Below are 229,018 nucleotides of genomic sequence, written 5' to 3' on the forward strand. Positions count from 1 at the left end.
TTGCAGGTTACCTGCAGTACGACATCGCTGGTGGTCACCAGTTCATCGTAACCGGTGAAGTTGCTGACTTCGAACCAGCCGGCGATGACGAACTTGGCTGGGCTGTTCAGGTTGGTGCAAACTTCAACCTGGCTGATGTTGCAACCCTGACCGCTGGCTTCGGCTACGGTGAAGGCCTGCTGACACAGAAGTTCGTGTTTGAAGACGGCTTCGACAACGTCAACGCCGGCGACGACCCGCTTGAAGCACTTGCCTTCGTAGTTGGCCTGTCGTTCGGTCTCAGCGAAACCACAACCTTCAACACCATGTTCTCTTATGTTGAAGCTCTTGATGACCAAGCTGGCGACGATGAAGCAGAAGAAGTGTACAAGGTACACGCCAACATCCTGTGGCAGCCTGTTAAGCAGATGCGTATGGGTTGGGAAGTTATCTGGGCTCATAAAGAGTTCGAAGATGGCTCAGACGATGACGGCGTTCGCGCTTCATTCGCAACCTGGTTCTTCTTCTAAGAACTACATCAATACCTGAAACTGCAGACCGGCCCGGAGTTCTCTCCGGGCCGGTTTTGCTTTGCATACACTCCCGTCACACAGGAAGGCTCATGCAATCCAATTCTGGCCCTTGCCAATGAGCCTGTGCGTGATTAGGTGATATCCACATGACATACCCCCCGCCAAAGGCCTTGCTGCGACTGCCGCCTTCCCGCAACAAACGGGTGCGCAGCGGAATTGCGGCCATCAGGTTGCTGCTGCGCAAGGCCTTGCTGCAGGAAGCAGCCGTGCAACTGCAGCAACTGCAACAACACGAACCGGCTAACGTCGAAATAGCTCTGCTTCAAGCCGAGTTGCTCACACTCGGCGGTGATCACGACCGTTCCTGTCAATTACTGAAACAGATTCTCTCCCGCCATCCCGGGTTGGTGCCAGCGCTTGTCCTGTCGGCACGGGCCCACACGGCCGCACAACGCCACCTTGATGCACTGGATGCCCTGCAACTGGCCCATCAGCTAACGCCGCAAGATCACGACATCGCAAAACAACTGGCCGAAACACTTGTCCTGTTGCGGTGCCCTTCCAAAGCAATTGCGGTTCTGGCGCCACTGGTCCGTAAATCCAAATCTCCTGCAGATATCGCCCAACTCGCCGGTCTGCACGACAAAGCCGGTAATCTTGAAGAGTGCCTGGCAGGGTATGACAGCATAAGACCACCCATACCCGACATACATGTCCTGAAAGCCGGAGCATTGCTGGTACGCGGAAAAAAGTCGGACGCGCGTGCAGCCGTTGATGACGCAATACTCGCCGCCCCGGACAACGCGTCATTGCGCCTGTTCGTCGCCAAGAACTTTGCCGATGATTTCGACCCCGCCCGGCAGGCACAGGAAATTGACACCATCCTGGCTTCTCCCGGCGCCTCCACCCTGTCGGCCGAAGACCGGGCCCGGCTGGGTTTTGCGCTTGGTCTCGCCCATGAAAGAAATGGTGATTTTGCCAAAGCCTTTCGCGCGGTTGAAGAAGCAAACAGCCATGCGAAGCCGGAATGTTTTACCAAGGATCAGCAACTGGAGAAGGTGGCGCTGGGCATAGCCGAGCACTTTACCAAAGCTCGCCTGGCGCAACTTGCTCCGGCCGGCAATGCTTCACAAAAGCCGGTATTCGTTACCGGCCTGCCGCGCTCCGGCACCACATTGGTGGAGCAGATGATCGCAAGTCACCCGGACGCAGCATCCGTAGGCGAACTGGAATTGATCCCGGCCTTGAAACAATCCCTGGTTTCACTGCAATCGAGCGACATCAAGCGTTGCGCACAAGCATGGCTGGATGCCGTTCCCGAGAGCAAAACCGACAAGGCGCGGATCGTCGACAAGTCGATTTCCACGGTGCTGCACACAGGTCTTGCCATGCTGATGTTTCCACGGGCCCGTTTTGTCTTTGTGCGGCGACACCCCATGGATATCTACTGGTCAGCTTACCGCGAGATGTTCGGCATGAATGCCCTCACCTTCACTTACGCAACTCAGCCCCTTGTGCGTCACATCCAACTCTCGGAGCATCTGATGTCCGTGTGGCAACAGCGTTTTCCAGACCGCGTACTGACTGTGAAGTATGAAGACATCGTCAACGACCCCGAACGCCATATCCGCAGCATGATCGCTCATACGGGGCTTGACTGGAGCGATGACTGTCTGGAGTTCCACAAATCGAATTCAGATGTGCGGACAGCATCAATGGCCCAGGTGCGCGAACCGGTATATAAGTCATCAGTCGGCAAGTGGCAGGCATATCACAGCCAGCTTGCGCCTGTTGCAACAGCACTTGCCGATCTGATAGCGAATTATGAAAAGGCCCCTGCTTAATGTCTCCGTCGTCACCTGAAAAACTATGGACAGAGGGCCGATCGTTGCAGGCGAAAGGCAAGTTGCAACGGGCCCGAAAGCTTCTCAAACAGGCAAGAGCACAGGCTCCACGGGCACCGGGACTGGCTCTTGAGCTTGGTGTTCTTGAGGCCCGGATGGGGATGTTCAAGCACGCTCTTCCTACGCTTAAGGATGCGATAAATCTTGCTCCCACATCAGCCGATGCGCACTACAATCTCGCTGAGGTGCTCCGGGCAACAGGCCAGCTCGATCGGGCGGTCGGATCCTATCAGGAAGCACTCCGGCTGGATCCCGGATACACGGAGGCAAAGTTCGGACTTGGAGGGATACTGCTGTCCCAGGGCGATGCCGAACAGGCATTGCCGCAACTGGAGCAGGCCGCGCAAAACCTGCCGCAAGATGCGGAAGCGCAAACTATACTGGCGCAAGCCCTGCAGGAACTCGAGCAGTCACAGCGCGCGCTGCAGATACTGTCATCGGTCGTGCAGACACACCCTGACTACCTTGCCGGACACATGGCGTTTCTTCGCGCCCTGAACAGCCACGCAAAGCCAAGCCAGGTCGCCCGCCACATCAGGTCGATGGAAGAGACACTGGACATGGCAGAGGTGCTCAGATCGTTTGATCAGGACGATCCCGGCAGCGTATCCGCACTCCAACTGTTGGCTAACTGTTATCAGGCCGCTGTCATGCACGAACGGGCAAAACAGATTGCGGAGATGCTTTGCCGACACAAGTCGTCCCGATACTCCGGGGCTATCCTGTCAGGCACGCTTGCGATCCAGACCGCTGACTTCGACGCGGCGGAGACATGGTTCAATAAGGCGATTGAACTGCAACCGGACTCGGCCGATGCAATGTACCGATTGTCGGTCATCAATCGGCTGGCCATGTCGGCAGAACCGCTATTGCTAGGCGAACTCAACAACACCACAACTGCCTCCGCATCACAGCGCTTGTTTGCCGGACTGGCGCTTTACCGGTTGCTGTCGCGCAATGGTCGCCCGGAAGATGCCTTCAGGGCGCTGGCAACAGCCAAAGCCGTTAGTGCGCAGGAATACCCTTATAATGCCGCCATGACGGAGCGCGGCAATGCCAACAACAAGCAGGCCTTCACACCGACATTCTTTGCAAAGCGGGGGAATGACGGCCACACCGGCAAGGGGTGCATTTTCGTCGTCGGCATGATGCGTTCCGGCACGACACTGACCGAGCAGATTCTGGCTGCTCACTCAAAGGTTTATGCAGGCGGCGAGCGTGACGACATGATGTCGATTGTTGAAAGCCTGATGCACGATCTGACCAAAGTGCCTGATCTGCCATCGGGATGGGCAGCCACGATTGGCAAAAAGCTGCACGAGGAGATGTTCCGAGATGCGGGTAGCGCCTCGTTCGCAACCGACAAATTGCCCGGCAATATCGATTACGTCGGCCTGATCCGGTTCTTGCTGCCGGAAGCCAGGTTCGTCTATTGCCACCGCACCCCGCAAGATTGTGCCCTGTCTACATTCGAACAGAGTTTTTCATCCACTGTCCCCTGTTCATCTGACCTGAAAGCAATAGCGCACAAGTATGCCCTGCATGAGGACATTGCGCGCTACTGGACGGACACATGCAATCTCGACATGTTCGACCTGGACTATGACGCCATGGTGCATGATCCGGAACCTCATATCCGCAACTTGCTGGAATTCTGCGGCCTGGAATTTGAAGAAAGCTGCCTGTATCCCAATGAGGTGAAACGCGAAATTCGAACAGCGAGTGTGTTCCAGGTACGCCAGCCGATCTCTCCCAAATCAGTTGGCCGGTGGAAAGTTTATGAACAACAGCTTGAACCGTTCACTCATGAACTGGCTCGATTGCGCAAAACATTGGGATTGCAGGGCACATGAAGTTCGCTGCGAACCTGTCAATGATGTTTACCGAAGTGGCATTTGCCGATCGTTTTCAGGCAGCCTCAGAAGTCGGTTTTTCCGCAGTGGAATACCTGTTTCCCTATGAATGGGAACCGGATTGGCTGGCCACAAAACTCAAAACCGCCAATCTGCAGCAAGTGCTGTTCAACATGCCTCCCGGTGATTGGGAGGCTGGTGAACGGGGCATGGCCTCCCTGCCCGGCCGCGAACAGGAATTCCGGGAAGGTATCGCAAAGGCTATCAAATACGCCAATGCGCTCGACCTCTCCAGGCTGCATTGCATGGCCGGACTGCGAGACACTTCCGTCGATGAAACGGTGCAGCGCGACTCCTATGTCGGCAATCTGCGCTATGCAACCACACAGTGCCGCGACAATGGCATTCAGTTGCTGATCGAACCAATCAATCCTGTCGACATTCCCGGCTATTTCCTGAACGATTTCGGCTTGGCTCTTGATATCATATCTGAAGTGAATGCTGCAGGATCTGCTTTGCTGAAGCTGCAGTTTGACATCTACCACTGCCAGAAAATTCATGGAGATGTGCCTGGCTGGCTGGACCGGTGCCGCGATCAGACTGCTCATCTGCAGATCGCAGGCGTACCCGACCGCCATGAACCCGATGTTGGTCATCTGCCACTGGCGGATATCATGTCCGCCTGTCAGGCCATTCATCCGGACTTGTGGATTGGCTGTGAGTACCGTCCAAGAGCCCAAACCGCTGCCGGACTGGGGTGGATGAAACCTTACATCTGATGCTTGCGTGAAGCATAGCCATTGATAGCGTCGCCATAATCAGATCGCAGGCGTGCAAATATACCATCCCACTCATGCTCGGACATGGCGATTTCCCGGGCACGGGCGCCGAATTCCTTCCGCATCCTTCCATCTCTCAGCAATTGCAGCAGACGCTCGATCATCTGGTCTTCGCGATCAACAGACACCAGGAATCCGGTTTCACTTTCCCGGACCAGTGATCGCGAACCGGTTGCATCGGCGGTGACCGACGCCAGTCCGCTCGCCATTGCCTCAAGCGTGACATTGCCGAACGTCTCAGTTATGGACGGAAAGAAGAAGATATCCGACGAGGCATACCCGGTTGCCAGCTCGTCACCATGCAGGAAGCCCGCAAAAATCGTATCCGGCAAGGCCTTGCGCATCCAGCCGGCTTCAGGTCCGTCACCCAGCAGTATCGTGCGATGTGCAACGCCACGGGCTTTCAATCCGGCAAATACCCGCGCCATTACAGCCATGTTCTTTTCCGCAACCAGCCTGCCGGCATAGGCTATCACCAGCTCATCATCGGCAATTCCATGAGCCCGACGCCAATCCTGCGAACGCTTGCCAGGGTTAAACCGGTGATGATCCACACCCCGCGTCCACAGTCGCATATTGTCGGCGATACCCTGCCCCGCCAGTTCATCCATCATCGATGCAGACGGCACATAGAGATGCTCGCAGCGAGCGTAGAAGGCACGCAGTTTCTTGTGGAACCAGGGTTCAAGCAACCCAAGGCGATAATATTGCAGATAGCCGTCAAACCGGGTGTGGAATGACGACACCACGGGTACCCGCATTTGCTCGGCCAGCCGCAGCGCACTGTGGCCGGTAATGTCCGGTACCGCGATATGAAACAGGTCCGGCTTGAAGCGAACGATCTCGTCCTTCAGCTGTGTCGTCAACCGGCGGCCTATGCGGTATTCCTTGCGGGTTGGAATGGCGAACGACGGCACCGGCAGCAACCTGCCCTCGTGCTCCATGGCGGGTTCTTCCGCCACCGGCGCGATGACCAGCACTTCGACACCGTTGCGTTCCAGCCAGCCCACGAGCCGGTTGAGCGTCAATGACACTCCATCCTTGATGTAGTTGTAGTTGCCGGTGGTCAGCACGACCCGCAATGGTTCAGCCAAAACGCAAATCAACCCTTGAAAATTGTCTGTCGACGAGATGAAGCCCATCCGTTGCAAACTGTCAACGCGTGGCTGGTACAAAGCAACATGGGTTCATATGAGCCCATAAAGTTGCTATGGCACTTTGGAAACGGTCAGGTTTATGCTTTTTGGGTGCAACAACCAAAAAACATCCTGATCTGGAGTTGCATGATTGCTAAAAGATGTTTCAAGTTCCGCGCACAACCGTCATCTGGTGACATGATCAATTGCTGGTAATTCCTACGACTTTGACTGTGGCTTTCGTGGCATTGGCACTGGAACGGTTTCTCGGGTATCCGAGCCCCCTGCGCCGCCTCATGGGCCACCCTGCAAACGGTCTGTACATGCTCAACGGAGTGTTCACGGCGCTTGTACCCGATGAACAGGCCGCAGCCTTCCGGCGCTTGATCATGGGAACCGCGTTCTGCCTGCTGAGCATCAGCGTAACACTGGCACTGGCAGTGGTAGCCACAACAACCCTTCGCACGTTTCCCTATGCCTGGTTCTGGGAAGGTTTGCTGGCCGTGCCGTTTCTCGCACAGTATGCGTTAAGGGTGCGCGCGCGCGCCGTGGCCGACGCTCTGGATACCGATCTGGCTGTTGCACAAAACGCATTGACCCACCTGGTCAACCACGACCTGTCACAACTGGATAAAAGCCAGACGACTCGTGGCTGTCTTGAGGCAGTCGCCGAGAACACCGCGACCTCTGTCGTGGCTCCCGCCTTCTGGCTGGCCCTGTTCGGATTGCCGGGCATTATTGCCATCTCGGCCTTGTCAGGCGTGCAACGCCGGCTGGGCGGAGACCATAAAGCCCGCATGTTCGCCAAACTTCTCGATACCGCCGTCAATTATCTGCCGGCCCGCCTGACCGGCCTGTTGTTCGCCGGGGCAGCCAGCATGACGTCACCGTCCGGCGGCGCGCGAGCATTGGAGATAATCTGGCAAGACGCCCGCAAATCCGGAAACCTGATATCGGGCTGGCCTGAGTGTGCCGTTGCCGGTGCTCTGGATATCCGTCTGGGAGGTCCGCGCCAGTACGGTGACAGTTGGGTGGAACGAAACTGGGTCGGAGACGGTACCGAACATCTCACCAAACATGACCTGCAGGCCGGGATGAAGCTGCTGGCCCAGACATTGACTTTGTTCACCCTGTTGGTCGGTATTGCGGCAGCCTTCGCGTAAGGCTCGAGGCACACGACATTTGACATTGTGTCCGTTCGCTTCATAACTGGACCTCGTATTTCCGACTTGTGAGCCCGCCGCATAATGAAACTTCATTTCGTATCATCCCAGGCCCCTGAAGCCATCAAGGCTGCACAGAAGCTGAAGCACCTGTTTGGCCAGGCACCACGCGATGATGCCGATGTCATCGTGGCACTTGGCGGTGACGGACTGATGCTTGAGACCGTGCATACGGTGATTGATTCCAATCAGGCCATATTCGGCATGAATCGCGGTTCGGTCGGTTTCCTGATGAACGAGTTCGAGACCGGTGATTTGACTGACCGGATTGCAGCGGCCACGGAAACGACCATCCATCCGTTGAAAATGACGGTCACCGACAAAAAGGGCACAACCCACTCCGCGCTCGCCTTCAACGAAGTGTCCATGTTGCGCCAGCAACACCAGGCGGCAAAACTGCGGATATCCATCGATGGCAAGGTCCGTCTTGATGAACTGGTGTGCGACGGCATCATTGTTGCCACTCCGGCAGGTTCGACGGCCTACAACCTGTCGGCTCATGGTCCCATTCTGCCAATAAACTCGCCGTTGCTGGCATTGACGCCCATCAGCCCGTTCCGGCCACGGCGATGGCGCGGCGCGATCCTGTCCCATGAAGCCGAAGTGGAAATCGAAATGCTGGAGGCGAACAAGCGTCCGGTCTCCGCTGTTGCTGATCAGACGGAGTTTCGCGATGTCGTCAAGGTCGTCGTCAGTGAAGACGAAAAAAGGTCCGCGCGACTGCTGTTCGACGACGGTCATTCTCTGGCCGAGCGCGTTTTGAACGAGCAATTCCAGTTTTGAAACAGTCGGTTTAACCTTATGGTATCTGTCTGTTTAGACAGTATTAAGCACAACGCCGTACATTCATTCTTGTGAGTTGCGTAACCGGCCAGTTGCCGGAACTGAGTATCGAAACGCCGGGTTCTGTCGAACCCGGCGTTTTGCATTTTTGCGAGCAGGTCCGATCAAGCAATCGTTCAGATGTGTTTTTTAGCCGGGCACGCAGCGTAAAGGCCGAAACTTTCAGGTTGGTACGCAGTCGAAATTCACCACCGGCGAGCACCTCGAACAAGGTCCATGGCACTGTGTTCTGAAGGCTGAGACGATCACCTTGCCGGCACGAAGGACACACCATGGACCTGGATCAGGTTCAGGCCGCACTGGCCCTGCGGCTCCTGTACGGATCCGTCAGGTTCCCGGAAAATGGTCGAGATTGCCGGGTTCTGGCCGTAATGACCAGAAATCAACCAGCTCTAGGCTACGCGCGACATGCCTTCTGACAGGCGCGAAACCAGGGTGCGGGTGCGACCTTGTGTCAACTGGGCCAGCAGGCCGACAATGCGCATGCGCTCATGCTCATCATCAGCGGCATGGCGGGTCATGATGACCTCGACAAGTGCCCGGCCGAATGCTTCGGCGTCAGCTTGTTTGCCTGATGCACCCGTAGCTGCCGATACCTGGCAGATTGCATGTATCAGAACGTGCGCATCCTGCGGAATACCGGCACGACGCAGCAAAGCGTTGACAGTGCGCCCAGACATCGTACCAGTGGCGCGGCGCACCTTGCGCAACGAGACGTTTGCCAGGTAGGCAAGAGCCCACTCGAAAAATGGCAGGTAACCGTTCATCCCGGCCCGCAGGAGCAACGAGGTGGTGAGCATGCCGCGTTGCGACATCAGCGCGACCACTGACTGGAGTTTCTTCGCTTCAACTCCGAGCAGTATGCGCAGTGCGTTGACCTCTTCCTTGTCGGAAATGTAATCGTCGCTGCGGAAGTCTGCGACCCAGCCCTGGTATTGAGCGGCCTTGCGCATTTCCTCGGCGGTGCGTTGATTGTGCACAAGTGCGATCTCGCACGGCAGGTGCGGTAGGTCCATCAGGATGTCACACACTTTCGGAGAGGCATGAAACCGATTGTAGATCTTGCGGCAGTACCCTGCTCCCAGACGTACCTTCGCGTTGCCCAGCAGGGCAATAACAACCTCTTCGCCACCATCTTTCATGATCTTGCGTACGGCACCCGCCCCGAGATCAGGACGTGCTGCAACAGCCTTGCACCGTTTCAGGTCGCCGACTGTAAGGATGGTTTTCATGATCGAGTCATCAAGAGACGGGTTCAGTCCGATAAACGGGACAGCAATGTCATCCTCATCAGCGACAATGGCAAACACCAGATCGGCTGACAGCCCGTCTGCCTTGAGCAGCCTGCTTGCGATGATGTCGCGGATATGACGATCGGTGTCACACGCCAGTTTGGTAACAATCGGCATCACCTGCTGGCATTCATCGGTGCCGGAATGCGGATCATTCAGCAGGTCGCACAACTGACGGGTCAACGCCATCCGGTCCGCAACACTGCCGGTATTCATCACATTTTCAAAAATCGACACATCCAGGCGCAGCCGCCTCTGCTTGATGATCTCTTCGAGCATATAAGTTTTCCACTTACCAACCGCTTGTCGGTCTGCGAAAACTGGAACTTCATCGTTCGCGACCGGTTAATTGCCTGTGGTCCAAGGTAACGCGAGAAGTCTTAACGTTTGGTTCACCATAAATTCGAGGCAGAACAGCTTACTGCTGGTCGTCAACTTCCGGCACGGTATCGGAGGCCGTTTCGTCCATTTCCTCAGCCACCGCCACAGCCGTAACAGCTGTTACCATGGGCGTAATCGGCACCAGGTCACCGGTTTCTTCCGGAGACATCACGTCAGACATTGTCATGCGATAGAAGGCGTATGCCGCCAACAGCCCGAAGACGGAAACCATATACAGCATGAAGCCATTGGCGCCAAACTGCTGCATGAAACCACCGGCAATTGATGGTCCTGCAATAGCGCCCACCCCGTACAGCAGAACCAGTTTTGAACCCGCCGCCAGCATCTGGTCCTTGTTCAATTGGTCGTTGGCATGGGCGATGGCCAAAGAGTAAAGCGGCATCGAGACACCGCCAAACAGAGCCACCAGCCCGATCAGCAGAAACGCTTCACTGGTGGGCACAAACATCACCAATCCAGCCAGTACCGCAGACAACACCGACAACGCGGCAATCATCAGCCGCCTGTCATACCTGTCAGACAGCCAGCCAACCGGCATCTGGGACACGATGACCGCAAATGGTGCCACCGCCATCATCAGCGATACATAGGACAGCGGCATGCCGTTCATGACCCCGAAAACAGCGCCAAGGTTGAAAAAAGCCGACTGTCCCAATCCATTGGCGATAGCTGCAACAACCGCCAGTGGCGAGGCCGCAAATATTTCCGAGATCGAGATGTAACGTGGCGCACCCAGAACCGGGGCCGAGACCTTTGTCAGCACGATGGGTACAAGCGAGAGCGACATGACGGCTGATACCACGATAAACCGTGTGAAGCCGGACGGATCGTCGATCACCAGCGCCAGTGAACCGATACCGGCACCAGAGTAAAACAGCAGCATGTAAAGTGACAGAACCTTGCCGCGATCCTTGTTGCTGGACCCTTCGTTGAGCCATGTCTCGATTACAATTGCCAGCCCGGCGGCGCACATCCCGATGAGCAGACGCATGGCGAACCACCACACCGGATTGACAAACAACGGGATCAGCAAAACCGCGGTGGACAGAACGGAGGCGTATCCCGCAAACACCCTGATATGGCCGACCGAGCGAACCGCGTTCGGCGTAATCAATGCCGACAGGAACAGCCCCAGCGAAAACCCGGATGCAATGATACCGGTAGTTGTCGTGGAGAAATTGGCAAGAGCTGCCTGCACACCAATGAGTGAGCCCTGCAGACTGTTGCCAATCGACATCAGCAGAATGGCCACCAGCAGTGGCCAGAGGTAACGCAATCCAGCAATCACCGGCTTCGATCCTTCAAATCAGGGTGCCAGTGACAGAGGTCACCGGCAGCAATGCAAATCCGAATGCTGGCAAACCACGATTACAATGATTTTACAGTATGCCCGTTTGACGCAGCTTGGCGTCGAAGATTTCACGGTTGCAGGGTTTCACCAGGTAGTCGGTTGCACCATGCCAGATAGCATCGCCGACCGAACTGATATCACCGGCATCGGGACACATGATTACGACGGCATTTGACCCCGCACTATGCCTGCGTAACTGGCGGATAAAGGCAGTTGCACGGCGTGTACCAACGAGAACGACGTCTGGCATGTCCGACACACAGTGCGCAATGGCAGCATCCTCGGTTTCCGCCTCGACAATGTCGAAGCCATGGCTGGCAAGATACCCTTGTGCTCGACCACGCCACTCTGTGCTGTCATCCACAACCAGGCAACGTGTCAGTTCGCAATGTCGCTTCATTTTCGATCTCCTAGCTTGTCGCTAAGCCGTTCCCGTAATGCGAGTCCTGCGCCCGGCAAGTTAACGAGAAGTTAACCGCCGCCCGTCAACCTGCGCACTTCTGTTTAATGCAATTAAAACAGCAAATTAGAGTCGGCACGTGAATCCATTTGTGAATCACTTCCAGCGATACTTGAAGCCAAAATGAGACTCGCGCCGCGACTCACCGCAGAATCACCCACAACCTCAAGTTGTACAAGCGCAATTTCAGCACGATTCACGACCAGCATTTATAGATTGCCGCCGCGCCCTGCCTCGGTTAGCTGTTGGAACATCTGAAATGCAAGCAGCGAACGGTACCCGATCATGGCAGGCAAATGGTTTGATGAACTGGAAGAAGGCTTTCAACTGGTGCACGAAGTGCGCCGCACAGTGACGGAAGCCGACAACATGATGTTTTCCAACATGACAATGAACCCGCAGCCTCTGCACATAGACCATGATTTCGCTGCCAACAGCGAATGGGGCCAGCCGCTGGTCAACTCCATGTTCACGCTTTCGCTGGTCATCGGCATTTCCGTACAGGAACTCACGCTCGGCACGCTGGTGGCCCAACTGGGCATTACCGATGTCAAATTCCCGGCCCCGGTATTCCATGGCGACACCATCCAGGTAAAAACAACGGTAGTGTCGCGGCGCGAAAGCAAATCACGTCCGGACGCCGGTATTGTCGAGTTCAGGCATGAGGCCTTCAAGCAGGATGGCACCTTGGTTGCCGAATGCATCCGCCAGGCGTTCATGCGCAAACGGCCGGCCGACGCGGGAGCAGCCTGATGCGGTCATTGCTGTTTGTACCGGCTGACTCGGAACGCAAGATCGAAAAGGCGATGACCTGCAATGCCGATGTCGTCATTCTCGACCTGGAAGATTCCGTTGCCCTGCAAAACAAGCCTGCTGCGCGTGCCCTTGCGGCGCAAACCCTGCAACGCCCCCGTTCGGGGCCGCAGGTATATGTGCGCGTCAATGCGCTCGATAGCGGCCTGACATCCGATGACGTGGCTGCCGTGTTGCCGGCCGGTCCCGAAGGTATCATCCAGCCCAAAACCGAAACCGGCGCATGTGTGGACAAGCTGGCCGGCATGGTGGGCACGGACATGCCCGTCATCGCCATCGCAACCGAGACAGCAAATGCCATGTTCGGCCTGGGCACCTACACACAGGTGACCGCCAACCTGAAGGGCATCGCCTGGGGCGCTGAAGACCTGTCCAACGAATTGGGCGCACAGGCCAACCGAACTGCCGGCGGCAGCTTGACGGAACCATATCGGCTGGCCCGGTCCCTGTGCCTGTTCGGCGCGCGCGCTGCCGGCGTTGAACCGGTCGACACGGTTTATGTGGACTTCAGGAACCAGGCCGGGCTGGAGCACGATTGCATGGACGCCGTCCGAGACGGCTTTACCTGCAAGATGGCCATTCATCCTGCACAGGTAGACACCATCAACCGGATATTCACACCGTCGGCGCAACAGGTCGCGGAAGCCCGCAGCATCATTGATGCCTTTGCCGGCGCCGGAGATGCCGGAGTTGTAGGCATAGACGGCAAGATGTACGATATTCCGCACCTCAACCGGTCACGCAAATTGCTGCACCGGGCCAAAGCTTACGGGGTGACCTGACGATGCAGATTTCAGGCCTTGAAGTTTTCATCCTGCGTGGGCCTGAAATCGACCGTCCGCACTGGGTCAGCAATTTTACGGTACCGACCGCCAATGAAGTACTGGTGCGCCTCAAAACGTCTGACGGCATCGAGGGGTTTGGACTTGCCACCAGTTACACCAGTGCCGAGCCAGTTCTGAATGCATTTCGCACTGGTATCGGCGACATCATTGTCGGGGAAGACCCGCTGGCGCCGGAACGCCTGTACGAAAAACTGTTCTCCCTCACCTCACAAAGGCTGGCGCACGAAAAGGGCTGGGGGCGCGAGACGCTGGTGCGTATATCGTCTGCGGTCGACATTGCCTGCTGGGACATTATGGGAAAGGCTGCGGGCCTGCCGCTGTACCGGATGTTCGGCGGCTATCGGAACACCGTGCCGTACTATGTAACCTGTGGTTATTATCGCGATGGCAAGGATGATGCCGAACTGCGCGCAGAAATCGAATATCTGAAAGACCAGGGCCACACCGGCTTCAAGGCCAAGGTTGGCGGACTGAGCCTGGCAGACGATATTGCGCGGATGCAGATTGTACGGGATGTCATCGGCGACGACTGCGACCTGATGATTGACGTAAACCGCGCCTGGGACCTGCCGACCGCAACCGAGGCCGTCAGATTGCTGGAGCCGCTGCGCCCGCGCTGGCTGGAAGAACCGGTACGCTGGGCAGATGACAGGCGGGAACTGAAAATGCTGTCACAACGGACAACTATTCCCCTGTCTGGCGGTGAAAGCGAAGTGACCAGCTACGGCTGCCGCGCCCTGCTCGAAGAACAGGCAATCCGGATATTGCAGTTCGACGTGACCATGTTTGGCGGTTTTACCGAAGGCCGCAAGATGGCGGCGTTGTGTGAACTGAACCATGTTGAGGTCACCCCACACCATGACTGCTTCGTTCATGCGCCGCTTGTGGCGGCAACGCCTGCCGGCGGTTTTGTCGAAGCATTCACCGACCCGGAACGAGACCCGCTGCAGGCTGAACTCTATGAAAATCCACTGGCAATGGCCAATGGCTGGATGACGCTGAATGACGATCCGGGCCTTGGCCTGACCCTGTCCGAAGCCGCCATCGCCAAATATGGAACTCAGATCATCTAGGGCAGGAAATGCATCATTTATGCATTCGCCGACGCCGGCATAGTCGGCACCAAACTTCGTGCCACTTCACACAGTTATGTTTCCTGGACCAGCCTGCACGGGAGTCATGGCGGGACCTACGCGAAAAGTGATCGCAACCGCTTGGGTTCAATTGCCGCCAACTGGCTCACAGAGACCCGGTAGACATCGGTTGTCGAGGATTAACCCGTCGTAAGCGCGTCAGACCAGACCCTGTGCAGGCGGCGCAATTTCTCAAAGCGCGTCGGCGCTCGGTAGATTTCCGCAGGGTCGCGAACCACGCCCGCATTTTGCAGTATCCGCTGCAGCGTCCTGCGGTGCATACCCAGGATAACGGCGGTCTTCGATGTGTTGCGGTCATTTTTCTCCCAACGGGACACAATATGCTGCAGCCGGGCTTTCGCCGGGTTCATCATTGTGGGAAGTTGATCCGGTTTGCGTTTGGCGGCACTTAGCAGGGCATGCTCCAGTTCTTCCACACTCAGTGGCTTTACGAGACAGTCAGCGGCGCCTGCCCGGGCAGCCTCAGCCGCAGTTGCGATGTCAATATAGCCGCTGAGCATGACCACTGTCGAAGCCGGAGAGAGCTTGCGAACCAGTCCGAGAGCATCCATCCCGCTCTCGCTCTGAAGATGAACGTCGATCACAGCGAAATCAGGCCGGGCCGAAACCAGGCACTTTCGGACTTCAGCGATGCAGGTTGCAGAACAGATCTTGTACCCGAGGGTCTCGAGGTTCCGGCCCAGGACGCGAACGAAGGCAGCGTCATCATCTATCAGAATGATTGATTTCATTGGTGACTCCAGCACAGTTCCAGTTGTCGGGTTATACGTGGTGTGTGTGGGATCAGATCGACCCGCGATATTTTGTCTCGCCAGCCAGTCGTGATCACTTTCAGAAGATACAGCCCCATGCGCCACCAGGCCTGTAGCAACTGTCCGGCCAGACCGACGAGCGGCCCATAACAACAGTGTTTGCTGCGGAGTGTCCCGCGATGTGACACAACAGCTTTCTTTCTGTTCGCCAAAGTGATCCCTCACCGAATGAGAGGCTTTGATTCATGACCGCAAGGCAACAGCGGCAATGCGGACTGACGCATTTTCGTCTGGCCGAGCGCCTCGTCAGCAGGCCACACCACCGACTAACCGACAGAAACCGGCAAACAGGATACAATCACATGAAAGACACGTTGCGCCCCGGCCTCACGCATTCTGCGGCACTGGAAATTGATCAGTCTCTGACGGTTCCGCACGTGTCATCGAAACTGGAGGCTTTTGGTGACATGCCACCGGTTTTCGCTACTGCGTTCATGATTGCATTCATCGAAGCGACCTGTATTGAAGCGATCGCGAAACACCTTGATGACGGTGAGCATTCCGTCGGTACCCATGTTGACGTGAGCCACCTGGCCGCAACCCCTCCCTGTCGGCATGACGGTTACAGTTGAAGTCACTCTGGTCGATGTCGACCGACGCTCCCTTCTGTTTGAAGTCAGCGCCCGCGACGAAACCGCCTCCATCGGCAGCGGAACGCACAGGCGAGCTGTCATTGATGTCCAGAAATTCATATCCAGGACGGCCGGCAGGCAGCGCGCAGCCGTTTAGACCTATTCATCTCGCAGCCAGGCCTCGAAGCGCTTCGTGCGCAGTTTTTTTGTGCGCGCATACCACAGGCTGTCGCCGTAAAGCGCACGTTCGGCGTGTTGCGGCGCGTTTGGCAGGTGATCGCGCATCGGAACACCGGTTTTCCAGTGCAGGCCGACCCTGGACAATGCCGAACGGCGTGCCGGGCCGTAGGGAATCAGTTCAGCCAACGCCGCCATCCGCTCAGGGGCCGTGGCAAACCGGAGAAACTTTTCCGCCATGTCCTGATCGCGCGCGCCACGCAGGATTGCCCAGACCTCATACCCGATCACCTGCCCGTCCCAGACGATTGTGATCGGCGCGCCATCCTGCTGCGCGGCAGAAAAGAACCGGCCATTATATCCACTCGCCATCACGGCGCGCCCATCGGCGAGCATTTCCGCCGGAGTGCCAACCTCCTGCCACCAGATGATGGAGCCGCGCAAGGTTTCCAGCTTCCTGAATGCCAGCCGCAAACCACGATCCGTACTCAACAGGTCATAGACCTGGATGGCCGGCACGCCTTCAGCCATAAGCGCCCACTCCAGAATGACATCCGGGTTGCGTTGAAGCGCGCGTTTGCCGGGGAATCGCTTCAGGTCAAAGAAATCCGAGATTGTCGCGGGTTTTTCGCCCAGGAAAGCCCGGTCGTTGAAAGCAAAAACCGTGGCGTAGACATTCTGGGCAATCGAACAATCGCGAAATGCCCGCGGAAGGAAATCATCGGCGATTGCTGATTTCTGGTGGTCGTCCGCAATCTTGTGCATGTCAACCTTGGTCAGCAACCCGGCATCGCAAGCCGATATGGCCTGATCCTCGATCATGTCGACGACGTCCCAGCCCTCATTCCCTGCCCGGCTGGCAAGCGCGTCCACACCACCACTATAAGTCACAGGCTTCACCTTTATCCCGGTCGCGCGCGTAAACGGATCATAGATCGCTCGCCTTTGGGCATCTTCATAAACGCCACCCCAGGACACGACTGTGATCGTTTCTTCGGTTCGACCACAGACCGGCGCGAGGCAGATCAATATGATCGTAATGAAAACCTTATGCAGTTGCATTTTCCTCCCGCCTCAGTTCCCGGACAGCTTTCAGATAGGCCTTGATAATTGCTGTCTCCGTCACCGCGCCTAAAAGCCTGTTTGAGCCAGTTTCAACAACAGGGATGACATCGCCGACAAACCCTTCCAGTTGCCGCATCGCACCGGCAAGCGTCGTCGCCTCGTCAAACACCAGCGCTGCGGGCCTCATCAGGGATGACACAGGGGCCGATTTGTCATTGGCCCCTTCCCGCGCATCGAATACGCCCGCCAGATGTTTGTTTTCATCGAGCACAAATATCTCACTCAACGATGCGGAGCTGGCACGTTCAGACACCTTGCCGGCCGGCTCGTTCAGCGTACATCGGGCAAAATCCTCGATCACAAGATCAGACACAAGGTGCGTCGACAGGCGTGCCCGATCCCGGCCTTGTGACAGGTCAACACCCTTGCGCGCCAGCTGAATGTCAAACAGGGAGCGGCCATAGATCCGATAGGAGACGAGGTTCGAGAAAACCACCGCGACCATCGCTGCAATGGTCAGGTCATAGTTCCGGGTCAACTCAAACACGATAAGAATAGTCGTCAGAGGTGCCCCGATCACCGCACTCGTTACAGCCATCATCCCGCAGATCGCATAAGCGACAATCCCCGAGGTTGCCACGATGCCTGTTGCATCAACCAGCATCCAGCACAGTGCCCCGAACAGGATACCGATCAACAAGGCGGGGCTGAAAACCCCGCCTGCGAAGCCAAACCCGATACACAAGGCGGTGAGAGCTATTTTCGCGATGACCAGCAGCGCCAGTTCCCAGGTCTGGAATGCCCCCTCAATCGTCGCGAACCGGAGTGTCTCCTGGCCAATTCCCATGACATCGGGCAGCCACAGGGCGGTGAGGCCAACCGCAAGACCGGCGCTTGCCGGACGCAGTACCGGCTTTATCGGCAAGCGCACGGCAAGATCGGCACAGCGCAATGTCAGATGCATAAAGCCGATTGCAACACCAGCCGCCAGCAGGCCCAGCACCCCGAACAGCACAAACTCGTGGCCATACTGCACACCGTCAAACTGCACCAGGAACAGGGCTTCGCGCTCGAACACCACGTTTGCAACCACATATCCGGTCGCCGCAGCGACGGTTGTGGGTGCAAAGGCCTGTATGGAGTAGTGGCGCAGGACAACTTCATGGGCAAAGACCATGCCGGCGATTGGCGCATTGAACGCGGTGGAGATCGCGGCGGCTACACCGCAGGACATCGCGATCGCGGCAAAGTTCGGGATGCGCAGGTTCAGCCGGTCCAGCACACTGCCCATCATTGCCCCGAGATAAACCAGCGGCCCGTACTGTCCAACCGACGCACCGGACCCCAGTGAGATCACCGCAGCTATCGTCGACAATACGCCGGCCCTGGCACCCGGTGGCGGAAGGGCAAGCTGTACTCCTCGAAGCACATCGGCCGGACCAAGCGGGCGTTTCTCCGGCGACAGTTTCGTCAGCAATATCCCGACAATGAGGCCGCCGATCACCGGCACCAGGATCGTCGCGGAAGTAATCAGCCAGAACGTGCCGTCAAACTGGACCCGCGTGCGCGGTGACACCAGCAGCGCGTTGTTCAGCCAGGCAACCGCCTCGACAAATGCTATGGCGGCCAGCGATACGCTGAGCCCGATCACCAGGGCGCACAGCGTCATCGTGCATATCCGGTAGACGGCGCTGCCTGCGACCGGCGGTATTGTCCTTTCAAGACCTGTCATGTTGAGACTGTTTCAAGAATTCTTTTTCAAGGCAACAGTCGCAGGCCATAGGCATGCTTACTGGTCAGCCTCGGGATTGTCCGCCTTGACGCGCTTTGCCCTGGCTTGCCGCTTGGGTTTTACAGCCGTGTTTGACAGTTCCACCTTGACCGGACCGCGCATGGCGACATCGCGATGCGGGTATGGAATGTCGATGCCGGCTTCATCGAGACCGTCCCACAGCAACAGGAATACATCACCGCGCACATTGACCGTTCCCTGCCCCGGATCCCGGATCCAGAAGCGCAGCTTGTAGTTGATCGAACTGTCGCCGAACTCGGTAATGTGACACACCGGCGGCGGCACCGCCTGCACCCGTTTGTGAGTCGCTGCCACAGCCCTGGCCAGATCGCGCACGGTATGGGGACTTGCCTCATAGCTCACCCCGAAATCCAGGTCGATGCGCACCAGGTCCGATGAATATGACCAGTTCACCACCTGGGAAGTAATCAGGTCCTCGTTCGGTATCAGGTACTCGCGGCCGTCGCGCGAAATCACCGAGGCATAGCGCGCGGCCAGCTCGTTGATCTTGCCATAGGTGTCGCCGACCGAAATTACGTCTCCCGGCTTGATGGATTTATCGACCAGCAGGATGATACCCGAAATCAGGTTCGACACCACCTTCTGCAGGCCAAACCCGATGCCGAGGCCAATGGCGCCTGAGAACACCGCCAGCGCGGTCAGGTCAATGCCGACGAAACTGCACGCGGCCAGAACCGCGGCAATCATCAGCGCGGCCTTTATCAGTTTGCCCAGCAGAACCTGAAGCGACGGATTTAGGTCTTCACTGGTCTTGATGCGGTTGTCGGCAAACCGGCCGATCAGCATTGCCAGCCAGACCATCGCCGACACTGTGAGGATCGAGTTTATGACCAGCAGCGGTGTCAGCCTGATCCCCTGCATCTCGATACCGAACGTATCCAGCGCGTTGATTGTCTCAGGCAGCAGGTTGAGAATCGACAGCGCCGCCACCGACCAGGCGAGCAGCTCGATGGTTTTGGCCATGAAGCGGTTGCGGATAAGGCGCGAGGCAATTGAGATGATGACCCAGGCGGTGCACAGCTTGGCTGCAATGCCGATCAGGTAACTGCGCGAAATCCAGGTCACCGCCTGCATCGCTTCCACGGCGAACCACAGCAGAATTGCCAGGAAGATCCAGCGCATGCGGCGCATAACCACCGCCAGCACACGCAGCAATTGGGGCTGGCCCTTGATGTTGCGCACATAGGTTTCGACACTTGGCGCCAGCCACCGGTTGAGTATGAATGCGCCGGCAATCGCAGCAAAAATAATCGAGAGCTGGATCAGCGCCCACTGCAGGCCGATATAGGTAGAGGTAATGCCAAGCTGGTTCAGCCAGTTGGAAACAAAGCCTGATACATCGTTCACCATATCAGACATGTCTGTTTCCCCTAAGCCGGAACTGGTTCGGTCTTCTCTGCCAGGAGGCATGATATATCAAGTATCCTCACCCCGGACGGCGCATTCGGAAAGCTTCCTTTACCACCGTGTATTCCGAATATCCCATGCGCATGATCGGTTGCATGGCCGCCGTGTTCACTCTGCCATCCTCGATGAACCGGTCATCAATATACACACCTATGACCTGTCCGACCACAATGGCATAACCGCCGGCTGCATTGTCATGACCGGGCAGGTCAACTGTCTTGACATACCTGCACTCCAGGCCGACCGGGCTGGCCGCAACCCGCGGTGGCTTCACCATGACACTGGCCGCCTTTTCAAGCCCGGCAAGCTCAAACTCGTCAACACCGGTCTCGACAGGAGCCGACGACTGGTTCATCTGTTCGCGCAAGTCCCAGGTCGCCATGTTGCAGACGAACTCTCCCGTCTCGACAATATTGGTGATGGAGTCTTTCTGGCCCGCCGATCCAAACACGACATAGTGGGGATTGTCCGACATCGCGTTGAAGAAACTGTAGGGCGCCAGGTTCACCACACCGGCTGCCGACATCGACGATATCCAGCCGATCGGCCGCGGTGCAACCAGAGCCTTGAACGGATCATACTGGTGGCCATGATTGTTTTCTTCAGTACCGTAGAACATAAGCACTCCGTTCATTCAGGTGTGGTTGCAGTAGTGTGGCTTGATGGCGTCCGGCATGGCCTGCTGTCAACCGGTGATGACACAAATGTCACTTGAGCCGGCGCCCAAGCATCGCCATGTTGCAATGCAACATAATCGTTTCGGATCAAATTGGAGACTGGCACATGCTCAAGGGCAAAACCGCACTCGTCACCGGCTCAACCTCCGGCATCGGCCTGGACATGGCCGAGGCACTCGCACGTGAGGGCGCAAACATCATGCTCAACGGTCTCGGCGATGCAACGGAAATCGAGGCAACCCGCGCCGGCCTGGAAAAACGCACCGGGGTCAAGGTGTCCTTCATGGGCGCAAACCTGATGAAGGCGGACGCCTGTGCCGACCTGGTGGCAGCGACACAGAAGGAATTCGGCACGCTGGACATATTGATCAACAATGCCGGCATGCAGTTCGTATCCCCGATCGAGGAGTTCCCGGTCGAAAAATGGGATGCGATAATGGCGCTCAACCTGTCGGCGCCATTTCACACCATCCGGGCAGCTCTTCCGGCAATGAAGGATGCCGGCTGGGGCCGCATCATCAATACCGGTTCTGCCCACTCACTGGTCGCCTCGCCGTTCAAATCCGCCTACGTGGCCGCCAAGCACGGCCTCGCCGGCCTGACCAAGACCGTAGCGCTGGAAGCGGCGGAACATGGCATTACCTGCAACACCATTTGCCCCGGCTATGTCAGCACAGAATTGGTCGATGCACAGATAGCCGACACCGCCAAGGCGCGCGGCATGACCGAAAAGGAAGTTATCCAGAAAGTCATCCTGGAGGCCCAGCCGACCAGGGAATTCGTCACTGTCGAACAGATATCCGGGCTGGCCGTGTTCCTGTGTTCAGACGCCGCCGCCAGCATGACCGGCGTTATCCTGCCGATTGACGGCGGCTGGACGGCGCACTGACCATGGCAAAGACCAAACCAATCGCACTGGCCCTTCAGGGCGGCGGCGCGCACGGCGCCTTCACCTGGGGTGTGCTGGACAGGCTGCTCGAAGACGGTCGGTTGATCGTCAAGGCAATCACCGGCACCAGTGCCGGTGCCATGAATGCAGCCGTCCTGGCGCAGGGCTTTACCCAGAATGGCCCTGATGGCGCACGCGAAACCCTCGAGACGTTCTGGCATGCCCTGTCGGTCATGGGCCAGGCCAGCCCCATCAAGCGCTCGTTTGCCGACATGCTGACCGGCAACTGGAGCCTTGATGCCTCGCCCGCCTATAACATGCTCGACATCATGTCGCGCATCGTGTCGCCTTATGACACCAACCCGTTCGACATCAATCCGCTGCTCGACCTGCTCAACCAGTCCATCGACTTCGGCAAGGTGCGAAAATGCAATGACATCGAGTTGTTCGTATCGGCAACCAATGTGCGCAACGGCAAGATCAAGGTGTTCAAGGGATCGGAACTGACGGCAGACATGCTGATGGCATCTGCCTGCCTGCCGCATCTGTACAAATCCGTCAATGTCGATGGCGAGCTCTACTGGGACGGCGGTTATATGGGCAACCCGCCGATCTTTCCGCTGTTTTACAACACCTCGATTGCAGACATCATGATCGTCCAGATCAATCCGATCGAACGGGACGAGGAACCGAAGACGGCGCGCGAAATTCACAACCGGGTCAATGAAATCAGCTTCAATTCGTCCTTGCTGCGCGAACTCAGGACCATAGAGTTCGTTACTCGCCTGATCGCCGACGGCAAGCTGGATGCAAACCACTATACCCACGCCCGCATGCATCGCATCGAGGCCAGTGATGAGATCAACCCGCTGTCGGCATCTTCAAAACTGAACACCGAGTGGGAGTTTCTGTGTCATTTGCGCGATATCGGTCGGGAGACCTGCAGCGCCTGGCTGGATGCCAACTACGATCAGGTCGGCAAGTCGTCAACGCTCGACCTGCGCGCCATGTTCGAGTGAGGCCAGCAGGGTCTGCAAGTGCGAAATGTCGTCGATGACATGGTCGGCAAGCGGAACCAGCTGGTCACGCGTGGAGTTACCTGACAGCACACCGACGCACACGCCTGCGCCGCCGGCGCGCCCGCATTGCATGTCATGGGCATTGTCACCCACCATCATCACGCGATGCGGTTCGATGCCCGTGTGGCCGGCAAATGCCAGCAGCGGGTCCCCGGCCGGTTTGGGGTTCGCCACTGAATCATAGCCCAGCACCAGATCGAACATGTCATCCAGTCCGAACGCGCTCACAGTGGCATGCGCAGACGCCGCTGCGTCATTGGTAGCCACGCCCAGCGCCAGGTCGAGTTGCTTCAGCCCGGAGAATATCCGCTGGCCCTGCTCGCGCGGAAATACCGGATGCGACGCTGCGCGCAGGCAATGCGTGTTGACCGTCTCGACCAGACCGGCAGGGGTCATTGCGTCCAGCAGCGGCATCCACACTTCGACCAGGTCATCGGTGTGCCCGGCCGCCCATATCGATCCAGGCAGGAAGGTGTCTGCACCCGGGTCAAACCCGGCAACGTCAAGCAGCCGGGTTTCCAGATCGGCATCGCCATCGGCTGCATCTGCCGCAATGGCTTTCAGGGCCGGTGTCCAGGTTTTCTCGAAATCGACAAACACGCCGTCCTTGTCGAACAACACTGCCGCAATGGAATTCGCCATGCTCTTAAAACCGCGTGGTCAGGCTGGCAGGTTCGGGCCTTGGCCTGTCTTCCTGCAACTGCGCCGGAGTTCCCAGATAGATGAAGCCGGCGATGCGCTCACTGTCGGCCAGCCCCAACGCCGTCAGCACATGCCGGTCGAAGGAGAACCAGCCCGATATCCACTGCGCGGCCAGCCCCATGGCCGTGGCTGCAACCAGCATGTTCTGGCACACTGCACCGGCCGACATAAGCTGTTCCCATTCCGGTATCTTGGGATGATCGGTTATTGCCGTGCTGACAACCGCGACAACACACGGCGCGCGCGAAAACATGGTGCGCTGGACTTGGAGCGTTTCCTCGCCATGGTCCGGATGCAGTTCATGATACCGGCCAGCGACGATTTCTCCGGCCCGCTCGCGCGCATCACCTTCGAACACGATAAACCGCCACGGCGTCAGCTTGCCGTGATCCGGGACCCGCACTGCAATATTCAGCAGCCGATCCAGTTGCTCACCGCTTGGCCCCGGCCCGGTCATCGCCTTGGCCGAGGCTGATCGGCGGGTTTCAAGCAGGCGCAATGCATCAGCCGTGTCGTTGAGTGCCTCAAACGCCAGTCCCTTGTTCAATTCAACCATTGATCATCCTCTGGTCCAACGGAATTTCAGCGAGTTTAATATCACTGTTCAAAGTTGTTTTCTAACGCCGAAATGTTCCATCGGCTCTATTGTCACGACAGCTCACTAGTCAAGCATCCACTCGAGCCTGCTGCCGCCAAGGTGCCCTTCAACTTCCTCAAAATTCAATATCGTTTGCCGGAGAGGAAACGGGTTGACCATCCCAAGCCCGGTGTGAACACACCAAGCGTTCCGGCATTGGGTAATGCCGTAATCCAATCACTGAGTGGTGCCCAGGCTTGCGTATTCGTCAACTGACTATTTCCAACCATGAACTGAATGGACGTACGACCCGGCGCCATGCATTCCACAGGTTACTTCCCCTTTCCTGTTCTGCTCCTGGCATCCTTGAAGTTCCTCCACAGGTAGGCGGCAAACGTCCCGAAAAACGCAATGCCCCAAACCATATTCGCCCACAACGGCAGATGGTCTTGCAGCCGGTAGATGTGCGCCACAATTGATGCGAATACGAAAACAATTGCCGCTATTTCAGCTCTGTCCTTCATCTATCCACGCTTTGATTTTCGAGACATCAGCAGGGTGTAATTGCGCTTGTAATCCGGGCCGATTGAATGGCTTATCCCGCCTTGAGGCTTCCAGCCTTTCTTGCCGAAAGCACGTATTCTGGTTTCCATTTCTTCAGGGCATGAGGCTTCTATGATCTTGTATTTAGTCATGGAGTGTCCGACGCAGCTATAGCAAAACAGGAACAAATGCAGGGTGATTTGTACCTCTTTTCCAGCAAAATTGCACCGTTCTTGTATCGCTCGCAGAGAGCCGAAAACCAAATTATAAATATAGTTTAGGCGTCGCGTTAACCTTCTATTAAGGATTTAATTGCGGGCCGCACGGGGGCTGTGTTTATCTCCCCTTGCCGATCGGAATACAGGTCGGGGGATATGCAGACCGGGCCTTGCAAGAGTTAGGCATCCAGAAGTCTGACAGGGAAAATTCGAATGCACGTAAATCTCCAACGTGCACGACAGCACAGTCGGGGCCGCTTTCTCACAGGGGCGGCCCTGAACTTTGTCGGCGCCAGTTTACTCCTTAGTCTTGGGGCATCGTCCGCCCTCACCGCGCAGCGCGCAGACACTGACCCACTCATAACCAATTCAATACCGGCCAGAACCGCACAAGTGCCGCTGGAACTGCGCATTGAAATCACCAGGCCCGGCCGCGAAGGCATCAGGCTGGCCGGTCGCCTGTCGGAAGACGGCGGCCTGATCAAAAAACCGGTTACATGGAAACTGATCCGCACCCTCGGCAATGGTGCGAAGGGCGGTGAGCCGGTTTACACCGACTTCCAGCCGGTGGCGGACATTCCGCTTGAGCCTGGAAACTACCGCATCGAGGCTCGCTATGGCAGCGTGTCAACCGTCAAGCCTGTTGTACTTGCCAAAGGCCAGCATCTCAGCCTGACATTCGTGTTCAATGTGGGCGGTCTTCGCACCCTGTCGACACTGGGCAATGAACCCTTGCCGGGGCCCGCACGCGCGGTTCACAAGGCATATGCCATCAATGGCACCAGCGCCGGCGAGCTCATCGCCACATCGGCCGTGCAGGGCGGCCTGATGCGGCTCGGCGCCGGCACCTACCGTCTCGAAAGCGAAATCGAACCTGGCAACACCGTCACCCATACACAAGTGACGATCAAACCCGGCATCCTGACTTCGCTCAGCCTGGACCATGAAGCGGGTATTGCCGTTGTCGACGCTCCGGCGGGAGTACCCTGGTTCGTCGCCAGCCGAGAAAAGAACTGGCGCCGATCAGGCATCGGACCCGGCGTGCTGACGCTGGCACCTGGCAGCTATACCTATCAGGACAACGACCAGACCCGCACAGTTATCATTGTTGCCGGCGAACGCACAAAAGTACGTGCTGGCGACTAGGGTCGGGCCCTGCTAAACCCAAAGATATCGTACGGCGGCTCAGAGCCCAATCTGACGGTTCATCAAGTTGGCCCAGTCCATCGATGTTCGACATTCATCAAGCCTGTACCATCTTCAACCTCTCGACAGATTTCAATCAATCCTTCCCGGCGATAAAACTTTCGAGCTTGTTCATTCGCTTCATAAGCCCAAACGACTATCCGATCGCGTCCTTCCTTCGCCAGATCCAGTAACTGCTTTCCCAAACCATGGTTTCGAGCTTCCCGGGCGACATATAACCCGCATATAAACTCATCCTCACGGACGCAAAAACCAACAATTGTGTCGTTCTTTTCGGCAATCCAAACCGTGTCTTTTCTAAAAACTTCACACCAGAAAGCCGCCAACGGCTGCAACTCGTCCAGCGGGTCCAGCCAAGGCGATTCATCACCCCAGTCACGGATGATTTGCGCGCAAGCAAGGGCATCAGATGGCTTTCCGGCACGAAATGAATAGGTCATGGCCATAAACGTATGCTGCCTCAACCATTCAGTCCATTGTGCATCGGCGGAAGTAGCTTTGTCCGCAAATACCAATGCCAGCTTTGTGACACTAGCGGACTGCTGGGATACTTTTCCTGGATCGCAGCTGAAATGGCCCGGCTGGAACTGGCGCAATAAAAATCCACCTTGCCACAACACCGACTTGCCTCTGTCTGGCCCAACAAAACCGCCCATTGTTAATCAGGTCAATTTTATCCATTCTGGAACACAATGTATACGAATCCGCTATAAACTTCCGCTTTTGCAGTCGAGCGAAAGACAGTTCCATGCCAAAACAAGCAAATGCCAACTTTCAATTTCAGGAAAGACGCCGGTCTCCGCGAAGAAACGTGAAAATCGGTGCGAACGCTGTAATTGCCAATCCAGAGGCGACGATCGATTGTACAATACTTGATTTCTCGGAATCAGGTGCGAAATTGCAGATGGAAGACGTGGATATCATTACCGCTCGTTTCAAACTGTTCATACCCGATGTTGACCACATATATGAGTGCGAGGTTGTTTGGCGTGATGGCAAGTACCTGGGTGTAAAATTCGCGAATTCCATGCCCTAGCAAGGCATCGCTCAGCTACTACGGATAACAGCCGCCTGCAGCCTGCCTGGTCACCTTTCAGGCAGCGGAATGAACTCCTCCGCGTCTCCCGGCACAATATCAAACTTCGCCGTCCTCCATTCCTGCTTGGCCTGTTCGATCCGCTCTTTCGATGACGACACGAAGTTCCACCAGATGTGTCGCGGGCCATCCATCGGTTCGCCGCCCAGCACCATGATGCGCGCCACCTTTACCGCTGTGATGGTGATGGCATCACCGGCCCGCAACACGAGCAACTGCCCACCTTCGAACAGATCACCGGCAATGCGTATCTGGCCGGAAACGACATAGATGGCGCGTTCTTCGTGAACCGGCGGCAATGGCATGGTGGCGCCAGGGTGCATGACCGCTTCGCCGTAAAACATGTCCGAATGGGTTTTGACCGGAGACGTTTCACCGAACATGGAGCCTGCAATGACGCGCAGCATGACGCCACCATCGGTAATGACCGGCAACTCATCTGCCGCATGGTGCCAGAAACCGGGTGCGACTTCCTCCTGGTCCTTCGGCAATGCAACCCATGATTGGATTCCATAAAGGTTCTTGCTCGCCGCACGTTCCGCCGGCGCGGTGCGCTCGGAATGTACTATTCCCCTGCCCGCCCGCATCCAGTTGACGGCGCCGGGATCGATTGCCTGTTCAACACCAAGACTGTCACGATGAAATATCTGTCCCTCAAACAGCCATGTCACCGTGGACAGGCCGATGTGCGGGTGCGGCCGCACATCAATGCCCTTGCCGGCATCAAGTTTCGCCGGCCCCATCTGGTCAAAAAAGATGAAAGGCCCGATCATCTGCTTTTTGACCGACGGCAGCGCACGGCGCACCTCGAAATCTCCAATGTCACGTGCACGCGGCACGATGATGTGTTCAATGGCGTCGCACGATCCCTTGTCGCCCAATACCGGATCGTCACAATCAAATCTGCTCATTAACAAACCTGCCCATTAAGTTGAGTTCTCCAATTTCAGTCTGGCCGAAGCGCTGCACATGCGGCAACATGGCCGGACAATACGTGGAGGTTGTGACATTGGGCAATATCAGTCTGTTTCAGATTGCCATCCTGTTGGCGTCAGCAGCCCTGATTGCGCCGCTGGCGAAGTACTTCCGCATTGGCGCCGTGCTGGGCTACCTGTTTGCCGGTGTCATTATCGGGCCGTTTGTGCTGCGCATCTTCACCGATGCGGAAAAAATGCTGCATGTGGCCGAGTTCGGCGTGGTCCTCTTGTTGTTCCTGATCGGGCTGGAATTGCGGCCGCAACGCCTGTTTGCCATGCGCAAGTCCGTGATCGGTGCCGGCGGCACCCAGGTACTGGTTTCTGCCCTCATATTGTTCGCAATGATGCTGGCTGCGCAGTACAACTGGCGCATCGCCCTGTTCACCGGGCTGGCGCTGGCGCTGTCGTCAACCGCCATGGTCCTGCAGGTTTTGAAGGAACAGGGCGAACTTGAACACCGCCATGGCAGGCTCGGATTTGCCGTCTTGCTGTTCCAGGACATCGCCGCCATTCCGATGATTGCCTTTGTCGGCCTGTTGGCCGTCAGCGGCGGCGAGCAGGCCACCATGACCTGGTATGGTGCCACCAAGGCGCTCGGCGCCATCTGCCTCGTCATACTGGCCGGCCGCTACGTCCTCGGCTTTGTTTTCCACCTGATCGCCAAGACAGGCGTTTCGGAAGCCATGACGGCATTCGCGCTGCTCACCATCGTTGTAATCGAAATCATCATGAAGAGCGCCGGCCTGTCACCGGCCCTGGGGGCATTCATTGCCGGCGCGCTGTTGGCCGACTCGGCCTACCGGCACGAGATCGAAGCCGACATCAAGCCGTTTGAATCACTGCTGCTCGGCATGTTCTTCGTTGCCGTCGGCATGTCGCTTGATCTGCGGCTGATCACCGAGATACCCGGCACCATCATCCTGGCAGCAACCATCCTGATGGTAACCAAGGGCATCATATTGTTTTTCACCGGCAGGTATTTCGGCCTCAACGTGAAAAGTGCCCGCAGATTTTCAGTTGCCCTGGCCCAGGGCGGTGAATTCGCCTTCGTGCTGACGACAACTGCCTTGGCTGCCTTTGTCATCACCCGTGACTTTGCATCCAAGGTCAATGTCGTGGTCACACTGACCATGGTGGCAACTCCCCTCCTGATGCTGGCCGAAGGCTGGCTGTCCGCCCGGGCGGCACCTGCCGCAGACACAGACGACAAACATGACGACATGCCGGACCAGGGCGGGCACGTGGTGATTGCCGGCCTGGGACGCTTCGGCCAGATTATCGCGCGTGTCCTGGCGGCGCGCAAAATTCCGTTCACCGCGCTGGACGGAGACCCGACACAGATCGAGATCGTGCGCAAGTTTGGCGGCAAGGTGTATTTCGGCGATGCCTCGCGCCAGGACATTCTCGATGCGGCCCAGGTCAGCAAGGCACGGGCATTTGTGGTCTGTGTCTCCAATCCGCAAGCCTCGCTGAAAATCGTCGAACTGGTGCGCAAGAAGTATCCCGACCTGCCGATCTATGTACGCGCCCGTGACCGCAACCATGTCCACCAGCTTATGGACCATGGCGTTGAACACATCATGCGCGAAACCTTCCTGTCGGCGGTTGAGATGTCACGCCGCGTCCTGCTGGAGGCAGGTCTTGGACGCGAAGAGGCGGCCCGGACCATCAAGGCATTTGCGAACGGTGACAGGGCGCGGCTGTATGATGACTACCAGCACTATTCGGACGTGCAGAAAATGGCCGAAAGTGCCAAGCGGCACGCCCAGGAACTGTCTGACCTGTTTACCACCGACGCAGACGCCGGACTTGCCGAAGACCAGCCGAACAACGACAAGCCGCGCAGGCGCTCGCGCCAGGCGAGATAGGGCGTCGGCCAGATCAGACAGACCTTTGATTGAGCTTTCCAGAAATCACAAACCTGGTCGCACCGTCATCTGACCGCGACGGCTATGTCACGTTTCAGCCAGATACTTTATGGCGCTGCGTCCGGGCATGAAGAAATAGGCGCCGCCGCGCATGCGTACGAAATCCTTCATCCCGCTGACCATGATAGGGCCTTGTGGCGTCGGGATGGTCAGTCGTCCGCCCCTGCGGCCACGGCCCAGAATTGAGTCGACCTCACCATCCAGTCCATGGAACATGCGCTCCATGCACCAGGTCTGCTGGATGAACTCAAACTGCCGCTCCAGATCACCATTGAGGCACATGAACAAAAGCCCCGGGTCACTGGCGTCATCATGTCCGGCTCCGGAACTGTCGTACTGGCGCCCCATGCGCAAAATCCGGTGCTTGTTGCTGATCGACAGTTCTGCCTCGCTGTCTTGCGGGCGCAGGCTGTCGCGCGGATTGGCCCGTCGGATGTGGGCACCGAACGGGCAGCGAAAACCCGAAGGATCCTCCTTGCCGAACAGGAATTCGTTATCCGGTGGTCCATCGCCCGGCTCGAAAGGATGTCGCACCAGGGATGTGCCGTTCTTCCAGCGCCCCACCATTTTGGCTTCGATCCATTCCTGAAGCTGGTTTTTCGTTGCGCCCGGCGGTACCCCCTGACGATCCTTGATCTGGTCTGCCGCTTTTTTTGAAAACTGATGGAATGCGCCCACGTCCTGCTCCAGTTGCCTGATAACCAGATAAGATCCGTTGCGGCCAAAATTGCGGGGTTTGTCGGCGTCATCCGCCGCAAAGTCCGGCCAGTCGTCTTGCTCCGCCAGCGGCTTGTGGGTGGGCAGGATGTTTTGCGGGTCATCCGGTGCCGACAGCAGCGGGCTGGTCGGCATGTAATTGCGGTTGTCCGGATAGCCCAGGATGAACTCGCCCGGTTCAACTGTATGTATTGCATTGGTTTGCGCAATCGAACGGCGCGTGCCCTTGAGTATCGGATGTGAAATCCCGTCGGCAAATCCGAAAGCCTCTTTTTCCGGCGCATCGCCGGTCGGGCTGGCCTTGGCCGTGACTTGATGGACCAGGCTACAGCCATGCCTGGCAAGCAGTTTCAACTGCTCATCAATCGTCTTCTCGAAGTGGTTGGTTTCCGCGTAGACAATTACAGCGGCGTCCACGCCGGCCTGGCCATGTCCCCACCACCAGTCTTCCGGCTTGTCGTCACCGGTATCCTTCAACACATACTTTGCCCGCACCGGTTCATCCATGCCTTGCCGGTAGGCAGCGGGAAACGCATTCATCTGCTCTTCAGTCATGCCGAATTTGGGCAAGCCGGACGAGGAGACCGCAAACAAGATCGCCTTTCTGAACGGCGGCCGGTCTCCGTAGCTTACCTGGCTCTGCATTTCCTTTAACCAGCCCTTTGCCTGCGGACGGTCATCAGGCAACTTGATAAGCAGGCAGGCGGCTTCATTGAGCTTCTTCATGCCGCCGAACAGGATTGTCTGAATTTCATCAGTTTCCAGGGCATGGGCAGGCATCCGCCGTGAGCCTATCAGTGACAGCCATTCGCGCGCCTGGCTTTCCGTCTTCGCCGTCAGCAGACCACGCCGGATAAAGGCATTTCCGCGAACCCGGTCGGTGGTGGTATTGGGATAGGCTGAATACCAGAACCTGGTCGGCAGCTGCTGGCGCCGGGCCCAGCGCTTGAAGCGGTCTCCGTCTGTCGCGCCCTTCAAAAACAGATTCTCGGTTCTCGGATAATTCTCGGTGTTGCTCCAGACTGCTGTCAGCCCGCCCGATGCCTTGGTAATGAAATCCTCAAGGTAGCTTTCCCAACTGCCGCCAAAATTGGAAAAGAACAATACTTTGTCTGTACCGGGCAGCAGTATCCAGCGCGCGAAATGAATAGTCCCGATTTCGCTGAGATAACCCGGGCGAAACACATGTGTGGCCATTTGCGCAATGAACCAGTAGGCAAATCGCAGCGTCAGTCTTCGCAGCCTGCCGGGCTTCATCTTGGAAATCCCGTAAAGATGATTGATGCTGCCGTCATTCTCCCGGCTCATCACCTGGCTGAGAGTATCCAGGTCGGGGGTCAGGTCTGGAGCGGGGTCGGAGCGCTCCCTGGCGCGCAAACGAGCGTAAAGCACACCAACACCCGCAGCCAGGATCAACACGCCGCCCAGAATTGTCAGGCCACCCATGGCGACCGCGAACCAGACCCCGCCGGCACTGCAGGAAAGATATACCACCCAGGCCAATATGAGCGCGAGAACCGTGAGGTAAGGCCAGGCGAAAGTCTTCAGCCCGTTAATGGCGACCTTCACAACGGGTAGCGAAACCGCCGCATTGGAGCGCGCAAAGGGCACCTCTTCTGGCGTCATCATGTCGGTAAACCCGGGCTCTCCGGCCATTTGCCCGCGCACATGATTGAGAACCTCCAGCGGCGAACCGGAAACCGAGCCTGCATCGGCGAACTCCTGCACCTTCCTGGCAAAGTCCCACTCGCGATTTATCCGCTTTACCGTCATGCCGGGAGTGCCGGTATGGTTGAGCCCCGGTGTGCGGAACAGTCCCAAACCTGTGTCGTGCGAATGTTCGGTGAGGAAATCAGCCAGCCCGGTTTCGCTGACCGTATGTCCGGCAGTGGAGAATATCTCCCGCAAAGGGTCTTGCAGCCGCTTTGCAAGATCATCAATAGCCGCCTGCTTGTTGCCGTCCTGGCTGGTCTCGATGACAATAAACGCACCGTGGCCGCTGTCTTCGTCAGCCGGCAAGACATTGATCGACATGAAATGCACACTGCTGTCGTCGAACAGGGGGCGAGTGGTTCTGCTGACGGGATTGCCGTAGCTGTCTAGTTTCGCTTGGACACCATCGGCTTTTCCGGTGTCGAACGGCACTGCAATTGTGAGGAATGTATGGGACATTGGCACGATCCTGCTGGCTAGAGAGACGACGGTTTTGGTCGAGACGACGGTTTTGGTCGATACGCCGGATTTGGCCATTTTAAACCTACGTCGACCAAATGGAGTGTGTTAAAATTCACACAGGCAGTCCGAGCCCGGATTCAAAACACCGTCGCCACCTCTAGACCTGCGGTTTCAAGAGCCAGACATTCTCTTTCGCGGTGCATTTGCCCTTCAGTTTCCCCGCCACATGGACACTTGCCAGCGGTGCTACACTGTAGCAGTCCCGGTAATGCTCAGGTATCTCCGCATCAGAGATGGAAAACGGCGGGCCGGCCATCTGGGTTTGATCATACTCAAAGGTTATCAGCAGCTGCGGTGCCTGACAGGTGATGTCTGTGAGGTGTACGGCGTAGCGGATGCGCATTTCCCCGGGCAACGCCACAAGCGCCGCACGATCGAACGTCGCATCGACAGCGCCAAGCAGCGCGTGTGTCAGCTGGAAGAAATCCCCGACAAAGATATCCAGATCCGTCACGCTGTAGCATTTCAAGCCGCCTTTGGTGACCACGGTCGGTTCAAGCTCCATTTCCGCGAACAATTGCTGGACCGCCACTTCGCTCAACTCCACACCGGCAATCCGGTAACCTTGTGACAGCAGCCAGGCAATATCCCGGCTCTTTCCGCACAAGGGCACAAACACTCGGCTGCCAACAGGCAGGGAAAGTTCCTGAAAGTAATCCGGCAGCAAAGAATTGCCATCGGCCTCGTGGAAACCGATATCTGCTATCTGCCACTTTTCATGCCAGTATTCCTTGTCCATTTGAGCATCCCCTGAAGAAGCGTTGACCCTTTGATACGACAAGGATACAACTTCAAGTCAACTTGAGGTCAACAGTAAAATTCACAAGGCCCGAAATGGACATTGGAAAGGTCGTCGAACAGTCCGGTTTACCTGCATCAACCTTGCGCTATTACGAGGAAAAGGGGCTGATCCGGCCCGTGGGCCGCAAGGGGTTGCGCAGGATGTATGACGCCGATGTGCTGGACCGGCTGGCGCTGATAGCGTTGGGGAGAAACGCCGGTTTCACGCTTGTCGAGATAGCCGCAATGTTCACACCCGATGGACCAAGGATAGACCGCGAACAGCTTGCCACCAGGGCGGACCAGCTGGACAGGACAATCAGGCAACTCATTGCGATGCGTGACGGACTTCGCCATGCCGCCAAATGCCCGGCACCCAGCCACTTCGAATGTCACAAGTTTCAGCGCTTTCTCAACGTCGCGCTGAAAAACCGGCGCAAACGAAAGACCCGGCGGCACATCTGATATGGCCTGGCCAACGTCGCAAGCCATAGCCAGCTTCACTGGCAAGCCTGACGTCAATCCGCGACGGTCGTCTGCAGCGTCCGGCGCAACCCGGCAACGATCTGCTGCCGGTCATGATGTTGCCGGACGAACTCCTGAAGTGCAGCCGACCGGGCGCGCGCCGCATCGCGGTTCTGCAGGCATTCAAGACATGCGCCTGCAAACGTGTCTGCTGTTTCATCACTCAGAATCGCATGTGTGCCGGGCCGCAGGTCCAGTCCTTCGGCGCCTGCAAAAGTCGAGACCACCGGCACATCATGCGCACCGGCTTCCAGTATTTTTATACGGCTGCCGCTGCCGAAGCGCAGCGGAATGATGACCGCATCCGCCGATTCATAAAGCGGCACCAGATCGGGCGGGCTGACAATCAGTTGCACTCCGTCTTGCCGGCACAAGCCGGTAAGGTGCTCACCAGGGTTGCTGCCTGCCACAATGAGGTTCAGCCCGGTTATGCGGTTCTGCAGGATCGGCCAAACCTCTTCGAGGAACCAGCACATCCCGTCAACGTTGGGCCCGTAACTGAGATTGCCGACAAACATCAACACCGGTGCTGATGTCGGCGTACCGGCTTCTCGCTGTTTCGCCGCAGGTTCGGGAGTTGCAGATGAAATGCCGTTGGGCACCAGTCCGATTTTCGATATGGCCAGACGCTGTTCTATCGATCGCACGACATCCCTGCTGGCCACTGTGAACAACTCTACGGCGTCCGCATGCCGATTGATCACCGCATCATAAATATCAGCCTGGGCGTCCAGCCATGCAGCCTTATCGGTGAAACCGGCATCGCGCTCATAGGCAGCACGGGATCGGCACAACGCGCCGTCATCATCGTCAAGGTCTACCAGCAGCCGCGCGTGTTGCAGCTTGTCTTGCAGCGCATCGACCAGCGGCAGCATTTGAGCCCGCGACAGGATGACAAGATCAGGGTCAAAGGCGGTCAGTTGTTCGCTGATCCGGGCAATGGCAGCTGCGGAAAGCGCCATGCTGGTGAGCGGTTTGCCGTATGCCGCCAACAAGCCTGGCCGGGATTCGATTGGCAACGATCTGGTGATAAGCAGAAGCCTGGTATCCACCCCTTCATCAACCCTGATGACCCTCGTGTCGGGCCGGAACGGGTGGTCCTCACCCGCCCTTCCGGCATCGATCTCCACGGCCATGACCAGCACGTCCCCTGTCTGTTCAGCGGCTTGTGAGAACATGCTGGTGCGCATGGCGAGGCCGTTGCCGCCCAAGGCAGGCATGACGGGGCTGATATGGGCTATCTTCGGTCTCAAGTCACCTGCCCGGTTTTCTAGGGCCGCACATACAGGTTCTTATCCCCCATGATCAGGTGTCGAACCGACTTGGCGGGTTTTTCTTCGGCACTCCGCAACTTCGCCGCAAGGCTCGCCAGGTTGCCGGCGAGTACGGCGTCAATTTTCTCATGAAAAGCCGCCGCGGTTTCAATTTGCCTGATTATCGCCGGGTTTGTACGGGCCAGCAGCTCAAGTGACGTGTTCAGTTCAGACAATTGTTTCCCGGCCACCCCAATAAGGTCGGTAACAATATCAATTGGTCCTTCCATAGAATCTGGCGGGCCGCCGCCTTCCCGCAAAGGGTCGAGGCAAAACTCGATCTTGCCGCGATCATCGCCCTTGAACAGCCACTTGCCAGTTGCTCTTCTCGAGAGTGGTGCCCGTATCTCGCTCCAGCCTTTCAGCACCAGAACAGGTTCATCGTCCTGTTGGCCGATGTACCAGTTCGTCAACTCAAACGATCTGCCTTTTCCAATCTGATTGCCCGGCAGCAATTCAACTTCAAAGGACCTAAGGTCATCATGCGTCGCGGTGAAGCGCCGCTGTTCTATCAATTCTCGCTCCAGAAGTTGTGCCTCCACGCTTTGCGGTGGGGCATGAAAAACAACACCGTTCCACATCTGCGCCAGCTCATCGAGAAAAACCTGACATTCGGCAAAGAGCTCAAACCCGTCTAGATCTTCATTTGCTTCCGTAAGTGACCATTTGCAATTGGTTCGGTGCTGGAAGAGAGGCTTCCCGGAAAAATCTCGTTGTACCAGGTATTTTTGCCCCTGAAACGGCGGATGCGGCACCAGTGAGAAGCTGCTTTTGGTCAACTGCCAGGCGAGCAGGAAAGTATCCTTGTCGCCATAGACAAGCTGATAGAAGGTTTCCGCGCGCTCGTTGATGGCAAGCACGAGATTTACAGCCCGCCAATGTAATTTCTTGTTGATGCACAGTTGGCCACTTTCCCAGGACTGCACCTGAACCGGCGTCAACCCAAGCAGCTGCCAAACAGGATTTTCGGCGGCAATGTGAACAATGTCCGGCCAGAACACAGCACCTGTCTCTGCATATTCGCGCCAGTCCAGTATCGCAGCAGGATTCCCCAGCGGAACCTGATCGGCATCCAGCAGTATGACCTCTTCAAATGATGAGTGTTTCAGCGCCAGCGCCTTCAACTGCCAGCCGTCAACGAACTCGCTGACCTTCGATGATCCGACAGACAGAGCGTCGACCGTTTTGCACCCCATACGGGCAAAAATATTCGTCAGAAAGGCAGGCATCTCTGCCGGACCCAAATGCCATATCTCGATTGGCAATGCGGTTTGGTGAATGTCCCGCAGGACCCGTACGAGCACATAGGCATTGGCCAGCATGATGGACCCGCCGGCGCAAATGACGATGCCACTGCCGGAGTAAATCCCCTCGTCATACTCGCCGGCAGCCTCCACCTCATCGAACAGTTCACCGATCAAACCGCTAGTCATCGTTATCAACACTTTCACAGAACATTTTTTAATGGTTATGCTGGCATCACACACAACCTTAGGCCAGCAACGGAAACTGCCTGTGCAAAGAAACTTGCTTCTGACAATTTTCAAAAACGCCCATCCATATCTTGATGGATATTTTCAAAGACGCAAGGCTCGCGCCGATGAACGACAGCTTTGTCCCTGGAGTTGCTTGATGCCTGACACGAATCCGGCAGAAGACAAAATTACTCAATGTTGACGCGCCGGAAATTCCTCGTTCTGGCACCGGTGGCCGTGCTCGCAACATTGGCCGGCGTTACTGCAATGAACTCCCGTTCGACCTTGCAGGCATTTGTCGACACACTGTTGCCTGCTGACGAATTTGGGCCAGCGGCCTCCGCCACGGGCGCAGTCGAAGCACTGGAGTCCATTTTTGCAGATTCCTGGCGCAGATGGATTGAACTTAAAAAACTTACGGTCTGGTTGAATGTTTCCTCGCGCGGCGTTTTTGCAAATGCAGATGCAAGGAGCAGACACAACGTCGTCTCAATGTTGGACAGCCTGCCAGTGACATCGCCCAGATGGAAAACCTACAATCGGGTCCGAAGTGCAGTAATGCGGCACTATTTTGCTCACGCCGAACGTGCACTGGCAATGGGCCTGCCCGGCCCGCCGCAACCAGAGGGTTTTTCCAACCCCCATTTGCCCTGGAAAGGGCCCGAAAGTGGCTGATGAAACCGGTCGCAGCCCCCTACCCAGGTCAACCGACGTCCTGGTCGTCGGAGCCGGTGCCGGCGGTGCCGCTGCTGCCTGGGCCCTCGCCCGCAAAGGCGTCCAGGTCGTCTTGATTGACGCCGGCCCCGAATTTAGCGCGGATGAATACAAGGTGTCGGATACAGATTGGGAGTTGCAGGGCCTTCCGCACAAGCCGGGTTCACGCGGTCAGCACGAAGTGATCACTGGTCAACCTCTGCTTGAACGCTGGTCCGGCATGCGGAACATATTTCCACCGCGCCAAAGACACTCGACCCGTTCCCGCCGAGCTAGCCATGGCTACAGCCACGTCAGGGGGATTGGTGGTTCAACCCTGCATTTTATAGGTTGGATGCACCGCTTCAGACCGGAAGCCTTTGAAATGTACTCCAGGTTTGGTGTGGCAGCTGACTGGCCAGTCAGCTATGCAGAACTCGAACCATACTATTTGCTGGCAGAGCAGATGGTTGGTGTTGCCGGACCTTCAACCGTCGCAGGCAGACCGCGCAGCGCACCATTTCCCACTCCTGCTCACAAGCTTTCGCTTCTGTCACAGACAATTGCTGGCGGTGGAGCAAAAATTGGCTGCGAGTTTGTGCCCAATACCGTCGCGGCGCCATCCAAACCTTACCGCGGCCGGCCTGACTGTAACTACTGCGGATGTTGTCTCTGGGGCTGCCCGCGCGGCGACAAGGGAAGCGCCGACCTGACATTTGTACAACCGGCGCTGAGCACAGGCAATTGCAGCATATTTCCGTCGCACACACTATTGGAGTTCAGTCGTGGCAAGAACGACAAACTGACCGGTGCAACCATAGTGGACAATACCGGTACCCGGCATCAGATATCCGCCTCGCACTATGTACTCGCAGGAGGCGCAATTGAGACACCGCGTTTGCTCTTGGCCATGGACGGGTTAGCCAACGAGTCAGGCCAGGTCGGCCGTAATTTCATGGAAACGGTTTTTGGCGCCGTAACCGGCCTTCACCCGGAGCAGATCGGCAGTCACCGAGGTTATCCGGAAGACAGCATATGTCTGGACTTCAACGCACCTGATGCCATTGACGGCATACCAGGTGGCACGGTGATCCTGCCCACAGTTGCATCCAGTCGTTACATTGGACCGGCACGGTATGCAGAGCGGCTTGTCGAGGGATTTGGAACGGACTTCAAGCGGCGCCTGCTAGACACGATGGGAAAGGCAGTTGGCCTGGTGGCTGTGTGTGAAAATCTGCCGAATCCACGATCTTTCATATCACTTTCTGATGGCAGCGCCGACGAAAACTCCATGCCCATTGCAAGGATAAACTCGTTCATGCCAGAGCTGGAAGTTGAGCGTCTGGCATTTGCAATGGCGAAAACAGAGGAGATACTTCTGGCCTCCGGCGTGCCAAAAATACTGGACCGCTTCACGAGCTACGAAAAATTCAGCACCACCCATGCCATGGGCACATGCCGCATGGGCATTGATCCGGACAAGTCGGTGGTGAACGCGTCACAGCGCAGTCACCGCTGGAAGAATCTGTGGATCTCTGATGCAAGTGTGTTTGCTTCTTCCGGCGGCGGCGACGCCCCATCTCTCACTATTCATGCTTTGTCTATCCGCATGGCCGACGCCATGACCAGGCAGATCAACCAGACCGGATAGACCATGAACAACACCTCCCTGCTGCTGGATAATGAGAGGTTGGACCTGTTGATCAGACTGCTCCGGGTCAACGATGACATTCACGACACCGGTAAATTGAGAATTGAGCTTTTGAGCGACATGTCATCATTCGAGGCAATGATGCAGGCGGCAGCACGTCGCCATCTACTCCCTGCGGCGATCTTTAATCTGAGAAACAAGGGGATACTGCTACCACCGCAGACAGCACATGTAGCGGGCAGTTCAATTCTGGCCCAGTTGGCTGATCTTGATGACCAGTTCAATCAGCGTCGTGCCATACTCGCCAGTGCCTTGCATGAAATCATTGCATGCCTGAACAACAACGGAATACAGCCGCTTGTTCTGAAGGGCTCAATATCCTTGATCTCCGGAAAACCCGAGTGGCGGTTCCAGAGAGACATTGACTTCGCAGTGGAACCAGCAGCAGCCGATGTGGCAATCACCGCCCTGCAGGCACGTGGATTCAGCGTGTGTGAAGATATGGAACGTCGACCACATCATCTCAAGCCAATGGAAAGAGCCGATGTACCAGCGTTGATCGAACCTCACGTCAAGCTCGCCGGCATCAGAGCGCGGGAGGTGCTTCCCGATGAAGTGCTGACAGGTACCGTAAATGGCCAATCATGGCAGGGCGTGAACTATCGAGCTACGAGCAACGCCGGATTCCTTTTGCATGGCCTGGCGCATCATTACTTTCAAAACCGCGGGTTCATTTACGGCACTTTCAGCTTGAAAGGGCTGCTTGAGTTTGCCTTTGTCATCGCCGGGCTTCAGGAGGCGGACATTTCGGAATTAAACAACCTCACAGAAGGACATCCCCGGCTGAAGGCGGCATTGCTGCTCTGGTGCGGCGTGGCAAAGCACCTGCTCGGCGTGTCGCCACCGCCGGGAATAGTCCTGAGCCGGGCCATCGAGAAATACGCACTCATTGTATCTGATAGATATCAGCGGGGTTTGACGGTTTCGCCGTTTACGGGTGTTCGCGAACATATTGCAATGACCCTTCGGCATGCGCCGCCAACATCTCTGGTTCGGTCTACTTTGCCGCCGATACTCGACGGCAGCCGGGGGCCTGTTTGGCGCGACCACGAAAAACAGAGACGAAACGCATCAGGGCTCCTGACCGATGTCTAGTCTCGCAACCCGCGCATCACATAGCGCCTTCTTGGCGATCAACTCGATTGACTCCGGTGCATAGTCCAATGCGGTCCGATAGCTGTCGGAGGCCCCGGCATAATCTCCCAGGTGAAACCTGGCTGCGGCGATCAAACCATGGGCATCTTCCTGAAACAGAGACTTCTCATACGCAACCATGTCATCGAAAAAAGTGTTACCATCGATTTTGGCTATGGGATCCATGAGAGCCAGCGCTTGCTGGAACTGTTTCAACGCCACACGACATCTCGCTTCCAGCCAACGCAAAGCAAGATTGCCATCAAACAAGGAAATGCCTGCCGTTACCACCTTCAGTGCGGCTTGCGGCCTGCCGGCGGCTAGTTCAATCTCGGCCCGAATCTGCGCGCACATCGTGCCCTCGATCCTGACCCGCGCAGACACACCATCAAGAGCAGCCAGGCGCATACCTTCCTGCAGCTGCCGCGCGGCTTCTTCCCTGCGTCCCAGCTCTCGCAGCGTGAAACCAAGATGGAAGCGCAGATACACTCGGGCCGGATTTGCATCGATTGCCGCATACAGCAGAGGAATGTTTCTATCATGTTTATGCGACAAGTCAGCTTCATAACCCAGATGAAGTATCGAAACATCGTATTGCTGCGAAATGCTGAGGCCGTCCTCGTCACATACCCGTTCAAGTGACGGAATAATCGTCTCGTGCATGGACTCCTGAAACCGAATTCGAGGGTCCCTGCGAAACAACCGCATCTCGCCATAGCAAGTCATGTTTGATCTGGGTTGAAACTTGACACGGCTCGCAACGGCTTCCGGTCCCGGCAGCAATCGCTTTAGCGCAACACCTTCCGAACAGCTCAGTCTTTCATCGGCATCGATGTAGAGGATCCAGTCACCGGAGGCGTTTTCAATTGACGTGTTTCGCGCAAACGAAAAATCATCACGCCATTTCTGCCGGATCAAAGTGCAATCAAAGCGCCGGATTATGTCGATGGTTTCATCGTCGGATCCGGTATCGACCACAACTATTTCGTCAACATGTCCCTGCAACGAAGAAAGACAGCCTTCCAGAAAGGCTGCCTCGTTTTTCACGATCATACATGCAGAGACGGTGGGAATGCCGCAGCTCCCAGGCAAAATCTGCTGATCAGGATGCCGTCGAATTCGGAAGCGTGACTCCAGCATTGGCAAGATTTAGCTTGCCGTCAATTGCAAAAGTCGCAATCACCGGTGCGGAAAAAGCAGCAGTGCGAACAAGTTTGCGAACAGTATCACGTTTCTGCTCATCCACCGTTTCCAGCGACTTTTCAAACTTCTCAGTCATGTCAAACCCCTAAGCGCTATACCTGCAGTGATTATATCATGCATGGGAAAGTTGACGCAAGTGCCATAAAGCCTTCTCCAGACAACCGAGCCTCATCTCGATACGCTGGGCACCGGAAACCAGCATACGTAATCGCCCTAACGCGGCCGCACGGCCATTTTCCGGCAAATAGACGGTTTTCGCCAGACGTTCAAAGGCCTCATTGGCTGTCAAAAACTTGATAGAGGTCATCCCGCCGTGATTCGCGGTGAGAAACACCAGCGCATGCGCCTGGCCCGGTGTGATTGTCCATTTTTGCCCTGCGAGCCGGGGCGTTACTGAATAAATCAGATCACCGTGCCATTCCGCGACACTCGGGCTGCGCTGAATTTGTTGCGCCATCTCCGGCACCACTGAAACCGAACTCTGCTTGACACGCAAAGTGCGCGGGCGTGCCACGACATCGCTACTGCGAACAACAACGTGCTCGTCACCTTCCACCGTCAGGCCGTGCGCCAGACATTTCAGGCTCAGCGTTGTCTTGCCAACTCTCTTTTCCGCCATTAGCAGGAATCGTTTGCCATTTGCGACAACGCTGGCACCGTGAATAACCGGACAATTGGGAGCCTCGGCAATCATCAGATCACGCAATATTTTATGGGCACGGTTCAAAAGGTGGTCACAGGTTCCAGCCGAGCCTTCATAAGGGTGTCTGAAATCGTAGAAACTTTTGTGGACCTTTGTCGTACCTATTTTGTGGGTAACTTCCGGCAATTGCGACATTTCTGGTTCGGCTGCAAGAAACTCGAGCCGGTTCGCCAGCTTTTCATCCAGACATTCAAAGTGAACCATCGACTGGACCAGACGCGCCCCGATTATCCGGCCCGACAAATCAATCCAGCTTTCTCAAGGTCCGTGAAGAACTCATCCAGATCAATGTCCTCTTCCAGATCGTATGCTTCACGGATCAAAGATCGAACATCACTGACGGGCATCTTGCCATCGCACAGCGTGTAAATCACTGCAGCGGTCGGGTTGAGATAATGCACTTTTTCATTCGGTTCATCATATATCACGAAACCGTCCGGTACTTCCGCAACTTCCAGACCTTTCGTCGTTACGAACGTCGTTGCTTCGTCGACACTGCTCATATTTTCCATTCTCCCTTGCCCGGAAACCTCAGCCTGTCCGAAACGTCAATTTAAATCCACATGCTCGGAATTGCGACGCTGAACAGCAGGTATTGGCCAGCGTGGAGACAGGTTTGGTTCACCTGATGATCTATGTCAACATCCCGAGATACGGGTGCATCGCGAACACCTGTCGAGTTCGCTTTCACAACAGCAAATTTGAAATCAGCAACCTGGCTAACCGGCTTCCAGCCGCTCGGTGATCTTCTCCGCAAGGGCAAGATGCCAGTGCCTTTTGCAACGCTCCAGTTGTTGTTGGAATTCGGGGCGCAGGTCTCTCAGCCGCCAGGAGTGATACTCCGCCGGGTCGGCTTGCATAACAAATTCGGCAAGTAGCGCCGGTGAAGCGAAGTCTTGAACGTTAATGAAGCACTTGTCGCCGGGAGCAAACTCCTCAATGTTCGGCGCTCCAAGATAGATCAGAATTGTGCCTGTCAGGAGCGGTTGGTAGAATTTTTCAGTCACATAGTCCGCCGCCAGGCTGTTCTCAAATGCCAGTGTATATTGGTAACGCCTCAACACCCGAAGCTTGGTTTTGACACCACGATCCAGCCAGAGCCGTTTGTTGTTCAAAATTCTGCCAAATGAATCAATCTCAAGATACTCCATTAGCTCGCGCATATATTCGCGCCGTCCACTCTTGTTCCAGTTACCCGTCATGAATGCACAACCCAGTTTTTTTCGGCGACCCGGCTGGACATTTCTGTACCTGGTTGCCAGAGACTGCGGAATGTAAGGTGTCCAGACGTCAGCGCTCTGGCGATAGGATGCTTCTATGTCAAAAAGAGCCATGAAATCCGGATCTTCGATCTGCGGAAAGTTGATTGCGCTTTCCATCGTTTCGGCAACCCAAAGCTGTGTCTTCGGTACCATCTCCCGCAACCGGCGCAACTGATGTGCCTGGCTGGTGAACAGAATGCTTGGTAGGTGGACTATGACGCAGTCTGCTGTCAAAAGCTGACTTGCTTCCTCGCAATGCACAAAGCCCGGCACATCCAGGAGAGGTGTCCACTGTCTGGCGACAGCTGGGCGATTATGCAGATAGTGAAAAGTCGGCAAATTTGTTGTCCGTTGGCTTGCTTTCAACCAGTTGCCCAGATCCGGACGAACCGATGAGGCAGTTGTGTTTCTGCATGTGGCAAACAGTGTGTCATACAGGCGAACCTGTTGACAGTCAGGTTCATCTCGCCCCTGTCAGCATGTATCTGCCCGAAAAAATATGTTGCACTCGTCATCTCTAGGCGTGAAGAATTTGCAAATCCGGCAATCCCCAGCATTGCTGCCCCATATCGCGCGCCATCGCCGCCAGGCCTTCCGTTTCAATCTCACCCTTCCCCCAGAGAGGATGACAGGACCTGATCGAGGGGCTTTCAACACCATATCGAAACGACGGAAATATCAGACCATCCCTGTGCAGGTCAGCACGCACCAGCAACATTGTTCCGCCTACACTGTCGATACGAACCGGTCGGCCTGTGCCGCGCAGATCGTGCATGTTCTGCTTTCCATCGTCTTTCCAGGCGTTCAGATCAAAGCTCTTTCCTCCTGGCTCACGCACACAATCCGGGTGCAGTATGTCCAGCTTGTAGGACAGCAAGTGTTCCACGATATCCGCTTGGTACCCGATTACGTCCACATCCAGCCACAATACCCAGTCCTCATCATCGAGCATGCGAAACAGCAACTGATTGCGTGAACGCGCCAGAACATTGCGCCGGGCAAGCTGCATGGAAGTTTCCCATCGCTCCATATGAGGGGGGATGGCAAAACCGTAATCGCGTTTGAATATCCTGAGCCGCCTGAACTTGCTGGCATTTGCCTTAGCCAGTGTCGAGAGTTCTTCATAGGTGCCGTCATTGCTGTCACCTTCAAGCAGACCGACGGACAATTGCTGCTTGTCATAGGTCAGCCTGTTGAGACGGTCGAAATAGCCCGGCAGAAACCGCGTGGCGTTCTTCACCGGGGTCAGTATCAATACTTTGGCCAACAGACCTCTCCTTTTTTCGGGACCATCAATCAAAGATTGAGTCATAGTTCCCATCTCGACGGCTCCGGCAATCGCGATTTCAGCCAGTCGAGCAGGAAGCCCATTTTCTGCCGCCCGTCCACTTCGTTCGCCTCGTCATCATTGATACATAAATACTGCGGCTCTGACACAGCGATTTCAGCCATTGATTTCCGGACGTTTTCACTTTCTTCCCTGGTCAGGACTACCCTTAGATCGTCACTCGAAATCATCCTCACCGGATAGCTGGCCGCAACAGAAAATGCCGGGCGTTGATGCGCCGGGCAGTGCAGCAATGTGTAGTAGTACAGATACCTGAGCGCCACGCAGTCGGTCTGCCGGAAACGTCTGCAGGATGTCCGGGCCAGTTCGTTTGGCCATTGCTGCCACAAGTAGTTCATCCATCTGGGGTCGTAGATTTGCGGACCGTGAGCAACAAGCAAACCGGGTTCCAGATGACCAAACCGCTCTTGCAGCAAAAGTCCCGTATAGGCCAGACTCCGATCAACAGTTTCACCCCGAACCAGGCTGGACGGCATTGGAAAGTTTTCCAGCGGAACGACATGGCCACCGTCTCCGCTCAGGAACTGGTCCGGTGTCAATCGCGCCAGCAGCATGACATCATCGTTGAAATACAGAAAAGGCCCCCTAAGGCCTGAAATGCGGTGCAAGTGGCACTCAATGGCCATCGAGTTGAAAGTCGGCAAGTGCGCCCGCTCTGGAAAGAGATCCGCGTGCGAGACCAGTTCGATGTCCGGTGCCTGGAGGTCAAGCCAGTCCGGCTTGTGCCCACTGGTTACCAGCCAGATCTTTCGCATTTCAGGATAATAACGCTCCAGCGATCGCAGCACATAAGTCAACAACCCCGGATCACGAAATCTCGGCCCGCTGATTTGATGTTCCGGTGAACTACTTGATGGGCGATATTGCCGCAACTGCTCTTGCCAGGCCGGATCGGATTCATCGACCCAGGTTATGACAACGTCAAGCCCTTCGTCTGTTCCACCTGTCATTTGGGGGCCAGTTTGGACAGGCACCACAGAAACAGGCATTTGTCGACGTGCCGTCCGCCATCCATCGGAGACATTTCATTCCAGCGCTTGACCGGTGCAGGAAGATTGAAGGGAGGCGCCTCGAGGTTCTGCTTCCGCCACTGTCCCATCTCTATATCGATATTGCTCGTCTCCTGAAAACTGGTCGCCAGCAGATACCGGCTGCCGGATTTGACGAAATTGGCAAGTGCCGCCGTACATTCTGCATTGCTCAGGTGAACAAGCACATCCCGGCACAAAATGATGTCAACCTTCGGTAGCGGGTCCGTTACAATATCGGCTGTCACAAATGAGAGCCTTGACGCACGCTTGCGCATGCGTTGCTCCCACTGACGCTGCAGTGCCGGATCGTCGACGATGTCGACACCGTAGATATGATCCAGCGGCACCTTAGTTTCACCCAGCCAGTTTGCTTCCCCACATCCGGCATCGAGCAAGGTTTTAGCGTGAGAAAAGATGACTGCCACGTCAACGATGCGCATGACATGCCGGGTGCAGGCAAGTTCGGACCCGCGGCCGGATCGGGTTTCCTCACTGTTCCATTCATTGGTGCTGTATATGGCGTTAAAGCGTGCACTGCGGCTGCCGTCTGTCATTTGGCGGGACCATAAATGTTGAACTGACTAAGTGCAACTGCCAGCATGGTTGATCCGAGAGCCTGGCCCAGCTCCGATTTTCGCAAATTGTCCTTCGCAAAAAAGAAAGCAGCCTTCGCACGTGGTTTGCAATTTTGCACCGAACCTGCCATCCAGAATCGTGAACGTTGGCGTTACCCGAAATCGGAAATGGGAAAACCGGAGATGACAGCGGAAAGTACTGGAATTCGAGCTGACGCCGACCAAACCACCCCTTTGCTTGATGGCAGGCATGCACCCCCCCTGAGTTTCGACAACCGGAGCGAACCGCTTAAGCATTTCGACAACTACCGAAACAAGAAAAATTTCCCGGTTCGAAGGAGAATTCGGCACTTCTTACGCTCACAAGCCTTTCCTTACTATGTTGGAGGGCTTCAGCATTACGCTTTCACTCACAACGCCAGGCACTACCTCTTTTGCTGGATCCCGAAAAACGCCTCCACAACGATGTTCGATTTTATGTGGAAGAAAATTCCACCAGATTTTCGCCGTGATGCGAAAAAGATGCCTCGGCTGTTCCGGTTCTTTGGTGCCAGACGACGCACCCATGTCGATCGCAGCCAGTGCAGTTTCTTCATATATCGTAATCCGGTGGACAGACTGGTTTCGCTGTTCAACAACAAATTTGTCCAAAGTTCCACACTGACCGGTGACGACCGGGAGAGCCTGATCTTAAGTTTTGAGTACTTTACTCTAACGTCGCCTCTCGACACAACTTTTTCGGATTTTGTACGGGTTTATCTTCAGCGTTACTTACGCCTGTTCTCCGGCAACTGGCTGCTTGACGTGCATGTGATCCCGCAAGCTGATTGCTTATGGCCCATACACTATACTCACGTCCTTCGCTTCGAATGTCTGCATGAAGATATTTCGCTGGTTCTTGGCAAGGACACGGCAGACCAGTTCTTCACCAGAAAGATCAATTCGTCATCCACAGCGCGTTATGATGACCCATCTGCCAAGACGGCTGTTTCAGAACTGCGTCGCCGGTTCGCGGAAACCGGAGAACTCCCTTCGCTTCGTGCTTATGTCGATGACGAACTCGAAGCTATCATACGGAACCTGTACGCGATCGATTACGAACTGGGCTCTTTGATCGGGGTAGCGGAACAGACCGGTTGCGAACCGGCCTGATCGTTTTTCATGCCGCTCGAGACAGGCTCATGTGCGGCGCCGTGCAATGACCCGCAATTCCACCACCACACCTTCCGAGGCAAAACCGGCAACCTCGATGGCGGTCCATGCCGGATAGGGTTCGGTCACGAGCCGTTTCCAGATATTCCTGAATATCTCCAGATGCTGCCTGATCCCGACATGATAGCTGGTGACCTCGACAATATCGTCAAATGACATGCCGGCCTCCGACAGCACGCTTTTCACGTGGACGAAGGCGGTTTCAATCTGCTCCGCCGCATCCGGGGAAACCGTTCCATCAGTCGCTACGCCATTGACCCCGGTCAGGAACACGAAACCATCGCACTCCAGCCCCGGCGACATGTGCCAGTCATCATAAAGCGGCTGCATTTCGGCAGGGATGATCGAACGCTTGCTCATCTGGTCACAATAGCGCGCAACCGCACCCCCCTCAACGAGCTTTCCTGGCCGGGCTCAGAAACTCATTGGACCTGGATTGCTTCAACGGACAGTATCGTTGGCAGATGCCGCGCAATCTCCTGCCAGCTGTCACCTTCGTCGAGACTGGAAAAAACCGAACCGCTGTTGGTGCCGAAATACAGCCCCACCGGATCGCATTCGTCACGCGCCATGGCCTGCCGCAGTACGGTAAAGTAACAGCTTTCCTGCGGCAGGCCGGTACGCAGATCGCGCCAGGTCTTTCCGCCGTCCCTCGAGCGCCACACCGCCGCCGCGGCATCCGGCGGGTAACGCCCGTCACCATCGCCATTCAGCGGTATCGTCCAGATGGTGCCGGCATCGCGCGGATGAACGCAGATCGGAAAACCGAACGTGGAGGGAAGTCCGCCGGTGATGTCATCCCAGCTGCGCCCGCCATCCGACGACCGCCAGACACCATGGTGGTTCTGCTGATACAGCAAATCACCGGCGCCGGACGCACGCATCATGTTGTGCACGCAGTGCCCGGTTTCGCCGTCACGCGGCGCGGCCGGATGGTTTTGCTGGTCACAGGCTTCCGCGTTGGAAAGCCGGTTGCGGCGCTCCCAGGTTTTGCCTCCGTCCTCGGTGGCGAAGACACCTGCTGCAGAAATGCCGATCCAGAGTTTTTCAGCGTTGGACGGATCAGACACGATTGTATGCAGCACGAGGCCTGCCGCCCCCGGGTTCCAGCTTTCAGCAGATGGATGATCACTCAACCCCTGGACCCGCTCCCAGGTTTTGCCGCCGTCATGGCTTGCCAGCAGGTTGGCTGGTTTCGTACCTGCGTACAGCACACCATGGACAAGGCCGAGAGACCAGATCTGGGAGAACTCGCCGGCAAAGGGTAAAGGCTCATCTTTCCAGTCAATTATAGCCGCGAAGTCGGGATCGACGGCGGCCCAGTCATCCATCAGTCCTTTGGTCAGCCGTGTCACCTGCCAGTTCTCGCCGCCGTCAGTCGAACGCCAGATGCCGGCGCCATGCATGTCGCCGCCGCCACCGGCCCACAACGACCCTGTGTCCGGATCGCCAATTATATGGTTGATCGGCCAGCCGTCACATAACGGACCGTTGACCTTCCAGTCACCGCGATGGCTGGAGCCGGAAATCAGAAACGCACCCTTGGTGGTCCCGACAAGAAGTCGCATGTCATTCAACGCCATTGATCGAGCACTCCGGTGAATACGGATCAGTTTAGCACACCATAGTGAAATTGCACCGATCGCCAGCTGAGGCTGTTTCAGCCTTCCGTGCCGGCCATGGCCCGGGCCACAACGTCGAGTATCCGCGGGTCCGCCATCTGGCTAACATTGAAACGCAGGAAACCGGACATGGATTGCGAGACGCTGAACACGTTGCCCGGCGCCAGAATGACATTGTCCTGCAACGCGGCGCGTGCAAGCGCAGATGCATCCCGGCCATCCGGGAGGCTGCACCACAGATAGAAACCGCCGCGCGGCATCAGCCAGGGCCGGATACCTAGTCCGTCGAGCCTTGCCGCCGTTTCCCTCCGTCCGCGTGCCAGGCGCCTGCGGATCGCTTCCATATGCTTGCGGAAACTGCCGTCGCTCAATGTCGAGAACACCAGCTCAGCGGCAAACGGACTTGGGCCACCGAAGTTTGTCGCCACCTGAAGGTCTACCAGTGCTTCCACCCAGTCAGGCCGGGCGGCGATGTAGCCACATCGGATCGAGGCGGAGAGGGTTTTGGAAAAACTGCCGATCCGGATGACACGGTCGAGACCGTCAAGGGCGGCAAGACGTGGTGAGGGCTCCGGTTCAAACTCGGCAAAGATATCGTCCTCGACGATGATCATGTCATGTTCGGCAGCCGCGTTGAGCACACGGTGCGCTGTTTGAGGTGAAATCGTTGCCCCGGTGGGATTATGCAGGGCCGAGTTGGTGATGTAGAGCCTTGGCTTGTGTTCTGCCAGAGCTTCGCCGAACGAGCCCATGTCCGGACCGTTCGCTGTGTAGGTTACACCGACAATTTTCACCTGATGAGCCCGCAGCAGCGCCTGAAAATTGAAATAGCATGGATCATCGACCAGCACCGTATCACCGGGGCGCAGCAGGAACCGGCAGATCAGGTCAATGGCCTGCGTACCCGAGCCGGTCAGCAGAATCTGGTCGGGCCCGGCAGAAATCCCGTCGCCGGCAAATTGCCGGGCCAGCAGATGGCGCAGGTTTGCCGCGCCGCGGGTGCTGCCATACTCCGTCAGGATGATGTCGTCGGCCCTGGCGAGATTGCGAAGCGCGCGACGCATCGCGTCGTTCGGCATCCAGTCCGACGGCAGCCAGCCGCACCCGGGCTTGAGCATGTCCGCGCTGGCATCCAGCGATTGCCGCGACACCCAGAACGGGTCTATCGCCTGGTCGAGCCGGGGCCCGACGTCCGCCAGCGCCAGTGGTGCAACAGCCCCTGACACAAAGAAGCCGGAGCCGGGCCTTGAACGGATGATGCCTTCGGCTGCAAGCCGGTCATAGGCCTCCACCACGGTCGACGGAGACACCCCCAGGTTTTCCGCAAACCGCCGGATCGACGGCAGTCTTTCACCCGGTTCCAGTACCCGGCTTGAAATCTTGCCGCGGATTGCCTCCATGACCATGCCGGTGCGGGTTTTTGACATCGTGCTCATGCGACGAACCTCTGCAATTGTATGATATTCGTACCAATACAGTTTAGCCAAATTGTACTGTATCGTACCTGTCGTTGCCAGCCCGGTTGCGATACCCCTTACGTCGTTTTGAAAAAGGGAACTGCGATGCACAGCAACACGGCGGGATGGGGCAGCGGATTGCTTGGCGTGATCATTTTCAGCGCGTCACTGCCCGCAACCCGCGTCGCGGTCAGCGATTTCTCGCCGCTGTTCCTGACCTCCATCCGGGCAGTGATTGCCGCTCTGCTCGGCGTGGCCCTGCTGATGCTGCTGCGGCAATCGCGGCCGCAGCGGAAAGACGTGGGCTCCCTGATCATCGTGGCGCTCGGGGTCGTGGTCGGCTTCCCGCTCATGACAGCGTTGGCGCTGCAGCACATTACCTCCGCGCACTCGATTGTTTTCATCGGGTTGCTGCCGCTTGTTACCGCGATCTTCGGTGTGGTGCGCGGCGGCGAGCGCCCTCACCCGGCATTCTGGCTGTTCTCCGTTGCCGGCAGCGCGCTGGTAGCGGGCTTTGCCCTGACACAGGCCGGCAGCGCATCACTGACCGGTGACCTGCTTATGGTGGCGGCCATCGTGCTGTGCGGCCTGGGCTATGCCGAGGGCGCAACATTGTCCCGCCGGCTCGGCGGCTGGCAGGTCATCTCCTGGGCGCTGGTGCTGTCCCTGCCCGTCATGGCGATCATCGCACTGGCCGTGTGGCCGGATACCCTGCACGGCATCAGCCTGCCTGCCTGGATCAGCCTCGGCTATGTCTCGGTCTTTTCCATGCTGGTCGGCTTCGTGTTCTGGTATCGCGGCCTTGCCCTTGGCGGTATCGCCGGGGTCGGGCAACTGCAGTTGCTGCAGCCGTTCTTCGGCCTGCTGCTGGCCGGGTTGCTGCTGCATGAACCGGTGGCCTGGACCATGATCGCCGTGACCGCACTGGTCGCGGCCTGCGTTGCGGGTGCCAAGCGCTTTGCGTGACTGATGCATTCGTGCATGTACCAAAGCGTCGCCATGACTGTGTCGGGGCAACATCCGTCATTGGAAATTTGTGCGCCCAATGGCTGTTTCGAGCCCAAAGCGGACATTCAAAAACAGTTTTCGCCGCGCATACCGGGTTCCATGCCATTTTCCCAGGAAAACGAGGTTGAATGAATTTTACAAAGTTTCAATGCGTTTCAGGTAAGCACACTCAACTTAAACAGGTTTACAAGATGACATTATCTGATTTCCAAACGGTGAGTTTTAGTGCTGGCGAAACCATATTTCGCGAGGGAGAACAGGGCGATTGTTCCTACGTCATTATTGCTGGCAACGTTTCTGTTCACAAAAAAGGAGAAGGCAAGCAGATAAAGTTGGCCGAGCTTGGCTCCAACCAAATGATTGGCGAAATGGGGCTTGTGTCCCCGGGACATCGTACAGCTTCGGTTACCGCCATCACGGACTGCGATCTTCTGCTCATAGAGCAGTCGCAATTTACACGCCGCAGAAGTGAACTCGATCCCGTTATGAAAATGGTTTTCGATGTTATTCTTACAAGGTTTCGCAATACTCTTCATTCGATGGGTAACGAGGATTACGACGGTTCAGCAAACACATATGTAACAAGTGAGATGACAAAGGCCCTGTCTCAATTGCAGCTGGAAACTGAAATCAGACGGGGAGTATCGGTGGGTGAGTTTGAGCTTCACTACCAGCCAATTGTCTGTTTGAAGACCGGCAAGCTTTCCGGGGCTGAAGGATTGATGCGTTGGAACCATCCGACCAGGGGCCTGCTACCCCCTTCAGAATTTATTCCAACTGCTGAAGCCGGCAATCTGATATTTGACCTAACACAGATTGCAATCGATCAGGCTTGTCAGGAACTGCAGGAATTTGGCATAGCATCCCTAAAAAACATCGATAACAACAATCCACTTTTTGTAACGCTCAATGTCTCCGGACGCGACCTGGAGCACGACCGCTTCTATGATCGTGTCTGCAAGAACCTCACGGATTACGGCCTGCAGCCGGGATCGCTGAAGCTGGAAGTTACCGAGACTTCCTTGATGAATGATGTTGAAACCTGCCGCGAGAAACTCAGCCACCTAAAAGAGCGCGGTGTTGGAATAGCCATCGACGATTTTGGCACCGGATACTCGAGTATGAGTTATCTTGCAAAACTACCACTCTCAACACTCAAAATTGACCGGTCGTTTATTGTTGAGATGTCTGAAAGTTTTCAAGCACGCAAAATCGTCAAAGCCATTTTACGGTTAGCTGATGAGCTGGACCTTACTGTAGTTGCTGAGGGTATCGAGTCGGGTGAAGAAGCGCGATATTTGCGCGACCTGAATTGCACTTATGGCCAGGGTTTCTTGTATTCTGAAGCTGTCCCACTGGTCCAGTTCAAGAAATTGATCAAAAACTGGAACAGTCACAGAGAGTATCAGAATTTTTCAGGTAAAACCGCGGCGATTGGGTAGGAAGAATGTCTGCTGCTGGCACAATTCGGTAATGCAAGGCATGTCGCAACCTTCCTGACCATCCGAATCCAAAACGGCAGTTTTGTGCGTACAGCTGCTGTTCGCAACCGGTGAGTTCAATGACGGCCATGGACCCGGCGCAGAAAACACTCACATCATCATCACGACGATCAGGCACCAGCCTCGATCGGCAATTCCCACGGCTCGCGTTATAAGATTCAGAACCGGTCAGGATGCGTTCGCCCGTTTGACGTCCGGTGGTGTCGCTTCATCCACCAGTGCCGCGGTCACTTCGTCCAGCGTCATCGATGTCTGGTCACGCGAACCGAGCCGGCGCACGTTGACCGTGCCCTCTTCGGCCTCGCGGTTGCCGCACACCAGGATCACCGGCACCTTGGCCAGCGAGTGTTCGCGCACCTTGTAATTGATCTTCTCATTACGGAAGTCGGTGATGACCTGAAGACCGGCCTTTTTCAGCCTGGCGGCAACCTGTTCGCCATAAGCATCTGCGTCCTGCGTAATGGTGGCAACCACCACCTGCACAGGAGCAAACCACAACGGCATATGCCCGGCATAATTCTCGATCAGAATACCCAGGAACCGTTCCATGGATCCGCAAATGGCGCGGTGGATCATCACCGGCTGCTTCTTCTCCGAGTCGCTGTCGATGTAGAATGCACCGAAGCGTTCCGGCAGGTTGAAATCCACCTGTGTCGTGCCGCACTGCCAGTCACGGCCAATGGCGTCCCGCAGCACATATTCGAACTTCGGACCATAAAAGGCCCCCTCGCCCGGGTTGATCTCGGTTTTGATCTTGCCTTCTGATTGTGCCTCGATCTGCTCGAGCACCTCGCCCATGATTTTCTCAGCAGCATCCCAGCTTTCATCGGAACCGACGCGTTTTTCCGGCCTTGTCGACAGTTTCACCGTGATTTCGTCAAAGCCGAAATCCGCATAAGTCGACAGGATCAGGTTATTGATCCGCATGCATTCGGACGCCATCTGCTCTTCGGTGCAAAACACATGTGCGTCGTCTTGCGTGAAACCGCGCACCCGCATCAGCCCGTGCAGTGCGCCGGAGGGTTCATAACGATGGACGTTGCCGAATTCTGCATATTTGACAGGCAATTCCCGGTAAGATTTCAGTCCGTGCTTGAAGATTTGCACGTGTCCCGGACAATTCATCGGCTTGATTGCAAATACACGGTCGTCTTCCGTTTGGGTGACGAACATGTTTTCCCGATACCAGTCCCAGTGGCCGGATGTCTCCCACAGGGCTTTGTCCAGGATTTCCGGCGCATTGACCTCTTCATAGCCTTGCGCATCGAGCCTGCGGCGCATGTAGTTCACCAGGTTCTGGAACATGCGCCAGCCCTTGGCATGCCAGAATACCACGCCGGGACCTTCTTCCTGGAAATGAAACAGGTCCATTTCGCGGCCAAGCTTGCGGTGGTCGCGTTTTTCAGCTTCCTCCAGCATCATCAGGTAATTGTCGAGCTCGGCCTGGGTTGCCCACGCCGTGCCGTAAATCCGCGTCAGCATCTCGTTGTCACTGTCACCGCGCCAATACGCACCAGCCACCTTCATCAGCTTGAAGGCCGAGCCGATCTGGCCCGTGGACGCCATATGCGGCCCGCGGCACAGGTCAAACCAGTCGCCCTGATAGTAGATTTTCAGCTCTTCCTCGTCAGGTATCGCATCGACCAGCTCAACCTTGTAGGCCTCGCCCTTGTCACGGAACACCTGCTTGACCTTGTCGCGCGGCCAGACTTCTTTGGTGAACGGCTTGTTGCGCTGGATGATCTCACGCATCTTCTTCTCGATCACCGGCAAATCTTCCGTCGTAAACGGTTGATTTCGCTTGAAATCATAGAAGAAACCGTTCTCGATCACGGGGCCAATAGTGACCTGGGTGCCCGGCCACAGTTCCTGAACGGCTTCGGCCATCACGTGGGCCGCGTCATGCCGGATCAGTTCCAGCGCGTCGGCATCTTCACGCATGATGATCTTGAACTCGGCATCCGCATCAATCGGGTCGGACAGATCCGCAAGCGCGCCGTCCAGCATGACGGCAACGGCCTTTTTCTGCAGCGACTTGGCAATCGAGCCCGCGACGTCGCGCCCGCTTGTGCCGGCCTCGAACTGGCGAACGGATCCATCTGGAAATGTAAGGGAAATCATTATCGTCACCTCTTGCTCACTCTCTGCATACAAACGCAGGTAAGCTGACTAATTTTGGTTTGCCTGCACGCAGTCTGTGCGCGCAATGGGCGTCTTATTGCCCGTTATCGGTCCGCTTCGTCAAGCGGGCATAACGCCAGACTTTCAATCCGGCCCGCTCAATTTCATCCGGCACCGGGTCATGGCCACTCGTTCCCCACGGATTGCAGCGTGCAATCCTGAAAAGCCCAAGCCAGAATCCGGCCCACGCCCCATGCACGGAAATCGCCTCCATGGTGTAGCTGGAACATGTCGGCAGGTGCCGGCAGGTGCGGCCAAAAAAATACGACAGGGTCAGTTGGTATCCGCGAATGAGGACCAGCATCACCGATGCCACAGGGCCTTGTCGCGGCTTTACTGGAAACGGTCGGTCTTTCAATCTATTGCTCCGTGTTCGAGCGCTAATCTGACGCTCAACCTGCACCATCTCATATAGGGATCCACCATGCCTGAAAACAAACCCAATATTGTACTCATCATGGTCGATCAGCTGTCTGCCCTGTTTCTGTCGTCCTACGGGCATCCGGTGGTCCAGACACCCAACATAGACCGGTTGGCTGAAGACGGCGTGGTATTCGAGAATTTCTACTCGCCAAGCCCGCTGTGCGCACCGGCTCGCGCTGCAATGATGTCCGGGCAGTTGCCGTCACGCAACCGGGTGTACGACAATGCCGCCGAGTTTGCTTCCCAGATACCGAGCTTTGCGCATTATCTGAGGCTGGAAGGCTATCGCACTTGCCTGTCCGGCAAGATGCATTTTGTCGGCCCCGACCAGCTGCACGGGTTTGAAGAACGCCTGACCACCGACATTTACCCGGCCGACTTCGGCTGGACACCGGACTGGCGCAAACCCCAGGAGCGCGTCGACTGGTGGTACCATAACCTGTTGTCGGTCAAGCAGGCGGGTATAGCCGAGCAGACCAACCAGCTCGAATATGATGACGAAGTCGGTTTTCAGGCCTGCCGGCGCATATACGACTATGCCCGCAATCCGGAACAGCGCCCGTTCTGCCTGGTTGCGTCATTCACCCATCCGCATGACCCGTACGCTGCGCGGGCCAAATACTGGAACCTGTATTCGGACGATGACATAGACGCACCACTTACCCCGGCGTTTGCCTATGATGACATGGACCCGCACAGCCAGCGGCTATGGAAAGTGTCGGCCATGGATGACTATGACATCTCGGACCAGGACATCCGCAATGCCAGGCGCGCCTATTATGCCAATATCTCCTATCTGGACGACCATGTCGGCAAGATACTCGACACGCTTGATGATTGCGGACTGAGTGACGACACCATCATCATGTTCACCTCTGACCACGGCGATATGCTCGGCGAGCGCGGCCTCTGGTACAAGATGAGTTTCATGGAGCATTCCGCCCGTGTGCCGCTCATTGTCTCGGCGCCGGGCCGGTATAAGGCGCGCCGGGTAACACAACCGACCTCACTGCTTGATATCGTGCCGACACTGAGCGATATCGCCGGGCGCAAAGACCATGCAGCAACACTGGACGGGCAATCTCTCCTGCCGCTGCTGGTAGGTGGCGCGGAAACCCCCGAACACGCCGTCTATGCCGAATTGACCGCAGAAGGTTGCCTTGCGCCACTGTTCATGATCCGGCAGGCAAACTGGAAATACACCGCATCACGCCCTGATCCGGACCAGTTGTTCGACCTCACCGCAGATCCGCACGAGATGACCAATCTTGCAGGCCATCCCGATCATGCTGACGTCGTCCGCAAATTCAGGTCCATGGCGGCAGCGCGCTGGAACCCGTCGAAACTGGAGGCTGAAATCAAGGAAAGCCAGCTGGTGAGACTTGCCGTATGGCAGGCCCTGCGCAAAGGCAACTGGTATCCATGGGATTATCAGCCACTGCGCGATGCATCAGAACAGTACATGCGCAATCACAAGGACCTGAACGTGCTGGAAAAAACCTCCCGGTTCCCGCCACCGCCGAAGCCGGACAAGAGATCAGGCTGACTGGGCAGCATTCTCGCCGGTCTTACCTTCCGCCATGTCAATCGCATTGCACACGGCATCGAAGGTCAACAGGGTTGAAGCATGGCGCGCCTTGAAATCACGCACCGGAGACAGTGCTTCAAGATCGGACCATTTGCCGTCGGGCGCCGGTCCGGCATTCTTCAGCATGTCGTACATCTGATCACGAACCACGCGCAACTCATCGGGCGTGGACCCGACAACGTGATGCGCCATGATGGAGGAAGATGCCTGCCCGAGCGCGCACGCTTTCACATCATGGGCAAAATCGGACACCACGCCATTATCCAGCATGAGATCGACAGTTACCTTGGAACCGCACAATTTCGAGTGGGCAACAGCACTGCCTTGCGGCGCTGGCAATCTGCCCAACCGGGGAATATCTGCGGCAAACCCGAGGATTTGCTTGTTGTAGACGTCGTTTATCATGGCAGCGCTCAATATGGGTCGAACTCGCTTGTATTACCAGCCTCATTCCGCCATATGCTGTATGCATGCCCCCACCGCAATCTCTCTTTTGGATTCCGGCTAAGCTTATGCTAATACCAAGTCCTGAATCTGGATTTTAGGAAATTTGCTGAACTCAAGTGAACCCGAACTGACAAATCAGCGTTAAATCAACGAATTTAGCCCTGAAATTACAAGACTCTATCGAGGCCCGAATGGACGCTGTCGTTAAACATATAGGTACTGCAAAACCCGATATCGGGTCCGGCCCCGAGATTGAAAAGCCCACTGAAGAAGAGGCGCTGGCAGCCGTGCGTACGCTGATTGCATGGGCCGGAGATGATCCGGACCGTGAAGGTCTGCTGGACACGCCAAAGCGGGTGCTCAAGGCATATTCGGAATTGTTCTCCGGTTACAACTCAGACGGTCGCGACGCACTGCAGCGCACCTTTGAGGATGTCGGCGGCTATGACGACATTGTACTGGTGCGAAACATCGAGTTTTTCTCGCATTGCGAACACCACATGGTGCCGTTCCAGGGCCATGCTCACATCGCTTACCTGCCAAACAACGGTGTTGTTGGGCTGTCAAAGCTGGCACGTGTTGTAGAAGTTTTCTCACGTCGCTTGCAGACCCAGGAAAACCTGACCGCGCAGATCGTGCACGCAATTGACACACAACTGGATGCGCGCGGCGTCGCAGTCATGGTTGAGGCGGTTCATAACTGCATGACCATGCGTGGTGTGCAGAAACGTGATGCCTCTACGCTGACCACCCGGTTTACCGGTGATTTCAAGTCACAACCGGCTCTGCAGGCACGCTTCATGGAAATGGTGCGGTATCGCCAACCCGACTGATACTTTCGCCAACTTCAGGGGAACACTTACTTGACCGATACGCAATTTCCCCTTCAGTCCAGCATTGATGATGTTGAAGAAGGCGGCGAATTTGCCCCGCGTTTTGATGACGCCGGGTTGATTCCGGCCATGGCAATTGATGCAGCGACCAATGCGCCCTTGATGTTTGCCTTCATGAACGAAGAAAGCCTGGCCCTGTCGCTTGAGACAGGACTGGCGCACTATTATTCGCGCTCACGCAGGTCCTTGTGGAAGAAGGGCGAAACGTCGGGACAATTGCAGCACATCGAGCGCATTCGAACCGACTGTGATCAGGACATACTTGTGCTGGAGGTCCGCGTGGCCGGCGACGGCGCTGCATGTCACACCGGGCGCGCGACCTGTTTCTACCGGCAGGTGAACAAGGACCTCAGCCTGACGACGATCGACAATGTCAGAAAAATTGATCCCGAAGCGACATACGGCAAAAAATAGAACAGCCGGATCTACGCCGAGTTCCGGACCTCTTCATACTCCGGCTGCGGCGTGACGGCTGCCGCATCGGAAGAGGCCTTTTTCGCAGGCTGAGCAGGTTTCGACGGGGCAGACTTGGCGGCAGCTTTCTTCGCCTTTTCGGGCTTCGTTTCGTCTTCCTCGGTCAATGCCTGCAGCAGCAGGTCATGCACGTCCGCAAGCGTTATCATTCCCTTGATCTCACCATCCTGGGTGACCAGGACAAATTCTGACGAGGTGTTATTCAGCAGCTCCATCACCTGAATGATGTGCGTTGTCATTTCGCATGCCGGAACCAGGTCGCGGACCAGGTCACTGGCGACCATCTGCATTACTGAAGAACCGAGCCGACCGGACGCATTGATGATGTCCTTCTGCGACAGCGTACCCTTGACTTCGCCATACTCGCTCAGGATGACTGTTCCCGGCGCACTGCATGACAGCAGGTATTCGCACACATCGACAAGTTTGGTGGACTGCACAATTGCCGGAACACCACGCCCATATTGTTCAACAATGTCCGCGGCATTCATTGCAGGTACTTACCTTTTTTCGCAAAAAGTGGAGTTCAATCCCTCGATGCTGGATTATTGGCACAAAACCCTTAATCAGATGTTTCTGGAACGGCTTGTATCTGTTTCAATGGCAATCAAGATTGAATCCATCCAAAAAATAAATTCTCATCGTTCTCAATGAGATAGCACAGCATGCCTGAACAGGGCCGCGCGCCGGTTCCGTTCAGCTGCTTCTGGCCGGATCGAACCACCCGAACAACAGCAATCCGGTCAGAAAACCACCCAGATGGGCTTCCCAGGCAATACGGCCGTCGCTCAGCAGGCCCGATGACGCCGACAACATGTCGATACCGAGCCAGATTGCGATGAAAATGAGCGCCGCCTTATTGGAGAAAAGCTGCACCAGAGGCTCCGGAGGCACCAGACTGAGATCTTTGCGCAAACTGGTCATCAACGTCCCGCCATGAGCGAAAATCAACCGCACAGCCACCGCCATCTGCCCCGCGATGGCGCCCGATGCGCCGACCAGAATTGCTCCGGTGCCCCAATTCAGGACCATGGAGAAGGCTGCAGCAACAGCAGCAGCAAGCATTGAAAGACCAATAAACCTGGCGGTTCCCAATCGCCTTGCCGCAACCGAGCCGAAGGCCAGCATCCAGACCATGTTCATAACAAGGTGGGTCCAGCTTCCGTGCAACAGCGCGTATGAGAAGAACGACGTTACCCGTGCAAGCTCACCCCCGGGCAGCTGCTGACCGCCAAGCTCCGGCAGTGCCTGAAAACGCGCCGGCAGAAACGCCAGTGTCAGAACGACACGGTTATAGGTATCGCTGCCGACAAGCTGCAGACAGGCATGAATGACCAGCATTGTGCCGGCTAGCAACAACACCACGCCCGGCGCGTTGATGGCGGGTGGCGGTGTACGGCGAATATTCAGAGCCTCAAACTCCTCACGCGTCAGTCTGCCTTCTTCAAATCGCCGGTTTTCAGGGGATTTCTCGTCTTTCATGAATTTGCCTGTGTATTTTCCTCTGTCTGGCACGGTGCCTGCAAAGACGGGATAGCAGCGTACAGCTTTGAAACAACGACGAGATACCAGTCAGGCAGGTGACTTATATGTCAGGCACGAACCAAATTATCAACAACGTCTCTGATGACGCGGTTATGCATCCCACCAGCCGCAGGTTGCTGCGCACCTGGGAACGCATCAGGGGCGAAGAATCCGCGCCGTTGCGAAACGACATCACCATGCGCGATCTGGTCTCCATCATACACTGGACCTGCATACTCAATCGCGATCCCCACAAACTGTCCTACATGTACCGGCTGGCGGGATCCGCGATCTGCGAAACAATGGGCCGGCAGTTGACCGGCACCACGGCTTTCGATGACTGGTCAAATTTCGACCGCGAAACCATAATTCGCGGCTTGGACTCCGTCGTCGGCATGAAACAACCTTGCGTCGGTCGTTTTATGGCCTATTCCTACAGCGGTTGCGAAGTCGGCTTTGAAATGGTTGCCGTGCCGGTCATTTCCGCAAATGGCAGAGATGTCCACGCTCTTACAACCATCGCACCGTTCCGGGACGGGCGTGGTGTCACCGCCGACCCCCTGGTGGAGTTTCACGTGCGCAAAATACGCATTCTGTGGAGTGACCATCTTCCCGGCAAACCAGCTTCAACACCGGCATCCAGCAGTGACGAAGTCCGGCGTATCAACTCGAGCTTCCTGCGCGTCATCAAGGGCGGCAAAGCCTGACGCTTGCGTCGGCAGATCTGCCGCACTTTTACAGACACTTGGCAAGGGCGGTGTGACGGCACTTTACCCGGTTCGCAATTGTGCGGTCTGTTAAGGCCGCATTTACATGAAACCGCTTAAGGTACGACGCCTGAGACGAGAGAACTGCCGGTTGCTCTCTCGACAACCCCATAATGGCACCTTGTAGAGGACTGTCAAAGTGAGTGCATTTTCAGTGAAGACTGACACGAACACATCAGCAACGTCATCTGAACATGGTAAAAGGATCATATTCGGCCGCTTCATGCTGCCTGATATGAACGAGTATCCGTGCCAGGTGGCCAACATTGATGCAGATGGCGTAACGCTGCTGAGCGACCATGCGGTCGAGCCCGGAACACCGGTCATTGCCTATCTTGATGACATCGGCCGGGTGGACGGTACCATGGATAAACCCGTCGACGAGGGATTTTACGTCGCGTTCAATCTCACCGGCAGGCGCCGTGAGCGCATGGAACGCCGACTGGAGTGGTTCGAAACATCCGATCCGGACGGGCGCCGTGACGACCGGTTTGTTCCCAAAGACGCCGCCAATCAGATTACGCTGAACGACGGTCGTGAATACGAATGTGAAGTTATCGATATTTCTGTTTCAGGCGCATCGATCAAAACCAGTGTTCTGCCGAGCATCGGAACCTACCTGTCGCTGGGTAGAATGCGCGGCCGTGTGGTTCGCTTTACATCAGACGGCATTGCCATTGAGTTCATGCGCCAGATCGAACCGGCAAAGCTGGCCGATCACGCGGTGCTTTAGACACACACCGTTTCCTGTTTCATTCAAGACCCGCTGAAGCGTCCTGCTTCAGCGGGTTTTTTCATGCCGGCACCAGGAGCCGGAACAGCCATTGCCCATTGCTGTTGGCGGGCCGCAGACCCGTTAGCAACTGCTTCATGATTAACGAATTTCACGCTGAACGATTCAAATCTGGCACATCTGTTTAGCTGAATCTCAAGTCCCGTTCGATAGCTTCTGTCCAACAACAAAAAAGGATGGGGCGTTAGAAAATGAACACGTTGAAGGGGATAGCCTTGTGCCTGGCAGTGATGGCCACAGCACTTCCGGCACATGCCTATAACCAACAAAAGACTGGTAATCTGACCATGTCTGCAAACATTCATGCACCAGAATTCGGTGTGACCTTGCCGCCGATCGGCTATGTCCAGTTCTGCGCCCGCTACAAGGCGGAATGCCGCAATGTCGGCAGCGACAACACGCAGGCCGAGCTGAGCAACAGAACCTGGGCGCAACTGGTCGAGGTGAATGATTTTGTCAACGACAAGATCGCTCCGGCGACAGACATGGATCTGTACGGCACGGTCGAGCGCTGGGACTACCCGTCAATCGCAGGTGATTGCGAAGACTACGTCCTCATGAAGAAGCGATACCTGGAAGGTCTCGGCTTCGCGCCCGGAGCACTGCTCATTACCGTCGTATTCGACGAAAACGGCGATGGGCACGCGGTTCTGATGGTTCGCACGGACGGCGGCGACTTTGTTCTCGACAACCGCCGCCGCACGGTCCTGCGCTGGTCGGAGACCGGATACGAGTATCTCAAGCGGCAGTCTCAGGCCAATCCACGCATATGGGTGTCGATGAGCACACGTTACGCCAGGGACAGGGACACAATCGCAGGAGCAAACTGATTTGACGCGGCACTTTGGCCGCACATGCAGGTCCCGCCTTACGGCAATTGACCTGATGACTTGAACATACGGAACGGCCCGGTCGGCATCCCCTCCCCATCCCCCACCAACCGGGTCCCAGGGGCCAGCATCATTCCCACCTGATGCTGGCCCCGCTTTTTTGGGCCCGGCACCGCTGTGCGGGTTACAAGCTTCAGCTTTCCACCAGTTTCAAGCCGTTGTCGCGGGCATAACGGTGGACCTTGTCCACATAGGTTTGCGCACCCGCCTGCAGGGCGGTCTCGGCTTTGGCATCCAGGGATTTCACGACGCGCCCGGGCGCACCCAGCACCATGGAATTGTCCTCTATGGTCTTGCCTTCACCAATCAGGGCATGGGCCCCGACAATACAATTGCGACCAATGATGGAGCCGTTCATGACGGTTGCTCCCATGCCGATCAGTGAATTGTCATGAACCGTGCATCCATGCAGCATGGCAAGATGGCCAACAGTCACCCCCCGGCCCAGCGTAAGCGGAAACCCCGGATCGGTATGCAGGACGCAATTGTCCTGAATATTGCTTTCCTCGCCAATGTCGATCAGTTCGTTGTCGCCACGCACGACGGCGCCAAACCAGACGCTTGACAGCCGCCTCAGGCGCACCTTGCCTATGAGGGCAGCTGTCGGTGCGACGTAGTACGGATCAGATTGTGGAAATTGCGGCCGATGGCCTTCAAACTCGTAAACACTCATGGGACGTTTGCGTGTGCCTTTTGCCTGATTATACCAGCAGCATTACGTTGCCATCAAAAAACCAAGACAGACAACTAGCACAATCCCGTTCATGAAACACCATACGCCGGACAAGATGAAACCAGCCAGCGTACCAGCCAGGTACCGCCAGCCGTAGTCCATCAGGCGGATAGCACTGCCGGCCAGTATCAGGGGCGCAGCCAGCATGACGGCAATCACCCGGAACGGCATCGACAAGGCAGGCCCGCCGGCAAGCAGGCTCGCGAACGACGGCCTCGTATACCCCATCCACAGCCAGCCTGAATGCACAAGTCCCGCCCCGGTCAATCCAAAGGCCATGATCGTCAAAAATGTATCATATGTCATCGTGGCACATCCCCAAACACGTTCATGCCGCACGGAGAAGACCAGAAAACTGCTGTTTTTGCCGAATACCGCAAAAAGTCAGGCAAGTCTCAACGTGCTTGCACAGAAGGCTTGCAACAGGCATACCAATTCAGTGAGACGAAGCGTTTCCCGCTGCAGTGGACAGCGGTTTTGCCAACGGGAAATGCGCCAGCAAACAAATCGAGCGCGGTTTTAGTTCAATCAAAGCCACAAACCGCTCCAGTCAACGCCTGAAGGAAACAATGAACCGGCGCAGCGCGTACAGCCACGGACCGCGGGAACGATCAATCGGCAGGATGATGGTGACGTTCATCGGCCTTGTTGTGGTGACCGGCGGTTTCATTATTGCATGGCTGTTTCTGGCTGATCGCGACCTGCTGTTTTCAACCCCGCAACAAGTCGCCAATCCTGATGCGGCACCTGTTCTCGCCCGCTATCGTTTCGACACCGCAGAACTGGTCGCGCCGACCCGCCTGGTTACCAGGGTCAATCGCCGCACACTCGGCAACATTGTAAAGCTGGATTTGCTGCTGCCATGGCCATATCAACCTGGCAGCATCCCCCGGCTTCCGGCTACTTCACGCGAATTCAATGACTGGATTATCCTGACTTTTGAAACTGCAACCACGGACGAACTGACGCCTGTAGAACGCTATGGTGAAATCTATCCGGTCTATTTCGATGGGGAACCGGAACAGGTCGACGGCAATCTGTTGCGCTACAAGTTCAAGGAAACGTCGCCTTACGCGGATCTCACATTGTATGTGGCAACCGTGGAAGGCCGCCACATTGTCCATCGCTGTGACCGCAAGCCATCCGTGCTTGGCCCGATCCTGTGCGAACGCACCTTGTCACTTGCCAATGACATGAAACTGAGAATCAGGTTCTCGCGCAATCATCTGGAAAACTGGGCTCAGATAGAGCGCAATGTCCGTCTGGCGCTGGCCAACATGTTCAGGACAATTCAGCCGGGCTGAACGCCTGCCTATTCCAGGTCAAAGTCGAGAATGGCCATCTGGAAGTTGTACGACAGGTCGTCGGGGTCTTCGTCATCGCGGTAAATGACGCCAATGAATTCGTCACCGATATAGACTTCACCGGAATCGTCTTTCTGCGGACGTTTTCGCACATGAACTGAAGGCTGACCAAAGGTTTTTTGCAGGAATCGCGTCAGCTTTGAAATTTCGTCAGGTGTCATGTTGGCCTCTTGAAGCGTCATACTGGAAGCACACAGCAGCCGCGCAGCACACAAAACTGCTGCGCCCCGTGTATCATCTCAGGGTTTAACCGTGTTCACACCTTCGGAACAACCCCCAACATCAAAGTCGGAATGTTTTTTAAGCGGGCTTGTCTGCTTCGGAAACCGTAATGCTGTGATCCATGCGGCGTGCTGGCTCGTCACACCCGGCATAGCCGACAACCTTGGCTGGCACACCGGCAACAGTGCGGTTTGGCGGCACGTCATGCAACACCACTGAACCTGCCGCAACCCGCGAACAGTGTCCAATCTCGATGTTGCCGAGTATCGATGCACCCGCGCCGATCAGGCAGCCATGACGCACCTTGGGATGCCGGTCGCCGTCCGCCTTGCCGGTGCCGCCAAGGGTCACCGAATGCAGCATGGAGACGTTGTCCTCGACCACGGCAGTCGCACCAATGACGATGGAATGGGCATGGTCGATCATGATACCGCGGCCGATCTGTGATGTCGGATGAAGATCGGTACCGAATATCATCGAAGACCGGCTCTGCAGGTAGTAGGCGAAATCCTTGCGGCCCATCTTGAACAGCCGGTGCGCCATCCGGTAGGTCTGCAGTGCCTGAAAACCCTTGAAATACAACAATGGCTCAATATAGCGGTCGCATGCCGGATCACGGTCAAACACCGCCAGCAGGTCAGCACGCGCAGCCGCACCAATATCCGGGTCGGCATCCAGAGCATCTTCAAAACCCTGAACGATGAGCTCAGCCCCGATATCCGCATTGCCGAGCCGTTGAGCCAGGCGGTGGCACAGTGCCTCTTCGAAACTCGACGGGTTCAAGACCGACGTAAACAGAAATCCGCCGAGGCTTGTGTCAGCCCGCGTCGCTGCTTCGGCTTCTTCGCGAACTCGGGTCCAGACCGGATCAACAGTCGTCAGTTTTGCAGTTGTCGTTTTCAAGGTTGGCATTCGTTCAGCCTCCGGGATCACCGTGTGCAGGCACTATAGCCGAGCCGGTGTTGACAGCTTTATTTAGTACGCAAACGTGTCAACGCCAAGTCAGGTCGGCAAAAAAGGTCAATAAAGCATCCGTGAAGACATCATTGCGATCGCCGGCAACCATATGACGCGCACCTGCAATGTCTGCAAATTCTGCATGCGGAACAGCTTCGATAAAGGCGTCGACTTCACTTTCACCGACCAGTTCGCTTTCCCGTCCGCGCACCAGCAAAACCGGCATTTTCAACCGCCTGGCGGTTTCAAAGCCTTGCGTCTCGACCTCTTTGGCATGGTTTTCAGCATCAGCCCGCGACGATATGAACTTCGGATCCCAGTGCCAGCGCAACCTTCCGTCATCGCCCTGCCTCAGGTTCTTTGACAGGCCGGACAGGTCTGTCGGGCGTGGCCGGTGCGGAAGATAGGCGGATATGGCGTCCGCTGCCTCTTCGACACTGGCGAAGCCCTGCTGCGAGTGTTCCGACATGAAACCGATTATGCGACGCACCCCGTCCACCTTCATCTTGGGGGTAATATCCACCAGCACCAATGCTGCAAAGGTGTCGTCACCGGCCTCGCTGCCGGCTGCGAACAACCCTGCCAGCCCTCCCAGTGATGCTCCGACAATGGCCGGTTTGAACCCGGTTTGATCTCTGATCTGGCTTGCCGCACAGCTCATGTCGCCGGCAAACGCCTGAAAATCGTAAGCCGAGCTTTCAACCCAGTCGCTGTCACCGTGCCCGCGCTGGTCCATGGTGACGGCGGTTATGCCCTGGCCCGCCAGCTCCCGTGCAGTACCACCCCACGAGTGCCTGGTCTGTCCGCCGCCGTGGGCCAGCAATACCAGGCCGCGGGGATTGTCCGCGCCATACACGTCCGCGACCAGCCGGTTACCTTCAATGCCGGTAAATTCCACCCCCTGCCTGGACGTCATGGCCGCCTGTCCAGAAAATCCAGTACCGACAGCTTGTATGTCTTGTCACCAACCGCCTTCATGTGATCCTTGCCGGGCAGCACGATGCCTTCAGCAAATGGTATGGCTTCCACCAGTGTGTTGACGGAGCCGGCAAGTTCGTCCTCGTCACCGGCCACAACCAGCGTTGGAACCTTGATTTGCGCCAGTTCATCTTCGCTGATCAAAACGCGCTGCGATGCCATGCAGGCCGCCAGGGCCTCCAGGTCCGAGCCTGTCTGTTCGGCAAACGCCCTGAAGGCCCGGCCCTGCACGCCGCGAGCCTCGTCCAGCGATGTTGCCTGAAGCGCGGCGACAATTTCCTCAGCCCCGATCACGCCGTGGATCATGTTGCCGGCCAGCCCTCCCAACACCATCGAGCGCACCTGCTCGCTGTGATGGATACCCAGCAGTGCGGTGAGGCGGGCGCCCATGGAATAGCCCATGATGTCCACTTTCTCGTAGCCGAGATGTTCGATCAACCGGCTCGAATCGCGCGCCATTTCAGGAGAGGTGTAACGAACCGGGTCGTGTGGCTTGTCGCTGTTGCCATGCCCGCGATTGTCGATCGCGATCACCTGCCTGCCCGCTTTGGCCAGAATGTCGATCCAGCCGGTCGACTGCCAGTTGATCCGCACATTGGAGGCAAATCCGTGGATCAGCAATATCGGTTCACCTTCCCCTTGCACCTCGTAGGCAATATTGACGTTGTCCGACATGAAATTTGGCAAAGACTTCTGGCTCCGGTTGGCGTTACGGGCTTGGCCCAACACCCCAATTTATGCTATCGCCGCTGTAACAGCTATAACCAAACGCAGTTCCATCAACACAAGAAATTCCGTGAACCGCGCAAACCTCGAGGCAGGCAGATACATGGCGAGCACCGGCACACCGAAGTTTCACAATGATATGGGCGTTCCCGTAATAGAAATCGGCGCTCACGAGTTTCAGTGCACAGGTGCCAACGCGCCGTTCGACCATCCGCATGTGTTCCTGGACATGGGCGACGACAGCGAGATTGTCTGCCCGTATTGCTCGACGCTGTATCGCCATTCAAGCGCGCTCAAGGCTGGTGAGGCCATACCACCGGAAGCTGTTTTCAACGACTAGGACTCTGTTCGGGTTTCAAGTGAAGCAGACCCGCACGTCTGCGCCACAGCTGCAGGACCGGACCGTGTCAACTGTCTGGCTGCAAGACCGGCCATAACCGATAACTGAAAAAGCAACGGCAGCGTTGGCCCCTCAACCAACACTGCCGTTTTGCGTACTTCGCTTCTTTCGTCAGCGGGACTGCCCTTACCCCTCAGAAAGGACGATCAGCTCAGCGAAGTCGTCTCGAACATTTTTCAATGCTGGACTGAACGCTGAAGTCAGTGTCTCATTGCGGCCTGGAAATTACAATTTGAATTGAATTTTACAGTGAATAGCAAGTTAACGTTGACCATGTCCGAAGCACCGGAAATCCGTGACTATAAAGACGAAGATGAGGCTCACCTGATCCGGTTGATACGTGAGCTGCAAGGCCATGAGATAAGCTATTACGACCGCATGATCCCGCCGGACGAGATCGCCGGGTGGTACATTGACGGCATTCGCAAGGACTGCCGGGAATACGCCGGTCACATCCGGTTTGCCTGGCTGGATGATGCACCGGTCGGGTATTGCGCCATCATGACCAGGGTGCCCAATGAAGAGGTCGATGAACAGCGCTTCGACTACGCCTATGTCAGCGAGATTGTGATCGCAAAGTCAGCCCGCGGCCGGGGCATCGGCAAGGCATTGCTGCAAGATGCCGAAACACTGGCACGCGCCGCAAATGCAAGGTGGCTTCGTATCAGCGTGTTGGCAAAAAACACCGTCGCGCGTGAAGTATATGGCCATTTCGGGTTTGAGGAACATGTAATCAGTATGGAGAAACCACTCAAATGAGATTGAAGAACAAGACCGTGATCGTCACAGGTGGCGCCTCCGGTTTCGGTGAAGGCATGATCCGGCGGTTTGCCGAAGAAGGCGCAAACACCGTTATTGCCGACATCAATGATGACGCCGGTGAGGCTTTGGCACGGGAGATTTCCGGCACGGGAACACCTTGCATTTACACCCATTGCGATGTGACTGATTCCGGTTATGTCCAGAACCTCGCCGACTCCACGGTTGACCAGTTCAACACCATCGACGTGATGATCAACAATGCCGGCATGCCACAAACCAACCAGCCCATGCTGGATGTAGATGAAGACACGTTTCAGCGCATCTTCGACGTCAATGTGAAATCCGTCTTCCTGGCCACCAGGGCTGTCGTGCCGGTGATGCGCGAACAGGGCTCGGGTTCAATCGTGAACACCGCCTCGACCGCCGCATTGCGCCCCCGCCCCGGGCTGGTCTGGTACAATGCATCCAAGGGGGCCGTGACCACCATGACCAAGGCCATGGCGGTTGAACTCGCACCCGACCAGATTCGCGTCAATGCGCTGTGTCCCGTGGCCGGAGAAACACCGATGCTGGGGGCGTTCATGGGCGGCGAAGTGACCAACGAAATGCGCTCGGCATTTGTTTCCACGGTTCCCATGGGCCGCTTGTCCACACCGCTGGACATGGCCAATGCGGCGCTGTTCTTCGCCTCTGACGAAAGTGCCTTCATCACCGGCGTATGCATGGAAGTTGACGGCGGACGTTGTATCTGACAATGGCGAAGCCGCAACGCATCAGTCTAAAATCAGCCCGCCGCCTGGCGCTGACCGCGCAGGGCTTCTCCGGCGCCCAGCAGGCTCCCGGCAAATCCACGCGGTGGCAGGCCCTGTCCAAGGTCATCGACAATCTGAACCTGTTGCAGATTGACAGCGTGAACGTACTTTCGCGCTCGCATTACCTGCCGCTTTTCTCCCGGCTCGGCAGTTACGACAAGGCCGTACTCGACAAGCACACGCTGGCCGCAAAAAACCGCCGCTGTTTCGAATACTGGGCGCATGAGGCCTCGATACTGCCCTATCGCTATCAGCCATTGTTGCGCTGGCGCATGGACGATGCCAGAAACGGAACCGGCATCTACAAGGGGTTGGTGGATTTCGCCGCCGAAAAGTCGGAAGTGATCGCACGCACGCTCGAAAAGGTTCGCGCCGAGGGGCCGTTGCGCCCGCGCGATTTCGGCCAGCCGGCAGTCCGGTCCGGCGAATGGTGGGGCTGGAACGACAACAAGACAGCGCTGGAATACCTGTTCTGGACCGGTGATGTGACCACCGCCAGACGTGACGGTTTTGAACGGTTGTACGATGTGCCGGAACGCGTTTTTCCTGACGACACCCATGCAGCACCCTCACCCGATCGTGCCGACGCCATTCGCGAGCTGGCACGCCACTCCGCCCGGGCACTGGGTATTTCAACCGAAACTGATATCAGGGATTATTTTCGCCTGCCAGTGGCAGACGCCCGCCAGGCAGTGGCAGACCTGGTTGAAAGCGGTGAACTGCACACGGTTGAAGTTCGCGGCTGGAACAAACCGGGCTACATCTGGCATGAGGCGAAATCTGCCCGCTCGTTTGAGCGTGCGACGCTGTTGTCGCCGTTTGATCCACTGGTGTGGAACCGCGAGCGCGCGGAACGGTTGTTCAATTTCCGGTATCGCATAGAAATCTACACGCCGGCGCCCAAGCGGCAGTTTGGCTACTATGTGCTGCCGGTGCTGATCGGCGAACAATTGTCAGGCAGGCTGTGCATGAAGGCGGACAGGCAGGCCGGCACCTTGCGCGTCAACGCCGCCTGGCACGAAGACGGCATTGATCCGGGTGCCGCGTCAGAAGCCATTGCACCGGCCCTGCATGACATGAGCCGGTGGCTTGGGCTTGAGCGTGTCGAAATCGCCGGAAGGGGCAATATGTCAGAAAGCCTGAAGAGTGCTTTCAAAAACTAGATTACGCCTTCCCTGACCAGTTCGTCGGTTACTTCGACAACGGCACCGCGAATGGTTTCCACCAGGAAGTCGGCGTCTTGCCTTGTCATGGTCAGCGGCGGCGACATCACATCGAGATGCCCCATGGGGCGCACCAGCAGGCCGCGTGTTTCGCACAGGTTGGAAATCCGCTTGGAGATGTTCACTTCGTAGGGAATGTGCGCCTTGGTTTCCTTGTCGGCCACATATTCCACGCACATCATCATGCGCTTGCCGCGCACATCGCCAACGATGGGCAGCTCCGACAACTCACGCAGGCGTCCTTCAAAATAGTCTCCCACCTCACACACGTTGCCGCAAATATCCTCCCGCTCCATGATCTCAATGTTCTTCAGCGCCACCGCGCAACCGACCGGATGACCGGCACAGGTGAAACCGTGGGCAAACCAGCCGTCAGGATTATCACTCGACATCACCTCGTGAATTTCATCGCTGTAAAGCGTGGCGCCCATCGGGAAGTACCCGGACGTAATTCCCTTGGCACAGACAATCATGTCGGGCTGAATGCCGAATTCGTCCCACGAGGCAAACATGTGCCCGATACGTCCGAAGGCGGTGACGACCTCGTCGGCAATGAACAGAATGTCGTGCTCACGGCACACATCGATCATCCGCTTCAGATATCTCGGTGGCGGTGGCACGACACCGCCCGATGCCTGAATGGGCTCGGCAATGAAACAGGAAATATTGTCAGCGCCCAGTTCAGCAATCTTGTCCCTGAATTCCTGTACCAGGAAGTCGGTAAACTCGGCTTGCGTCATGCCGTCGCCGCCGCGATAGAAGTACGGCGCCGACAGATGATGGATAAAGTCGGTCAGGTACTGAAATTCATCCTGGCGGTCACCATCGCGCAGGCCGACCGAAGCCGTCAGCACGGTGGATCCGTGGTAAGAATTCTTGCGGCTGATAATGTGCTTGCGTGTCTTGCGACCCTTGCGGCCGTGATAGTATTGCGCAATCCGGATGGCTCCTTCATTGGCGGCGGAGCCTGTCAGGGAGTACATCACACGGTTGAGGGAGCCCGGCGCCATGGACGCGAGCTTTCCCGACAGCATGGCCGCCGGGGCATTGGAAACATCGACAAACGTATTGGAATAGGCCAACTGGCTGGCCTGCTCTGCCATTGTCTGCGCCAGCTCATCACGGCCATAGCCGACATTGACACACCACATGCCGCCAATGCCGTCAAAGTATCGTTTGCCCTCGGTGTCGGTGACATGACACCCTTCGCCCTTGGCCAGCACCAGGGACCCTTCCTTCTTGAAGCTGTCAAAATGCGTCCAGGGATGCAGGAAATGGTCACGATCCAGTGCCCACAATTGTTCATGGTCATACTGGTTGTGCATAGGGTTCAGCATTGTAGCACCTTTATATTGAATGAGCATTCAATATGGCGGAATTCGACGCTACTGGCAACGTCTGTAATGGCAACCTCAACCGGCAGCCAGCTCTGCCGGCAACCGTTCCACCTCGCCGGCTGCCGCATTCATGGCCGCCTCATCACGTGAGCGAACAACAATTCTGGTTACAAAACGGCCATCACGTTCGTACGGATAGGAACCGATCATCACGCCCGCGTGCGCAAGCTGGATCTCCTTTAGCCGCGCCGCCACATCGCCTTCACCGAGATCAAGCGGCACGGTGCGCGACAGCATCACTGCCCCGCCGGTGAGCTTGGGAGCCACTTCATCCAGCATGGCCTGCATGATCTTCGGCACGCCCGCCATGACAAACACGTTGCTGATGTGAAACCCCGGCGCCTTTGAAACCGGGTTGAGTATCAGTTCGGCAGTATCGGGAATACGCGCCATGCGCAGACGGGCTTCGTTTTCCTCAATGCCGCGACCGGCCCAATGGGCGCGTAGAATCTTCACCGCCTCAGGGTGATGATCGATAGCAACACCAAATGCCGCCGCCACACAGTCTGCCGTAATATCGTCGTGAGTGGGCCCTATGCCGCCGGTCGTAAAAACATAACTGTACCGGGCCCGCAGCGCATTGAGGGCCGCCACGATGTCGGCTTCCTCATCGGACACCACTCGGGCTTCCTTCAGGTCTATGCCCACGACGGTGAGATAATCGGCAATATATCCCAGGTTCGCATCCTTGGTGCGTCCCGATAGAATTTCGTCTCCGATCAGCAGTACCGCCGCTGTAGGAATTGAGCTTGTCATGACTGGCGAATTTCCGGTTTATGTGGCACTAGATCGTTTGGGTATCCACTTACGTCAGAAGCCAATCAACAGGTCAAGGCATCATGAAAATATCAGACAAGCCACTGCTGCGCGGCACCCTGATCAAGCGCTACAAGAGGTTTCTGACCGATGTTACACTGGACACAGGCGAAATCGTCACGGCCAGCTGTCCGAACACCGGCTCGATGATGGGTTTGCTGGACCCGGGCAATCCGGTCTGGCTGTCAGTGTCCGACAGCAAGACCCGTAAATACAAGCACACATGGGAAATGGTCGAGGCCGTCAACGCCGGCGGCGAAACAGCCCGTGTCGGTCTCAACACCGGTTTGCCCAACAAGCTGGTCGAAGAAGCCATCACTGCCGGGCGTATTCCTGAGCTGACCGGCTACGGTACCCTCAAGCGCGAACAGAAATACGGCAAGAACAGCCGCATCGACCTTCTGCTGTCAGATGAGAACAAGCCGTCATGCTATGTGGAGGTCAAGAACGTCACCTTGTCCCGCACAGCAGGAATGGCCGAGTTTCCGGATGCGGTTACATCGCGCGGTGCCAAACACCTTGATGAACTGGCAGACATGGTACGCGAAGGACATCGCGCGATAATGGTCTATCTGATCCAGCGCAGCGATGCGAAAAGCTTCTCGCTGGCCCGAGATATCGATCCGTTTTACTTTGAAACCTGGGCCAAAGCGACTAAATCAGGTGTTGAGAGTATCGCAATGGCTTGCACCATGGGCGATGATGCGATTTCATGTGATACAGCAATCGAAATTGAAAGTGTGTCCTGAGACACACTACAAGGTAAAAAATGCAAACCACGTATGTAGAAGCAACAGCCGCTCCCCTGGTCAACAATGGCCAGGTGAAGCTGCACGGCCCGGAAGACTTTGAAGGCATGCGCAAGGCCGGCAGGCTGGCGGCTGAAGCGCTCGACCTGCTGGTCCCGATGGTGCAGCCAGGGGTTACCACGGAAGAACTTGATCGTGCGGCCCTGACGTTTGCCCGCGACAATGGCGCGACGCCCGCACCGCTGTACTATCGCGGCTTTCCCAAGTCTATCTGCACATCGATAAATCATGTGGTCTGCCATGGCATTCCGGGTCCGCGCGCGCTCAAGGAGGGTGAAGTCGTCAATATCGACATTACCCTGATCGTCGACGGCTGGCACGGCGATTCCAGCCGCATGTACCCTGTCGGAACCATCAATCGCCGGGCCGAACGGCTGATCGAAATCACCTATGAATGCCTGATGCGCGGACTGGCTGTGATCCGTCCGGGCGCCCATACCGGCGATATTGGCCAGGCCATTCAGACCTACGCGGAAGGCGAACGTTGTTCGGTGGTGCGCGATTTCTGCGGCCATGGCCTGGGCCGGCTGTTTCATGACATGCCGAACATTCTGCACTATGGCCGCAAGGGCGAAGGCATTGAATTGCGCGAAGGCATGTTCTTCACCGTCGAACCGATGATCAATCTGGGCCGCCCGCAGGTGAAGGTTCTGTCTGACGGATGGACCGCGGTTACCCGCGACCGGTCATTGTCGGCGCAATTTGAACACACCATCGGCATCACCGCCGACGGCTGCGAGATATTCACGCTGTCCCCGCAAGGCTATCACTGCCCGCCGCACAAGACCTGATCGCACAATAACCGTCCCGGAGTTCCGTGAAATGGGTTTCAAGGACGAACAGGGATTTGATTTTTCAACCGGCTCCAAGTCAGGCGCGCCGGGCCATCTCGGTCATCGCGAGCGCCTGCGTGACCGTTTCAGCCAGGGCGGCGCTGATGCCATGCCCGATTATGAGTTGCTGGAACTGGTATTGTTTCGCGCTGTTGCCCGGCAGGACACCAAACCGATAGCAAAGGCACTGATCGCAAAGTTCGGCACATTTGGCGATGTTCTTGCGGCACCCGCAGCCCGCCTGAAGGAAGTCAAAGGCGTTGGCGACAAGATCGCGTTCGAGTTGAAACTCGTTCAGGCTGCCGCTGTGCGCATGGCCCGCAACACGGTGATGTCAAAACCCGCGCTTACTTCGTGGTCGGCACTGATCGAATATTGCACCGCCGCCATGGCCTATGATGACCGAGAGCAGTTCCGCCTGCTGTTTCTGGACCGCAAGAACGTGCTGATTGCAGACGAAATGCAGCAGCGCGGCACTGTCGACCACACACCCGTGTATCCGCGTGAAGTGATCAAGCGGGCCCTGGAACTGTCGGCCTCGGCCATCATCCTGGTTCACAACCATCCATCCGGCGACCCGACGCCGTCACAGACCGACATCGACATGACCCGGCAGATCGTGGATGCAGCGGCAAAGCTGACGATTACCGTTCACGATCACATCATCATCGGCCGCTCGGGCCATACCAGTTTCAAGGCATTGAAGTTGATCTAGAACATGTTCGGGGCAGCTTCGCGTTTGGCCCAGGCGGTCTCGAAGGCAGGCCGCTCCCGCACCCGGGCCAGATAGTCCCGCAACGGGCCTTTCGGCGGTATCCACTTCATCACATTGACACCCCAGCCCATACAGTGAGCGATAATCAGGTCGGGCACCGTGAACTCGTCGCCGGTCACGAACCGGTTGTCGCCCAGCCGGGCTTGCAGATGGGCAAGCCCGCGCTTGTAGTCGTATTCGCAGGCGGCAGCGGCCTTGTCACTGCGCAGGTCTTCCGGCAGCACGAAACTGTTCTTGGCCGCCCACCACAAGGCCCCGTCCAGTTCATCCAGCGCCAGGTGGGTGAAGCTGTCCTGCTTGGCGCGCTCGACCGTTCCTGCCTTGTGGGTGAATTTGCCATGCTTGTCGGCCAGGTACTGGCAGATTGCAACGCTGTCTATAATGAGTTCCTCGCCATCCATGAACGCCGGCACTTTGGCCGACGGATTTACCGCCAGCGCCTCCGGTGACCGTGGCGACGCATTGTCGTGCTCATACTCTTCATCCAGCTCTTCCAGCATCCACATCACCCTGAAGGCACGGGATTTTGGCGATCCGATCAGCTTGTACATATTGTGAAACTCTCCGGCTTACTTGTTGAACTGACTCATAAAAACTCATCCATGGGACCATCATCCGTCAGCATGATGGACATAATCAGTGATCCTGCAGGCTTTCAGGCGTATCGAAATCCCGTAACACCGCGTCAGTGTCTATATCAATCATACGCACGTTATCACCGGCCAACAGGTTGCGAGCGCCCCTGTCGCCAGAAGTTTTCTCAAGCCCGGCAAATGTCCCTCTGCCCAAAATAACCGGGTTGCCCCGCTTGCCTTCGTGCCGGGGAACGACAATGCAGGCCTCGTCAGCAAACTCGCCCACAAGCCGGTTTATGATTGCCACATTCACGGCAGGCATGTCTGCCAGCAGGATCATCGCGCCTGTACAGGCTTGCGGCACGGCTGCAATGCCGGTCTTGAGCGAACCGGCCTGCCCGGTCGCAAAGTCTGCATTGTGAGCGAAATCGACATCAAGCCCGCTGAGCGCCTGCCGCACGTCATCAGCTTCGTGGCCGGTGACGACGATAACCGGTTCCAGGTCGGCGGCCAGTGCCGCTTCCACAACGCCTCGCACCATTGCCTGCCCACCGTAGTCGGCCAACAGTTTGTTGTCCGCGCCAAAGCGTGACGATATCCCGGCTGCCAGCACAATGCCCGCCAGCCCGCTCATCTCCCTGCCTCGCGTGGTGACGGCCTTGTTTCGATCTCCATCAAGAGCCCGCCTGCCCCCATGTCCATGATGTCCTGCGGGCGCACGTCAATGCCCGCCAGCACCCGTCCCAGCACCCAGTCAAATCCGTTCAGCTTGGGCGAGCGGGCACACGACGGCACACCGATTACCGCCTCTCCTGAAAGCGTGCCGAGCAACAACAGATTTCCCGGATCGACCGGCATGCCCAGATGCACGATCTGTCCGCCCGCCGCCTCCAGGCCCGCCGGCACCACATCACCGCGGTCGACAATGGCGGATGCGCCGAAAACCAGTACCGGATTGTGCCCCGTTGCCTTCAACTGCCTGATACCAGCGGCTACACCGTCGATTGTGTGTGCAACTTCAACGACATCACCCAGCGTGCTGCCATGGCGTTCAAGCCGGTCGCGAATGACCGTCGCCGACTTTTCCAACAGGGACTCTTTCATGCCCGAGGTGCGGGTCAGGACCAGTCCGGCCTTGTGAGGTATGAACGGCACAACCGACAAAAGTGCACCGGATGCGGCCAGTTCCACAGCCTCATCGACAATATTTTCAGGTGCTGAAAACGGAATAATCTTGACTGTAGCCACCATCTGACCTGCCTTGACCGCCTGAAACGGTATCAACGTCGCCAAAGTGACCGCCTCGTGCAGCCGGTTGAGTGCCCGCACAAGACCGGCATCCACCAGCACAATACCATCATCGGCAGAATAAATGTTGGCGCGGCCTGTTGTGGCTGGTTGCCGGGTAACACCGTCGCCACACACCACATCCGCCAGGCGTGCGGCGGCTGCATCTTCATGCACATCACCTGCCTCGACACGGGCGGCATACACTTTTGCAACGTTGGCCTTCACCAACTCCGCAACATCTGCCTCGGACAGAACCCTGCCCTTCTTGAAGCTGATGCCAGCGGTACGCACTGAATGGGCAAGAATGGCTCCCTGGGCCTTGACTACATCAATCTCGCCGAATGTCATCTGTCCAGGCCCAGTCGAAGCGCTTTCGTCATCTCTGCCATGATCGAAATGGCAATTTCCGGCGCGCCACGCGCGCCGATGTCCAGGCCAACCGGTCCACAGATACGCGACGGTTCCACGCCTGCCTGTTTCATGCGCTCGGCCCGGGAGGCCTGGGTTCGCCTGGACCCCAGCGCACCTATGTAGAAACACTCGCTCTGAAGCGCAGCAATCAGCGCCGGATCATCCACCTTGGGATCATGGGTCAGCGCCAGAAAACCGGTTCGCGCATCAAGGCCTGTGGCGGGCAACACTTCATCGGGCCAATCCGCATGAAGCGTTATACCGGGGAACCTGTCCTCAGTGGCAAACGCGCCGCGCGGGTCAATAACCGTAATGTCGTAACCGGCGGCTTTTGCCATCGGCACAATCGCCTGAGCGATATGGACAGCTCCGATAATCACCAGCCGCAAGGCCGGGTTGTGAATGTGGATGAAGAACTCACCGCTTTGTGTTGAAACGACTCCGGATTTGTCAAACCGGAACCCGTTTTCCAGCCCGTCGGCGAGTTCATGTTCACCGGCATAACGGTGTGCCACCACCTCCTGCGCACCTGAGGCAATATCGGTCACGACCGCCACGGCCAGCCGGTCGGCGCGGGCCTTTTCCAGTGTTTCAAGAACTGCAGCATCCATTGTGGCTTCAGGCTCCGGTCACGGGTTCGACATAGACCCGGATCTTGCCGCCACACGCCAGGCCGACTTCCCAGGCAGTTTCATCCGCCACGCCGAACGCCAGAACCTTGCCCTGGCCCGTCTCGATGGCATCCTGTGCCTCGGTTACCACGGCTCCTTCGACACATCCGCCCGATACCGAGCCTTCAAAATTCCCCTCAGCATCAATGACCAGTTGCGAGCCCACCGGCTGCGGCGCCGATCCCCAGGTTTCAATCACCGTCGCCAGCGCCACCTTGCGGCCTTCGCGCACCCAGGTGTTTGCCGTTGTCAGAAGGTTTGCATCATTACTGCTCATGGTCTTACCTCTTCCGTTTCCCGCGGATCACCCGATTTCAGCCAGCGTTGCGGATCGTGCGTTTCATTTCGCGAGCCTGACAGAACTTCGGCCAGATCAGCAAGTGTATTCAGTGAATGACAGGGGCGGAATTCGTCGACATGCGGCATGATCGCCCGGATGCCACTGGCCCGCGCTTCAAAGCCACCATAGCGCAAGAGCGGGTTAAGCCAGACAATTCGCCTGGCCGAGCGCGCCAGCCGCGCCATCTCCGCCTCAAGCATGTCAACATCATCGCGGTCCAGCCCATCCGTCATCATCAGCACGTGTGCGCCTTGCGCCAGGACACGGCGCGACCATTTCCGGTTGAACTCACGCAAGGTATGGCCAATGCGCGTCCCGCCGGACCAGTCGTCCACACTGGAGCCGACAAGCTCCATCGCCTCGTCCACGTCACGGCGTTTCAGTTCACGGGTTATGTTGGTCAACCGGGTCCCGAACACGAACACCTGAACCCGCGAGCGGTCATTGCTCAGCGCATGCAGGAAGTGCAGGAAAATCCGTGAGTAGTTCGCCATCGATCCCGAGATATCCAGCAATACGACCAGCGGCGGTTCGCGGGTTTGCCGCGCCTTGTGCGCAAGCAATGTCATGTTCCCCCCTGCCCGAAGTGAGCGGCGCATGGTGGCACGCATGTCAACGACGCCTTGCGGGGACGGCTTGAAGCGCCGCATTTTCACTTGCAACCGGTTCATCCGCATGCGGGCGATGGCGGCGCGCGCAATGCGCTCTTCGTCGGCGCTCATCTGCTCGAAGTCCTTGTTGCGTATCACCTCGCGGGCCGACGACGTAAACTCACCTTCAAGCTCAACTTCATCGGACGGGCGTTGACGCTCGGACTGGGCGTCGTCCTGGTTGAACATGGCTTCCGCAAGGCGTTTCTGACCGGCCTTCTTTTTTGCCGGCGTCGTTTCCACCCGCACCTGCTGAAACAGCATCTGCATCAGTTGTTCGACCATTTGCGGCTTGCGCCAGAACACCTCGAAGGCATGGTCAAACAGCGTGGTGTGTTCATGCCGCTTCACAAATACGGAATGCATGATCCAGTAGAAATCGGTCTTGCTCGCCATGCCGCCGCCGCCCACCGCATCAAGTGCGTCCAGCACCGCGCCCGGCCCCACCGGCAGACCGGTTTCACGCAACACTCGGGCAAAATGCATGATGTTGTCCGGTAAGTGGCCGGTCGGCGCAGGCTTGTTGGAGTTTGCAGGTGTCGGCAGCATTGCCACGCGCTCTACTCCGCCGCGCGCAGGCGGATGTCAGACTGGATCTGGTCGACCAGCCGCTTGGCTTCGGAGCCTTCCATGCGGGCAATGTCATCCTGGTATTTCAGCAACACGCCAAGCGTGTCGTTGACCGTCGCGGGATCAAGCGCAATCGCGTTGAGTTCATTGAGCGCTGCAACCCAGTCCAGTGTTTCGGCAACGCCGGGTGACTTGAACAGATCCTGTCCGCGCAATGCCTGGATGAAGCCGACAACCTCCTGTGCCAGAGCATCGCCCACGCCGGGCTTGCGCGCCTTGATGATGGCAAGCTCCCGCTCGGCTGACGGATACCCGACCCAGTGATACAGACACCGCCGCTTGAGCGCATCATGTACCTCTCGCGTCCGGTTGGAGGTGATGATGACGATTGGCGCTTCGGCAGCCTTCAACGTACCTATTTCGGGAATGGTGATCTGATAGTCCGACAGCACCTCCAGCAGGAACGCTTCGAATGCTTCATCGGTCCGGTCAAGTTCATCGATCAACAGGACGGGCGGGCCACTCGTATGGGGCTCCAGTGCCTGCAGCAGGGGCCGCTTGATCAGGAAACGGTCGGAAAAAATATCCGACTGCAAACGGTCACGGTCATCGACGCCTTCTGCTTCCGCCATGCGAATCTCGATCATCTGCGCCGAGTAGTTCCACTCATAGACCGCCGCAGCCAGGTCAAGACCTTCATAGCACTGCAGCCGGATCAGGTCGCGGCCAAGCACGGTGCCCAGCACCTTGGCAATCTCCGTCTTGCCGACACCGGCCTCGCCTTCCAGGAACAGCGGCCTGCCCATCTTCAATGCAAGGTAAACCACCGTCGACAGCGGCCGGTCGGCCAGATAGCCATCACCGGACAGCAGTTCCTGGGTCGCATCAATGGAAGCGGGCAGTGAATTCGGCATACGTTTGCTCAACTTTGTATTGCATTACGAAAACGGTCCGCGAGCACGATACCCGCGGACCGGCATTACTCAAACATGGCACCGGTTACTTGGCAGCAGCAATCGCCCGCTTGGCCATCACACCCACCAGGTGGGCCCGGTACTCGGCAGAAGCATGAATGTCCGCATTCATGTCGTCAGCCTTGATTTTCACCTTGGCGATTGCGTCGGCGGAGAAGTCTGCCGTGAGTGCCTTTTCCATTGCCTTCTCGCGGTAGGCGGAACCCTTGGCGCCGGTCACCCCGACACGAACACCCTTCTTGCCGAAATCAGCCACGAACACGCCAACCATGGCATACCGCGATGCCGGGTTGGGAAATTTCGAGTAGGCAGACTTCGCCGGAATATCAAACTCGACCTGCTTGATGATCTCGTTTGTCCTGAGCGCCGTTTCAAACAGGCTCCTGAAGAACTTGTCGGCATCGATCGTGCGGCTGTCCGTCACCACCCTGGCATTGAGCGCCAGAAGGGCTGCCGGATAATCCGCTGCCGGGTCGGCATTGGCGACCGAGCCGCCGATGGTGCCCTTGTGGCGCACGTGCGGGTCCCCGATCATGCCGGCCAGCGCGGCCAGTGCCGGCACAGCCTTCTTCAGGTCCGAACTGGAAGCAACTTCCGCATGGGTCGTCCCTGCCTTGATCGTCACCTTGGTCTTGGTGACGCTCACGCCTGAATTGCCAAGGCCCGAGAGGTCGATCACGTCTGTCGGCGCTGCAAGGCGCTGTTTCATGGTCGGGATCAGCGTCATGCCGCCCGCCATCAGTTTGCCTTCCTTCTTCGACTTGATCAGCTTGACTGCGTCCGCCAGTTTCTTGGGACGGTGATACTCAAATTCATACATAGGTTTTCTCCTGTCCCTTGGTTTATTCAGCCGCTTCGCGCAGGTGCGCCATGGCGTTCCAGACATTTTGCGGTGTTGCCGGCATTGCCACGTCCTTGACGCCCAGTGCGCTGGTCAGGGCATTCATGACCGCAGCAGGTGCAGCAATCGCCCCGGCCTCGCCACAGCCCTTGATACCCAGCGGGTTTGACGGGCATTCGGTCTTGGTAAAGCCCAGCTTGAACGACGGCAGGTTGTCGGCACGCGGCATGCAGTAGTCCATGTACGAACCGGTCAGAAGCTGACCGCCGTCATCATAGACAACCGCTTCGGTCAATGCCTGGCCGACACCTTGCGCAATACCGCCATGGACCTGGCCTTCAACAATCATCGGATTGATGACATTGCCAAAGTCGTCCACGGCCACCCAGTCGACGATTTCCGTCACACCGGTATCCGCATCGACTTCCAGCTCACAGATATGACAGCCTGCCGGGAAGGTGAAGTTGGTCGGGTCGTGGAAAGCCCCCTCCTTGAGGCCCGGCTCGATTTCAGACGTCGGGAACTTGTGGGCCACATACGCAGACAGCGCCACTTCGCCGAACGCCATCGCCTTGTCGGTGCCTTTGACCGAGAAGCTGCCGTCCTTGAACTCCACATCGCTTTCGGACGCTTCCATCACATGGGCCGCCACTTTCTTCGCCTTGGCCTCGATCTTGTCGAGTGCCTTGGAAATGGCGGTCATGCCGACCGCGCCTGAACGCGATCCATAGGTGCCCATTCCGAACTGAACCTTGTCGGTGTCGCCGTGCACAATGGCCACCTGGTCGGCTGGAATACCCAGCCGGTCCGATACCAGCTGTGCAAAGGTTGTTTCATGACCCTGGCCGTGACTGTGTGACCCGGTGAGGATTTCAACCGTGCCGACCGGGTTCACGCGAACTTCAGCCGACTCCCACAATCCCACACCGGCTCCCAGTGAACCGACGGCCGCAGACGGTGCGATACCGCAAGCCTCGATATAGTTGGAAAACCCGATGCCGCGCAGCTTGCCCTTGCGAGCCGAGGCGGCCTTGCGTTTCTCAAAGCCGGCATAGTCGATCATCTCCATCGCCTTTTGCTGCGATGCGCTGTAGTCGCCGGCGTCATAACACATGATGACCGGGGTCTGATGCGGGAACGAGTTGACGAAATTTTTCGCCCTGAACTCGGCCGGGTCCATGCCCAGTTCGCGAGCCGCCGTTTCCATCAGCCGCTCCACCACATAAGTGGCTTCCGGCCTGCCGGCGCCACGATAGGCATCCACCGGCGAAGTGTTGGTGTAAACCGCATCGACTTCGGCATAGATGCTGGGGATGTTGTACTGGCCCGACAGGAGCGTTGCATAAAGATAGGTCGGGACCGACGACGCAAACGTCGACAGGTATGCACCCATGTTTGCAATCGTCTTGGCGCGCAGCCCGGTGATCCTGCCGTCCTTGTCGGTTGCCAGTTCCGCCTTGGTCACGTGATCGCGGCCATTGGCATCGGTCAGGAAAGCTTCCGAACGATCAGCAACCCACTTGACCGGCACCCCGCCGGCCCGCTTTGACGCCCACAGGCATACGACTTCTTCGGCATAAATGAAGATCTTGGAGCCGAAACCGCCACCCACGTCCGGCGCGATCACGCGCAGTTTGTGTTCCGGCGCCAGTCCGACAAACGCCGAGATGACCAGCCGGGCCACGTGCGGGTTCTGGCTGGTTGTGTAAAGCGTGTAGTGATCTTCGCCCGCATCATATGATCCGATTGCAGCGCGTGGCTCCATGGCGTTCGGCGCCAGCCGGTTGTTGACAAGATCAAGACTGGTGATGTGTGCGGCACTGCTGAAGGCCGCCTCGGTTGCGGCCTTGTCGCCAAGCTCCCACTCAAACACGGTGTTCTTGGACGCCACATCATGTACCTGCGGTGCGCCGCGTTTTTGCGATGCCACCGGATCGACATTGGCGTCCAGCACCTTGTAGGTCACGTTGATCATTTCGGCAGCGGCTTTCGCCTGCGCCATTGTGTGGGCCACCACGACCGCCACCTGGTCACCGACATGGCGTACCTTGCCCTGTGCCAGTACCGGATGTGGCCCTGCCTTCATCGGCGAGCCGTCCTTGGAATGGATCATCCAGCCGCAGATCACGCCACCGATATTGTCAGCCGCGGCATCATCACCGGTCAGCACGCACAAAACGCCGGGTGCCTTCTCCGCTTTCTTGATGTCGATTTTCTTGATCTCCGCATGTGCATGCGGAGAGCGCAGAAAATACCCGACTGCCTGGCCCGGCAGGTTGATGTCGTCGGTGTACCGGCCCTTGCCGGTGATGAAGCGGTGATCTTCCTTGCGCAGCATGCGCGCGCCAATGCCTGTATCACTCATTTGATTATCGTTTCCTCTAATTCGGTAAAATGTTCCAACCCGGTCAGCGCCACGATAGGGCGACCGGGGCTCGTCACATCTTGGCGGCGCCCGCCTGAATGGCCTTGACGATGTTGTGATAGCCGGTACAGCGGCAGATGTTGCCTTCCAGCTCCTCGCGAATGGTCTCTTCCTTGAGCTTCTTGCCCTTGCGCTTCACGATATCGATACCCGCCATGATCATGCCGGGCGTACAGAAGCCGCATTGCAGCCCGTGATGTTCGCGGAAGGCCTCCTGCATCGGATGCAGCTCGCCGTTCTTGGCAAGTCCTTCGACCGTGTTGACTGTTGCGCCGTCGCAGGCCACCGCCAGGGCTGTGCACGATTTGATGGCCTTGCCATCCACATGCACCACACAGGCACCGCACTGGCTGGTATCGCAGCCGACGTGTGTGCCCGTTTTTCCAAGATTACCGCGAATGAAGTCGACAAGCAGTGTGCGGCCTTCAACGTCACCACAAACTTTTTCGCCGTTCACCGTCATTGATATTGCCGGCATTCAGAACCTCCCTTTGTACTCAAATCATCCGCCATGATCCATCTGGCGGCTTTGCCGGGCGCCAGCTTGCGTCAAGCTGCAAGCCAAGGTCAAGCTGTACCACTCATCCTCCGCGTGCATTTTGGCGTATACAGCACCAACAGATGGAAAACTTGGCGAAAGGTCGGGCATGTTCGGAAAAATCGCAGGCATCATGATTGTAGCTTCGGGTCTTCTTATGGGCAGCCCGGCTGGCCACACCCAGGAACCGGAGACACTCAAGTCCATCATCTCCAATCAGATAGAAGCATTTCGCAACAACGACGGCGTGACGGCATTCGGTTTTGCTTCCCTGAAGCTGCGCTCGATCTTCCAGTCGCCCGAAAGGTTCATGGAGATGGTCAGGCGTCAGTACGCGCCCGTCTACCGGCCGGAGAATTTCAGCTTCGGGCAGACGTCGCTGGAGACTGCCGGACGGCCGGTTCAGGTCGTCGACATTGTCGATCAGCAAGGCCGGTCGTGGAGAGCCGTTTACACATTCGAGCAACACCCTGACGGTTCGTGGCGCATTGCAGGTGTGCGGCTCGAAAAGCTGCCCGGCAACAGTGCCTGACCTGGTTCACCCAGCAACCTGAAATCCAGGCTCACCGCCAAATTCCCGCAGTTCACAGGCACCGCCAGGTATGGGTGTACTATTCGGTTAAGGCTCCGGTAATCACACTGGCAATTAGCGGAAATCAGCAACTTTTCTGCAACTCTGGCCCGGTATCAATAACCTCGACAAAAACATGTCTGTGCATTTCTTGACGGCAGATTGTCTGGATCCAGAGGGGCTCGCGCCCTGATCGACGGGTCGTGAAGGGGAATTGAAGTGCTGGCTCTGCGTAAATCTGCGCCCGCGTTCGTGGTATTTGTGCTGATCGTCGCTGCCGCTATCGGCTTCGGCGTTCATCAGGCCCTGGGCCTTGCCGTGGACAGCGCGGTTCAGCGCGACGGTGAAGTCAGGATGCGTCAGTGGGCGGGCTATATCAACAACCGCCTGCCCGATCTTGAGGAGATTGTCGCAACAGGCCGGCCAACACCTGAACAATTGGGCAAGCTCGAAGTCATGCGCGAGGTCGGCAATGTCTTCCAGTTCAGGCTGTTCGCGCCTGACGGCACCCCAATCCTGATTTCCGATGAAGTTTCCACTCGTGCCAGCGAAGATTCCGTGGGCGAATTTGACCCTTTGGCCAGAACGGCGTTTCAGACAGGCCGGAGCCATATAGCCGTAAGAAGCGGTAAGGACGAAGCCGGCAAACCCGATGTCTATGTCCAGTCATACGTGCGGGCCCATGGCGCCGGTGGGCGCCCCATCGGCATATTTGAGATCTTCGTGGACCAGACCAAAATGGCCAGTTTCCTGCAGGCAATATTCGGCTGGGTTGCAGCCGGGCTGGCCCTGTTGGGTTCGTTGGCCTACCTGATACCGTCATTTGCATTCCTGCAGAGAAATGCCGACGCGAACCGCGCGGAAAACAAGGTTTCCTACCTGACCGAGTTCGACCCGCTGACCTCGCTCATGAGCCGGTACTCCTTTACTGAAAGACTGGATCGGGCGCTGGCCCGGCCATATGCCTATCTGAGCCCGGACGCCATCGTTTTCATCGATATCGACAACTTCAAGGCCATCAACGACGAGTATGGTCATGAAGGTGGCGACCAGTTCATCGTTCACGTCGCCAATGCGATAAAATCACAGGTGCGCGAAATTGGCTACGCCGCACGCTTCGGCGGCGATGAATTCATAATATCGATGCCTGGTATTACCGAGAGCGGCCTTCGCAAAGTCTGCGACAAGATACTGTCGGCGGCCCGAAAGCCGGCCCAGTGCGGAAACCAGGTCATTAAGGGCGAGATCAGTATCGGCGCCCACATGAGCCACCAGAAAAGCAGTTCAGGCGACCTGTTGAGAGCAGCTGACATTGCACTCTACAACGCCAAGAACTCCGGCAAGAACCGGGTTGTGCTGTTCAACGAAAACATGGCTCATCAGCTGAAGTCCCGCCGCGACCTGGAACGCCGTCTGCAAGCGGCTCATGACCAGCAAGAGTTCGAACTGAACTACCAGCCGATCATTGACAGCGGCACGTCAAAGATTGCCGGCTTCGAAGCCCTGCTCCGCTTGCCCGACGGCAATGGCGGATACATACCTCCGGACCAGTTTATACCGGTTGCTGAATCCATCGGCCTGATAGCGCCGATCAGCAAGTGGGCCATGCACGAAGCCCTTACAACCGCCAAGACCTGGCCCGGCAAACTGTTCATCTCGGTCAACCTGTCACCGCGCCAGTTCGAGGACGGCAATCTTGTCAGCACAATCAAGTCGGCGGTCCAACAAACCGGCTTCCCGTCTGATCGCCTTGAACTGGAGGTCACCGAAAGCCTGTTCCTCGGCAATACCGAAGCTGTCGATCTGCAGATCAAGGAACTGAAGGACCTTGGCGCCTCGATCGCGCTGGACGACTTCGGTACCGGCTATTCAAGCATCGGCTACCTCATTCGCTACGGTTTCAACAAGCTGAAGGTGGATCGGTCGTTCCTGCTGGCGCATGACAAGGATCCGGAAAAGCTGCATGGCGTTCTGGAGACCATCGTGTCGCTCGGGCACGGACTGGGCATGTGCGTAACCGCTGAAGGCATCGAGACATCGGACCAGGCCAAAATGCTGGGCGAGTTGAAGTGCGACCAGTTCCAGGGTTTTCACTTTGGCAAGCCGATGGATCGCGACAATGTTGCAATCACCTTGTTGCGCTCAACCGTGGACACGATGGCCGAAGTCAAGCAGTTGTCTCCAGGCCTGGCCGCCACAAAATCCAGACGCGCGGCAACCTAGGACCGGGCATCTAAACTCCGCTGTCTGCAGCAATTTTTCGGCGGTGTTGCGACGGAGAGAGCCCGTACCTCGCTCGGTAGGCCCTTGAAAACTGGGCAATCGACGAAAAGCCGGATGCCAGTCCTGCATCGCGCACACTGAGGCGGGAATACATCAACAGGTGCTCCGCTCTTTCAAGCCGCAAGGACAGATAAAACCGCATCGGCGGCATGCCCAGCAGGCGTTTGAACCTGCGCTCAAGCTGGCGCGGAGAAATCCCCGCGGCATCGGCCAGGTCTTCGAGCCGCAAAACATCTTCCAGGTGATTTTCCATGGCAGAGATCGCGGCCAGCATCGCATCATCATCGACGCCATACCGTGCCCTGGCTGGAATGCGCGTGCCGCCCGGCGCTTCGCCGTGGCGGGCATGCACCAGCGTATCCGCGACCCGTGTTGCCAGATCACGGCCATGCAGCGAGCCGATCCACGCCAGCATCATGTCCAGCGGTGCAGTACCGCCTGATGATGTCAGGCGCGGTCCGTCAATTTCATACAGTGCATCAGTGACAGTGACGCGCGGATAATCCTCACGCATGGCACTCAACGTTTCCCAGTGGCAGGTTGCCCGCCTGCCGTCCAGTGCTCCCGCGTCGGCCAACACGATTGATCCGGTGTCCAGCCCGCCCAGCCAGACACCGGCGCCATCCAGCTTGCGCAGCGCGGCGCGCAGGTTGCCGCTGATGGCGTGCTGGTGATCATAACTGGAGCACACCATGACAAGGTTGGGTCTTCCCACCTTCGGCATGGCAGCTGACACAGACACCGGAATACCGTTGGATGCCGTGACCGCATTGCCGTCCACCGAGGCAAATCGCCAGGCAAACAACTCACCGGCGAACCTGTTGGCCACCCGCAACGGCTCCAGCGCAGAATACAGCGCGATCATCGAAAAATTCGGCAGCAGCAGAAATACGATATCGAACGGCGAACGCATTACAGATTTACTCAAAAATTTGTCGTTTTTCCTCAAATAGAACTGTGACCACCGGCTAGACTTTCTGTCAACCGCAAACTCGAGGGAGAAGCTCCATGAACCCCAAGGTCATCATCACATGCGCCGTCACCGGCGCAGGCGACACGGTCGGCAAGCACCCGGCCATTCCCGTAACTCCCGAGCAGATTGCCAATTCGGCGCTTGAAGGGGCATCTGCCGGCGCTGCCATCGTTCATTGCCATGTACGCGAACCGGAAACCGGCAAAGGGGTTCGCAATGTCGACTATTACCGGGAGGTCATGGAACGCATCCGCGCCAGGAACACCGATGTCATCATCAACCTGACCGCCGGCATGGGCGGCGACCTGATGATCGGCGACGGTGAGACACCGCGCAACTTCGATGAGGATAACACCGATCTTGTCGGCCCGGTTGAACGCCTGCTGCATGTTGCCGAACTGCGCCCGGAAATCTGCACGCTCGACTGCGGCTCGCTCAACTTCGGCGACACCAATTCCATCGTCGTGCAGACACCGGTACAGTTGCGCGAACAGGCCAGGCTGATCCAGTCCTACGGCGTAAAGCCGGAAATGGAGATTTTTGACTCCGGCAATCTGTGGTTTGCCAAGCAACTCGTCTCGGAAGGCCTGATTTCAGGCATTCCGATGTTCCAGCTCTGCCTCGGTATTCCCTGGGGCGCGCCGGTCAACACCGAAACCATGACCTACATGGTATCGCAACTGCCCGACGAATGCGTCTGGGCCGGTTTCGGCATCGGCCGCTGGCAAATGCCGATGGCGGCCCAGGCCATGATCCTCGGCGGTCATGTCCGTGTCGGACTGGAAGACAATCTCTATCTGGACAAAGGCGTCTATGCCTCCAACGGCTCGCTGACCGAGCGGGCCACGGAAATCATCCGCCTGCTGGGGGCACAGGTCGCCACCCCGGCTGAAGCCCGCGGCATACTGGGTCTCAATTCATGACCGGCGTCAAAACCCTAGGGATAGCCGGTTCCGGCGTTATTGGCGCCGGCTGGGCGGCGCGTGCCATGGCGCACGGCGTTGATGTCGTCGCCTATGACCCGTTTCCGGAGTCCGAACAGGCGATGCGCGACAAGGTTGAACGCGCCTGGCCATCCATGATCAAGTTGATGGACGGCAAGCCGGACACCACCGGCACGCTCACCTTCACAACCGACTTGAAGCAAATGTGCCAAGCCGCTGACTGGATTCAGGAAGCCGCACCAGAGCGCGAAGACCTGAAGATCTCGCTGTATGAGCAAATGGATGAACTGGCAAACCCTTCGGTTGTCATTGCCTCATCGTCATCCGGATTTCTGCCAACCCGTCTGCAGTCGAAATGCAAGCATCCCGAACGCGTCATCATCGGGCACCCGTTCTATCCGGTTTACCTGCTGCCGCTGGTGGAAACCGTTGCCGGTGAAAAAACATCCGCTGACACCATGGACCGGGCGGACGGGTTCTATCGCGCCATCGGCATGTTCCCGTTACGCCTGAAAAAGGAAATTGACGGCTATATCTGCGACCGCCTGCAGGAAGCCATGTGGCGCGAGGCGCTGAACGTTCTCGACCTGGGGATCGGCACGACGGAGGATATAGACAGGGCGATTGTCTACTCCGCCGGCCTGCGCTGGTCCATCATGGGCTCCTTCCTGCACTACCACACCGCCGGCGGCGATGGCGGCATGCGGTCTTTCATGGCCCAGTTCGACCCGTCACTGGAGTTGCCGTGGACCGACCTGAAATTCCCCAAATGGTCTGACGAACTTACCGACAAGCTGATTGGCGGTTGCGAGACGCAGGCTGAAGGCAGGAGCATCGGTGAATGGGAAACCAAGCGCAACGACGTGCTGGTCGACATCATGCATGTGCTCAAGAAGCACAATATCGGCGTTGGTGAAGTCCTGAACGGGAAAGTGTGATGTCGGCGCGGCGCATCATCATTACCGCTGCGGGCTCAGGCATTGGCCGGGAAATCGCCATCCGGTTTGCCGATGAAGGTGCGCAGGTTCATGTCTGCGACGTGGACCGGGATGGCCTGGATGAGATCACGTCACAGCATCCGACCATAAAAGCTGCCAGGCTCGACGTAACTGATGAGGCCGCTGTCGATGCCTGGTTGCACGCTGCACTCGATGATCTCGGTGGCTGCGATGTGCTGGTCAACAATGCCGGAATTGCCGGTCCCACCGCTGCCGTGGAAGACATGACGTTACAGGCATGGCGGCAATGCCTTGCCATCAACCTTGATGCGCAAATGCTCACCTGCCGCCGTGTCATGCCGGTCATGAAGGCGCAAAAGGCCGGCTGCATCATCAACATGTCATCTACCGCAGGTCTGTTCGGCTGTCCGTTCCGCACGCCCTATGCTGCCGCCAAATGGGCCGTCATCGGATTCACAAAATCAGTGGCAGCAGAAGCAGGTCCGTACAACATACGTTGCAATGCCATCTGCCCGGGATCAGTAGATGGTGATCGCATGGACCGGGTTATCGCTGCCGAAGCTGCAAAAACCGGAAAGTCGCCGAGAGCAGTGCACACTGAGTACACGTCCGGCACTTCCATGCGGCGCTTCGCGAAAGCATCCGAAATCGCTGATTTGTGCCAGTACCTGGCGTCCGACGCAGCTAAATTCATTTCCGGCCAGGCCATACCAGTGGACGGCCACACCGAAACCTACCACTCGGAGTAAATGTCATGGACTTCAACCTCACTGAAGAACAGCGCATGATCGTGGATACCACGCGAGCTTTTGTGGAAAACGAACTGTATCCGCATGAAGCCGAGGTGGAACGCACCGGCGAGCTTCGCCGCGACCTGTACGAAGAGTTGAAAGCCAAGGCCATCGAGGCGGGCCTGTATGCCGCCAACATGCCGGAAGAAGTAGGTGGCGCCGGCCTCGATACCCAGTCCTGGGTGTTGTATGAAAAGGAACTCGGACGCGCCAATTACGCCCTGCACTGGAATTGCGTGGCCCGGCCGTCGAACATCCTGATGGCCTGCAATGAAGAGCAGCGTGAGCGCTACACCCTGCCCTGCGTGCGTGGTGAAAAGATCGACTGCATGGCCATGACCGAACCCGGTGCCGGATCTGACCTGCGCGGCATGAAGGCAACTGCAGTGCGCGACGGCGACGACTGGATCATCAACGGCACCAAGCACTTCATCTCTCATGCGGATGTAGCTGATTTCGTTATTGTTTATGCCGCCAGTGGCGAAGAGGACACGCCGCGCGGCAAGAAAAAGCTGATTACGTCGTTCATTGTCGACATGGGCACCCCCGGGTTCACCGTGCGCGACGGCTACCGAAATGTCTCGCATCGCGGCTACACCAACTCGATACTGGAATTTGACAATTGCCGGGTGCCGGACGCCCAGCGCCTCGGTGAAATCCACAAAGGGTTCGAGGTTGCCAATGACTGGCTCGGCGCCACCCGCCTGCAGGTTGCAGCCACCTGCCTGGGCCGCGCCGAACGCGCCTTCGAACATGCCCTGCAATGGTCGGTGGACCGGCAACAGTTCGGCCAGCAGATATCCAAGTTCCAGGGTGTGTCGTTCAAGCTTGCCGACATGGCGCTCGACCTGAAATCGGCGAACCTGCTCACCCTGGAAGCCGCCTGGAAATACGACGAGGGCACCGTCACCGACGCCGACATGGCCATGGCGAAACTCAAGGCATCGGAAATGCTGGCTTTCGTGGCCGATGAAGCCATCCAGATACATGGCGGCATGGGCGTCATGGACGAGTTGCCGCTGGAACGCATCTGGCGCGATGCCCGCATCGAGCGTATCTGGGAAGGCACCTCGGAAATCCAGCGCCACATCATCTCGCGCGAACTGCTGCGTCCGCTCGGTGGATGAAACGCACATGGGTTCGCAATCTCTGGATCGCCTGCTGTCTCCCCGTTCGGTCGCCGTTGTCGGCGGCCGGGTTGCGGAAAGCGTGATCGGCGAACTTTTGAAGCTGGGCTTTACCGGCGACATATGGCCGGTGAACCCGAAGCGGGACAACATGGCCGGGCTTGCCTGTTTCCCCAGCCTGGAAGACCTGCCGAGCGTGCCAGATGCCGCCTATATCGGCGTGTCGCGCGAACCTGCCATTGCGGCAGTGCGCACCTTGCGCGCCCTGGGCGCAGGCGGCGCAGTATGTCATGCCGCCGGGTTTTCAGAACTGGGCGACGGCGGCACCCCGCTCAACGATGCGCTGATCGAGGCCGCCGGTGACATGCCGGTCATCGGGCCCAATTGCTGGGGCGTGCTGAACCTTCTGGACCGCACCGCCTTGTGGCCGGATTTTCACGGTTGTGAGCCGGTCGAACGGGGCGTCGCCATCTTGTCCCAGTCCGGCAATATGGCTATCAATTTCACCATGCAGGCCCGCGCCCTGCCGCTGGCCATGGTCATCACTGTCGGCAATCAGACGGTCACCGACATCAATGACATGATCGAGGCGCTGCTGGACGACGAGCGCATTACCGCCATCGGCATCCACACCGAAGGCATTGCGGACGTGGCGCGGTTTTCGGATATCGCCTGCAAGGCGCATGCGAAAGACAAGCCCATTGTCGCCCTGAAAACCGGGGCATCGGAAAAGGGCGCCCGCGCCACCATCAGCCATACCGCGACACTGGCCGGCAGCGACCGGTTTTATGATGCCCTGCTTGCCCGCACCGGCGTTGCCCGGGCCCGGTCGGTACCGGCCTTCATCGAAACACTGAAGCTGTTGTCCGTGGCAGGCCACCTGCCCTCGGGCCGCATTACCTCGCTGAGTTGTTCAGGCGGTGAAGCCTCCCTGATGGCAGACGCGGTTGAACAACGGTCTCACCTGTCACTGCCTGACCTGTCACCTGGGGAAACTGCAAGCGTGCGCGCAACCCTGAACGAGTTCGTCGACGTGGCCAATCCGCTCGACTACCACACCTTCATCTGGGCCGATTTCGACGCCATGAAGCAGACCTATGCCGCCATGATGCGGGTCGATGCCGACATGGCCTGCCTGATCTACGATATCCCGCGTGCCGACCGGGCCGATACCGCACAGTACGACATCGGTCTTGACGCCTGGATCGCAGCCAAGCAGGAAACCGGCAGTGCTGCCTGTGTGATCGCCACCTTGCCTGAGTGCCTGCCGGAGGCAACAGCCACGCGGCTGCGCGAAGCAGGCATCACGCCTTTGTTCGGGCTTGATGAGGCGCTGGATGCCATGAATGCTGCCGCTGCAACCGCAGCATGCACACCACATCCGTTGCCGTCACCCGAAGTAATGACTTCCCAGGCGGGCATACTGACCGAGCATGCCTCCAAGGCAATGCTCGCACAGGCGGGCTTGCGGATACCTGATGCCATAAGCTGCGCCATATCCGAGGCGGGCTCCGCCGCCGGCGGCATCGGTTTTCCGGTCGCCCTGAAGGCATCCGGCGTTGCTCACAAGACGGAAGCCGGAGGCGTGACGTTGAACCTCGAAACATCGCAACAGGTCCAGACCGCGGCGGATGCAATGTCTGCCATAACGAGCGACGTTCTCGTTGAGGAAATGATCACCGATGCCGTTTGCGAGCTCATTGTCGGCATCACCCGTGACCCGCAGTTTGGCCTGGCGCTGGTGATTGGTGCCGGCGGCGTCCTGACGGAACTGCTTGAAGACAGCGCCATCATCTTGCTGCCTGCTTCGCGGGCAGACATTGCAACGGCACTTGCGAGCCTGAAAGTCAGCCGTCTCATTGACGGCTATCGTGGCAAGGCAGGCGACCTTGCAGGCACCCTGGAGGCAATCGAAACCGTTGCACGGTTTGCCACCGACAACGCCACGACACTTGAAGAACTGGACATAAACCCGTTGATGGTGCTTGCACCCGGCAAGGGCGCCGTTGCAGCAGACGCCCTGATACGCATTCGCCAGATTTAAAGGAGAACACCCATGACCTTGTTCAACATGACTGACGGCCCAATCAGGACTTCCGTGAGCGGCCGGGTGCTGGAAGTCACCATTGACCGGCCCAAGGCCAACGCCATTGACGCCGCCACCAGCCGCATCATGGGAGACGTGTTTTCTGCGTTCCGCGACGACAACAACTTGCGCAGCGCCATTCTCACGTCAACCGGGGATCGCTTCTTCTGTCCGGGCTGGGACCTGAAGGCTGCAGCCGATGGGGAATCTGCGGACGCCGATTACGGTCTTGGTGGCTTTGGCGGCCTGCAGGAACTACCCAATCTCGGCAAGCCGGTGGTTTGCGCCGTCAATGGCCTTGCTTATGGCGGCGGTTTTGAGATCATGATCGCCTGCGACATCATCATCGCGGCAGATCATGCCACCTTCGCCCTGCCGGAAATCCGCTCCGGCGTCATTGCCGATGCCGCCACCATAAAGCTGCCGCGCCGCATTCCCTATCACGTCGCCATGGAAATGCTGCTCACCGGACGCTCGTTTGACACGGACGAAGCCAAGCACTGGGGCATCATCAACGAGATCGTTGCAGCAGACGCCCTGATGACCCGTGCCCGCGAAGTAGCGGAAAAACTCGCCGGCGGCCCGCCGCTGGTCTATGCGGCTATCAAGGAAGTGCTCGAACGCGTGCATCACCTGAACGACAAGGAAGCACTCGCCTTGCTCAACCGCCGCGGCCTGCCCACCATCTCAAAGCTCTATGCTTCGGAAGACCAGCTGGAAGGCGCCAAGGCCTTCGCCGAAAAGCGCGACCCCGTATGGAAGGGCAAATAACTCAAGACACTCAGACCCGGCACTTCTCAGCGCTGTGCAGCAATCTCTGTCGGATAACAGGTGTCGCAAACTCCAAGAACACATCCAGTTTTTGCGGAATGCGCTGGGTCCGCGGAAAACTGAATGTGACCCCCCTGGGATCAATTTCAAACTCGTCAAGTACGATTTGCAGTTCACCTGACGCAACGCCGGATGCAACTTGATAAGAGTATAATTGAGTGAGCCCTCCGTTTCGTAACACCGCATCCATGGCAGCTTCAGCGGTGTTTACAACCAGTTTTGAGTGGACATTGATCTCACGCAAATTGCGGGACGGACCTGCAAAAGTCCACGCAACATGATCACCTGACCGGGAAAATGTAATGCACTGGTGCTTTGTGATGTCACCCAATGCGCAAGGAACACCTTTTTCCGACAAATATTGCCGGCTCGCGCAGACGACCTGCCTGACGGTCCCCAGTTTTTCAACATTCATGGAGCTGGTTGATGTTTCGCCAATCCTGACACCAAGATCAATATGCCCATCGGGCAGGTCCAGAATGTGGTTTGTCAGTAGTAGCCGGGCTTCAATGTCGTCGTGCAGGCGCATGAAATCACTGATTATAGGCAACATGTGCAGCCGGCCGAACATCGATGGTGCAGTGATTGTCAACAATCCTGAAGCGCGTTGGTATTCACCCGATGCTCTACGTTCGGCGTTGTCGACCTCTTCGAGAATGCGCCTGGCATCATCGTAATAGTCATGTCCGCAACTGGTGACGGAAATCTTGCGCGTCGTACGGATGAGCAGCTGTGCTCCGATCTGACTCTCAAGCTCCGCGATCTTTCGGCAGACAGTGGGAACTGGCATGCCCAGTGATCGCGATGCGGCCGAAAAACCCTGCGCTTCCACCACAGCGACAAACACTCGCATAGCGCCAAACCGATCCAATTTTTATTCCAAAATTTGAAAAAGAACTTACCAAAATTACGTTATTCTCTCAAAAATTGGAAGCACTACAATGGCCAATGCGTAACCTGCAAGAAATTGCCTCACAGGGGCAGAACAACAGATTCAAAAGGAACAGGCATCATGACTACAAAGAAGTTTCCGCCTACCCGGGATCGGCGCAATATTGGCCAGGTCATATTTCCAATCGAAAAAATGGCGGCGGCGCGCGAACTCAGTTCGTGCTGCGTCGGAGTCGAAGCCGCGCTGGAAACAAACACCGGCTTCTCCGGGGTTATGAGGCAACTGCATGATGACCGTAAGAAGAATGGTTCTTAGTGGATCAGATGAAGCTCTCCTCTTCGTTGCATCACTTTAAGTAGTCGGTCAGCTTGCCCCGGCGGTTGATGCCATGCCGTACTGTCAAGGACGTCGAGTGGTTGGAGCACTGGCCTGGAGCTTTACGCAAAGCGGGCTTGCCAGAAAGCCAACCGACACCCCATTGTTTTCCACCAGTGCAAACCCCGGCCACTTGACCGGGGTAAAGAGATCGTAACGGGGCAACCGTTGACCTTCCCAATATTGGGGTGGTCACGCAGGCCGCCTGTAGCTTGGGCTGCTGAACCGGTTCCGTTTGAGCGGGACGATCCCTGAAGTGCAGGCTGTTTCAAGCCGAATATGGCTCAATCCCGCGCGACATTTCCGCTTCTGACCGGAACACCGAACTCCTCGAAACAGATATCTGCCAGCCTGGCGATACCCTCGCGGATATTATCGATTGGCGGATGACCGAAGCACAGGCGCATGCGGTGTTTGTTGGCTGTTCCATCCACTGTCCACTGCGAACCGGGATTGATCTCCACACCCTGCTCCAGCGCCACCTGAAACAACCGGTCAGTATCGACGTTTTCCGGCAAGCTGACCCACAGATAGATGCCGCCGACCGGCCTGTCGTACTCAACACTTTCACCAAAATGCTCATCAAGAGCGTCGCACAACGCGGCAGCCTTGGCCGTCAGCATCGGCAGCAGGCCGGAGACATGATCATCAAAATGTTCGGGCAGGTATTCCGCCAGCACCATCTGCTCCAGCGCCCCGCTGCCAGCGTCTGTTTTCAGCGGCAGGACGGAGCTGAGCAACGACCAGGGAGCGACGAGGTATCCAACCCGCAAGGCAGGCGCGATTGTCTTTGAGAACGTCCCGCAATAAATCACCCGCTGGTCATCGTCGAGCGCATGAATAGCCGGCGGACGCTCACCGGAAAACACCAGGTCGGCATAGCAGTCGTCTTCGAAGACCGGCACATCGTAAGCTTTCGCCAGCGCCAGCATCTCGCGCCGTCGCTCCACGGGCATGACGGAGCCGGTCGGGTTCTGGACGGTGGGGATGGTATAGATGTATTTCGGCTTGCGGCCGGCCTCAGCCAGTTCCGACAGCACGCGCTCCAGCGCATCCATGCGCATGCCGTCCTGATCAAGCTCTATTCCCGCATAGTCGACGCCGAGGGCATCAAGACGGCTCAGCGCTCCGGAATAGTTCGCTGCCTCCAGCAAGACGACATCGCCCTTGTCCAGCAGTACCCTGTTGACCAGGTCCATGGCCTGGAGAGACCCGCTGGTCAGCAAAACCTCTTCCGGCGTCGCGGCGATTCCGGTGCGGCCTTGCAGGCAATTGCACACGAACTCACGCAAGGGCAGATACCCTTGCGGGCCACTGTTCATGCCGTATTTTGCCATTGCATGTCCCTGGTCCCGGATCACTTTACTGATGGCATCAGCAAGCGCTTCGACCGGAACGGTCGGCTCATCGATATTGCCGCCTACGAAATGAAAGGGCGGATATCCTGAAAACCGGCTCGCTTTGGATATGGCCGCAGCCGATAACACAGAGCCGAACTCAAACGCCATGTCACTTCACCCGTTCAGCGAAGACGGCGATCGCCACCTGGTACTTCCTCGATTTGTTCCATTCCGCCAGCGCCCGCTGCTTGAAGCCGCCGCCCCGGCGCCAGCCCTTGCGCTTGAGATAGTTCGCGGTTGACGCCAGCACGTCCGCTGTCGAGCGCACCAGGTCGCGGCGGCCATCACCGTTGTAGTCGACTGCATAGTTCAGGTAGCTCGACGCCAGGAACTGGGTCTGGCCGAGCTCGCCGGCCCAGGCACCGCGCATCTGTCTTGGCGTCATCCAGCCGCGATGGGCAATTTTCAATGCCGCCATGAGCTCGTTCTTGAAGAACTTCGAGCGACGGCAGTCATAGGCCAGCGTCGCCAGCGACCGGAACACGTTCATCTTGCCGCGGTTGGCGCCGAAATCCGTTTCCATGGCCCAGATTGCCACGATGATTTCCTTGGGCACGCCATACTTCTTCTCAATCGAGGCAAACAGGCGCGCGTGTTTTTTCAGTTTCTGCTTGGCGCGCTTGATGCGGCCCGGTGTCACCCGGCCCTTGATGAACGCCGCCTGCGATATCCGGAATGATTTCTGGTTGCGATCCAACCGGATGACCTGTCTCGAGTAAGTCAGGCCATTCAGCGATTTCAGCGCTCGCTTGCCGATCCCCTTGGCCGCGGCCTCTTTCTTGAAACTCCCCAGCCAGCGGTCAAATCCGGCTCCCGTATTACCGCATGACGCGGCCGCTGCCGGGCCTGCTGCCAACACCATGAACAGTCCCACCCCTGCCAGTGTCTTGAGCTTCATGAGAGTTTCTCCTTCTTCAGGTTCAAGTCAGGTTCAGCCACATACCATCAAAGCTTTGTGACATGCAGCGGCGGCAAACGGTCGGCCCAGGGCATCGCTTCTTCAAGAGCCGCGCCGAGAGCAATGAGCACATGTTCCTGAGCCGGTCCTGCACCCAGTTGTACCCCGATCGGCAAGCCGTTGGAATGCATGGCCAAGGGCAGTGAAATCGCCGGCGTACCGGCCACATTATAGGGAAACGCAAACTGCACCGGCTCATCCGCCAGCACCATGTATTCCTCCGGCGAAAGTCCCGGCAGGTTGAGGCCATAGCGCCCGTGCGGCTGGGAGACCTGTGCAGTGGACGGCGACAGCAACACTTCATAACGGGTAAAGAACCGGCCTATCTCGCGGCGTGCCTGGTTGATCCACGCCAGCCCATCGAGGAATTCGTAGGGGTCCATGTCGCGGGCCCGCCGGTAAATCTCCCAGGTCACCGGCTCCAGATTGTCCGGCCCCGGCACCCTGCCCGTCTTGTCGCCGATCCTGTCCAGCGTCTTGTGGAAGCCGAAGAACCAGACGGCACACATCATCCGTGACGCTGCTTCCTGGTCAAACACCAGGTCTGCCTGCTCAACAATATGCCCCATGTCCGCCAAATGCTGTGCTGCCGCTTCAACGGCGGCAGCCACTTCCGCATCAACCGGCGCATCCATTGTCGGTGCCGTAGTCCAGGCTATCCGCAAATTTTCCGGCTGACGCGTCAGCCACGACATGAAACCGTCGTCAGGCGAAGGAATATGAAACGGGTCACCAGCCTGCGGCACGCTGAGACAATCCAGCAGTGCTGCGGTATCGCGCATGGTGCGGGTTTGCGCAAAATTCATGCTCAGTCCGAAACCGCCCTCGTCCAGCTGGGGCCCTGCCGACACCCGCCCGCGCGACGGCTTCAGGCCGATGCCCCCGCACCAGCTGGCCGGAATGCGAATTGAGCCGCCGATATCGGATCCATGGGCAATTGGAACGGCACCTGCCGAGACCGCTGCAGCGGCACCGCCGCTGGACCCGCCGGCGGAATAACCTTCCCGCCAGGGTGTTGAGGTGTTGCCGTACAACAGGTTTTCCGTCGAGGTGGCAATGGAGTATTCGGGCGCATTCGAGCGTCCGAGAATGTTCAAGCCCGCTGCCCGGAACATCTCGGCGAGATGGGTATCACCGTCACACACATAGCCTTCGGCAAGGCGCGATCCGAATTCGACCTTGCGGCCCTGTTCATTGCCGCGCACGTCCTTGATCAGGATCGGCACCCCGCGAAACGGGCCGTCACCGAGGCCGGCTTCATCCAGATCGTCTACCCGGTCAGCATAGGTCTCGACAACCGCATTTATCTTCGGATTGGCAAGCGTAATCGCCTCGCTCGCCACGAGAGCAACTTCTTTGGCCGAAACCTCGCGCCGCCGGATCAGCGCGGCCAGCCCGGTTGCGTCCAGACCGGCATATTCGTGAAGTTTCATTCGCCTTCCGCCACAACGCGCAGCTTGGCAAGACCCTTGGCATAAGTCTCTGAAACGTCGGATTTGATCATCGGACCGAACCAGCGTGCGATCGGATTGTTTCCAAGTTCGGAGGTCATCGACCAGGTCACCTTGGTTCCGCCTGCATCAGGCACAAGATCGAAGCGTGCCGACGCCGTTCCCATCTGGCCGAAGTCCAGCGCCGTGACCAGTTTTTCATTCTCCGCTGACTCGACAACCTTCATGTTGCCCTTGCCCATTTCGGCAGAGTCCCACGCCATGACCTGGCCAACGCCTTCTTCAGCGCCTGAAAACTCGACCTTCATGTCAGGATCCAGATCAGCCCATGGCGACCACTTGTTGAAGGCCTTCAGACTGGCCACATGCGGGAAAATCTTGTCCGGCGGCGCGTTGATCACCAAATCACGGGACACATTGACCTGTGACGGCATCAGCATGCCGCCACCGAATACGACCAGTGCCACCACGCCGACCGCCACCAGCAGCCATTTGAGTAGTTTTTTCATAAGGAGCTCCCATTCCTGAATGATTGAAAACCGCCCCTTTCATTACCGGTTCACCTGATCCGGCGCAGGAAATCCGGTGTCGGATAACCGTCAGCCGGCAGCTTCAGCTTAAGTTGCATGTCGCGAACCGCAGCCCGTGACTTCGCTCCAAGCGTTCCATCGACGCCACCCACATCATAACCGCGCCTTTCAAGCGCCGTCTGAACGGCTTTCACTTCCCTGTAACCCATCTTGGCCACCTTGGCGCGGCCCGGGCTGGCCTTGGGAGCCCCGGCATAGCGCGTCCCGAGGTACGCAGCAGTCAACGAGTAGGTCAGTGATTCATTCCAGGTCAGATAGGCATCAAAATTCGGATAGCCCAGGAAGGCCGGACCGTTACGGCCCATCGGCAGGATCAGGGACGCCGGCAGACTGTCTGCCCGAAGTTTCTTGCCGCCGCGGCGTTTCACCCCCCATTTCGCCCACTGCGAGCGCGGGTGCTTGATGGTCACATCCGCCTGTTCCCACGGCATGCTGCGCGGCACTTCCACTTCCTGCAGCCAGGGCTGTCCCTTTTGCCAGCCCAGATATTTCATGTAATTGGCCGCAGATGCCAGTGCATCAGAGGAAGACTTGACCATGTTGCGGCGGCCATCGCCGTCAAAATCCACCGCATGCTTTTCATAGTATGACGGCAGGAATTGCAACTGGCCCAGCTCACCTGCCCACGCGCCCTTCATTTCACCAAGGCGCAGGTCGCCTCTCTGTAAAAGTTGGAGCGCCGCGATCAGCTCCTTGTGAAACTTCTCCGGCCGACGGCAGTCATAGGCGAGTGTGGCCAGAGACCGGATTGTCGAGTCGTTGCCCAGAAAGCCGCCGAAATCGGTTTCCAGCGCCCAGAACGCCGTTACCACCTCGCCCGGCACGCCATACCTGCTCTTGATGGAATTGAACATTCTGGCATTGGACTTGAGCTTTGCCCTGCCCTTCTTGAGCCGGCCCGCCGAAATCAGCTTTCCGGAGAAAGTCAGCCAGTCATCGGAAAAAATGATCTGCGTGCGATCCTTCTTGATGATGCTCTTGTTGAAGCTCACATTGCCAAGCGCCGCGCTTATGATCTGCCGGGAGATGCCGGCAGCAGCCGCATCCTGCCTGAAACCCGACAGCCAGCGATCGAAACTGCCGGTATTCCTGCAGGTTGACTTGGCTTCAGCCGTTTGAGTGATTACCGGTGACGCAAACAGCGCTGCCGCCATCAGTGACGCCGCAATGGCAGACGCAAAACGCAAGCTCATGAATTCCTCCTAAAGGGCCAGTTTCGGATTTTTTGGTATTGGGCGAAGGATGTCTGCTGACGCGACCAAAATCAAGCGTGTTGCCAGAGTGAGGATACCTAAATTTTATGCGCACCTTGCCCGCATGTTCCAACCAACCGTGCTCGGCTCGACACTGCCGTCCAGGATTTTGGCCTTCTGGTTGTCCTTGCAGGCAAAGTGATTGATCGCATTGCGCCCCACTTCGGACACGATACGCGCGTCGGCAGCCGTTTTGCCAAGGCTGCGGCCCCGAGCTGATACATTCACCGAATACACGCGCTGCGCGACAATGTGCTTGAACTGCACCTGATATGTGCGTCCATTATAAAACAGCGGCTCGGTATGGGACTGGCCCTGCGCATAGGGCGACGGATTGGCATTGATCGACGCAAGCTTCGGTTTCTCCGACGCACAGGCAGAAATTGCCAACACAGCCATACTGGAAACAGCAATCTTCTTGAATCGGCGCATAGTGCTCAATCCCCTTCACGCCAGCCTCAGTGCGTGGCATAGCAGGCAGTCACAAGTCCACTATCTGTTTACAAGCTGATTCCACAATGAAACCGTTTGATCCCGCCAACGCCCTGTCTGCCCGCACATCCGCCATCGAGGAAGCCGCCATCATTGCCATGGCGCAGAAAGCACGCGAGATGAAAGCGCAAGGTGTGGACGTTGTTTCGCTTACGATCGGCGAACCCGATTTCGATACACCTGAAGCCATCAGGCAGGCAGCGTCAGACGCCATGAATGCGGGTTTCACCCACTACGCCCCCATTGCCGGATACCCCGAACTTCGCTCTGCCATCGCGGAGCGATTGAACCAGGACAATGCCATTCCGGTCGACATGGCAGGTGTAATCCTGTCGAACGGCGCCAAGCAGGCGCTCACCAATGCCTGCTTCGCTACGCTGGATGCAGGAGACGAGGTCATCATGATCGCGCCGTTCTGGGCGGCATATGAAGGCATCGTGAAAATGGCCGGCGGTGTGCCGGTTATCGTTTCGGCAGGTGCCGGCACCGGGTTCAAACCGACCCTGGACCAGGTGGCAGGTGCCATGAGCGACCGCACCAAGCTCATCATGCTCAACTCGCCGTCAAATCCCTCTGGCGCAGTGTGGAGCGCTGAAGAACTGCAGGCGCTGGCAGGCCTGGTCCAGTCTCATCCTCGCTGCCTGGTGCTGTCGGACGAGATTTATGAAGACATCTGGTTTGAAGAACGCCCGACCTCCATTGCATCGCTGCCGGGTATGTTCGAGCGCACCATTACCGTCAACGGGTTTTCGAAAGCCTATGCCATGACCGGCTGGCGCGTAGGCTATTCAGCTTCTTGCGAACCGCTGGCCAAAGCGATCTCCAAGGTGCAGGGAACCTTTACCGCCGGTGGCAATGCCTTTGCCCAGCAAGGCGCCCTTGCCGCCATAACCGGCCCGCGTGACGATGTCGACGCCATGCGCGCTTCGTACCATCACCGCCGCGACCTGATTGTGTCATTGTTGAGTGACATCCCCGGCATCAAGGTGGTTTCACCGCCAGCTACGTTTTATGTCTTTCCCGACATTTCCGGCCTGCTCGGCAAATCTGCCGGCAATACCAGAATTGAAACCGATGTGGAGTTCTGCCACTGGTTGCTGCACGAATACCATCTGGCGGCGGTACCGGGTTCCGCGTTTGGCGGGCCCGGATGTATCCGGTTGTCGTTTGCGGCAGGCGACGATGACATCAAAAAGGCGATCGCCAGGTTGGCTGAGGCAGCATCAGCGCTGGCCTGAGCATCCCAGGCAGTTTCAGCAATAAAAAAGCAGGTTGCCTTCATATCGAAGGACAACCTGCTCAAGGCCCTGGGTGGGAGGGCGAATACACCAGGAAGTGAGTGTCCTGCCTGCGGCGGGACAGTCGCGATAAACTAGTGACCGCGGGCCATGTTGCTGTTCTCGGGAGCGGTAAAGATATTTTTTACCATCTCGGCCAAATCGCCAAACGCACTGGTGAATGCGATTGAGCGTTCGGTGTGTGCCTTGCGCATGTAGAAATCGATGACGTCAGCGTCGATATTTGTGTTTTGCGTCTTCATAACACTGAATTCCTTTGTTTTTCTGACGGTGCGCTTGTTTTGTGAATCACGTTCGCTCGGCGCACCTTCATCTGATGAAACTCAAAATAGGGACTTCCATTGTGTTGCGCAAACGAGTTATTCTGCTCGCCAGTTAAATAAATTTTGTTGGTGATCATGGCAGAACGTCTCCCCCCTCTTACCGCGCTGAAAGCCTTTGAAGCGGCATCGCGCCTGATGAGTTTTCAGGCCGCGGCCGAAGAACTGTCGGTGACACCGGCCGCGCTCAGCTACCAGATCCGCCAGCTTGAAGACCATCTCGGCCTGAAACTGTTCAACCGGCTCAACCGGGCGGTGGAGTTGACCGAGAACGGCCGCCTGATCCAGCCCGGTATTCATGAAGCGTTTGAACACCTGCATCGCACCATGCGCCAATTGCGCCGCCGCCAGCAGACCAATGTGCTGACCATCGCGGCAGGGCCCGCCTTTACCGCCAAGTGGCTCAGCCCCCGTCTCTACCGCTTCATCGCCCGTCACCCGAACATCGATGCGCGCATTTCCGCGTCCGTGACCAAGTCGGATCTCGAGATGGACGACATCGATATCGCCATCCGCTTCGGGCCCGGCGAGTATCCCGGCCACCACTCGGTCAAGCTGATGGATGAATTCATGACCCCGTTGTGCGCACCTTCCATGCTGGAAGGACCCGACGCCATCCGCACGCCTGAAGACCTGCAGCACCACACGCTGATCCATGACGACACGCATCAGGGCTTCTTCGTCCTGCAGACCTGGGCCGACTGGCTGAAGGCAGCCGGTGTCACCAATGTCGACCCGGGCCGGTCAGGGCTTCATTTCAATGTGGCCGATCATGCCCTTGATGCCGCGGTCAGCGGCGGCGGCGTGGTTCTGGGCCGGACCTGCCTGGCCGAACCCGACATGCGCGCCGGCCGCCTGGTCGCCCCGTTCGATCTGCGCCTGAAGACAAATTACTCGTTCTTCATCGTGTGCCTGGACTCACGCCGGAACGAACCGGCAATCGAAGCGTTTCGCGACTGGGTCACGGACGAAATGGCCGGCGTCGCCGAAGCCGAATGCCCGCGCGGTCCGGCGGTTTAAGTTTTGACTTTCTGCTGGTTTTCAATCAAAGCGGCAACAGACGCCGGTGTCTCATTGTCATTGTAGGTGCAACCCTAAACGTCTTCAGCCAGCATCGCGAAATAGTCCGCAACGATCAGGTCGTTTGCTTCATCGCTCCACGTCTCATTCGACATGAAGTCCAGGGTAGGCTGTTGGCAATGGCATGTCACTATAGGCGGCGCGCGGACTTTCGCTGTTGTTGCGACGGCAACGTAGACATATTGCGGAAGCCGGCCTCCATCCCAGCGCAGATCCAGGCAAGAAGCAGATATGCTGTGGAGGCACGTATAGCTTGCGTATCCACCGATTGTGTTGTTAACCTTAGGTAAACTATCGTGTTCAGGCTTCAGAGGTCGAGCAGAAATGCATTTCAGCAAGATCAGAAAGGTAAACTACCGTCGGCCGTCGAGTGTGAAGGTCGATTTGAATAACGAAATTCCGATCTTTGCGGGTGCAAGCAACAACGCTAACACACCTGTCGCACAGGCGATGTGCTTCTTTGCCAATGGAGCCCGAGCCCATTTAAGCTTTCATGACATCAGCGCATGCCGTAGCAGCGACATCAACGCCTTTGAGGTTGGGCGGGACAGTTCTTCACTACCCGTCTACGCGGCTGGATATCCGTTGGCGACTTTGGGCCGTCGAGACCGGCAGGCCAATGTCGGAAATGCCGACAGCGTTCGCGCACATCTCTTCGCTGCGGCTGATGTCTTCGATCCCGCTGGAGGCGATCCTTATCCCCGAAACCTCTGAGATCGCCGGGCGTCATAGAGCCTGTTTTTTGTAGATTTGATGAACAGCAATGGAGTGGGACGAATGGCAAAAAAGCAGATTGTCGCGTATTTCATGCACGAAAACGAAGAGAACACGGCGAATGACGTTCTGAGCAACGTTACCCGCACGGACAGCTTTCTGCTCGGCAGTATCGACGAAGTGGATATCCCGCAGCTGGTCGCGGCGGGGCTGATCATTCAGGAGGTGGACGACACACCGCCCGAACCGTTGGACGAATTTGTTGCGTCAACGCGCGGTGTATCGACACCACGGGCGGCCTTTGAGCGCGCGGAGGATCGATCGCCCGGCGAAACTGATTTCTTTACGGTCCAGCTTGCTGGCCCATTGATCGAGGAATGGCGGCTGGCATTGCAGGACCAGGGCGCAGAAGTGCTCGAAGCGACCGGGCCGAACCGGTTTACCCTGAGGCTTGCGCCGGGAACGTTTGGCACAGTCGCGGGGTTGGGCTTCGTGCGTCAGCTGCGGCCATATACAGCCGACAGCGCCGCGCCCGAACTGATTGCGCCGTTGGACACTGGTACCGGTGTAACGCGGGACTTCAGCGAGATGCTGACTTTCGATCTCAGGGTGCACCGCGAGGAAGATGTGCCTGCGGTACTCGCATGGCTTCAGACCAACAATGTCGCCGTTGCCGGCAGTTCGCGAAGAAAGATAAGGGTGCATCTTTTTCGCGATGCACCCGAGCTAAACCAACTCAAGCGTCTGCCCGAGGTCGCATTGGTCGAGGAATACATCACGCCGGTTCTGTCAAATGATCGTGCCCGCGAGATCATCGGCCTGGACCAACCTGACGGCGTCGGTGCAGTGGTTCAGACCGGGCAAGGCCAGATCGTGGCCGTGGCCGACACAGGGCTTGATGACCAGCATCCAGACTTTCAGGGGCGCATTTCGGGTCTTATTGCGCTGGGACGGCAGAACGATCCGACCGACCCCAACGGGCACGGTACACATGTGGCGGGCTCGGTGCTGGGCGATGGCGCGGCCTCTAACGGCGAGATTCGGGGAACAGCACCGGATGCCGACCTGTTTTTCCAGTCGATCATGGATGCACAAGGACGGCTGGGAGGCTTGCCGCTGGATCTTAACGATCTTTTCCAAGAGGCGTTTCAGGCCGGAGCGCGCGTTCATAACAACAGTTGGGGCGCGGACGTCGAGGCCCGGTATACGTTTTCATCCATTGAAGTGGACGAATTCGTCGAGAGCCATCCGGACATGACGATCGTAATCGCCGCAGGTAACGATGGCTCGGACAGTGAACACATAAACACTGATGCAGGGCATGTGGACTGGTTGTCGGTTGGCGCACCCGCGACATCGAAAAACGCACTGACGGTCGGGGCCAGCAGGTCAGATCGCACACAGGGTGGGCTTTCGACGCTGACATGGGGACAGGCCTGGCCGAATGACTTCCCTGACGGACCGATTGGAGATGAAAACATCTCGGGCGATCCTGAATCCATGGCCGCGTTTTCAAGCCGCGGACCCTGCGATGACCGGCGGATCAAACCGGACCTGGTTGCGCCTGGCACGGATATTCTGTCAGCCAAATCCTCGCGTGCGCCGCTGGCGAACTTCTGGGGCGCATTTTCGGGCCACCAGTCGCGGTATGCCTTCATGGGCGGAACCAGCATGGCGGCTCCGCTGGTTGCCGGATGCGCGGCATTGGTGCGAGAATACTATCAAGGTACGCGCCAGCACGCGCCCTCAGCCGCACTGGTCAAGGCGACGCTGATCAACGGCGCGCGCTGGTTGACTGGCAACGATGCCACGGCGGAGTTTGACAAAGAGCCTAATTTTCACCAAGGTTTTGGTCGGGTGCACATGCCCTGGACTATTCCCAATCCCGGCGAACCCAATCTTGAACTGCGGTTTATCGATAGCTGGGATGACGCTAGCCAGCAATTCTTCCGCACCGGGGAAAGATTCCGCTATATCGTGCGCGCCAATGCCGGGCGGGCACTGAGGGCCTGTATCACCTGGACGGATGTGCCAGCGCGGGCCTTGCAGAACAACGTGAACCTTTTTGTCGAACATGTGCCGACCGGCCAGAAGTGGATCGGCAATGCGGAACTGCCTGGAAAACTGCGCTTGCCGGATGCGGAAAACAACATAGAGGTCGTGCGCATCGATACACCTGCTGACGGCGACTATCTGGTGCAGGTCTCGGCTGGCAATCTGCTACGTACCGATGGTCAGGCCTTCGCGTTGGTGGTCACAGGCAATCTGACCAGCGACCTCACACCGTTCTGACAGAAGAAAGAGGCTAATAATGTTTAAGCTGCGAATTCTACAGGCCAGCTACGGCGACAGCCTGACGCTAGAATACGGCGACGGTGGGCTGACGCGCTATGCTCTGATTGATGGCGGGCCGGGCGGAACATATCACAGGTCGCTGAAAAACGAGATGGAGCGGATTGCCGATGAAGGCGGCTCGCTGGATTTCGTGGCGATCAGCCATGTCGATGGCGATCACATCTCGGGTGTGCTGGACCTGTTTGCCCAGCTCGAGGCTGAAAAGGCCGCCGGCAATCCACCGCTAATCGACGTGGGTGCACTGTGGTTGAATTCATTTTCGAAGACGATCGACGGTGGGCGCGGTATTCAATCGCGGTTCATGACCGCGATCAACAGCGCGGCGGGCGCGCCTGCGATGCTGCAATCCGGGATGGCGCTGCAAGGCATCTTTCAGGGCAACAAGCTGCGTATCAAAGCGCTGCAGCTTGGGCTCGACATCAACCCGGGCTTTCCCGACGATCTGGTGATGACCGACACAGCGCCCGCGATACAGTTGGGTGATCTCACGATCACCATCGTGGGACCGAGCCAGGCCAACCTGAACGCCTTGCAGGCGGAGTGGGAAGAGTGGCTGGACGACAACGAACAGGTGATTGCCAGCGGTGATCCGCAGGCGTTGGCTAATTCGGACAAGAGCATTCCCAACCTGAGCTCGATCATGTTTCTGGCCGAGGCTTCAGGCAAGACGGTGCTTTTCACGGGTGACGGGCGTAGCGACCACTTGCTTGAGGGACTTGGCGATGCCGGGCTGCTGAACGGCAACGGCGGCATGCATGTCGATGTGTTGAAAGTGCCGCACCACGGTAGCGATCGAAACGCGACGCGGACGTTTTTCAGAAAGGTGACTGCGGACGCCTATGTGGTTTCAGCCAATGGCCACCCCGACAACCCTGATTTGTCGACCCTGATCTGGATCGTAGAAAGCGCTCATGAGCAGAACCGTCCGATCAAGTTGATCTTCACCAACGAGACCCGTTCGGTCGAAAAGCTGAGCGAGGAATACCCGCCGGCTGCACATGGCTATGAGCTGGAAGTCATGCCATCGCATCACTGGTTCCGCGAGATTGTCCTGGCTTAGAAGGATCGCCAGAAGGTTGCGACTCTAAGCCCGCCCGTTTCCAGTGTTGGTGAGATGGTTAGGCCGTTCTTGGGGTGAGCATTCGCCCAAGTGTTTTCAGCTGCGAGGCAGACGCTGTCAGGTGTACGTGTAGCGATCAAGCGGCCTGGAAATATGGGCGGGCTCGAAACATGACAGATACAAGCGCTCACAAAACTCGGCACAGGCGTCGACCCGGGGACGATCGCGCAAGCGCTGGTGCGTTGTCACTTTCTTCGGCTCTGCGGTTTCCTATCGGACGATCAACTCCCCAGACTGGCATGGCGTGTACGCCGAAAGTGCCCACCGCGCGGCCCCGCCGCAACCTCTCAATACGAACTGGAATTCCAGACCCGAATCGGCCGCATCGTTGCACGAGGGATGAAAACTTGCTCTGATCAAGCAGAACCAGTGAGAGACCATATGCTCGGACGACTTTTTGGACGGAAAACGTTTAGGTACCGGTGTCACGAATGCGGCAAGTGGCATTCCGGCTCGCCTTCGTTCTCCTATAAGTACCCGGCCTATTACTTTGACGTTCCAGAAGACGAACGGGCACGCCTGGCTGAGGTAACCGACGACCTTTGCCAGATCGAACCTGCCCCGGACGAAGTCGATGGAGCAACAATCTATTGCATACGAGTTATATTGGAAATTCCGGTCATTGGCCTGGATGAACCATTCACCTGGGGCGTCTGGGTGACCCAGTCACAGGAGAGTTTTGAAAGATATGTCGAAACATATGACCAGGACCAGTCGGCAGACGGAAGTTTTGGTTGGCTTGCCGTCAATATGCCATTCTACAAAGACACCGGATCAGAAGAGTTCCTGACAAGTTTGGAGTGCGACGTGCCATGGGGACCACCGGGCAAACGGCCAACAGTGCAGCTTTGGGAATGCGACCACCAGCTTGCCGTAGATCAGCGAAATGGTATCAGTTGGGACAAGGCCGCCGCAATCGCCAATCTTGCCAATCGAGAGTTTCAAAGGCGGGAATAATCGGAACAATCAGTACTCTCTAGAGGTGACATTGTATGCCTAGACTCACTCCGAATTTACATCGCCATACCTGTCACACGGTTCCTTCCAGCGGCGTTCTTTCTCCCAGCAGGTAGCGGAACACATCCACGTAGTCGAATGTCAGCGAGATGGTGATCGCACCCAGAACAACTGCCATTATCATGCGCGGAATTTTGGGTATGTCGGGTTTGCGCAACTGCACAACCAGGTAGATGACCAAAGGGGTCCAGAAGATGATGTGCGGTAGCCCGAGCAGTTTCACATAGCCAACTGCGTCATAAAGCCTGGCTGTCGAGAAACCGCCTGCAACGCTCGCAATGACCACGATTATGGCCGTCAGGCGGGTCTGCTTCCAGATCAGGAGCGCCGCCGGCAGGATGAACGCACATAAAAACAGCACTCTGAGCCAGTGTTCGACCCAGGCTGGTTGAAGGGCGATTGCCTCTTGCATGGTCATTGATGTGTCTCGTCCCCGTGTTGGCCGTGCACCGCACTGCTGCAGCAGGCATTTTAAAGATTCGTGCACTGATCAGAGCATCCGCCGGACTGCGGTTCAAGACCGGGAATTACACATTCCCGTCATGCCTCGGCAAGCTGCACCTTGATGAGATCGGCGGCTTTCTCACCGATCATCAGGGCGGCTGCATTCGTGTTGGCGGCAGGCATGGTCGGCATGATCGACGCATCGGCGACGCGCAGTCCCTGAGTACCCCGAACACGCAATTCATGATCGACGACTGCACTTGCATCATGCTGTGGCCCCATGCGGCAGGTGCCGATCATATGAAACGTCGTTGTGCCACGTTCGCGCGCCGTATTCAGGAGCTCCTCGTCAGATTGAATCTCCTCTCCCGGATAGAGCTCGCCGGCAAAAAACGGCGCCATCGCGTCGGTGCGCATCAGTTTGCGGGCCAGCCGGAGCCCGGCGAGCAAAACCTTGCGGTCGACTTCGGAGCTCAGATAGTTGGGGGTTATTTCAGGAGCCTCATACGGGTCTGAAGAGCGTGCTTTTACGGTGCCCAGGCTCTCGGGCCGCTGCTGCCACGCGGCCAGCGTCATGCCCGGCTCGTCGTCAAGCCGGCTTTGATGGCCTTCCTTGTAGCTTGCTGGCATGAAGGTGATCTGCAGGTCACTTTCGTCGAGCACCGGATCAGATTTCGCGAAGGCATAACATGCTGTCGACGGGAGGCTCAGAATGGACGGCTTTCCAAACAGCCATTTCGCCACCTCGCCCCCGAAAGCCAGCCCCCGCGCCTTCTGGTTGAACGTGTCGACACCTTTCACCCGGGCTGTGAAACGCGGCGTATAGTGATCGCGAAGATTGGCGCCGACCCCCGGAACGGCCTGCCGCACCGGAACACCAATCGCTGCAAGATGGGCCGGATCGCCTATCCCGGAAAGTTGCAGCAACTGTGGTGAGTTGATTACGCCACCACACAGGACTACCTCGCCCCGCGCACGGATCTCGCTTGTGCGTCCATTGCGCCTGTATCGCACCCCGGTCGCTGCGGAGCCGTCAAACAGGATTTCGGTCACGTGTGCGTTGGTCACGACCGACAGGTTTCTACACTTCATAGCAGGTTGCAAAAACGCCTGCGACGCACTCTGCCGGCGCCCGGACGCAATCGTTCTTTGCGAGTAGGCCGCGCCGAACTGTTGCCCGGCATTATAGTCTGGATTGCGAGGGATTCCGAGGCTTTCCGCGCCAGCTAGAAAGGCTTCGCAAAGCGGATGTGTCCATGGGCTGGGCGATACTTTCAGCCGCCCGTCTTTGCCGCGTGTTGCTTCGCTGTCCGGGCCCAGCCAGTTCTCCATCCGGCGAAACAGCGGCAGGACATCCGCATAACCCCAGCCGGGATTGCCGCGTTGCGCCCAGTGGTCGAAATCCGAAGGTGCGCCGCGATTGAATATGTTGCCGTTGATCGACGACGAGCCGCCCAGCGTCTTGCCTCTGGGTACGGCAATGCGGCGGCCGCCGGTCCAGTCCGACCCCTCCGCCTCGTACATCCAGTTGTAACTCGAATTGTTCATAAGCTTCATCCACCCCACCGGGAGATGGATCATCGGATGCCGGTCCCGCGGCCCTGCCTCGAGGAGACAAATCTTGAGACTTGTGCCTTCCGCAAGTCTCGATGCAAGCACACACCCGGCCGAACCGGCACCAACAATGACAAGATCGAAATCACCCATTGCGACATAGTCAAGTGGTTACCCGAACGCGTCAAGCTGCGCGGAGTGCACGGAGCCGAAACCGTTACAACCCGCTTCGCCGCTCCTCAGCTATCGCCAGCTGGCGTCGGAGGATACGGGTCCGGCTGCAAGTGTTTTTGCAATATCTGCCTGCTCTTGCCTACCTCACTCGCCAACCACGCCGCCATTTTCTTGAAGGCATCCGTCTGAGCAAAATCGGGAGTGGTGACCAGCCAGTACCTAGAGCGAACAGGTTTGGACGGTCCGGAGTTGATCAGAATGCCCGCCTCCAGATCGGCCTCGACCAGCAAGGTTCGGGCCAGCGCATGTCCCAGGCCGCCGATCGCAGCCTGTATTGCCACATCGGTCCGGTCAAAGGTCACCGAGGTGTCAAACCGACCGCTGCGATACAGGTCGCTGCCGAAATACTGTTCCCACGAGCCGTTGGTGCCGTCTTCTTCCGCCCGCGTATCACGCAGCAAAACAGTGTCACGATCGTTGCCCGACAAGAACGAGGACGCATTGCGGCTGCAGACGGGGATCGCATGGCAATGCGAAAGGACCGTTGCGTGCAATCCCGGGTATGGGCCCGGGCCAAAACGAATGGCGGCCTGAGAAACTTCGCTTTCACCAAACTCGGTCAGGTCGTCATCGATGTTCAGAGCTATCCTCAATCCGAGCGCCCTTGCGCGCGGCATGGCCGGGACAACCCACTTCATCGCCAGAGATGAAGACAGAGACAAGGTGGTTCCATTGTCCCGCTGAATCCGGGTCACGGCGTCCAGCGCATCCGACAACGCATCTGCCGATGTCGCACTGGCGGCACAAATCGGCGCGCCCTGAAGCGTCGGAACCACAGTACGCGTGGTTCGCGCAAACAGGGCGAACCCCAGGTCTTCTTCGAGATTCCTGATCTTGTGGCTGATGGCCGACTGATGAACACCCAGCTCTCTTGCCGCTTTTGTAAAGCTTTTTGATCTGCACACCGCCGCGAGTGCCGGCGCCGCAGAGGCAAGTTTCTGAAGGGTCAACTGTTGCGATTTAATCATGAGCATTTCTCATCAATTTATGAATCTCATGCTTGCATATTTCAGCTAAACATCGATGCAAATCCATCATTCAGGAGAATTCAGCATGAACAATGTGCATGTGCAAACAAAAGTGACAGCACGCATCGTCAATGGGTTTGTCAAGAACGGAACAGGCGGGAACCCGGCCGGGGTGGTTTTCGATGCAGATGAACTGAGCGATGCCGAAATGCTTCAGATAGCGGGGAAAATCGGGCTCTCGGAAACCGCCTTTGTCTCCTCGTCAGATGAAGCAGGTTTCAAACTCGACTTTTTCACACCGAACCGTCGCATTGCACATTGCGGCCATGCCACCATTGCGGCTTTCGCTCACATGGCGGAAACCGGCCGTGTCGGCGAAGGCATAACCTCCAAGATGACAGTTGACGGGCCGCGCAAGATCATTATCAGGGGCGAACAGGCCTTCATGGAGCAGCTTGCCCCGAAATACCGCACCCCCGACGACTGGTCGGGCGCCGGCGTGACGCTACAGGACGTCATGGACTCTCTCGGTCTGTCTGATGCCGATATGGTCGACGGGGTGCCTCCTCAACTGGTCAATACGGGCAACAGTTTCATCATTGTGCCCGTCAGGAACGAAGACGTCCTTGCCGGCATTCGTCCTGATCAGCCCTCGATCAGCGAGATCAGCGAAAAGCTCGACCTCATCGGTTACTACGTGTTCGTCCTGTCACCGTCTTCGTCTGCCAGCCATGCGACAGCCCGCATGTTCGGACCGCGCTATGCCATCCCGGAAGAATCCGCAACCGGCATGGCTGCGGGACCGCTGGCGTGCTTCCTGTACGACATCATGGGCATCAAGGAGAGCCACATGGATATCGACCAGGGTTATTTCATGACCCCGGCTTCGCCAAGCGCCATCGCCGTCGACCTGGATATCGACGCCTCCGGCGCAATCACCGGCCTCACCGCCGGCGGATCCGCGCGCTCCATGCGCGAAATGGAAGTCACCCTGGATTGATGGTCGTCAGGAGCAACCTCATTGGCGTCGGGCGATCTGTTTCAGTCGCAATGACCGGATCAGTTCGAGACATATCAGGAGCTTGCAATGACTGAACCGCTCGCCGCGCTGGTTACATTTGCAGTTGTCGCGACCGCATCGCCCGGCGGTGCAACGTCTCTGGCAACGGCATCCGGAGCACAGTTCGGATACCTGCGGAGCTTGCCGCTCATTTTCGGCATAGCCACCGCGCTTGCTCTTCTGGTTGCGGTTTCAGGCACGGGACTTGCCGCAACCATACTGGCTTTTCCGGTTTTGGAATTCGCCATGAAAGCCGTTGGATCTGCATATCTGTTGTGGTTGGCTTTTGTCATTCTGAAGGCTGGTTCTCCAGCGGCGGCGAGCGTGTCGGACAAATCCCCCATCGGCTTTTTCGGCGGAGCCATGCTTCTTGGTGTCAACCCGAAAGCCTGGGCCATGGCCGTCGGCGTAGCCGGTTCGTTTTCCGGCATTTCAGACAACCCCTATGCCCTGGCTGCCGTTCTCGGCTCAGTGTTTGCAATTGCGGCAACCCTGTCCCTGTCGATGTGGACGGTGGCGGGCTCCTTTCTCGCAAGGATCATCAGGGAAAACTGGCAATGGCACGTGTTCAACGCCGTGATGGCGCTCCTTCTGGTGAGTTCAATCGCGTCGTTCTGGATCTAGTCATTTAGCCTCGGGGTTTTCCCGCCCCGGAGCAACCGGTTGCGTCATCCCAATCTTGCGGTTGCGGGATCTGAGTTGGGCCAGTACGGCACCGGAGATCACCAGCACCGCACCTGCCATGTGTTGACCGGTCACGATGGCCCCGCCCAGCGCCGCCATTACAATCACGTAGAACGGCACCATATTGTGGTGCATGGCGGCCACTGTGACGCCGACCACCCTGCCGGTCCACAACCACAAAACCGACGACAGGCCAACCGACATACCGGCCATTGTCACAATCAATCCCAGTGTTGCGAGAGAAAAGTCAGCTTCAATGGTAGTTCCCGCAGCAGCGAAAAACGCAAGGATAACGCTGCACGGTATGACGCTGACCAACATGCTGACAGCGACTTTGGACATGTCCGGCGTATCGACAAATGCAACGACCAGCTGGCGGGTGTACCAGACATAGGCAATGACGCCTGCGAGCGTGAACAGTATCCCTGACAGCGAACCTGCTACGCCACTGCCTTGCGCAGACACAGTGCTGGTCAATACGCCGCCTGCGACCGTCAACCCGATTGCCAGCATCAGTTTCAAGCCCGGCCTCTCCTGCCCTTCAAGCCACCCCATCAACGCGGAAAAAATGGGCATTGAAGACACAATGACCGCTGCTGAAACTGCATCTACGCGTGATTGTCCGATGATGAAAAACAAGCCAGACAAACCGAACACGAACGAGACCAGCACAAACCGGCTGTTTCTCGCCAGTGCCAACATCGCACCGGCTTGCCCCGACAACAGCCCCGCCATGGCAACTGTGATGCCCGCCAGGCCCATGCGCACCGGCGCCAGGGCGAGCGGGTCCCAGGTATTCAAAATGGCGACTGACAGCGGAAAATGCAGCGACCACACGATCATGCATATGACACCGGCCAGATTACCCCTGATGACACTGCGATCCATAACTGCGCACCCGACATGCAACCTGAGGGGTTGACCAGACTACCTGCCATCAGACACAAATGATGCATAGATTGGCCGTTACACCTTATCCCGCCTTCAGGAGCGCATCCAGCGATGAAACCGTTTTTCGTTCAGATAAAATGCGAACTGGGCAAAGCCTATGATGTCGCCACCCAGCTGGCCGATTCTGAAATTGCCTCTGAAGTGTATTCCACTGCCGGCGGCTGGGACCTTCTGGTGAAATTCTACCTGCAGGACGGCGAAGATGTCGGCCATTTCATCAATGAGAAGGTCCACTCGATTGCCGGTGTAAAAGACACCTACACAATCGTCACCTATCGCGCCTTCTAAAATCCGACATGCACGATGCGCCAAACCACACTCCAGACCGCATGGTTCTGGGTGTGCTGATGCTGGACACCAGTTTTCCGAGGCCGGTCGGCGATATCGGCAATCCTGACAGCTTCAACCATCCGGTCATTTACCGTCGCCTGCCAGGTGCGGTCGTGTCGCGCATTGTGACTGACGAGCAACTGTCGGACGAACTGGTGGAACTTTTCGTCAGCCATGCACGAGCCCTTGAACAGGCTGGCGCCACGGTAATTTCGACCAGTTGCGGTTTTCTGTTCCCGATCCAGGAGAAATTACAGGCTGCGGTCAGTGTTCCAGTGATCACTTCCGCATTGTGCCTGCTGCCCGCCCTGAGGGAAAAAGTGGGCGAGAATACGCCGATCGGAATTCTGACATTTGACGCCGAGAGGCTGGCACCACACCACATTCCCGATGACGGACCCGTTGTAGTTGAAGGATTGGCACCTTCTGATCACCTCTACCGCGTCATAGCATACGACCTGAGTGAAATGAATCATCAGCAGGCCGACAACAATGTTTTCCACGCCATGTGTCGTTTGAAATCCCGTGAACCGCACCTGGCGGCAGTGGTTCTGGAGTGCACTAACCTCCCACCATACCGATACACCGCGTTGAAAAATAACAATTTTTTAATTTTCGACATACATGATGCTATAAAACACTTGCAAAACACATACAAATTGTAGGTAAATTATATAAACAAAAGTTGAAACCTATAAAACTGCTTGCTATGAGCGGCGCCATGTAGTGACATTCAACAAGATTGTAAACTCGGGAGTGAAACATGACAAAACGCCTTAGAATTGCTGCGCCTATTGCCATTGCAGCCCTGACACTGTCCGCCAGCATCACGATAGCGGCAGATGTGAAATGGGACATGCCAATGGCCTATTCCGCCTCCAATTACCATTCTGAGAACGGCGCCCAATTCGCCAAGGAGGTCACCGAGGCCTCAAGCGGCAAGCTCGAGATCGTCTCTCACCCCGGTGGTTCACTGTTCAAGGGTGGAGAAATTTTCCGGGCCGTACGTACCGGACAGGCGCCGATTGGAGAGCGCCTGATTTCCGCTCTGGGCAATGAAGACCCTCTGTTTGAAATAGACAGCTTGCCGTTCCTCGCAACCAGCTTTGCCGATGCAAAAAAACTTTATGACGCAACCAAGCCGGAACTGCAGAAGGTACTGGCCAGCAAGGGGCTGACCCTGCTGTACACCGTACCGTGGCCACCACAGGGCCTGTACGCCAAGAAAGAAGTCAACTCGGCAGCAGAAATGAAGGGCGTGACATTCAGAGCCTACAATGCCGCAACCTCGCGGCTGGCAGAGCTGATGGGTGCTGTTCCAACCAAGATCGAGGCGGCTGAACTGTCCCAGGCGTTCGCCACCGGCGCCGTCGAAAGCATGATTTCATCCGGCTCGACAGGTTATGACCGCAAGCTGTGGGAGCATGCCTCTCACTGGTACAACATTCAGGCCTGGCTGCCGAAAAACATGGTTATCGTCAACAATGATGCCTGGGCCAAACTTGATGAAGCAACCCAGAAAGTTGTTCTCGAAAAGGCTGCAGCAGCAGAAGCGCGTGGCTGGGCAAAAGCAGAAGAGCTTGCCAACTGGTATGTCGAGGAACTCGCCAAGAACGGCATGACCGTCGGGCCTGCGGGTGATCAGTTGAAAGCAGACTTCGCCAAGATCGGCGAGACCATGACCACGGAGTGGCTGGCCAAGGCAGGTGATACCGGCAAGGCGGCCGTTGATGCCTACAAGGCAAAGTAAGCACAACGTCGACTGAAACATCTGATTCAGTACGGTGATAGAGCAATATGGGTTCGCCTGAACCCATAAAGCTGCTCTAGCACTTTGAAAGCGACCAGTTCTGGGTTTTCGATTGAGTTGATCAAAAACCATACTGATCTTGAGGGGCGAGTGAACACCATGAACGAATTTTTCACTCGCCTCGATAAGGCTCTCGAGCGGCTGTATGTCTGGTCCGGCGCGGCCGCCGCCGTGTTCCTCGTCCTCGTCGGCGTCTGCGTGTTGACGTCCATCGTGTCACGCCTGCTCGACATCTATGTTGCCGGCATCAACGAGTATTCCGGTTACGCCATGGCCGCGTCGTCTTTCCTGGCACTGGCCCACACTTTGCGCGAAGGCGGCCATATCCGCGTCGCACTGGTTCGCTCAAGGCTTGGGCCGACCGCCAAGCTTTGGCTCGAAATATGGTGCCTGCTGGTGGCAACCGCCATGAGCAGCTATCTGGCCTACTACCTGGTCTATCTCGCCTGGATATCCTGGAAATTCGAGGAGAAATCCGAAGGCGCCGCGGCGACCTTGTTGTGGTGGCCGCAGTCCATCATAGCCATCGGCTCGATTGTCTTCGCCATCTCGGTTGCCCACGGCCTTGTTCGCGTGATCGTCCGCCGCGACCCCGATGCGGCGTCTGCGGCGCCCACCGAACTGACGGCGGAGTAACAGATCATGGATGGCATCGCGCTCACTCTCATCTTTCTCCTGGTGCTGTTCACACTGCTTGGTTCAAGCGTGTGGATCGGCATCTCCCTGCTCGCCGTCGCCTGGGTGGGCATGGAGCTTTTCACCACCCGGCTGGTGGGCGATTCCATGGCGCTGACCATCTGGTCTGCGTCATCAAGCTGGACACTCACCGCCCTGCCCCTGTTTGTCTGGATGGGAGAAATCCTGTTCAGGACCAGGCTGTCTGAAAACCTGTTCAGGGGCCTGCAACCCTGGTTGCACGGACTTCCCGGTGGCCTGTTGCATGTCAACATCACCGGTTCGGCCATATTTGCCGCCATCTGCGGATCGTCCGCTGCAACCGTCCTGACGGTCGGCAAGATGGCCGTGCCGGAACTGAAGCGCCGCAAATACCCGGAGAAGATGATCATCGGCACACTGGCCGGCGCAGGCACGCTGGGTCTCCTGATCCCGCCCTCGATCATCCTCATCATCTACGGCGTCACGGTCAATGAAAGCATCGTCAAGCTTTTCATCGCAGGTGTCATACCGGGCATCATGCTGGCCCTGATGTTCATGGGCTACGTGGCCATCTGGGATCTGCTGGGCGGTCGCAAGGACCGCACCGACACCGCATCCTACACCATGTCGGACCGGCTCAGGGCGTTGGGCCAGCTCGCCCCGATCATGGGGCTGATCCTGTCGATCATGGGCTCCATTGCGTTCGGCTATGCAACCGCGACCGAGGCGGCGGTACTTGGTGTGCTCGGCGCGTTTGCCATCTCCTGGCAGCAGGGCCACCTCACCCGTGAAAGCTTCATCGCCTCGCTGATGGGCGCCACCCGGGTTTCCTGCATGATTGCGTTCATCCTGGCCGGATCGACTTTCCTGACCCTGGCCATGGGCTTCACCGGCCTGCCGCGGGCCGTGGCTGAGTGGATCGCGGCCTTGCAGCTGACACCGGCCATGCTGATTGCCGTACTGGCTGTTTTCTACATCATACTGGGCTGCTTCCTCGACGGCATTTCATCCATTGTGCTGACCATGGCCGTGGTAGAACCGATCGCGCGCCAGGCCGGTTTTGACATGATCTGGTTCGGCGTCTTCCTGACCATCGTGGTGGAAATCGCCCAGATCACGCCGCCCATCGGGTTCAACCTGTTCGTCCTGCAGGGCATGACCGGCAGGGACATGGACTTCATCGCCAGGGCAGCCCTGCCGATGTTTGCTCTGATGGTGCTGGCGGTTGTGATCATCTCCCTGTTCCCCGGCATCGCCACCTGGCTGCCGTCGCTGATGTAGGCCGGCATGATCCGGGCCAGCCTCGAATGGATCGGGCGTTACGGAACCTTGCTGATGCCGCTGGGCATTGTCATCGGATGCCTGTTCCAGCCACTGGCCGAACTGCTGCGTCCGACCCTGGCGGTGTGTGTGTTCCTGATGTTGGCGGTGGTCCTGTCGAGACTGGAAATCCAGCATGCACTGGCACACCTGCGTAAACCGCGGGTGTTCCTCTGGTCACTGGTGTGGGCGTTCGTGGCCATGCCGGCCCTGTTCATTGCCGTGCTTCATGTGTTTCCGCAATCGCCCGGCGTCAACGCCGTGCTGATCATCTATGCAACATCACCGCCCAATTTCGGCGCCGCGGCGCTGGCGTTTATCATGGGGCTGGACGGCGCCCTGACAGTCGCCACCATTTTTGCCTCCACAGCGCTTCACCCGATCATTACGCCGCTGTTTACCGAGATTTTCGCCGAAGGTGCAATCGCCATATCAGGCCTTGATCTCGCCGTCCGGCTGGCCGGCCTGATCGGCGGCTCGTCGCTGGCGGCATGGGGCTTGCGCTCCTGGCTGGGTGCCGAACGCCGCAAAGCGTCATCAGGCATTTTCGACGGTCTGAACGTCATCATCATGGTGGTGTTTGCAATCGCCCTGATGGACGGCATTCCCGCCCGCGTCATCGCCCAGCCCGCCTACGCGCTCGGCCTAGCGGTTCTGGCAACCGGACTGCACATCGGGCTCAACCTGATCACCGTCGCCGCCTTCTGGCTGACCGGCCGGCAACGCGCCTACACATTCGGGTATTCGCATTCGGGGCGCAACATCGCCGTGGTGATGAGTGTGCTCGGGTCAGCTGCTCCTGACGATGCATGGCTGTTCTTCGCCATGCTGCAGTTCCCGATCTACTGCCTGCCCATGCTGCTGCGGCCGCTCTATCTTCATTTGTTGCCGCAACGGCTGTAATGCGGCAATGCTAACCACAATCAAATGACTGTCTCGCAACCCCGGACAAACTCGTACATACTGCGGCCATGAGATTCCTGTTGCTCATTATCGCTGTTGCTGCGCACCTCGCGGTCAGTGCTCCGCTGGCCGTGGCTGCGGACGCGTCTGATCGCGCGATAATCGGCTTTTCCATGGACGGCAGGCATTTTGCCTTCGAGGAATATGGCGTGCAGGACGGCTCGGGCTTTCCCTATGCCGACATTTACATCATCAATCTCAAGACGGATAAGTGGGTCAAGGGTTCTCCGATCCGGGTGATCGTGCGCGATGAAAACGCCACCGCCCACACAGCCCGCCACCAGGCGCTTACCGAAGCAGCACCCCTTATAGAAAAATACGGCACGGTGCAGCCGGCAAAACTGCTGGCCAGCAATGCCGTGGGAGAGCGCGTGACCTCGCCCCATGCAATGACGTTCAAGCGCTTCCATAACCTGTCCACCTTGTGGACAGTGCAGCTCACCGAGATCGACATCGAACAACCAGGTGAGTGTAAACCGTTCAGCCCGGTGCGGGGCTTTGCCTTGTCGGCAAAGATTGAAGGCAAGGAAGAAGCGGTCGAATTGTACCGTGACGAGAGATTGCCGAAGAGCCGGGGCTGTCCGGAAAGCTACAAGCTGGCGGACGTCATTGCATTTGGTGAAAGTGAAAATGCCCGCGTCGTCGTGCTGGTCCACAAGCTGACATTCGGCTTCGAGGGCCGCGACGCACGCTTTATTGCAGTACCGGTGAAGCTGCCTTCCTGGAGATAACCTGCGCCGGTGTGTTGAGTGTCGGCAACTGCTCTGCTAGAGCATCTGCGACTTCCTGAATCCATCGAAAGCAGCTCAAGCATGATCCCGCGTTACACAAGGCCGGAAATGGCCGCCATCTGGTCACCCGAACAGAAATTCCGCATCTGGTTTGAAATCGAGGCTCATGCCGCAGACGCACAGGCGGAACTGGGTGTCATCCCGGCCGAGGCTGCAAAAACCGTCTGGGACAAGGCGCGTGATGCGGAGTTCGACGTTTCCCGCATCGACGCAATCGAAGCGGAAGTAAAACACGACGTTATCGCCTTCCTCACCCATCTGTCGGAGATCGTCGGTCCCGAAGCGCGCTTCGTGCACCAGGGCATGACATCGTCCGATGTGCTCGACACCTGCTTCAACGTGCAACTGGTCCGCGCGGCGGACCTGTTGCTGGAAGACATGGACCTGCTGCTGACCGCCCTGAAGAAGCGCGCGCTGGAACACAAGGACACGCTGACCATCGGACGCAGTCACGCCATTCATGCCGAACCAACCACGTTCGGCCTGAAGCTGGCCCAGGCATACGCCGAGTTTGCACGTTGCAGGGAGCGCCTGGAATTTGCCCGCAAGGAAGTTGCAACCTGTGCCATTTCCGGCGCGGTCGGCACCTTTGCCAATATCGACCCGGCCGTCGAGGAACATGTGGCAAAGTCCATGGGGCTTGCAATCGAACCGGTGTCGACGCAGGTGATCCCGCGCGACCGGCATGCCATGTATTTCTCGGTGCTGGGTGTCATCGCATCTTCAGTCGAGCGCCTGGCCACCGAGGTGCGACACCTGCAGCGCACAGAAGTTCTCGAAGTGGAAGAATTCTTCTCCGCCGGTCAGAAAGGCTCGTCGGCCATGCCGCACAAGCGTAATCCCGTGCTGACCGAAAACCTGACAGGCCTCGCCCGCCTGGTGCGCTCTGCCGCCATGCCGGCCATGGAAAACGTGGCGCTGTGGCATGAGCGCGACATCTCGCATTCGTCTGTCGAGCGCGGCATCGGACCGGATGCCACGGTGCATCTCGATTTTGCCCTGCGCCGGCTGACCGGTGTCATCGACAAGCTGCTGGTCTATCCCGACAACATGCAGGCCAATCTCGACAGGCTCGGCGGGCTGGTGCATTCGCAGCGTGTGCTGCTGGCCCTGACCCAGAACGGCGTCAGCCGGGAAGACAGCTATCGCCTGGTACAGCGCAACGCCATGCCGGTGTGGCGCGGTGAAGGCAATTTCCTGGACCTGCTGAAAGCCGACGCGGATGTGAAGAAGGCCCTGTCCGATGCTGATCTGGAGGCCCTGTTCGACATGGGCTACCACACCAAGCATGTCGACACGATTTTCGCCCGCGTTTTTGGCTAGATCAGGTTCTGCCGCCCCAGGCGCCCAGCGTGTGGGGATCGTCACTATCGAGCTCTGAACATCGCTGCTCAAGGCCTTCTGCATCGTCGATCAGGGCCGGCATGACGACGGCCAGCGCCTCGCGCACGTCCGCACTGCGAAGCGCATGCCTGAGCGCAACATGGTTGACCGCAACCGCCGCTCCCTGCTCTATCCAGGCATAGACCTCGCCGGTTGCCTGGTCAGCCAGCCTGACTGCATCCAGCCTGCGGAAACACTCCTTCAGAAAACCTGTATTGCGCTCCGGCGACATGTCATCTTGTGACAGAAACACCTCGTCGCGCGATCCGGCGTCTACATTGACCCGTTTGTAGCGGTCCACATTCAGCATGGCCGGGATGTCGAAAATGTTGATTTGGCCATTAATGCCAAATGCAACTGTGCGCGGCCTGTCACCTTTTTTCACCGAATTGTCGAGGAACTCGTAGTGCACCTGTTTTCCCTCGCGCAGCGCCCAGGTGAAAAACAGGCCCGGCATCCCCGAAAACGCTTCGATGTTATGATACAAAAGATCATCCACCGCCTTGTAGCGGCCAACCTGCTGCCCCCGCAGCCAGGCGCGTTCCACGGTTTCTGCCGGCGGCGTGATGACGAAAAACATGTACACGACGTCTCCAAACCGGGTCAGCAGCCGGCCGCCCTGCGCTTCATTGGCCTGCGGCGAAAAACTGTCGAAGCGGAACCGGTCAATCAGCAGGTGCGGCATGTCTCCGCGCGCGGCTTTGGCCGCCATGTAGTCATCAAGCTTCAGGTCGACAATTTCCAGTTCATGGCCGGTCAACGAGCCTGCATAGCGGATCGCCTCATCGAGAGACGCATAGTCCAGCAGGTATTTGCGAAAGATGTCGGGGCTGATCAGGGCAAAATCCGTCCAGTCGAGGCCAAGCACTTCCGCCAGATGTTTTTGCTGCGGCCGCAGCGTGCTCTTGCCGGCGGCAGATGCACCCTTCACATTCATGATGACCGGTTTTTTCTGAGCCGGCAGAATCTTGAAACCTTCCGCCCGGGCTGCTCTGTGGACCAGTGCGGTAAGCCGGTCGCCAATGAATTTGCTGCCATAGCCATTGCTGAAATCCCGCATGGCAAGCCCGGTCAGGAGCTCGGCGTCTCCCACCAGCCTCCCTCTTTTGCCGACAATGGCAGCAAGTGTCTGCGCCAGTGACTGATAGGCGGCTGCTTCTGCCGGGTCATCCGAAGCGGTTGCAGCGGCCAGCCATCGGGTGGCCAGTTCGTCTTCACGGCTTTCACGGTTTTGTGCCGGGTCTGATGCAGCCGCGCCGGTTTGCGTCCGCCCGATCAGCCGGGACAGCCAGCCACCCTGTCCGGCAGGCTTTGCGATGGCGGAGGCTGGGGAAAGTGCCGCTTCAATCTGCGCGTCAAACACCTGTCTGGCCCTGTCGCAAAGCCCGTCAAACGCCGCAACGATAGCGGTCCGCTCCGGTGCCACATATTTCGACACTATGATACCGACCATGCGACGGAAGTTAATGCCGAGATCCTCATAGACCTTGCCGTCGGGAACCGACAGTTCCGCCATCACGCGGATCAACACCTCATGCACAATCAACCGTTCGGGGCGAAACGCCACCAGCGAATGGGGCGCAAGCCCGGTAAAGTCAGCCAGCTCGCGCGCCTGCTGCAAAGAGGTGAAAACATTCTCCGAACGATAGATCGTGGCCAGCGGCAAATACCGTTCCGGGATCGCAGAACTGATACCCGGAGACCAGGGACCCGGTTTTTCCGAAGGAGCGTCATTCATGGCGGGAGTTTACGTGAACTTTGCATTTGCCGGCAAAGAAAAACCCCGCAATCGTCCATGACGGTTGCGGGGCTCTTATTCCCAATTCAATCGGCAAGCTGCGGATCAGTATCTCACCTTGATCACGGTATTCCGGCGGCCGTGCCGTTTGACCAGATTGTAGAATTTCCGGGCATTGGCGGTGCGCAGGCGAATACAGCCATGTGATGCCGGGCGGCCGAGACGCCGGACATAGTTGGTGCCGTGCACCGCATAGCCGCGATGATAGAACACCGAATACGGCATCGGCGAATAATCATATTTGCGGGAATAGTGCATCTTGGTGGTCCACTTTGGACGCCACGTGCCGGTCGGGGTACGGAACCCTTTACGGCCGGAAGAAATCTTCCACCGGGCATAGGTCCTGCCGTTGACTTTCACGTGCATGGTTTGCGAGGACAAATCCACGCGCGCAACCACATCAGCCCGCGTTGCCGTTCCAGTAACCGCAACCATGAAGCCTGCAATAACCATGACTGCAGACAGTCTATTCAGCAATATACGGATGGTTTTACTCATACTTACGCCTCTAAGTTGGTGCCTCTACCTATCTCTAGGGAAACATAAACGCCGGCGACTTGTACAGTCTTCCTCAACGAGATTCTGAAAAATTGATCAGCCGGCAGCCCGGCTTCGCGAATCCGATCAGCTATCATGCCGTTCGAACAGAAACTCCCGTCCGAGCTTGACTCGCGGTTCGCCGTTATAGGCGATTATGTCCGCAGTGGCATAGGTTTCGGTCAAGGTGGCAGGCAGGAAACTGCCGGTTCCGACGGTGTCGACGGGGGCCCGGGCCGCCCCCATGATCTGGCATTTCTGCGGGCTGAAACCTGAAGACGCAACAATTTGCGCCTTGTTGAATCCGGATTCATCAAGCTGCTCGCGCGTACGAATGATGTTTGCAACCGACACACCGGAGCCGAAGAGAACCCGGCGCACCTTGTCGACGAGAATGTTGCCGGGATCCAGTTGCATGGCGCGCGGACCCAGAACATGCTCCACGATATTGTACTCGCCATCCACGTCCAGCCAGTGTCCGACCGTGTCTATCGACTTGTCGTAATCAAGCCCTTCGGCAAACCGGCCACCATGGGTATCCAGCCGCACCCCCAGAGACTTGCCCTGCTTGTCCAGCTTTGCCTCGTTGAAGAACCAGTCCGCCGTTCGCAGGCTGTCGGTAATTTCCTTGCCGTTGAAATCAACCAGCGCCACCAGATGGGTTATCTGCGGCAGGCGCTCGTTAAACATCTGCGTAGCTTTCAGAACGTCACCATCGGCATAGCCGACCAGCGCATGCGGCATGGTACCGATACCGGCCTTTGCCCCAAACATCGGCGCGGTGACATCCTGGGACGAGCCGACAAAGCCTTTGACATCCTTGTTGGCCTTGCGCGCCGCGGCAGACCCCACCGACGCGCCATAGGCTGCCAGCATGTTCATGTCGATGCCGGAACCATGGCGGGCGTGCATATCCATGAACGAAGCCCCCGGCAGGGCCATGCACATTTCATAGGCGTTGACGGCAGACACTGACGGGAAGCCGGTTTTCTGCAACAGCAGCGTTTCCACTTCAGACAATTTGGCCATCGGCCCGCGCACTTCCATCAGCTTGCGCTCGGCAGGCACAATGTCGCCATCGGTATAAAATCTTGTAACAGCGGCTTCCGGCACGATCGCCTTGATCAGCCGTTCTGCCGGCTCAAGCGCTGCAATGCAGCGCCGTCGCAGGAACACCGCATAGGTCACATCCACATCGCCATTGGCCTCAACCACCATGCGGGTATTGGTGAAATACTTGTCGGTCATCTGCGAAACCGGCGCGGCGGCAAGACTGACCTCAACCAGACGGTCAATGGCCTTGTCGCGGGACAGGCTGTCGGGATTTTCTGATGTCATGGAGATGGCGGGCCTTGGCAGGTGGATAAAACACTAACACCAGCCAATCATGACCTCATACAGGCAAACACGTCAATGGACATGCAGTATGGGATGCCTACTCGACAGCAATCACGAACACCGACCAGACCCAGCGCCCCTCGACATCTGAGTTGACGGTCTTGCCGGCTGTATCATGCATCAGCCATGCCGGCCCGCGTCCGCCGATGCCGATCGGCTTGCCGTCGACTGCGATCGCCAGAATCCAGTTCTGGGCCTGCCGGTCAGCCGCTTCGAACTCAATCGTGTAGCCGTCCAGTGCCACAACCGACAACTTGGCATCTGGTGCCGCACCTGCTGCTTTCATGACGTCACCAAGCGCCGGGCCTGTTGCACTGAGCGCTGCGGGCCATTCCTCAGCTTTGGCTTTGACCGTCACCTGGGGCAATGCGGCAAGATCGGCATAGGTGAACTCAAACGCCTTTGAAAACTCCTTTTCGCGAAACTTGAAAAATGCATCCGGGAACGGGTCAAACCGGGGCCGGTTTGAATTTTCAATCTTGCCGATGACTGTGAGTTGCGCGGGCTCGGCGGCTATGGCCGGGAGCTGACCTGAAACCATCGCACCAATGGTAAATATCAACCCGGCAACCAGTGACATAATACGTATTTGCATCCCGTTTTCTCCCGGTCAGGTGTTCGCTGCAGACTCGTTTCCACAGCACCATATGCGGTGATGACGCCTGGTAAAAGAGAATTGCGATGACTGCTGATTATTACCTGCCGGTGACGACGACAACTGCCGCCAGGGTCTTATCGGCAAATGGTCCGGCTTATCCCGGTTTCGTGAGGTCGGAGCGTTCCAGACCAATATCCCTGAGCACGTGGTCATTGAGATGGCTGGTGTCGAGATAGCCGGTTCCGGCATTTGCCTTGCGCCGGAAACGGTCTGCCAACAACGCCATTTCAGCGCCCTTGCCTGACAGGATCGCGAACACTTTCTGGCCATGGGTTACGGAAACAGACTCATTTCGGCTGCGGTTTCGGAACAGTGTCGCCATCGACATCAGTTTGGTCCTTGTTGTTCTCGGTGTTGGTTTGCACCCCCCAGACAACAGCCCTGTTCTAGTTCAACGCGCACAACCGCTATGTGGTAATTCTCACCAAGGCCGGTATCTGATTTTCAAACCGGGCCATGTTGAGCGCGACACATGGCGGCAGGTGCCTGCACATCCCTTGACCGCAGGCCTCGCAATCCGTCAGGTGAAGGTTCTTGGAATCAGGAACACAGACCTTGGAAAAAGATCAACGACTGGACACAATTACGACGGACGACGTCAAAGATGCAGTCGCCGCCGGTGTGCTGCCTCAGCAACATGCACAGGCGCTGTTGGCATTCGTTGCGCAGTCGAGGCAGTCGCCATCACGGCCAGACGAGGAATCTTTCCGGTTCATCCGCAGTTTCAACGATGTTTTCGTCACCATCGCCATTGCACTGGTGCTGTTTGCCCTGAACAGCCTGCTGTCAGGAATTTCAGAAACGGTTTCGATGCTCGCCATAGCGGCAGGCAGCTGGGCAATGGCGGAGTACTTCACCCGCCGTCGCCGCATGGCGTTTCCCAGCATTGTCCTGCTCGGCACATTTGTCATCGGTGTCTTTTTCGCCGCCGGTGAGCTGTTGAGTCTTTCCGCGAGCAGCGATGATACCGCTACGGCTGGTGGCGCCATTGCCGCAGCAGTGGCTGCAGGCGCCCACTGGCTGCGCTTCCACGTGCCGATCACCGTCGCAGCCGGCATGGCTGCGCTTGTCGTCTTTGCCATGGCACTGTTCGGCCTGGACAGCACTCCGTCTGTGGTGATGTTGGCGGGTGGACTGGTGACCCTGGCGGTCGCCATGTTGTTCGACACCCGGGATCGGCAACGGCTGACACGCAAGGCCGACATCGCGTTCTGGCTGCACATGCTGGCCGCACCCCTGATTGTGCACGGCCTGTTTACAATGCTTGGCATCCTGACCGGCAGCCTGAGCAGCGCCCAAGCCGGCGCAGTGCTGGCATTTTATGTGGCATTTGGACTGCTCGCCCTGATCATCGACAGGCGCGCCCTTCTGGTATCGTCCCTGATCTACGTACTCTATGCCGCCAGCACCCTCATCGCCAGTTCAGGTTTCCAGGATTACAGCTCAGGCATCACTGCACTGGCTATTGGCGTCTTCCTGCTCTTGCTGAGCGCCGGCTGGTCACACTTGCGCGCGCTGGTGGTGAAGATAATTCCGCAGGCGATACGAGACCTTGTACCACCCGCAGCAGCGTAGAGCCGGCACTGCAAGCTTCCGTCAGGTTGGTTGATGCAGTTCAGAAATCCGCACCCCGCAGCTGCAGGGCCAAGATCACAATGGTTTATAATATATATCTAAAATGCATGTATTGAATCGTCGTGCTTTATGATGCATATAAAATACATCTTTTAAAGACAAGTAGGCGATCAGCCATGCAAACAGAGTGCGTACACCCCATGCCAGACCAGGAACAATCTCCCGCGCAACGTCATCGCGAACATGTCCAGCGAGAGGCGCTCAAAATCGGCATCGATGAGGACTATATCTCGGTTCTGGTCGACACCTTCTATGATCGTATCCGCAGCCACGAGGTGCTGGGGCCGATTTTTGCAGACGCAATCGGCTGCAACTGGCAACCGCATCTGGAAAAGATGAAACAGTTCTGGTCTTCAGTTGCCAGAAACACCGGCCATTACAGCGGCAAGCCTGTTCCTGCACATCAAAAGCTCACACAAGTTCAGCAGGACCATTTCACCATATGGCTGGACCTGTTCAGGCAAACCCTGGCCGACACCGCCCCTACCCCGCAGGCAGCGGATTATTTCATGGAGCGGGCACAGAGGATCGCGCGCAGTCTGCAGATGGCCATGTTTGACAGGCCCGGGTCGTTTGCTGACGTTTGAGACACGGCAACCGTGGACCTGGCCAAGGTTCAACTGTCCTGCCAGCAGATGAAAACCGGGTCATCGACCATTGCATAGGCAATGTGGTGGGTCGCATCCGCAGACATGCCGTTCAGTGCGATGTAATCCACCGCGGCATCTGCCTGCGCGCGGTCTCGAAAGCTCATGATCGAGAAATAGTGATGGTTTCGTTCGCTGTCGGTATCGAGAATGGTATCGTCCTGCCTGATGCCGACCGGGCTGGCGCTTTCAACAAGATCCAGTTCCTGCAGGTGCACCGCAAAATCCGCAAACGCCTTGCGGAAGTCAGCCAGTTGAAACTCCGGTTTCAGGTTGAAGCAGGACAACATGTGAAACATGGGCGGATTCACCTCGCGGTTGCTTTGCGCGCCAGGCAACTGCCGGCCGGATATCTAGATATCACCCAGCACTGCCCCGGCGCCGGCCGCAATCAGACCTGCATCGCTCGTGGCCGACACCAGGTTGAACCCCAGGGCCGCAAAGCCTTTTGCCTGCTCGGCGCCGGACGCATAAATGCCGGATATCTTTCCATGCTTGCGCGCGCTCGCGACAATTTTCGGCAAGGCGTCGATCACGTCCGGATCATTGGCGCCGCCCACCTTGCCGCCTGACAGGTTTATCGACAGGTCATAAGGCCCGACAAACACGCCGTCGATGCCATCCACGCCGAGAATGTCGTCAAGGTTGGAGATCGCTTCCACCGTCTCGACCATGGCCAGCACACAGGTCAGATCATTGGCGGCGCTCAGATAGGATTGCCCATCCATACCCCACAGCTCAAGTGCCTGTGCCGGCCCGAAGCTGCGCGAGGCAAGCGGCGGATACCTGGTCGCGTCCACCAGACGGACGGCATCGTTCACGGTGTTGATCATCGGCGCGATGATCACCGCAGCCCCTGCATCAAGCGCCCGTGCCGCCATGCCGAAATCATCCAGCGGCGGACGCATCATGGGAATGCCGCCGGCGCGTCCTGTGGCCTGCACCACAAGGCGCATCTCGTCATAACTGAAGAAACCGTGCTGCATGTCAGCCAGGACACCGGCAAACCCGCCGCGCACCATCGCAGCCGCCTGGCCTTCGCCGGGCATCTGGCACCAGGTTACATATACCGGGCCGTCGTCAGCCTCGGCCAGGCGTGTCTTCAGCGATAACAGGTGGGAAAACGCCAAAGCCTAGCCTTCGTTTTCAAGCTGGGTGATAGCCTCCGCCATCAAATCGTCCATGTGGCGGCGAATCTGATGGTCGGACTGCTCTACCCCGGCGGCATCGAAGTCCTCTCTTACCTTGCGAAACACATCATCGTCGCCCGCTTCCTCAAAATCGGCCTTGATGACGTCCTTCGCATAAGCATCGGCCTCATCGCCGGACTTGCCCATCAGGCCTGCAGCCCACAGGCCCAGAAGCTTGTTGCGCCGCGCCGTTGCCTTGAACTGAAGTTCCTGGTCATGGGCAAATTTGCCTTCGAAGCCTTTTTGCCGATTGTCGAAATTGCTCATCCGTATATGTGCTCCGTTGTAAGCGCCTGATATTTAGTGTTCTTCAAGACATAGACAATCGCCGTGGCAGCTTCAATACGTGTTGTGCGGCATTGCGCAGCATAAACCCGGAAAATATAAATACTGTTTGAAACCGGCAAGGGAATCACCCACTTCCATTGTACCCGTACTCCATCTGGTCTAGAGAATGGCTTTAGGCGTAAACGGTTTAAGCCGTTTTTGCAGCCATCAGGGAATTTCTAAATGAACCAGCGCCGCAGACGCATTTATGAAGGCAAGGCAAAGATCCTGTATGAGGGTCCGGAACCCGGCACGGTGGTTGTCCATTTCAAGGATGACGCCACCGCCTTCAACGCCGAGAAGAAGGCAGTCATCGAGGGCAAAGGCGTTCTGAACAACCGGATTTCGGAATTCATATTCGAGCGCCTGAACGACCTGGGCTTGCCGACTCATTTCGTCAAGCGGCTCAACATGCGTGAACAGCTTGTTCGCGAGGTGGAAATCATTCCTCTTGAAGTCATTGTGCGCAACATCGCCGCCGGTTCCATGGCGAAACGCCTCGGCATTGAGGAAGGTACGGCATTGCCGCGCTCCATCATCGAGTTCTGTTACAAGAACGACGAGTTGGGCGATCCGCTCATAGCAGAAGAGCACATCACTGCATTTGGCTGGGCCAGCCCGCAGGAAATAGACGACATCATGGCCATGACCATCCGCATCAACGATTTCATGTCCGGCATGTTCGCTGCCATCGGTATCAAGCTTGTCGACTTCAAGATCGAGTTTGGCCGCCAGTATGAGGGCGATCTGGTGCGCACCATACTTGCCGACGAGATCAGTCCGGATTCATGCCGGCTGTGGGATATGAAAACCAGCGAAAAGATGGACAAGGACCGCTTTCGGCGCGATTTGGGCGGCCTGGTGGAAGCCTATCAGGAAGTTGCCCGCCGGCTCGGCATTCTGAATGAAAACGACCAGGGAAAACCATCCAAACCGACACTGGTCAAATCCTGACTGCCCGTACGCGCCTTATCTGCACAATCCGAAGGATCTAATGCCGCATGAAAGCCAAGGTTATCATTACACTCAAAAACGGCGTGCTTGACCCGCAAGGCAAGGCCATAGAAGGCGCGCTGACCAGTCTCGGGTTTTCCGGCGTGGAAAATGTGCGCCAGGGAAAATTCATCGAGCTGGATGTTGACGCAGCAAATTCTGATGAAGCACAGGCTACAGTCGAGGCCATGTGCGAAAAACTGTTGTCCAATACGGTGATTGAAAATTACCGCGTGGAGGTCGAGTGAACTTCGTAAAAAGCCTGTTGCCGGCACTTGCGGCAATCTCTTTGACATGGTCGCCGGCAGATGCGGTTGACACCCGCAAGCTTGAAATAACCATGAAAATCGGCGGCAAACCCTACGATGTCGTGGCCGAACCGTTTGCCAATTGGCAATTGGCCTCTGAAGGTCAGGTTTCCCTGGACCAGAAGTTCAACATTCAACCGGACGGCAAGAGCGGCCTGATACAGGTCAAGATCGCCCCCGGGGCCAAAGGCCAGAAAATGCCGAACCCGTGCGGCCTCCTGCGCGGTCTGTCCCAGTCACTGAAGAAAAGCGGGCTTCGCCTGTCGCCCGGACGCAAACCGCAGATCAACATGATCCCTGTCTGCTCAATGGTGGCGGAAAGCTCGCTGAGAACAATGTTCTACTATTCCGCCTCGTTTGTGACGGATGGCCTCCTGATAGCTGGCGTTGCCCGCAATTCGCGCGATCTTACCGATGATCAGATCAACGAGTTTTCCCGTTACCTTGCATCCATTCAGGTAAAACCAAAGGAAGTAACGCAATGAAGGCGGCGGTCATTGTTTTTCCGGGGATCAATCGCGAAAACGATATGGCCCGGGCGCTTGAAAATGGCGCCGGTGCCAGCGTAACCAGAGTTTGGCATACGGAAACCAGCTTGCCGGCCGGTACCGATCTTGTTGCCGTTCCCGGCGGGTTTTCCTACGGCGACTATCTGCGCTGCGGCGCAATTGCCGGACGCTCTCCGGTGATGAAGTCGATCATCGATCATGCCAACCGCGGCGGCCTGGTACTTGGCGTGTGCAACGGCTTTCAGATCCTCACCGAAGCAGGGCTTCTGCCCGGCGCCCTGATGCGTAATGCAGGGCTCAAGTTCGTGTGCAGGCAGGTCCGCCTGAGCGTCGAGAATGATGCCACTTTCTTTTCCCGCACGATGAAGAAGGGCGATGTGGTGTCCTGCCCTGTCGCTCACCATGATGGCAACTACTTTGCTGATGCGAATACCCTCAACCAACTCGAAGGCGAAGGCCGGGTCGTGTTCCGTTATGCCGAGGGCACCAATCCCAACGGGGCCATCAACGACATTGCAGGCATCGTCAATGCTGCCGGCAACGTGCTCGGAATGATGCCTCATCCGGAGAACATGATTGAGCCCCTGCATGGCAAAATCGACTGCATGCCTCTGTTTGAAGGTCTGGCCGCGGCCTGAAAAACACCACACTGTAGGTGCGCAATGCGCTTTATGTCAGGTTCATCACACCCTGAATTCGCGCAATGGCTGGCCAGGTTCGGGTTAGTCCTGGGTATTGTCGCTATCGCCGGTCAGTACATCTTTTTTCAACCGCTTTTCAGGCAAATGGGGCTGGGACTGATTGGATCCGCCTTTGGCATGTTGATGTATCTGACCATCCTCACCAATCTGATGCTGCTTGCGGCGTACTGGTCATCACTGGCCAAAGGCCGCGGCAAGATAGCTGCCTTTTTCAGCCAGACGGGAGTGCGGAGTGCGCTCGCCGCCCATATCGCGCTGGTCGCGATTGTCTATGTAACCGCAATTCGCGGACAACTCGCCCTGACACCGGCAATGCTCGTGACCGATGCTTTGCTGCATTACCTGGCGCCTGTCGTCTATCTGGCGTGGTGGTGGCAGCTCTCCGGCAAATGCGCCGTAAACTACTCGGACATTCCCAGATGGATGGCGTGGCCGGCAATCTATCTCGGCGTGATCATGATGGCGGGCCTGACAACAGGTGCCTTCATATATCCAATTTTCGATGTAAGCCGGTTGGGTGCCGCCATTGTTGCAATCAACATCACCCTGGTGTTCTGCCTGCTGGCATTGATCTGTGCCGGGCTGGTGTTTGTGGCCAAGGCGCAGTCTGCGAACACGAATGCTCCGGCCAGGTGAAATTCCTGGCCGGAGCGCCGGGCCAAAAGGCCCTCAGGGAACCGAACCTGCCGGAGGGTGAAATGCTGGCGGGTTCGGCGAGCCGAAGTTTTAAGCTTACAGTTTCAATTTGGGCCAGCGGTCAGCTTCCGTCATTGCCTGTTCGCGGCTGATGCCGATATCAGCCAGTTCATGGTCTGACAGATCTCGCAATTGCCGGCGCGAGCGGTTGAAATCGATGCACCGGCAGTACCAGCGCCACACAACCAACCATACAGGACGCGTTTTCACCGGTGCATGATTTGTCTGATTGAGGTGGTGTCCCCGCATCGAATTCAAAATTGTATCTATTGCACCCATGATAAGCCTCCTTTCAGGCTTGAAATTGTCATCCAACTGGTCAAATCGACCGAGACGAGTGATGCATTGCATTTTCGATTGATTCAATGTATTTATTGTCACCATGACAAATTGGTTTCCTGAAATTCAACGAACCGGTGCGCCTATTTACGTGGAAATTGCGGATGCAATGGCGCATGACATTGACAACGGGAAGCTGCAGCCAGGCGAAAAACTACCTCCACAACGCAATTTGGCGTTCGATATAGGGGTGACAATAGGTACAATTGGGCGGGCGTACGCACTGGCACGCCAGCGCGGGCTTGTAACAGGCGAGGTAGGTCGCGGGACTTATGTCCGCTGCAGTGAGCCGCCACTGTCTGAAGCCGTCACGGCATCGTCCGGGTTCCAACAGGCAACGGGAGAGGCGATACCCGATGGCATCCATCCCGCCCCCGGCAAACTGCGCCTCGATTCGACCAGTGCACCGGAGGTTGGACAGTCCAGCTTCATAACCCGCCACGTGGCCGCTATCATGGCCGATTATCCCGACAAGACCACCGACTATATCCGCTCGCTGAAACCGGAATGGCAACAGGCCGGCCAGGCCTGGCTGTCAACCGGCGGATGGCAGGCCGATGTGGCGTCCATCGTGCCGACACTGGGGGTTCATGCCGGTATGATGGCGGCCATTGCCACGCTCACCGCACCCGGAGACCGGGTTGCGTTTGAAGCGGTTACCTACGCCTCCCTGGCGCGGGCTGTTAACTTGATCGGGCGCCGGCCGATATCGGTCCCGATGACCGAAGACGGTATAGATGTAGACGCCTTCGACCACCTGTGTGCCAACCAGCATCCCAAGGCAGTAGTGGTGATTCCCACTATCCAGAACCCGACCACAGCCATCATGCCGGCCGCCACCCGCGAGAACCTTGCCACAATCGCGCGCAAGCACGGTGTGTGGATCATAGAAGACAACATCTATGGAGCGTGTGTGGACGAGGCCCCTGCTCCCATCGCCGCTCTGGCGCCGGATATCACTTTCCACATGGGCGGATTGTCCAAGGCGGTTGCCGCAGGCATCCGGTCAGCCTGGGTGTCGTGTCCGCCAGCCTATGTCAGGTCGCTGCCGGTTGCGCACAAGATGCTGACCGGCGGCATGCCGTTCATGCTGGCTGAAACCGCCGCCCGCATTGTACGCGCCGGAGAAGCCAACACCATAGCGCGCGCGGTTCTGCGTGAGAACCTGTCCCGCCTGGCCATTATACGAGAAACCCTGTCAGGCCATGATTTCCGGTCCCACGACAACAGTGCATTCATCTGGCTCAAACTCCCCGAGCCGTGGCGGGCCAGCCTGTTCGTATCGGCAGCGCGTGACATAGGCCTGCTGGTGGACGGCGACGACGAATTCCAGTTTTCACAGGACCAGGCCAGCCTGCACCGGATCCGCATTGCCTTTTCCACAATACCCTCACACGCCACCTTGCGCGATGCACTGGTGCGCCTGCGCCGCCTGCTGGACGCCGGCCCCTCTGGCTATGACAGCTATACCTGAATCGCAGAAAACCGCCCCTAAGCGGAAACCGTAAACTGGCCCAGTTTAATTCAATTTTTCAATAACTTAAACTTGCATTCTAAAACTGAAAATTTGAACTTCATGGTTCAGTTCAGCTTAGGTATCCCACGCGGTTTGTGTCCGGTTATCGCCACTACGCTGCTAGTATAAAGCGTTAACCAATGAACCGGCGATCTGGAAAATCGACCCTCACGCTCCGGTTCAAAGGCCCCGTATTCGCCTGAAGGAGACACAGGTAGATGAACAAGTCACGTACACCCCTTTTGCCCCTGAAGAAGTTTTTATCAAACCAGTCAGGCGCCGCAGCTTTGGTACTCGCCACCGCATCGGTGCCGCTGGTGATGGCCGCCGGCGCGGCTGTGGACTACGGCAATTCAGTGGCCGCGCAGGCCCGCCTGCAAGCAGCCACCGATGCCGCAGCACTTGCTGCCGGGCGTGAATCGAATCGTTCAGCCGCGGAACTGGAGACCATCGCCAACAGGTACTTCAAATCCAACTATGCCGCACCTTCGAACGCTGACCAGCCAACAATGAGCCTGAGTGTCGGCGCTGACGGACGATTGCAGGTGAACGGCGAGGTGAAAGTGAAGAACTACCTTATCGCCATAGCCGGTTTCAGCAAAACAACCGTGCGGGCCTCTTCCCAGGTCGCCAAGGACGGCAGCGGACTTGAAGTGGCACTGGTGTTCGACAATACCGGTTCCATGGGCAATCAAAGCCGGCTCTCAACCCTCAAGGTCGCGGCCCGTGATTTCGTCAATATCCTGTTCGGCCCGCGCGAAACCGCCAAAACCCTGAAAATAGCCGTGGTGCCGTTTTCGCAGTTCGTGAATGTCGGACCCGAAAAGGCTACCGAAAACTGGATCGACAAGGCAGGCCTTAACGCCTACTCAAAAGCCAATTTTTCATCAAGCAGCTGGCACAACTGGAAAGCCTGGGACGAAATTTCTAACCGCTCCTGGACTGGATGTGTTGAATCGCGTGCCGGTGCTCTGTCGGTTGATGATACGGCGCCTGACATCAACAACGGTGCAACCCTGTTTACGCCTGCATTTTCGCCGGACGAACCTGGCACCGACACTTCCAGGGCCGAATTTGAAATCGGCGATGGCAGTATTTACCGTTACAGAAACAGTTATCTGGCGGACAGCAACATCTCCAGCCTCAATGAACGCTTGCGCCACCAGGACAAATACCAGAGTGCTTCCGTTTCAACCACGTCACGCGGTCCCGACAGGGGCTGCAACATTCAACCCATCCTGGCCTTGAACAATGTCAAACAACCAGTGCTGGACACCCTGCACAACATGACGGCCAGCGGTTACACGCACGTTGCCGAAGGGGTTGGCTGGGGTTTGCGGGTATTGTCGCCAGGTGCGCCGTTTACCGAAGGTGTGTCCTATTCGGACCCAAAAATAACCAAGGCCATGGTGCTGTTGACCGACGGCGAGAACACATTTGATTCTGAACCAAATCACATCAGGTCGACCTATACGGCATATGGTTATCTGGGCCAGGCGCGACTTGGTTCGACCAACTATCACACAGCCGTTGCGGCGCAAAACACACTCCTGCAGCAGGCCTGCGCCAATGTGAAAGCGAAGGAAATCGTTGTCTATTCGTTTGCCTACAATGTGCCGAGCGCTACCCAGCGCAACCTGATCAAGAACTGCGCAACCAGCCCGGAGAAATATTTCGACCCTCCGACAAACGCTGCACTGGTGGCCAGCTTCCAGCAGATTGCGGACGAACTGCGCAAGCTGCATCTAAGCCGGTAGACACCACGATTGCCGCTTGGAGTGCTCGTTGCGCCTCACCGCGCAAGGGAAGCACTTCCGGCAAAGGAGAGAGCGCGCAGGACATCGTGTATGTCCTGCGCGCTCTGCTCGGGCTTCCCGGCTGAAGCCTTTCTGTCAGGCGATTAAAGGTTCTGCAGCCGGCGCGGGCATCACCCGGCAGCTTCAAGCTCGTCTCGACAACGCGAACTACACCTTTGCCTCGGCGAGCAGTTCGCTGATCATGGTCTGCACATTTTCATAGTCAAAGAAGCCGAACTCCTGGAACCGGATGATACCGTCCTTGTCGATAACAGCAGTTTCCGGCGTGCCGCGTGTATTGTAAGCCAGCATGGTTTCCGGCAGGTGGCTGCCGTCCTTGTGCCGGTCCAGTCCGACAGGCAGGCCAATCTCCTTTTCCTTGATATAGGCCGTCAGCCGGTCATTGTTCTGGTACTTGTGGCCTTCGAATACCGTGTGGATTTTCACCATCTGGAGGTGGCCTGACCTGATGTCGTCCGCGAACACTTGCTGCCAGTGTTTCATCAGCGGTCCGGAAAACTTGTTGCACCCCGGACACCAGAGCTGAAAGAAGTCGATGATGATGACTTTTCCCCTGTTGCCGGCGATGCTGCCGCCATCACCATTCAGCCAGCCCGACAGGTCCCATTCCGGCGCAGACTTGCCTGCTGCGGCCAGCACACGCTGGCTGGACGCGCCGGTGATGCCGGCCGCCGCCGCTGCAATCGCGGCCGATTGTGCCAGAAACGTCCGTCGAGTCTGGTTCTGCTTGCTGGTCATGGCTGGTTCTCCGGTTCACTGAAACGCCACCCAACCGTGCAACACGCCTGTTGCCGCTCACAACCAAATTCTTCGTGAGCCTGTGTCGTCACCGCGACACACTGTCCAAAACTTGCAGTTTGCCATGTATCCGGCGACGTCCTTGCGCTAAAAGACATTTTTCTGACGGCCCTTAAAGATCGAGCACGCCCGCGCATGACAGCTAAACCAGCCTATTTCAACAATGTTGCGATCACCGATGAACTTGTTGCCCAGCACGGCCTCAAGCCCGATGAGTATGACCGCTTTGAAAAACTCATCGGTCGCACCCCGACACTGACCGAGCTTGGGATCGTGTCGGCCATGTGGAACGAGCACTGCTCCTACAAGTCATCTAAGAAATGGCTCAAGACACTGCCGATCACCGGAGACCGTGTCATACAGGGACCCGGTGAAAACGCCGGCGTCATCGACATTGGCGACGGTCAGGCCATCGTGTTCAAGATGGAAAGCCATAACCACCCTTCTTTTATCGAGCCTTATCAGGGCGCTGGCACCGGCGTTGGAGGCATTCTGCGGGATGTCTTCACCATGGGAGCCCGCCCGATCGCAGCCCTTAACGCGTTGCGCTTTGGCGCGCCGGACCACCCCAAGACCCGCCACCTTGTCTCGGGCGTGGTCGCCGGCATTGGCGGCTACGGCAATTCCTTCGGCGTACCCACGGTAGGCGGCGAGGTGAACTTTCACGATCGATACAATGGCAACATACTGGTAAATGCCATGGCGGTCGGGCTGGCCGATGCAGACAAGATCTTCTATTCCGAAGCCAAGGGGGTGGGCCTGCCGGTTGTGTACCTCGGCGCGAAAACCGGCCGGGACGGCATTCACGGCGCCACCATGGCATCCGCTGAATTTGATGATTCGATCGAGGAAAAACGCCCCACGGTCCAGGTCGGTGACCCGTTTACCGAAAAATGCCTGCTCGAAGCCTGCATGGAACTGATGGCCTCGGGCGCCGTCATCGCCATTCAGGACATGGGAGCCGCGGGCCTTACCTGTTCTGCGGTTGAAATGGGAGCCAAGGGTGGACTTGGCGTCGAGTTGAACCTTAATGCCGTTCCCTGCCGCGAAGACGGCATGACCCCTTATGAAATGATGCTGTCGGAAAGCCAGGAACGCATGCTCATGGTGCTGCGCCCGGAACAGGAAAAGGAAGCCGAGGCCATATTCCACAAATGGGGCCTGGATTTTGCGATTGTCGGCAAGACCACCGATGACCTGCGCTTCCGTTGCATGTGGAATGATGAGGAAGTCGCCAACCTGCCGATCCGCGAGCTGGGCGACGAAGCGCCTGAATATGACAGGCCCTGGATTGAACCAACGGTCCCGGCAGCACTTTCTGCAGACGACATCCCTGCCCCGAATGATCTTGCAGAAGCGGTCGTCAAGCTGATGGGATCGCCCGACATGGCCTCGCGGCGCTGGGTCTGGGAACAGTATGACCACCTGATCCAGTCCAACTCGGCCCAGGTGCCGGGCGGCGACGCAGCCGTGGTGAGGGTAAAGGACGACGGCAAGGCCATCGCCATTTGCACCGACGTCACACCCCGTTATGTCGAAGCCGACCCGTTCGAGGGCGGCAAGCAGGCGGTAGCCGAAGTCTGGCGCAATCTCACCGCCGTGGGCGCAGAGCCGATTGCCATTACCGACAACCTGAATTTCGGCAATCCGGAAAAACCGGAAATCATGGGGACATTCGTCAAGGCTGTGCAAGGCATCGGCGAAGCCTGCAATGCGCTGAGCTTTCCCGTCGTGTCCGGCAATGTGTCACTGTACAATGAAACCCACGGCAAGGGCATACTGCCGACCCCGGCCATAGGTGGCGTCGGCCTGCTGCCTGATGTGTCGCGAATGGCAACGCTGGCTTTCAAGAACGAAGGCGATGCAATCATTCTCATCGGCGGTCATGGCTCCCATCTTGGCCAGTCCATGTACCTGCGCGAGGTTCTCGGCCGTGAGCAAGGAACTCCGCCACCTGTGGACCTGGAGCAGGAAAAGACCAACGGCGATTTCGTGCGCATGAAAATTCAAAAGGGCCGCACTACCGCCGTGCACGACATTTCCGATGGCGGGCTCGTGGCGGCATTGGCCGACATGGCACTGGCCTCGGGCACCGGCTGCAAGATCGAACTTCCCCGTGATGTTGAAACTCACGCCGCCCTTTTTGGTGAAGATCAGGCGCGCTATGTGCTGACCTGCAAGCCAATGGACGCCCATGGCCTGATTGGTGCTGCCGAGGATGCCGGCATTTCCGCCTCTCGAATCGGCACGGTCACCGGCTCCGGGTTGATTGTCATGGGCGAAGCCTCCATATCCCTCAACAAGTTGCGTGAAGCCCATGAAGGCTGGTTCCCGGACTATATGAGCACCGCAGCGGAAGTCGCTTAAAGGAAATCACATGCCGATGCCTGCCGAAGAAATCACCGCCATGATCAAGGACGCCATCCCCGATGCGCAGATCGAACTGACCGATCTCGCCGGTGACAACGATCACTGGTCAGCCGCCATCATTTCGGAAGAATTTCGCGGCAAACCAAAAGTGCGCCAGCACCAGATGGTCTATGCCGCGTTGAAAGGCAAAATGGGCGGCGAACTGCACGCGCTGGCACTGACAACCAGTGCGCCGGAACAGGACTGACACTAAGTTTACATCGCTCGTGACCGGTGACACTGGAAACCGACGAACGGGAAGTGTAAGACTGAAGCAACACATTTACCCGGGGCCAACGCACCGGAGCTATGGAGATCAAGATGACCAACCCAATCAATGACTGGATCGGCAATGCCGTCAAGACCAATGACGTGGTGCTTTTCATGAAGGGCACGCCCGATCAGCCGCAGTGCGGTTTTTCCGGCCGCGTCGTTCAGATGCTGGACTATCTCGGCGTACCATATGCCGGCGTCAACGTGCTGCAGTCCGATGACCTGCGCAACGGCATCAAGGAATTCTCCGACTGGCCAACCATCCCGCAGCTTTACGTCAAGGGCGAGTTTGTCGGCGGCTGTGACATCATTACCGAAATGTTCCAGAACGGCGAATTGAAAGACACTTTCGCCAATGGCGGCATTGAGGTTAAGGAAGCCAACGCAACCGCCTGACCTTCCGGCAATTTTTCCGGTTTATGATCTGCACTAAAGGCTCCCCTGCCATGCATCGGGAGCCTTTTTGATTTCTGTCAAAACATTGCCATAACTGAGGCGCTAACTTTTCCCATCGAGGGGCGAGCTCGAAAGGAAGTGACATGACCGGACTCAATCTCAAGTCTTTCGCATGCGCAGGGTTGCTGGCCGCAGGGGCCTTGATTATGGGCGCCAGTGGCGCATCGGCCACACCTGCAGCAAGCGGCATTGCCAGTGCCGGTATTTCCGACATTGCACGCGAAGCATCTCAGGTGACGGAAGTACGCCGCAAGAAACGCCGGTGGCGGCGCCACAGGCACAGACGCCATCGCTACTATGGCAGGCCATACATAGGGTTTGGATTTGGCTCTCCTTACTACTATGGCCGGTACCCCTATTACGGTGGATACCCTTATGGCTATTACAACGACTATTATTACCGTCCACGCGTTCGCCGGTCCTATCGCCGGTCCTATCGCGGCAGCAGATCCTGCCGCCGCGCGCATCGCGCCTGCGTCAGCCGCTGGGGCTATGGCGGCGGCAACTATGCCGGTTGCATGAGATACGAACGCTGCCGTCCGAGATAATCGAACCGGCATGAAACCAAAAATAGAAAAGGCTTTCAGATCAGTGATCTGGAAGCCTTTTTCATAGCCCGGCAACTATTCAAACCACCTTGTCTGCGCAACAAAAACCCCGGAAGCCTTATCGGCATCCGGGGTAGATCGTTCAATATCTGGTCCTGCCAGATGCGGTTCAGGCAATCCCTCCGGTCAGTCCGAAATTGAGCAGGTTGCCATATTTCCGAAGTCTGGCGTATCCAGTGTAGCGCCCTGGCGATCGACGGTTATGCGATCTCCGCTAAACGAATAGCTGGTACCAATCATGAATGTATGATCTGTAACGTCGTCTCCGCCATTGAAGGTACAATTGTCACGATGTGTTCCACGATAGGCGATGTATATCGGCACATCTCCTACAACCGGCGCACTGGCAAAGGTGAAGTCATACCGTACTTCACCACTAATCCATTCCGTGTTGCCGTTGTTGTTGCTGTAATCCACATCCGCGTAGGTTGCTTCAAGCTGCAGTCTGCTGTCAGGAGACAGGAACCAGCGCAGAACGCCGCGGGCAAACCAGCCCTCATCGAGCGATGTAAATCCTGATCGCTCAACAAAATCCATATAACCGCCTTGTCCATAAAACGTGATGTCATTGAGGTAAAACTGGGCTTCACCACCAACAAATCTGATATCATGTCTGCCGCCGGGATTGAAACCGGATGTCCCAACACCACCGAATGCGCCAAACAGGCCTGTCGACGGATCACGCCAGCTCAGGTGAACGGCACCCTGAAATGAATATCGAGGGCCCCAGGCTGCATTAAAGCTCGGTCCATCCAACGCATTTTCATTGTATTCGTATTTGACGTCCGACTGAATCGACAGGTTTTCGCCCAGCGGCAAACTCAGCAATCCTTCGCCGCCATTGGTAAACAAGGTGTCATCCGGCCCGTTTTCCTCGTCGACAATCTGAACCCCAGCCCACTTGTCAACTACACCTGAAACGATCAGCCCAAGTTCACGTTCAAGATCTGCAGCGCTTGCTGGTCCTGCAAATGCAACAAACGACGCCAATGTCGCGAGCGCTATTCTTTTCATGTGAGTAACCCCTATTTACCGTATGCCATCGGCGATAGGTATATCAGGAATCAGCCGGTTGTCAGCATGCTCACTGTCTTCGCCCGGTATTTTTTTGGAAAGTGTTGCTTTTTTGTCACACCTGACAATTGCCCCTGTTCAAGCGCGTGACAGTTTCAGCTTGCTTCGACGCCAAACAGGACGGCAGTCCGGGATGACCGCGCACCGGTTTCAGATGGAATTCAAGCACCAGCTTTCAGATCATTGATCTGAAAGTCTTTTTGCTGTCCAGTTATCTAAATGTCCCAGTTCACAATCATCAAACCGGCTATCGCGGAGCTCGATGAAAAAGGATCCCGTTTCATCGGTCATCTGGTGCCCTGGGCGGAATTTGAATTCAAGCGCGCAGCCCTGCGCGAAGATCACCGCAAAGCCTCTCATCACGTCACCGCCTTTCGCCGAATGCTGCCGGACAATCGAATCGAGGAAGGCGCCAAAGATGATGGAGAACCGGCCGGCACATCCGGCATGCCGACGCTGAAAGTGCTGATCGGGGCAAGTCTCGTGGACGCCGGCATCATCATCGTACGCTATTTCGGCGGCACCAAACTGGGCGCAGGCGGACTGGCCCGCGCTTATGCCGGAACAGCAGTGCGCACGGTCGAGGCAGCGGTGCTGGTGCCGTGGCATCGTATCGTCAGTCGAACCGTCAGCTGCAGGTTCGAAGACATGTCATCCGTGGAGCGGAACATCAGCGCCGCCGGTCTGACGGTGATCAGCCGGGATTACATCGATACCGGCGTCACCATTGTCGTTGAAGGCCCCGAAGACGCTGTCGCATCCATTGCGGCAGACAGTTGAAGCCGGCCCCTAGCCGCCTTTGCGCTGGTCAGGATGCAGGCTGCTGCCCAGCACATGATCGCTGCGACCGATGACATCCCCACCTGAGCCGACAATCAGAGAGTTCGGCGCCCTCACCACCCTGGTGTTCTTGCCGGGGTATGGCAACGAAGTCAGGAAATGCCGCATGCAGTTAAGCCGGGCCCGTTTCTTGTCATTGGATTTTATGATGGTCCAGGGCGCATCAGCAGTGTCCGTATAGAAGAACATGGCTTCCTTGGCCTCGGTATAGTCGTCCCATTTATCCAGCGAGGCCCGGTCGATCGGCGACAGCTTCCATTTTTTCAGCGGCTCGACCTCGCGCGACTGGAACCGGCGCAACTGTTCGTCGCGGGTGACCGAAAACCAGTATTTGTACAGCCTGACGCCGCTGCGCACGATCATGCGCTCGAAATCAGGCGTCTGGCGCATGAACTCCAGATATTCATTGGCTGAACAAAACCCCATGACCCTTTCGACACCCGCCCTGTTGTACCAGGACCGGTCGAAAAACACGATCTCACCGCCCGACGGCAAATGTTCGACATAACGCTGGAAATACCATTGTGTTTTCTCGCGATCGGTCGGTTTCTCAAGAGCCACGACCCGCGCGCCACGTGGATTCAGGTGCTCCGTAAAGCGCTTGATCGTGCCGCCCTTGCCGGCAGCGTCCCGGCCTTCAAACAGCAGCACAATCCGTTGCCCGGTCGACTTCACCCACTCCTGGACCTTCAGCAGTTCAACCTGAAGTTCAGCCTTCTGTTTCTCGTAAACAGGCCTTCGAATCTTGCTCTTGTAAGGATATTCGCCGCGTTCGAACACCCGTCGAATCTCATCTCTTTCATCGCCGGAGGCAGTCGCAGCAATGTCTTCCGGTAATAGCTGACCGTTCGATTTAGCATTGCCCGCAGGTGCTGTGTCAGTAGACTCCGCCTTTGCTTCATGAGATTCTTCGGCCATGAGACCTCCCTTTACTTATATTTCCCCAGATTGAAGGATACCTCAGAACTGCAACGTCAACTTTGATTTATGACAAATCAGTGACGAGTTCAGGACACTTGCCATGACAACCACCACATCGCCCTCCCCGGCTCAGACAATCAATCCGATGCTGGTTATTGTATGCGGCTGCCTGATTGCCCTGATCGCCTTTGGCGCACGGTCCACCATGGGCCTGTTCACCGCACCGATTACCGAGGCCAATGGCTGGGGCCGCGAGACCTTTGCACTGGCCATGGCGCTGCAAAACCTGATCTGGGGCATGGCACAGCCGTTCGCCGGAGCATTTGCCGACAAGTTCGGCACATTCCGCGTCATCATCGCCGGTGCCATCATCTACGCCACCGGCCTGGCCCTGATGTCGATGGCTGACAGTGTGTTCCTGCTGATGTTGTCCGGCGGCCTGCTGATGGGGCTTGGCATCGCGATGACCTCATTCTCGGTGATCATGGCGTCTTTCGCCCGCCTGGTGCCGCCGGAAAAACGTTCATGGTCGTTCGGCATAGCCACGGCGGCCAGTTCCATGGGGCAGTTTGTGTTTGCGCCGCTGGGTCAGGCATTTATTTCCGGCTTTGGCTGGGAAATGGCATTGCTGCTGCTGGCCGGATCCGTCCTGTTCATGTTTGCGTTGGTGCTGCCACTGCGGGCAGCGCGAGGCGGCGTGGCGCGCGATGAAACCGAGCTTGAAATGAGCATCTCCCAGGCCCTGACACGCGCGGTGAGCAATGCGAGCTTTGTCCTGCTGACGCTTGGCTTTTTCGTATGCGGTTTCCAGGTTGCCTTCATGACTGTCCACTTCCCGCCGCTGCTGGTACAGGAAGGTATTGATCCGCAGCTTGCTGCCTGGTCGATCGGCATTGTCGGCCTGTTCAACATTGTCGGCGCTTACTCGGCGGGCATTGTCGGCGGCAAGTACTCGAAACGCTATAGCCTGACGATCTTGTATCTGGCCCGCTCGGCAGCGATGACCTTGTTCTTCGTAATACCGATCACGCCTTTGACGACCGTCGTGTTTTCCGCCTGCCTGGGCTTGTTGTGGCTGTCTACGATTCCGTTGACCATGGGTCTGGTGACCGTCATCTGCGGTACCCGGTACATGGCCATGCTCTACGGTGTTGTGTTCCTTTCCCATCAGGTCGGCTCGTTCCTTGGCGTCTGGCTCGGCGGCCGGCTGTATGACCAGACCGGGACCTATGACACAGTCTGGTGGATCGGCGTGGCGCTTGGCCTGTTTGCCGCCCTGATGCACTGGCCGATCAAGGAGATGCGCGCACCGGCATTTTCAGTGCCGGACGGCGCAAAGGCGTAAAGTCGTGAAATGGCCCGGACACGGAACCGCCGGCGCCTTGTTCGCCGCTGTCATGCTTGTCTGGCTGGCCGGGTTTGCCCTGTTCATGCATCTGGGCCGGGTGAGCCCGGAGCAGGCAGGCACCGTACTTGTGGTGTTTCCGCCATCCATGACCGAAGACAAGGTGTTTGGAAACATCATCCTGGCGGGCGGACGTCCCATTCGCCCGACCTGGATGCCGGGAACCTGGGTGACGTATGGCGACACAGCCGGGTTTGCCGGCCGCCTTGAGGCGCAAGGCGCAATCGGCGCCTACTCCTCAACCCCGTTCCTGCCGCAGCTGGCCGGATGCTTTGCCTATGTGGACGCAAAAGCCGTGCAACTGTTCACGATGGATCAGTAAAGCTGGTTTCCTGGGTATTATTCTGTCAGGTCGGACATGGTCAGTTGCAGCTGTTTCAGCTTGTAGTCAGCCAGCTTGTACTGCCAGCCTTGAGTGCGTGCCTTGAGGTCCTTGGTGGTGGTCTTGTCCTGACCTTCATTGACCACATGAAGACTGACCCAGTTATCAGCGGTGATGCGAAACTCTGATGTCAGTCCGTCCGCCATCATCAGTGTGACACGCTGCACAACGTCGCCGCCCTGATCCTTGCGCACATCCACGAAGTTGACATTGCCCAGGTCGGTCGCCGCATATCTGAGCGTCAGGTCGTTCTTCGGCTTCTTGCCTTCAGGAACGTCGTTCACCTCGAACTTCGATTGCCCGCCTTGCGTCACACCGGTACGCCGCACCACCAGTTCCGGGCCGCCGGCGGGCTGGAAGGTCGCAAGTACCACAAACTCGACATTCATGTCGGTAATAGCTGTATCGACCCAGGTATCAAGCTTGATATCCGCGTCAACGACACCGCGGGCGAGCCAGCTTTGAGCGTCCCCGGGCAACCTGACATACTGCCCGTCCCCAACGGCGCCACCCAACCGCCCGCGGGCTTTTTTGCCCACGATGATCTCGCCAAGATCTTTTCCACTCGCGTCTTCGAACCTGATCAACCGCCCTTTGGCTGATTTTTCCGCAGGCGGCTCGACCTCGATCAGCGGATACTTGTCGGCGCGCGCGGTCTTGGCATCGAATTTCTCAAGACTGGCCGTCGCCACGATTGCCGTCTGGAACTTGCCGCCCTTGACCGGATACCCGGAACCACCGAGCACGTAGGATGTACCGGCCCGTTCAATGCGGACGCTCCTGTCTGCCTGGCTGACGACGATTGCAGCAACATCATTTGCCTTGGCCAGAAGGTCGGGCAGCAGCCGGTCTCCGCGTTGCGCTTCTTCATAGCCGGATGAGTTTGCCTGCAATTGCCAGGTTGCCCCCGCCACTGAAACAGCTGCCGCAACCGCCAGTGCTATCACGCCGCGAGGTGTCATTGCTCAACTCCCCTCGTCTTCGAGGCACTTGCCCGCGCCCGCCGGCGCCACAGCAGGTAGAATCCGATCAGGGCAATGAACAGCGGTACAAACGCTATGTTTGCCACCTTTACCCTGGTGCCCAGCGCATCGATATCGGCCCGCAGATTGCGCTGCACTTCGCGCAGGCTCTTGCGAACAGTAAACATCTCGGTGCGAAACTCCTCGATGCCCTTTTGGTCGGCTTCGCTCAGGGTCACCTCGCCATCCTTCGAGCGTGACAAAAGGTCGGTGAGTTTCTTCTGGGTCTCTTCCAGCCGCTTGTTCAGCAATTGCTCCTGTTGCCTGAACCTCGCATTGGCATCTGCGCGCAATTGCGCGACGCGGCTAAACGGGCGCTGCTCGACACCCCGGCCGCGCAAGCCCGCCAGTGCCTGACCACCGGCCATGTCCTGAATGGCGTTGATCAGGAAATTGGCGTTGCCGGCCCGCGGAATGACCACCTGACGCCCGTTGGATTGACCCACTTCGGCCCAGAAGGAATCAAACAGCATATCCGCATCGGATACGGCCAGTACGTTCACAGGGCCTGCAGCAAGATGCTCCCCCTTGACGGCTGCATCCTTTGGACGACCGTCCTTGAAAGACGATTTCGCCTCACCGCGCATACGGGCCGCCAGCACACGCTGCTGGCCATCCGGAAGGAACGACTGCAACATCTGGATGGGGTTCGGGTTACGCAGCTTCTTCACTTCAATCATCGCAGACCGGGCCGAGCTGGCAATCAGCGGCTGGAAGCTGGTACCGGCGTCCTCTGCCGGCGTGAGTGCGCCGGCTGACGCCAGCAACAGTGACGAAATCTGGTTGAAGATGCCGTCAGTCCGCTCAAAGCTGGTCGGTGTCATCGCCAGCCAGGGCAGGTAGTTGACGATGGCCGGCTGGCCCTGATTGTTGAATTGGACCTGCCGCGAATTATCGATGTCACCGACAACCTTGTCGGCCTCGAGCTGTGTGCCCCAGGAAGCCAGCAGGGCAGTGAACAGCGGACTGCCCTGCAGGTTGTCGCGGGACGATGGCAGGACTTCTGAATACGGATCGGCAAACACGATGACCGGCTTGCCGGCCAGCGCATACTGGTCAATGGCGTAGGCTGTCTTTTCGTTGATTTCACCGGGAGCCACAAGCAATAGCAGGTCGGCATCATCCGGCACCATGTCAAAGGTCGGGGACAGGAAATCGATGTCGAAGAAATCCCGCAACTGGCCCAGCACCGCCCAGGGAGGGATTTGCTGCCCGGTCTGCGGATTGACATTGCCGGCGATCGGCAACCGGCTCATCAGCGCGATTTTCTTTTTACCGGCATTGGCGAGCTTGAACACCATGCGTGTCAGGTCAAGTTCCAGAAAGTTCTGCCGCTCCAGCGCCAGGAACGGAATGATTTCAAGTTCATCGGTGGAATTGGTACCTGCCAGCCCGAAAAATGCCGACCCATTGCCACCCGGCAAAGGCGCACCCTGCAGGCCGATGGCGGAAGCTTCATCTTCTTCATCGGTGAACCGCTCTGCACTGACCAGCGACACACGCAATTTCCCGCCCGACAGGTCGGCATAATGGCGCAGCATCGACAGGACACGGTCATGGTGTCTGGCGTAGGTCGGCACCTGTGTGCCGAGTTCGCGGGTATAGAACAGGCGGATTGTCACCGGCTCATCCAGGCCCGACAACACCGATCGGGTTGCATCGGACAGGGTATATATGCTGCCTGCCGTCATATCTGCCCGGTAGCGGCTCAGTCCCTGCCCCGCCCACAGATTGACGCCTATCAGCGCCATGGCAGCGAACACCAGTGCGGCTATGCCAAGGGTTGATTTCGATGCCGTCTGCAACATCACCCTCACCCGGCTTTCTTGAGTTCAACCGCCACCGTTGTGGCAAACAGCCAGAACGCGGTCATGGAGATGGCCCACACCACGGCCGGCACATCGATCAGGCCACGGGTCAGTCCTTCATAGTGCGTCAGCACAGACAGGGAAGCTATGCCGGCGGCAATGGCTTCCGGCGCAACGGTGCGCACCCCGTCGAGCACAATCGGTGTGCCTGAGGTGACAAAGACAAACCCGGCTGTCACCGCCAGGACGAAGGCAATCACCTGATTGCTGGTCAGGGCCGACATGCAGCTTCCGATTGCCAGGAAGACACTGGCCAGCGCCAGTGCGCCCAGGTAACTGACGGCGATGACGCCGTTGTCCGGCGCGCCCAGGTAATTGACCGTCAACCACAGCGGAACGGTGCACGCCAGTGCCACCGCCACGAAAGCCAACCCGGCCAGCCATTTTCCGACCACCGCCTGCCAGACACTGACCGGCATGGTCATCAGCAACTCGATGGTACCGCTGCGGCGTTCTTCCGACCACAACCGCATGGAAATCGCTGGCACCAGGATCAGGAACAGCCATGGCAGGTAGGTGAAGTACGGCAACAGGTCGGCCACGCCGCGTTCATACAGATTGCCGATATAGAAGGTGAACAGCCCTGCCAGCATCACGAAAATGATCAGGAACACATAGGCGATCGGCGTGTTGAAATAGCCGGACAACTCACGTGAAAAAATCGCCATGATCCTAGACATGAGGCTGGTCTTCCACTGCTGCGGGGGTGGTCACATGTCTGAAGGCTTCTTCCAGGCTGGATGTCCTGGCCTTGCCCGGGCCCAGCTTGCGCAGGTCGGCCGCCGTACCGTCCGCGACAATGGTGCCACGGTCGATGATGACGGCACGCGAGCAAACCGCATCAACTTCCTCGAGAATATGGGTTGAAATAACAATGGCGCGGTCCGCCGACATGTCGCGGATCAGCTGGCGCACGTGGTGTTTCTGGTTGGGGTCAAGACCATCAGTGGGCTCATCGAGGATCAGCACCTTGGGTTCGTGCAGGATAGCCTGTGCCAGGCCCACACGCCGCTTGAAGCCCTTTGACATGGTTTCGATGGGTTGTTCCAGCACACCACCGAGCTCGGTTCGCTCGACGGCCCGGGCGATGGCGTCGCGGGCATCTGAACCGGACAGGTCACGCAGCCTTGCGCAAAACTTCAGGAAAGCGGCCACCGACATCTCACCATAGGCGGGTGCGCCTTCCGGCAGGTAACCGAGGTTCCGGCGGGCCTGCTCCGGCTGTTCGGCAACATCCACACCGCATATATGTGCACTGCCGCCGTCAGGCGTCAGGAACCCGGCCGCCATTTTCATTGTAGTGGATTTCCCGGCCCCGTTCGGACCCAGGAAACCAAGTACTTCGCCGGCAGGCACTTCCAGAGAAATGCCGTTCACCGCGGTGAACGACTGAAAGCGTTTAACCAGGCTGTTGAGTTCGAGCAGTGCGGACATCCGGTCTTTCAAAAAACGAATCATCGAGCATCGTCAAAGGACTATGCCGACTATCTATTCGTCTTGCCGAAATGTTTCAACCCGGCAGGCATTCAAATACACTCCGTTTCGCTCAGGCCTCGTCCGGCGGATAAATCCACGGTTCTGCGCGACCGGCTGCATCCCATTCCTGCCAGGCAGGTAAACCCTGCATTGCCGCGGTATAGGTTTTGACCGCCGCATGGCCCGACAGCTGGTAGATCTCCAGCCTGTTGACCACCGGTGCGTACATTGCATCGGCATTGCAGAAATCACCGAACAGGAACGGTCCGCCGGATTTTTCCAGGCACTCGCTCCAGATCTGCTCGATGCGGGCAACATCACTGCGCACCCCGTCGGAGACATCAAGGGGGCCGTGCTTGCGCGCCATGTTCATCGGGCACTCGTTGCGCAGCGAATTGAACCCGCCCAGCATTTCCGCTGAGACGGCTCTGGCACGGGCACGCTGAGCGATGTCCCCCGGCCAGAAACCTTTGTCCGGAAACAGGTCCGCCAGGTATTCCAGAATCGCCAGCGACTCCCAGACTTTCACCCCGTCATTGTCCAGCATTGGAACTTTGCCGGTCGGCGAAAACGTCTTGAAATCAACCCGCGCCGGGTGATCGTCAAACCGGCGCAGCTCTTGTTTGAACGCAACGTCTTTGACTTTCAGCGCTATCCAGGGCCTGAACGACCAGGAGGAATACTTCTGGTTTCCGATATAGAGCTTCATGTTTCAGCGCCTCCTCAGACAAAAAAGACCCGGCAGGATAAACTGCCGGGCCGGATCTCGATAAAGCTGATGGGTTGGATCAGCTTGAGTAGAATTCGATGACCAGGTTCGGCTCCATCATCACCGGATACGGCACGTCGGCCAGCAGCGGGATGCGCACCAGTTTGGCTGTCAGTTTCTTGTGGTCGGCATCGATATAGTCCGGCACATCGCGTTCCGGGCTCTGGATGGCTTCAAGCACCAGCCCCATCTCGCGGGATTTCTGGCGAACCTCGATGACATCGTCGATTTGGACCTTGTAACTCGGGATGTTAACCCGCTTGCCGTTCACCAGCACGTGGCCGTGATTGACAAACTGGCGCGCGGCAAAAACCGTTGGAACCAGTTTCGCGCGATAGACAACCGCATCCAGACGGCGCTCGAGCAGGCCGATAAGGTTCTCAGCAGTGTTGCCCTTGATCCGCGAGGCTTCCTTGTAGGTTGCCAGGAATTGTTTTTCAGAGATCGAGCCGTAATAGCCTTTCAGCTTCTGCTTGGCGCGCAACTGCGTGCCAAAATCGCTGAGCTTGCCCTTGCGGCGCTGGCCGTGCTGGCCGGGACCGTATTCACGGCGGTTGACCGGGGACTTCGGACGGCCCCAGATGTTTTCGCCCATGCGGCGGTCGAGTTTGTACTTTGAGCTTACGCGATTAGACATTCTTCAATGAACTCCAGATCAAAAATAAAAACAGCGGCCAGTACCGGATAAAATTCCGCTGACCGCCTATGGGTTATGAAGCCTGTTCTCCTTCTCACCGGTCTCCCGGTCCGACAGACTGTTCCTCCTCAAAGTGTTCCCGCATTTTTAAAGTCGGGAAAGGCGAAACGGTCACGAACAAGCAGTGCACTGGCCGAAACGGCACAGAACGAGGAGGCTTGTACGCCGGAACCCGCACCGTGTCAAACGACAGATTGGTGCCGTGTCACCACAAGGTTTTCTGCGCCCTGTCCCCCCAGGCATCATCGTAAGGCTGACCGCCAACCTCGCCATTGGTCAGCGCCGCCAGCACCTGTCCCGGTGTCGGCAGGGATTTCGGGTCGACCTGCGTCCCGGCGTCCCACAACTTTGACCGCACAATGGCGCGCGCGCACTGGAAGTACACGGCCTGCGTCTCCAGCACGATGACCGACCGCGGTGCCTTGCCCTCAACAGCGAAGGAGGCCAGCAGATCGGCGTCGATACTCAAATGCGCTGTGCCGTTGATCCGCAGGGTGGTTCCGGACCCCGGCACCATGAACAGCAGGCCGACCCGCGGGTCGGCCACGATATTGCGCAGGCTGTCGACGCGGTTGTTGCCCCGCCTGTCCGGCATCATCAGCGTGCGCACATCATGCAGGCGCACAAAGCCGGCCACATCCCCGCGCGGCGAACAGTCCAGCCCCTCAGGCCCTGAGGTTGCCAGCGCAACAAATGGAGAGGCCTCAATGAAGGCGGCATAATGCGGAGTGATGTAGTCGGTAACCTTGACCAGTGATGCCTGGACAGGCTCGCCATAAAGGCTTTCCAGCTGCTCAATGGTTTCAATCCGGCTCATAACAAGGTGTCCTTTCGCATCTCAAAGGGGAATATCGGCAATCTGCAACTTGTCGAATCCGGCACTGGCAAATCCGGCGGGTATGCGACCGCCGTCCACAGGCTTTGAGGTCAGAATGACCGTGTCGCGTTCAACGCTGACCGGCCCGGCATCGGCCTTGTCGCCATCAGTAAGAATTGACGCGGTACGCCGTGCGATTGCCGGTGCCGGATCGATCCATGCCACCGGCCAGGGCGCCACGTCCTTCATTTCGTCCAGCAGCAGCGGATAATGCGTACACCCGAGCACCACGACATCAGCGCGCACGCCGCCCTTCTCGCGAAACACCGGGCTGATCTCTGCCAGCAGCGCTGCCTTGTCCACATCTCCGCCCGCCAGCTTCACCTCTGCGATTTCAGCAAGCCGCGGTGCGCCGTGCAGCATGACCTTGCAGTGAAAAGCGTAAGTGTGGATGAGTGTCTTGGTATATTCGCGCCTGGCTGTTCCCGGCGTTGCCAGCACGCCGATCACACCGGTTTTGGTCTGTACCGCAGCGGGTTTGATGGCGGGGACTGTGCCCACAAACGGCACCTGAAACTCTTCGCGCAACACATCCAGCGCCAGCGTGCTTGCGGTGTTGCAGCCGATCACCACGCAATCCGGTTTCACCAGGTCCAGCAGGTCTCGCATCACCCGCAATATGCGGCGCACCAGCAAAACTTCAGCCCATTTGCCATAAGGAAACCCGGCTGTGTCTGCCGCGTAGACAATATCTACTTCCGGTAACTGCGCACGCAGTGCATGCGCCACGCTCAAGCCTCCGGTGCCGGAATCAAAAAGCAGAATGCGCGACCGCCGATTGCTCATTTGCCGGCCTCGTCATTGGACTTGCGGGGGCGCAAATGGGTTCTGGTCAGGGAAGCGATGACACCTCTGAGCGTCCTGACTTCCTGCAGGCTGAGTTCAATGCGCTGGAACATATTGCGCAGGTTGCGCATCATGCCGGGGCGCATGGCCGGTGACTTGAAAAATCCGGCCGTCTCGAGTTCTGTTTCCAGGTGATCAAAAAACCCATGCAGGTCCTGCTTGCTGGCCAGCCCCTCATCGCCGCGAACCTTCAGTCCCGACCCCGTCATGGCCGGCAATTCACCGGTGCCCATGCCGAGTGTGGCTGAGACCGGCTTGTACCATTCATAACCGACCAGCAGGACAGCTTGCGCAATGTTGATCGACGCAAACTCCGGATCAACCGGAGCGGTAATGATCACGTCCGCCAGCGACACCTCCTCGTTGTTGAGACCCCAGCGCTCGCGGCCGAACATGATCGCAACACGTTCGCCGTTACCGATACGCTGGTGCATGTCGGCAGCGGCTTCTTCCGGTGTCATGACCTGCTTGGTCATGCCGCGTGGGCGGGCGGTGGTGGCATAAACCCGGTTGAACGGTTCCAGGGCCTGTCTGCAGGTGTCATGCAGCCCGGCCTCTTCAATAACCTTGACGGCACCGGACGAGGCGCTGCGCGCGCGCTCATTGGGCCAGCCGTCGCGCGGCTCCACGATGTGCAGTTCATTCAGCGCGAAATTCGCCATGGCACGCGCCGCCGTACCGATGTTTTCCCCCAATTGCGGGTTCACCAGGACCACGGCCGGCCTGTCGGAACTGTCTGTCTGCGCGGTTGTCATTGTGCGGTATGCGATACACCAGACCTTGAAAAATACAAGTCTCAATAAAAACCCGCCGTTGCCCGGCCTGTTTCTGCGCGTCATTTACCGGGTTTTCACCAATCATGGGAGATACTGCGGCAAGAACTGCCTAAATTGGGACTGGCTAACTGACATGACGGCAACTGATCTGCATCAGCGTATGCTTCACCAACTTGATCGGGTGAAGGCATTGAACACATCCTCGCCCGGCGGCCCGCCTCAGGGCGCGGAACCAAAACCCCACGTTTCACAGGCGGGCGACGCGCCGGCCGAACCACCGAATATCCCTCCCCTCAATGACGGGCAGCCGGTCGTCGAACAGCAGGCAACGTTCAGCGATGATGACGACGACCGCAATGAGCCGCGGCAAGCAACAAGCCAGGACGGCCTGATCGTTTTTGCGGGACAGGAACAGGGCTTTCAGTGCGAAATCAGGGATCTCACCTCCGCCGGGGCCAAGCTGCGCCTGGGTGAAGACACAACTGTACCATCCTGTTTCAGTTTGACCATCCTGCCGGAAAACACCTCAAGGAGCGCGCAGGTTTGCTGGCGGGACGAACAGGAACTCGGCATCCAGTTTATCGAAGGAGAATAGGCAAAACCGCTTTGCCTTTTTCCTGACGCGACACTTTCCCTGTTAGCCCATGGTCATATTTGCTCTTGGCCGCATGCTTTGCTATGACGCGCACCATATTCCGTTGTGCGCTGCACCAACCCCCTACAAAGCGAGGCTAAATTTCCATGTCCAAGATCAAGGTTGCCAATCCCGTTGTTGAACTAGACGGCGACGAGATGACACGCATCATATGGCAGTTCATCAAGGACAAACTGATCCATCCTTACCTCGACATCGACCTGAAATATTATGACCTCGGTATCGAATACCGCGACGAGACAGATGACCAGGTCACCATTGATGCTGCAGAAGCCATCAAGAAATACGGCGTCGGCGTCAAGTGTGCGACTATCACGCCGGATGAACAGCGGGTTGAGGAATTCGGCCTGAAACAGATGTGGCGGTCGCCAAACGGCACCATCCGCAACATTCTCGGCGGGGTTATTTTCCGCGCACCCATCATCTGCCAGAACGTGCCGCGCCTGGTGCCGGGCTGGACCCAGCCAATCGTGGTTGGCCGCCATGCCTTCGGCGATCAGTATCGTGCAACAGACTTCAAGTTCCCGACCGCCGGCAAGCTGACCATCAAGTTTGAAGGCGATGACGGCGAGACAATCGAACGCGAAGTGTTCCAGGCACCCGGATCCGGCGTTGCCATGGCCATGTACAACCTGGATGATTCCATCCGCGACTTCGCGCGCGCCTCGATGAACTACGGTCTGACATTGGGTTATCCGGTGTATCTCAGCACCAAGAACACCATCATGAAAGCCTATGACGGACGCTTCAAGGACATCTTCCAGGAGATTTTCGACGCTGAGTTCGCCGACAAGTTCGCCGAAGCGGAACTCACCTACGAACATCGCCTGATTGACGACATGGTGGCTTCGGCAATGAAGTGGTCCGGCGGTTATGTGTGGGCCTGCAAGAACTATGACGGCGATGTTCAGTCTGACACCGTTGCGCAGGGCTTCGGGTCACTGGGACTGATGACATCAGTGCTGATGACGCCTGACGGTGATACCGTTGAAGCAGAAGCTGCCCACGGCACCGTTACCCGCCATTATCGCCTGCACCAGGAAGGCAAGGAAACCTCGACCAATTCCATCGCCTCGATCTTTGCCTGGACGCGCGGCCTGGCCCATCGTGCCAAGCTCGACGACAATGCCGCCCTGGCGACGTTTGCCGATACGCTGGAGAAGGTGTGCATTGATACCGTTGAAGGCGGCGAGATGACTAAGGATCTGGCGGTTCTCATCGGGCCGGACCAGAAATGGCTCAGCACACAAGGCTTCCTCGATGCCGTTGATCGCAACCTGCAGAAGGCCATGGGCTGACCGGCTCGCGGTTTTTCTGCTCGCAATCTGCCTCACCGCCAGCGCTTCAGCCCGGCCGGTCAAAACCGGGGTGAAGCCTGTGCGGGCACCGCTGGCCATCGCAGAAGCAACCTTTGCCCGCGACGTGTGCGCGCTGATCGGCAACCGTTCCAGGTGGCGCGGCATCAATCCGCATTTCATCGCCCGCCTGATCAATGCGGAAAGCCGGTTTTCTCCCAATGCGGTGTCCCCGGCTGGAGCTGAAGGCATTGCCCAGTTCATCCCCGGCACCGCAAAGCGGCGTGGGCTGAAAAACCCCTACGATCCGGCAGCGGCCCTGACGGCATCAATTGACTTCCTTTCCCACCTGAAAGTCCGCTTTGGCAATCTGGGGCTGGCGGCTGTTGCCTACAATGCCGGCGAAGGTGCAGCTTCGCGCTTCATTGCCGGTGGCAGGATTCCGCTGGAGACCGAAAACTATGTCTTCTCCATAACCGGGCGGGCCGCGGAGGAATGGCGGAAACCTGAGGCCCGGCATGCCATTCCGCAGATTGACGGCAAGAAATCGTTTGCCGATGCCTGTCCGGCCCTGGTCCGGAAACCCGGACGCATCCGCCTGGCCACGAAATCATCACCGCGCCAGCCCTGGGGCGTGCTGATTTCAGAAAGTTTCTCCCGAAACACGGCCGTTCGCACCTTCAACCGCATCAAGCGGAATTTCCCGGCTGACCTTCGGGAAAAACCGCCCATGATCATACCGGTCAGAAATCTGAGCCTGGGCGCAAGGCGGCGTTATTCAGCGCGTATCGGTGCGGCCAGCCGCCAACAGGCGGCCAAAATCTGCAAATCGCTGCGGGCCCGCTCCGTTGTCTGCATTGTACGCCGGACCAGATAGCCAATGGCAGATTGCCGTCAACACCGGCTTGAGGCATGCTGCAAACTGGACATGATGAAAAGGAGGTCGACATGAACACGATTTCACCCCAGACCCGTGAAGACTTCAGCCGGGACGGCGTATGCGTGTTGCGAAATGTCGTTCCCGCCGAATGGCGCAACCGGCTTGAGACAGCAATTGAAGAAAACATGCTAACTCCAGGCCCTTACGGAAAAAATCATACAGAAGAAGGTAAGCCTGGGGCCTATTTCGGTGATTATGTCAATTGGCAGCGCATCTCGGCATACAAGGATGTGTGCGATGACGGTCCGCTCGGCGCCATAGCCGGTGAACTGATGGATGCAGCGCGCACGCAACTGTTTCATGAACATGTGCTGGTCAAGGAGCCCGGCACCGCCGACCCGACGCCCTGGCACCAGGACCTGCCGTACTACTGCCTGGACGGCAGCAAGACCGTGTCCATCTGGGTGCCGCTCGATCCGGTTTCGAAAGCCGTATGCCCGCATTTTATCGCCGGAAGCCACAAAGGTTCGGTGACGTACGTACCGCGCCGCTTCAAGACACTGGAACCGCTTGAAGGTGATACCTCGGTGTATCATCCCTTCCCCGAAATCGACGAGGCCGAACAGGCCGCCGACCTGCGGGCCTGGGACCTGGCGCCGGGTGATGCGGTCGCATTCGACTATCACACCTTGCACAACGCACCGCCCAACACGTCAGGCACCCGGCGCCGTGCCGTGAGCTTCCGCTTCATCGGCGAGGACTGCCGTTATGTTGCGCGGTCTCATGCCGTGTCGCCGCCGTTTGATGAAATGGGCCTGAAGCTGAACATGGGCGACCCGCTGCCTGAAGACTGGTTTCCGGTGGTGTGGCAGCGCCCGTAATGGCCGATACCCATTCAGGCGGTTGTCAGTGTGGCGCGGTGCGCTACCGGATAACCGGGCCCCTGGGCCATTCCGGCATCTGTCATTGCCGCATGTGCCAGAAAGCCGGCGGCAGTTTCGGCATGGTGCTGCTCACAACTCCCATGACCCAGCTTGAATGGACCCGGGGCAAGGCTGCCGAATTCTCATCTACGCCGGTCACGGTGCGAGGGTTCTGTGCCAACTGCGGCACCCCGCTCTACATGTATGAAGCCGGTGACGTGAATTACGAACTGACCGTGGGTTCGCTGGACACACCTGATCTAGCCCCACCTGTTGACGAGGTAGGTATCGAGAGCAAGCGGGCCTGGTTCGACCAGATCACCAGTCTGCCGGGCCACCCCACAGCAGATGATCGAACGCCTGAAGACATGGCAAAGCTGGTGAACCGGCAGCATCCCGATCACGATACCGATGAGTGGACAAAGTGAAGTCAGGGCACAGTTCTGCCGGTTCGAACACTGCAAGTGAATTGAAAGGTAAACCAAACTCCTCACCCAAACTGTGAAGATTCTAACAGTCAGCACAGCTTCATGGATCTACGATCACTCCTAAAAGGAGGTCCGATAGTGGACCATCAGGCGCTTGGCCGCCAAGCATAGGAGGCTGTGACATGGGACTCGTTAATACAATATCTAACCGTCGATGGCCGCACGGTGTTGTGCCCTATGAGATCGATGAAATTGCTTTTCCGGGAGGCAGCGCCGAGCGGCAGGTCATACTCGACGCCATCCAACAGTTCAATAATCGCACGGTTATGCGTCTGGTTAGAAGAGATGCTGACATGCACGAGGACTACATCGTGTTTCGAGAAAGCGATGTGGCCTGCTCCAGCTATGTCGGTCGGCAACAAACCGGGTCACAAGACGTGCTCTGCGATATTGGCGGCAGTCACCAGACGCAGATTCCCAATCAGCAAAGCAAAGCAGCACCTGCACTGGCTGTGTTCGACGGAAGGTTGCATATGGTGCACCTGGGCGTCAGTTCAAACACCCTCTGGCATTCGCAATTCGACGGCAACAGCTGGACACCCAATATTAAAATTCCAGATCAAAAAAGCAAAACACCTCCCGCGCTGGCCATGTTCGACGGCGCGTTACACATGGTTCATCTCGGCAATAATTCGAACACCATCTACCATTCCATGTGGAACGGAACAGAGTGGACACCCAATGTTCCCATCGGCGACCAGAAGAGTAAACGTGCTCCGGCGCTGGCTGAATATGACGGTGAACTGCATATGGTCTATGTCGGCAGCAGTTCCAACAAGCTTTGGCACGCCAGATACAATGGTACCAGCTGGTCGAACGCTGTTGAAATCACTGGTCAGAAGAGCAAGGCGTCACCCGCGCTGACCGTGCTCAACAACGATTTGCATATGGTGCATCTGGGAAACAGTTCCAACAAGATATGGCATTCCCGGTTTGATGGTGACACCTGGTCGCCGAACAATGAAATCGAAGGCCAAAAGAGTAAAGCGGCACCTGCAATTGCCACGTTGGGGTCCGAGCTTCATATGGTGTATCTGGGCGATAACTCGAGCAATATCTGGATTTCAAGGTTCGATGGTGCCAATTGGTCAACTGCCACAAGGATCCCGGAACAGCAGAGCAAAGCGTCGCCCGCACTGGCTGTGTTCGACGCGAGATTGCATATGGTGCAACTGGGAAACACATCAGACAATCTTTGGCATTCCCTGATTGACGAGGCAGCGCTGGGCGCCAACATGTGGGTCGTGGTGCACGAGATTGGACATGCCATAGGCTTGCATCATGAACAAAACCGCGAAGACCGGGACAACTTTGTCATTGTTGATTTCGACAATATAATCGACGAGTTCGAACCCAACTTTGAGAAGCGGACCGAGGATGCGGACGACAGCGGCTTATATGACTACGCCTCGATTATGCACTACGGGCAATTTAACTTTACCGAACGCTTCGACAACAAGCGCGTTCCCCATCAGCAAAGCAAGGCATCACCCGCGCTTGCCATGTTCGATGGCAATTTGCACATGGTCCACCTTGGCGGCAGTTCAAACAATCTCTGGCATTCGATTTTTGATGGCAATGAGTGGACGCCCAACATCCAGATAGCGGACCAGAGCAGCAAGGCGCCACCATCACTTGCCGCGTTCAACAATGAACTGCATATGGTCCATCTCGGCGACAACTCGAACACCATCTATCATTCCAGGTGGAACGGTACCAATTGGTCACCCAACATTCCGATTCCGAACCAGAAAAGTAAACGGACCCCTGCCCTTGCCGTTTTTGACGGCGCCTTGCACATGGTGCACTTGGGCAACAGTTCCAACAAGATCTGGCATTCAACCTTCGATGGCACAAGCTGGTCGCCAGACGTTGAAATTGATGGCCACAAGAGTAAGTCGACGCCAGCGCTTGCCGTATTCGGAAATTCACTTCACATGGTGCACCTCGGCAACACCTCAAACAACATCTGGCATTCGCAGTTCGATGGCAACAGTTGGTCGCCAGGTGAAAAGATACCCGACCAGAAGAGTAAGGCGGCACCATCGCTGGCCGCATTCAATGGTCAATTGCACATGGTACATCTGGGCAACAACTCAAATACCATCTGGCATTCACGCTTTGACGGCACGGAGTGGACCCCAAACGTCAAAATTCCGGGTCAAAAGAGCAAAGCATCACCTGCGCTTGCCGTGTTTGGCGGTGAATTACACATGGTTCATCTCGGTGATAGCAGCAATGACATCTGGCATTCGCTGTTCGACGGCAATGTGTGGCATTATCCTCTGCAGCCGGCAATAAGACAGGGACAGGCAACAACCGGGTTCTTGGGCAATTTCGTCGACATCGGCCTCCTGAATGATTTTTCAGCCGGCGACATTGAGACTATTTATGCATTCTACCCGATCTGGTCCGCAAATGTCGAAATACCCAATCAGCTCAGCAAGGCATCTCCGACATTGGCCGAATTCAGTGGCGAACTGCACATGGTGCATCTTGGCGACAGTTCCAACGACATATGGCACTCAAGATCTGACGGCAACAGCTGGATGCCAAATACTCGAATTCCGGATCAAAAAAGCAAAGCACCGCCTGCACTTGCCGTATTCGACGCCCGCCTGCACATGGTGCATCTGGGCAATCGCACAAACCGCATATACCATTCGATGTTCGACGGAAGTATTTGGACACCGAACTATCAGATACCAGACCAGCTGAGCAAGGCACCGCCGGCACTCGCAGTGTTCCAGGGCCGTTTGCATATGGTGCATTTGGGCAACAGTTCGAACCATATTTATCACTCGACTTTTGACGGTACGCGCTGGACGCCGAACGTCCGTATTCTGCAGCAATCGAGCAAAGCTGCGCCGGCCATCGCCACATTCGATGGCGAACTTCATATGGTGCATCTTGGCGACAGCTCAAACGACATTTGGCACTCGCGCTATGATGGAGGCCGGTGGAGTCCAAATGTGAGAGTCCACAACCAGCGAAGCCGGATATCTCCGGTCCTGGCCCAGCACGACGGCAAGTTGCATATGCTTCACCTTGGCGAGCACTCCCGCAACATCTGGCATTCAATCTTCGACGGCACGTGGCGGCCCAATGTCATGATCCACGACCAAACCAGCAAAGCAACGCCTGCACTGGCTGAGTTCGACAGTGCCCTGCACATGACGCATCTCGGAAAGACATCAAACCGAATATGGCACAGTGCACACGAAAGATAAGGGCGGCACTGTGGTGCGGGAGATCCTGCGTCCGTGTTTGAATGCTGGCCTTTGTATTCAGGCCCGGATGAGGTCTACGGACTAAAACGAGTGAGATGAGATAGGTTCCCTAGACTCCGGTTACCCGACCAACCCGGCTCGAATGGCATCCAGTGCGGCATCGGCCTTGCTGCCGTCCGGACCGCCGCCCTGCGCCATGTCAGGCCGGCCACCGCCGCCCTTGCCACCAACGGCCTCGACACCTGCCTTGACCAGGTCGACCGCACTCAGTGTGTCCTTGAGGTCATCGGTTACGCCAACGCCGACGGCTGCCTTGCCGTCATTGACGGCGATCAGCGCGACCACGCCTGAACCTACCTGCGCCTTGCCCTCGTCAATGGCGCCGCGCAGGTCTTTCGGGTTCAGACCGTCCAGCACGCGGGCCAGCAGTTTCACACCACCAATATCCTCAACAGCGCTGCCGCCGGATGCAGCACCACCGCCCATAGCGAGTTTCTTCCTGGCTTCCGCCAGCTCTCGTTCCAGATTCTTGCGTTCCTCGACCAGAGCTGCGACCCGTGTCTCCACATCATCGGGTGCGGCCTTCAACAGGCCGGCAATGCGCGTTACCTGCTTGTCGCGGGTTTCAAGATGTTGCCGGGCCGCATCACCGGCCAGCGCCTCGATGCGGCGTACGCCGGCGGCCGACGCAGCTTCCGACACGACACGCACCAGGCCGATGTCACCGGTACGGCCCACATGGGTGCCGCCGCAAAGTTCCATCGAATAGACCTGCTTGTTGCCACCACCGGGCTGCTCACCCATGGAGACAACCCGCACCTCGTCACCGTACTTTTCCCCGAACAGGGCCATGGCGCCCTGCTCTATGGCCTCATCGACACTCATCAGGCGCGTCGACACGGGATCGTTCTGCATAACCACCTGATTTGCAATCTGCTCAACCTGTTCCAGTTCGTTTTCCGACAGGGATTTCGGATGCGCGAAGTCGAACCGGAACCGGCCCGGTTCGACCAACGAGCCTTTCTGTACAACATGGTTTCCCAGCACCTGCCGCAACGCTTCATGTACAAGGTGGGTGGCCGAGTGATGTATCCGGTTGCCGGACCGCCGGTCATGGTCGACCAGCAGCTCCACTGCGTCACCCAATGTAATCTCGCCGTCCTCAACCACGGCGATATGGACAAACAGGTCACCCAGCCGTTTCTGCGTGTCTGTGATTTTCACCCGGGCACCGGCTGCCGTCTTCATGACGCCCATGTCCCCGGTCTGGCCACCGCTTTCACCGTAAAACGGGGTCTGGTTGACGATGATGGAGACCTTGTCGCCTTTTGCGGCGGTTTCCAGCATCTCGCCGTCGCCAGTAACGATCGCAGCGATAACACCTTCAGCTGTTTCGGTTTCGTAACCGAGAAAATCAGTCGCACCGGTCTTGTCGCGCACGTCAAACCAGAGTGCGTCGGTATTGGTATCACCCGATCCCGCCCATGCCTTGCGGGCATCGGCCTTCTGCTTGTCCATGGCCGTATTGAAGGCATCGGTGTCGACGGAGATGTCGCGCGCCCGCAAGGCGTCCTCGGTCAGGTCAAGCGGGAACCCGTACGTGTCGTAGAGTTTGAATGCCACATCACCGGAGAACCGGTCACCGGCCGACAGTCCGGACGACTCGTCATCCAGCATCTTCAGGCCGCGCTCCAGGGTCTTGCGGAAACGGGTTTCCTCAAGCCGCAGGGTCTCGGTAATCAGGTCACCTGCCCGTGTCAATTCGGGAAAGGCTTGCGCCATTTCACGTTGCAGCGCCGGCACCAGCTTCCACATCAGCGGTTCTTTCACGCCCAGCAGTTCGGCATGGCGCATGGCCCGGCGCATGATGCGCCGCAATACATAGCCGCGTCCCTCGTTTGACGGCAACACGCCGTCGGCGATCAGGAATGAAGTCGCTCGCAGGTGATCGGCGATCACCCGGTTTGACGCCGCGCTGGGCCCGGTGGATTCGACACCGGTTTCATCGACGATGGCGGCAATCAGCGACTTGAACAGATCGGTTTCGTAATTGTCATGGGTGCCCTGCAGCAGGGCGGAAATCCGTTCAAGGCCCATGCCGGTGTCGATAGACGGCCGCGGCAGGTCCTGGCGGTCGTCAACCGTCACCTGTTCATACTGCATGAACACCAGGTTCCAGATTTCGATGAACCTGTCGCCGTCTTCATCCGGCGATCCGGGAGGGCCGCCGGGAATGTGATCGCCATGATCGAAGAATATCTCCGAGCATGGCCCGCACGGCCCGGTATCGCCCATGGCCCAGAAATTGTCATGGGTCGGAATGCGAATGATCTTGTCGTCAGACAGGCCGGCAATCTTCTTCCACAGGTCGAAAGCCTCGTCGTCGGTATGATAGACGGTAACCAGCAGGCGCTTTGCGTCCAGGCCGTATTCCTTGGTGATCAGGTTCCACGCAAGTTCTATCGCGTGTTCCTTGAAATAGTCACCGAATGAGAAATTGCCCAGCATCTCGAAGAAGGTGTGATGGCGCGCGGTGTAACCGACATTATCCAGGTCGTTGTGCTTGCCGCCGGCGCGGACGCATTTCTGCGATGTCACCGCCCGGCTGTAAGGCCGTTTCTCCAGACCGGTAAAGACGTTCTTGAACTGAACCATGCCGGCATTGGTGAACATCAGCGTCGGATCATTGTGCGGTACAAGGGACGATGATGCCACTTCCTCGTGACCGTTCTTTACGAAGTAATCGAGGAAGGTGGAGCGTATTTCGTTGACGCCTGACATGGAATTGAAAGCCTGCTTTGAAATAGATGAATATGTTGAGGGCGCATTTATACCCGCACCGGGGTTGATGTCCATAAATCCGTGAAATGTTCAGGCCCCGGACGCCGTTGTTCAAATACACAAACGCCCTCCCGGTGGTCGGGAAGGCGTTTGAAGGCAGGATCTGATGGGGCGTCAGCAATCCTGCAAGGCCGGACCGGATGAGGGTCAGGGGTTTGGGGGGTGCTCATACCCCGGTACCGGCCTTTGTTCAGGTGGGAGCCTGAAATCTAACACTACTCACTGCTTCTTACGCAGCCCGGCAGGGACCGGACTGCAAAGCCTGCAAGAATTTATTTGTCCTCGCCACCGGCAGCCAGCGGCAGGTCGTCCTCGATGACACCATCCGCATCGGCCTTGACGCTTTCAGGATCGGTGATCCGGTCAGCTATAAGCCCGGCGTTCTCGCGGATGGCGGTCTCAATGGCCGTGGCGATATCGGGATTGTCGCGCAGGAAGTTCTTCGCATTCTCGCGGCCCTGGCCGACCCGTTCGCCGTTATAAGAGAACCACGATCCGGATTTCTCAACGATACCGCCGGTAACGCCAAGATCGAGCAGTTCGCCAACCTTGGATATGCCCTCGCCGTACATGATGTCGAATTCGACCTGCCGGAACGGCGGTGCGACCTTGTTCTTCACCACCTTGACGCGGGTCTGGTTGCCGACCACTTCGTCACGGTCCTTAATGGCGCCGATGCGGCGAATGTCGAGACGCACCGATGAATAGAACTTGAGCGCGTTGCCGCCTGTTGTGGTTTCCGGATTGCCGAACATGACACCGATCTTCATGCGGATCTGGTTGATGAAGATCACCATGCAATTGGTTTTGGAGATCGAACCGGTCAGCTTGCGCAGCGCCTGGCTCATCAGCCTGGCCTGCAGGCCAGGCAGTGAATCACCCATGTCGCCTTCAAGTTCGGCGCGCGGCGTCAGCGCCGCCACGGAATCGATCACCAGCACTTCCACAGCGCCGGAGCGTACCAGCGTGTCGGCAATCTCCAGCCCCTGTTCGCCGGTGTCGGGCTGTGAAATCAACAGTTCGTCCACATCAACACCCAGCTTGCGGGCATAGATCGGGTCAAGGGCGTGTTCCGCATCAACGAAGGCGCAAATGCCACCGCGTTTCTGGCACTCGGCCACGACATGCAGCGCCAGTGTTGTCTTGCCGGAGGATTCCGGACCGTAAATCTCGACCACGCGCCCTCTCGGCAGGCCGCCGATACCAAGCGCAATATCCAGGCCGATAGAACCTGATGAAATGGCGGCAATCTCGATGGCCGAGTTCGCGCCCAGCTTCATCACCGAGCCTTTTCCAAAAGCCCGCTCGATCTGCCCCAATGCAGCTTCCAGAGCCTTTTGCTTGTCCATTGAACCACCTTCCACAACTTTGAGGTTCGCTTGCCCCATGACACTCATGCTCCTTATTTCACATTGCGTTGCTGCTCGCCAGAAAATCTCTTCGTTCCGGCTTTGTTCCTCAGTATTGTACTCATTTTGTTCTCATTGCAAGAAAAAAATTAAACCGTTGTTCCAAAAGTATTTTCCAGCCCTTGTCCATGGCAATCTGACAGTTTTGATAAAACTCGCCAGGGAGCTTTGGACGGAACAATGACGCCGGCCGGCGATTCTGGCCAGCCTCTGATCAATACCGCCTGCCCCAGTTTTCCGGACTGGTCAAACAGACGGCTTTCTGCCAGTTTGCAGCTTCAATGCATTGGTCCTGGAGGGTTGCCACGTGCTGATTGACGGATTGCAGTACTGCAACTATTCAGAAAAGGTTTTCCGGCAGATGCGCGACGGGGGCGTCGACGCCGTTCATGTCACCATCTGCTATCACGAGAATTTCCGCGAGACGGTTGCCAACCTGGAGCAATGGAACCGCTGGTTCGAGCAGTTTCCCGACCTGATCGTCAGGGGCACCAGCGGCGATGACGTGCGCCGCGCTCACGAACAGGGCCGCACCGCAATTCTTTTCGGCCTGCAGAACTGCTCTCCGATCGAGGATGATATCTCGCTGGTGGAGATCCTGCACACGCTCGGCGTCCGCTTCATGCAGTTGACCTACAACAACCAGTCCCTGCTCGCCACCGGCGCCTATGAGGCCGAGGACACCGGCCTGACCCGCATGGGAAAACAGGTGGTGCACGAAATGAACCGGGTCGGCCTGGTGGTGGACATGTCCCATTCCGCCGAACGGTCCACCCTGGAAGCCATCGACCATTCCACCCGCCCCATCGCCATCACCCACGCCAATCCGAAATTTTGGCACGACGGGTTGCGCAACAAGTCGGACACCGTATTGAAGGCGTTGGCGGCCGCAGGCGGCATGCTGGGCTTTTCGCTCTACCCGCACCACCTCAAGGGCGGATCTGAGTGCACGGTGGAAAGTTTCTGCGATATGGTCGCCCGCACCGCCGACATGATCGGCATCGACCATCTCGGCATCGGTTCTGACCTGTGCCAGGACCAGCCCGACAGTGTCGTGGAATGGATGCGGGTCGGGCGCTGGTCGAAACAGGTCGACTATGGCGAAGGCTCAAAGGACAATGCCGGCTTCCCGCCCCAGCCCGGCTGGTTCACCGGCAACCAGGACTTCGGCAACATTGCCGCCGGGCTGAAGGCGGTTGGCATGTCGGACGAGGACACCGCCAGGGTCATGGGCGGCAACTGGTTGAAATTCTTTGATGCAAATTTCGGGGCTGCTTAGACAGGTTGGCGGTGTTCAAGTTTTTTTCGTAGTGACCGACACATCAATCGTCTCTTTGTCCTGCTCAGTTTAACAGCGCAACCTGCATGGCCCAATTCGACGTTCCGGATGGCGGGTCTGTTCCGCAGTCGCGTTCAAAAATTGTAGAGTATGGCGACCGATGGATTCAATTCATGTCAAGTTGAAGCTTCAACTTGGAGCCGACAAAATTGACCCTATCGAACCAATGTTCTGAGCGTTTGTTAGCCAATTCTGCTTTGAGCATCTGGCGCGATGCATCCAATTCTCCGACAGAATGATACAATACTGCGACCTTTATTCTCTCCAGCGGATACATTTGTTTCAGAGTTTTTGTTTTCAGGAGCCAGTCAAGCATGTCTTTGTGATTTTGCTGGCCTTCGAGAAAAGCAATTACTTCACGTTCGAGAACTCTGGATACTTCGTTGACCGCCTGCTGGTCTCTCAAGTCCCACCAAACGTCGGTTTGCCCGGATATGTACCCTATTCTGCTTTCAACGATACAATCCGTGACTGATTTTTTTTCGGGCAGTTCTCGACCCCAGATTTGACTGAAAATCTGAGGATCGCAAACGCCAACATTGATTGTGAAATGCAGGTGGTCATAGCGTGAAGTTTGAATATCGATTACATCAAAGAAGGTATTCCTCAACCGCGTCCATATCACGCCACTCCTGTTGAAGCCTTCAGGCAGCAGCAACGTGTCAACGGTGCGCGTGAGGGCGCGCAGCGTGGGCGGGCGCTCAACAGCAGGCAAGTCGTCTTCTCTTTCCATGTAATTCCTCGTATCGCTTCAATTGCCATCTGCCTTCTGCTCAAGCGGACGGCATAATTGGATTTAACTCTACCGGGCGGCAACTGGCTGAAATTCTTTGATGCAAATTTCGGCCCTGCATGAGCACTTATTTTTTCACCTGAGAATGGATGTGATCATCGTGCCGGGCGGCCCGGCACCCCTGGAATCGCAATATGTCATCTTTCACACCGAGCGAGTTTGCCAGGTGGGGTTCGATGAAAATTTTCGTCACCCCGGCTTTGCGTCCCCCGTCCGGTGCGGTCAGCCATTCAAGTGCCGCTCGGGTTCTGGGGCGGTCCAGCACGACAACACTGTTGAATATCTGAAACCAGCTCATGTCCCAGCGCCCGGTCAGAATATCTCTCCGGCCTTCGCAAGGCAGGTCCGCGCCCCGCTCCGGGCGTTCGAACCCCCAATAACCGATGGGTGACCTGGTTTTGCCGCGGATGTATTTCTGCGTACTCGGATCACCGTAATAAAACGCTATGTCCAGCTTGTTACCGTCATTGTGCGACAGATGCGGCAGCAGTGGAAACCCGTCCAGAAACGGAAAGCTGCCATCAAGGGCTTGCGTCAGGGTTCCGGGGAATTGCCGGTTCATGTCCGCCGCCAGTTTGTTTGCAGTGTCATACATCGGCTTCGACACATAGTGCCGGTTGAGAACACAATACAGTGGCGACTGCATTGCCAGTGTCGACTGGCCGGTGGCAAGGCATGGCAGTGCAACCCGACCAAACACCGGTGCAGCGGTCGCCGCAGCCAGAGACAGGCCGGCATAAATCGCCCCAAAGACGCCGAGTATGACAAGCCGCCGATTGGCCAATCTGCGGGCCATCACGGCAGTGCCGATCCATGCCAGTCCACCAACCTGTGTCAGCAGGGTGAGAAACACCACCGCGCCTATATGAATCAGCAGCCGCATCACCCCGCGGCCGTCTTGACCTGTGCCAGCAGATCAGACGCGACATCAACAGTCCCGGAAGCCTCCGTCATCCGGCGCGCTTCATAGCGGCGCCGGCTCGGCATGCGCACGCCGTCCTGCTTGATCATCTCGGCGAACAGGGCTTCGGCATGGCTGGCCCATCCGCTCGCATCACCGAAGCGTGCCGGGTCAATGGCAATGATCAGTTGCCCGCCGCGGTTGGCCAGCCCGTCGGGCTCAACCTTTTTGGCGGTTTCGAAGCTGAACGGCTCGCCCATCAGCGCGCCCGCCATCAGTTCGACCATCATCGACACAAGCGCGCCCTTGGCTCCGCCAAAGGCCAGGATCGCCCCGCCCTGGACATCCGCCGGGTTGGTCGACGGATTGCCGTCCTTGTCGATGATCGTGCCGGGGGGCAGTTCCTTGCCCTCGCGCGCCGCCATCAGTATCTCGCCATGCGCCCGGGCGGCAGTGGCCATGTCGAAAATCACCGCTTCGCCATTGTCGCGCGGCCATCCGAACGCGATCGGGTTGGTGCCGAACAACGGCTTCGCGCCGCCCGGCGGCGGGACGATGGGGAAAGCCGACGTCATGGTCATCGCCACCAGCCCCTGATGCGTCATCAGTTCCATTTCAGGCCACAGCGCTGCAAAATGATGCATATTGGTCAGCGCCAGACAGGCAACGCCCTGCTGTTTCGCCAGGTCACCGACATCACCCGCCATCATGTTCAGCGACAAAGGCGCAAAGCCGTTGTCGCCATCACCGCGAATGACGCCTGGCGCGGTCTTTTCCCAGGTCGGCTTTGCGGTCGGGTTGGCCTTGCCGTTGGCGATGGATTTCAGATAACCCGGCATGCGCAAAATGCCATGGCTGTGGCAGTGATCGCGCTCTGCCGCACACACGGTACCGGATATCGCATCGGCGTTTGCATCATCACAACCGGCTGCTTTCAGCGCCTTGATACACACTGTGCGCAAGTCGATCAGCTTGATGGTTTCTGTTTTCATGACAATGCCTTCTTCAGGATGGTTTCAACAGTAGCTGCCGCATTGAACAATTCCGTGTCCTGGCCGTGCAGGCGCATGATCATAACACCTGCCGGCGCTTCTCCGCGCGCTGTCATGGGGACGGAAATCGCACAACTGTCGAGAAAATTGCCAATAAACGTATTGCGCAGGCACAGGAAGTTCAGCGGGCCGTAGCGCTCATCCTGTTCGACCTCCGAGATCAGCGGCGGCAATATCGGTACGGTCGGCAGGATGAACCCGTCAAGCCCGCAGCAAAGCCGGGCGAATTTTGCAATCATCTCTTTGCGGCGCCGGTAGTGCGCCACCAGTTCAGGCCCGGTGACGTTGAGACCGGACTGGATACGGATGCGGACCATATGATGGTACTCATCACCATGGCGTTCCAGCATGTCGGCATGCACGTCCATGGCTTCGGCTGCTGAAATACCGCCCTTGGCATTGAGGCTGGGCAGTTCCGTCAGATCCGGAAACGGCACTTCCGAAAACACCACGCCAGCCTTGCCGAGTGTCTTGACGGCGGCATCGAACGCGGTTGCCACTTCCGGATCCATGGTATCCATCGCCACGTGCTGCAATATGCCGAAGCGCAAGGTTGCCGGATCCCGGGCCAGCAGGCTGCCGGTCCGGTCACCGGCCATCATCGCATCGATGGTGGAACAGCATTGCACCGAATTGGCCAGCGGACCGACCGTGTCCAGTGTGTCCGACAGCGGAAATACACCGTCTTTCGGGACCCGCCCCGTCGAAGACTTGTATCCGGTAATGTTGTTGAAGGCCGCCGGAACACGGCACGACCCGCCAGTGTCTGTTCCCAGCCCCATATAAGCCATGCCATCAGCCACAGACACAGCGGCCCCGGACGAAGACCCGCCGGGAATGCGCCCCTGCGCCCGGTCCCAGACCGATTTCGGCGTACCGTAGTGCGGGTTTACCCCCACACCCGAATAGGCAAACTCGGTCATGTTGGTCCGGCCCAGAAACACAAAGCCTGCCGCCCGCAGCCGCGCCACACAGGTTGCATCCGCCGTGACCGGTTCGCTGCTGCGCAGGATGGTCGAACCGGCCGCGGTTACTTCGCCTGCCACATCGAACAGGTCCTTCAGCGATATGGGAATACCGGCATAAGGCGATGGCGCGCGGCCTGCCCGGCGCCTCGCGTCCATGAAATCCGCCGTCGCAATCGCACCTTCCGCATCGGTGGACAGGAAAGCCCGCACGCCTTCTCCCGCCTCATCCTCGATGCGTGCCAGGCAGGCTTCCGTCAGGTCCCGCGAGGTGGTCTTGCCGTTTTGCAGTTGCACGGCAAGTCCTTCAAGTGTTTCGACAATCATGTATGCATTCCCTGTTGTTCAAAGCCCAAACTGCAGGCAGCATGGCACTATCAGTGAAACACCGGCAAGGCCCCTTTGATGCATACCTGTCTGTACTTCGCCTACGGCTCCAATCTTCTCTCCACCCGCCTGGGCGCACGCTGTGCTTCGGCGCGCGTCGTCGGCGTTGCCATGACCGAAGGCTGGACGGTGAGCTTCACCAAACCGGGCGGCGACGGCTCCGGCAAGGCCGGACTGGTGCAGCGTTCAGGCGCCACCCATCCCGGTGTCGTCTATGAGCTCACCGCAGATGAAATGCCGCTCCTGGATCGGATTGAAGGGGTCGGCCATGGCTACACGCGGGAGGATGATTTCCAGGTAACCATGGTCGATGGCAGCACCCGGATTTCGACAGCCACCTATATGCCGCAACGCCATGATCCTGCCCTGATACCATTCGACTGGTACCTGGCGCTATGTATCGCCGGTGCAACTGAACACCGGTTCGACCCGCAGGTACTGGCGGCCTTTCAGGCGACACCGTCCAAACCGGACATCGAGGATCATCGCCCGGCCCGGGTGGCCGGGATCAAGGCGCTGCAGGCCGCCGGCCATGACGATTGGCAGGGGATGTTTTAGCGCAGGCACTCGATGCAACCTGGTATGCCGGCCTCGCCGGAGCGTTTGTGAAGCGACATCTGGAAGGCGGCTAGGCACGCGCCTCCAGGACTACGATCCGTCCGGCATTTTTTGATGCGTGCCATCCGGTGTCCAAACGCCGACAACTTCACATTGCAGCAGCTTGCCGCGCCCCGAACCGGTGCATCGCAAGCCGGCAGCAGCGACGGCATCTGCCTTGCTCGGCCAACCGCACAGGTATTCATGCCAATGCAGGCCTTCGGCATGCTGCACAAACAGGTCGACGCTCCAGCCGGCGGGGTGGCACCACTTCACTGCCTGGCAACTTTCCGTTTCGCCCCCGTTTGTGATGCACTTCTTTCGGGCGCACGCAAATCCCTTCTCCGGACCGGCAGCGAAACACACACCGTAAGACAGCTCAGGTGCCTCAACAAATGCGACACCCAGTTGCTCGGCCCGGGAAGGACCATGAAACAAGCTCAATAGAAGCAATGCCGAAACAGCAGTCGGCAATACACGCGCCATCTACCTGGTCTCTCCCGAATAAGTGTTCAATCGATCCGATAGTGTCATGTTGAACCACCGTTTCCAAGCCGACATGATCTTGTTGTGGACGCATCGGACACCGCTGACCCGAAGGTTCTGGCAGCCGTTCAAACCGGACACCCCGGAGATGACAAATGGCTCAGTCGGCGGGTTTTGAAAGAACAGTGGTCCACCGCACCATTTTGAGTGAGGGTAACTGGTCCAGGGCCGCATCCATCAACTGGAAATCCGAACGATCACTGTCGCAAAGGCGCACGAGAATACTGCCGTCGCGGCGATACCGCAGGCCGTCGCAGATCAGGCCTGCGCGCGCGAACAGCGAAACCAGATCCGAAAGGGCCTCCAGTTCTTCTACTTCGAACTCAACCTCGAAGGACAAGGTGCAATGCGGGAGTGATCCTCGCGCCTCAACAATGCGCGCGACCGGGACGCTGGACTTGGCAGACAGATCGGTGGAATGAACATTCATCGTGTTTCCTTCGCCTTGCAGGCACATTGAAGTTGAAGAAAACGGGGATGTTCTCTTCGCTTTAGCTGTATTTATTCCGCGCCCGCAAGCTGATGCTCAAATCGGCGCTCTCGATCAATAATGGATACATTCTATCGGCAATCGAGTCCAGCAGAACCACGTCATGCATTTCAATGGGCCAATGAGCACAATGTATCCGCACGCCCCTGTCCGGTGTCTGCGGGTGCTGGTGGCAGCTGTCGATTGTTTCCCTGCAGCCCAACCGGGATCAGCCTATTGCTTCCTTCACGGCTTCAGCAAGCTGCTTGAGGGTAAACGGCTTGGGCAGGAAGGCAAAATCCGTCTGGCCTTCAAGGTTTTTCTCGAACGCATCTTCGGCATAGCCCGAGATGAAAACAATCTTGGTCTTGATCCCGCGCTTGCGCAGTTCGCGCAGCATGCTCGGCCCGTCCATTTCCGGCATCACCACATCCGACACGATCAGGTCAGGTTCGGCCCCGTATTCTTCCAGCACCTCAAGCCCGACTTCACCGGAATCGGCTTCCAGCACCGTGTACCCGCGCGACTCCAGCGCCCGCTTGGCGAACGAGCGTACCGCATCTTCATCCTCAACCAGCAAAATGGTCCCGGAGCCGGTCAAATCCACGCTTTTTGGTTCACCGGTTGCAGCTTCCGCGACGCGCGCCGATTCTTCTTCCTGCGTCTCGATGTATTGCGGCAGGTAGACCTTGAATGTAGTCCCCTTGCCCAACTCGCTGTCACAGAAGATGAACCCGCCGGTCTGTTTGATGATGCCGTACACCGTCGACAATCCGAGCCCGGTCCCCTTGCCCACTTCCTTGGTCGAGAAAAACGGTTCGTAAATCTTGTCAAGCACGTCCTGCGGCATCCCGGTGCCGGTGTCGGCGACCTCCAGGAGAACATATTCACCCGGCGGCATCAGGCCTGGCTTGACGCTCTCTGATTCTGCAGCGGACACATTGCTGGAGCGCAGCGTCAGCACGCCGCCGTCGGGCATCGCGTCGCGCGCATTCACGCACAGGTTTATCACCACTTGCTCAAACTGGTTGATATCGACCTTGATACGGTCGAGATCGCGGCCATGTACAATCTTCAGTTCAACCGTTTCGCCAAGCAGGCGGCCCAGCAGGTTGCCGAGATCCGACAGCACATCGGTCAGCGACAGAACTTCAGGCCGCAAGGTCTGGCGCCGCGAGAATGCCAGCAACTGGCGCACCAGGTTGGCGGCCCGGTTGGCATTCTGCTTGATGTTCATGATATCGGCGAAGGACGGATCGGTCGGGCGGTGACGCGCCAGCAACAGGTCGGAAAAGCCGATGATGGCGGTCAGCACGTTGTTGAAGTCATGCGCGACACCGCCTGCAAGCTGGCCCACCGCCTGCATCTTCTGGCTCTGGGCGAGCTGCGTTTCAAGCGACGAGTGTTTTGTGGTGTCCACGGCAAACACCATGACCGCGCCCTTGCCGCCGGTTTCGTCGGCCACACAGTACACCTGGCCCGAGGTTTCCTCCGCACCCAGGAAGTGAACGTCGGTCGGCTTGGTTTCTGCCTTGCCTCCCGCCGCATCAGCGACAAGCCGGTCCAGCGTTTCGCGCTCGTCTTCGCGCACCAGTTTCGACAGTGAGCCGCGCCGCTTGGCCTTCGGCGCAAGCTCGAGAAACGCCGCGTTCATGGTTTCGATCGTGCCCTTGGCATTCAGTTGCACAATGCCGATGGGCAGCGAATTGAACAGCCGCGAAATCTGCACCTGGGCTTCGCCGGAGTTTTTCTCGACAGCAAAATGCGCCCGCCTGTCCAGCACCAGCGTCCGTGACGGCTGCAGCTTGCCTTCGCTGTCAAACTCACAGCGATGAACCACGCGGGCCGGTATTGTCTCGCCGGTGCGGGTGGCGAGATCCAGGTCAAAGACTTCCGTCACCGGCCGGCCGGCTTCCGGCTCTATGCCGCCCAGCAGCTTGGCCCCCTTGTCGGTCACGATATCCGACAATTTCAGATTGCCGTCGGTGGTCGCTGACAGGTCGAGCCCCAGCCACTCGGCCAATGTGGCGTTCACATAGGCTATTGCGCCGTCAGCCGTGGTTGAGAAGAAACCCGCCGGTGCATGGTCGAGATAATTTATGATGTATTGCAGGTTTTCAAAGGCGTCTTCCTGGGACGCCCGGGCATCGGTTTCATCGATGAGCCGCCACACCGAGTACGGCTGGCCGGCGCCCACCTTCAGCGGCTTGACCTGCAGGCGCAGCCACGCGGCCGCATCACTGCGCGCGCCTGCCGCGGCGGATCCCGCCGCCAGCCTGAACTGCTCGGACGCCTCATTGCCCTCCCGTGCGGCACGCGCCAGCCGGTAAACCCGCTCCGACACGTCCGGATAACCGGCATACAGTGTCTCGAGATTGACGATCCTGCCCTGTCCGGAGGCTGAGACAAGTTGTTGGTAGGAGGTGTTGGAGTAGATGATCAGTCCGCGCGCATCCGCCACCACGCAAGGTTCACCGACCGCATCAAACAGCTGGTCGAAAAACTCCTTCTGCCGGGGCGCCCGCCCGAAATGCACAAACCCCGCCAGCGCACCGAAGACCGCAAGAAGTCCCATAAGCGACATCAGGGCCAGCGCCACCACGACCACCTGAGGAACAATGGTCCCTGTGGTCTGAACGGCGAAATAAACGATTACGGCCAGCGAAATTGCCAGCAGGAGACTGAGCACTGGTTTGCCGTCCGACTGGGCCGGTCGCGGCTCGCGGACAGGAGACTCCTCTGCCTGCACCAGTTCAACTTCTTTGTCAGGCGGTGACGCTGGCGTCCTGGCAGGCTTTGAAGAACCGCTTTCCGGTTCGATTTGAATGTCTTTGCTCATGAACCCCAATGTGCCCGACGTGCCGCATCGCCCCGAATCAGGTGCAAGTATAGGCGAATTGTGCCATGTATCAGCCCTAAACGAGCGTTAGATTCAACCATACATTACTGGCGCTGGACCGCACCGATGTGCAATTGTTGTACACGGTGAGGCAAAACCAATCAGGCCAACGAGGATAGGGGGAACGGAAATGGAACTTCTACAGCCTTATATGAACTGGATATATCTTGGCGCTGTTGTGCTGGCGGTGTTCATTTTCGCCTGGCTGATGATACGTGCTCTTGGCGGCCGCGTGCGCGCAAAGCGTGGCTCCCGTCTTGGCATTTCGGAGTATTACGAGGTCGACAAATCCCGCTTCCTGGTGCTGGTCCGCCGCGATGATGTGGAACACCTCGTACTGGTTGGTGGTTCCCAGGACGTGGTCATAGAGGCGGGTATCAGCACCCGGCCCGCCCGTCAGGGCGCCCCTGCAGGAGCCAAGAGAAGCAGGAACCTTGCAGCGGAAGCCATAGACAGCATCCCGCCGGCCGCGCCGGCAGGTCCGGCACAGGAAGCACCGCCGCTTGGACCGGCCGAACCTGCCGGTAATGTTCGCCCGCTGGGATCACGTCCCGCGCCACGGCCTCCGGTGTTCGCGGACACCGCACCTGCCGATCGTCCGCCGAATTTGCGGGCGGTGGAACACGATCTGGACCAGAAGTAACCCGCCGCCGGATCAGGCATGTGCATCCATAACCAAAGGGCCGAAGCTCGCTGCTTCGGCCCTTTGGTTTGTGATTGTGTCCTTGTTTTCCGCTGGGGCCACGGTTCAATCGTCGCGGTAGACCTTCTCGCGACGTTCGTGCCGCTCCTGAGCCTCGACAGAAAGTGTGGCGATGGGACGGGCATCCAGGCGGCGAAGTGAAATCGGCTCGCCGGTTTCTTCGCAGTATCCGTAAATACCGTCGTCTATGCGTTTCAGGGCGGCTTCAATTTTTGCGATCAGCTTGCGCTGTCTGTCACGGGTGCGAAGCTCCAGTGACCGGTCTGTTTCCGTGGACGCCCGGTCTGCCGCATCAGGCAGCACGAGATTTTCCGTCTGCAGGTTTTGCAGCGTCTCACGGCTTTCTTTCAGGATGTCTTCTTTCCAGGCAAGAAGTTTTGCCCGGAAGTATTCTTGCTGCCGTTCGCTCATGAACGGCTCCTTTTCCAGCTTGGATAGCGGAATCGGCTTGTTCTCTCCCATAAACTTCAATCCTCGGTTTTGAAAAACTGCGACTGATGGCGCCTCTATATCGTCCGGACAACGCGGGCGCAACCGGTTAATGGAACACTTAATGAAAAGTGATTCCATGAAGGGTTATTGACAGTTACCGGCTTTCAGGCAATTGGCATGTCGTTGATTCCAGATGTTGCGCGCCCTGACGGCAGCCATTGCCAGCAACACAAGCTTGAGGCACAAAGCCGGTTCGCGATCACGATGACAAATTATGGAAAGGCCAGACCAGCGACATGAGATTTGAAGGCACCAGCGACTATATTGCCACCGAAGACCTGCGTGTAGCCGTAAACGCGGCAATCGTGCTGGAAAGACCTCTTCTGATCAAGGGCGAACCTGGCACCGGCAAGACCGTGCTGGCCCATGAAGTCGCCAAGGCAATCGACACGCCGCTGCTGGAATGGCACATCAAGTCCACCACCAAGGCGCAGCAGGGCCTGTATGAGTATGACGCGGTATCCCGTCTTCGTGACAGCCAGCTGGGTGATGAACGGGTTCATGACATCAAGAACTACATCAAGCGCGGCAAGTTGTGGGACGCCTTCACCGCCGATAATCGCTCGGTGTTGCTGATCGACGAAATCGACAAGGCGGATATCGAGTTTCCAAATGACCTGCTGCAGGAGCTCGACCGTATGGAGTTCCATGTCTATGAGACCGGTGAAACCGTCAAGGCGGCAAACCGGCCGGTGGTGATCATTACGTCCAACAACGAGAAGGAATTGCCCGACGCGTTCCTGCGCCGGTGTTTCTTCCACTTCATCAAGTTTCCCGATGCCGACACCATGAAGGACATCATCGAGGTCCACTATCCCGGCCTCAAGCAGCGCCTCGTCAGTGAAGCCCTGAATATCTTTTACGAAGTGCGCGATGTGCCGGGCCTGAAGAAGAAACCGTCCACATCCGAACTGCTTGACTGGATAAAGCTGCTGCTCAATGAGGATGTCACACCGGAAACGCTGCGCCAGAAGGACCCGACCAAGGTAATTCCGCCGCTGCATGGTGCCTTGCTGAAGAACGAACAGGACGTCGCGCTGTTTGAACGGCTCGCCTTCATGGCACGGCGGGAAAGTCGTTAAAACCTGCCAGCTGAAAGCCGGCCTTTCACTCTCCAACACATCGGCCATCAGGGGTTTTGATGGTCTCGGCGCTCTTGCAGTAAACTTCGCAGTTCCCGACCCTTTCACAATTGCCGCGGATCGCATTGCCGGTAGCAGAGACAATAGTGTCGTGCACATCGCGCGTGCTGCATGCCGTCAGCATCAGGCCAGGCAGCACCCAGAGCAGTATCGTTGTCAGTTTTGGCATGGTTTGATCTCCAGTGCATGACCGGCCTTTTCTGTTTCCCGGCGCAGATCGAGATTGCGGTTCAACACGACATATTCAGCCGTCTCTTCAGATTTGATCCAGGTTGTGATGAGAACCGGGCCGTCAGCGATCAGTGTCCTGGCGCAACTGTCCACATCAATGCTGATCGAGCCCTTGACCCCGTCACCATGGCGTTGCTTGAGTTGCGCGATCTTTTCCCTGAAAGCTGAAATGCGGTCGATATCGGCGGGTTTCAGTCGGTACGCCGCCACCTGGGTCCATTTTTCCGGTTTCGGCCTGCCCTCGCCCGAAGCCGTGAGAGTATCAAGTTCGTCCAACACAAAAGCTTCGTGCTGATTGAGGGAGCCGTCTTGCAGGCGCGCAGCGACAACCATTTTGACCCCCGCCGGCCTGATCCGGATGGACTGCGGTATCTGCACCGCCACCCTCAGTTTGGAGACATCGGTCGTGGCAAGGTCAAAATTGCGCAGCTTGTAGATGCTGGAGACAGGAATCGTGGCACAACTGGCCAGAACGGCGCAGATCAGGCTTGTTCTGGCTATCTGATTGAGGAATTTCATATTAATGCCTTGTATTTATTTTTTATCGTTTTACAGTAATTTTTTATTACGATAAAATGTGTTAATGTAAAGGCACGTCGCAAGGAGAATGATATGCTGCCCTCACAATCAATTGCCCGCATGGCAATCCGGCTGAGCTGGTTCACGCTCATCGCCATGGGCTTGTTCGTAACTGCCGGTGCAGTTGTGTTCTGGCATCCCGGATACATCGCCCAGGCGGTACCAGCGCAATTGGACGGTGTTGAATGGACAGACCTTGCCGGCTGGCAGAAGGCGCTGATGCACATTTTCGGGTCTGTTGCGCCGCTATTGCTGCTTTATGGTCTGTGGCAGGTCAGGGCGTTTTTTGAACTGTACCGGACCGGAGACCTGTTTCCGGCCCATGCCGGCCTCCATATCAAGCGGTTCGGCCAGGCGCTGGTGGGCGTAGCCGTTGCCCAGATCGTTGCCGGCGCAGCCATCAGTGCGGCACTGACCGCCCACCTGCCCGCCGGCCAGGGCATGGTTGCTGTAAACCTGTCCAGCACCAATCTGGCCACGCTGGTGATCGCCGCCCTGATCATGATGATGGGGCGCCTGCTCGACGAGGCGTCCCGGATAGCCGAAGAGAATCGCTCTATCGTGTAAATGAATGCCGGGGAGGCCTGATCCGCAGATGCCTATTATTGTCAATCTGGACATTATGCTCGCGCGCCGCAAAATGCGCTCGCGGGAGCTGGCGGAACTGGTCGGGATTACCGAGCAAAACATATCCCTGCTCAAATCAGGCAAGGTCAAGGGCGTGCGTTTTGAAACGCTGGAAAAGATATGCCAGGCCCTGAATTGCCAGCCTGGAGAGCTGCTTGAGTACACAGAGCCCGAGTAAGGTTCTGTTAACACTAATCAATCGTGAACGCTTAGAACAAAATTAACCACGATGCGCCATGATCCGCTTCATCCAATGTTTGTGATGCGAGGCAGTATTTATGCGTTCCCCTTCTGTGTTTTTCCTGCTGGCTGTGGCCGGCACCGCACTTTCCGGCTGTGCGTCCGGTTTCGATGACGCCTATATCGGCAGTGCCGCAATTACCGACGGTCCCGGTGGGGATGGCTTGTCCGGCGATGAGCCGTCGGGTGATCCCAATGGTGGAGACCTGCCTGCAGGTGCCGGCGACAACTCCATCGTATTCACCGACGGTTCACGTGTCGTCGATGGTTCGGCACGCACCGTTCTGACAATCAACGACGACCCCGATGATTCGAGTCTGTTTGCGTCGGCCACCGTTCTTGTGGACCCGGGCCAGGCGATTGGTTTTGTGGGTGAACAACAGGTCGCTATTTTCGAGCAGAAGACGACAGACCCCGGGATTGAAGTTGCAGGCCCGCTGGCAGCCACTTGGTTCCAGCCTCACCAGGTAGAAGATTCAGAGTATTCTGAGTTTCGGCGTATTTCCCCATCCCAGGGCATTGACGTGGAACTGCAGTATTGGGATTTCACCGACGGCGATAGTGGAACAGCCAACTATGTCGCCCATTTCCGTGATGCTACCAACGACCAGGATGCCTGGTTCTTCGGCGAGGCAGACGGCCAAGCTTCACGCACGACAACTGACGAGCTCGCTAATCTGGGTACCCCAACCCTGAATTACCAGGGTAGTTATGTCGGCCAGGCCAAGACCACGGGTTGGGGACAGGCTTCAACCTACCAGAGCCGCGATGGTGCCTGGCGTGTCCAGGGCCATGCAGCCGTCAACCTCGACCTCGGCGCCAACGAACTGACCGGTACATTGACACCGCAATTCTGGGAGAAAACCGAAAGCGACGGAACCATCGTCCAGCTGGACGTTCACCGTCAGCCGGGTGACGAATATGTGGCGCTTTCCTCCTCGGCAGTTGACCCCGGTGGAGCACCTCCGGTTGCCAACCCTGCCGATGTTGCGGCTTTCCACACAGCAAACATCCAGCTGGAAGGCAACATCACCGACGCTGGCGCCATCAACGGCACCGCCAAGGTCATCAGCCCGGACGTTATTGTCAGCCAAACCCAGGGCGTGGCGACGTTACCTGACCAGTACACCACCGGCGGATGGGTCAACGGTGACCAGGCACTGAGCGCAGCCACATATGGTACCGGTGCAGAGAAAATCGGCGGTGTGTTTGGCGTATATGCCGTCAATCCATCTCCAAGGGGCGGTGACACCGGTATCAATGATGATCAGCGCGGCACATTCGACCTGCAGGGCGGCTTCGGCGTCTCGCAGGGTGGCGATCCGATTGATGCGGTTCCGGCGCCTGTTCCCACTCCATGAATCCAGCCGACAGTTTACAGACACCGACTTTGGAGCGCGCCTGCGGGCGCGCTCTTCGCGTGACTGCAGGCTGTACCGTATTGCTGGCTTTCACCGGTCTTGCACAGGCGCAATCCGCACCGGAACCAGGTACGGCTGCGGCACCTGCCGCACAATCGCAAACCGTCACCCGACAACGCCCGGCCAGACTGCTGGTGCCGGAAGAGACTCAAAGGGAATTCGCCGCCCTGCCGGCCGGCAAGCGCCTGAAAATCCTCGGCCGGCTGATCCGGAACGGCCAGTCGGACGCAGCTGAAACTCTGCTTCGCGCAGCGCCATTTACCGGCAAATTCGGTCACAACCGCAATCTTTTCATGCAAGCAATGATCACGCATGAACGCGGCGACTTCAAACAGGCCATCCGCATTTACCGCGAAGTCCTGGCCAATGACCCCAAGCTCACCGCAGTGCGTGCGGAACTTGCTCGCGCACTTTATGACAACAAGGAAGATCGAAGTGCGGCGCACCATCTCTTCCTGCTGCGCGCATCCGCCCCCAATACCAAAGCACAGCGCACATTCGACGCCGCCATCAACGCCATTGAAGCGCGCAAGACGTGGAGTTTCAATGTCTGGGGGTCGATCGCACCATCGACAAATTTCAACAATGGCACCAACCTCGAAGTGGTCAACGTTGGCGGTGTTGATTTCGAAATCGGCAACCAGGCCAGGGAAAGATCCGGCATCGGTTTTCGTGGCGGCGGCAATGTCGGTTACAATCTGAGGTTGAGAAGAGATCTCAGCCTGATTGTGTCAAGCGGCACAAACCTTGTTCAGTATGAAGGCATACAGTTCGACCAGACATCCTTGAACCAGACCGCACTGTTGCGTTACCGGCAGCCCAAATATTCAGTCGCCTTCGGCGCGGTTTCGACACAAGGTTGGTACGGCGCTGATGAGTTTGTCTGGTCAGTGGGCCCGCAGGCCATCATCAGCTACCTGGTGACACCGAAAGCCCAGTTTTATACTCAGCTCAAGCATGTCTGGAACCGCTATGAAGAAGCCACATACCGTGACGGGTGGACCAGCAGCGCGACCACCCAGCTGAAATACGCCTTCAGCGACACAACCCTGCTGTTCGCCAAGGCAGGCGTCGGCAGAACCCAGACCGAGCGCGATCACCTGAGCAATTGGAACGGCAGTGGCGGAGCGGGTTTCTACCACGAATTGCCATGGGGCCTGACCGGGTTTGCGGAGGCCAGTGTGTACCACTCGGTTTCTGACGGGAATTATCCGTTGCTCGGAGAAAAGCGCCGGCAGACCCGTGCAACCGGGCGCATGTCGATAACCAAACGTGACTTCTACTGGCGCGGGCTTGCTCCGCAGCTGGAATACACCTACACCCGCAACTTCTCCAATGATGAGCTGAGCCGGTATGACTCGCACGGTCTGGCCCTCACCGTAACTCGGGCCTTTTGACTTTCCCCGTCTTGCGCTAACAAGGTTGCAGTCGAACGGGGCAAAGCAGGCAGATGAAATTTTCCAGCGCAGATGAGTTACTGAACTGGCCGTCCAAGGCCGTTACCATAATGGGTATGTCTGGTGTGGGCAAAACCACCCTGGCCAACCTGCTGCGCGATGACGACTGGTTCCATTACTCGGTCGATTACCGCATCGGCACCCGCTATATGGGCGAACACATCGTCGACAATTTCAAGCGCGAAGCGATGAAGAACCCGTTTCTGCGCGAACTGCTGAAAACCGACTCGATCTACATTTCGTCCAATATCAGCTTTGACAATCTGGATCCGCTGTCGACCTATCTCGGCAAGCCCGGCGATCCGGACAAGGGCGGTATTCCGTTTGCCGAATACAAACGGCGCCAGGCCCAGCACAGGGAAGCTGAAATCAAGGCTCTTGCGGATGTGCCCCACTTCATGGCGAAGTCGCGGGATATTTACACCTATGATCATTTCATCTGCGATACCGGTGGCTCGCTTTGCGAAATTGTCGATGCCGGCAACCCGTCCGACCCGGTTCTAACCGCGCTCAGCGACACGACGTTGCTGCTGTATATCCGCGGCACTGAGGAACACTCCGCAGACCTGGTTGAGCGCTTCCGGGACATGCCCAAACCGATGTATTATCAGCCGGCGTTTCTGGATCAGACCTGGCAGTCGTTCAAGCAGCAACATGGTATTGGCCGCGACGACGACGTCGACCCGGATCAATTCATCGTGTGGGGGTTTGAAAGACTTTTGCATCATCGCATTCCGCTCTATGAACAGATTGCTGAAAACCATGGTTATGTGGTTGAAATGCACGAAATCCCGCAGATCAGGGATGACAAGGACTTCCTCGATCTGCTGACCCGTGCCATCGCCTGAACCAAAGCAACAAAAACAAGCAAGACCTTCCCATGCCCATCAAGATACCGACAAACCTGCCTGCCCGCGCCACCCTCGAACAGGAAGGCGTAATGGTGATGGATGACGATGAGGCGGCGCGTCAGGATATCCGCCCGTTGCGCGTCGGCCTGCTCAATCTGATGCCCAACAAGCAGCGTACCGAAACCCAGTTTGCACGGCTGTGCGGCGCCACACCGCTACAGGTGGAAATGACGCTGATAAAGATGACGCATCACACGTCGAAGTTGACATCTTCGGAGCACATGCTGAATTTCTATCGCCCGTTTGACGATGTGCGCGACGAAAAGTTCGATGGCTTCGTCATCACCGGTGCGCCGATCGAACTGCTCGAGTTTGAAGATGTCACCTATTGGGCCGAAATGCGCGAAATTCTCGACTGGTGTGACAGCCATGTCCATTCCGCCATGCATATCTGCTGGGGTGCGCAGGCCGCCCTGCACCATTATCACGGTGTTCCAAAACATGAACTGGATGCCAAGGCGTTTGGTGTATACCGGCATCGCAACCTGAACCCGGCATCACCTTACTTGCGCGGCTTCTCGGACGACTTTTCCATCCCCGTGTCACGCTGGACCGAGGTTCGCCGGGCCGACCTGCCTGCCGGCAGCGGGCTTGAAGTGCTGATGGAAGCCGATGATGCCGGACTGTGCCTGCTCAATGATGCGGCGCGGCGCACTTTGTACATGTTCAATCACATAGAGTATGACTCGACCACCCTGGCCGAAGAATATCATCGTGATGTGGCTGCCGGAAAGCCCATCAACATCCCGCCCAATTACTTCCCGGGCGATGATCCGTCAAAAACCCCTGAAAACAGGTGGCGCAGCCACGCGCATCTGTTGTTTGGCAACTGGCTGAACGAGGTTTACCAGTCGACCCCATATGATCTCGACAAGATCGGCAAATGACTGACGGTGACCTGACAGGCTGGATCGGCCGCAGCCGCACCACGCGTGATACAATTTCTGCCGGCCAACTGGCAAAAATCGCGGCGACGTTCGATTGCCCGGCTCCTGCGTCGGACAAAACAGCGTCTCTGCCGCCTGGATGGCACTGGGCGTTCTTCCCCGACATCACGCCGCTCTCCGGTATCGGGCGCGATGGTCATCAGGCACTGGGCGAGTTTCTGCCGCCGGTCCCGCTGCCCCGGCGCATGTGGGCATCGGGCAACCTCAAAATCAACCGACCGCTCGGTATTGGCGAAACTGTGGACAAGACGTCGACGATCCTGTCTGTGGAAGAAAAACAGGGGCGCACCGGACACCTGGTTTTCGTTCGCGTCGGGCACGAGTTTTCCGGCAATCGCGGCGGCAGCATGCAGGAAGAGCACCAGATCGTTTACCGCGAGGCTCCTGATCCGGATGCGGTGCCGCCACCTCCGATGCTGCCGCCTCATGAGCCGGACAGATCTGTCACCCTGACCGCCTCTCCGGTCCAGCTGTTTCGCTATTCGGCGATTACCTTCAACAGCCATCGCATCCACTACGACGTGGATTTTTGCCGGGACGAGGAAGGCTATGACGGCCTCATCATTCACGGACCGCTGACCGCGACTTTGCTGATGGAGCTTGCCTGCAGCCAGGCACCTGGCAGGCTGTTGAAGAGCTTCAGCTTCCGCGCACTCAGCCCCCTGACCCACGTTCACCAGTTTTCACTGCATGTTTTCGAAACGGCCGAAAAGCATTACAGCGTTTGGGCATGCAACCATCGTGGCGAACTCGCCATGACCGGCGAGGCAGAATTAGGACCTGACCAGTAAAGCGGTCAGTAAAATTACAAACAACAAATGACCGGCTTCATCAAGAACGCCGGAATTAGCGATTGTCACGACTGCGCTGCCGCCATGAGGTCACCTGTCGGGCGCAAACACCTGGATTCGCCTGCAACCATAGGTTTTCCATCACCCCGCTTACTCAATGCCTGGTAACCAGTGTTTAGCATTCTCCGGTGATAATGACGCAAATACACAAGGTGCACGTGCTTCTGGCAAGTGCATATCGCCACGGGCACGGGATTCGGCACCGAACAGGAATAGTGTGCAGCTACCGGGATCTGTCGAGGATGTGCAATGGCCGCTGAAAATAACACTGGTGAAACAATGCAGAATTTCCCCCGGAGAGTGCTGATCATAGATGATGACCCCATCCTGCGGGTGGTTCTGCAGCAGTTCTTCAATGAACATGGATCTATCGCGGTCGACCAGGCAGAAAACGGCCAAACCGCACAAGAGGCCATTGGACGTGCCTCTGAACCCTATGACCTGACGACGCTTGACCTGAGCATGCCGGGAGTTGATGGCTTCGAATTTCTGACTTACCTGAAGCAGCACAATGTTGAAATGCGCGTTCTGATTATATCAAGTTTACCCGCGCCTGTGATCAGGATGGCCGAGGCACTGGCTGACTTCAAGGCGCTCAACGCCATTGGACATCTCAGAAAACCGGTATCTGCAACTGCCTTGCACGCGATCCTGAACGGCCAGGTCTGGCAGCCTCATGATGAGTCTCGTCCCCTGCTGCAGGCCAACGCATAGGCTGTGGGCGAGTAGTCGCCTCGATGGCCCGGCACCGTAATCATGGCGCCCGCACGAGCGTAAGGATTCTCAGGCGGCGTTGATGTACTGATCCAGCGCGTCACGCGCGGCAGTGATCTCATCGGAAATCAGCCGCAATGTCTGGGGCACGTCAAACTGTTCATTATTTCGAGCGGCTGTCTCGACCGTCTCGCAGGCAAAAACCAGACGAGTGGCGCCGAGGTTTGACGCCATGGATTTCAGTGCATGCGCTGCATCTGCCAACTGAATCAGGTCGGGGTTGCCGGCCGCCTGTTCAAGCCGCAAAAGCGCAGGATCGGCATTGTCTTCGAACAGCTCAAACATGCGCCTGACGAACTCGGGGTCACCGGCGCCGATTTCCCGTAGGTTCTGCAAAACCGCCGTGTCCAGCACTGGCCCGTTCACAGCGCCCGTGTCCGCCTTTTCGAGATGCACCGGGGCATCCTGGTCGGTGGGCAATGGTGTATTGGAAACGCTCTGTTCCCGCTGTGGCACGGATCCGGCTGCAGAAGCGACAGTTGCGGTCTCTCCGGTCATGGATTGAATTGCTCTGGCAATTTGTGCAATCGCAAACGGTTTGGTGATAAGCGCGTCCATACCGGCTTCGTTCCAGGAACCGGCATTGTTGCCACCTTCGATCAGGGCTGTCAGCGCGATCACCGGCGTATGCGAACGCCCGGTATCAGCCTCTTCCCGGCGCATTTGCCGTGTTGCCTCCAACCCGTCCATGACCGGCATGGAACAATCCATCAGCACCAGATCGTAAAGTTCGTCACGCCATTGCGCCAGGGCTCGGGACCCGTCCTCAACCAGGTCGAACTCCACATCGAGCTGGCGCAGCACCTCTGCGATGACCTCGCGGTTGACAGGATTGTCATCGGCTACCAGCACGCGGGTGCCGCTCAACACCGACAGTTCATCTGCCTTGGCGGTGCCCGCGGGACCGGCCTCCTTGCCGCGAAGTTTCCCGGACTGCATGGCAGTTGCAATGGCGGCCATGTCCGCCTGCGACACAGGCAGTGGCAAAATATCACTTGCCTGCCCGGCACTCAGCATCGACCAGGCCGCATTGTTGCCAATCGGCTGAATGACCACGAGTTGCGGCAGAGGAGACGAGGGTCGGTCAAGAATGTCACCCGCCAGTGAGGATGATGTCACCAGCACGCCCGCAGAGGCCAGTCGGTCGGGTGTCAGTCCGGAAGCCGTTATTGTTTCCGCGGCTGCCCCGTAGGCGTTGAACTGCCGGGTTATCGCCCTGGCCAGATTATCATCTTCCAGGAAAACCAGCATCGGTGTCAGCTTGCTGCCTTGCAGGTTCGGGCGCGCGGAGGTAACCGCGTCGTGACAAGGCAGCGTAACGATGAAGCGGCTGCCTTCGCCAAGCCTGCTTTCAACCCGAATGGTGCCACCCATGGCATCCACCAGCTTGCTGCAGATGTTGAGCCCCAGTCCGGTTCCGCCAAACTGCCGGGTAGTGCTGGCATCAGCCTGGGTGAATTCTTCGAAGACCCTGCTGAGCTTATCCTGTTCGATACCAATGCCCGTGTCAGTGACGGAAAACTCGATCAGATCGTTCGGGCTGTCGGACTGATTGACCTGGCGCACGGCAACACCAATGCAGCCGTGCTCGGTAAACTTGATGGCATTATTGGTCAGATTGGTGAGTATCTGCGTCAGGCGCACCGGGTCTGCTGTGAACGTATCAGGCACGGCCGGATCTGTATACGATACCAACTGCAGCCCCTTTGCATTGGCCTGTTCCCAGAACAACGCCAGCACGTTGTCTATCGTGGCGCGCGGACACACCGGCAGCCTTTCAAGCTGTAGCTTGCCGGCTTCTATTTTCGACAGGTCGAGCAGGTCATTTATGATGGTCAGCAGCGACTGGCCGGAATTCACGATCACATTGGCATAACGCTGCAGTGCCGGCGGCAGTTTGCCCGCGGCCAGCAGCTCCGCCATGACCATCATGCCGTTCATCGGCGTGCGGATCTCATGACTCATTGTAGCCAGGAAAGTGGATTTTGCCTCGGATGCCGCTTCGGCTGCCTCTTTCGCGACCAGCAGTTCTGCGGTACGTTCCTGCACCGTGCGCTCCAGGCCGTCCCGGTGCCGGGCCAGAGCCACGTCCCGGTCATTGACCTGGTCCAGCATGTCATTGAAAGCATCTACCAGCTTGCCGATCTCGTCATTGCTGACGCGTTCGGCACGCACCGTCAAGTCCTTCTCGTCGCTGACCCTTGAGATGACACCCATCAGGCTGTCCAGCGGTGACGTCACCGACCGCTTGAGGCGGGATGACACACCAACGCCCAACAGCGAAGCAATCAACGCTGCAATCAGGGAAGCAGTGACTCCTTCGAAAAACTGACTGCGCAAATCTGAAATATCAGCCAGCACGGAAACCGAGCCAACCCGCTTGCCACCCATGACCACCGGCACCGAAACCGCCAGCGTCGGGTTCCAGACCATGGCCCTGATGCCGGGCAGACCGGTTGCCGACGTCGTATCAGGCCCGCGTCCGGGTTCCACAACGACGGCGTTACCATGTGCGGCAAACAATGATCCGTCGGCGAGCCTGGTCGACACAAACGGAATGGTTTTCAGGTTGCCGATGGCGCGCAGCGAGGAAAGAACCGCATTCTTGTCACGGGTCCGCAGATGCGGCCCGACACTCGCGGCAAACACTTGCGCGGTCGCCATCACTGAATCATGGCGAGCCGCAATATTTTGATCGGTTTGCCGATAAACGTAGAAGCCGGTTACCGATGCAACGGCAACCAGAACAGACACCGCCACCACAACCGTGATCTTGCGCGCAATGGTGAAATTCAACAGGATCTGCAAAAACCGGGACAATGCGGGTGTACTCTTGTCAGGTTGGGCCGGACTCGACCGCAATTTTAGCAACAGCATGTTAACAAGTTCTGGCCGCAACAAGCGTTTAGTTCCCTTGAACTGCTAGTCATCTGAAATCGTTTCAGGTGTTACGATCGTTCACTTGACCAGGGATACACTGGCTTCAGACAGTCCTGGCGGAGCAGGTATGTCAGTGGCAGCGTAGTTTGAGTTCAACACCAGGTTTGGCCCCGCCATCAACCTGAGTTTCCTGACAACGATAGCTGTGTACGCTGATTGGTCGGCAACCGGCTTATTCGCATCAACCAACAATGTTCCCTTCGGTAGATACACCGTTCCAAGCAGGAGACGCGCATTGTCACTGGTGATCCTGTGGAGCAATCCGCTCGGGGCAGCCCGGTCCTCGTAGAACAGCAGCCCGGCCAGAGGACCATCGTCCGGTGCAGTCAAACTGATTGACGACCCGACTGAGAATGACAATTTTGCGCCTTTACCGGTCAGGTAGAAACCGACATTCTGTCCGGTAATCTTGCCTTTACCGGCGACAGCGAGCGGCCCGTCCTTGATGATATAGGTGCCGGATTTGAATGTGACATCAGCCTTGCCGGAAATTTTCAGGCCGGAGCAATAAACTCCTGGTGTGAGGGTAACCTTGCCTTTGGAAATTGCGTAATCGATATAATCGCAGCCCGCAAACTTCGGCGCTGGCCGACCTGCCAATGGATCATCCATCTGGCGTGCATCCTCAACCGGTGTTGGGGCAAACGACGAGGCCGCACCGATATATCCGCCGGCAGTATAGATGTTCTGGGCTGTCATCCTGGCGCTGCCGCCGACCACAAGTGACCTGCTGTCGCCTGAGTTGGAGACAACGTTACAGGATTTCGCAGTCAGTCTCGCCTTGTTGTTGAGCCTGATAGTCTGCGCGCTTTTCTTGTCGAGCCCCAGAACACAGACACTCCCGGTTCCATATATCTTGGCGATTGCATTCGCCACCACCGGTGTAACTTGATCGGAGAAAAAGTGGGCAAATACCGGCTGCCACACTTCTGAAACCTGAACAGCGACCTGCGTCTCCAGGTCTGTCTTGACCTTTATCTGCAATTTGCCCGCAACATCCGAGTTTTGCAGCACGAACGCCTTGGCTACCGAAACCACCTGTGAATGTGTGACGTTGGATATAGCCAGTTGCTTTGCCGAAGCAAGCGCGGCACTGTCCGCCAGTCCCTGAAGCTCGGAGTGTTTCTTGACCATCATGCCGACATCTATGGTGCCGCCTGCAACCATCAGAAGTGCCGTTGAGCCGACAGCAAGCGGCACGGCGATACTCCCGCGCTCGTCAGACCTCAATTTGCTCAACAGATTCATATACAACCCCGTCTGGTCGCAACCATTTGAATCTGCGAAGACACGCTCCAAAGGTGCGTAACTGGCATGAACAATTCAAATCGCCGCCTTCACACAACGCACCGTTGAGTGACGACGCAGTTATGCAACAATGGGTATGCCTAGCTCGTTGACATTGAAAATACATACATAAGTTAGCTAAAATTTTAGGCAAATTTGAATCGCTTCCGTCCCGGCATTGCCATTCTGCCCCTGAAGGCCCCTCCGGAAGCTGCCAAAACAGAGCAGGCAAGTTGCGGCGGGACTATCTGGTATTTCGCTCGCCAGGTATGAAGTCCCGCAGTCTCCGTGACTTTGCCCTCAAATCACCCGGTATCGCTGGACAACTGAAGCATAGGCCCGCCGTCGCGATGAGTTAACCGTCGCTTCACCATATGTTGAGTCTCAGGGAAAGAGCTGAGCTGGTTGAGGTATATTAAGTGATCACAAGATCGGCTTCAGATCGGGCACGCCAGCCGAATACAGTTTTAGGGGCAACACAAAATGGATTTTCCGCAACGCGTTCTGATCGTGGATGACGATCCTATTCAACGGGCCGTATTGCAACAGATTTTCGCAACCAATGGTTCAGAACCTGTTCGGGTCGCTGCCAATGGCTTCGACGCCATGTCGATCATAGAAAATTCAGCGGACCCATTTGATCTCATTGTCCTCGATCTGGTGATGCCCGAATATGATGGCATCAGGTTGATGTCCTACCTCGAGAGCCAAAACGTAAAGACGCGTCTCCTGCTCATTTCAGGCTTGCCCCAGGAAGTCGTCCGGATGTCAAATACTCTCGCCGAGGCAAGCGGCCTGACATCTATCGGCAGTTTGCAAAAGCCGCTCCAACACAAGGATCTGCTTGCAATCGTCCGTGACCAGAGATGGCCGCGCAGGAAAGCTCGAAAGCCAGAAGCCGATCTCACCTTACAACCCGGACACGCATAACCTCCAGGTTTCCGCCACAGTTGGTTTGCGCAGGCAGACATTGCTGCCGGCAGCGAAACGCCCTTGCCGCCATCCCTGCCCCATGCTCAACTTGTGCCCATGAAAACCCTTCTGCTCATGCGCCACGCCAAGTCGGACTGGGACCATCCCGACCTGGACGATCACGACCGGCCCTTGAACCGGCGCGGGCTTCGCAACGCACCGCTGATGGGCAAGTTCATCCGTGATGCCAAGCTGATGCCGAATGCCTGCCTGACCTCGACTGCGGTTCGTGCACGCCACACCGCCTGGCTTGCGGCAGCGGCCATGGGCCGGGATTTTCCCATTACCGAAGTGCCGACATTGTATGACTTCGGCGACGGCGAAGCCATTGAGCGCGCCATTGCCATGCACGGAGGCAACCATTCGCGCCTGCTGGTTGTGGGACATAACCCTTGCGTTCAGGCTTTCGCCCTGCACGGCAGCACCAAGGCCGGCAATGCGGAGGCCAGAGCCGATCTTTCAGCCAAATATCCCACTGCCGCCATTACCCATATCGAGTATGACATGGCCAACTGGTCCGCCCTGCCGCGAACCAAAGGCAGCATCAGGGCCTTCTGGAAACCTCGCGACGTTAGTTGACAAACCAATCATATGTAAAATAAATATAACATTTTTATATATTTATGCGAATTACTTAAAGTGAAAATCTCCTTGAATTTGACTGCACGTGCTGAAAACACCATATGCCGGAAGGACAAGCAGTTCCGGGGGACAAACCACTGAGTTCATTTCTGACCGGCATCATGAATGAGGCCCGCAATGCCGCGGGCGGTATGAAGGACTTTGCCACCGGCATGGTCTCGCCAAGCCTGCGTATTGGCGTCACCGGCCTGTCGCGGGCCGGCAAGACCGTGTTCATCACCGCCCTCGTCCATGCGCTGCTGCATGGCGGCCGCCTGCCACTGTTTGCCAGCCTCACCCAGGGCCGCATAAACAGGGTCTACCTGGAACCGCAACCTGATGATGATGTGCCGAGGTTTGCCTATGAAGATCATGTCGAGGCCCTCACCGGCAAAGACCGGCGCTGGCCACGCAGCACCAACCGGCTGTCGCAACTCAGATTGACCATTGAATACGAAGCATCCGGTTTCATCGCCCGCAACCTGCAGAGCTCGAAGCTGCATATAGACATTATCGATTACCCGGGCGAATGGCTGCTCGATCTGCCATTGATGACACAGTCCTATGCACAATGGTCCGCAGCCACCCTGGAAGCCAGCTACAATGAACCGCGCCGGACCCTTGCGAAAAAATGGATGGCGCATCTGAAAACACTCGATGCCACCGCCCCTGCCGATGAAGCCGCGGCCCAGAAGGCGGCCAAACTGTTCACCGCCTACCTGGCCTCGTGCCGGTCCGATGAAGTGTCATTGTCCACCTTGCCGCCCGGGCGTTTCTTGATGCCCGGCGATCTGGAGGATTCGCCCCTGTTGACATTTGCGCCGCTGCCGCTCGATCCAGCCACCGCAGCACAGGACGGTTCCATGCATGCCTTGATGGAACGCCGCTACGATGCCTATGTCAGCCGCATTGTGGAGCCGTTCTTCTATAATCACTTCGCCCGTCTCGACCGCCAGATAGTCCTGGTCGACACGTTGAGCGCTCTCAACGCGGGCCCGGCGGCGGTAACCGATCTCAGGACAGCACTGACCGACGTCTTGTCCTGCTTCAGGCAGGGCGCAAACTCCTGGGCCTCAGCGGTGTTTGGCAGACGCGCAGACCGTATCCTGTTTGCGGCAACCAAGTCTGATCTCCTGCACCATTCCAGCCATGACAGGCTGGAAAACGTGCTTGGCCTGATAGTGTCAGATGCAGTGAAGCGGGCGGAATTTGCAGGCGCCCAGATCGACGTGGCCGCGATCGCAGCCATTCGCGCCACCCGGGAAGCAAGCGTCAGGCAGGACGGCGAGACACTGGACTGTATCGCCGGCACGCCGATTGCCGGGGAAGAAGTGGCCGGCGAAGAGTTTGACGGCACATCGGAGGCGGCGATTTTCCCAGGCGACCTCCCGGACGATCCGGCGGCTGCGCTGGACGGGTCATTGGAGGGCGAACTGAAATTCGTGCGCTTCCGCCCGCCCCTGATCGAGGCATCGGCCAAGTCTGGCACCGCAGCGGCGTTTCCGCACATTCGCCTGGACCGAACGCTGGAATTCCTCGTGGGAGACCGCCTGATATGACCGACGACCCGCGCAAACCGAAGGCGTTTCGCCTTGAACCGGACACACCGGCCCGGCAGCCTGAAACCGGTGCGACTGGAAAAGCCGACCCTCAAAAAGCCAGGGCCAGCAAGCCCCGGGCCTCGAAAACCAAGCCGAAGGGCAGACAGCCGCGGGCGCTGGCAGCCCCGGAAATCCGCTTTGAGGAACCGTCGGATGACACCCTGCTCCCGGCAGTTGCCCGCGACCACACGATCGCGAAGCGGTTCCGCTGGGGTGCTGTCCTGCTGTCCGGCGCCCTCGGGCTGGCAGGCCTGTGGGCGGGTCTCGCAGCAACCCAGTTGATCGAGGACCTGTTTGCCCGTTCACCGACCCTCGGCTGGGTCGGGTCGGGACTTCTGGCACTGATGCTGGTTGCAGCATTTGCCATTATCGTGCGCGAACTGTTCGGCTTGTGGCGGTTGAAGCGGCTGGGTACCACCCAGGCCGATGCGACGCGGGCCATTTCGGCTGATGATGCAAAGGCCGCTCAAGCCACGCTCACCGACCTGCACGCCATCTATGACGCCAGGCCCGACATGCGCTGGGGCCTTGCCCAACTGAAGGAACATTCGCAAGCGATCATGGATCCGGCTGACCGAGTAAAGCTGGCCGAGCGCGATCTTATGAAGCCGCTGGATGAAGAGGCAAACCGCATCATTGCCCGTGCCGCGCGCCGTGTCAGCGTGGTAACCGCCTTCGCGCCTGCCGCCCTTGATATCGCGCTGGTCGGTGCGCAGAACCTGCGCATGATGCGGGAACTGGCAACACTTTATGGCGGACGACCGGGAACGCTGGGGACGATGCGGCTGGCGAAAATGGTGGCTGGCCACCTGGCCGTAACCGGAGGCCTTGCCCTTTCGGACGGTGTTATCAGCGCCGTCATCGGCAAGGGGTTGCTGGGCCGTTTGTCGGCGCGCTTCGGCGAAGGCGCGGTCAACGGCATTCTCACCGCCCGTATCGGCCTGGCTGCCATGGAGCTGTGCCGGCCCTTGCCGTTCCTGACCCAACCCAGGCCCGGCCTGTCCGACTTCATGCGTGAGGTGGTCCGCTTCGGCGGAGATGCTGAGCAAGGAAACCAAGACAAATCAGACAAGCCGAACTAAGCTTGGCTGCAGGCAGAGGAGATCAATCCATGACCACACTAGCTATCGTCGGCATCCTGGGTGCCATCATTTTCTATGGCATCAACATCTACAACGCGCTGATCAAGGCGACGCAGATGGTCAAGGAAGCCTGGAGCGGCATTGATGTGCAGCTCAAGCGCCGCAGTGACCTGATCCCCAACATCGTTGAAAGCATCAAGGGCTATGCCGGCCACGAGAAGGACACGCTGCGCGAAGTGACCGAAATGCGTACCCGCGTCCAGGCGGTCCCGGAAGGCGACATTGCCGGCCGGGCAGTCGCAGAAGGCCTGTTGGGCCAGGCGCTTGGCAAGCTGATGGCAGTAGCCGAGGCCTATCCGGATCTCAAGGCGAATGAAAATTTCCTGCAATTGCAGCAGACCCTCGACAAGATCGAAGGTGAGGTGCAGATGTCACGGCGCTACTACAATGGCGCTGCCCGCGATCTGAACGTGAAGGTCGAAAGCTTCCCGTCCAATTTTGTCGCCAACTATTTCAAGTTCCAGACGGCAGAATTCTTCGAGATCGAGGACGCCGGTGACCGCAGTGTTCCGGAAGTGAAATTCTAGCCAGCGTCCGCGGGATGCGAGGAGTTACCGGCATGATGCAGTGCCTGTTCCGCACTTTATGTGCCCTGATTGCCCTGCTCTGGATGGCCGGCTACGCCCATTCGGCGGAAGAAATCCTCAACTTCAACTCGAAGATCGAGGTTTCCCAGACCGGCAAGTTGCGTGTTGTGGAAACCATCCGTGTGCGCGGAGAGAACTCCCAGATCAGGAGAGGTATCTTTCGTGACTTCCCGTTGATGATTGAAGACGCAGGCGGACGCGAGCGCGAGGTCGGTTTCGAAATCCTCTCGGTGACGCGTGACGGCAAACCCGATGAGTTCCGCATTGACAGGGCAAACCGCGCAGCCCGCGTCTACATCGGCAGCAAGAACGTATTCATCGGCGCTGGTGAATTCACCTACAAGATCACCTATGAGACCGACCGGCAGATACGCTTCTTCTCCGGTCATGACGAGCTGTACTGGAATGTCACCGGTAATTTCTGGAACTTTCCGATCCGCCAGGCGCGCGCTGAAATCGTTTTGCCGCAGGGTGTCCGCGCAACCGACACTGCGTTTTTCACCGGCCGCTACGGCGCAACCGGCAGGGATGGACGGTCGCGCACCAGCAATGGCGGCAATATTGTCGAGTTTCTCACAACCGCGCCACTGCCTCCGCGTGAAGGTCTCACCGTTGTAGTCAAGATGCCGAAAGGCAGTGTCGCGGCACCTAGCCAGAGCCAGCAGCTGGATTGGTTCTGGCGCGACAATGCAGCCTTCATCATCGGCTTCGTCGGTTTCATGGTGATCGGGTACTACTATTTCTGGGCCTGGCAGAGGGTCGGTCGCGATCCGCCCGCCGGCACAATGGTGCCGCGCTGGGATGCGCCTGACGGTATATCACCTGCACAGGTGCACTATATCGAAAACAAGGGCCTGTCCGGCCATGACGCGTTTTCGTCTGCCCTGCTCAACCTGGCCGTAAAGGGACTGGTCGAACTGGAAGACCTGGACGGGGATGTCACGATCAGGCCGACAGGTGCCACGCCACCGGACCTTCTGCCGGTGGGAGAGGCAGCGATCCTGCATAAAATCACCGCTGCCGGTGAAGAATTCCGCATAGCCAAGTCAAACACCTCCGCGGTCAGGTCGGTCACCAAAAAGTTCCGGTCGGCTCTCAACACCGAACACCGCAACAAGTTCTTTGACCAGAACCTGGGTTATGTATTCACCGGCATAGGCATTTCACTGCTGGCATTGAGCGCAACGATAATAGCGACAGGTAGTGGTTCAAATTTTGTAATTCCATTGATCATTCTGATCATCGCCGCAACGGTCATAACCATCGTCACTTTCAGCGTCGGCCTGAAGCTTTCACGCTCCAGCGGGCTGGCCGGCAAGATCGGCTCCGTCATGCGGTGGTTCGTGCTTGGTTTCTTTGCCATGAACCTGCTGCCGATGCTCGGCGCCTTTGCAATCGAAATGAGCGTCAAGCCGGTGATACTGGCCATCATCGCCGGCGTCTTCATGATCAACATCCTGTTTTTCTTTCTGCTTGGTGCCCCGACACCGCTCGGGCGTCACCTGATGGATGGCATTGAGGGCCTGAAAACCTACATCAACCTGGCGGAGAAAGACCGCATGAACCTGGCCGGTGCACCGGCAATGTCGCCGCAGCATTTCGAGACCATGCTGCCATATGCCGTCGCCCTGGGACTGGAAAAACCCTGGTCGAATGCATTTCAGGCGTGGCTTGCATCTGCCGCCGGGGCTGCCGCTGCGGCCAGCTATTCGCCCAACTGGTATCACGGCGGCAATTTTTCGTCCGGCAGCATCGGCAACACCATGTCCGGCCTGCCGGCGTCCATCGGCAAGTCGATGACCAACGCGATGCCCGCCCCCAAATCGTCGTCTTCCGGGTTTTCCGGCGGCGGCGGCTTTTCGGGTGGCGGCGGCGGCGGCGGTGGTGGCGGCGGCTGGTAAACCACCGGGCGATTACCTAAATTCACAATATGAATTTTCGTTCCCAGCCCCTGAACTCCGAAGCCCAGAGTGCGCATCAGTGGTACAATACCGTGCACACCTGGCTGATGGTCGCCGGTTCCGCGCTGCTCATGGGCCTGATCGCCTACAGCGCGTTTGGCGCAACCGGCGTCGCGTGGGCCACGATACTGACCGCCTTCGGGCTTTGGCAGGCGGTGCGCGTATCGCCGAGAATGGTCCTGAAACTCTATAAGGCGCGTGCCCTGACGTCCGAGGAAGTGCCCCAGTTGCACCAGCTGATGCGCGAACTCACCAAGCGGGCGGACCTGCCTGCGGTGCCGCAGCTTTATTATGTGCCATCACAGATGATGAACGCATTTGCTGTTGGCCAGTTGAACGATTCCGCGATTGCCGTCACCGACGGCCTGATCCGCAACCTGACACTCAGGCAACTGGCCGGAGTTCTGGCGCATGAGATCAGCCATATCCGCAATGAGGACCTGACCGTAATGGCATTGGGTGATGTCCTGTCACGGCTCACCGGAACCCTGGCTACCGTTGGCCTGCTGTTCGGCATTCCGGTGGCTTTCATGACCAATGGCGGCGTGGTTCCGTGGGTGACAATCGCCGTCCTGGTCGCGGCTCCGACGGTGGGTGGACTGTTGCAACTGGCCCTGTCGCGCACTCGCGAGTACGACGCCGACCTCGATGCAGCCGGACTGACCGGAGATCCCGAAGGCCTGGCGACCGCATTGCAGACACTGGAACAGAAACAGGGTGGAATGTGGGAAAGGCTGGTGCTGCCCGGCTCCCGCTCACCACAGCCTTCACTGCTGCGCAGTCATCCCAAAACACCGGATCGGGTGAGGCGGTTATTGTCGCTGCGCACCGGCACCCCGCCTGTCATTGTCCGGCCCGATGAACCACTGCGCCCAGGGCCGTCCATCGTCCCTCCTGTACGCCGGCCACGCATCAATGTCGGCCGCATGGGGCTGTGGTACTGAGTTGTCACCGCCGTCTTTGATACGCACGCGGCGACATGCCGGTCCATCTGGAAAATGCGCGGCTGAAATGAGCTGCGTCGCCATAACCGAGTTGAAAAGCAACGTCAGTCACACTCACCTTCTCACCTGTCAGCAAGAGCGACGCCTTGTCTCTCAGCTGCTCAGCCAGCAGACGGGAAAACGTCGTACCGTGATCACCAATCTTTCGTTGAAGGGTGCGGCGCGTCATCCCCATTTTCGAGGCAACCCAGTCAATTTTGGGATAGCCGTCCAGCATGGCAACTGACACCAGTGCGGTTATCGCCTCTAGCTCATCGTGTTCAGGTGGAACCTTTTCCCCTGGCTGTTCAACCCGCCTGGACGCAACCATACCCGGCCTGCAGCTTGCATTGCCGGCCTGGAGCAAGGCGGCATCAAATTCGATCGACGACACCTGACATCCTGCGAGGACAGGTGCAGCGAAGATGGTTTCAAGCGCGCCTGCCTGGTTGCTGCCGGTTCCCGTCACCCGGATCAGATCAGGCGTCCAGCCTCGGCCTGCAAAACACCGCACGACATCGATGAGATAACTGACCCCCAGCAACTCGTTCTGAAAGCGCCCCTCATAACCGCGGTCATGGAACTCGATGGACCAGCGCGCCACCCCTTGTTCCTGGAAAAGCGCCAGGGTGGTGCCGGTTTGCAGGTACAGGTTCAGGCCGCGGTTGGACCTGTCGATTGCATCCAGCAGGGTGTAACCCCGGCTGACCCAGCGGCCAAAGGCACTGAGATTTTCGATTCTCACCAGGCGTCCCAGCCGGGCCCCCAGGAATGGGTCGGCGATTTCCCTGCCCGCACTGCGCAGCAACCGAAACTGTTCCTGCAGCGGCACAGCGAGATCCGGTGTCTCCAGAATGCCAACCGGCATGTCGACCCGCTCGAATACCCGATTGATGTTGCCGCCGCGCTGCTCCACGAAGTCCGCTATCGGACCCAGAGCGCTGGCACGGGTAAAGCCTCGTCGATTGTTCAACACGCTGTTCTTTCTGTGCTGCCGGCAAGTTTGTCACCAAATGGCAAGTTCCGAAAGGCATATCAGGCTCAATTGACCCGCAAGACTGCTACAGGGAGGAACGCCATGACAAAAATCTGTTTCGATGACGGCAACATTCGCTGGTATCAGCTTGAAGGGGTTGATCATGCCTCCTACCACGTCTGCAGTGTGGACGTGGAAAACAGCATCGTCGATGTCCTGTTCAAGTTCGACGCCAATCAAAGGGTCATTCTTCACCGCCATCACGCTGACTACCGCACCTTTGTCGTGCAGGGCGAGCTTCGCCTCTACCGGGCAAATGGCGACCTGATAGAAATTCGTCCTGTCGGCAGTTACGTGGAAGGCCACGCAGGCGGAGAGCCGCACACGGAAGGCGGCGGCGACCAGGACGCGATTGTCTTTTTCAGCAACCGTGGCACCGACGGCATGATCTATGAATTGCTCGACGACGACATGAACACTGTCGCCACCCTGGGACTGCACGACTTCAAGGCATTGCTGGAAGCTCAGGAGCCCGCGGTGCAACCGAGCAGAGCCTGACCGGGAGCACAGGTCCGGCTTTCATCTGCCTGAAACATGGCACGCCGATATCGAATTGCGGTTGCCCGCACGCCTGCTTACCCGCATAGTCAAGTCTCCCTCCCCCGGCGTTTTCGCCATTACCCCCGGAGACACGACCATGAAACTCGCACACGCTCTGTTGCAGGCGCTGAAAGACTATGGCGCCGGTGAAATTTTCGGCATTCCCGGAGACTTCGCGCTGCCGCTCTTTCGCCAGATAGAACGTATCAATACACTGCCGCTTTTCACACTGTCTCATGAACCCGCCGTTGGCTTCGCCGCAGATGCGGCAGGCCGGTATCGAGGCACCCTCGGCGTGGCTTGCGTCACCTATGGCGCCGGTGCCTTGAACATGATCAATCCTGTTGCGACGGCCTATGCCGAAAAATCACCCCTTGTCGTGATTTCAGGTGCGCCGGGCGCAGCGGAGCGCACCATGGGGCTCGGCCTGCATCACCAGGTCAAGCACTTCGACAGCCAGATGCTGATTATGCGTGAAGTGACATGCGCCCAGTGCGTACTGGATGATCCGGCCACGGCGCCGGCAGAGATTGCCCGCGTGCTGACTGCAGCGCGACATCTGTCGCGGCCGGTCTATATCGAGTTTCCACGCGACATGGTCGAAGCGGACGTGTCTGAAGTCCCATCCTTCAGACCACCGGCCAAAAACGTGGCAGCAGCAAAGGAAGCGGCACGACAGGCCCTGAAGATGCTCAAGGCAAAAAAACAGCCGGCCATGCTGCTGGGTGTCGAGATCCGTCGCTATGGTCTGGAAACCAAGGTGGCCAAACTCGCCAAAACACTTGGTATTCCGGTTCTTACCACCTTCATGGGGCGCGGCATCCTGGCTGAAGTGGGCGCTGAAACCGCCGGTACGTATCTGGGGCTGGCAGGCGACGTCGCAACCCGACGCCTCGTTGAACGCGCCGACGGCCTGCTGATGCTGGGCGTCATCCTGTGCGATACGAATTTCGGCGTTTCAAAACGCCAGATAGACATGCGCAGCAGTATTCATGCATTTGACGGCGCAGTGCATTTTGAACACCATTCCTATGCTGGCATCATACTTGAGGCATTTGTTGACGCATTGCTGGCCGGGGCCGAAAAACTGGGCAAGCCAAAACCCGTCACCGCATCCTATCCACGAGGATTGAAACCCTCCGGGCGAAAGCTGCTGCCGCAGGATGTGGCAACCGCCGTCAATGATTTTTTTGCAAACCATGGTGTCATGCCGATCGCATCCGACATGGGGGACTGCCTGTTCACGGCCATGGACATCGAACACACCGCCCTATTGGCACCCGGTTATTATGCCACCATGGGCACCGGCATTCCGTTCGGCCTCGGGCTGCAGGCGGCAAGCGGCAAGCGCCCGCTTGTACTGGTTGGTGACGGGGCATTCCAGATGACAGGCTGGGAGCTTGGAAACTGCAGGCGCCTCGGGCTGAACCCTGTCGTACTGCTGTTCAACAACACCGCCTGGGGCATGTTGAAGGCATTCCAGAAAGACACCGGATACAATGATCTGGATGACTGGAATTTCGCCGAACATGCTGAAACCATGGGCGGCAGGGGAATGCGGGTGTCGACGCCGGCAGAACTGACCGCGGCCCTTGAACAGGCTCACAGTGATGAGAGCAGCTTCCAACTCATCGAGATCATGTTGCCCGCCGATGTGTTCTCCCGGACGCTGACCCGCTTCACCGATGCCATATCCAGCAAGTCAGCTCTTGCAGCCGAGGCCGAAGCTTGACCCTGCGCCGCCAACACTGGGTCGCACTGGCCGTCATAACCGTCACCATGGCGGCAAGCCTGATCGCTCTGGGCCGCAATCTCATTTGCCAGTGCGGGTATGTGAAACTGTGGCATGGCGAGGTGATTTCGTCGGAAAACTCGCAACATATTCTCGACTGGTACTCTCCGTCCCACGTGCTGCACGGACTTGTATTCTACATGGCACTGCATTTTCTGCTGCCGCGGCTGAACATCGGCGGGCGGCTGGTGGTGGCCGCGGCAATAGAGGCTGCATGGGAGATCATCGAGAACACAAGCTGGATCATCGACAAATACCGCGAAGACACCATAGCGCTGGACTACTATGGCGACAGCGTTTTGAACTCAGGCTCCGACATGGCCATGATGATTGTGGGTTTCGTCATCGCCGCGCGCGCGCCGGTTTGGCTTTCGGTTTGCCTGTTCATTGCCGCGGAGCTGGTCGTCGGGTTCATCATCCGCGACGGCCTGCTGCTCAACATAATCATGCTGCTCTACCCGCTCGAGTGGATCAGGCAATGGCAGGCTGGATAGCCTTCGCCTCCCCCGGTTCAATAACAGGCGCGCAATGTGAAGAATTGCACATCCGGCTGTTGCGGTTTCGCCTAGGTTCATCTCAACAACAAGGTGATGAACAAAAACCAAGCGGCTTCCCTCCCCCCTGCAAACCGGGCACCGCAAAAACAATAAAAACCAACATCACCCCGTGAAGAAAACTGGGCTTTTGCCCATCAACGCCGGTACCAAAGGGCCTCCTCCCACCCGATGGTACCGGCGAAATCATTTCAGGCGTTGCAATCAGGTCATGCGTGACAGTATTTTCGTCGCCGATTTCCCATATCTCGCACGCCGCCTCAAACGCTTTGCGCCGGAGAAAGAACCATCATCATGTTCAGGTACCTGATTGCCGCTGCTTTTCTGATGTTTACCACCCACCTCGCGTTCGCCGGCATGCAGCAACGCCAGGGCTGGGTAGTGGTGCCGACCTCGCACGACTATGCAACATTGACAAAGCGAGTGAAGACGGCCGCGGCAAGGCAGAATCTCGGAGTTGTATCTCAGGCCTCAGCCACCATCGGCGCCAAGAAAGTGCTGAACAGGACCATTCCCGGCAACACCGTTATCGGACTGTACCATCCGCGCTTTGCGGTGCCCATGCTGGAAGCGTCGGTCGCTGCCGGCATTGAGGCGCCAATCCGTGTCTACGTCACGGAAAACGCCGATAAGACAGCAACCTTGAGCTACAAGACACCGTCGCACGTGTTTTCTCCCTATATGGGCGAAGGTGGAGAGAAGTTGAAAACACTGGCCGCCGAACTCGATGCAGTGTTTGAGGCGCTGGCGACGGAAGTTGCGGCAAACTAATACGGTCCGGCGCAATCTAACCCGGACACGCATCGGCTGGCGCGGTGCCTGTGCCCGCTGGCTGAAGACGCGGTTTGACCGGGTGGCAGCACAATCCGACGGGTGACGCGAGCACCGAAATCCGCTAGACAGGACACCATGTTCACGACCTTTTTCCACGAGCTCAAAGCCGCCGGTGTTCCCGCCACGCTGAAAGAGTACCTCACCTTGATGGAGGCTCTGGAAGCCAATATTGCCGGTTACCAGGTCGAGGACTTTTATTACCTGTCGCGCGCCACGCTGGTAAAGGACGAGCGCAACCTCGACAAGTTCGACAAGGTTTTCGGCCATGTGTTCAAAGGTCTGGAAGGCCTGTCGCCGGAAGAACTGCTCGCCGATATTCCCGAGGAGTGGCTGCACAAGGTCAACGAGAAATTTCTCACCGAAGAAGAAAAAGCCCAGATCGAGGCCCTTGGCGGCTGGGACAAGATCATGGAAGAGCTGAAAAAGCGGCTCGAGGAACAAAAAGGGCGCCATCAGGGCGGCAGCAAGTGGATCGGCACCGGCGGAACATCGCCGTTTGGTGCGTATGGCTACAACCCTGCCGGTATCCGTATTGGCCAGGACAAGAATCGCAACAACCGCGCCATCAAGGTGTGGGACAAGCGCGAATTCAAGGATCTGGATGATTCGCTGGAACTGGGCACCCGCAACATCAAGGTTGCGCTGAGACGCCTGCGCAAGTTCGCCCGTGAAGGCGCGCCGGAAGAACTCGATCTTGACGACACTATCCGCTCCACCGCCAACAGGGGCTATCTCGACCTGAAGCTGGTCGCTGAAAAGCGTAACACGGTCAAAGTGCTGATCTTCTTTGATGTCGGCGGTTCAATGGACCCCTATATCCGCATGTGTGAAGAACTGTTCTCCGCCGCGCGCGCAGAGTTCAAGCACATGGAGTATTTCTATTTCCACAATTGCGTTTACGAAAAGCTCTGGAAGGAAAACCGGCGCCGGCATACCGCAGTGGAAAACACCTGGGACGTGCTGCACACCTACGGCTCCGACTACAAGGTGATCTTTGTCGGAGATGCCTCGATGAGCCCGTTTGAGCTTACTCATCCGGGCGGTTCTGTTGAGCATTTCAACGAAGAGCCCGGCGCACTGTGGCTCAAGCGCATCACGGATATTTACTCACACTGTATCTGGCTGAACCCGTCCAACCCCAAATACTGGGGGTACACACCATCCATCGATTACATCAGGACGCTGCTTGAAGGCCGTATGTTTCCATTGACCCTGGAAGGCATAGACGATGCGATACGGGAACTGGTGCGCTGAACCAGGCTAAACGGCTTTTGCCGACAGTGTCCTGCAGATCACATAGATTCCGTCGATCAGGTACCAGAGACCCAGTATCGCGAACACGCCGAACCACCAGCCCCACATGGGCGCCGCGCCTGCGTCAGCCTTCATCACGCTTGAAATACCAAGGATTACGGTCACCACCAGCGACAAAGCGCAAACAACATTAACCAGCAACATCGCTGCGCCGAGCGTGTTGTGACCAAGATAAAATCTGTGCGCGCCTGCCCCGCCGAGAAACATCCACATCAGGATCAGGACGATTACTGACTTGCCTTCACCATAAGGCTGCAGGAAACCGAGATCGATATCAAAATCATCGTTATGTTCGCCACTGAACAAGCCGCGTTTCATGTCAGGCTCGTCATCTTCTGCAACAGTGACAGGCGCAGCGGCCGCAAATGCAGGCTGAACCGCCGGTGGTTGTTGGCCACCGCGTTTGCCGAATGCCATGATTACCCCTCCCTGCTCCTACAAGAAATACAGCATCAAGGATGGCAACATTTCGTTACGGAAACCTTACGGCATCAGGACACGGATCATCTCTCTGTACCCGCGCTCCCTGGCCAGCTCCAGCGGTGACTTGCCGTTTCGATCCGTAATGGACCGGTCAGCCCCCGCCTCGACCAGCAGCTTGGCGGTTTTGACATGGCGCGGGCCTCCATCACCCAGCACCACAGCTTCGATCAGCGCCGTCCAGCCCAGATTGTTGACATGATCAAGCGGTGCGCCCGCCCCAATCAACACCTGCACGCTTTCCCAGTTGCCCAGATGCGCCGCCGCGATCAGGGCCGTTCCGTCATAAATACTGGTGATGTTTTTCGCATTCCCGCCTGCCCTTATCGCTGTCCGCACCATGTCCGCATCATTCGCCACGGCGGCAATAGTGATGATGTCATATTTGTCGTTTTCCAGCAGGTTGGGATCAGCACCGGCTTTTGCAAGCGCCGTGACCACCTCATCATGGGACGCAAAGGCTGCAACATGCATTGCCGTGCGCCCGCGTCCGTCTGTCTGCTTCAAATCCGCCTGCGCACTCACGAGCCGGTTGATCTCGGCCATATCGCCTTTATGGGCAGCTGCCAAAAGGCCGCGGTAGCTGGCAAGTTCTGTTGCAGATGGCGGCACCTGCCCTTGCGCCTGGCTTGCCCAGCACAAGGCGACCAGCATCAAAACCGGTATTTGTTGCGTAATTTTCATTTTTCCTAACCTGCCTGGCCCTTGCTGCACTTGCACTAACCCATTATGTCAGCATGCATGTTCTTTGAGAAACTCACATCTTTGTTGGATAGCGGCGCACCGCGCGCCACCAAGCCCGACGTAAAAACCGCGGTTGCAGAACTTCTTGTCACCGCCTCGATGATTGACGGTCACACGGATGCTGAAGAAATTGCCGTACGTGACCGGTTGCTGAAGGACAAGTTCGACCTGGACGATGCCGGCCTTGCACAGCTTAACAGTGATGCACAAAAGGCGAGTGAAAATGCGGTTGACTACTATCGCTTCACCAGCACCATCAAGGAAGCCTATGACCGTGAGCAGCGTGAAACGGTCGTGGAAATGCTGTGCGAGATTATTCTGGCCGACGGCAGGATTGACGAAGATGAAATGAACATGGGCTGGCGCATTGCCGGGCTTTTGGGCTTTGACAATCGTGAATGGGTGATGATCCGCAAGCGGGTTGAAGACAGGGTCGGTTGAACAAAAAGCCAGACCAGAATCACGCTTCAGCCAACATGAACCCTCACTGAACTACTCTGTCAGTTCATATTCAAGGGCGAATTCCTAACGTTACCGCCAACCTGAAATCTGCTCAGGATCACCGGTAACAACAAACAAGGAATGCCCCGATGAAAGCCCTCAACATAGCTCTGGCAGCCGCCGTCCTGGCACTGTCTGTCCCGACGGTCATGACAAACACCGCATCGGCCTATCAGTGTCGCACCAACTATACCAAGGTAAAGGTTCACAAGCCGACCAGGATGGCCGCCCGGATACAGGCGCGCAAATCCTGGTCCTACAAGGTGAAAACCAACCAGGGTGTGGCATGGTCTGTGTGGAAGATCGCCAAGAACAAGAAAATCAGGTGCAAGAAATCCGGACAGCGGTTTATCTGCAAAGCCAGGGCCAAGGCCTGCCTGTACGTCGTGCAATAGGCGACATCCACCAGTGCCCACCGGATCACATAGTTTCGGTGGGCAACACTACCAATACAACCCAGGCAGCTGCGCATCGGCTTGGATCTGGCTGCATTCAGAACGCCGGGCCGGATTGGAATCACAACACTACAAGTCAATATGAACGTATACTGAACAATTCAATCAGAACATGTTCACGGACGGATTCCTAACCTTGCCGTCACTCGAACTTTGTTCGTGATAACGGTAACCAAGACAAGGGAATGCCCCGATGAAATACCTGAGTATCGTATTGGCAGGCGCCGTTCTGGCTCTGTCAGTCCCCACAGTGATGACCACCAGCGCGTTGGCTTATCAGTGCAGCAACGAAACGTCCCAGGCCAGAGGCAGGGCAAACAAAAAATGGATGTCACGTGCCAAGGCCCGCAAGGCATGGTCCGTCAGAGTAAAGGGAGAAAAGGGCCTGGCATGGTCCGTCTGGAAGATTGCCAAGCAGCGGTCACTGACGTGCAAGAAGATCGCTTCGCGCTGGACCTGCCTGGCCAAAGCCAAGCCGTGCAAGTACGTTGTGCCCTGAGAACAAATCACCCCGGCCCGCCGGATCATCATGATCCGGCGGGAGATGCTATCGACAAGCAGATGGCAGTTACGGCACTGTCACCGACATGACAGTTACCGCCGACAAACCGCTCTGGCATCGCCGCCCGCCCCCTCACGAACCGGACTTCTTCCGCTGGACCAGCGCTGCTGATAACGACGAAGACCGGGCATGGCGCATAGCCATGACCATGCTCAACGAGTTTGAGGCATTCTACTTTTCCATGCGCACCATTCCGCAACAGGCCAAAGCTGCGTTTGAGGATGCCAACTGGGCCGAAGCGCTTTACCTGTCGCACAAACGCCTCGGCTCATATTCGCGCACAGTCCAGCAGGTCGCTGTGCGCCTGGGCGCGGCCCTGCCCGACCTGACTGATCAAAGTGAGTTGTGGGCCGGCGTCGTTCAGCTGTTCGAGGCCCAGGTGGAGGGCCGCTACGAACGCGATCTCGCAATTGCCTTTTTGAACTCGGTACACCGGCTCATCTACTCAGACACCCGCTGGAAGTGGGTCGATTACAATTACCGCACACCGGCGCGCACCACCAACTGGCTCACTCGCGCCAGCCACATTGTGCACCGCTTCGACGGCGCCGACACGGTAGCCCCCGGAACGGTTGCTGACATCGTCTCGATTCCGGCACTGACGGCAAAATTCAGATCCCTGGACGCAGACTGCGCCGCATGTGCCAGCCACATCAACAAGGTGTTCGGGTTTTCCGACGGCGGCATGGGGTATCAGGGCATTGCCATCCTCAATGCGGGTTTTTACCGAAACCGTGGCGCGTATGTAGTAGGCCAAATTGTGACACACGACGGCACCGGCCATCCGCTGCTGATCTCACTGGAACACGGGCAGGACGGTGTCTTTATCGACGCGGTTATCACCAGCGAAGCGGACGCCCATAACCTGTTTTCCTCCACCCTGGCGAATTTCCATGTCACCAATACCCGCTATCACGAGCTGTGTGCCTTTCTCAGCCGCCTGATGCCCGGCCGCCCGCTTGGCCTGCACTATTCCACCATCGGCTACAATCATATCGGCAAGGTGGCGGTGATGGATGAGCTGTCGCGCGAGTTGTCCGTTGACCCCCACCGCCTGGCCACGGCGCCCGGGTTCAAAGGTTCGGTCGCCATGGGCTTTTCCGCCGAGCAGTCGCGTTATGTGCTCAAGGTTATCCGCGACAAGCCGGCCGAGCACTACAAATGGGACATCTGGCCCGGCACTGCAGCAGTGTTGAAAAAGTATCGCCGCGTGCATGAAATCAACCGCACCGGTTCAATGCTGGACAATATAATCTACCAGCGTGTAGCCATGGACCGAAGCTGGTTCGATGAAGCATTGCTGGAAGAACTGACTGACATCGCCGCCAGCTCAATCCGGATTGAGGACGACCGTGTCGCCTTCAGCCACCTGATTGTGCAGCCCAAACTGGTTCCCATTCCCCTCTATCTGGAAACGGCAACCAGGGAACAGGCCGAAGACGCCATCATAGAGCTGGGTGATTGCATCAAGAACAATGCAGCCGCCAACATTTTCAACCGCGATCTCGATGCGCGCAATTACGGCGTCAATCAGTATGGCCGGGTGTACCTGTTCGACTATGACGCGGTCGAACCCCTGGTCGACATAAAGGTGCGCACCAATACAGACCGTGAAGAAGGGGAAGAAGATATCCCGTCCTGGTTCTTCGAGGACGGCATCATATTCCTGCCTGAGGAAATGCTGCCCGGACTGCGTATTGAAGACCGCAACCTGCGCCGGGTGTTCACCGACCGCCACGGTGATCTTTTGACCACCGGTTACTGGACCGGCATGCAAACCGCCTTGAAGCGTGACTGGGTTCCCAAGCTCAAGGTGTATCCGCTTGCCTGCAGGATTGGCTAAGTCAGCCGTGTCTGCGACGCTCACCAACCCCCCTCTCACGCCTGCCTGTGGCAGATTGATGGGTTGTGCACCTCGCTCACAATCGTCTGAAACATGACTGATGTTTAATGTTGTTGCGCGCCGGGTTTCTTTATCCGGCCACGTCTTCCAGATATCCAATAAGCAGAATTACCAACCCTGGAGACACAAGACATGAAAACCACATCGAAGATTGCAATAGCAGCAGCAGCATTGATTGCTGTCAGTGCACTTGGCGCTACAGCGTACGCCCATCGCCAAGGCGGTGGTTATGGCGGCGGCCATCACGGTGGCGGACACCACGGCGGTTATGGCGGCGGATACCATGGTGGTGGTCATGGCGGCGGGTATGGCCGCGGCCATCGTCGCGGCTGGAAAGGCCACGGCAAGCGCCATCGCGCCCGGCAGATGATGGAGCGCTACGATGCCAACAATGACAGGAAGGTGACCCAGGAGGAGATCAACACCAACCGGGAAGCCTGGCACAAGGAATTTGATGTCAACAATGACGGCAAGCTGAGCCTTGATGAGTTCAAGCAGCTTTTCCTGAAGGCCCGCGCCCAGCGCATTGTACGCCAGTTCCAGCGCTTTGACCGCGACGGCGATGCCGGTGTCACGCCGGCTGAATACCTGCGCCCGATGGAAAACATGGTCGAAATGCGCGACCGCAATGGCGACGGTGCCCTCAGCCGCGAAGACATGCGCCGCCGTCACAAATCCCGGGACCGCATGATGCGCCGTGACGGCGGGCGTGAAGACGCTGAAGAAACCGAAACGGCACCGGAAGGCGAAAGCAGCAACTAGCCACTCCTTGCGACTGCCAAAAGGCAGGTAAATCGAATGCATTGTTGCAGGTAAACCTGCCTCTTGCAGTATCCCCGGTCGGATCGTTCTCCCCTTCTCTTTCCGGCCGGGGCACCAAAAACACCAGGTACAGCCGGAACAAGTCAGCCCGCGGTCACCTGGATGCTCTAAACCAGTCGAACGCGTGAAATGAAAGGCATGTCAGTAGTCATGCCCTGGTTGCGCAAATAACAATACAACAACCGGTGCAGTTGGTTTAGCTTCCGCGCCATCATGAACCGGCACACGGAAATCAATCTTGGCGACGCCACTGGCTGGAGGACACCGGTCAACCTGCTCATCCTCATGGTGGCGGCAAATGCAATCGCGTTTTCGACATGGTCGGCACTGCTGAACAATTTTGCCATTGAAGGGGCCGCTTTCACCGGCAAGGAAATCGGCATCCTTCAGTCGATCCGCGAAATCCCCGGGTTTTTGGCTTTCACGGCTGTGTTCATGTACTTTGTCTGGCGCGAACAGACATTCGCTGTGATCTCTCTTGCCTTATGCGGGCTTGGCACCGCCATCACCGGGTTCTTCCCGACTGCGCTTGGATTTTACATCACCACCTTCATCATGTCGGTGGGTTTTCATTACTTTGAAACCGTACAGCAGTCCCTGTCGCTGCAATGGTTGCCAAAAAACGAGGCGCCGCGCCAGCTTGGCCGCATTATCGCAGCCGGGTCATTCGCCACCATCGCCGCCTACGCGCTGATCTTCCTGACATGGAAACTGTTGCATCTGGACTTTTCGTCGGTCTACCTGGCCGGCGGAGGCGCGACCGTGTTGCTTGCGTTTCTGGCCTGGTTCGGGTTTCCGAAGTTTCGCGAGGCCGTGCCACAGCGCAAACACCTGCTCATGCGCAAACGTTACTGGCTGTATTATGCCCTGACCTTCATGTCGGGCGCCCGCCGCCAGATTTTCATCGTGTTTGCCGGTTTCATGATGGTCGAGAAATTCGGCTTCTCTGTTGCCGCCATCACCGGCCTGTTCCTGGCAAATGCGGTCTTCAACATGTGGATCGCCCCGAAGATCGGCAATCTGATCATCAAACTGGGCGAACGCCGCATCCTGGTGCTGGAATATGTCGGCCTGATCGGCGTTTTCCTGGCTTATGCCTTTGTCGAAAACCCGTGGATTGCGGCAGCGCTGTACCTGGTGGACCACGCATTCTTTGCCATGGCCATTGCCCAGAAGACCTACTTCCAGAAAATTGCCGATCCTGCCGACATGGCGCCCACGGCAGGCGTGGCATTTACCATCAACCATATTGCAGCAGTGGTTATCCCGGTGCTTTTCGGCCTCATCTGGCTGACGCATCCCTCCTGGGTGTTCATTATCGGCGCAGCCATGGCCGGAGTTTCACTGGCTCTGTCGCTGCTCATTCCCAGGGATCCGCGCGAAGGTAATGAGACACTGCTTTCCGGTCCGGCATCGGCAGCCGCGGCACCTGCCGAATAGGCTTGCATACAAACACTGGAAATCCGCCGGCATTCCCAGCTAGTGTCTCGGTCAAAAGACCTGATGGGAGGCTGATCAATGACCACTGTCCACCGCGCCAATGACCCGCTGCTGCAACCTTACCAGCTGAAGCACCTGACCTTGCGCAACCGTTTCATGTCCACAGCGCACGAGCCCAACTATCATGACGACGGCCTGCCCAAGGACCGTTACATCCGCTATCACGAGGAAAAGGCCAAAGGCGGCATTGCACTGACCATGACGGCTGGCTCGGCTGTTGTTTCGCGCGACTCGTCGCCGGTGTTCGGCAACCTGCACGCCTACAAGGACGAAATCGTTCCCTGGTTGAAGCGCATGGCCGACGCCTGTCACGAACACGGCTCCGCCTGCATGATCCAGCTGACCCACCTGGGCCGGAGAACCGTGTGGAACGGCGCCGACTGGCTGCCCGTTGTATCGCCCAGTAATGTACGCGAACCGGCCCACCGGGCCTTTCCCAAAATCATGGAAGACTGGGACATGGACCGGATCGTGCGAGATTACGCCGATGCGGCCGAGCGGGTGAAAGAGGCCGGTCTCGATGGTTTCGAGCTGGAATGCTACGGTCATCTGCTGGACAGTTTCTGGTCGCCTGCCGTCAACAACCGCGATGACGAGCATGGCGGTTCACTGGACAACCGGCTGCGCTTTACCCATCGCGTGCTCGACGCCATCCGTGACCGGGTTGGGCCTGACTATATTGTCGGCCTGCGAATGGTGGCGGACGAGGACATGGAAAAGGGCCTCTCCCGCGAAGAGGGCCTGGAGATTTGCCGGCGCATGATCGCCACCGGCCAGGTTGATTTCCTCAACATCATCCGTGGTCACGTTGACCATGACGGCCCGTTGTCACGGGTCATTCCGGTCACCGGCACGCCGTCGGCGCCACACCTTGACTTTGCGGGCCAGGTCCGCACAGAAACCAAATTCCCGGTGTTCCATGCTGCCCGCATCAACGATGTCGCGACCGCACGGCACGCGGTTGCGGAAGGCAAGCTCGACATGGTCGGCATGACGCGGGCCCACATCGCCGATCCGCACATCGCCGCCAAGGTAGCCGATGGTCGCGAGGATGAGGTACGCCCCTGCGTCGGGGCAACCTATTGCCTGGACCGCATCTACGAAGGCCGCAGCACGACCTGTATCCACAATGCAGCAACCGGGCGCGAGGCAACCATGCCGCACGCAATTCCCCGAACCAAGGGCAAGAAGCGCCATGTCGTTGTGATCGGCGCGGGCCCGGCAGGACTGGAAGCGTCGCGGGTTTCAGCAGAACGTGGCCACAAGGTCACGCTGCTGGAGGCCGCGTCTGATGCAGGAGGCCAGTTAAGGCTGGCAACACAAATCAAGCGCCGTTCTGAACTCATCGGTATCGTTGACTGGCGCCTTGCCCAGTTGCAGCGGCTGGGCGTCGAGGTGCGCTACAACACCTATGCAGAGTCCGGTGACGTCATTGCGCTGGATCCCGATGTGGTCATCGTTGCAACCGGAGGATTGCCGCGCGAAGACGCGATTGCCGACGGTGGCGACCTGGCCACGTCAAGCTGGGATGTCATTTCAGGCGCAGCAAGTGTTGGTGAAGACGTGCTGGTGTATGACGACAACGGTGCCCATCCGGGCATGGCTGCAACCGAAATCATCATGGCGCAGGGTGCAAAACTGGAAGTCGTTACGCCAGAACGCATGTTTGCGCCGGATATCGGCGGCCTGAACCTGGTGCCGTATATCGAAAAACTGCAGGGACACGGCGCTGTCATCACAACCATGGTGCGGGTTCATTCCCTGAGACGCGAAGGCAACAAGATCGCAGCCGTGCTCACCAGCCCCTACAATGAAGCCCATGTTGGAGAACGTCTGGTCGACCAGGTGGTGGTCGAATACGCGACAGCACCGATGGACGAATTGTATTTCGCCCTCAAACCAGACTCCGGCAATGGCGGTGAAATGGATTATGAAGCACTGGTTGCCGGACAAGCCCAGCAGGTCGTGCGCAACGAGGCAGGACGTTTTCAGCTGTTTCGCATTGGCGATGCGGTAGCGGCGCGCAACATTCATGCCGGCATTTATGATGCCTTGCGCCTGTGCAAGGACCTTTAGTTTTCCGGTTGTCAGCCACAGGCGCACCTTCGCTTATCCACCGGCAACCGTGGATAAGTTGTGCAAAACCTCACCGGTTCTTGCGCTCATCGGACATTGGGCAAATACTCTCCTCATCAGCAGACGGGAAGGCAACTGACCAGACGCTGGCGGGGACCGGAAAGTCCTGATTTTCCTCGGAAAATTGGTGGCGTATCTGGAAACTGGTTGCCGGGCCCACCGGACTGGACATATAGCGCCTCACGGCTGCTTGCGGAAAGATCGGACCGGGATTGGCAATAGAGGAAACGCGCAAGTGGGCAACCGCTTTGCGCGTTTTCTTCTTTTGTGGTGGTCGAACAGCTTATCCGCCTTCGGCGGGCTGTTCTCTGATTGAGTTCATATCGCTCTCGCAAGCAGCCTGTCGGCTGCGCTCCGCGAGGGCGGGCCTGACCGGCCCGAGGCCCGTCGGGCCTGGTTGAGTCATTCTGGTCGAACAGCTTTACTCAGCACTTTGTGCTTCGCGCCGTTCTCCAACCTCGAACAACCGTATTTGTGAACTCCTCCGAAGCACGGAACGTGCTGAGGCAAGCGCGACTGCGCGCCGCACGAAGTGCGCCCCCGCGGAGCGCAGCCGAAGGCTGCTTGCGGGAGCGGCATCCCTTGAATCAAAACCCCCCGCATTCTGAAAAGAATGCGGGGGTTCTTTGTCTGACGCCCCGTTTTTCGAGGTCTGTCTTCCCTGTATTGTTGCCTACTGGCTCAGATGCAGCTTGCGCAGTTCGTCGGCAATCTGCTGGAAGTTCTTGACCAGTGCCGCATTTGACGGCGGATCAAAGTACTTTTCCGGATCCGTTGCACAGTTCTTGATCAGGTTTCGCTGCGTCTGACTCGGCACGTTGTAAGCGAATGTGTAGCTCACAATACCGGCGTCTTTCACGTTATTACAAGCGCGAGACAGTAGCGCGTTCTGCTTGGAAACAGCTGTCCAGTAATTCGCTGAACCAACCCGCGTCTGATGCAGATAGCCATACGCGGTATAGGTAGAGCGATTGTGATTGGTTTCAGTGTTGAATGTATTCTCGCCATCCGTCAGCAAAACCATCGCCTTGGTGATGTCCTCGTCGCTGTAATCCACACCTTCAGTGAAAGGTTCACCCGGTGAGATGACTCGCAAACCCCAGCCGACACCTTCAGCGACGTGCGTATAACCAGAGGCCTGCATGTTGTTGATTGTCCCCAACACAGGTGATTTGACATTGGTCAGCGCCTGGATTGGCTGAATGTTACAACCTCTGTCCGGTCCACGCGACGTGGAATTCACCCTGGCATTGCTATACTTTCTGGGGTGCTCCTGACGACGGGGCAAACTGTTGGTCCGGCTGTCTGTCAGATAGCTGTTGTAGTAGTAATTGTTCTTGCCACCTACCTTGAAATAGGCCCGATATTGGTCGTTGCCGGGTTCATCCGGATAAAATGCCGGCGGGAACAGGGTATTTGCATTGTTCGGATCAGGCAAATCATCGTCCACTGACCTGTTGCCATTACGTGACTCCACGCAACCGGTCCACGAGCGATTGCGGATAGACTGCCAGGCGCGCCAGTTGTGCCAGGTGCCGGCGCCAGTAAAGTTTTCCCGAGACAGCTGGTTGGCACCACCGGTGTCGATCCAGCCGCTGTTCGCCTTGTCGGCACCGACATTCACGAACTGTGAGAACGGCACCACGCCGATCTTCAGCGTATCTGCGACTTCACGGGGCCCAAACAGAATTTCGACAAAGTCGTGAGCTGCAACCTTAAGCGTAGAAAGCCTGCTCTGCGAAGCCATTGAACCGGTATTGTCGAATACCAGCACCACTTCGAGACCCGTTGCTTCCTTGGTCACCTGCGACGCTGCGGAAATAAGTGTCGTATCGAAACCGGCGACCTTGGTCAGATAGTTGCTGACAGTCACCGATCCCTTGATCTGCAAGCCATTGTCGGTCACCGTCATCTGCATCTGCGGTGTGCCCGCATTGGACGGCGTACCGAAGTTGGAGTGGAAGTAATCTTTCGCGATGCGCTCAAGCTGTGCATCCGTCATGTTCGCTTCACGTCCGGCAGCCAGCGCTGCTGCGTCAACCGCTGCCTGCAGCCGCGCCTGTACAGACACTGCGTTACCATAATCGACAGCCGCGCCTGCAGCCATGATGAGGGGAATAGCAGCAACACCGAGAACAGGTGCGATCGACCCGAACTCGTTTTTGCCAAAACCAGGCAGTTTAGACATAAAGCCAAACATCATTTAATCTCCCGTATTCCACCCGGGACATGTCTCCATCCTGGGCAGGTTGTGCTGAGGGGTAGCCGTCTTCAGCAGTAAATTTCGAAGCTGCTTTGTATCAGACCGGGGAAAATTGTGGTCAAATTGAACGATTGACGGATAACAAAACCTGAATCATTCCAATGGCTTTTGCATTAAACTCGAGCCGGTGTATTTACGTTCACCATCGCCGGGTCATGAAATTCAGCGGGAAATTGCGCTGGATCAAATTAATGAAGTGCGGCTGTGTAAAACTGCAAAACTATGGCAGACTTGGGCTGTCTTATCGCTTGAGATTTGCACGACGAGGAAAACACCAATGACGAGCCCCCACGTACAAGCGTTTTTTGATGAACCAACCAACACCGCAAGCTACGTCGTAACCGATCCCGAAACCAAGGCGTGCGCGGTCGTCGACAGCGTGCTGGATTTTGATTCAGCGGCCGGCCGCACATCAACTGCGTCAGCCGACCAGATCATCGCGTATGTACAGGACAACAACCTCAAGTGCGAATGGCTGCTGGAAACCCACGTCCACGCGGACCATTTGTCAGCCGCGCCCTATATCCAGCAGCGTCTCGGCGGCAAGCTGGCAATTGGTGACGGCATCACCCGCATCCAGGATGTGTTTGGAAAGATTTTCAACGCCGGCACCGAGTTCGAACGCGACGGATCGCAGTTCGACCGGCTGTTTAAGGATCAGGACGAGTTCGCCATCGGCGCTTTGTCGGTAAACGCCATGCATACACCCGGCCACACGCCGGCCTGCATGACCTATGTGATCGGCGACTGTGCATTTGTGGGCGACACCCTTTTCATGCCTGATTTCGGCACAGCCCGCGCCGACTTCCCCGGCGGCGATGCAAGGCAGCTCTATCGCTCGATCCGCAAGGTGTTGTCACTGCCTCCAGAAACCAAGCTCTATATGTGCCATGACTACAAGGCACCCGGGCGCGATGAATATGCCTGGCAAACCACCGTTGCGGAGGAACGCGCCAACAATGTGCATGTTCGCGATGGTGTAAGCGAAGATGAATTCGTGGCCATGCGCGAAGCACGCGATGCTCAACTGGGCATGCCCAAGCTGATTGTGCCGTCCATTCAGGTCAATATGCGTGCAGGTAACATGCCGGAACCGGAAGACAATGGGATTGTATACCTGAAAACCCCCTTGAATCAGCTTTAACGCAAGCTTTCAGGCCAATACCTTGCCGGGGTTCATCAGATTGTCCGGGTCAAGTGCCTGCTTGACCGCCCGGGCCGCTGCCAGTTTGGCAGGGTCGCCATAAGCCGCAAGGGCGCGCATCTTTTCCAGCCCGATACCGTGTTCTGCGGAAAATGATCCGCCCATTGCCTTCAACCTTGAAAAAACAGCCGCGTCCACAAGCGTTTTGTCCAGCGGATTGCCAGCCGGCGCTGAAACAGTGATGTGCAGGTTGCCATCGCCAAGATGTCCCATACAGCTGAAGTGGGCGTTCCCGGCAATGGCCATCAGGTCTTCTTCCAGTTTGCGCACATATTGATCGAGCGCACTCAGGGGCACTGAAACATCATACCAGTATCCACCGGGCCAACGTCTCTCAACCGCCCAGCTTTCCTCCCTCAGGCGCCAGAAGTCCGACGCCTGCCGATCATTTTGTGCAATGATTGCATGTTCTATCGTTCCAATTTCCATGAGCGGAAGCAAAGCCTCCTGCTGGACGGTTTGCGCCTCTTCCTGCGTGGCACCGGCGTGTTCGAACAACACCAGTACCGATCCGGGAAATGGGCTGACGAGGTCGGACAATCCCACGTCCTGAGCAACTGTATCCGCATAAGCCCGCCACATGATTTCTGCTCTCAGCAGCCTGCCTTGCGGCTGCAGGTGATGAAATGCTTCAACTGCTGACGCAGCGCGCTCAAACGATACCAGCGCAGTCGACGTGGCGCCGGGCAATGCGTCCAGTTTGAGCACTGCGCCGGTGATAATGCCGAGACGCCCCTCTGCCCCGACCAGCAACTGCTTGATGTCGAGCCCCTCATTGGCTTTGCTGACACGCGTCATATCCGACAACAGGCTGCCGTCCGGCAAGACCGCCTCCAGACCCAGCACCCGGTGCCGCATGACGCCGCACCGGAAGGCCTCCATGCCTCCGGCATTGGTGGCGATCATGCCGCCGATTGTAGCGGTGCCGCGTGCAGCAAGGTCGATGCCCGGCGTCAGACCGTGTGATGCGCAGGCTTCCTGCACATCCTGCAACGTTGCACCCGCCTCCACGCTGATGGTACCGGTGTCAGGGTCCGGTTCCCCAATCCTGTTCAACGACTTGAGGTCCAAAATCAGTTGACCCGGCACGCTCGCCCCTGCGCCGGCAAGTCCTGTCCGCCCGCCGTGCGGCACGATCGAGACCTTATGCGCCCTGCACAGACCGACAATCGCCGCAACCTCTCCTGCAATTCTTGGTAGCGCCACGATACCAGCGCCGAGATTGCCCGCACAAAACCCGGGATCCAGGGCCTCCACCGCATCTCCCCGGCGTACAGTACACAGGCTTTCCAGCGCACCCAGAAATTGTTCGCTCACCATCATCATCGCAGCCCTTGTGACACCGTGTATCTGCAGTCATCATGCCGTCAAACAGCCCCAACAGCCAGAACCATCATGACATCGAAAAACTGGGAAAACACACCCGCCGGAAAACACCGGGCCCGCGGCCTGGGACTGCGCCTGCCGGGTGAACCGGGATCATACAACACGATCACCGACGTGGCCGGCGTCGAAGTTGGCTACACCACCTTGATCGAGGCAGAGCATATTCGCACCGGCGTGACCGGCCTGTTGCCCCGCGGCCGCCAGGGCGCGGACACGGCGTGCATGGCAGGCAGCTATTCGCTCAACGGCAACGGCGAAATGACCGGTACCATATGGATCGAGGAGATCGGCGAACTGCAGACGCCGATCACCATCACCAATACCGCGTCGTGCGGCGTTACCCGGGATGCGACCCTGCGCTGGTTGGTGGAAAATGACATTGGCACAGACCAGGACTGGGGCCTGCCCGTCGCCGCCGAGACTTATGACGGTGACCTTAATGACATCAATGGCTTCCATGTAACCGCGCAGCATGCCATGGCGGCGCTGGACGGTGCGGCTTCCGGCGCCCTGGAAATGGGCAGTGTCGGCGGCGGCACCGGCATGACGACTTACGAGTACAAGGCTGGCTCTGCCAGTGCATCACGGCTGATTGAGATAGGCACCGCTCAATACACGGTCGGCACCTTCGTCCAGTCGAATTTCGGTCTGCGGGCTGAACTGACAGTGCTTGGCGTACCGATCGGCCGTGAATTGAGCAGCGGCGCATTTCGCTCGAAAGGTTCAGGCTCCATCATCGCCATAGTGGCAACTGATGCGCCTCTCCTGCCGCATCAATGCAAACGGCTGGCTCGGCGGGTGCCACTTGGCCTGGCGCGAACCGGCACCATTGGCCACAATTCATCGGGCGACATTTTCCTGGCCTTTTCCACAGCCAACAGGCAGGCCCTGCAGTCCGGCGGTGTCCGTCACCTCGACGCCCTGGCGGACAGCGAGCTGGATCCCCTGTTCCAGGCTGTCGTGGAAACCGTCGAAGAGGCCGTTCTCGACGCCATGATCGCCAATGAAGCAATGACCGGCAGGAACGGATTGACCGTGCATGCCCTGCCCCATGATGACCTGCTCGTGTTGCTCAAGCGGGCCGGCAAGATCTAACGGCATGACCTTTTATGGGACCGCCGCCTGTTTCAGGCGTTTTTTGTGCCGCAGGTGTTTATCCCCAGCAGGCTGTATGGTGGGCACCAGCCGATCGCGGCGGTGAACAGCGGCACAATGCCGATCCAGCCTGTCCAGGCAAATTCACTGCTTCCCAAAAACGCCCAGGCAATCAGTGCAATGCCAATGACTGCACGCAGCGCGCGATCAATTGTTCCAATATTCCGTTTCATTGAAAGAACCTCCTTGGTTCTGGTATCCGGCGAATCCGAAAACATATTCAATAAAATATATATGTATGCCTGGTGTTGAAATGATCCAGATCAATTACCCGCTCGACCGCGCATAAAAAACCTGCAAACGACTTTGCATAGTCGTTTGCAGGGATCGAATGGTTTCGTTAGCGCTGCGAAAGGCTCTAGGCCACGCCCAGCTTCTTCTGCAGGTTCGAGCTTGAGGTCGTGTACTGGAACAGCAAGCGCTCGCCCGGATTGATGATCCGGAAAGCTTCCTGGGACATCAGGGCAGCCTCATGGAAACCTGACAGGATCAGCTTCAGCTTGCCCGGATAGGTATTGATGTCGCCAATGGCGAAAATGCCGGCAGCGGAGGTTGCGAACTTTTCGGTATCGACCGGCACCAGATTTTCTTCAAGATTGAGCCCCCACTCCGCAACCGGGCCGAGTTTCATGGTCAGGCCGAAGAACGGCAACATGGTGTTGCAGGCTACTTCAAACTCGCCTTCCTTGCCTTTTACAGACGCGCCACTCAATAAACCGTCGTTGCCGTGCAGGTTTGTCACCTGGCCGATATGGAGGTCCATTTTGCCGGCGGCGACCAGCTCGCGCATCTTGTTGACACTGTCCGGGGCGGCCCGGAAGTCATCGCGCCGGTGCAGCAAGGTCATGGACTTGGCGATCGGCTGCAGATTGATAACCCAGTCGAGCGCGCTGTCGCCACCGCCGACGATCAGGATATCCCTGTCGCGGAAATCCTCCATGCGCTTGACCGAATAGAAAACACTGGTGCCTTCGTAATCCTCGATTGACGGCATGGGCGGCTTTTTGGGTTGGAAACTGCCGCCACCGGCTGCAACCACAACGACCTTGCACTTGAACTGGATGTCGCTGTCGGTTTCCAGTTCGAACGATCCGTCGTCCAGTTTCCGCAGCGAGGTGACCATCTGGTTGTAATGGTATTCGGGGCTGAACGGAGCAGCCTGTTCCAACAGGCGGTCGGTCAATTCCTGGCCGGTCACGATCGGCAGGCCCGGAATGTCGTAGATCGGCTTTTCCGGATAAAGCTCGGCGCATTGCCCGCCCGGCTTGTCCAGAATATCCACCACGTGGCACTTGATGTCGAGCAGGCCCAGTTCGAAAACCGCAAACAGTCCACACGGACCAGCTCCAACAATTACTACATCGGTTTCAATCGTCTGACTGGCCATTGAAACGGGCCTCCTTGATCATCTAACCGGATGGCCTGTTGCAGGCCGCCGGAGTGTGTGTTGAGTAGTGAAACAGGCGCAGGTCTCAGAACTGTTTTTCCGGGACCTTCAAAACCAGCCCGTCAATGTCATCAGATACCCTGATCTGACATGAAAGCCGCGAGCTGTCCTGCACCTCGAAGGCAAAATCCAGCATATCCTCTTCCATTTCGGAACGCTCTGCGAGTTTTTCCGCCCAGTCGCCCTGAAGGTAGACGTGGCACGTGGCACAGGCACAGGCACCACCGCAGTCCGCATCGATACCCGGCACCATGTTCTTGATTGCGGTCTCCATGACCGACATGCCGTTTTCCGCATCGACGACGTGCTCTTTGCCGTTGTGCTCGATAAAAGTGATCTTTGCCATGTCTTTGGGTCCTGCCATGCACGGATGCATGCAAACTTGTTTGCATACACTCAATTGAGATTCAGGTCTTTAGCTAGGCCGACACGGCACAAAATGCAACAATTTCCAGCCCGGCAAGCTGAATTTCACGTCTTTGTGCGACAATTGGAACCTAAGGAAGCGGCTTCCAGGCGGCACCGCCATGACCCAACCTGCAGACATGGGTCGGGATAACACCTTGCCATCAGCTGTTTTTCCGCATCTATCCGGCGCGGCAGGCATGCGACACGGCGTTGCAACAGCGTCTCAGAGATACGCGTCAATCTGCGCTTCAAAATCAGCCCGGACCGCGATCAGGCGGCTCAAAACCGCCGCACGCCCGGCTTCGTCGGAAAACGCCACCTGCTCCATGGCTTCAGCCACGTCTCCCACCTGGACGGCCCCGACAGAGCGCGCCGCCCCCTTCAGTGTGTGAACCGCGGACTTCCATGCCGCTGCATCGGCGCATGAGACCAGCTCCTGGGTCTGGTCTTTGAGCTGAACCCGGAATAACTGCAGCAATTCCGACTGCAGGCTGTGGTCACCCAGCGTGTATTGATCCAAATGTGCAAGATCAACAACTGCCTCGACACCACCGCCATCGACATTGTTTGCAGCGGCCTGTTTCGGCTTCATCGCGCGGGTTCCTTTTTTGAGTTATACAGGCTCTAGAAACCGGACCCTAAGTGACTGATTCTGACCTGAATTACGCAAATTAGACGCCAATCTGACAAAAATTCGTTGTGAATTTTGTTAAAATTTGAATCATTTTCGCCCACGGCGTTAACCAATTCGCTAGTTTTCCCAAACCTTTTAATGCTAATGACTTCTTTAAGTGTCTGATCTGCATTAGAATCCTCGTCGGGACGTGCGATGGGTGTGGACAAATTGGTTAACGCAATAGCCATTAGGCTTGCTTCATTTCCGATTGAGTCAGATCATTAAGCGTGGGAGTGACCAGTATACGGCGCACACGAGGCACCGGGGGGACCTGGGGTGTGAATACCGGTTAGTAAGTTTTAGTTGCGGGGATGCAAAATATGTCAAGCGAAACAAACCAGCCGCGCCGCGCTTCGCGCAGGGGCAATCGCAGGGCAATTGAAGAAAAAAACGAAGAACAGACAGCTCGTCGCGAAGCGGCTGAGCGCCGCAGGCTGGACGCCATGGACCAGCGCCGCCGCGAAGCGAAACTGCGCGGCCGGCCAGCCAACGAAAACGATGCTTTTGCCGCCAGCAGCCTGCAGGCAATCCGCGAGCGCACTTCAACCGCACCGATATGGTCCGCCGTGGCCATTTCGCTTGTATGGCTGGCGATCTGGACGGTCCTGTACGTCCCTGCCCTTGCCCAGCTTGCCGGGAGTCCGCTCAGCCTGACCAACCTGCCGGTCACAATGCGCACTCTCATGATGGGCGTAATCCCGGTTCTGGCGTTTCTTGTTCTGGGTTACCTGATTTTCCGCACAAACCAGATCAACCATGTCAGCCAGGCGCTGATGCAAACGGCCATGCGCCTTGTCCGCCCGCAGGACATCGCGACCGAAAGCCTGGCATCGGTTTCGCAACTGGTGCGCTCGGAAGTGGACCAGCTTGTCGGAGGTGTTGAGCATGCCGTGCAGCGTGCCGGCGAACTGGAAGGTGTCGTTCACAAGGAAATAGCCAATATCGAACGTGCCTTTGGTGCCAATGAGGAACGCATACGCACCATGCTCGAAGGCCTGGAGCATCAGCGCAACTCGCTACACGAAACAGGCCGCGTCATCGGCGTGGAGGCAACCCCCCTGCTGTCGCGTATTGAAGAGAATACGCAGAGCCTCTCGGGCATTATATCGACTGCGTCTTCCACCCTTGCCGCACTTGAGCACGGCCTCAAGAACACAACCTCCGAACTGTCCCAGACCGTTGACGAGATTTCCACCCGCGCAAGCTTTGTCGGCACCGAGATTTCCGGCCAGACAGCACGCATGGAGCAAATGTCCGGTACGCTGGTCAATGAAATGCGGGTGTTCTCCGACAGCGTAACCGGTCAGGTTTCGACAATGCAGGAAACCGCCCAGCGCATGAATACCGAAGGCATGCAGTTCGGCGACAGCCTGCGCCAGCTTGAAGGCAGTGTGACGTCCGGCATTCGTGAAAGCCTTGAAGAAGTCAGAAGCGTTCGCGCAGAGCTTACCCAGGGCATCGAACAGGTGACCGGGGCAACAACCGAACAGATGCGTCTTGCAGCTGAACAGAACACCGAAATGATGAAACTTACCGGTGACAGCGTCTCCCATTCGGTACGCACCACATCCGGCGAAGTCGTGAAATCCGTCCAGCAGTCAACCCAGGCTGTAAACGAGCAATTGCAGGCAGCAGCCGAGCAGAACAGCGAAGTGGTGAAACACACCGGCGAAAACGTTGCGCAGTCCGTGCACGCCAAATCAGGTGAAATCGTCCAGTCGGTTCAACATATGGCCCAGGCGGTCAATGAGCAGTTGCAGGCATCGTCGGAACAAAACACCGAGATGATGAAAGTCGCCGGCGACACAGTGGCCCAGAAAATACATTCGGCGTCCGGTGAAATTGTCCAGTCTGTGCAACAGACCGCACAGGTAGTGAATGAACAACTGCAGGCAGCCGGCGACAGCGTGGCGCAGGCAGTAATGTCCACTTCCGGCACGGCGGTGCAGGCAGTACAGCATTCAACCGAAGCCGTCAGCGGGCAATTGCAGTCTGCAGCCGACGCACACAACGCGATGATCGCTGATTCCGGCACCCGCATCACCGACAATGTTCGGGCTGCATCAGGTGAAATGGTAACCTCCATCGAACAGTCTTCCGAGGCTGTGGTCGGACAGCTCCGCTCCGTGGCCGACGAGAGCGTTGCCATGCTCAAGGGCACCGGCGAAAACGTTACGCAGGCCGTCCGGGCCACCTCCGGTTCGGTTGTCACGACAATGCAGGCAACCTCCGACGACATCCTCGGCCAGATCAAGCTGGTCGGAACCGACGTTGGGGAATCTGTGCAGATCACCTCTGAAGTCGTACTCCGCAATCTCAACGAGGTGGGCACGGAGGTTACCGATCGTGTCCAGTCGGCAGGTCAGAACGTGGTCTCCAACCTGCAGACCACCGGCAACACCGTTGCATCCAGCCTGGAGAGTACCAGTGTCAAGGTTGTCGAGACGCTCATGGAGTCAGGTGAAAAAATTGCTCGCGACACCGAGGCGTCTTCGGAGACCATGCTGGCGTTTATCAACGAGAGTGGCGGCAAGGCATCTGCAGCACTTGCTGAAGCCGGCAACCAGGTCAATGACCGTCTGCTCGGCACCACCAGTGAGATGGCAAACCTGCTCAACTCATCGGTTGAGAAAGTTGCGCAGCGCCTGACGGCAGCCTCGTCTGCCGTGGGTGAGCAGATCGATCTGTCCGGAACAGCCCTCACCGACAGGCTGTTGTCGATTTCCGGTGAGTTCGTTCAGAACGTCGCGACCGCACGCGATGAAGTCTACGCCTACATGGAAGATGTGTCCGGCAAGATGTCGGGCACGCTCGAAGTCGCCTCAGGAGACCTGTTCAAGCGCTTCGAGGTCATTACGGAAGAAATCACCGGCAAGCTGGAGACATCAGCCGGCACCTTGTTCAACCGGGTGGAAACGGCAACCTCGCACATGTCCGGCCATCTGGACGAGTCCACGGCCCGCCTGTCAGGCCAGATCGAGGAAACTTCCGATGCCATGGTGGTTCGCCTTGAAGGCGCCACGACACGCATGGCGGGGCTTCTGGACACCGCATCGGTGGGCATGACCGGCAAACTCGAGACCACCTCGAACGCGCTCGCCGACCGTCTCGACACCTCATCTGAAACGCTGACCGGCAAACTGCAGGCAACAGGAAGCGAACTTGCTGAATTGCTGAGTTCGTCGTCGGAAGAACTGACCGGCAAACTGGAAAGCACGAGCAAAGAGGTAACCGAGCGCCTGAGCACCAACTCGTCGCAACTCACCAACCGGCTTGAAAGTGTGACATCGCGCGTCGCCGACGCTCTCGATCAGGCATCCGTTGAGATGTCCGACAAGCTGGACACGACAACAGCCTCCATCGCTCAGCGTCTCGACGGCTCCACCGGCCAGTTGACCAATCGGTTGACATCCATCCTCGACAGCTCGACGGGAGAATTGACGGGCCGTCTCGAGGGGGCCACGTCGCACATGGCCGAGCTGTTGAATTCAACCTCTTCTGAAATGACCGGCAAGCTGGACGCCACGACAAATGAACTGGTCGAGCGCCTCGACACATCTTCCAGCTCCATTTCCGAACGCCTGGAAGGCTCCACGTCCCGCATGGCCGAGCTGCTGAACAATGTAACGG

General features: G+C 57.5%; 226 protein-coding genes (1 of these 226 cut by a window edge). 117 read left to right on the forward strand and 109 right to left on the reverse strand.

Going from position 1 to position 229,018, the window contains the following annotated elements; all coding sequences use genetic code 11:
- The 4 genes from DHN55_RS18110 to otnI form a co-directional block, all read left to right on the forward strand.
- A partial coding sequence (locus DHN55_RS18110; protein WP_337660497.1) for a hypothetical protein occupies positions 1–509 on the forward strand: 509 nt, incomplete at its 5' end.
- Positions 510–658: 149 nt separating this feature from the next.
- On the forward strand, positions 659–2,356 hold the full coding sequence (locus DHN55_RS18115) for a sulfotransferase (RefSeq protein WP_108882961.1): 1,698 nt from the start codon (positions 659–661) through the stop codon (positions 2,354–2,356).
- Positions 2,356–4,269 carry a sulfotransferase gene (locus tag DHN55_RS18120; RefSeq protein WP_108882962.1) on the forward strand — a complete coding sequence of 638 codons (1,914 nt, stop codon included), beginning with the start codon at positions 2,356–2,358 and terminating at the stop codon, positions 4,267–4,269. The genes DHN55_RS18115 and DHN55_RS18120 overlap by 1 nt, the downstream gene beginning before the upstream one ends.
- Positions 4,266–5,048 (forward strand): 2-oxo-tetronate isomerase, encoded by a 783-nt coding sequence (gene otnI, locus DHN55_RS18125; protein WP_108882963.1) that lies wholly within the window; start codon positions 4,266–4,268, stop codon positions 5,046–5,048. Before DHN55_RS18120 ends, otnI begins: the two co-directional genes overlap by 4 nt.
- Here the strand turns inward: otnI and DHN55_RS18130 are convergent.
- Positions 5,039–6,202, reverse strand: coding sequence for a glycosyltransferase family 4 protein (locus DHN55_RS18130; RefSeq protein WP_337660498.1), 1,164 nt, complete (start codon positions 6,200–6,202; stop codon positions 5,039–5,041). The genes otnI and DHN55_RS18130 overlap by 10 nt on opposite strands.
- A gap of 284 nt (positions 6,203–6,486) precedes the next feature.
- Between DHN55_RS18130 and DHN55_RS18135 the strand changes: the two genes are divergently transcribed.
- The gene (locus DHN55_RS18135) at positions 6,487–7,407 is read left to right on the forward strand and encodes a cobalamin biosynthesis protein CobD/CbiB (protein WP_337660499.1); all 921 of its coding nucleotides are present in this window, start codon (positions 6,487–6,489) and stop codon (positions 7,405–7,407) included.
- Positions 7,408–7,491: 84 nt separating this feature from the next.
- Positions 7,492–8,250 (forward strand): NAD kinase, encoded by a 759-nt coding sequence (locus tag DHN55_RS18140; protein ID WP_108882966.1) that lies wholly within the window; start codon positions 7,492–7,494, stop codon positions 8,248–8,250.
- 452 nt (positions 8,251–8,702) lie between these two features.
- On the opposite strand, the gene DHN55_RS18145 is transcribed toward DHN55_RS18140, so the two are convergent.
- From DHN55_RS18145 to DHN55_RS18155, 3 genes are all read right to left on the reverse strand, one after another.
- Positions 8,703–9,881: a DUF2336 domain-containing protein gene (locus DHN55_RS18145; protein WP_108882967.1), complete on the reverse strand. Its 1,179-nt coding sequence runs from the start codon at positions 9,879–9,881 to the stop codon at positions 8,703–8,705.
- A gap of 139 nt (positions 9,882–10,020) precedes the next feature.
- Positions 10,021–11,292 (reverse strand): MFS transporter, encoded by a 1,272-nt coding sequence (locus DHN55_RS18150; protein ID WP_108882968.1) that lies wholly within the window; start codon positions 11,290–11,292, stop codon positions 10,021–10,023.
- Positions 11,293–11,383: 91 nt separating this feature from the next.
- Positions 11,384–11,755, reverse strand: coding sequence for a response regulator (locus DHN55_RS18155; RefSeq protein ID WP_108882969.1), 372 nt, complete (start codon positions 11,753–11,755; stop codon positions 11,384–11,386).
- A 345-nt stretch (positions 11,756–12,100) separates the two neighbouring features.
- Here DHN55_RS18155 and DHN55_RS18160 point away from each other — a divergent pair, with 345 nt between their 5' ends.
- Genes DHN55_RS18160 through DHN55_RS18170 form a run of 3 tightly spaced genes read left to right on the forward strand, consistent with a single transcriptional unit; the run spans position 12,101 to position 14,546 of the window.
- Positions 12,101–12,568, forward strand: coding sequence for a MaoC/PaaZ C-terminal domain-containing protein (locus tag DHN55_RS18160; protein ID WP_108882970.1), 468 nt, complete (start codon positions 12,101–12,103; stop codon positions 12,566–12,568).
- Complete coding sequence (locus DHN55_RS18165; RefSeq protein WP_108882971.1) at positions 12,568–13,410, forward strand: aldolase/citrate lyase family protein; 843 nt, start codon at positions 12,568–12,570, stop codon at positions 13,408–13,410. The genes DHN55_RS18160 and DHN55_RS18165 overlap by 1 nt, the downstream gene beginning before the upstream one ends.
- 2 nt (positions 13,411–13,412) lie before the next feature.
- Positions 13,413–14,546 carry an enolase C-terminal domain-like protein gene (locus DHN55_RS18170; RefSeq protein WP_108882972.1) on the forward strand — a complete coding sequence of 378 codons (1,134 nt, stop codon included), beginning with the start codon at positions 13,413–13,415 and terminating at the stop codon, positions 14,544–14,546.
- Between the two features lie 200 nt (positions 14,547–14,746).
- Here DHN55_RS18170 and DHN55_RS18175 read toward each other — a convergent pair whose 3' ends face one another.
- Positions 14,747–15,358, reverse strand: a complete 612-nt coding sequence (locus tag DHN55_RS18175) for a response regulator (protein WP_108882973.1) — start codon at positions 15,356–15,358, stop codon at positions 14,747–14,749.
- Positions 15,359–15,741: 383 nt separating this feature from the next.
- Here DHN55_RS18175 and DHN55_RS22475 point away from each other — a divergent pair, with 383 nt between their 5' ends.
- Entirely contained in the window at positions 15,742–16,011 is a 270-nt protein-coding gene (locus tag DHN55_RS22475; protein WP_337660500.1) for a thioesterase family protein, read from the forward strand.
- Positions 15,995–16,168 carry a thioesterase, FlK family gene (locus tag DHN55_RS22625; protein WP_443111138.1) on the forward strand — a complete coding sequence of 58 codons (174 nt, stop codon included), beginning with the start codon at positions 15,995–15,997 and terminating at the stop codon, positions 16,166–16,168. The genes DHN55_RS22475 and DHN55_RS22625 overlap by 17 nt, the downstream gene beginning before the upstream one ends.
- A gap of 2 nt (positions 16,169–16,170) precedes the next feature.
- On the opposite strand, the gene DHN55_RS18185 is transcribed toward DHN55_RS22625, so the two are convergent.
- From DHN55_RS18185 to DHN55_RS18200, 4 genes are all read right to left on the reverse strand, one after another.
- Positions 16,171–17,250 (reverse strand): extracellular solute-binding protein, encoded by a 1,080-nt coding sequence (locus DHN55_RS18185; protein ID WP_108882974.1) that lies wholly within the window; start codon positions 17,248–17,250, stop codon positions 16,171–16,173.
- Positions 17,237–18,985 (reverse strand): chloride channel protein, encoded by a 1,749-nt coding sequence (locus tag DHN55_RS18190; RefSeq protein WP_108882975.1) that lies wholly within the window; start codon positions 18,983–18,985, stop codon positions 17,237–17,239. The genes DHN55_RS18185 and DHN55_RS18190 overlap by 14 nt, the downstream gene beginning before the upstream one ends.
- Positions 18,986–19,042: 57 nt before the next feature.
- On the reverse strand, positions 19,043–20,425 hold the full coding sequence (locus DHN55_RS18195) for a mechanosensitive ion channel family protein (protein ID WP_337660501.1): 1,383 nt from the start codon (positions 20,423–20,425) through the stop codon (positions 19,043–19,045).
- A 67-nt stretch (positions 20,426–20,492) separates the two neighbouring features.
- A complete protein-coding gene (locus DHN55_RS18200) occupies positions 20,493–21,092 on the reverse strand; it encodes a flavin reductase (RefSeq protein WP_108882977.1) in 600 nt (199 codons plus the stop codon).
- A 164-nt stretch (positions 21,093–21,256) separates the two neighbouring features.
- Between DHN55_RS18200 and DHN55_RS18205 the strand changes: the two genes are divergently transcribed.
- Entirely contained in the window at positions 21,257–22,039 is a 783-nt protein-coding gene (locus DHN55_RS18205) for a 3-hydroxybutyrate dehydrogenase (protein ID WP_108883299.1), read from the forward strand.
- Between the two features lie 2 nt (positions 22,040–22,041).
- Positions 22,042–23,058 carry a patatin-like phospholipase family protein gene (locus DHN55_RS18210; RefSeq protein WP_108882978.1) on the forward strand — a complete coding sequence of 339 codons (1,017 nt, stop codon included), beginning with the start codon at positions 22,042–22,044 and terminating at the stop codon, positions 23,056–23,058.
- On the opposite strand, the gene DHN55_RS18215 is transcribed toward DHN55_RS18210, so the two are convergent.
- The 3 genes from DHN55_RS18215 to DHN55_RS22480 form a co-directional block, all read right to left on the reverse strand.
- Positions 23,026–23,760: an HAD-IA family hydrolase gene (locus DHN55_RS18215; RefSeq protein ID WP_108882979.1), complete on the reverse strand. Its 735-nt coding sequence runs from the start codon at positions 23,758–23,760 to the stop codon at positions 23,026–23,028. The two genes, DHN55_RS18210 and DHN55_RS18215, sit on opposite strands and share 33 nt — an antisense overlap.
- Positions 23,761–23,764: 4 nt before the next feature.
- Positions 23,765–24,376 (reverse strand): nitroreductase family protein, encoded by a 612-nt coding sequence (locus DHN55_RS18220; protein WP_108882980.1) that lies wholly within the window; start codon positions 24,374–24,376, stop codon positions 23,765–23,767.
- A 545-nt stretch (positions 24,377–24,921) separates the two neighbouring features.
- Positions 24,922–25,092 (reverse strand): hypothetical protein, encoded by a 171-nt coding sequence (locus DHN55_RS22480; RefSeq protein ID WP_337660502.1) that lies wholly within the window; start codon positions 25,090–25,092, stop codon positions 24,922–24,924.
- 459 nt (positions 25,093–25,551) lie between these two features.
- Here DHN55_RS22480 and DHN55_RS18230 point away from each other — a divergent pair, with 459 nt between their 5' ends.
- Positions 25,552–26,304, forward strand: coding sequence for a hypothetical protein (locus DHN55_RS18230; RefSeq protein ID WP_108882982.1), 753 nt, complete (start codon positions 25,552–25,554; stop codon positions 26,302–26,304).
- Between the two features lie 62 nt (positions 26,305–26,366).
- Here DHN55_RS18230 and DHN55_RS18235 read toward each other — a convergent pair whose 3' ends face one another.
- Positions 26,367–27,020 carry a GNAT family N-acetyltransferase gene (locus DHN55_RS18235; RefSeq protein WP_108882983.1) on the reverse strand — a complete coding sequence of 218 codons (654 nt, stop codon included), beginning with the start codon at positions 27,018–27,020 and terminating at the stop codon, positions 26,367–26,369.
- 92 nt (positions 27,021–27,112) lie between these two features.
- On the opposite strand from DHN55_RS18235, the gene DHN55_RS22630 reads away from it, so the two are divergent.
- On the forward strand, positions 27,113–27,400 hold the full coding sequence (locus DHN55_RS22630; protein ID WP_108882984.1) for a PilZ domain-containing protein: 288 nt from the start codon (positions 27,113–27,115) through the stop codon (positions 27,398–27,400).
- Positions 27,401–27,450: 50 nt separating this feature from the next.
- On the opposite strand, the gene DHN55_RS18245 is transcribed toward DHN55_RS22630, so the two are convergent.
- Complete coding sequence (locus DHN55_RS18245; RefSeq protein WP_108882985.1) at positions 27,451–28,371, reverse strand: pirin family protein; 921 nt, start codon at positions 28,369–28,371, stop codon at positions 27,451–27,453.
- Positions 28,372–28,463: 92 nt separating this feature from the next.
- On the opposite strand from DHN55_RS18245, the gene DHN55_RS18250 reads away from it, so the two are divergent.
- Positions 28,464–30,305 (forward strand): monovalent cation:proton antiporter-2 (CPA2) family protein, encoded by a 1,842-nt coding sequence (locus DHN55_RS18250; RefSeq protein ID WP_443111144.1) that lies wholly within the window; start codon positions 28,464–28,466, stop codon positions 30,303–30,305.
- An 87-nt stretch (positions 30,306–30,392) separates the two neighbouring features.
- On the opposite strand, the gene DHN55_RS18255 is transcribed toward DHN55_RS18250, so the two are convergent.
- Both DHN55_RS18255 and tmpT read right to left on the reverse strand, forming a co-directional pair.
- Positions 30,393–33,254: a Dyp-type peroxidase gene (locus tag DHN55_RS18255; protein WP_337660504.1), complete on the reverse strand. Its 2,862-nt coding sequence runs from the start codon at positions 33,252–33,254 to the stop codon at positions 30,393–30,395.
- A 160-nt stretch (positions 33,255–33,414) separates the two neighbouring features.
- A complete protein-coding gene (gene tmpT / locus DHN55_RS18260) occupies positions 33,415–34,056 on the reverse strand; it encodes a thiopurine S-methyltransferase (protein ID WP_108882988.1) in 642 nt (213 codons plus the stop codon).
- Positions 34,057–34,151: 95 nt separating this feature from the next.
- Between tmpT and DHN55_RS18265 the strand changes: the two genes are divergently transcribed.
- Positions 34,152–34,562, forward strand: coding sequence for a MerR family transcriptional regulator (locus DHN55_RS18265; protein WP_108882989.1), 411 nt, complete (start codon positions 34,152–34,154; stop codon positions 34,560–34,562).
- A gap of 53 nt (positions 34,563–34,615) precedes the next feature.
- Here the strand turns inward: DHN55_RS18265 and DHN55_RS18270 are convergent, their stop codons facing one another.
- The gene (locus DHN55_RS18270) at positions 34,616–35,875 is read right to left on the reverse strand and encodes a glycosyltransferase (RefSeq protein WP_337660505.1); all 1,260 of its coding nucleotides are present in this window, start codon (positions 35,873–35,875) and stop codon (positions 34,616–34,618) included.
- A gap of 17 nt (positions 35,876–35,892) precedes the next feature.
- Entirely contained in the window at positions 35,893–37,422 is a 1,530-nt protein-coding gene (locus DHN55_RS18275) for a hypothetical protein (RefSeq protein WP_337660506.1), read from the reverse strand.
- A 655-nt stretch (positions 37,423–38,077) separates the two neighbouring features.
- Here DHN55_RS18275 and DHN55_RS18285 point away from each other — a divergent pair.
- Together DHN55_RS18285 and DHN55_RS18290 are read left to right on the forward strand one after the other, a co-directional pair.
- The gene (locus DHN55_RS18285) at positions 38,078–39,754 is read left to right on the forward strand and encodes a GMC family oxidoreductase (RefSeq protein WP_337660507.1); all 1,677 of its coding nucleotides are present in this window, start codon (positions 38,078–38,080) and stop codon (positions 39,752–39,754) included.
- A 3-nt stretch (positions 39,755–39,757) separates the two neighbouring features.
- Positions 39,758–40,909: a nucleotidyltransferase family protein gene (locus tag DHN55_RS18290; RefSeq protein ID WP_108882994.1), complete on the forward strand. Its 1,152-nt coding sequence runs from the start codon at positions 39,758–39,760 to the stop codon at positions 40,907–40,909.
- Here DHN55_RS18290 and DHN55_RS18295 read toward each other — a convergent pair.
- The 8 genes from DHN55_RS18295 to DHN55_RS18325 all read right to left on the reverse strand — a co-directional run bounded on the left by DHN55_RS18295 (position 40,886) and on the right by DHN55_RS18325 (position 47,049).
- The gene (locus DHN55_RS18295) at positions 40,886–42,088 is read right to left on the reverse strand and encodes a glycosyltransferase (RefSeq protein ID WP_108882995.1); all 1,203 of its coding nucleotides are present in this window, start codon (positions 42,086–42,088) and stop codon (positions 40,886–40,888) included. The genes DHN55_RS18290 and DHN55_RS18295 overlap by 24 nt on opposite strands.
- Entirely contained in the window at positions 42,051–42,227 is a 177-nt protein-coding gene (locus DHN55_RS22485; protein WP_337660508.1) for a hypothetical protein, read from the reverse strand. The genes DHN55_RS18295 and DHN55_RS22485 overlap by 38 nt, the downstream gene beginning before the upstream one ends.
- 36 nt (positions 42,228–42,263) lie before the next feature.
- A complete protein-coding gene (locus DHN55_RS18300; protein ID WP_337660509.1) occupies positions 42,264–43,058 on the reverse strand; it encodes a hypothetical protein in 795 nt (264 codons plus the stop codon).
- A gap of 23 nt (positions 43,059–43,081) precedes the next feature.
- On the reverse strand, positions 43,082–43,357 hold the full coding sequence (locus tag DHN55_RS18305; RefSeq protein WP_337660510.1) for a PqqD family protein: 276 nt from the start codon (positions 43,355–43,357) through the stop codon (positions 43,082–43,084).
- A gap of 216 nt (positions 43,358–43,573) precedes the next feature.
- On the reverse strand, positions 43,574–44,482 hold the full coding sequence (locus DHN55_RS18310; protein ID WP_108882998.1) for a glycosyltransferase family 10 domain-containing protein: 909 nt from the start codon (positions 44,480–44,482) through the stop codon (positions 43,574–43,576).
- 151 nt (positions 44,483–44,633) lie between these two features.
- Positions 44,634–45,383, reverse strand: coding sequence for a hypothetical protein (locus DHN55_RS18315; RefSeq protein ID WP_337660511.1), 750 nt, complete (start codon positions 45,381–45,383; stop codon positions 44,634–44,636).
- Between the two features lie 41 nt (positions 45,384–45,424).
- Positions 45,425–46,414, reverse strand: a complete 990-nt coding sequence (locus DHN55_RS18320; protein WP_337660512.1) for a Stealth CR1 domain-containing protein — start codon at positions 46,412–46,414, stop codon at positions 45,425–45,427.
- Positions 46,411–47,049 (reverse strand): methyltransferase domain-containing protein, encoded by a 639-nt coding sequence (locus DHN55_RS18325; protein ID WP_108883001.1) that lies wholly within the window; start codon positions 47,047–47,049, stop codon positions 46,411–46,413. Before DHN55_RS18325 ends, DHN55_RS18320 begins: the two co-directional genes overlap by 4 nt.
- A gap of 45 nt (positions 47,050–47,094) precedes the next feature.
- Here DHN55_RS18325 and DHN55_RS18330 point away from each other — a divergent pair, with 45 nt between their 5' ends.
- Positions 47,095–48,222, forward strand: coding sequence for a sulfotransferase family 2 domain-containing protein (locus tag DHN55_RS18330; RefSeq protein WP_108883002.1), 1,128 nt, complete (start codon positions 47,095–47,097; stop codon positions 48,220–48,222).
- Positions 48,223–48,249: 27 nt separating this feature from the next.
- On the opposite strand, the gene DHN55_RS18335 is transcribed toward DHN55_RS18330, so the two are convergent.
- The 3 genes from DHN55_RS18335 to DHN55_RS18345 all read right to left on the reverse strand — a co-directional run bounded on the left by DHN55_RS18335 (position 48,250) and on the right by DHN55_RS18345 (position 51,331).
- On the reverse strand, positions 48,250–48,642 hold the full coding sequence (locus DHN55_RS18335) for a Rid family hydrolase (RefSeq protein WP_108883003.1): 393 nt from the start codon (positions 48,640–48,642) through the stop codon (positions 48,250–48,252).
- Positions 48,643–48,704: 62 nt separating this feature from the next.
- Positions 48,705–49,850, reverse strand: a complete 1,146-nt coding sequence (locus DHN55_RS18340) for a WD40/YVTN/BNR-like repeat-containing protein (RefSeq protein WP_337660513.1) — start codon at positions 49,848–49,850, stop codon at positions 48,705–48,707.
- Positions 49,851–49,942: 92 nt separating this feature from the next.
- Positions 49,943–51,331: an aminotransferase-like domain-containing protein gene (locus DHN55_RS18345; RefSeq protein WP_443111145.1), complete on the reverse strand. Its 1,389-nt coding sequence runs from the start codon at positions 51,329–51,331 to the stop codon at positions 49,943–49,945.
- 135 nt (positions 51,332–51,466) lie between these two features.
- Between DHN55_RS18345 and DHN55_RS18350 the strand changes: the two genes are divergently transcribed.
- Together DHN55_RS18350 and DHN55_RS18355 are read left to right on the forward strand one after the other, a co-directional pair.
- Positions 51,467–52,327, forward strand: coding sequence for an EamA family transporter (locus DHN55_RS18350; protein ID WP_108883006.1), 861 nt, complete (start codon positions 51,467–51,469; stop codon positions 52,325–52,327).
- A gap of 170 nt (positions 52,328–52,497) precedes the next feature.
- Entirely contained in the window at positions 52,498–53,811 is a 1,314-nt protein-coding gene (locus DHN55_RS18355) for an EAL domain-containing protein (protein WP_108883007.1), read from the forward strand.
- Positions 53,812–54,039: 228 nt separating this feature from the next.
- Here DHN55_RS18355 and thrS read toward each other — a convergent pair whose 3' ends face one another.
- Positions 54,040–55,992 carry a threonine--tRNA ligase gene (gene thrS, locus DHN55_RS18360; protein WP_443111139.1) on the reverse strand — a complete coding sequence of 651 codons (1,953 nt, stop codon included), beginning with the start codon at positions 55,990–55,992 and terminating at the stop codon, positions 54,040–54,042.
- Between the two features lie 94 nt (positions 55,993–56,086).
- Positions 56,087–56,356, reverse strand: a complete 270-nt coding sequence (yidD, locus tag DHN55_RS18365; RefSeq protein WP_337660514.1) for a membrane protein insertion efficiency factor YidD — start codon at positions 56,354–56,356, stop codon at positions 56,087–56,089.
- 120 nt (positions 56,357–56,476) lie between these two features.
- Here yidD and betC point away from each other — a divergent pair, with 120 nt between their 5' ends.
- Complete coding sequence (gene betC / locus DHN55_RS18370; protein WP_108883010.1) at positions 56,477–58,021, forward strand: choline-sulfatase; 1,545 nt, start codon at positions 56,477–56,479, stop codon at positions 58,019–58,021.
- On the opposite strand, the gene DHN55_RS18375 is transcribed toward betC, so the two are convergent.
- On the reverse strand, positions 58,013–58,468 hold the full coding sequence (locus tag DHN55_RS18375; RefSeq protein WP_108883011.1) for an iron-sulfur cluster assembly scaffold protein: 456 nt from the start codon (positions 58,466–58,468) through the stop codon (positions 58,013–58,015). The two genes, betC and DHN55_RS18375, sit on opposite strands and share 9 nt — an antisense overlap.
- Positions 58,469–58,701: 233 nt before the next feature.
- Between DHN55_RS18375 and folE the strand changes: the two genes are divergently transcribed.
- Together folE and hisI are read left to right on the forward strand one after the other, a co-directional pair.
- The gene (gene folE / locus DHN55_RS18380; protein WP_108883012.1) at positions 58,702–59,343 is read left to right on the forward strand and encodes a GTP cyclohydrolase I FolE; all 642 of its coding nucleotides are present in this window, start codon (positions 58,702–58,704) and stop codon (positions 59,341–59,343) included.
- A 30-nt stretch (positions 59,344–59,373) separates the two neighbouring features.
- A complete protein-coding gene (gene hisI / locus DHN55_RS18385) occupies positions 59,374–59,817 on the forward strand; it encodes a phosphoribosyl-AMP cyclohydrolase (protein WP_108883013.1) in 444 nt (147 codons plus the stop codon).
- A gap of 11 nt (positions 59,818–59,828) precedes the next feature.
- On the opposite strand, the gene DHN55_RS18390 is transcribed toward hisI, so the two are convergent.
- A complete protein-coding gene (locus DHN55_RS18390) occupies positions 59,829–60,368 on the reverse strand; it encodes a CBS domain-containing protein (protein WP_108883014.1) in 540 nt (179 codons plus the stop codon).
- A gap of 205 nt (positions 60,369–60,573) precedes the next feature.
- Positions 60,574–61,359, reverse strand: a complete 786-nt coding sequence (locus DHN55_RS18395; RefSeq protein ID WP_108883015.1) for a rhomboid family intramembrane serine protease — start codon at positions 61,357–61,359, stop codon at positions 60,574–60,576.
- A 107-nt stretch (positions 61,360–61,466) separates the two neighbouring features.
- On the opposite strand from DHN55_RS18395, the gene DHN55_RS18400 reads away from it, so the two are divergent.
- The 3 genes from DHN55_RS18400 to DHN55_RS18410 all read left to right on the forward strand — a co-directional run bounded on the left by DHN55_RS18400 (position 61,467) and on the right by DHN55_RS18410 (position 63,791).
- The gene (locus DHN55_RS18400; protein WP_108883016.1) at positions 61,467–62,108 is read left to right on the forward strand and encodes a PAS domain-containing protein; all 642 of its coding nucleotides are present in this window, start codon (positions 61,467–61,469) and stop codon (positions 62,106–62,108) included.
- Positions 62,109–62,307: 199 nt separating this feature from the next.
- Positions 62,308–62,901: a PilZ domain-containing protein gene (locus DHN55_RS18405; RefSeq protein WP_337660515.1), complete on the forward strand. Its 594-nt coding sequence runs from the start codon at positions 62,308–62,310 to the stop codon at positions 62,899–62,901.
- Between the two features lie 251 nt (positions 62,902–63,152).
- Positions 63,153–63,791, forward strand: a complete 639-nt coding sequence (locus DHN55_RS18410) for a transglutaminase-like cysteine peptidase (RefSeq protein ID WP_108883018.1) — start codon at positions 63,153–63,155, stop codon at positions 63,789–63,791.
- Positions 63,792–63,984: 193 nt separating this feature from the next.
- Here the strand turns inward: DHN55_RS18410 and DHN55_RS18415 are convergent, their stop codons facing one another.
- Entirely contained in the window at positions 63,985–64,524 is a 540-nt protein-coding gene (locus tag DHN55_RS18415) for a gamma carbonic anhydrase family protein (RefSeq protein ID WP_108883019.1), read from the reverse strand.
- Between the two features lie 42 nt (positions 64,525–64,566).
- Positions 64,567–64,890 (reverse strand): DUF6949 family protein, encoded by a 324-nt coding sequence (locus DHN55_RS18420; RefSeq protein ID WP_108883020.1) that lies wholly within the window; start codon positions 64,888–64,890, stop codon positions 64,567–64,569.
- A 263-nt stretch (positions 64,891–65,153) separates the two neighbouring features.
- On the opposite strand from DHN55_RS18420, the gene DHN55_RS18425 reads away from it, so the two are divergent.
- Positions 65,154–65,888: a hypothetical protein gene (locus tag DHN55_RS18425; RefSeq protein ID WP_337660516.1), complete on the forward strand. Its 735-nt coding sequence runs from the start codon at positions 65,154–65,156 to the stop codon at positions 65,886–65,888.
- An 8-nt stretch (positions 65,889–65,896) separates the two neighbouring features.
- Here the strand turns inward: DHN55_RS18425 and DHN55_RS18430 are convergent, their stop codons facing one another.
- The 4 genes from DHN55_RS18430 to DHN55_RS18445 form a co-directional block, all read right to left on the reverse strand.
- A complete protein-coding gene (locus DHN55_RS18430; protein WP_108883300.1) occupies positions 65,897–66,109 on the reverse strand; it encodes a DUF3126 family protein in 213 nt (70 codons plus the stop codon).
- A 139-nt stretch (positions 66,110–66,248) separates the two neighbouring features.
- Positions 66,249–67,082 (reverse strand): serine O-acetyltransferase, encoded by an 834-nt coding sequence (cysE, locus tag DHN55_RS18435; RefSeq protein ID WP_108883022.1) that lies wholly within the window; start codon positions 67,080–67,082, stop codon positions 66,249–66,251.
- Positions 67,083–67,161: 79 nt separating this feature from the next.
- A complete protein-coding gene (locus DHN55_RS18440; RefSeq protein ID WP_108883023.1) occupies positions 67,162–68,043 on the reverse strand; it encodes an alpha/beta fold hydrolase in 882 nt (293 codons plus the stop codon).
- Positions 68,040–68,780: an alpha/beta fold hydrolase gene (locus DHN55_RS18445; protein WP_337660517.1), complete on the reverse strand. Its 741-nt coding sequence runs from the start codon at positions 68,778–68,780 to the stop codon at positions 68,040–68,042. Before DHN55_RS18445 ends, DHN55_RS18440 begins: the two co-directional genes overlap by 4 nt.
- Before the next feature lie 154 nt (positions 68,781–68,934).
- On the opposite strand from DHN55_RS18445, the gene DHN55_RS18450 reads away from it, so the two are divergent.
- From DHN55_RS18450 to DHN55_RS18465, 4 genes are all read left to right on the forward strand, one after another.
- Positions 68,935–69,171, forward strand: a complete 237-nt coding sequence (locus DHN55_RS18450; RefSeq protein ID WP_108883301.1) for a zinc-finger domain-containing protein — start codon at positions 68,935–68,937, stop codon at positions 69,169–69,171.
- Positions 69,172–69,480: 309 nt separating this feature from the next.
- Positions 69,481–69,990 carry a GNAT family N-acetyltransferase gene (locus tag DHN55_RS18455; RefSeq protein ID WP_337660518.1) on the forward strand — a complete coding sequence of 170 codons (510 nt, stop codon included), beginning with the start codon at positions 69,481–69,483 and terminating at the stop codon, positions 69,988–69,990.
- Positions 69,987–70,745 (forward strand): glucose 1-dehydrogenase, encoded by a 759-nt coding sequence (locus DHN55_RS18460; protein WP_108883026.1) that lies wholly within the window; start codon positions 69,987–69,989, stop codon positions 70,743–70,745. Before DHN55_RS18455 ends, DHN55_RS18460 begins: the two co-directional genes overlap by 4 nt.
- A 2-nt stretch (positions 70,746–70,747) precedes the next feature.
- Positions 70,748–71,968: a DNA glycosylase AlkZ-like family protein gene (locus DHN55_RS18465; protein WP_108883027.1), complete on the forward strand. Its 1,221-nt coding sequence runs from the start codon at positions 70,748–70,750 to the stop codon at positions 71,966–71,968.
- Here DHN55_RS18465 and DHN55_RS18470 read toward each other — a convergent pair.
- Complete coding sequence (locus tag DHN55_RS18470) at positions 71,965–73,365, reverse strand: aminotransferase (RefSeq protein WP_108883028.1); 1,401 nt, start codon at positions 73,363–73,365, stop codon at positions 71,965–71,967. The genes DHN55_RS18465 and DHN55_RS18470 overlap by 4 nt on opposite strands.
- A gap of 75 nt (positions 73,366–73,440) precedes the next feature.
- A complete protein-coding gene (locus tag DHN55_RS18475) occupies positions 73,441–74,181 on the reverse strand; it encodes a molybdopterin-binding protein (RefSeq protein WP_108883029.1) in 741 nt (246 codons plus the stop codon).
- Between the two features lie 83 nt (positions 74,182–74,264).
- Here DHN55_RS18475 and sfsA point away from each other — a divergent pair, with 83 nt between their 5' ends.
- From sfsA to radC, 3 genes are read left to right on the forward strand one after another with little or no spacing between them, the layout of a single operon-like run.
- Positions 74,265–74,990, forward strand: coding sequence for a DNA/RNA nuclease SfsA (gene sfsA, locus DHN55_RS18480; protein ID WP_108883030.1), 726 nt, complete (start codon positions 74,265–74,267; stop codon positions 74,988–74,990).
- Between the two features lie 20 nt (positions 74,991–75,010).
- Entirely contained in the window at positions 75,011–75,841 is an 831-nt protein-coding gene (gene map / locus DHN55_RS18485) for a type I methionyl aminopeptidase (protein ID WP_108883031.1), read from the forward strand.
- Between the two features lie 31 nt (positions 75,842–75,872).
- On the forward strand, positions 75,873–76,598 hold the full coding sequence (gene radC, locus DHN55_RS18490; RefSeq protein WP_108883032.1) for a RadC family protein: 726 nt from the start codon (positions 75,873–75,875) through the stop codon (positions 76,596–76,598).
- On the opposite strand, the gene DHN55_RS18495 is transcribed toward radC, so the two are convergent.
- The 10 genes from DHN55_RS18495 to DHN55_RS18535 form a co-directional block, all read right to left on the reverse strand.
- The gene (locus DHN55_RS18495; RefSeq protein WP_108883033.1) at positions 76,595–77,209 is read right to left on the reverse strand and encodes a glutathione S-transferase N-terminal domain-containing protein; all 615 of its coding nucleotides are present in this window, start codon (positions 77,207–77,209) and stop codon (positions 76,595–76,597) included. The genes radC and DHN55_RS18495 overlap by 4 nt on opposite strands.
- Positions 77,210–77,294: 85 nt before the next feature.
- Positions 77,295–77,867 (reverse strand): nucleotidyltransferase family protein, encoded by a 573-nt coding sequence (locus DHN55_RS22490; protein ID WP_337660519.1) that lies wholly within the window; start codon positions 77,865–77,867, stop codon positions 77,295–77,297.
- Positions 77,864–78,871: a molybdopterin-binding protein gene (locus DHN55_RS22495; protein ID WP_337660520.1), complete on the reverse strand. Its 1,008-nt coding sequence runs from the start codon at positions 78,869–78,871 to the stop codon at positions 77,864–77,866. Before DHN55_RS22495 ends, DHN55_RS22490 begins: the two co-directional genes overlap by 4 nt.
- Positions 78,868–79,545: an XdhC family protein gene (locus DHN55_RS18505; RefSeq protein WP_108883034.1), complete on the reverse strand. Its 678-nt coding sequence runs from the start codon at positions 79,543–79,545 to the stop codon at positions 78,868–78,870. Before DHN55_RS18505 ends, DHN55_RS22495 begins: the two co-directional genes overlap by 4 nt.
- Before the next feature lie 7 nt (positions 79,546–79,552).
- Positions 79,553–79,882: an XdhC family protein gene (locus DHN55_RS18510; RefSeq protein WP_108883035.1), complete on the reverse strand. Its 330-nt coding sequence runs from the start codon at positions 79,880–79,882 to the stop codon at positions 79,553–79,555.
- Positions 79,879–81,144 carry a VWA domain-containing protein gene (locus DHN55_RS18515; protein ID WP_108883036.1) on the reverse strand — a complete coding sequence of 422 codons (1,266 nt, stop codon included), beginning with the start codon at positions 81,142–81,144 and terminating at the stop codon, positions 79,879–79,881. The genes DHN55_RS18510 and DHN55_RS18515 overlap by 4 nt, the downstream gene beginning before the upstream one ends.
- A gap of 11 nt (positions 81,145–81,155) precedes the next feature.
- Positions 81,156–82,079, reverse strand: coding sequence for an AAA family ATPase (locus DHN55_RS18520; RefSeq protein ID WP_108883037.1), 924 nt, complete (start codon positions 82,077–82,079; stop codon positions 81,156–81,158).
- An 85-nt stretch (positions 82,080–82,164) separates the two neighbouring features.
- The gene (locus DHN55_RS18525) at positions 82,165–82,959 is read right to left on the reverse strand and encodes an FAD binding domain-containing protein (protein ID WP_108883038.1); all 795 of its coding nucleotides are present in this window, start codon (positions 82,957–82,959) and stop codon (positions 82,165–82,167) included.
- Between the two features lie 22 nt (positions 82,960–82,981).
- Positions 82,982–85,345, reverse strand: coding sequence for a molybdopterin cofactor-binding domain-containing protein (locus DHN55_RS18530; RefSeq protein ID WP_108883039.1), 2,364 nt, complete (start codon positions 85,343–85,345; stop codon positions 82,982–82,984).
- Positions 85,346–85,418: 73 nt separating this feature from the next.
- Positions 85,419–85,883: a 2Fe-2S iron-sulfur cluster-binding protein gene (locus DHN55_RS18535; RefSeq protein WP_108883040.1), complete on the reverse strand. Its 465-nt coding sequence runs from the start codon at positions 85,881–85,883 to the stop codon at positions 85,419–85,421.
- A gap of 169 nt (positions 85,884–86,052) precedes the next feature.
- Here DHN55_RS18535 and DHN55_RS18540 point away from each other — a divergent pair, with 169 nt between their 5' ends.
- Positions 86,053–86,475 carry a DUF4864 domain-containing protein gene (locus tag DHN55_RS18540; protein ID WP_108883041.1) on the forward strand — a complete coding sequence of 141 codons (423 nt, stop codon included), beginning with the start codon at positions 86,053–86,055 and terminating at the stop codon, positions 86,473–86,475.
- Positions 86,476–86,733: 258 nt separating this feature from the next.
- Positions 86,734–88,737 (forward strand): putative bifunctional diguanylate cyclase/phosphodiesterase, encoded by a 2,004-nt coding sequence (locus tag DHN55_RS18545; protein ID WP_337660521.1) that lies wholly within the window; start codon positions 86,734–86,736, stop codon positions 88,735–88,737.
- Positions 88,738–88,747: 10 nt separating this feature from the next.
- Here the strand turns inward: DHN55_RS18545 and DHN55_RS18550 are convergent, their stop codons facing one another.
- On the reverse strand, positions 88,748–89,725 hold the full coding sequence (locus DHN55_RS18550) for a GlxA family transcriptional regulator (protein ID WP_337660522.1): 978 nt from the start codon (positions 89,723–89,725) through the stop codon (positions 88,748–88,750).
- A gap of 80 nt (positions 89,726–89,805) precedes the next feature.
- Here DHN55_RS18550 and DHN55_RS18555 point away from each other — a divergent pair, with 80 nt between their 5' ends.
- The 6 genes from DHN55_RS18555 to DHN55_RS18580 are packed head-to-tail and all read left to right on the forward strand — an operon-like array spanning position 89,806 to position 96,448.
- Entirely contained in the window at positions 89,806–90,693 is an 888-nt protein-coding gene (locus DHN55_RS18555; protein ID WP_108883044.1) for a 3-keto-5-aminohexanoate cleavage protein, read from the forward strand.
- On the forward strand, positions 90,690–91,652 hold the full coding sequence (locus tag DHN55_RS18560) for a 3-hydroxyacyl-CoA dehydrogenase NAD-binding domain-containing protein (RefSeq protein WP_108883045.1): 963 nt from the start codon (positions 90,690–90,692) through the stop codon (positions 91,650–91,652). Before DHN55_RS18555 ends, DHN55_RS18560 begins: the two co-directional genes overlap by 4 nt.
- Positions 91,652–92,422 (forward strand): 3-oxoacyl-ACP reductase FabG, encoded by a 771-nt coding sequence (locus DHN55_RS18565; RefSeq protein WP_108883046.1) that lies wholly within the window; start codon positions 91,652–91,654, stop codon positions 92,420–92,422. Before DHN55_RS18560 ends, DHN55_RS18565 begins: the two co-directional genes overlap by 1 nt.
- A 5-nt stretch (positions 92,423–92,427) precedes the next feature.
- On the forward strand, positions 92,428–93,591 hold the full coding sequence (locus DHN55_RS18570; protein ID WP_108883047.1) for an acyl-CoA dehydrogenase family protein: 1,164 nt from the start codon (positions 92,428–92,430) through the stop codon (positions 93,589–93,591).
- Between the two features lie 7 nt (positions 93,592–93,598).
- Positions 93,599–95,635: an acetate--CoA ligase family protein gene (locus DHN55_RS18575; protein WP_108883048.1), complete on the forward strand. Its 2,037-nt coding sequence runs from the start codon at positions 93,599–93,601 to the stop codon at positions 95,633–95,635.
- 12 nt (positions 95,636–95,647) lie between these two features.
- The gene (locus DHN55_RS18580) at positions 95,648–96,448 is read left to right on the forward strand and encodes a carnitinyl-CoA dehydratase (protein ID WP_443111140.1); all 801 of its coding nucleotides are present in this window, start codon (positions 95,648–95,650) and stop codon (positions 96,446–96,448) included.
- A 10-nt stretch (positions 96,449–96,458) separates the two neighbouring features.
- On the opposite strand, the gene DHN55_RS18585 is transcribed toward DHN55_RS18580, so the two are convergent.
- Positions 96,459–97,361: a LysR substrate-binding domain-containing protein gene (locus DHN55_RS18585; protein WP_108883049.1), complete on the reverse strand. Its 903-nt coding sequence runs from the start codon at positions 97,359–97,361 to the stop codon at positions 96,459–96,461.
- A gap of 159 nt (positions 97,362–97,520) precedes the next feature.
- Here DHN55_RS18585 and DHN55_RS18590 point away from each other — a divergent pair, with 159 nt between their 5' ends.
- Complete coding sequence (locus tag DHN55_RS18590; RefSeq protein WP_108883050.1) at positions 97,521–97,715, forward strand: hypothetical protein; 195 nt, start codon at positions 97,521–97,523, stop codon at positions 97,713–97,715.
- Positions 97,716–98,059: 344 nt separating this feature from the next.
- Here DHN55_RS18590 and DHN55_RS18595 read toward each other — a convergent pair whose 3' ends face one another.
- From DHN55_RS18595 to DHN55_RS18620, 6 genes are all read right to left on the reverse strand, one after another.
- Positions 98,060–99,283 carry an aminotransferase class I/II-fold pyridoxal phosphate-dependent enzyme gene (locus DHN55_RS18595; protein ID WP_108883051.1) on the reverse strand — a complete coding sequence of 408 codons (1,224 nt, stop codon included), beginning with the start codon at positions 99,281–99,283 and terminating at the stop codon, positions 98,060–98,062.
- A gap of 1 nt (position 99,284) precedes the next feature.
- Positions 99,285–100,073 (reverse strand): lytic murein transglycosylase, encoded by a 789-nt coding sequence (locus DHN55_RS18600; RefSeq protein ID WP_108883052.1) that lies wholly within the window; start codon positions 100,071–100,073, stop codon positions 99,285–99,287.
- Between the two features lie 47 nt (positions 100,074–100,120).
- Entirely contained in the window at positions 100,121–101,566 is a 1,446-nt protein-coding gene (locus DHN55_RS18605) for an amidase family protein (RefSeq protein ID WP_108883053.1), read from the reverse strand.
- Complete coding sequence (locus tag DHN55_RS18610; RefSeq protein WP_108883054.1) at positions 101,563–102,093, reverse strand: SRPBCC family protein; 531 nt, start codon at positions 102,091–102,093, stop codon at positions 101,563–101,565. Before DHN55_RS18610 ends, DHN55_RS18605 begins: the two co-directional genes overlap by 4 nt.
- Before the next feature lie 50 nt (positions 102,094–102,143).
- Positions 102,144–103,367: a lytic murein transglycosylase gene (locus DHN55_RS18615; protein ID WP_108883055.1), complete on the reverse strand. Its 1,224-nt coding sequence runs from the start codon at positions 103,365–103,367 to the stop codon at positions 102,144–102,146.
- A 105-nt stretch (positions 103,368–103,472) separates the two neighbouring features.
- Positions 103,473–103,859, reverse strand: a complete 387-nt coding sequence (locus DHN55_RS18620; protein ID WP_108883056.1) for a hypothetical protein — start codon at positions 103,857–103,859, stop codon at positions 103,473–103,475.
- A gap of 86 nt (positions 103,860–103,945) precedes the next feature.
- Between DHN55_RS18620 and DHN55_RS18625 the strand changes: the two genes are divergently transcribed.
- A complete protein-coding gene (locus DHN55_RS18625) occupies positions 103,946–105,157 on the forward strand; it encodes an aminotransferase class I/II-fold pyridoxal phosphate-dependent enzyme (protein ID WP_108883057.1) in 1,212 nt (403 codons plus the stop codon).
- 134 nt (positions 105,158–105,291) lie between these two features.
- Here the strand turns inward: DHN55_RS18625 and DHN55_RS22500 are convergent, their stop codons facing one another.
- Positions 105,292–105,459, reverse strand: coding sequence for a hypothetical protein (locus tag DHN55_RS22500; RefSeq protein ID WP_337660523.1), 168 nt, complete (start codon positions 105,457–105,459; stop codon positions 105,292–105,294).
- Between the two features lie 156 nt (positions 105,460–105,615).
- On the opposite strand from DHN55_RS22500, the gene DHN55_RS18630 reads away from it, so the two are divergent.
- The 5 genes from DHN55_RS18630 (at position 105,616) to DHN55_RS18650 (ending at position 111,763) form a co-directional block, all read left to right on the forward strand.
- On the forward strand, positions 105,616–106,557 hold the full coding sequence (locus tag DHN55_RS18630; protein ID WP_337660524.1) for a transcriptional regulator GcvA: 942 nt from the start codon (positions 105,616–105,618) through the stop codon (positions 106,555–106,557).
- Positions 106,558–106,941: 384 nt separating this feature from the next.
- Entirely contained in the window at positions 106,942–107,331 is a 390-nt protein-coding gene (locus DHN55_RS18635) for a hypothetical protein (RefSeq protein WP_108883059.1), read from the forward strand.
- A 63-nt stretch (positions 107,332–107,394) separates the two neighbouring features.
- Positions 107,395–109,623, forward strand: coding sequence for a S8 family serine peptidase (locus DHN55_RS18640; protein ID WP_337660525.1), 2,229 nt, complete (start codon positions 107,395–107,397; stop codon positions 109,621–109,623).
- Positions 109,624–109,642: 19 nt separating this feature from the next.
- Positions 109,643–110,746 (forward strand): hypothetical protein, encoded by a 1,104-nt coding sequence (locus DHN55_RS18645; RefSeq protein WP_108883061.1) that lies wholly within the window; start codon positions 109,643–109,645, stop codon positions 110,744–110,746.
- 441 nt (positions 110,747–111,187) lie between these two features.
- Entirely contained in the window at positions 111,188–111,763 is a 576-nt protein-coding gene (locus DHN55_RS18650; protein WP_337660526.1) for a DUF2199 domain-containing protein, read from the forward strand.
- Between the two features lie 73 nt (positions 111,764–111,836).
- On the opposite strand, the gene DHN55_RS18655 is transcribed toward DHN55_RS18650, so the two are convergent.
- From DHN55_RS18655 to DHN55_RS18665, 3 genes are all read right to left on the reverse strand, one after another.
- Positions 111,837–112,241, reverse strand: coding sequence for a hypothetical protein (locus DHN55_RS18655; protein ID WP_108883063.1), 405 nt, complete (start codon positions 112,239–112,241; stop codon positions 111,837–111,839).
- A 122-nt stretch (positions 112,242–112,363) separates the two neighbouring features.
- Positions 112,364–113,974 (reverse strand): GMC family oxidoreductase N-terminal domain-containing protein, encoded by a 1,611-nt coding sequence (locus DHN55_RS18660; RefSeq protein ID WP_108883064.1) that lies wholly within the window; start codon positions 113,972–113,974, stop codon positions 112,364–112,366.
- An 86-nt stretch (positions 113,975–114,060) separates the two neighbouring features.
- A complete protein-coding gene (locus tag DHN55_RS18665; RefSeq protein WP_337660527.1) occupies positions 114,061–115,023 on the reverse strand; it encodes a LysR family transcriptional regulator in 963 nt (320 codons plus the stop codon).
- A gap of 85 nt (positions 115,024–115,108) precedes the next feature.
- On the opposite strand from DHN55_RS18665, the gene DHN55_RS18670 reads away from it, so the two are divergent.
- Positions 115,109–116,023 (forward strand): PhzF family phenazine biosynthesis isomerase, encoded by a 915-nt coding sequence (locus tag DHN55_RS18670; RefSeq protein ID WP_108883303.1) that lies wholly within the window; start codon positions 115,109–115,111, stop codon positions 116,021–116,023.
- A gap of 87 nt (positions 116,024–116,110) precedes the next feature.
- The gene (locus tag DHN55_RS18675; RefSeq protein WP_108883066.1) at positions 116,111–116,707 is read left to right on the forward strand and encodes a LysE family transporter; all 597 of its coding nucleotides are present in this window, start codon (positions 116,111–116,113) and stop codon (positions 116,705–116,707) included.
- Here DHN55_RS18675 and DHN55_RS18680 read toward each other — a convergent pair whose 3' ends face one another.
- Positions 116,708–117,655, reverse strand: coding sequence for an EamA family transporter (locus DHN55_RS18680; RefSeq protein ID WP_108883067.1), 948 nt, complete (start codon positions 117,653–117,655; stop codon positions 116,708–116,710). It abuts the gene before it with no gap.
- 114 nt (positions 117,656–117,769) lie between these two features.
- Here DHN55_RS18680 and DHN55_RS18685 point away from each other — a divergent pair, with 114 nt between their 5' ends.
- From DHN55_RS18685 to purB, 8 genes are all read left to right on the forward strand, one after another.
- Positions 117,770–118,006 carry an Lrp/AsnC ligand binding domain-containing protein gene (locus DHN55_RS18685; RefSeq protein ID WP_108883068.1) on the forward strand — a complete coding sequence of 79 codons (237 nt, stop codon included), beginning with the start codon at positions 117,770–117,772 and terminating at the stop codon, positions 118,004–118,006.
- A 59-nt stretch (positions 118,007–118,065) separates the two neighbouring features.
- Positions 118,066–118,713: an aspartate/glutamate racemase family protein gene (locus DHN55_RS18690; protein WP_337660528.1), complete on the forward strand. Its 648-nt coding sequence runs from the start codon at positions 118,066–118,068 to the stop codon at positions 118,711–118,713.
- A gap of 98 nt (positions 118,714–118,811) precedes the next feature.
- The gene (locus tag DHN55_RS18695) at positions 118,812–119,798 is read left to right on the forward strand and encodes a TRAP transporter substrate-binding protein DctP (protein WP_108883070.1); all 987 of its coding nucleotides are present in this window, start codon (positions 118,812–118,814) and stop codon (positions 119,796–119,798) included.
- Between the two features lie 159 nt (positions 119,799–119,957).
- The gene (locus DHN55_RS18700; RefSeq protein WP_337660529.1) at positions 119,958–120,494 is read left to right on the forward strand and encodes a TRAP transporter small permease subunit; all 537 of its coding nucleotides are present in this window, start codon (positions 119,958–119,960) and stop codon (positions 120,492–120,494) included.
- 6 nt (positions 120,495–120,500) lie between these two features.
- Positions 120,501–121,796, forward strand: coding sequence for a TRAP transporter large permease subunit (locus DHN55_RS18705; protein WP_108883072.1), 1,296 nt, complete (start codon positions 120,501–120,503; stop codon positions 121,794–121,796).
- 6 nt (positions 121,797–121,802) lie between these two features.
- Entirely contained in the window at positions 121,803–122,738 is a 936-nt protein-coding gene (locus DHN55_RS18710) for a hypothetical protein (RefSeq protein WP_108883073.1), read from the forward strand.
- Between the two features lie 80 nt (positions 122,739–122,818).
- Positions 122,819–123,529 (forward strand): DUF2259 domain-containing protein, encoded by a 711-nt coding sequence (locus DHN55_RS18715; RefSeq protein ID WP_337660530.1) that lies wholly within the window; start codon positions 122,819–122,821, stop codon positions 123,527–123,529.
- 81 nt (positions 123,530–123,610) lie between these two features.
- Positions 123,611–124,912 (forward strand): adenylosuccinate lyase, encoded by a 1,302-nt coding sequence (gene purB, locus DHN55_RS18720; RefSeq protein WP_108883075.1) that lies wholly within the window; start codon positions 123,611–123,613, stop codon positions 124,910–124,912.
- Between the two features lies 1 nt (position 124,913).
- Here purB and DHN55_RS18725 read toward each other — a convergent pair whose 3' ends face one another.
- From DHN55_RS18725 to DHN55_RS18745, 5 genes are all read right to left on the reverse strand, one after another.
- Entirely contained in the window at positions 124,914–126,710 is a 1,797-nt protein-coding gene (locus DHN55_RS18725; protein ID WP_108883076.1) for a hypothetical protein, read from the reverse strand.
- A 105-nt stretch (positions 126,711–126,815) separates the two neighbouring features.
- A complete protein-coding gene (locus tag DHN55_RS18730; RefSeq protein WP_337660531.1) occupies positions 126,816–127,268 on the reverse strand; it encodes a L,D-transpeptidase in 453 nt (150 codons plus the stop codon).
- A 126-nt stretch (positions 127,269–127,394) separates the two neighbouring features.
- Positions 127,395–128,645: a nicotinate phosphoribosyltransferase gene (locus DHN55_RS18735; RefSeq protein ID WP_108883078.1), complete on the reverse strand. Its 1,251-nt coding sequence runs from the start codon at positions 128,643–128,645 to the stop codon at positions 127,395–127,397.
- A 97-nt stretch (positions 128,646–128,742) separates the two neighbouring features.
- Positions 128,743–129,300 carry a hypothetical protein gene (locus tag DHN55_RS18740; protein WP_337660532.1) on the reverse strand — a complete coding sequence of 186 codons (558 nt, stop codon included), beginning with the start codon at positions 129,298–129,300 and terminating at the stop codon, positions 128,743–128,745.
- Between the two features lie 157 nt (positions 129,301–129,457).
- The gene (locus DHN55_RS18745; protein WP_108883079.1) at positions 129,458–129,691 is read right to left on the reverse strand and encodes a DUF1127 domain-containing protein; all 234 of its coding nucleotides are present in this window, start codon (positions 129,689–129,691) and stop codon (positions 129,458–129,460) included.
- A gap of 227 nt (positions 129,692–129,918) precedes the next feature.
- Here DHN55_RS18745 and DHN55_RS18750 point away from each other — a divergent pair, with 227 nt between their 5' ends.
- Together DHN55_RS18750 and DHN55_RS18755 are read left to right on the forward strand one after the other, a co-directional pair.
- The gene (locus DHN55_RS18750) at positions 129,919–130,938 is read left to right on the forward strand and encodes a hypothetical protein (RefSeq protein WP_337660533.1); all 1,020 of its coding nucleotides are present in this window, start codon (positions 129,919–129,921) and stop codon (positions 130,936–130,938) included.
- Between the two features lie 200 nt (positions 130,939–131,138).
- Complete coding sequence (locus tag DHN55_RS18755; protein WP_108883080.1) at positions 131,139–131,585, forward strand: globin domain-containing protein; 447 nt, start codon at positions 131,139–131,141, stop codon at positions 131,583–131,585.
- A 29-nt stretch (positions 131,586–131,614) separates the two neighbouring features.
- Here the strand turns inward: DHN55_RS18755 and DHN55_RS18760 are convergent, their stop codons facing one another.
- The 3 genes from DHN55_RS18760 to DHN55_RS18770 are packed head-to-tail and all read right to left on the reverse strand — an operon-like array spanning position 131,615 to position 133,102.
- Positions 131,615–131,944, reverse strand: a complete 330-nt coding sequence (locus DHN55_RS18760; RefSeq protein WP_108883081.1) for a hypothetical protein — start codon at positions 131,942–131,944, stop codon at positions 131,615–131,617.
- Between the two features lie 54 nt (positions 131,945–131,998).
- Entirely contained in the window at positions 131,999–132,775 is a 777-nt protein-coding gene (locus tag DHN55_RS18765) for an aldolase/citrate lyase family protein (protein WP_108883082.1), read from the reverse strand.
- Between the two features lie 3 nt (positions 132,776–132,778).
- Positions 132,779–133,102, reverse strand: a complete 324-nt coding sequence (locus DHN55_RS18770; RefSeq protein ID WP_108883083.1) for an ATPase inhibitor subunit zeta — start codon at positions 133,100–133,102, stop codon at positions 132,779–132,781.
- Positions 133,103–133,345: 243 nt separating this feature from the next.
- Here DHN55_RS18770 and purC point away from each other — a divergent pair, with 243 nt between their 5' ends.
- The 5 genes from purC to DHN55_RS18795 are packed head-to-tail and all read left to right on the forward strand — an operon-like array spanning position 133,346 to position 136,309.
- The gene (gene purC, locus DHN55_RS18775; protein ID WP_108883084.1) at positions 133,346–134,116 is read left to right on the forward strand and encodes a phosphoribosylaminoimidazolesuccinocarboxamide synthase; all 771 of its coding nucleotides are present in this window, start codon (positions 133,346–133,348) and stop codon (positions 134,114–134,116) included.
- Between the two features lie 47 nt (positions 134,117–134,163).
- A complete protein-coding gene (gene purS / locus DHN55_RS18780; protein ID WP_108883085.1) occupies positions 134,164–134,403 on the forward strand; it encodes a phosphoribosylformylglycinamidine synthase subunit PurS in 240 nt (79 codons plus the stop codon).
- Positions 134,400–134,948, forward strand: coding sequence for a hypothetical protein (locus DHN55_RS18785; RefSeq protein WP_108883086.1), 549 nt, complete (start codon positions 134,400–134,402; stop codon positions 134,946–134,948). Before purS ends, DHN55_RS18785 begins: the two co-directional genes overlap by 4 nt.
- Positions 134,945–135,610 (forward strand): phosphoribosylformylglycinamidine synthase subunit PurQ, encoded by a 666-nt coding sequence (gene purQ / locus DHN55_RS18790; protein WP_108883087.1) that lies wholly within the window; start codon positions 134,945–134,947, stop codon positions 135,608–135,610. Before DHN55_RS18785 ends, purQ begins: the two co-directional genes overlap by 4 nt.
- Positions 135,611–135,643: 33 nt before the next feature.
- A complete protein-coding gene (locus DHN55_RS18795; RefSeq protein ID WP_337660534.1) occupies positions 135,644–136,309 on the forward strand; it encodes a Pr6Pr family membrane protein in 666 nt (221 codons plus the stop codon).
- A 96-nt stretch (positions 136,310–136,405) separates the two neighbouring features.
- Here DHN55_RS18795 and DHN55_RS18800 read toward each other — a convergent pair whose 3' ends face one another.
- Positions 136,406–136,648 carry a DUF1127 domain-containing protein gene (locus DHN55_RS18800; RefSeq protein WP_337660535.1) on the reverse strand — a complete coding sequence of 81 codons (243 nt, stop codon included), beginning with the start codon at positions 136,646–136,648 and terminating at the stop codon, positions 136,406–136,408.
- Positions 136,649–136,751: 103 nt separating this feature from the next.
- Between DHN55_RS18800 and DHN55_RS18805 the strand changes: the two genes are divergently transcribed.
- Complete coding sequence (locus DHN55_RS18805; RefSeq protein ID WP_108883089.1) at positions 136,752–138,182, forward strand: aminotransferase class I/II-fold pyridoxal phosphate-dependent enzyme; 1,431 nt, start codon at positions 136,752–136,754, stop codon at positions 138,180–138,182.
- A gap of 260 nt (positions 138,183–138,442) precedes the next feature.
- A complete protein-coding gene (locus tag DHN55_RS18810) occupies positions 138,443–139,981 on the forward strand; it encodes a pilus assembly protein TadG-related protein (protein ID WP_108883090.1) in 1,539 nt (512 codons plus the stop codon).
- Between the two features lie 207 nt (positions 139,982–140,188).
- Here DHN55_RS18810 and DHN55_RS18815 read toward each other — a convergent pair whose 3' ends face one another.
- Positions 140,189–140,779, reverse strand: a complete 591-nt coding sequence (locus DHN55_RS18815) for a redoxin domain-containing protein (RefSeq protein ID WP_108883091.1) — start codon at positions 140,777–140,779, stop codon at positions 140,189–140,191.
- 195 nt (positions 140,780–140,974) lie between these two features.
- On the opposite strand from DHN55_RS18815, the gene purL reads away from it, so the two are divergent.
- The 4 genes from purL to DHN55_RS18835 all read left to right on the forward strand — a co-directional run bounded on the left by purL (position 140,975) and on the right by DHN55_RS18835 (position 144,525).
- Positions 140,975–143,206, forward strand: a complete 2,232-nt coding sequence (gene purL / locus DHN55_RS18820) for a phosphoribosylformylglycinamidine synthase subunit PurL (RefSeq protein ID WP_108883092.1) — start codon at positions 140,975–140,977, stop codon at positions 143,204–143,206.
- Positions 143,207–143,216: 10 nt separating this feature from the next.
- A complete protein-coding gene (locus DHN55_RS18825; RefSeq protein WP_108883093.1) occupies positions 143,217–143,456 on the forward strand; it encodes a BolA/IbaG family iron-sulfur metabolism protein in 240 nt (79 codons plus the stop codon).
- Positions 143,457–143,569: 113 nt separating this feature from the next.
- Positions 143,570–143,917, forward strand: a complete 348-nt coding sequence (gene grxD / locus DHN55_RS18830; protein ID WP_108883307.1) for a Grx4 family monothiol glutaredoxin — start codon at positions 143,570–143,572, stop codon at positions 143,915–143,917.
- 143 nt (positions 143,918–144,060) lie between these two features.
- Complete coding sequence (locus DHN55_RS18835) at positions 144,061–144,525, forward strand: hypothetical protein (protein ID WP_108883094.1); 465 nt, start codon at positions 144,061–144,063, stop codon at positions 144,523–144,525.
- A gap of 186 nt (positions 144,526–144,711) precedes the next feature.
- Here DHN55_RS18835 and DHN55_RS18840 read toward each other — a convergent pair whose 3' ends face one another.
- Positions 144,712–145,599: a hypothetical protein gene (locus tag DHN55_RS18840; RefSeq protein ID WP_337660536.1), complete on the reverse strand. Its 888-nt coding sequence runs from the start codon at positions 145,597–145,599 to the stop codon at positions 144,712–144,714.
- A 279-nt stretch (positions 145,600–145,878) separates the two neighbouring features.
- Here DHN55_RS18840 and DHN55_RS18845 point away from each other — a divergent pair, with 279 nt between their 5' ends.
- Positions 145,879–146,439, forward strand: coding sequence for a YigZ family protein (locus tag DHN55_RS18845; RefSeq protein WP_108883096.1), 561 nt, complete (start codon positions 145,879–145,881; stop codon positions 146,437–146,439).
- 9 nt (positions 146,440–146,448) lie between these two features.
- Here the strand turns inward: DHN55_RS18845 and ppk2 are convergent, their stop codons facing one another.
- Positions 146,449–147,417 (reverse strand): polyphosphate kinase 2, encoded by a 969-nt coding sequence (ppk2, locus tag DHN55_RS18850; protein WP_108883097.1) that lies wholly within the window; start codon positions 147,415–147,417, stop codon positions 146,449–146,451.
- A 103-nt stretch (positions 147,418–147,520) separates the two neighbouring features.
- Between ppk2 and DHN55_RS18855 the strand changes: the two genes are divergently transcribed.
- Both DHN55_RS18855 and DHN55_RS18860 read left to right on the forward strand, forming a co-directional pair.
- A complete protein-coding gene (locus tag DHN55_RS18855; RefSeq protein WP_108883098.1) occupies positions 147,521–148,765 on the forward strand; it encodes an MFS transporter in 1,245 nt (414 codons plus the stop codon).
- A gap of 4 nt (positions 148,766–148,769) precedes the next feature.
- Positions 148,770–149,147 (forward strand): hypothetical protein, encoded by a 378-nt coding sequence (locus DHN55_RS18860; RefSeq protein WP_108883099.1) that lies wholly within the window; start codon positions 148,770–148,772, stop codon positions 149,145–149,147.
- Positions 149,148–149,164: 17 nt separating this feature from the next.
- Here DHN55_RS18860 and DHN55_RS18865 read toward each other — a convergent pair whose 3' ends face one another.
- The 9 genes from DHN55_RS18865 to DHN55_RS18905 form a co-directional block, all read right to left on the reverse strand.
- Positions 149,165–150,169 carry a DUF4340 domain-containing protein gene (locus tag DHN55_RS18865; RefSeq protein ID WP_108883100.1) on the reverse strand — a complete coding sequence of 335 codons (1,005 nt, stop codon included), beginning with the start codon at positions 150,167–150,169 and terminating at the stop codon, positions 149,165–149,167.
- A complete protein-coding gene (locus DHN55_RS18870) occupies positions 150,166–152,037 on the reverse strand; it encodes a Gldg family protein (RefSeq protein WP_108883101.1) in 1,872 nt (623 codons plus the stop codon). Before DHN55_RS18870 ends, DHN55_RS18865 begins: the two co-directional genes overlap by 4 nt.
- Before the next feature lie 5 nt (positions 152,038–152,042).
- Positions 152,043–152,777: an ABC transporter permease subunit gene (locus DHN55_RS18875; RefSeq protein ID WP_108883102.1), complete on the reverse strand. Its 735-nt coding sequence runs from the start codon at positions 152,775–152,777 to the stop codon at positions 152,043–152,045.
- Positions 152,770–153,531 (reverse strand): ATP-binding cassette domain-containing protein, encoded by a 762-nt coding sequence (locus DHN55_RS18880; protein ID WP_108883103.1) that lies wholly within the window; start codon positions 153,529–153,531, stop codon positions 152,770–152,772. Before DHN55_RS18880 ends, DHN55_RS18875 begins: the two co-directional genes overlap by 8 nt.
- Before the next feature lie 112 nt (positions 153,532–153,643).
- On the reverse strand, positions 153,644–154,282 hold the full coding sequence (locus DHN55_RS18885) for a glutathione S-transferase N-terminal domain-containing protein (protein WP_108883104.1): 639 nt from the start codon (positions 154,280–154,282) through the stop codon (positions 153,644–153,646).
- A gap of 79 nt (positions 154,283–154,361) precedes the next feature.
- Positions 154,362–154,979, reverse strand: coding sequence for a 30S ribosomal protein S4 (gene rpsD, locus DHN55_RS18890; RefSeq protein WP_108883105.1), 618 nt, complete (start codon positions 154,977–154,979; stop codon positions 154,362–154,364).
- Between the two features lie 265 nt (positions 154,980–155,244).
- Positions 155,245–155,856, reverse strand: a complete 612-nt coding sequence (locus DHN55_RS18895; protein ID WP_108883106.1) for an MSMEG_1061 family FMN-dependent PPOX-type flavoprotein — start codon at positions 155,854–155,856, stop codon at positions 155,245–155,247.
- Positions 155,857–155,877: 21 nt separating this feature from the next.
- Positions 155,878–156,702, reverse strand: a complete 825-nt coding sequence (gene murI, locus DHN55_RS18900; protein WP_108883107.1) for a glutamate racemase — start codon at positions 156,700–156,702, stop codon at positions 155,878–155,880.
- Positions 156,699–157,517 carry a TrmH family RNA methyltransferase gene (locus tag DHN55_RS18905; protein WP_108883108.1) on the reverse strand — a complete coding sequence of 273 codons (819 nt, stop codon included), beginning with the start codon at positions 157,515–157,517 and terminating at the stop codon, positions 156,699–156,701. Before DHN55_RS18905 ends, murI begins: the two co-directional genes overlap by 4 nt.
- A 58-nt stretch (positions 157,518–157,575) precedes the next feature.
- Here DHN55_RS18905 and DHN55_RS18910 point away from each other — a divergent pair, with 58 nt between their 5' ends.
- From DHN55_RS18910 to DHN55_RS18935, 6 genes are all read left to right on the forward strand, one after another.
- Positions 157,576–158,133 (forward strand): PilZ domain-containing protein, encoded by a 558-nt coding sequence (locus tag DHN55_RS18910; protein WP_108883109.1) that lies wholly within the window; start codon positions 157,576–157,578, stop codon positions 158,131–158,133.
- A 146-nt stretch (positions 158,134–158,279) separates the two neighbouring features.
- Positions 158,280–159,491 carry an NADP-dependent isocitrate dehydrogenase gene (locus tag DHN55_RS18915; RefSeq protein ID WP_108883110.1) on the forward strand — a complete coding sequence of 404 codons (1,212 nt, stop codon included), beginning with the start codon at positions 158,280–158,282 and terminating at the stop codon, positions 159,489–159,491.
- Positions 159,454–160,365: a transglycosylase SLT domain-containing protein gene (locus DHN55_RS18920; RefSeq protein WP_108883111.1), complete on the forward strand. Its 912-nt coding sequence runs from the start codon at positions 159,454–159,456 to the stop codon at positions 160,363–160,365. Before DHN55_RS18915 ends, DHN55_RS18920 begins: the two co-directional genes overlap by 38 nt.
- 71 nt (positions 160,366–160,436) lie before the next feature.
- Complete coding sequence (locus tag DHN55_RS18925; protein ID WP_337660537.1) at positions 160,437–161,249, forward strand: phytanoyl-CoA dioxygenase family protein; 813 nt, start codon at positions 160,437–160,439, stop codon at positions 161,247–161,249.
- The gene (locus DHN55_RS18930) at positions 161,249–161,719 is read left to right on the forward strand and encodes a GFA family protein (RefSeq protein ID WP_108883113.1); all 471 of its coding nucleotides are present in this window, start codon (positions 161,249–161,251) and stop codon (positions 161,717–161,719) included. Before DHN55_RS18925 ends, DHN55_RS18930 begins: the two co-directional genes overlap by 1 nt.
- Positions 161,720–161,901: 182 nt before the next feature.
- Entirely contained in the window at positions 161,902–165,009 is a 3,108-nt protein-coding gene (locus tag DHN55_RS18935; protein WP_108883114.1) for a M12 family metallopeptidase, read from the forward strand.
- 120 nt (positions 165,010–165,129) lie between these two features.
- Here the strand turns inward: DHN55_RS18935 and alaS are convergent, their stop codons facing one another.
- Together alaS and recA are read right to left on the reverse strand one after the other, a co-directional pair.
- Entirely contained in the window at positions 165,130–167,790 is a 2,661-nt protein-coding gene (gene alaS / locus DHN55_RS18940; protein WP_108883308.1) for an alanine--tRNA ligase, read from the reverse strand.
- Positions 167,791–168,122: 332 nt separating this feature from the next.
- Positions 168,123–169,238 (reverse strand): recombinase RecA, encoded by a 1,116-nt coding sequence (recA, locus tag DHN55_RS18945; RefSeq protein WP_108883309.1) that lies wholly within the window; start codon positions 169,236–169,238, stop codon positions 168,123–168,125.
- Positions 169,239–169,566: 328 nt separating this feature from the next.
- Between recA and DHN55_RS18950 the strand changes: the two genes are divergently transcribed.
- Positions 169,567–170,538 carry a membrane dipeptidase gene (locus DHN55_RS18950; protein WP_108883115.1) on the forward strand — a complete coding sequence of 324 codons (972 nt, stop codon included), beginning with the start codon at positions 169,567–169,569 and terminating at the stop codon, positions 170,536–170,538.
- Between the two features lie 166 nt (positions 170,539–170,704).
- Here DHN55_RS18950 and DHN55_RS18955 read toward each other — a convergent pair whose 3' ends face one another.
- The 4 genes from DHN55_RS18955 to DHN55_RS18970 all read right to left on the reverse strand — a co-directional run bounded on the left by DHN55_RS18955 (position 170,705) and on the right by DHN55_RS18970 (position 174,636).
- On the reverse strand, positions 170,705–171,331 hold the full coding sequence (locus DHN55_RS18955) for a DUF4304 domain-containing protein (RefSeq protein ID WP_108883116.1): 627 nt from the start codon (positions 171,329–171,331) through the stop codon (positions 170,705–170,707).
- Positions 171,332–171,458: 127 nt separating this feature from the next.
- Positions 171,459–172,274, reverse strand: a complete 816-nt coding sequence (locus tag DHN55_RS18960) for a hypothetical protein (protein ID WP_108883117.1) — start codon at positions 172,272–172,274, stop codon at positions 171,459–171,461.
- Positions 172,274–173,284: an Ldh family oxidoreductase gene (locus DHN55_RS18965; RefSeq protein ID WP_108883118.1), complete on the reverse strand. Its 1,011-nt coding sequence runs from the start codon at positions 173,282–173,284 to the stop codon at positions 172,274–172,276. Before DHN55_RS18965 ends, DHN55_RS18960 begins: the two co-directional genes overlap by 1 nt.
- Positions 173,281–174,636 (reverse strand): amidase, encoded by a 1,356-nt coding sequence (locus DHN55_RS18970; protein WP_108883119.1) that lies wholly within the window; start codon positions 174,634–174,636, stop codon positions 173,281–173,283. Before DHN55_RS18970 ends, DHN55_RS18965 begins: the two co-directional genes overlap by 4 nt.
- A gap of 78 nt (positions 174,637–174,714) precedes the next feature.
- On the opposite strand from DHN55_RS18970, the gene DHN55_RS18975 reads away from it, so the two are divergent.
- A complete protein-coding gene (locus DHN55_RS18975) occupies positions 174,715–175,254 on the forward strand; it encodes a gamma-glutamylcyclotransferase (protein WP_108883120.1) in 540 nt (179 codons plus the stop codon).
- A 90-nt stretch (positions 175,255–175,344) separates the two neighbouring features.
- Here DHN55_RS18975 and DHN55_RS18980 read toward each other — a convergent pair whose 3' ends face one another.
- The 3 genes from DHN55_RS18980 to cckA all read right to left on the reverse strand — a co-directional run bounded on the left by DHN55_RS18980 (position 175,345) and on the right by cckA (position 179,147).
- Positions 175,345–175,779 (reverse strand): hypothetical protein, encoded by a 435-nt coding sequence (locus tag DHN55_RS18980; protein WP_108883121.1) that lies wholly within the window; start codon positions 175,777–175,779, stop codon positions 175,345–175,347.
- Positions 175,780–175,939: 160 nt separating this feature from the next.
- Positions 175,940–176,269, reverse strand: coding sequence for a hypothetical protein (locus DHN55_RS18985; protein ID WP_337660538.1), 330 nt, complete (start codon positions 176,267–176,269; stop codon positions 175,940–175,942).
- 268 nt (positions 176,270–176,537) lie between these two features.
- Positions 176,538–179,147, reverse strand: a complete 2,610-nt coding sequence (gene cckA / locus DHN55_RS18990) for a cell cycle histidine kinase CckA (RefSeq protein ID WP_108883123.1) — start codon at positions 179,145–179,147, stop codon at positions 176,538–176,540.
- A gap of 190 nt (positions 179,148–179,337) precedes the next feature.
- Here cckA and DHN55_RS18995 point away from each other — a divergent pair, with 190 nt between their 5' ends.
- Positions 179,338–179,850: a flagellar biosynthetic protein FliO gene (locus DHN55_RS18995; protein ID WP_108883124.1), complete on the forward strand. Its 513-nt coding sequence runs from the start codon at positions 179,338–179,340 to the stop codon at positions 179,848–179,850.
- A gap of 105 nt (positions 179,851–179,955) precedes the next feature.
- Here DHN55_RS18995 and dksA read toward each other — a convergent pair whose 3' ends face one another.
- Positions 179,956–180,372, reverse strand: a complete 417-nt coding sequence (gene dksA, locus DHN55_RS19000; RefSeq protein WP_108883125.1) for an RNA polymerase-binding protein DksA — start codon at positions 180,370–180,372, stop codon at positions 179,956–179,958.
- Between the two features lie 266 nt (positions 180,373–180,638).
- On the opposite strand from dksA, the gene DHN55_RS19005 reads away from it, so the two are divergent.
- Positions 180,639–181,484, forward strand: coding sequence for an AAA family ATPase (locus tag DHN55_RS19005; RefSeq protein WP_108883126.1), 846 nt, complete (start codon positions 180,639–180,641; stop codon positions 181,482–181,484).
- 25 nt (positions 181,485–181,509) lie between these two features.
- Here DHN55_RS19005 and DHN55_RS19010 read toward each other — a convergent pair whose 3' ends face one another.
- Both DHN55_RS19010 and DHN55_RS19015 read right to left on the reverse strand, forming a co-directional pair.
- Positions 181,510–181,713: a hypothetical protein gene (locus tag DHN55_RS19010; protein WP_108883127.1), complete on the reverse strand. Its 204-nt coding sequence runs from the start codon at positions 181,711–181,713 to the stop codon at positions 181,510–181,512.
- Positions 181,701–182,294 (reverse strand): hypothetical protein, encoded by a 594-nt coding sequence (locus tag DHN55_RS19015; RefSeq protein ID WP_108883128.1) that lies wholly within the window; start codon positions 182,292–182,294, stop codon positions 181,701–181,703. The genes DHN55_RS19010 and DHN55_RS19015 overlap by 13 nt, the downstream gene beginning before the upstream one ends.
- Before the next feature lie 93 nt (positions 182,295–182,387).
- Between DHN55_RS19015 and DHN55_RS19020 the strand changes: the two genes are divergently transcribed.
- The 8 genes from DHN55_RS19020 (at position 182,388) to DHN55_RS19055 (ending at position 189,522) form a co-directional block, all read left to right on the forward strand.
- Entirely contained in the window at positions 182,388–182,921 is a 534-nt protein-coding gene (locus DHN55_RS19020) for a DUF2975 domain-containing protein (protein ID WP_108883129.1), read from the forward strand.
- 28 nt (positions 182,922–182,949) lie between these two features.
- Positions 182,950–183,159, forward strand: a complete 210-nt coding sequence (locus DHN55_RS19025; RefSeq protein WP_108883130.1) for a helix-turn-helix domain-containing protein — start codon at positions 182,950–182,952, stop codon at positions 183,157–183,159.
- A 100-nt stretch (positions 183,160–183,259) separates the two neighbouring features.
- A complete protein-coding gene (locus tag DHN55_RS19030; protein WP_108883131.1) occupies positions 183,260–184,582 on the forward strand; it encodes a hypothetical protein in 1,323 nt (440 codons plus the stop codon).
- 59 nt (positions 184,583–184,641) lie between these two features.
- Positions 184,642–186,039 carry a porin family protein gene (locus DHN55_RS19035; RefSeq protein ID WP_337660539.1) on the forward strand — a complete coding sequence of 466 codons (1,398 nt, stop codon included), beginning with the start codon at positions 184,642–184,644 and terminating at the stop codon, positions 186,037–186,039.
- A gap of 53 nt (positions 186,040–186,092) precedes the next feature.
- Entirely contained in the window at positions 186,093–186,947 is an 855-nt protein-coding gene (locus DHN55_RS19040; RefSeq protein WP_108883133.1) for an ATPase, read from the forward strand.
- A 32-nt stretch (positions 186,948–186,979) separates the two neighbouring features.
- A complete protein-coding gene (metA, locus tag DHN55_RS19045; RefSeq protein WP_108883134.1) occupies positions 186,980–187,897 on the forward strand; it encodes a homoserine O-acetyltransferase MetA in 918 nt (305 codons plus the stop codon).
- Positions 187,894–188,748: an FAS1-like dehydratase domain-containing protein gene (locus DHN55_RS19050; RefSeq protein WP_108883135.1), complete on the forward strand. Its 855-nt coding sequence runs from the start codon at positions 187,894–187,896 to the stop codon at positions 188,746–188,748. Before metA ends, DHN55_RS19050 begins: the two co-directional genes overlap by 4 nt.
- Positions 188,749–189,057: 309 nt before the next feature.
- Entirely contained in the window at positions 189,058–189,522 is a 465-nt protein-coding gene (locus tag DHN55_RS19055; protein ID WP_108883136.1) for a response regulator, read from the forward strand.
- Between the two features lie 69 nt (positions 189,523–189,591).
- Here DHN55_RS19055 and DHN55_RS19060 read toward each other — a convergent pair whose 3' ends face one another.
- Positions 189,592–192,378 carry an ATP-binding protein gene (locus DHN55_RS19060; RefSeq protein WP_337660540.1) on the reverse strand — a complete coding sequence of 929 codons (2,787 nt, stop codon included), beginning with the start codon at positions 192,376–192,378 and terminating at the stop codon, positions 189,592–189,594.
- A gap of 162 nt (positions 192,379–192,540) precedes the next feature.
- Positions 192,541–193,722, reverse strand: a complete 1,182-nt coding sequence (locus DHN55_RS19065) for a pilus assembly protein TadG-related protein (RefSeq protein ID WP_337660541.1) — start codon at positions 193,720–193,722, stop codon at positions 192,541–192,543.
- 570 nt (positions 193,723–194,292) lie between these two features.
- On the opposite strand from DHN55_RS19065, the gene DHN55_RS19070 reads away from it, so the two are divergent.
- From DHN55_RS19070 to DHN55_RS19100, 7 genes are all read left to right on the forward strand, one after another.
- Positions 194,293–194,739 carry a response regulator gene (locus DHN55_RS19070; RefSeq protein ID WP_108883139.1) on the forward strand — a complete coding sequence of 149 codons (447 nt, stop codon included), beginning with the start codon at positions 194,293–194,295 and terminating at the stop codon, positions 194,737–194,739.
- Between the two features lie 99 nt (positions 194,740–194,838).
- A complete protein-coding gene (locus DHN55_RS19075; RefSeq protein ID WP_108883140.1) occupies positions 194,839–195,360 on the forward strand; it encodes a histidine phosphatase family protein in 522 nt (173 codons plus the stop codon).
- 104 nt (positions 195,361–195,464) lie between these two features.
- Positions 195,465–196,961 carry a YcjX family protein gene (locus DHN55_RS19080; RefSeq protein WP_443111141.1) on the forward strand — a complete coding sequence of 499 codons (1,497 nt, stop codon included), beginning with the start codon at positions 195,465–195,467 and terminating at the stop codon, positions 196,959–196,961.
- Positions 196,958–198,085, forward strand: coding sequence for a TIGR01620 family protein (locus tag DHN55_RS19085; RefSeq protein WP_108883141.1), 1,128 nt, complete (start codon positions 196,958–196,960; stop codon positions 198,083–198,085). The genes DHN55_RS19080 and DHN55_RS19085 overlap by 4 nt, the downstream gene beginning before the upstream one ends.
- Positions 198,086–198,114: 29 nt before the next feature.
- Entirely contained in the window at positions 198,115–198,672 is a 558-nt protein-coding gene (locus DHN55_RS19090; RefSeq protein ID WP_108883142.1) for a LemA family protein, read from the forward strand.
- Positions 198,673–198,704: 32 nt separating this feature from the next.
- Positions 198,705–200,633, forward strand: coding sequence for a DUF2207 domain-containing protein (locus DHN55_RS19095; RefSeq protein ID WP_337660542.1), 1,929 nt, complete (start codon positions 198,705–198,707; stop codon positions 200,631–200,633).
- Positions 200,634–200,662: 29 nt separating this feature from the next.
- Positions 200,663–201,637, forward strand: coding sequence for a M48 family metalloprotease (locus DHN55_RS19100; protein ID WP_108883143.1), 975 nt, complete (start codon positions 200,663–200,665; stop codon positions 201,635–201,637).
- Between the two features lie 4 nt (positions 201,638–201,641).
- Here the strand turns inward: DHN55_RS19100 and DHN55_RS19105 are convergent, their stop codons facing one another.
- On the reverse strand, positions 201,642–202,649 hold the full coding sequence (locus tag DHN55_RS19105) for an AraC family transcriptional regulator (RefSeq protein ID WP_337660543.1): 1,008 nt from the start codon (positions 202,647–202,649) through the stop codon (positions 201,642–201,644).
- Positions 202,650–202,754: 105 nt separating this feature from the next.
- On the opposite strand from DHN55_RS19105, the gene DHN55_RS19110 reads away from it, so the two are divergent.
- The 5 genes from DHN55_RS19110 to DHN55_RS19130 all read left to right on the forward strand — a co-directional run bounded on the left by DHN55_RS19110 (position 202,755) and on the right by DHN55_RS19130 (position 207,686).
- On the forward strand, positions 202,755–203,210 hold the full coding sequence (locus DHN55_RS19110) for a regulator (RefSeq protein ID WP_108883145.1): 456 nt from the start codon (positions 202,755–202,757) through the stop codon (positions 203,208–203,210).
- 139 nt (positions 203,211–203,349) lie between these two features.
- Positions 203,350–204,984: an indolepyruvate/phenylpyruvate decarboxylase gene (gene ipdC / locus DHN55_RS19115; protein ID WP_108883146.1), complete on the forward strand. Its 1,635-nt coding sequence runs from the start codon at positions 203,350–203,352 to the stop codon at positions 204,982–204,984.
- Positions 204,981–205,538 (forward strand): DUF2585 family protein, encoded by a 558-nt coding sequence (locus DHN55_RS19120; protein ID WP_337660544.1) that lies wholly within the window; start codon positions 204,981–204,983, stop codon positions 205,536–205,538. The genes ipdC and DHN55_RS19120 overlap by 4 nt, the downstream gene beginning before the upstream one ends.
- A gap of 354 nt (positions 205,539–205,892) precedes the next feature.
- On the forward strand, positions 205,893–206,369 hold the full coding sequence (locus DHN55_RS19125; RefSeq protein WP_337660545.1) for a DUF302 domain-containing protein: 477 nt from the start codon (positions 205,893–205,895) through the stop codon (positions 206,367–206,369).
- 138 nt (positions 206,370–206,507) lie between these two features.
- Positions 206,508–207,686 (forward strand): VWA domain-containing protein, encoded by a 1,179-nt coding sequence (locus tag DHN55_RS19130; protein WP_108883147.1) that lies wholly within the window; start codon positions 206,508–206,510, stop codon positions 207,684–207,686.
- A 6-nt stretch (positions 207,687–207,692) separates the two neighbouring features.
- Here DHN55_RS19130 and DHN55_RS19135 read toward each other — a convergent pair whose 3' ends face one another.
- Together DHN55_RS19135 and DHN55_RS19140 are read right to left on the reverse strand one after the other, a co-directional pair.
- Positions 207,693–208,163, reverse strand: a complete 471-nt coding sequence (locus tag DHN55_RS19135; RefSeq protein ID WP_108883148.1) for an NINE protein — start codon at positions 208,161–208,163, stop codon at positions 207,693–207,695.
- Positions 208,164–208,229: 66 nt separating this feature from the next.
- On the reverse strand, positions 208,230–208,910 hold the full coding sequence (locus tag DHN55_RS19140; RefSeq protein WP_108883149.1) for an ankyrin repeat domain-containing protein: 681 nt from the start codon (positions 208,908–208,910) through the stop codon (positions 208,230–208,232).
- Positions 208,911–208,991: 81 nt separating this feature from the next.
- Here DHN55_RS19140 and DHN55_RS19145 point away from each other — a divergent pair, with 81 nt between their 5' ends.
- From DHN55_RS19145 to DHN55_RS19175, 7 genes are all read left to right on the forward strand, one after another.
- Positions 208,992–209,411, forward strand: coding sequence for a tellurite resistance TerB family protein (locus DHN55_RS19145; protein ID WP_337660546.1), 420 nt, complete (start codon positions 208,992–208,994; stop codon positions 209,409–209,411).
- Between the two features lie 149 nt (positions 209,412–209,560).
- Positions 209,561–209,866 carry a hypothetical protein gene (locus DHN55_RS19150; RefSeq protein WP_108883151.1) on the forward strand — a complete coding sequence of 102 codons (306 nt, stop codon included), beginning with the start codon at positions 209,561–209,563 and terminating at the stop codon, positions 209,864–209,866.
- Between the two features lie 253 nt (positions 209,867–210,119).
- Positions 210,120–210,425, forward strand: a complete 306-nt coding sequence (locus DHN55_RS19155) for a hypothetical protein (protein ID WP_337660547.1) — start codon at positions 210,120–210,122, stop codon at positions 210,423–210,425.
- Positions 210,426–210,513: 88 nt separating this feature from the next.
- Positions 210,514–212,331: an isocitrate dehydrogenase kinase/phosphatase AceK regulatory subunit gene (locus DHN55_RS19160; protein ID WP_108883153.1), complete on the forward strand. Its 1,818-nt coding sequence runs from the start codon at positions 210,514–210,516 to the stop codon at positions 212,329–212,331.
- Positions 212,332–212,523: 192 nt separating this feature from the next.
- Positions 212,524–213,153, forward strand: a complete 630-nt coding sequence (locus DHN55_RS19165; protein WP_108883154.1) for an EF-hand domain-containing protein — start codon at positions 212,524–212,526, stop codon at positions 213,151–213,153.
- A 273-nt stretch (positions 213,154–213,426) separates the two neighbouring features.
- Positions 213,427–214,653: an MFS transporter gene (locus DHN55_RS19170; protein WP_108883155.1), complete on the forward strand. Its 1,227-nt coding sequence runs from the start codon at positions 213,427–213,429 to the stop codon at positions 214,651–214,653.
- 78 nt (positions 214,654–214,731) lie between these two features.
- Positions 214,732–216,789, forward strand: a complete 2,058-nt coding sequence (locus DHN55_RS19175) for an oxidoreductase (protein WP_108883156.1) — start codon at positions 214,732–214,734, stop codon at positions 216,787–216,789.
- Positions 216,790–217,522: 733 nt separating this feature from the next.
- On the opposite strand, the gene DHN55_RS19180 is transcribed toward DHN55_RS19175, so the two are convergent.
- Positions 217,523–219,037, reverse strand: coding sequence for a TadE/TadG family type IV pilus assembly protein (locus tag DHN55_RS19180; protein ID WP_337660548.1), 1,515 nt, complete (start codon positions 219,035–219,037; stop codon positions 217,523–217,525).
- Between the two features lie 352 nt (positions 219,038–219,389).
- On the opposite strand from DHN55_RS19180, the gene DHN55_RS19185 reads away from it, so the two are divergent.
- Positions 219,390–220,256, forward strand: a complete 867-nt coding sequence (locus DHN55_RS19185; protein ID WP_108883158.1) for an MBL fold metallo-hydrolase — start codon at positions 219,390–219,392, stop codon at positions 220,254–220,256.
- 9 nt (positions 220,257–220,265) lie between these two features.
- Here the strand turns inward: DHN55_RS19185 and DHN55_RS19190 are convergent, their stop codons facing one another.
- Positions 220,266–221,642, reverse strand: coding sequence for an FAD-linked oxidase C-terminal domain-containing protein (locus DHN55_RS19190; protein ID WP_108883159.1), 1,377 nt, complete (start codon positions 221,640–221,642; stop codon positions 220,266–220,268).
- A 69-nt stretch (positions 221,643–221,711) separates the two neighbouring features.
- Here DHN55_RS19190 and DHN55_RS19195 point away from each other — a divergent pair, with 69 nt between their 5' ends.
- Positions 221,712–222,797 carry a P1 family peptidase gene (locus DHN55_RS19195; protein WP_108883160.1) on the forward strand — a complete coding sequence of 362 codons (1,086 nt, stop codon included), beginning with the start codon at positions 221,712–221,714 and terminating at the stop codon, positions 222,795–222,797.
- A 32-nt stretch (positions 222,798–222,829) separates the two neighbouring features.
- Here the strand turns inward: DHN55_RS19195 and DHN55_RS19200 are convergent, their stop codons facing one another.
- From DHN55_RS19200 to DHN55_RS19215, 4 genes are all read right to left on the reverse strand, one after another.
- Positions 222,830–223,030 (reverse strand): YgaP-like transmembrane domain, encoded by a 201-nt coding sequence (locus tag DHN55_RS19200; RefSeq protein ID WP_108883314.1) that lies wholly within the window; start codon positions 223,028–223,030, stop codon positions 222,830–222,832.
- A gap of 185 nt (positions 223,031–223,215) precedes the next feature.
- Complete coding sequence (locus DHN55_RS19205) at positions 223,216–224,244, reverse strand: NAD(P)-binding domain-containing protein (protein WP_108883161.1); 1,029 nt, start codon at positions 224,242–224,244, stop codon at positions 223,216–223,218.
- A gap of 85 nt (positions 224,245–224,329) precedes the next feature.
- On the reverse strand, positions 224,330–224,650 hold the full coding sequence (locus tag DHN55_RS19210; protein WP_108883315.1) for a 2Fe-2S iron-sulfur cluster-binding protein: 321 nt from the start codon (positions 224,648–224,650) through the stop codon (positions 224,330–224,332).
- Between the two features lie 285 nt (positions 224,651–224,935).
- Positions 224,936–225,304: an Hpt domain-containing protein gene (locus tag DHN55_RS19215; protein ID WP_108883162.1), complete on the reverse strand. Its 369-nt coding sequence runs from the start codon at positions 225,302–225,304 to the stop codon at positions 224,936–224,938.
- A 404-nt stretch (positions 225,305–225,708) separates the two neighbouring features.
- On the opposite strand from DHN55_RS19215, the gene DHN55_RS19225 reads away from it, so the two are divergent.
- Positions 225,709–229,018 carry the 5' portion of a hypothetical protein gene (locus tag DHN55_RS19225; protein WP_337660549.1) on the forward strand. 2,150 nt of this gene lie beyond the right edge of the window, so 3,310 of the gene's 5,460 nt are visible here — the first part of the coding sequence; its start codon is at positions 225,709–225,711; its stop codon lies beyond the right edge, outside the window.

The sequence above is a fragment of the Anderseniella sp. Alg231-50 genome (assembly GCF_900149695.1).
Classification (GTDB): domain Bacteria; phylum Pseudomonadota; class Alphaproteobacteria; order Rhizobiales; family Aestuariivirgaceae; genus Anderseniella.

Bases quoted from the DNA above. Each gene is read 5' to 3' on its own strand.
- DHN55_RS18115 (WP_108882961.1), top strand. From the start codon at position 659: ATGACATACCCCCCGCCAAAGGCCTTGCTGCGACTGCCGCCTTCCCGC.
- DHN55_RS18120 (WP_108882962.1), top strand. From the start codon at position 2,356: ATGTCTCCGTCGTCACCTGAAAAACTATGGACAGAGGGCCGATCGTTG.
- otnI (WP_108882963.1), top strand. From the start codon at position 4,266: ATGAAGTTCGCTGCGAACCTGTCAATGATGTTTACCGAAGTGGCATTT.
- DHN55_RS18140 (WP_108882966.1), top strand. From the start codon at position 7,492: ATGAAACTTCATTTCGTATCATCCCAGGCCCCTGAAGCCATCAAGGCT.
- DHN55_RS18145 (WP_108882967.1), bottom strand. From the start codon at position 9,881: ATGCTCGAAGAGATCATCAAGCAGAGGCGGCTGCGCCTGGATGTGTCG.
- DHN55_RS18155 (WP_108882969.1), bottom strand. From the start codon at position 11,755: ATGAAGCGACATTGCGAACTGACACGTTGCCTGGTTGTGGATGACAGC.
- DHN55_RS18160 (WP_108882970.1), top strand. From the start codon at position 12,101: ATGGCAGGCAAATGGTTTGATGAACTGGAAGAAGGCTTTCAACTGGTG.
- DHN55_RS18165 (WP_108882971.1), top strand. From the start codon at position 12,568: ATGCGGTCATTGCTGTTTGTACCGGCTGACTCGGAACGCAAGATCGAA.
- DHN55_RS18170 (WP_108882972.1), top strand. From the start codon at position 13,413: ATGCAGATTTCAGGCCTTGAAGTTTTCATCCTGCGTGGGCCTGAAATC.
- DHN55_RS18175 (WP_108882973.1), bottom strand. From the start codon at position 15,358: ATGAAATCAATCATTCTGATAGATGATGACGCTGCCTTCGTTCGCGTC.
- DHN55_RS22475 (WP_337660500.1), top strand. From the start codon at position 15,742: ATGAAAGACACGTTGCGCCCCGGCCTCACGCATTCTGCGGCACTGGAA.
- DHN55_RS22625 (WP_443111138.1), top strand. From the start codon at position 15,995: ATGACGGTTACAGTTGAAGTCACTCTGGTCGATGTCGACCGACGCTCC.
- DHN55_RS18185 (WP_108882974.1), bottom strand. From the start codon at position 17,250: ATGCAACTGCATAAGGTTTTCATTACGATCATATTGATCTGCCTCGCG.
- DHN55_RS18190 (WP_108882975.1), bottom strand. From the start codon at position 18,985: ATGACAGGTCTTGAAAGGACAATACCGCCGGTCGCAGGCAGCGCCGTC.
- DHN55_RS18195 (WP_337660501.1), bottom strand. From the start codon at position 20,425: ATGTCTGATATGGTGAACGATGTATCAGGCTTTGTTTCCAACTGGCTG.
- DHN55_RS18200 (WP_108882977.1), bottom strand. From the start codon at position 21,092: ATGTTCTACGGTACTGAAGAAAACAATCATGGCCACCAGTATGATCCG.
- DHN55_RS18205 (WP_108883299.1), top strand. From the start codon at position 21,257: ATGCTCAAGGGCAAAACCGCACTCGTCACCGGCTCAACCTCCGGCATC.
- DHN55_RS18210 (WP_108882978.1), top strand. From the start codon at position 22,042: ATGGCAAAGACCAAACCAATCGCACTGGCCCTTCAGGGCGGCGGCGCG.
- DHN55_RS18215 (WP_108882979.1), bottom strand. From the start codon at position 23,760: ATGGCGAATTCCATTGCGGCAGTGTTGTTCGACAAGGACGGCGTGTTT.
- DHN55_RS18220 (WP_108882980.1), bottom strand. From the start codon at position 24,376: ATGGTTGAATTGAACAAGGGACTGGCGTTTGAGGCACTCAACGACACG.
- DHN55_RS22480 (WP_337660502.1), bottom strand. From the start codon at position 25,092: ATGACTAAATACAAGATCATAGAAGCCTCATGCCCTGAAGAAATGGAA.
- DHN55_RS18235 (WP_108882983.1), bottom strand. From the start codon at position 27,020: ATGGGCGGTTTTGTTGGGCCAGACAGAGGCAAGTCGGTGTTGTGGCAA.
- DHN55_RS22630 (WP_108882984.1), top strand. From the start codon at position 27,113: ATGCCAAAACAAGCAAATGCCAACTTTCAATTTCAGGAAAGACGCCGG.
- DHN55_RS18245 (WP_108882985.1), bottom strand. From the start codon at position 28,371: ATGAGCAGATTTGATTGTGACGATCCGGTATTGGGCGACAAGGGATCG.
- DHN55_RS18255 (WP_337660504.1), bottom strand. From the start codon at position 33,254: ATGTCCCATACATTCCTCACAATTGCAGTGCCGTTCGACACCGGAAAA.
- tmpT (WP_108882988.1), bottom strand. From the start codon at position 34,056: ATGGACAAGGAATACTGGCATGAAAAGTGGCAGATAGCAGATATCGGT.
- DHN55_RS18265 (WP_108882989.1), top strand. From the start codon at position 34,152: ATGGACATTGGAAAGGTCGTCGAACAGTCCGGTTTACCTGCATCAACC.
- DHN55_RS18290 (WP_108882994.1), top strand. From the start codon at position 39,758: ATGAACAACACCTCCCTGCTGCTGGATAATGAGAGGTTGGACCTGTTG.
- DHN55_RS18295 (WP_108882995.1), bottom strand. From the start codon at position 42,088: ATGCTGGAGTCACGCTTCCGAATTCGACGGCATCCTGATCAGCAGATT.
- DHN55_RS22485 (WP_337660508.1), bottom strand. From the start codon at position 42,227: ATGACTGAGAAGTTTGAAAAGTCGCTGGAAACGGTGGATGAGCAGAAA.
- DHN55_RS18300 (WP_337660509.1), bottom strand. From the start codon at position 43,058: ATGGTTCACTTTGAATGTCTGGATGAAAAGCTGGCGAACCGGCTCGAG.
- DHN55_RS18305 (WP_337660510.1), bottom strand. From the start codon at position 43,357: ATGAGCAGTGTCGACGAAGCAACGACGTTCGTAACGACGAAAGGTCTG.
- DHN55_RS18320 (WP_337660512.1), bottom strand. From the start codon at position 46,414: ATGACAGGTGGAACAGACGAAGGGCTTGACGTTGTCATAACCTGGGTC.
- DHN55_RS18325 (WP_108883001.1), bottom strand. From the start codon at position 47,049: ATGACAGACGGCAGCCGCAGTGCACGCTTTAACGCCATATACAGCACC.
- DHN55_RS18330 (WP_108883002.1), top strand. From the start codon at position 47,095: ATGGTTGATCCGAGAGCCTGGCCCAGCTCCGATTTTCGCAAATTGTCC.
- DHN55_RS18335 (WP_108883003.1), bottom strand. From the start codon at position 48,642: ATGAGCAAGCGTTCGATCATCCCTGCCGAAATGCAGCCGCTTTATGAT.
- DHN55_RS18340 (WP_337660513.1), bottom strand. From the start codon at position 49,850: ATGCGACTTCTTGTCGGGACCACCAAGGGTGCGTTTCTGATTTCCGGC.
- DHN55_RS18345 (WP_443111145.1), bottom strand. From the start codon at position 51,331: ATGTCAAAAACCCGCACCGGCATGGTCATGGAGGCAATCCGCGGCAAG.
- DHN55_RS18350 (WP_108883006.1), top strand. From the start codon at position 51,467: ATGCACAGCAACACGGCGGGATGGGGCAGCGGATTGCTTGGCGTGATC.
- DHN55_RS18355 (WP_108883007.1), top strand. From the start codon at position 52,498: ATGAATTTTACAAAGTTTCAATGCGTTTCAGGTAAGCACACTCAACTT.
- thrS (WP_443111139.1), bottom strand. From the start codon at position 55,992: ATGATTTCCCTTACATTTCCAGATGGATCCGTTCGCCAGTTCGAGGCC.
- yidD (WP_337660514.1), bottom strand. From the start codon at position 56,356: ATGCTGGTCCTCATTCGCGGATACCAACTGACCCTGTCGTATTTTTTT.
- betC (WP_108883010.1), top strand. From the start codon at position 56,477: ATGCCTGAAAACAAACCCAATATTGTACTCATCATGGTCGATCAGCTG.
- DHN55_RS18375 (WP_108883011.1), bottom strand. From the start codon at position 58,468: ATGATAAACGACGTCTACAACAAGCAAATCCTCGGGTTTGCCGCAGAT.
- folE (WP_108883012.1), top strand. From the start codon at position 58,702: ATGGACGCTGTCGTTAAACATATAGGTACTGCAAAACCCGATATCGGG.
- DHN55_RS18390 (WP_108883014.1), bottom strand. From the start codon at position 60,368: ATGAATGCCGCGGACATTGTTGAACAATATGGGCGTGGTGTTCCGGCA.
- DHN55_RS18395 (WP_108883015.1), bottom strand. From the start codon at position 61,359: ATGAAAGACGAGAAATCCCCTGAAAACCGGCGATTTGAAGAAGGCAGA.
- DHN55_RS18400 (WP_108883016.1), top strand. From the start codon at position 61,467: ATGTCAGGCACGAACCAAATTATCAACAACGTCTCTGATGACGCGGTT.
- DHN55_RS18410 (WP_108883018.1), top strand. From the start codon at position 63,153: ATGAACACGTTGAAGGGGATAGCCTTGTGCCTGGCAGTGATGGCCACA.
- DHN55_RS18415 (WP_108883019.1), bottom strand. From the start codon at position 64,524: ATGAGTGTTTACGAGTTTGAAGGCCATCGGCCGCAATTTCCACAATCT.
- DHN55_RS18420 (WP_108883020.1), bottom strand. From the start codon at position 64,890: ATGACATATGATACATTTTTGACGATCATGGCCTTTGGATTGACCGGG.
- DHN55_RS18425 (WP_337660516.1), top strand. From the start codon at position 65,154: ATGAACCGGCGCAGCGCGTACAGCCACGGACCGCGGGAACGATCAATC.
- DHN55_RS18430 (WP_108883300.1), bottom strand. From the start codon at position 66,109: ATGACACCTGACGAAATTTCAAAGCTGACGCGATTCCTGCAAAAAACC.
- cysE (WP_108883022.1), bottom strand. From the start codon at position 67,082: ATGCCAACCTTGAAAACGACAACTGCAAAACTGACGACTGTTGATCCG.
- DHN55_RS18440 (WP_108883023.1), bottom strand. From the start codon at position 68,043: ATGACGTCCAGGCAGGGGGTGGAATTTACCGGCATTGAAGGTAACCGG.
- DHN55_RS18445 (WP_337660517.1), bottom strand. From the start codon at position 68,780: ATGTCGGACAACGTCAATATTGCCTACGAGGTGCAAGGGGAAGGTGAA.
- DHN55_RS18450 (WP_108883301.1), top strand. From the start codon at position 68,935: ATGGCGAGCACCGGCACACCGAAGTTTCACAATGATATGGGCGTTCCC.
- DHN55_RS18460 (WP_108883026.1), top strand. From the start codon at position 69,987: ATGAGATTGAAGAACAAGACCGTGATCGTCACAGGTGGCGCCTCCGGT.
- DHN55_RS18465 (WP_108883027.1), top strand. From the start codon at position 70,748: ATGGCGAAGCCGCAACGCATCAGTCTAAAATCAGCCCGCCGCCTGGCG.
- DHN55_RS18470 (WP_108883028.1), bottom strand. From the start codon at position 73,365: ATGCTGAACCCTATGCACAACCAGTATGACCATGAACAATTGTGGGCA.
- DHN55_RS18475 (WP_108883029.1), bottom strand. From the start codon at position 74,181: ATGACAAGCTCAATTCCTACAGCGGCGGTACTGCTGATCGGAGACGAA.
- sfsA (WP_108883030.1), top strand. From the start codon at position 74,265: ATGAAAATATCAGACAAGCCACTGCTGCGCGGCACCCTGATCAAGCGC.
- map (WP_108883031.1), top strand. From the start codon at position 75,011: ATGCAAACCACGTATGTAGAAGCAACAGCCGCTCCCCTGGTCAACAAT.
- radC (WP_108883032.1), top strand. From the start codon at position 75,873: ATGGGTTTCAAGGACGAACAGGGATTTGATTTTTCAACCGGCTCCAAG.
- DHN55_RS18495 (WP_108883033.1), bottom strand. From the start codon at position 77,209: ATGTACAAGCTGATCGGATCGCCAAAATCCCGTGCCTTCAGGGTGATG.
- DHN55_RS22490 (WP_337660519.1), bottom strand. From the start codon at position 77,867: ATGAGCGGGCTGGCGGGCATTGTGCTGGCAGCCGGGATATCGTCACGC.
- DHN55_RS22495 (WP_337660520.1), bottom strand. From the start codon at position 78,871: ATGACATTCGGCGAGATTGATGTAGTCAAGGCCCAGGGAGCCATTCTT.
- DHN55_RS18505 (WP_108883034.1), bottom strand. From the start codon at position 79,545: ATGGATGCTGCAGTTCTTGAAACACTGGAAAAGGCCCGCGCCGACCGG.
- DHN55_RS18510 (WP_108883035.1), bottom strand. From the start codon at position 79,882: ATGAGCAGTAATGATGCAAACCTTCTGACAACGGCAAACACCTGGGTG.
- DHN55_RS18515 (WP_108883036.1), bottom strand. From the start codon at position 81,144: ATGCTGCCGACACCTGCAAACTCCAACAAGCCTGCGCCGACCGGCCAC.
- DHN55_RS18520 (WP_108883037.1), bottom strand. From the start codon at position 82,079: ATGCCGAATTCACTGCCCGCTTCCATTGATGCGACCCAGGAACTGCTG.
- DHN55_RS18525 (WP_108883038.1), bottom strand. From the start codon at position 82,959: ATGTATGAATTTGAGTATCACCGTCCCAAGAAACTGGCGGACGCAGTC.
- DHN55_RS18530 (WP_108883039.1), bottom strand. From the start codon at position 85,345: ATGAGTGATACAGGCATTGGCGCGCGCATGCTGCGCAAGGAAGATCAC.
- DHN55_RS18535 (WP_108883040.1), bottom strand. From the start codon at position 85,883: ATGCCGGCAATATCAATGACGGTGAACGGCGAAAAAGTTTGTGGTGAC.
- DHN55_RS18540 (WP_108883041.1), top strand. From the start codon at position 86,053: ATGTTCGGAAAAATCGCAGGCATCATGATTGTAGCTTCGGGTCTTCTT.
- DHN55_RS18555 (WP_108883044.1), top strand. From the start codon at position 89,806: ATGAACCCCAAGGTCATCATCACATGCGCCGTCACCGGCGCAGGCGAC.
- DHN55_RS18560 (WP_108883045.1), top strand. From the start codon at position 90,690: ATGACCGGCGTCAAAACCCTAGGGATAGCCGGTTCCGGCGTTATTGGC.
- DHN55_RS18565 (WP_108883046.1), top strand. From the start codon at position 91,652: ATGTCGGCGCGGCGCATCATCATTACCGCTGCGGGCTCAGGCATTGGC.
- DHN55_RS18570 (WP_108883047.1), top strand. From the start codon at position 92,428: ATGGACTTCAACCTCACTGAAGAACAGCGCATGATCGTGGATACCACG.
- DHN55_RS18575 (WP_108883048.1), top strand. From the start codon at position 93,599: ATGGGTTCGCAATCTCTGGATCGCCTGCTGTCTCCCCGTTCGGTCGCC.
- DHN55_RS18580 (WP_443111140.1), top strand. From the start codon at position 95,648: ATGACCTTGTTCAACATGACTGACGGCCCAATCAGGACTTCCGTGAGC.
- DHN55_RS18585 (WP_108883049.1), bottom strand. From the start codon at position 97,361: ATGCGAGTGTTTGTCGCTGTGGTGGAAGCGCAGGGTTTTTCGGCCGCA.
- DHN55_RS18590 (WP_108883050.1), top strand. From the start codon at position 97,521: ATGACTACAAAGAAGTTTCCGCCTACCCGGGATCGGCGCAATATTGGC.
- DHN55_RS18595 (WP_108883051.1), bottom strand. From the start codon at position 99,283: ATGGCGTTTGAGTTCGGCTCTGTGTTATCGGCTGCGGCCATATCCAAA.
- DHN55_RS18600 (WP_108883052.1), bottom strand. From the start codon at position 100,073: ATGAAGCTCAAGACACTGGCAGGGGTGGGACTGTTCATGGTGTTGGCA.
- DHN55_RS18605 (WP_108883053.1), bottom strand. From the start codon at position 101,566: ATGAAACTTCACGAATATGCCGGTCTGGACGCAACCGGGCTGGCCGCG.
- DHN55_RS18610 (WP_108883054.1), bottom strand. From the start codon at position 102,093: ATGAAAAAACTACTCAAATGGCTGCTGGTGGCGGTCGGCGTGGTGGCA.
- DHN55_RS18615 (WP_108883055.1), bottom strand. From the start codon at position 103,367: ATGAGCTTGCGTTTTGCGTCTGCCATTGCGGCGTCACTGATGGCGGCA.
- DHN55_RS18620 (WP_108883056.1), bottom strand. From the start codon at position 103,859: ATGCGCCGATTCAAGAAGATTGCTGTTTCCAGTATGGCTGTGTTGGCA.
- DHN55_RS18625 (WP_108883057.1), top strand. From the start codon at position 103,946: ATGAAACCGTTTGATCCCGCCAACGCCCTGTCTGCCCGCACATCCGCC.
- DHN55_RS22500 (WP_337660523.1), bottom strand. From the start codon at position 105,459: ATGAAGACGCAAAACACAAATATCGACGCTGACGTCATCGATTTCTAC.
- DHN55_RS18630 (WP_337660524.1), top strand. From the start codon at position 105,616: ATGGCAGAACGTCTCCCCCCTCTTACCGCGCTGAAAGCCTTTGAAGCG.
- DHN55_RS18635 (WP_108883059.1), top strand. From the start codon at position 106,942: ATGCATTTCAGCAAGATCAGAAAGGTAAACTACCGTCGGCCGTCGAGT.
- DHN55_RS18640 (WP_337660525.1), top strand. From the start codon at position 107,395: ATGGCAAAAAAGCAGATTGTCGCGTATTTCATGCACGAAAACGAAGAG.
- DHN55_RS18645 (WP_108883061.1), top strand. From the start codon at position 109,643: ATGTTTAAGCTGCGAATTCTACAGGCCAGCTACGGCGACAGCCTGACG.
- DHN55_RS18650 (WP_337660526.1), top strand. From the start codon at position 111,188: ATGCTCGGACGACTTTTTGGACGGAAAACGTTTAGGTACCGGTGTCAC.
- DHN55_RS18655 (WP_108883063.1), bottom strand. From the start codon at position 112,241: ATGACCATGCAAGAGGCAATCGCCCTTCAACCAGCCTGGGTCGAACAC.
- DHN55_RS18660 (WP_108883064.1), bottom strand. From the start codon at position 113,974: ATGGGTGATTTCGATCTTGTCATTGTTGGTGCCGGTTCGGCCGGGTGT.
- DHN55_RS18665 (WP_337660527.1), bottom strand. From the start codon at position 115,023: ATGATTAAATCGCAACAGTTGACCCTTCAGAAACTTGCCTCTGCGGCG.
- DHN55_RS18670 (WP_108883303.1), top strand. From the start codon at position 115,109: ATGAACAATGTGCATGTGCAAACAAAAGTGACAGCACGCATCGTCAAT.
- DHN55_RS18675 (WP_108883066.1), top strand. From the start codon at position 116,111: ATGACTGAACCGCTCGCCGCGCTGGTTACATTTGCAGTTGTCGCGACC.
- DHN55_RS18680 (WP_108883067.1), bottom strand. From the start codon at position 117,655: ATGGATCGCAGTGTCATCAGGGGTAATCTGGCCGGTGTCATATGCATG.
- DHN55_RS18685 (WP_108883068.1), top strand. From the start codon at position 117,770: ATGAAACCGTTTTTCGTTCAGATAAAATGCGAACTGGGCAAAGCCTAT.
- DHN55_RS18690 (WP_337660528.1), top strand. From the start codon at position 118,066: ATGCTGGACACCAGTTTTCCGAGGCCGGTCGGCGATATCGGCAATCCT.
- DHN55_RS18695 (WP_108883070.1), top strand. From the start codon at position 118,812: ATGACAAAACGCCTTAGAATTGCTGCGCCTATTGCCATTGCAGCCCTG.
- DHN55_RS18700 (WP_337660529.1), top strand. From the start codon at position 119,958: ATGAACGAATTTTTCACTCGCCTCGATAAGGCTCTCGAGCGGCTGTAT.
- DHN55_RS18705 (WP_108883072.1), top strand. From the start codon at position 120,501: ATGGATGGCATCGCGCTCACTCTCATCTTTCTCCTGGTGCTGTTCACA.
- DHN55_RS18710 (WP_108883073.1), top strand. From the start codon at position 121,803: ATGATCCGGGCCAGCCTCGAATGGATCGGGCGTTACGGAACCTTGCTG.
- purB (WP_108883075.1), top strand. From the start codon at position 123,611: ATGATCCCGCGTTACACAAGGCCGGAAATGGCCGCCATCTGGTCACCC.
- DHN55_RS18725 (WP_108883076.1), bottom strand. From the start codon at position 126,710: ATGAATGACGCTCCTTCGGAAAAACCGGGTCCCTGGTCTCCGGGTATC.
- DHN55_RS18730 (WP_337660531.1), bottom strand. From the start codon at position 127,268: ATGAGTAAAACCATCCGTATATTGCTGAATAGACTGTCTGCAGTCATG.
- DHN55_RS18735 (WP_108883078.1), bottom strand. From the start codon at position 128,645: ATGACATCAGAAAATCCCGACAGCCTGTCCCGCGACAAGGCCATTGAC.
- DHN55_RS18740 (WP_337660532.1), bottom strand. From the start codon at position 129,300: ATGCAAATACGTATTATGTCACTGGTTGCCGGGTTGATATTTACCATT.
- DHN55_RS18745 (WP_108883079.1), bottom strand. From the start codon at position 129,691: ATGTCGATGGCGACACTGTTCCGAAACCGCAGCCGAAATGAGTCTGTT.
- DHN55_RS18755 (WP_108883080.1), top strand. From the start codon at position 131,139: ATGCCAGACCAGGAACAATCTCCCGCGCAACGTCATCGCGAACATGTC.
- DHN55_RS18760 (WP_108883081.1), bottom strand. From the start codon at position 131,944: ATGTTTCACATGTTGTCCTGCTTCAACCTGAAACCGGAGTTTCAACTG.
- DHN55_RS18770 (WP_108883083.1), bottom strand. From the start codon at position 133,102: ATGAGCAATTTCGACAATCGGCAAAAAGGCTTCGAAGGCAAATTTGCC.
- purC (WP_108883084.1), top strand. From the start codon at position 133,346: ATGAACCAGCGCCGCAGACGCATTTATGAAGGCAAGGCAAAGATCCTG.
- purS (WP_108883085.1), top strand. From the start codon at position 134,164: ATGAAAGCCAAGGTTATCATTACACTCAAAAACGGCGTGCTTGACCCG.
- purQ (WP_108883087.1), top strand. From the start codon at position 134,945: ATGAAGGCGGCGGTCATTGTTTTTCCGGGGATCAATCGCGAAAACGAT.
- DHN55_RS18795 (WP_337660534.1), top strand. From the start codon at position 135,644: ATGTCAGGTTCATCACACCCTGAATTCGCGCAATGGCTGGCCAGGTTC.
- DHN55_RS18800 (WP_337660535.1), bottom strand. From the start codon at position 136,648: ATGGGTGCAATAGATACAATTTTGAATTCGATGCGGGGACACCACCTC.
- DHN55_RS18805 (WP_108883089.1), top strand. From the start codon at position 136,752: ATGACAAATTGGTTTCCTGAAATTCAACGAACCGGTGCGCCTATTTAC.
- DHN55_RS18810 (WP_108883090.1), top strand. From the start codon at position 138,443: ATGAACAAGTCACGTACACCCCTTTTGCCCCTGAAGAAGTTTTTATCA.
- DHN55_RS18815 (WP_108883091.1), bottom strand. From the start codon at position 140,779: ATGACCAGCAAGCAGAACCAGACTCGACGGACGTTTCTGGCACAATCG.
- purL (WP_108883092.1), top strand. From the start codon at position 140,975: ATGACAGCTAAACCAGCCTATTTCAACAATGTTGCGATCACCGATGAA.
- DHN55_RS18825 (WP_108883093.1), top strand. From the start codon at position 143,217: ATGCCGATGCCTGCCGAAGAAATCACCGCCATGATCAAGGACGCCATC.
- grxD (WP_108883307.1), top strand. From the start codon at position 143,570: ATGACCAACCCAATCAATGACTGGATCGGCAATGCCGTCAAGACCAAT.
- DHN55_RS18835 (WP_108883094.1), top strand. From the start codon at position 144,061: ATGACCGGACTCAATCTCAAGTCTTTCGCATGCGCAGGGTTGCTGGCC.
- DHN55_RS18840 (WP_337660536.1), bottom strand. From the start codon at position 145,599: ATGAAAAGAATAGCGCTCGCGACATTGGCGTCGTTTGTTGCATTTGCA.
- DHN55_RS18845 (WP_108883096.1), top strand. From the start codon at position 145,879: ATGTCCCAGTTCACAATCATCAAACCGGCTATCGCGGAGCTCGATGAA.
- ppk2 (WP_108883097.1), bottom strand. From the start codon at position 147,417: ATGGCCGAAGAATCTCATGAAGCAAAGGCGGAGTCTACTGACACAGCA.
- DHN55_RS18855 (WP_108883098.1), top strand. From the start codon at position 147,521: ATGACAACCACCACATCGCCCTCCCCGGCTCAGACAATCAATCCGATG.
- DHN55_RS18865 (WP_108883100.1), bottom strand. From the start codon at position 150,169: ATGACACCTCGCGGCGTGATAGCACTGGCGGTTGCGGCAGCTGTTTCA.
- DHN55_RS18870 (WP_108883101.1), bottom strand. From the start codon at position 152,037: ATGTTGCAGACGGCATCGAAATCAACCCTTGGCATAGCCGCACTGGTG.
- DHN55_RS18875 (WP_108883102.1), bottom strand. From the start codon at position 152,777: ATGTCTAGGATCATGGCGATTTTTTCACGTGAGTTGTCCGGCTATTTC.
- DHN55_RS18880 (WP_108883103.1), bottom strand. From the start codon at position 153,531: ATGTCCGCACTGCTCGAACTCAACAGCCTGGTTAAACGCTTTCAGTCG.
- DHN55_RS18885 (WP_108883104.1), bottom strand. From the start codon at position 154,282: ATGAAGCTCTATATCGGAAACCAGAAGTATTCCTCCTGGTCGTTCAGG.
- rpsD (WP_108883105.1), bottom strand. From the start codon at position 154,979: ATGTCTAATCGCGTAAGCTCAAAGTACAAACTCGACCGCCGCATGGGC.
- DHN55_RS18895 (WP_108883106.1), bottom strand. From the start codon at position 155,856: ATGAGCCGGATTGAAACCATTGAGCAGCTGGAAAGCCTTTATGGCGAG.
- murI (WP_108883107.1), bottom strand. From the start codon at position 156,702: ATGAGCAATCGGCGGTCGCGCATTCTGCTTTTTGATTCCGGCACCGGA.
- DHN55_RS18905 (WP_108883108.1), bottom strand. From the start codon at position 157,517: ATGACAACCGCGCAGACAGACAGTTCCGACAGGCCGGCCGTGGTCCTG.
- DHN55_RS18915 (WP_108883110.1), top strand. From the start codon at position 158,280: ATGTCCAAGATCAAGGTTGCCAATCCCGTTGTTGAACTAGACGGCGAC.
- DHN55_RS18920 (WP_108883111.1), top strand. From the start codon at position 159,454: ATGCCGTTGATCGCAACCTGCAGAAGGCCATGGGCTGACCGGCTCGCG.
- DHN55_RS18925 (WP_337660537.1), top strand. From the start codon at position 160,437: ATGAACACGATTTCACCCCAGACCCGTGAAGACTTCAGCCGGGACGGC.
- DHN55_RS18930 (WP_108883113.1), top strand. From the start codon at position 161,249: ATGGCCGATACCCATTCAGGCGGTTGTCAGTGTGGCGCGGTGCGCTAC.
- DHN55_RS18935 (WP_108883114.1), top strand. From the start codon at position 161,902: ATGGGACTCGTTAATACAATATCTAACCGTCGATGGCCGCACGGTGTT.
- alaS (WP_108883308.1), bottom strand. From the start codon at position 167,790: ATGTCAGGCGTCAACGAAATACGCTCCACCTTCCTCGATTACTTCGTA.
- recA (WP_108883309.1), bottom strand. From the start codon at position 169,238: ATGGGGCAAGCGAACCTCAAAGTTGTGGAAGGTGGTTCAATGGACAAG.
- DHN55_RS18955 (WP_108883116.1), bottom strand. From the start codon at position 171,331: ATGGAAAGAGAAGACGACTTGCCTGCTGTTGAGCGCCCGCCCACGCTG.
- DHN55_RS18960 (WP_108883117.1), bottom strand. From the start codon at position 172,274: ATGCGGCTGCTGATTCATATAGGCGCGGTGGTGTTTCTCACCCTGCTG.
- DHN55_RS18965 (WP_108883118.1), bottom strand. From the start codon at position 173,284: ATGAAAACAGAAACCATCAAGCTGATCGACTTGCGCACAGTGTGTATC.
- DHN55_RS18970 (WP_108883119.1), bottom strand. From the start codon at position 174,636: ATGATTGTCGAAACACTTGAAGGACTTGCCGTGCAACTGCAAAACGGC.
- DHN55_RS18975 (WP_108883120.1), top strand. From the start codon at position 174,715: ATGCATACCTGTCTGTACTTCGCCTACGGCTCCAATCTTCTCTCCACC.
- DHN55_RS18980 (WP_108883121.1), bottom strand. From the start codon at position 175,779: ATGGCGCGTGTATTGCCGACTGCTGTTTCGGCATTGCTTCTATTGAGC.
- DHN55_RS18985 (WP_337660538.1), bottom strand. From the start codon at position 176,269: ATGAATGTTCATTCCACCGATCTGTCTGCCAAGTCCAGCGTCCCGGTC.
- cckA (WP_108883123.1), bottom strand. From the start codon at position 179,147: ATGAGCAAAGACATTCAAATCGAACCGGAAAGCGGTTCTTCAAAGCCT.
- DHN55_RS18995 (WP_108883124.1), top strand. From the start codon at position 179,338: ATGGAACTTCTACAGCCTTATATGAACTGGATATATCTTGGCGCTGTT.
- dksA (WP_108883125.1), bottom strand. From the start codon at position 180,372: ATGGGAGAGAACAAGCCGATTCCGCTATCCAAGCTGGAAAAGGAGCCG.
- DHN55_RS19005 (WP_108883126.1), top strand. From the start codon at position 180,639: ATGAGATTTGAAGGCACCAGCGACTATATTGCCACCGAAGACCTGCGT.
- DHN55_RS19010 (WP_108883127.1), bottom strand. From the start codon at position 181,713: ATGCCAAAACTGACAACGATACTGCTCTGGGTGCTGCCTGGCCTGATG.
- DHN55_RS19015 (WP_108883128.1), bottom strand. From the start codon at position 182,294: ATGAAATTCCTCAATCAGATAGCCAGAACAAGCCTGATCTGCGCCGTT.
- DHN55_RS19020 (WP_108883129.1), top strand. From the start codon at position 182,388: ATGCTGCCCTCACAATCAATTGCCCGCATGGCAATCCGGCTGAGCTGG.
- DHN55_RS19025 (WP_108883130.1), top strand. From the start codon at position 182,950: ATGCCTATTATTGTCAATCTGGACATTATGCTCGCGCGCCGCAAAATG.
- DHN55_RS19030 (WP_108883131.1), top strand. From the start codon at position 183,260: ATGCGTTCCCCTTCTGTGTTTTTCCTGCTGGCTGTGGCCGGCACCGCA.
- DHN55_RS19040 (WP_108883133.1), top strand. From the start codon at position 186,093: ATGAAATTTTCCAGCGCAGATGAGTTACTGAACTGGCCGTCCAAGGCC.
- metA (WP_108883134.1), top strand. From the start codon at position 186,980: ATGCCCATCAAGATACCGACAAACCTGCCTGCCCGCGCCACCCTCGAA.
- DHN55_RS19050 (WP_108883135.1), top strand. From the start codon at position 187,894: ATGACTGACGGTGACCTGACAGGCTGGATCGGCCGCAGCCGCACCACG.
- DHN55_RS19055 (WP_108883136.1), top strand. From the start codon at position 189,058: ATGGCCGCTGAAAATAACACTGGTGAAACAATGCAGAATTTCCCCCGG.
- DHN55_RS19070 (WP_108883139.1), top strand. From the start codon at position 194,293: ATGGATTTTCCGCAACGCGTTCTGATCGTGGATGACGATCCTATTCAA.
- DHN55_RS19075 (WP_108883140.1), top strand. From the start codon at position 194,839: ATGAAAACCCTTCTGCTCATGCGCCACGCCAAGTCGGACTGGGACCAT.
- DHN55_RS19080 (WP_443111141.1), top strand. From the start codon at position 195,465: ATGCCGGAAGGACAAGCAGTTCCGGGGGACAAACCACTGAGTTCATTT.
- DHN55_RS19085 (WP_108883141.1), top strand. From the start codon at position 196,958: ATGACCGACGACCCGCGCAAACCGAAGGCGTTTCGCCTTGAACCGGAC.
- DHN55_RS19090 (WP_108883142.1), top strand. From the start codon at position 198,115: ATGACCACACTAGCTATCGTCGGCATCCTGGGTGCCATCATTTTCTAT.
- DHN55_RS19095 (WP_337660542.1), top strand. From the start codon at position 198,705: ATGATGCAGTGCCTGTTCCGCACTTTATGTGCCCTGATTGCCCTGCTC.
- DHN55_RS19100 (WP_108883143.1), top strand. From the start codon at position 200,663: ATGAATTTTCGTTCCCAGCCCCTGAACTCCGAAGCCCAGAGTGCGCAT.
- DHN55_RS19110 (WP_108883145.1), top strand. From the start codon at position 202,755: ATGACAAAAATCTGTTTCGATGACGGCAACATTCGCTGGTATCAGCTT.
- ipdC (WP_108883146.1), top strand. From the start codon at position 203,350: ATGAAACTCGCACACGCTCTGTTGCAGGCGCTGAAAGACTATGGCGCC.
- DHN55_RS19125 (WP_337660545.1), top strand. From the start codon at position 205,893: ATGTTCAGGTACCTGATTGCCGCTGCTTTTCTGATGTTTACCACCCAC.
- DHN55_RS19130 (WP_108883147.1), top strand. From the start codon at position 206,508: ATGTTCACGACCTTTTTCCACGAGCTCAAAGCCGCCGGTGTTCCCGCC.
- DHN55_RS19135 (WP_108883148.1), bottom strand. From the start codon at position 208,163: ATGGCATTCGGCAAACGCGGTGGCCAACAACCACCGGCGGTTCAGCCT.
- DHN55_RS19140 (WP_108883149.1), bottom strand. From the start codon at position 208,910: ATGAAAATTACGCAACAAATACCGGTTTTGATGCTGGTCGCCTTGTGC.
- DHN55_RS19150 (WP_108883151.1), top strand. From the start codon at position 209,561: ATGAAAGCCCTCAACATAGCTCTGGCAGCCGCCGTCCTGGCACTGTCT.
- DHN55_RS19155 (WP_337660547.1), top strand. From the start codon at position 210,120: ATGAAATACCTGAGTATCGTATTGGCAGGCGCCGTTCTGGCTCTGTCA.
- DHN55_RS19160 (WP_108883153.1), top strand. From the start codon at position 210,514: ATGACAGTTACCGCCGACAAACCGCTCTGGCATCGCCGCCCGCCCCCT.
- DHN55_RS19165 (WP_108883154.1), top strand. From the start codon at position 212,524: ATGAAAACCACATCGAAGATTGCAATAGCAGCAGCAGCATTGATTGCT.
- DHN55_RS19170 (WP_108883155.1), top strand. From the start codon at position 213,427: ATGAACCGGCACACGGAAATCAATCTTGGCGACGCCACTGGCTGGAGG.
- DHN55_RS19175 (WP_108883156.1), top strand. From the start codon at position 214,732: ATGACCACTGTCCACCGCGCCAATGACCCGCTGCTGCAACCTTACCAG.
- DHN55_RS19180 (WP_337660548.1), bottom strand. From the start codon at position 219,037: ATGTCTAAACTGCCTGGTTTTGGCAAAAACGAGTTCGGGTCGATCGCA.
- DHN55_RS19185 (WP_108883158.1), top strand. From the start codon at position 219,390: ATGACGAGCCCCCACGTACAAGCGTTTTTTGATGAACCAACCAACACC.
- DHN55_RS19190 (WP_108883159.1), bottom strand. From the start codon at position 221,642: ATGATGATGGTGAGCGAACAATTTCTGGGTGCGCTGGAAAGCCTGTGT.
- DHN55_RS19195 (WP_108883160.1), top strand. From the start codon at position 221,712: ATGACATCGAAAAACTGGGAAAACACACCCGCCGGAAAACACCGGGCC.
- DHN55_RS19200 (WP_108883314.1), bottom strand. From the start codon at position 223,030: ATGAAACGGAATATTGGAACAATTGATCGCGCGCTGCGTGCAGTCATT.
- DHN55_RS19205 (WP_108883161.1), bottom strand. From the start codon at position 224,244: ATGGCCAGTCAGACGATTGAAACCGATGTAGTAATTGTTGGAGCTGGT.
- DHN55_RS19210 (WP_108883315.1), bottom strand. From the start codon at position 224,650: ATGGCAAAGATCACTTTTATCGAGCACAACGGCAAAGAGCACGTCGTC.
- DHN55_RS19215 (WP_108883162.1), bottom strand. From the start codon at position 225,304: ATGAAGCCGAAACAGGCCGCTGCAAACAATGTCGATGGCGGTGGTGTC.